Genomic DNA, 185324 nt, shown 5'->3' on the forward strand with positions numbered 1-185324 from the left:
ACTGAAAACAAACTTCTGATACTGCTTTGCATCAATGTCCTGTTGTTGCTTGTCGGTACCTTTATGGAAACGCTGGCAGCCATTGTTATTCTCACGCCAATTCTGTTACCCATTACGTCAGCACTCGGCATGGATCCCGTTCATTTTGGGATCGTGATGATCGTGAACTTGGCCATTGGCTTTGTTACGCCTCCTCTGGGTGCCAACCTGTTTATGGCAAGTCAGGTAGGCAAAGTACCGATAGAGTCGCTCTCTAAAGCCATCATGGGTTGGATTGGTGCAATGATAGTGGCCTTGATGTTGATTACCTTCATCCCTGCCATCTCGCTATCATTACCTGCGCTTTTATCCTGATCGTTGCACTCATAGAGCGCTTATGACTGTTATAGCCACTAGATAAACACCTTTCTAGTGGCTTATTCGTTATCTACTTCCGATTTAATAAAAAAGCCTTTAAGCATTCGTATGCAAAGGGAAAATCTGAAAGATATTAGGATAATTGACACCAAAATAGCTGAATATTAGCGATAAAGTCTATTTGGGTGCCTTGATCTGCATGATTATCAGTTTTGGCTTAATCATTTGTTTCCATTCAAACAGATCAAAATAAATTAAGCGATTAAAAAACAATAAGATACTAGAAAATTCATACAAAAAACTTTGACCTCCTTTCTTATTAACACGTCTCGATAAGAGATAGCTTCCATCTCGCCTGTACTTTTTTAGTTTATTTTCCGCTCAATTGTTAAAAATCTGATCATCAGCACGCTATTTAAACAACCGAAAAACAATCCGTTGACAAAATGGCAACATGATATATTTTGAATACGTAATCAAAACATAATTATTCAATTACGGAGGTGATTTATGGCCATGGTTGGCTTCGATGAAAAGTGGCGTGATTTTCCCGACTACATTCTTGGTATCACAAAAGAGATTTGGGAAGACCGAGGTTTAAACACCTTAGAACACTACTACTCTCCCGACATTGTTGTGCGTACTCCACTCTCTATCGTTCAAGGAAACGAAGGGGTGATCAGTGCAACAATGGCGACACTGGCCGAGTTTCCCGATCGCACGCTATATGGCGAAGACGTCATTTGGTCAGGCACCCCGGAACAAGGCATGCTTTCTTCTCATCGAATCATCTCTACTGCAACACACAGTGGCAACGGCTTCTACGGGCAAGCCTCGAACCGCAAAATTCGTTTCCGTATTATCGCAGATTGCCACGCTATCAATAACCAAATCAATGACGAATGGTTGGTTCGCGATCAAGCCGATATCGCGAAACAACTGGGTATGACGTCAGAAGAGTTTGCACGCCAACAAATCGAATTTGAAGGTGGCGTGGAATCAAGCCCATTTCCGTTCACACCTGAAGTCGACATTCCTGGACCTTATTTGGGCGTAGGCAACAACAACGAATATGGTCAGCGATACGAAGCAATTCTCAGAAGCCTTATGAATGCCGAGTTCTCTATAGTACCGAAAGAGTACGACCGCGCTTGCATCGGCGAATACAGTGGCGGTCAAACTGCCCTATCACACTCGAAAGTCGATCATTTTTGGATGGCACTTCGTGCGTCTTTCCCAAATGCTCAATTTACCGTTCACCATCGTATTGGCCGAGATGACGACATGATGTCACCACGCGCGGCAATTCGATGGTCTTTGCACGGTAAGCATGAGGGATACGGGATGTTTGGTAAGCCTTCAGGAAAAGAGGTTTACATCATGGGGATCAGCCACGCTGAGTTTGGCCCTTGGGGTCTTCGTCGCGAATTCACTTTGTTTGACGAGACCGCAATCTGGAAGCAAATCCTGCTACAACAAGGCTAACGGCTGACTAAACACTATTTATTAAAATCACAGACAGTAAGGAAGCAACATGTCACTCAACATCATCGAACAGTTCTACCAGAACTACTTCAAAGCCGCAGACATCGAGCAAAAACAGGCCGCTCTGCAAACTTTGAACCCTGACGTAAAATGGTGCGTGGCGCACCCTGTGAACGATCTTAATGGCCCAGATGCAACCCACGAATCTTTCCTCTCACCACTTGTGAATGCTTTGCCTGACGCCGAGCGCCGACCAATAATTGTGATGCACGGCGAATACGAAGGCCGCACTTGGTACAACTCTACCGGCTACTTTATCGGTACATTTGAACAACCACTGTTTGGCATCCCAGCAACAGGGAAAACACTCTACTTGCGTTACACCGAAATGGTGTGTGTGGAGAACGACCAAATCACCGAATCTTACATGATCCCAGACTTCATCGACGCGATGAATCAAGCAGGCTGCAACCCTCTTCGTAAAAGCTTAGGTCACGATGGCTTGGTTCCTTCTCCTGCGACTTCTGACGGTATTCAACAATCTGTTGTGTCTTTGGGAGAAAGTGAAAAGAGCGCCCAGCTGGTTGAAGATATGCTGTCTTGCTTGGGTCGTTTTGATGGTCAAGATCTTTTCTCGATGGATTTAGAAAACTACTGGCACAATGACTTCATGTGGTACGGCCCTGCAGGTATTGGTACTACGCGCGGTATCAAAGGTTTCCGTAACCACCACCAAGCACCATTCGTGTTCGCCTTCCCTGATCGAAGTGTCGATATTGAGGTCAATTTTTTGGCCAAAAATGACTACGTATCCACAGGTGGTTGGCCACATATGCATGGTACTCACACTGGTCACAGTGGCTGGCTCGGTCTCGCCCCGACAGGAAAACACATCGAACTTCGCGTTATGGACATTTGGCGACGCGAAGGCGATTTACTGAAGGAAAACTGGGTGGCGATCGACATCGTTCATATCCTGCTGCAGCTTGGCTATGACGTGTTTGCACAAATGAAAGAACAGTTAGAAGGACCTAATTATGCATGAGTTTGGCGCACTTAACTGGAGCATCCTTGGGGGATACATCGCCCTAACGCTAGTATTGGGTGCGGTGATTGGTAAGCGAGTAACTTCAGCTAGCCAATTCGCTTTGGGTGATAAGAGCATCCCTTGGTGGGCGATCGGTATTTCTGTCGTTTGTACTTACGTGAGTGCCATGTCGTTCCTTGGCGGGCCAGCTTGGTCTTACAAAGAAGGCCTGTCGGTTATCGCGATTCACCTCAATTATCCGCTGGTGATCTTCTTCATCGTGGCTGTGTTTATGCCGTTTTTCTACAACAGCGGTTTAACCTCCATCTACGAGTATCAAGAACGACGCTTCGGTAAGGCTTCACGACTGACTTTGTCGTTTATCTTCCTTATCAAACAAGCATTGAGCTCGGCAGCCGTACTCTACGCGACAGCAATGATTTTAGAGTTCATTACTGGTATCGACGTGATGTACTGCATCATGATCGTCACTGCAATTGCCCTTATCTACACCGTAATGGGCGGTATCGCGGCTGTCATTTGGACCGATGTGATTCAAGCAGTAATCTTATTTATTGGCGCATTCATCATCATTGAAGCCGTTTGGAATGGCATGCCTTCTCCAATGACGGAGGTCATGGCAGAGCTCAAAGCGAAAGGAATGACCGATGCCCTACAGACAAGTTTTGACCTAAGCCAAGTAACGACGGTATGGGCTGGCGTTATCGCAATGACGATGTTCCACACCACCGTGTATGGCGGTAACCAGATGATGGTACAACGTTGTATGGCCGCGAAAAACATGGGCGATGCGAAAAAGGCAATGTTGATGATGGGCTACGTGGCCTTCTTTATTTACTTTGTCTTTATCTTGCTTGGCGTCCTATTCAGCGCTTATTACGACGGTAAAGAGTTTGAAAATGGCAACACCATCATTCTTCATTACGCGAGTGAATATGGAATGCCAGGCTTGATGGGCATCATTGCCGCTGCGATTCTGGCGGCAAGTATGTCGAGTCTCGATTCCGCCTTTAACTCAATGGCGACCGTTTCTGTGGCTGACTTTTACAAACGCTTCTACAAGCAAAACGAGTCGGAAGAGCATTACTTAAAGGTATCGCGTTTCTTCACGGTGGCGTGGGCGATTTTGGTCATCATTCCAGCGATCATGTTTGCCACCAGCACCGGCTCGGTACTGGAAGTGCTGAGTAAGGCAGGCTCTTACTTTGTCGGTGCGAGCTTCTGTATGTTTGTCCTTGGGTTCTACTCAAAACACATTACTGAAAAAGGCTTGTTGATTGGCGTTGCTGCTAGCTTCTTGGTGATTTGGTATGTAGCCGTTGCGACCGATATTGCGTGGCCTTGGTATTGCGTGATTGGCGTCCTTGTGAATGCCGTTGTTGCTTACATTGCTAGCCTTCTCCTGACGGGTAAACAAGATGAAATGCATCTTTACACAGTGAAAGGCCAGCAAGCGGAATATGCTCGTCTAAATAAACCAATCAAGGAAGATGGTTGGTATGTCGTTCCCGGCAAAATCGATGCTCCATGTTATGGCTTACTAGTGATGTTTGTGTTCTCTCTCGTGATGCTTTGGGGGATCAACGCGTTTACCGACAACGCTCCTATGCTGATTAACTTTATGCGTGGCTGCTCTATTCTTGTCGCAACCGCTTGCATCGGATACATGGGGTATTCACTCCTCTCCCCGAAACGTAAAGTTGCAGTCAAACAAGCAAATTAATGTTCTTTACGTAGATACTGTACGTCCAACAAACGGACAGTATCTACGCTCTAGCTCTAGTGCTAGCTCAAAGCAAATCGAATGGGTTAACCCACATTTTGCTTTTTAATACTCCAAAGCCATTATTCTACTTAGGATACCCGTTAGAACATTTATGAATACGTACCTATTTATGCTAGTCTTATGACCTCAATTACTGGCAACTAAGTTTTATTCATGAAATCAATTAAACACGTAGTCACATCAAAAGATGTGGCAAAGATGGCAGGCGTCTCTCAATCTACTGTATCGCGCGTGTTTGTTCCGGGTAGCTCAGTATCCGAAAAGACCAAGCAAAAAGTCTTTGAAGCGGCTAAAGCCCTTAACTACCGCCCTAACGCCTTTGCACGTAGCCTGACCACAAACGAATCGAAATTGATAGGTTTGGTGTTTCCTGATGCGGATTACCCTATCCATATGAAAACACTGCAATTAATTTCCAGTGAGTTACAGAAAAAAGGTTATTCTGCCGTATTGATTCCATGGCAAGTGGATGAAGAAGAGGGCCACTCAATCCCAAATATCTTCCAGTATCGCGTCGATGGTGTCATTGCTGCTTCCGCAACCTTCAATAAGTCCCTTTATGAAGAATGTGAAGAGTTTAATATCCCAATTGTTCAATACGCACGAGTTGTTGAAGGTACTAGGAGTAGCTACGTTATCAGTGACAACTACGAAGCAGGCCAACAAGCTGCGCAACTTCTGCACAAAAGTGGCGTGAAGAACGCGGTTTATTTGACGGGAGAAGTGCCAACCTTTACGAATGACGAACGTCAAAGCGGCTTCTGCTCTGAATTTGAAGACCTAACCGGCAAGACGCCACGCATCATTGAAGCCAGCTATGACTACGCGAGCTCACTTGATAAAGTCCGTGCCATACTGGCAGACAAAAATCGGCCTGAAGCGGTGTTCTGTGCAACCGATAACCTTGCGATGGCGGTCATGGATATCGCCCGTATAGAATGCGGGTTGAGGATTCCTCAGGACTTACAAGTCATTGGTTTTGATAATATTCCTCAGACAGAATGGTTAAGCTATCAATTAACCACGTTCCGCCAGGATTTCCGTCGCCTCGCTCGCGAGTGCGTGAAGATCATTGTTGATCAAATTAATACGAAAAACGGCAGCCTAGTAAAAATGATGGTGCCAGTGAAGTTAATCGAGCGCCAGACAACAAAAGCTTAAATAGCTATAGCCAGCCATTCGGTTGGCTTTTTTATTTGCCTCTGACTCCCAAACGGCTCATTTAGTGTTGTAAGCATTAATGAACCCATGTATATTTATGAGCTATTACACTATATGAACCAAACAAAAAGAGGCTCATAATCCTTATGACCACGTATCTTTACACTCGTTATTCGCCAAAAAATCGAGCTTACCAAGAGCACCTTAATACTCTAAAAGCTTTTGCGCCCGAAGCTCAGCATTTTGAGGATAAGGTTCGTGGTTGCATGCCTCCAACCGAGAGAGAGGCATTCTTACGACTGCTCGATTCCGTCAGAGCTGGGGATACGATTGTGCTCTGGTGGCTGACCGCATTTGGTCGCGACTTTAGTCAAGCATTGAACACGATAAAAATGCTACTCGATAAAGGGGTAACATTGAAAACTGTATGTGAATCAATAACTTTTGAGCCAGGTTCTGTTCAGACTCAAACACTACTCACAGTGTTATCTGGATATGGGAAAGTGCAGACTGAACATCGCCTGTTTGCCGCAGAGCAAGGGCGACAGGCCATTAAAGAGCAGCCAGAATTATGGAAACAGAAGTTTCGCGGCCGCCCCGCAAACAAAACCAAACACCAACAGATCGCAACGTTACTGCTAGAAGGCTACACATTGCAAAACGTAGCAGAGCAATGCGAAGTCAGTCTATCGACTGTGAAGCGGGTCAAAGCAAAGCTAAATGAAGTGGATGACGAAGGCGGCTTAAGCTCACGACGCCAAAAAGGTTGTTTGAATGGAGACCAGTCATGAGTCGCCCAATCAACTTTCATACTATACTACTCGCCTGTCTTATTATTAGCGTTGGCCAGTTGAGCATGGGGCTAGTTATGCCCTCTTTGCCATGGATAGCAAAAGACTTTTCCATCTCCCTCGACCAAGCTCAACTGCTTGTGAGTATTTATTTGCTCGGCTTCGGCCCCTCTCAATTTATCTACGGGCCAGTGTCAGATGCTTTAGGACGAAAAAGAGTATTACTTACCGGTTTACTCATCGCGATGTCTGGTCTGCTGATAATTATTTTCTTCAGTGACACATTTACAGGGATGGTGATGGGGCGCTTTTTACAAGGGTTAGGTACAGGATGCTGCGCGGTACTCGCGAGGGCGTCGACTCGAGATAGATTTAGCGGGGATGAACTCCCAGTGGCAATGTCTTACATCGCCATGGCGGCTTCAATCACGCCACTTATTGCACCTGTGATTGGCGGCTTTATCAACTTCCACTTCGGTTGGAGTATGGTGTTTATTTCTCTGTTGGGCTATGTCTCGCTGGCTTGGGTAATCATCGCCTTTAAGTTCACAGAAACCATCACAAAACGTTCTGTCATTCCGTCACCCCGAAAAATGTTACTCCAATACAAGAGCTTACTTACGTCTCGTTACTTTATGAGTTTCGCCAGTATCAGTTGGTTAAACTTCAGCTTAATGATTACGACAGTCTCTGTGATGCCATTTATCATGCAAGATCAAATTGGCATGACCTCCGCTCAATACGCGATGTGGGCGCTCATTCCCGCTTTGGGTATGTTATGTGGTACCACGATTTGTAACCGAGTAAGGCCAATTATTGGCAATAAAAAAATGCTGCTCTGCACCCCATTTCTTCACCTCGCTGCCGCAATATGGTTATTTTTCTGTCCTGTTGAGCCTCTATTTCTGATGCTAGGACAGCTATTAATGATCTTGGGTAATGGTATTGCCCTACCTTGTGCACAAGCGATGGTAATGCAACCTTATAAAAAGCAAGCAGGTGCCGCAGCGGCAATGTCTGGTGGTGGACAAATGGTCGTCTCCTCATTGGTCAGCTTAACTCTGGTGCAGCTTGGATTGAGTCAAGCATGGCATCTAGCGATCGTTATCGTAATATTTGCATCGCTTACCTTCACCAACATTCAACGTGGCTTCAGTGCAGAGCAACCTTCAGAACGATAACAAAAAACATACTATTGTCCTTATAGTTACGACAAATCGTATAAACTTAAATTTAGGAAAAGTTGGCGGATACTAACATGATGTTGCATTTAAGAATGGGCGCCTTAACACTCGCCACATTGATATCCGCTGGCACTGATGCGAGCGCCAACGAGAACTGGCAGTTCGAGAGTGACAAGAATGGAATCACAATTTACTCCCGAGAACATAGTGACGGTTTAGTTGAGATCCGTGCCCGGATGTTCACACCCACCAGCTATGGTGCATTTTTAACGCTACTGGAAGACAGTGACAATATCCCGAACTGGATTGACAATGCCAGTCATAGCCGGGTTTTAAATCAGATATCGGCCACCGAGAACATCGTTTACACCCAGTTTAAAGCACCATGGCCTGCCAAAAATCGGGATATGGTCACCTACTCAAAGTACTGGGTCGATGAGCTGGGATTCACGATAGAAATCAAAAGCGCACCTGACTCATATCTTGCTGAACAAAATGGTTATGTTCGAATTCGCTCGGTTGATGCGACTTGGGAGTTACAAAAACTCACAAACGATACAACACTCGTGGAATACAAGGCGTTTGCTGACCCCGGAGGTCTATTGCCAAACTGGCTGATCAACAAACTCTCAAAAGAAAGTGCATGGGCGACATTTAGTAATTTAAGAAAAGAGTTACCTGAATATCAGCAATACTCTCATCCTCAAATAGATGAGTAAGCGTCGCTCTTCCCACTCGCTTTTTAATACGGTACATAATAACAAAAGGCGGCTTCAAGCCGCCTTTTTCTACGCAATGTGTTACTGCTGTGCAACCGTTACAGGTTTAGTTGCACCGCGGTAATCAAACGCAAAACCAATACCTTGGTCTGTCACGTCCATCGTCATACCACCAACAAGCTCGCCTTGTAAGCTTTTGACAACATCATCCGGAACCGGCTCCCCTGTGATTGACGACGCACTCTCTAACACTTCCAAAATACGCTCTGAATCAAAATCAAAGCTGAACAAGCCATTTGGAGAAAGTGATTGCGCCATCACTTCTTTGCTTGCTTCCGCAGCACTATCACCACTGTAAAGGGTGAAATGGTTTTCGTTTAGACGAGCAAACACGTCCACCTTCATGCCAGTATGCATTTCTAATAGGTCACTGACATTAACAGGTTGGTTATCCGGTTGAATTTGCAATTGAGCAAGTTCAGGAACGAACATTTGCGCAGTTTGAATAAGCATCATTGGATCATTGGCAGAAAGAGACAACATACCATCTAGCTGGCTAAATACTTCACCATGCTGAGCATTAGTATCTACTTTGATATCAAACATTTGCAGGCTTAACCCTTTAAGGCCATTAACCATGCCTGACCCCATGCTTACAGCGGCTGCTGGATTCTGGCCGCCCATCTCTTGCTGCATTTGTGTCAATAAAGAGCATTGATATTGAGGCTGGGTCAAGTCAGCCCAAATCTGACCAATCGATGGCGCTAGAGTATTAATGTCTAAACCAAGCGCCATACTAAAGAAACTCTTATCACTTTTAGACTCAGCCAATACACCACGAATCGACTTGAGCGCATCTAGAATCACTTTATTGTTGGACTCAACAACAAAAGAACCTTTAATGAACGCCTGATCGCCTTTCATCTTGTATTCTGCAAACGCGACGGACTGAGGCCAGTTTTCTGCAACTTGAGTAAGCTCAGTATGGCAGGCTGGTGAACGCATTTCCTCAATCGTTGGTTCAGGATCTATTGCATCCAACGTGCTGATTTGACGAGCAAACATATTGCCATCTTTCGTCGTCAAACCTTTAATCACTTCGCGATGATCAAAGTAACCAAAAGAGTTGTTGTTTTCACCGTATTTGGCTTGCAACGCCTCAAGGCGTCCACTGTCAGCAATATTTTGACTTGGTGCTTCAAGCCCTAATGCCATTTTAATCGGGTTTTGAACGCCCAGTTGCGGAACATCAACCGTTAACGTAAGCACGTTATCAACCACGGCTACAACCAAGCCAATACCGTCCTGCGGGTCAATTGAATCAGTCATCTCGTAACGACGATACTCGACGTCACCAAGCTTAACCAACTCATGCTTAGCGCCGCTCATCTGCTCTTCATGATCCAGTGTTTTCCATAACGCGGCAGGGTCTTCAATATCCACTTTGTACACCGGTACCATACCAATTGTGTACAACACAGGATTAATGTTTTCCCCGGTGCCCAAATAAGCTTTTAATGTTTCTGGCGACGCAGCACTCTCTAGGTATCCATCGAATAAGTTAACTGCAAACTGCTGTTGTGGAGACAGTGGTTCATCGGCAAAAAGTTCTGCAATCGAGCCTTGATTCGCCGTACCGAATGCGTTCATGTATTTATAATGGTTAAAAGGTTCTGTCTGATACGTCACCATAAGTGAATCTGCAGGAACTTGCGTTAACAGTGAGCCTGCATCACTCGCGGTAGTATTGTTTTGGTACAGGTAGCCAGCGCCCCCTGCTGCTGCGACCACTGCTGTAGCCAATAGTAGTTTTTTCACGACCAACTCCGTTGTCATAGTTATGTGTTCCTAAACGAAATGTAACGCTTAGGTTTAAAGCCAATGAATAGTGCTTTATATCAACCGCTATCATAAACAAGTTATCGATGTAATGAATGTCGGTTTGATAAATTATCCAACATTTATAAGGCAAACCGTGAAGTAAGTTGAATTGCGTGCGGATGCTATTGGCAATATTCACAATCCAATTTCTCGGATAACCGCCTTAAAAATCATAATATTCAGTTAAATGAAGCGATTTGGAGTAATTACGACCAAAATCAGCAGAATATTAAATCTTTATTGAGTCTTTTATCTAATATCTGAAAACGCCTCACGACCTGACACTTCTTTCCAATTTGCCTCTGGCGGTCCCTACTCGTTTTCCTTACATTCCTACTAACTCAGTGACGAGACGTATACCAAATACGAGCAATAGAAGACGATGAAAGACCAGTTGACGATCTCTATATCAACTATCAATGGCTCAAGACATTGGTACTTCAGTAAAAGGATGCAACGCAACATAAAAACGTTTTTCGTTTTTTTTGTTGTTGCTCTGGCCGCGACCGTAATCTTAATTCATCACTTGTACACTCGCGTTGATAATGCAGCGTTAAAACAAGCTGAATTGACAGAGCATTCACGCACCATGGGTGAAGAGCTCAGCACACTGAAAACACTTAAATCAGAGCTAGAAAATGACCTTTCAGAACGGGAAGAACGGGTACAACTTGTTTCGGAACGTTTGGGTGAATTAGAGAAAGTGCTTGGGGTTGGAGAACATACCTCGACAAATAACTTGGATGCTAGGCTCGATGCGGCGGCGATAACCTCAAACGTTCGCATGGTGTTATTAAACCAAATACCAAGTGGCTCTCCAGTCGGCAAGGTACGGCTATCTTCCGGATTCGGTAAGCGTATCCATCCGGTGACAAAAGTTGCCAAGATGCATCGTGGGCTCGATTTTGCCGTAAATATCGGCACCAAAATTTATGCCCCTGCCGATGGGGTAGTGGAAGTCACCCGCCGCAGTAATAAAGGCTCTGGTAACTTCCTCAGGCTGCAACATTCTTTCGGTTTTTCGAGTTCTTATTCGCACTTGAAAGCGTTCAAAGTAAAAAGTGGTCAGTTCGTCAAAAAAGGGCAACTGATTGCAATTTCCGGCAACAGTGGGCTCTCTTCTGGCCCTCACCTGCATTACGAGGTGCGATTTGTTGGGCGAGCACTGAATCCGAAACCATTTGTCGATTGGAGCCTTAATGATTTCGAAGACATTTTTACTAAGGAGCGAAGAATACGATGGGAATCTTTAATCAAAACAGTGGAACAACGAGTAGCTCAGCAGCTTCAACTCTCATCGCCAAAGGCTGTTCTCTTAGCGGAGAACTCAAAGTAGAAAACGATGTCCAGATTGATGGCATCGTCGATGGTCAAATTAACGTGGAAGGCACTCTCGTTGTCGCAGAAAGCGGGCGAGTAAACGGTGAAATTTACGCTAAACAGCTGATCATTAACGGCATGATGGACGGAAACTGTCACGCAGAACACATTCAAGTGCTTGCCAAGGGACGCGTAAGCGGTAGGATCTGGAGCAATAACCTCAGCATTGAACCTGGTGGCAAATTCTTTGGTGAAGCAGCCGAATTACCTGAAAAGGAAGTGGTAACGCTCAAGGGTAAGGCTCAAGACAGTGCGATCACAAAAGAAAACAACACCAACAATGAAAAGCGACTTTCGCGTAAATCAGCATAAAAGCTTTGATTAAAGTGCTTAAAAAAGACGGCTTTCACGCCGTCTTTTTTATTACTATTGCCACGATTTTCGTCAGAAACTACGTGATTATTCGGCCGGATTTAAAACCATCACCGAGCGTTTTGCTTGTGGACCAAAAGCTGATTTTGCATGCGCTTTCACTTCATCTAACGTCACACTTTTAGCCACTTTCTCAACGTCAAGTAACACATCGACGCCGTAATCATGCACCAAATAACGAGTATATGCCCATGATCTCTGTGCTGGGTTGTCATCCAATCCTTGCATCGCGACTGCCAGTTGTTTCGCGGCCGTATCCACTTCTTTTTGGGTAATATTTGACGCTAAATCATCAAACACTTTGCCCAGTTTACTCTCTAAAAGTGCCACGTCTTCGGGCTCAACTTGAGACTCCAAGAGCCAATCAGAGGTGGGTTCGCGATCTTGTGTCATGGTGTAAATGCTCGGGCTGTAATCAAGGCTAGACTCTTCTCGCACAATATCCAAAACACGTGCATTACTAATACGTTGCAAAATATCTTCGATAACCGTGTCTCTTGCCGTACGTTGGTAATCGCTCGTATTAGTCAAACGCATTACATACAACGATGAAGGTTCATGCCCATCCGCAACCACAGTTCGCTCCGGCACTTCCGGGTTAAACGCAACGTGATAATCAATCGAACGACTCGGTTTCATTTCGATAGAGGCCACATACTTACGCAAAAGTGGTGTAATTTCTTCCGGCTCTACGTTTGCAACAATAACCATCTTAAAGCCATCATTGGTTTTGAAAAGTTGCTCATGCACCGCTAGTATCTGCTCGGAAGTCACTTGTTCAACATCATCACTGGACACTATACGATGACGACTCCCCGGCAAATAAGAATTGCCGTTTGCTTTTTGAATCAGTTTTCCCATCGGTGATTCAAAAAAAGCGCCGCTCTGCTGTTTAAACTCTTGCTTCGCTGCCGCCATCTGGCGCTCGTCGACTTTAATCTCCGTCGCTAGGTTGTATAGTCCATTCAAAGCATCAGTTAGGTGCGTATTTGGCGCCGTAATTTGAGCTCCGTGACTGGTCGCATCAAGCATCGCGCCAAGCGCAATGTTGTTTTTGCGTAAGTAGCTATCTAGCTCTGAACCAGAAAATGTCCCTAACCCACTGCGTATTGCCGTTGTTGCTGCGATTTCATAAGCGGCATACAACGTCGGATCAACAGCGGCTTTACCACCTTGGCTCGCATAGTAAATATACGCTCGACCACCCGCTTTAGTATCTTTTTGGAACCACACTTCGATACCGTTTGATAGCGTATAGACTTGAAAACCACCCGCTTCCTGACGCATGCTCGTGATGCTGCCTTCCTGGGTAGGCTTTAAGAATCCATCCACTTTGTCATACATCTCTAACGGTTTTTCGCCAGTTTGAAGATAGGCACTGTTTAGAGCGGCAAATACACCATTGAACTGTTCTGACGTTTCGCTTTTCCCCAAACCAATAAAAAAGCTTGGCTGCTGAGATAACAAAGCCGTCAATTGTGTGTTAATGCTCTCTAAATTCTCGTTGTTGATGAATTCTGCCAAACTCTGGGCATAATTCTCTTTTGATTGGCTGACACTGTCTTGTCCAATTTGAAAAACACGTGCTTCTGCGTAACTGTTTGGCTTACGCTGACTCCAATCTGAATCAATATTTGCAAGTTCACCTTGCCAATTTGACATAACGCTATCTAACTCGGATTGAGTCGCACCATAATCTCTTAACGACGCCAAGGTACGAATGAAAGTCTGGTGCATTTGTTCGCGGCGATCTGGTGCAAACGAAATCCCTGCCGACATCATACGCTGATAGTTAGAGTAATAGGGCTCTGCATAAGCGTATTGAAAAGGTTCAGCGGCATCACTGAGTACACGGATCAAACGCTGTTGAATGAGTTGTGTTGCGACTTCATCACGCCACACTTCATGTTGTTGCTCAATCGTCGCGCTGCCACTTAGACCACGCTCAATCACTAAATGAAGACTTGGTGATTCCATCGTGTTACTTGGCAAGATTCTGTTTTCGTTGTTCACTCGAATATCACGGCGCTTCTCTATTACCGTATCCGAGGTACTTTCCCAGTTCGAGAACTTGCTTTTGATAATCTTGGACAGTGAATCTACGTCGATATTACCAGTCACAATCAACTCGGCATTTTGTGGCTGGTACCACTTGTCGTAAAACGCCTTTAACTTACTCGAGGAAGCGTTTTGAATCGCTTCGCGAGTACCAATTGGGTCATGTTCACCATACATAGTGCCTTCAATCGAGGCTTGGTAAGCATGCATAGAAAAGGACTTATCATCTGGATTAGCACGTCGCCATTCCCCAAGAATCACCCCTTTTTCTTTCTCTACTTGCTCAGGAGCAAACTCAAGTCCGTTACCGATATCTCTCATCCACTTCAGGGCATCTTCTAGCTTCGTATTATTCGCAAGGTCAAGTTGGTAAGACGTTTGCTGATAACTGGTAAAAGCGTTGATATCAGCGCCAAAGCTACCACCAGATTGCTCAAAAAGTTTGACAACGTCGTTACCGGTAAAATGCTCACTACCATTAAACGCCATATGCTCAACAAAGTGAGCGTAACCCTTTTGAGAAGATGTTTCTTGGAATGAGCCGATATTCATCACCAAACGGACCGAGACTTCTTGGTCTTCTGTTGGATAGAGATGGTATTTCATACCGTTCGATAACTGGTCCACGTGCCAGTTGGCGTCAGGTTGAATCGGCGTCGACTGTTGTATCAGAGCACACCCTGACACTAATAACGCGGGGACTAACAATATACTGCGCATAACGATTGCCCATAACAATGATTAAGCTAATCAATATATATCCGGTGCTATAACCTTCACATTTTTAATGGATTATCAGACACGCAAATGTGATAAAGATCACCATTTATTGAAATCAATTCTCATTTACAAAAATCGACAAATCCTTACTTTACAAATACATAAATAATATCGTTCCAAATCCTTTTGCTTATTTGGTGTAAAACTCAAATTCGCGACATGGAGTCAGTATTTATTTTGAGCAATAAAATATAATTATTGAACAGATTCGAATCTGACTTTCTGCTGCATATTCAACAGCGCAGAGAGCACTGATGAGAATAAAAACACAACAACTATTATTCAAAGATCTATTATTCGCTTTATGTTCAAAAATCTATCATTAAAAAACAAACTGGCAATCTCTGCCAGTGCCGCCATCATTCTAGGGGGAGTGCTGGTAGAGGGGCTGTCTTTTCGAGATTCATTAAATAGGCTCGATGTCGAAGTCGCACAGCGACTAGAAAGCACTAGCGCATCTTACAATCAATACGTAAAGGACTGGCTACTCTCTAAAGAGCGCGCACTAACTTCACTCTCTTCTGATTCAGAGAAACGTTCTCTGGTTACGCATTTGAAACAAGTCCGAGACTCTGGCGCGTTCGATAACGTTTTCCTCGCTTACCCGGACGGGTCACAAGACAACGCTAATGGGGTGGTTTTGCCACCAGGTAATAACGATCCTCGTAAGTGGGGCTGGTACACCAATGCAATCGCCAACCCATCGAAAGTCTTTATGGATAACCCGACCGTCGCAGCTGCCACGGGGGCTAACGTCGTGTCGCTCGGTAAAGCCCTGCAATTGCATGGTCAAACCGTCGTTCTGGGTGCTGACGTAGAGATCGGTGATATCCTGAACAGTCTCAACCAAGTGATCCTACCGGGTGAAGGTTATATGTTTATTGCCAATGAACAGGGCAATATTTTCACTCATAACAACGGTAAACTGCTGAATCAACCGGTTAGCAAGCTGGGCCTCAACAACAACGACATTACGTCTGCCGCACGTTCAGGTACAGAGCGTCGCGTCTCTATTAACGGCACCGAATATGTGATTTACGCGCGCCACATAGAGGGTACCAAGCTCACAACAGTGACGGTGTTAGATCAAAACTCGTTGGTTGCCCCACTTTACGATGCTGTTTGGGATCAGATCATCGCAACCACCATCGTCGTCGTTATCTGCGTAGCTTTGTTTAATCTGCTATGTAACATCTTGTTCCGTCCGCTCTACAACGTTTCGAATGCGCTTGCACAAATCGCAAACGGTAGCGGCGACCTAACTCAACGTATCAAAGTAGAAAACCGTGACGAAGTTGGTGAGCTGGCTGAAAACTTCAACCAGTTCGTTGAAAGTTTGCAGCAACTTATTGGTCACATTCGTCACCAAGCGGAAGAACTGAGCCAACAATCGGAGCTGAGCACGACTCGCGCGAATCAGTCGGTTTCTGATCTGAACCATCAGCAACAAGAAATCACTATGGTGGCGACCGCTGTGACCGAAATGGCATCGGCAACGCAAGAGATTGCCGCACATGCAGAGCAGACGGCTAAAGCCGCTCAAGACTCTTCAGCAAGCACACAAAATGGTCATGAGTTGGTGATCAACTCCAAATCGTCCATCAATAATTTGTCTTCTGAAGTCAACCAAGCGAGCGTTGTCATCGGTGAGCTCAACCAGCACGCGCAAGACATCTCAACCGTGCTATCAACGATTCGAGACATCGCAGAGCAAACCAACTTACTGGCTCTGAATGCGGCGATTGAAGCGGCGCGTGCAGGAGAGCAAGGTCGCGGTTTTGCCGTTGTTGCAGACGAGGTTCGCGTGCTATCACAACGCACACACACCTCAACCGAAGAGATTCGCTCGACGATCGAGACCTTGCAGCAAACCACACAACGCGCAGTGACCATCATGGATACAAGCTCTCAGCTCGCGCAAGGTTCGGTGGAAGATGCAGATCGCGCAGCACTGGCTCTGGATGAAATCAACGCGGCCGTTGCGCTGATCAGCGATATGGCAACGCAAATCGCGACCGCCGCCGAAGAGCAAACGCACGTAACCAATGAAATCACGCAAAATGTCACGTCCATTAAAGATGTGACCGATCACTTGGTAGTTGGTGCCGAAGAATCGATGAATCAATCTGCTGAGCTGAAATCGCAAGCTGAGGATCTCAACTCGAAAGTGGCGACGTTTAAACTGGCTTAAACGCCACATTAAGGACGCTCTTAAAAACAACAAACCCCGCTAGCAACTTTGTTACTAGCGGGGTTTGTTTTTATGGATCGACGTTTTTATTGCAGATAGCTTTCCAAAGACGTAAACCTACACCGCCACACACATCGGCGTGCCTGAGATTGGGTCATTAAATACTCTCGCTTGTAAATCAAACACCGATGACAACATGCCTTCTGTCATTACCTCTTGCGGTGTTCCCTGCGTGACTAACTGACCTTTTTCCAACACCACCAAATGATCGCAGTAACGGCACGCTTGGTTTAGATCGTGCAGCACTACGACCACTGTTTTGCCTTTGTCGTTCATCTGCCTCATGAGTTTCATCAGCTCAACTTGGTGAGAGAGATCCAAGTAAGTGGTTGGCTCATCAAGCATCACTACGTCGGTATCTTGCGCCATTACCATCGCAATCCACGCTCTTTGCCTTTGACCGCCAGACAACGATTCAACTGGCTTGTCAGCAAACTCAATCACGCCAGTATCTTGCATTGCTTGCTCGACCAAGGCTTTGTCTTGTTGACTTAACCTGCCCCAATGAGAGAGATAAGGCGAGCGGCCATATTCGACCAGTTTTCTGACGGTAATACCTTCAGGACTGACAAGAATCTGCGGCAGCAAAGACAACGAACGCGCCAAGCGTTTATCACCGTAGCTGCTTAGTGGTTTGTCGTTATACAACACTTGGCCAGAAGCAGGTTTATTGATGCGTACCAAGGTTTTTAATAGTGTCGATTTACCGCAACCATTTGGACCAACTAGTGCGGTAATTTTACCTTGAGGAATCGACAAAGAGAGATCTGGAATGATGGTCTGTTTGCCGTACGCGACGGATAAGTTCTGCGTTCGTAACATGCTTACCAACCTCTGTAACGATACAAAAGAAAAATGAAATATGGTGCGCCAATAACAGATGTTAGCACTCCCGCTGGTAGCTCAATTGGCGGCTGTAAGCCTCTCGCTAAACCATCGGCGCAAATCACCAACAAAGCGCCAAGGGTTGCAGCGGCTGGAATCAACAACTTGTGGTTGTGGCCAAACAGCAAACGCGCAAGATGCGGCGCAAGCAGGCCAACAAAGCTGATCGTGCCTGCCACAGACACACTGATGCTCGCCAATAGCACGGCAGCAATCAGCGCAAGAATTTGGATCTGTCTTGGTTTCGTGCCAAGTGTAGTGGCGCTTTCTTCTCCCAGTCCCATAACATCTAGCCGCCAAGCCAGCCAAAACGCCAATGGCAGTAGCAGCAATAAAGCACTCCAAATAAACGGCACTTGTTGCCAGTTTCGTCCCCACAAACTGCCGGTTAGCCATACCATCGCCGTGTTGATTTCAATAGGGTGCACAATCAGAAGAAAATCGATACCGCTGGCTAAAAATGCGCTGACAGCAACACCAATCAGCGCCAAACGTGCTGGTGTTGGTTTCGACCAGTAAGCCAGCACAGCAATAAAGCCAGCAGCAAGCAAGCCTCCCGCCATGGCGACCATCGGCAACATTGCCACTGGCGCATTCGGATACAGCACCAAACAAGCGGTAGCCGCCAGTCCTGCTCCGGCGCTTATCCCCATTAAATCTGGTGAGGCAAGTGGATTACGGATGACGCCTTGAACTAAAACGCCTGACAGCCCCAACCCAGCGCCCACGCCAATGGCGAGCAACATTCTCGGTAATCGATATTGGTGAATCACAAAGTCCGAGTCAGAGAAAGAAAACAGTAATGCAAAAACCTGTTGAGCCGACATGTTCGCCGCGCCAACAAACAGCGTGAGAGAAGACGTAATCAGCAACAATCCAACTAATGCAAACAGTTTGGTTTGATTCATCATGATGATTTCCTCATTGCAATCGCGATAAAGCAAGGTGTGCCCAACAGCGCGGTAATCACGCCCACTGGCGTTTCAGCCGGAAAAGCAATCGCGCGTGATAAAGCATCTGACCACGTCACTAATGTCGCGCCACACAAGGCGGAAACCGGAATGAGAATGTGATAGTTGTGACCAACAATCGGGCGCACCAAGTGCGGCACTAACAACCCGACAAAGCCAATTGGTCCAGCAATCGCTACGCTAGTTCCTGCCAACAGCACAACCGATAAACCACTGATAAATCGCGTAAGACGAATGTTACCACCTAGCCCAACAGCAACTTCGTCCCCCAACGCGAGTAAATTTAAGTTTCGCGCTAAGCCCATGGCGAGCACCAAACCTAAAGTCGCAAAAGGCCACAGTTGCTGCCACTGCTCAGAATCTACCGCAGAGAGTGAACCCGTTAACCAATGCAACACGCTGTAAGCCATGTCATCCGCCAAAATTACCGACGCACGAGTTAACCCTATCAGCAGTGCACTGATGGCAATGCCCGCTAGCACTAAACGCAATGGGTGAGAACGCGCGGAGAAAAAACCGCCCAACAACATGACCGCACCACCACTTAGTAGCGCGCCGAGTACTGCGTTGATGATTGGGTTCAATTGACTAAAGAATGGTACGCCGATAGACGCCAAGGCCATAAAACAAGCCGCACCAGCATTAATGCCGAGAATGGATGGCGACGCCAAAGGGTTACGAGTTAATCCTTGCATCAGCACTCCGGATACCGCAAGCGAAGCGCCAATTAATAACCCAGCATAGGCACGAGGCGCACGCAGCGTCGCGAGGATTTGATGCAGCATATTGCCCTCAGCAAACGCAAACCAATAGCTTGTCAGATCATTAACGCTCAAAGAAAAGTTGGACCAGCCAATCATTGAGGCTGCATAGCCTGAGAGCGTACACAACGCCATAGCACAGACAAACAAGCTCGCTTTCCAATGCGATTTGCTAACCGAAGACGCGCTTTCCGAGCTTATCGCCGAACTCATGAGCGCTCCAATAACGCTTCAAGATTGCGGGCAATTTCTTCCGCAGCCAACATGCCGCGATTTAACGACCACAGCTCAGGAGAGACCTCAACAAGTTGCTGTTTTTTCGCAGCGGTTAGCAGCTTAAATAATGGGTTTTTGCGCCACTCATCCACAATATTTGGTTGAGAGTAAAGTCCAACTAACAACCAATCAGGGTTGGTTTTTAGTAAAAGTTCGAAACTGGTTGGGATATACGCTTTTTGCTCAGATGGAGCCAGCGGGCTTTGGATGCCCAGCATACTCAAAACGCCCCCAGCGTAAGAAACCGGGCTATGCAACCACATCCCTTTGTCAGAAACCACACCAAACTGAATGGTTTCCTGTGTTGCAAAATGCTGTTTGAACTCCGCCATTGTCTGTTTGTGCTGCTCAATTCGTTGTGTCATTTTCGCTTGTTTGCCAATTGCCACGCCGATTTTGTGTGCGGATTCGAGATTTTCTTGATATGTCTCACCACGGCTTTTTAACAGCAAAGTTGGCGCAATTCGCTGCAAATCTTGATAAATTGCGCGATGACGTTCTGCATCAGCAATGATCAAATCCGGCTTGAGCACCGCAATCGCCTCTAAACTCGGTTGCGAGCGCATGCCGACCGATTGCCAAGGACCAACCTTGGCACGAACAGCAGGAATGACTCGTGTGGCATCGTTGTCATCGGCGACGCCTACAGGTGAGACATCGACTGCCGCTAATGCATCGACAAACGAAAATTCTAAAACCACAATACGTTGAGGTATCGCTTCTAGCTCAAAAGTGCCTTGCTCATCTTGCACGCTGCGCGCCTGAGAAAATGCGCTAAATGACATCAAAGCTGAGCTCAACAGCATCAGCAAAACTGTTGAAAAGTGTTTGATCGTAAATTGTTTTTTATTTTTCATCTTGCTTTTTTCCAGTGCTAAGAGTTTTCCATTACCTAAGATCGGCAAAGTCGCCAAGGTAAATTGGCGACTTTTCTTTTCAAACTCGGTGAACGAAACGCTTAAAACTGATAGTTCAGATCCAGTGTGTAAGAGCGTCCCGGAGCTGGGTACCGACCAACTGGGCTTGTATCAATCCCGCGGAAGTAATACTCCTCGTCAAACAAGTTGTTCACCGCAACATTCATGCGTAACTTGCCTTTGTCGTCTTTGTATAAATCCGTCCCCAAGTTGAAGTTCCACACCATGTAAGATGGTACTTTACCCGTTGCGCCAGTTGCATCTTCGGCACTGGTGTTGGCGTTATCGGTATACGAATCACTAAAGTAGAAGCCCGATAGCGTGGTGTCCATGCCGTAAAATGCGTAGGTTGCATCCCAACCAAGCTGATGCTTAGAGGTGTAAGGCAGTTGATTACCTTTATTCGCGCCTTCTTCTTCAAGCGTAGCGTCTAGATAGTTGTAGCTTGCGCCTAAACTCAGTGCAGGTAGTGCTTCAGGCACGTAACGAGCAGAAAGCTCTATGCCTTGGTGAAGTGTTTTTCCGATGTTATCGAAGGTCTGCGTTGAGCTTTGCCATTGCAATTGATCTTCAAAGTCGATGCGATAAAGTGCAGCGTTAAAGCTGGTCGCATCTTGGGTGTAACGCGCGCCGACTTCGTAGTTCCAAGCCAGTTCGCTACCTTCTTCACCCAAACCTCGGATGTAGGCAATTTGTGGCGCACGAAGTGATTTTTGCGCGTTCGCATACGTCACCCACTGGTCAGTTAAGTTGTATGCCACCGTCAAACCTGGCAACCATTCCGTCACGGTGTTGTCTGCCGTTTGTTTTTTACCACGATCGGTAAACGTCATTCGAACCGACTCAACACGCAACCCAGGCGTTACCTTCAATGTATCATTGAACAAACCAATTTCGTTGCTAACGTATCCAGCAAACGCGTCCGTATCTAGATGCCAATCACGCGGAACGCTGGTTGCACCACCGGCGATTGGAGTCTGAGTGAGTTTGTAGTAAATGTCTTCATTAACATAACGGGTACCCACGATCCAGTTTTGAGTAACGGATTTACCTTCGCCAAAGTACATCGCCATTTTTGGCTCTATACCATACACGGTAAATTCACGTGGAGAGGTACGAACGTCCGTCGCTGGCAGAGCCGGATCCGCCCAATGGCCACCCGCGCTGTTAAAGCCCCACTTGAAAAGACGCTCTGACTTATGGCCAAACGTTAGCACTTCTAGCTCGGCACTGTCGGCAAATGGCAAATCGTGGATGTACTTAACACTCCAGCGCGTCGACTTACCTTCATAATCATCGTAAGGACGTTTCGATTGGTGACGATCTTGCTCGTAATCTTGTGGCGAAAGTGCGCCCGGCATTTGCGTTTCAGCATCGTAACGTTGCAGGAATGCTTGAATCTCTTGAGTGTCACTCAGTAGCCACTGTGCTTTGGCTTGGAAGTTCTTCACGTCCGTATCGGAATGTTCACGGAAGCTTTCACCTTTTAGGAAGTTACCTTCCAACTGTAGTGCAAATGTGTCGCTTAACCAGCCGCCCGTGCGTAGGTAAAAATCATTCAGCGGCGCATCACCGCCATCAAACACGGTAAGGCGGTTACTGATTTCAGTTTGCCACGTGTGTGGAATCGGTTTGGTCACTAAGTTGATCACACCACCGACGTTGTTTGGGCCGTACTGTACTGCGGCACCACCGCGTACAATGTCAATACGATCAAGCATCGACAGTGTTGCTGGGAAGATAGACTGACCAGTGTGACCATATGGCGCAAGTGTTAGCGGTACACCATCCATCAAGAACTGAGCATGACCACTACGGCTTGCTTTCAAACCACGTACGGAAATGTTAGGCAATACGCCCGTTCCGCTTTCATCCTGAACTTTAATACCCGGCACGCGCTGTAGCGCGTTATCAATCGAGCCTGCGGCGGTTTTCTCGATTTGATCGCGGGTAATGACGGTACGAGCACCTGGGTACTCTTTGACGTCTTCAATTTCAGATTTACCAATCACGCTACCAGTGACAACGACGGTTTCCATCGTGGTAGTTTGTTCTTTTTTAGCAGGAGCAGCAACCGCGCTCATGGATGTGGCAGAAGCGATTGCAATCGCAAGCACACTGTAAGTGGTAGACAAACCAGCACGTACACGCACTTTACCATCCAAATTCTGGTAAGACATTAAGATCTCCTTTGCGAGAAATTGAGCCTCGGGCAGAATACATCCCGTATGCTCTAGGGGCTAAACATCCTCAATATGAGGCAAAAATCGGCTAACAGGCGCTAACTACGCACAAAAAGCCTAGAACTGATATCCGTAGCTGAGCATGAACTCGGCTGGTGCGCCGTAGCCAATCTGGTTTAAGCCAGACGTGCCGTTTGTTGCGCCAAGAATGTATTTCTCATCCAAAATGTTGTAAGCGTTCGCTTGGATTTTGTGACGACCAGTGGTGTACGCCGCCATCAAATCCACCGTTGTGTAATCGCCAAGTGCGACGGCTTCGTCGTTACCTGCGTAACGGTCGCCCACGTACTTCACACCACCGCCTAAACGCCAGTTGTCATCCAATTGGTAAGTGCTCCAAAGAGAGAACAAGTGGTCTGATACATCGTTAGGCTTTTTGCCTGTGGCTTTGTCTTCCGCATCTAAGTAGCTGTAACCAACAGAGATGTCCCACTGTTTGGTGATTTGGCCGCGAGCCTCTAATTCAATGCCTTGGTGACGCACTTCAATTTTATCGATCACATCGCCGTCCACGTTAGTTTGTGGTTGCTCTTGATCAATCTGGAACAGTGCCGCATTCAACATTAATGCGTTATCCAAAAGGTACGCTTTCGCACCCACCTCTTTTAAGTCGGTGTGGAAGAATTCCGCCAATTTTGGATTGATGTAGATACCAGCGTACGGTAACTGCCAAGAGCGCGCTAAACTGGCGTATACGGATGTGTCGGAATTGATGCGGTATACCAAACCAGCACGGTAGCTGACTTTGTCATCATCCAACTTTTCCTTATCTGAGCCCGCTTTTTGTTGTTCGAGCTCCATCGAGTCGTAACGCACGTTACCGATCAAAGAAAGGTCGCCCCACGTATAGACGTCTTGCACATACAAACCTGTCGTGGTGGTGGTATTGTCACGAAATGGCTTAAAGCCCGGATCAGGCGTTGGACCAACGACTGGGTCGTATATATTTTGCGGAGGAAGCGTTTTGTCACTTGCCAACGTTAGGTCGATATCGATCTGGTTGAAATCTGCACCCACCATCAATTGATTGTCCCTGGTTTCCCAAACCAACTCAGATTGTAAAGTGGTCGTAGTACGTGGATCGTAACCAAAGTTGTTGACGGTTTGAGACACTTCATTACCCGTCACTTTGCCCTGACGCGTGCCTTTTTGCTCAAGTTCGATATGGTTGAACGCCGCTCGGTTGTTCCATACCCATTGATCATTCAGACGCCATTCGTAATCCACCGCAATACGGAGACTGTCTGACTCCTGATAGTCGTTTGTACCGCCAAAGTAAGTGCTTACTGGCAAATCAACTGGCTTGCCATTTTTTGATGGCACACCACGATACGGCACTAGTTCTTGATGGGCGTATTCCACGTCAATATCAATGGTGTGACCTTCCGCTGGTAACACACGAATGGTCGGTGCAATGAAGAAATCGTTTGAATCAACATGATCAACGTACGAGTCGGCTTGACGGTATTCCAAGTTAATACGCCCGTTGACCTTATCTGTAAACGCCATTGAGCTGTCGACCTGACCAACATATTGGTTGTTGCTGCCTACACTACCGTTTACGTGAGTAAAATTCTCACCGTTAGCGCGTTTCGTCACCAAGTTGATGATGCCCCCAGCCGAACCACGGCCATACAAAGCACCCGCAGGGCCTTTCACAATTTCAACGCGTTCAACGTTCGCTAAGCTGCGGTAAGACTGCAACGTACCGTCATCTCGCAAGCCATCACGGTACATATCGTTGAGTGAATCAAAACCACGGATCATGAACTGATCGCGGCTGCCTTCGCCCAAGGTGTTATTGACCCCGGCTACCCCATCTAGCGCATCCACTAAACGCACCGCGCCTCGGTCTTGCATTTCTGTTTTCGTTACTACGGATACCGCTTGTGGCACATCAAGCCATTCCACATCGGTTTTGGTGCCTGATTGAGGCATGTGTTCAGCATAACCTTCGTACTGATGACCGAAGACTTGAATCGTTTCAGTTGCTGATGGGGTTGAGTTCGTCTCTTCTGAAGCCACTGCGCTTGGTGCTACTAATGAAGAACCAATCGCGACCGCCAAGGGGGTCAGGGTCAATAATTTATTCATTCCATAATTCCGTTTAGTTGTTATAAAGCCAACGGATGGAAATAAGAACAAATATTATTTCTATTTGCAATATTAATTTTATGCTCTATATTTATTTACCCTAAAAACACAACTAACAACAAAAAAAACCAAATATCATAACAATAAATACTAAAACTTCTGCCCTCCGTCTCGAGAGAGGCACATTGGAAGACGACCGTGAGCGACTTTATCAACGTTAGAAGAAAATGTTAGAAAATTAGGAAAGCTCATGAAATCTACGATGATTATCGTAAGTCATGTCGTTAACGATGCAGTCACTCACGGCTTTGTGCCTGCAGCTAAAGCGATGGACCTTCACGTCGTTCTTATCACCGACCATAAGCTCAGCCATTTAGAGTTGGCGAGTCATGATAGTCACTTTAATCCGGATACCATTCTAGAATGTGATGTCTTCAACCCATTAGAACTCATCGAAACCATCACGGAGCATGAATTAAAGCCAGACGCTATTTTCAGCAATAGTGATCACTTACAAACTTCCACCGCCATCTGCGCGCAATTTTTTGGCCTCCCATCCAAAGATTGGTCTGTCACGTTAAAGGCCAAAAACAAACACTTAACTCGACAAGTGTTAAATGAAAAATCCTTACCCAACACACAAAGCTGTTTGCTGCATCGCCATTCGAATGTGGCATTAGGCATGGCCTTCCCTGTCGTAGCAAAACCCAAAGAAGGCGTGGCGAGTTTAGATGTACAGCGCTGTGACTCCCAAAGCGAGCTCGATGCTTACTCCGAGGCGTTTTGGCAAAAGCACCCAAACGCCGCCATTCTGGTGGAGCAGTTTCTTCAAGGACCGTTGGTTACGCTCGAAACTTTAGGAGACGGTAACCAACTTATCGCCGTGGGCGGTTTTGATGTGTCGCTCTCTGAGCCGCCTTACTTTATCGAAACCGCCGCAGACTGGAACGGACCAAACGGCATTGCTCACCGAGAAGCTTGCTTGGCTCAACTTAAAGAGTTCGGCGTTGGTTTTGGAGTTTGCCACAGCGAATTTATCATTACAGAAAATGGCCCGGTTCTGGTGGAAATTAACTACCGCAGTATTGGAGATGGCCGCGAATTCTTGCTCAACAATCTCGCTCACTTCGGTTGGTTTAGCACAATTTTGGGTCTGCATTTGGGCCGAAGATTGGCCGGCGATTACCAAATTCATGGGTCAGCGCACGTGCACTATGTGGTTGCGGAGCACAGTGGTGTGATTGACGGAGGTTCGACGTCGTTCATCCAACACGATGACGATATCATCACCCAGCAACAGGTACTAAAAACCGCTGGAGAACACTTCCAACAGAGTTATTCCAATAAGGATTATCTCGCCCGAATTTCGATTGTCTCACCATCAGGGCGAAACCTCGACCAATCGCTGCAGAACGCGCTTAGCAATTTCGATCTCGCTCCGACTCGTGAGGTGGCAGCATGAATGACAACGCTTTGTATCTAACGCAACGATTGATCGACACTTGCTTACGCGAAGACATGTTTGGCATTTTGTCGAAGGCCAAGTTCAGTAGAGACGCGCCAAAAGGGGTAATTGTTCCTCAAGGCGAGCAAGTCTGGCTGATATTTGCCAACTCTGATTTCACGTTGTATTTACCCGTTGCGCCAACGTATTACATGCAGCACTGGCGCTACGGTCACGCCAATGACGAAACACCACAAGGTTGGTGGGTGGAGAAAAATGGCCAAGTCGAGCATCAACAACATTACAAAGAGTGGATTACACTACTAACGACACTGGCGCATGAGAGCTCTCACGAATTGTTGGCGGGATACCTTCAAGAACTGGAATGTGCAGAGAAACACAAAGCGCTGTGTGACCAAGCGTTTCATCATCACGCAGACCAAATTTCTCAACCAATATCCGAGCTTGGTTCTTGGCATCAAAAACTGCTGCTAGCCGACCAGATCGCTTCTTACCTTGACCATCCGTACTATCCAACTGCGCGGGCGAAGTTTGGTCTGAGCGATGAAGACCTTGCTAAGTACGCGCCCGAGTTTGCACCAAGCTTTGCTCTGCATTGGATTGCGATTGAAAAATCACTGGTGACATTAACCAGCGAACAACCTGATTGCTGGCCAACCATGGAGCAAGTTGGGCTTCCTGCTGATTTTGCACTGAGCCACGTACTGTTCCCTGCGCATCCGCTCACCCTGCGATCTTTAGAAGCCTTACCCGAAGGTATGATAGAAGCGCCTTTAACGTATCTAGACGTGACGCCGACGCTTTCCGTTCGTACGGTGGTCGTGAACGACGCACCGCACATTCACATCAAGGTTCCGCTGATCATGCGATCGCTAGGCACGAAAAATATTCGCTTAATCAAGCCTTCAACACTGTATGACGGCCACTGGTTTGAACGCCTACTCAGCCACCTTGAACAAACGGACGCCGATTTAAACAGTCGCTTGTTCCATTGCAACGAAAAACACGGTGGACACGTCGGCGAGGATAAAACCTTTGCGTACATCGTACGTGAGTATCCACTTATTCATTGCGAAGACAAAGCGCTAGTTCCGGTTGCCGCACTGGCAAGCCCAATGCCTGACGACCGCTTGTTTTTAGAACATTTGGCGGAGCAGTACTATCAACAAGATACGCTGGCTTGGTTCCAAGATTACGCCGACCTATTATGCCAAGTGCACCTCACCTTGTGGCTTCGTTATGGCATCGCATTGGAGTCCAACCAGCAAAACGCCATCATTGCATTTGATCAACAGGGCAAAATGACGCTCGCGATGAAAGACAACGACGCGGCGCGAATTTGGCCAGAGCGCTTCCACTTTGCAACAGAGCATGCTGCCCAAAAACACGGCGCAAAACTACTTCCAGTGGATTGCGATGAACTGCTCGATCAACGCATCAAAGTCGACAATGAATTGGCGCTCGGTCAGATGTTTACCACCATCACATTACAACTGGATATCGCAGCGATTGTAGAAGCTATGGCAGCGAAGGGCATTGCCTCTTCAGCATCGCTTTACGCCATCGTGTCCAAAAGCATTGCTGAGCAACTCAACCGATTGGAAGGCGAAGGGTTAGAAACAAAACTGGCACGCGAGTTACTGCAAGAGGCGCCTGATTTGTACGCCAAGTACTTGTTGAGCTCTGGCAGTTTGCTCTCGAAAGAAGCCTCCGGCGCGAGCGACATCAATAAGTTCTATGGTTTGTCGGCTCCGAACTTCTTGCTGCTTTCTAGCGAAGAAGCGCAACGCGCCTACTTAGAAGCCATCAAAAAAAGCGTACGTTAAACGATTATGACCAAACTCATCTACAGTGTGTTGTTGTGCCACTTTATCGCTGCGTTTGCCGCGTTAGGTATGCCGCTATTTCTACCCGTCGTGTTGCCAACGTTAGGCGCAAGCATTGATGCAGACTGGGCAGGGGTATTGTTTATCCTACCCACGTTTTGTACTGCGTTGGCGGCGCGATTTTGGGGCAACTTTGCCGATCGCTACGGTCGCCGCCGCTCACTCTTGCGTGCACAACTTGGCCTTGCAGCAGGGTTTGCGCTGTGCGGCTTGGCAGACAACCTCGCCATGTTTGTGTTTGGTCTTATTGTTCAAGGAACCTTTGGCGGCACCATGGCCGCCTCGAACAGCTACTTATCTAGTCAAATTAAAGAAGCCAAAACACTCGGCAAGTCACTTAATAAAACCCAACTATCTGCTCGCTTGGCGCTGATCGTTGCGCCAATTGGGCTCGGCTGGAGCTTGTCAGAGACCAACCCGCTCAACGCGTACCTTTGGTTATGCGTTTTGCCTTTAATTGCGATGGGCATCACGCTAACACTGCCAGCGGATAAACCCGCCGAACAAAACCTCGAAAAGCCAGACTCAGAATCTCAGCAAGAACAACCTGTTGCAAAGAAAAACGCAATGCATGCCATTCGCTGGATCTTCTTTGCTCAGTTCGGGTTTGCGTTTTCTATGGTGGTGACCTTTCCTTATTTCTCGCCGTTTGTGCAGCAATATGGCATCACTCACCACGCATGGATCAGTTTTTTGTACGCACTGCCGCATGGCGTCTATCTGTTGCTGGCAGGCAAAATCCACGTGTGGTCAGATGGGCTGAATCGCCATCAACCGCTGCGCACGTTGTGGCTCGGGTTTGCATTGCTTGCCTTGAGCTCTGCCTTGCATTTGATTGCGTCCGAAACCACACTCATTGCTGCGAGAATTATCTTCGGCATCGCGATGGTGTGTTGTTATCACGGATTGCATCAGCATCTTGCGAGCAATCTGGATCGCAAACTCAGTGGCAAAGTATTTTCTCGCTTTGATGCCATGTCCAAATGGGGTGGCGTGGCAGCGGGATTTTGCGCTTCTTTCATTTCTAGCTTGGGGCTACTTGAGGTTCCTTTCCTACTTTCTGCGATAGTCAGCGTAATCACCTTGATCGCGCTGGTTCTCCATTCAAAATTTGGAAATCAACATGTTACAAACTCAATCCTCTCAGACTAGCGAGTTGCGCGCGCATGATGTGCAGCTCAATCGGGAGAAGGCCCAACTCAACACGATTATGGGTGTTCTTAATTGTTACTTACGTGAATTTGCGCTACCGAATCAACAAGTGGAATGGCACTACCAATCGACATCGCTACCCCAAACGTTAAAACGCAACTATTCCGCCAAGCAGCGGGTAGCCGTTTATCTTTCTCAACAAAATGGCGTGCTGGTTTTGCCGATTCACTACGCGAGCAAACTGGGCAAAATCAAATTGGCAGAACTGCCATGGGCGAAAATGCCGGGATCTGGTTGGGCGAAATTGGATGCCACGCAAACTCTTACGCTTTTGCTTAACTATCTCAAGCAGGTATTGGCGATCCCATTTAACCATGAGCTGATCGAACAACTGGAAAATAGCGTGCTGGTTACCGAGCAGTTTCTCAACGTCGCGCCCAAATCGCATCACAACGAGTTTATCGCTTCGGAACAGTCTCTGATTTGGGGGCATACTTTCCATCCGACCCCAAAAAGTCGTTCGGGCGTCACCATGGATGATCTCTTGGCGTTTTCTCCAGAAGTCGGCGCGCAAGTCCCGCTGTACTGGTTTGAAGTGGATACGTCCTTACTTGATGTGCTGAGTTCCGACGGAGAAGCTAACCCTGCTCAGCACATGCTACAACAGCTCGCGCCACAACACGCCACCAGCAATGGGAAGACCCTCTACCCTTGTCATCCTTGGGAAAGCTACACCATTTTGAGCAACCCAAGCGTGAAGCGTGCCATTGAACAAGGCAAGATCACGCCACTGGGTTTAGGTGGTGAAAAGATGCAGCCGACCTCTTCAGTTCGTACCCTCTACCACCCAGATATGGATTGGTTTGCGAAATTCTCCATCAACGTACGATTAACCAATTGCGTGCGCAAAAACGCGTGGTACGAACTCGACAGCGCCGTGCAGCTCACGTCGATTCTCAAACCAATTCGAGAAAACGAACAGCTGCACAACCCCGTATTTAAAGTGATGACAGAGCCTTACGCCACCACATTGAATCTAGAAAGTGTCGCTGAGCGTAATTGGGATGACAACACCAAAGCGCGCGAATCGTTTGGGATTTTGTATCGCGAAAATTTCTCGCTGAGCGAAGTCGATATCTTAAAACCAACCCTCGCTGGCGCTCTGTTTGCTTACGACAAAAACGGCAACAGTTGCATTGCTCAACGCCTTAAAAACAAAGCGCGTACTACGCAAAATCGCTATTCCGACATCGCGACACTGTGGCTTGAGCGCTATTTGCATTGCCTAATTCCGGGCGTGTTTAATTACTACTTCAAACACGGGGTGGCGTTTGAGCCGCATTTGCAAAACACCTTGATTGGCTTTGAGCAAGAGATGCCGTGTTGTGTTTGGATTCGTGATTTGGAAGGCACTAAATTACTGCCAGAGTTCTGGCCAGCAGAAACATTAACTGATTTGTCTGAACGCGCGCGACAATCGGTTTACTACAGTCGCGAACAAGGCTGGAATCGCATCGGATACTGCACCTTTATCAACAACATCAGCGAAGCGATTTTCTTCATCGCAGAAGGTGATGAGCCACTAGAGCAAACGCTATGGAATGCGGTGCAAAGTGCCATTGTGCGTTGGCAATCAGTGAATGGAAAACAGCCGGAACTAGAAGCGTTGCTGAATGGCGGTCACTTCCCGAGCAAAAATAATTTCACCACGCGTTTGATGCAAAAAGCCGATAAGGAGTCGGGCTATACCCAAGTCGCCACGCCTTGGCAGCAACACGAAAAAGGAGCGCAACATGTCTAATTCCCTCTCTCTACCGACACGCGTTAGCCAACAAGTTCACACACTCGCACAGCAGCAAAGTCAACCCTTGTGCGCATACGTGTATGACCTAAGCGCCTTAGAAGAACACATCAAACAACTGCGTCACGTTTTGCCGAGAAATGTCGAGCTATTTTACGCAGCCAAAGCCAATCCATCGGGCCCGATTCTTAAAACGCTCGCGCCGTATGTCGATGGTTTTGAAGCGGCATCTGGCGGGGAGTTGACACACCTCCACCAGCAACAACTCGATAAGCCATTGATCTTCGGTGGCCCCGGAAAAATGCTAAGTGAATTGCAACAAGCGATTGAGCTTGATGTTGATGCAATTCATGTCGAAAGCCTCACCGAGCTACAACGCATTGGAGCACTAACCGAGCGCCTCAACCGCCCTGCTTCGATCTTTTTGCGTATGAACATCGATATTGGCGACATCACGCTCAGCAAGTTGGCGATGGGTGGCAAGCCGACTCCATTTGGCTTGGACGAGTCCGAGCTGAGTAATGCTTTGATGTTGCTGCGCGATTTCCCGCAAGTGTCACTCAAAGGCTTCCATTTTCACTTGATGTCGCATCAGCTCGATGTTGAACGTCACTTAGCGTTAATGCAGCGCTATTTCCAAGTCGTGAAAACGTGGCAGCAGGAGTTCGAACTCAGTGAGCTGATGATCAACTTGGGCGGCGGCATGGGGATTAACTACCAAAACCCTGAGCAACACTTTCCGTGGATGGAGTTTTGCGACAAGTTGGAATTCCTCATCGCCAAAGAGCAAGTGCAAGACTGGACACTGCGTTTTGAATGCGGACGTTTCATCACGGCGGCATGCGGTTATTACGTGATGGAAGTACTGGATATTAAGCAAAATCTTGGCGAAAACTTTGTCATCGCGCGCGGAGGAACTCACCACTTCCGCACGCCAGCGGCGCAGAGCCATGATCATCCATTCGTCATCCTGAAAAGCGAGCAACACCATGAGATTTCTCATCCAATTCAGCATGCACAAGCGACCTTTGTCGGCCAGCTTTGTACGCCCAAAGATGTGCTGGCACGCAATCAACACGTCGCCCACGTCGATATTGGTGATTACGTTGTGTTTACCTTAGCGGGCGCCTATGCGTGGAACATCTCCCATCAAAACTTCTTGATGCATGAACCGCCGATCTTCCACTATTTTTAAACGGCATACTTCGCTTTACTCAGCCCCAATCATTGGGGCTTTTTTATTCCACTCGGCACAAATTAATTGCCATTAACCGCTTTGCGAAATAGCAATAATGCGTTTTATCAGCTCGTCGGGTTCCATCTTGGGATTGCGGTAAAAACGGAAGATTTCCGAGTTTATCGCTTGCTGAGCAACCGGATTGACCGCCATTGAATCAATCATACTCGGCACAGCGAGGTTGTGTTTAACGCCGTAGTGAAAGTCTTGATATGACTGGACCTGACACGGATTAAAATCGCTGATGTCGATATCGGTACGCACCGGAATCGAGCCTTTTACCTTATTGAACTTAGCTTGAAACTCGACGTCTGCCAGCGCGCTTGCGGTTTGCTGAGCCGCCTCGGCAGAAAACGACTTGCTCGACATAAACACCAAGCTGTCCATGTTGTAGAGGAATACACCATCGCTGTCCGGCGTTGGGTAACAGCCGACCTCTTGCGGAACCGAGACTTGATTGACGAGCAGCTCACCTAATATCCAATCACCGCCGATTTGAAACAGTGCTTGACCGTCGGCTAGCGCTTGGGTCGCCGTATCCCACTTACTGTCGGGCAATTGGTTGTCGATCAACAAACTGAGGCGACGAAATTGCGTCAGTGCTTGGCGCAGGGTGTCGCTGTCGATGCTATCTCGCTCAAGTTTAACCATCGCATTGGTGTAGAACTCAACGCCGCCAGTGGAGATCACTAAGTTCTCGAAAAGTTGGGCGACTTGCCACGGCTGCTCACCGACCGCGATCGGTACAATGCCATTTTGCTTAGCAAGCTCCATGGCAGCGAACATCTCTTGCCAGTTTTTCGGCGCGGACAGATTCAGTTGTTTAAGCAGTTTGTGGTTGACCCACAACCAGTTCAAACGGTGCAGCGTAAGTGGCAGGGCGATATAGCCGTTTTGTGTTTTATTGATTTCAATAGACAGCGGGTAGAGCACCTCGTCCCAGCGCTGCTCATCCGCTACCGTGTTGACGTTGTGCAAAATACCGATGGCATCCCACGCCTTAATACTTGGCCCTTCTATTTGCGCGAAGCTCGGTGGATTGCCCGCCAGCGCGCGAGCTTGCAGTACCGTCATTGCGCTGTCGCCACCACCGCCTAGCACCGGGCTTTGCAGCAGCTCAATATCGTGCCGTTTTAGCTGAGCTTTGAGTGTTTGCAGCGCTTGCTGTTCGCCGTCAGAAGTCCACCAATGTAAAAACTCTACCCCTTGTGGCGACTCAGCGTGAGCGACGCAAGGGGCGAGCAACAGTGGGAACAAGAATGCCAGTTTGTTCATAGTCAGTCTCTCGGGAAAGTCAGCGTGGCGCAGAGGCCGCCAAACTGAGAATGGCTCAGCAACAAGTTGCCGCCATGAGCCTTTGCAATACTCTGTGAAATGGTTAACCCCAGCCCACTGCCTTCTTTATCGTTGCTAGCGCGGAAGTATGGCTGGCAGAGCTTTTCAAGTAATAAATCGTCAACGCCGCCACCGTGATCTTCAATTTCAATCTGGATCGACTCTGGGCTTTCACTCAGCGTAATGTCCGCTTGATGGCCGTATTTGAGCGCGTTATCGACCAGATTCTGAATGCAGCGCTTAATCGCTAACGGTTTACCAGCAAAGTGGGTGCGGATTTCACCGTGGATGCGAATTGTGTCCGGCGCATCGGCGATATTGGAGGAAATGTGCTGAATCAGTTGGGTGAAATTGATCGGCTCGATTTCCTCGTGGATATCGGTCTCTTTAATGCATTGCAATGCGCCTTTGACCATCAAATCTAGGTCGTTACTCAGGCGGATAAAGCGTTCTCGGTCGGCGTCGTCATCCAGCATTTCCGCTCGCAGTTTTAGGCAGGCAATCGGCGTTTTCAGATCGTGGGAGATGGCGCTGAACAGCATCTCGCGGTCTTTAATGTGGCTGTCGATGCGTCGATTCATTTTGTTAAACGCACGTACCGCCGCTTTCAGTTCGTTACTGCCGCGCTCAGAAACTTCGGGCACGTCTAATCGGCTCGACATCAGGGTTGCGGCTTTTGCCAGCTCTCGAATTGGTTGAATTTCTTTGCGAACGATAAACCAGGTACACAGCAACAGCATTAGCGCGGACAGCAATAGCGTCAGCCATTGGCGCAGCTCAAAATAGTTAGTCTCTAGGTTGATGTAAGGCGCGGGTAGCACCGCCGCGAGATAAAACCATTCGTTCTGCGCGACTTCGACCTGCATCACCAGAATGGGTGGATTGAGGTCACCAAACGAAAGCGAATAATGCGCCCACAATAGTGGCAGTTCATCGATAGGTAGCTCGTTGTTGAACACTTTGAGTTTGTCGCGCTGGGTGAACTCCACCTCGATATTAGGAATGCCGCTCAGCTCGCTTTCTAATACTTCACGAACTTGGTTGATGACCAGCGTTTTGCGCTCGCTCTCTGGCAGCGGGTCGACGTCAATCTGGTGATTGTTGAGTGAGACGAAAAAGCGCGTACCACCCATGTTGCGTAGTTGATTGAGCACCAAGTGGCGATATTCCGAAGGGAGGGTTTGAAAGAAGGCGATGGTAGAAGAAGCGCTCAGTGCTAAGCTTTTGACTGTGGTGGTCAGGCCCTCTTTATCGCGTTCGCTGGCGTGTTGATACCAGATAATTCCGGATAATACCTGCGCCAGAATGATCACCAGCAACAAGAACACACTGGTGCGAACGACCAGTGATCCCGTCCAGCGTTTAATTCTCATAATGCACGTCCGTGGTCAGCATGTAGCCTTTATTGCGCACTGTTAGGATCAGCGAACGGTCTTTATCTTCAAGGTGATGACGCAAGCGGCTGATCTGCACGTCAATGCCGCGTTCAAACGGGTCGGCATCGCGTCCCCAGATCTCGCGCGCAATGTCATCGCGAGACAATATTGATTGCGCGTGGTTGACGAACAAACCGAGCAGCGACAAATCCGCGCCACTAAGTTGCTTAACCTCGCGGCTAGCAACGTGGGTCAGTTGCCGGGTTACGGTATCTAATAACCAATCGTCAAAACGCACTTTACGCGTCAGTTTGCTATTGGCGGTCGTTTGGCTGCGTCTCAGAATCGTTTTGATGCGCGCGAGCAGTTCACGCGGACTGAATGATTTGGTGATGTAGTCGTCAGCGCCCATTTCTAGTCCTGCGACTCGGTCGGCTTCTTCAGTGACTGCGGTCAGCATGATGATCGGGATATCGGAGTTTTTGCGCAGTTTCTGGCACAGGGTAAAGCCGTCTTCACCGGGCATCATAATATCGAGGATGATTAAATCAGGATGGTGATCGTTGAGCAGTTGCCACATCGCGCCGCCGTTTTCCGCGCAAAGCACTTCAAACCCAGCGCGACCAAGGTAATCCGACAACGCTTCGCGAAGGTCGAGGTTGTCATCGACGACCAGTATCTGCTTGTTTTCCATCCTACTTTCCCTGTGTCCGTCCCTGAGTTTGGCGCTGGCCAATATGATGCATTCTTAAACGCACATTCACAATCGAGCCGATTACAATTTTCACTTCTCGGTGTAAGAGATTTGTAAGCGACCACTTACAAACTGATTGCCTTTTGTAACCTTAGGCGCCGCCTTGCTCGCTATGATCATCCTGACCTTACGTGAAACAACATGACCTGAAGGAATCAGGTCCTACAACACTGGCATTCGTCAGGAGGAAACCATGTTTGCAAGTATATTTGGACAACTACAAAAAATAGGGCGGTCGTTGATGCTGCCTGTGGCGGTGTTACCAGTGGCTGGCTTGATGCTGGGTATTGGTAACGCGGGTTTTGCGTTTATTCCAGACGCGGTCAACAAAGTGATGCTCGCCGCCGGTGAAGGCGTGTTCGGCAACATGCAGTTGATGTTTGCGGTCGGTGTGGCGCTCGGGTTATCAAAAGGCAATGACGGTGCGGCTGCGCTCGCAGGCTTAGTTGGCCTAATTATTATGAACGCATCGCTCGGTATCGTGACTGGCCTGCGCGGCCTAGAAACTGACGCCACGATCATGGGCGTTGAGACGCTGCAAACCGGGGTGTTTGGCGGCATCTTTATCGGTGCGGTGGCGGCAATCATGTACAACCGCTTCTACAACATCAAACTGCCGGAATATTTGGGCTTCTTCGCGGGTAAGCGATTTGTGCCCATTGTCACCGGTCTATCGGCGATCGTCGTTGGTGCGATTCTCGCGTTTGCATGGCCACCTGTCGGACAACTTCTTGATGCATTCTCTCATTGGGCAGCGTACCAAAACCCTGTACTCGCGTGGGCGGTTTACGGCGCGGGCGAACGTTCACTACTCCCGGTTGGTTTGCACCACATCTGGAATGCGCCGTTCTTCTTTGAAGTCGGCAGCTATGTAGACCCAGAAACCGGCAAAGAGTTTACCGGTGAGCTCACTCGCTTCTTCGCGGGCGATAAAACCGCAGGTTATCTGTCTGGTGGCTTTATGTACTCCATGTGGGCGCTACCAGCAGCGGCATTGGCGATTTACCACTGCGCGTCTCCTGAGCGTAAGAAAATCGTCGGTGGTTTGATGATGTCTGCGGCGTTGACCTCTTGGTTAACTGGTATCACAGAGCCAATCGAATTTACCTTCCTATTCGTCGCGCCAGTGCTGTACGTGATCCATATTTTCCTAACTGGTATTGCGTTTGCGATCACCGCATTTTTGGAAATCAAACACAGTACTGACTTTGCGCACGGCGCGATCCAGTTCTTCCTTTACTACCCAATGTCGAGCAACGCGTGGATGTTCATCATCATCGGTCCAATCTGGGCGACGCTGTACTATGGCTTGTTCCGCTTCCTAATTGTGAAGTTGGATCTAAAAACGCCGGGTCGTGAAACCGACATTGCAGAAGTGAAGATTGCCGGACAGCCTGATGAAATTGCGGTGGATGTAGTCGCTGCATTGGGCGGCAAAGCCAATATTAAGTCAGTCGATGCGTGTATCACTCGTCTGCGTGTCTCGGTGAAAGACATCGCTAACGTTGATGTTGCTAAGCTAAAAGAACTTGGCGCGCGAGATGTGTTAGTGATTGGCGACAGTTTACAAGCGATTTTCGGTACGCAGTCTGACTCAATTAAGTCAGAAGTGCACAGCGTACTCGCCACCTCCTGATCTTACCTCCCCCAATCTAGGTAAGATTTGCCAACCTCCTTGTGAGGTTGGCTTTTTGTTTTCGGAGTAAAAAAAGCGAAGCCAATAACCAGCCCTACTTCGCCGCCGCGTTGGTTAAATTGCTCAGCACGCCGCTGATTTTGTTCAATACCTCGTCACAGCCTTCAATATGATGGCGCTGCTTTAAATACATCGGATCGTTGTAAGCTAACCACGTTTTACCTTCAGCATCTTCATACACCAACACTTTTTGGGGTAAATCGAGCGCCACCTCCTGCGCACAGATCATCAGTGGTGTGCCCACTTTAGGGTTCCCAAACACGATAACTTCAGTTGGTCGCAACGTCATATCGACTTTCACGGCGTTCTCTTGATGGTTAATGCGCGCAAAGACGTTCAACCCTTTTTCTTGCGCGATAGCGACAAATTTATCCGCCGTATCTTTTGCTGAATGCGTGCTCGCAACGGTTACCACACCCTCCCCAGCCAACGTACTCAATGACGCCAACGCCACTACCAACCCCATCATTACTTTTTTCATTTGTCGTCCCTTCCTCTCTCTGAGTAGAAAACTAAATATAGAAAAACCAAGTGTAGGAAAACTATAGAAGTCAGATTCCGCTATCGCGAATTGCACTCTACCCACTCAAGAGTCGACCGTGTAACACGGATTAATTGATTCAGATTAATAAAGCGTTAACTAGCTGAGCATCAAAAGCGTGAAATACGTAACATTTGCAGCCTATTTTAGTAAGAAAGAGAAAAGTAGTGACACGCGATCAATTTGAGTTATTGGCACCCGGTGGCGATTTAGATTCCATCAAAGCCGCCATTGCCGCTGGCGCCGATGCAATTTACTGTGGGCTCGACCGCTTTAATGCTCGTAACCGAGCGACTAACCTCACCTTAGATAACTTAAATGGCGTGTTAACGTTAGCCCACCAGCACAGCTGTAAGATTTTCCTAACGTTGAATGTGCTGATTTTAGAAAGTGAAATTCCGGCGATTGTTCGCTTACTCAGCCAACTGAACACCACCAAAATCGATGGCGTGATCGTGCAAGATCTCGGTCTGGCCTACATTCTCAAACATCACTTTCCCGATTTGGATGTGCACGCTTCAACGCAACTGAACACGCATAACGAAGGCCAGATCCTCTTTCTCAACCAGCTCACCGCAAGCCGAGTAAATCTATCTCGCGAACTTAACATCGATGAAATAAAACATCTGGCGCAATTTGGTCGCGAGCACAACGTAATGATGGAAGTGTTTGTCCACGGCTCATACTGCATCGGATTCTCCGGAATTTGCTATATCAGTTCCGCTCGCAATGGTGCATCAGGTAACCGTGGACGCTGCAGCCAACCTTGTCGCGAACAGTACGAAACGACCAAAACGGGCAACAACTACCCACTCAATATGAAAGACAATTCCGCCTTTGGGGACTTGGAAGCGCTTGCCGATGCTGGCGTGTATTCATTAAAAGTGGAAGGACGAATCAAGAAATCGCACTACGTCTATACCGTGGTCGACAATTGGCGCCAGCAAATCGATCGCTTGTGCGAGGGTTTGGAACTCTCTGAAGACACAACCGAGTTGTACACGGTGTTCAACCGTGATTTCTCCAACGCATTTTTGCAAGGTGATTTCGGCAAGGCGATGTACATCGACAACCCGCGCGACCACGCTGTAAAGCATTTTTCGAAGGTTTATCAATGCCAGTCTGCTGATGATGTGCAAGCGGTGAAAAAGAAACTCTACGACGACAAAACCGCGATCATTGAGAAAGTGGCAGAGCAAACCAAGTCGTTCGATGTCGCTTCGACACAAGTATCCGGCAGCAGCTTGAAAGGGTCGATTGATGTGCCAACTCTGCCAGCATTACCTCAACCAGAACCTCGCCAAGGTGCGCCAAAATTATCGGTTCTGATCTCGTCAGCACAAGAAGCCATGCTGTGCGAATACCGCGACATTGATGTTTACTATCAACTGCCAATGGGATTGTCTGGTGAACTGAGCGCGATGATTGAATTGTTCCAAGCCAATCCAATGCTCAAACCTTGGTTCCCAGCCATTTTGATTGGCGAAGACTACCACGCCGTGCGCGTATTTTTGGAAACCATCCAACCTGAGTTGTTGATCACCAACAACTCAGGCGTCGGCATGATCGCAAAAGAGCTCGGCTTAGACTGGGTGGCAGGCCCACAAATGAACACGGTGAACTCATACGCGTTTAAATGCCTTCAAGACGAGGTCGCGGCAAGTGGCGCGTTTGTTTCTAACGAGCTGAATATGAAGCAGATGCGCCATATCAAGCGCCCGCAAAACATGCGCTGCTTCTACAGCATTTATCATCCAAATACCCTACTCACGAGCCGCCAATGTTTGTTCCAACAAACCGAAGGATGCCGCAAGATTAAGGTCAACAAAGGTTGTTTGAAACGCTGTGATAAACGTACGTCTATCATCAACTTAAAAGACAATCCGTATGTGGTGCAAAAACAAAAAGGCAGTCACAATTCAATCTACAGCGAGTACAACGTCTTAAACCTGCAAGTGCTGCACGATCTGCCGCAATTGTGTACTGATGTGTTGATCGATCTGCGTGATATCCAGACCGAAACGAAAGTCTCAGCAATCAAACCTGAGTTGATTGACGCGTTCTTAGCTCTACTTGCAGAGTACAGCGAACAAGCCATCCAAACGCTGCATCCCATGATTCAACCGACAGCCAACGCGCAGTATTTAAAGGGGTTATAGGCGGTACTTGAAAGTTAAACAACGCATCGACTCTCAACATATCTTGAACACACACAGTGCACTGACTACAATAGCGCACTTTTTACGGAATTTAGGTCACAAACATGACAGATACAGCTAAACCAGCTCTACCAGATCGCCTAGCGGGTAACCCACGTAGCCCATTCTTCATCAAAGAATGCTTCGAGCACCAAATCGGTATTCGTATCAACGGCCAAGAGCGTACTGACGTAGAAGAATACTGCATCAGCGAAGGTTGGGTAAAAATTGCTTCTCCTAAAGCAAAAGACCGTTTCGGTAACCCAATGCTAATCAAGCTTAAAGGCGAAGTTGAAGCGTACTACGTGTAAGCTGACCACGCTGAATATCTTTGAAAGCTCGAGTCTGACTCGGGCTTTTTTAATGTCTGTCATATCCCTTCCTCATTTAATCTCTTCCCTCTTCTTTTCAGTACAAAGCAGGGTCTGTTTATCTTTCGAGATTAAGTTTTGTTCGAGATAAAATCGTTTTAGGCGAGGCAAGGAGTGTGTAGCCTAGCATTCTAAGTAAATACTCCTTAACAAAGCATAGAACGATTTTAGCCGAACCCTTTGGGCAGCGTTTGTTGTTCATTTCTCCTGCGTTATCAGCTTTTTCATGTAGGCTAACTACACATCAAAGCTTCTGCCTTGCACAAACACCCAACAATTCGCTGCAAAAATCAGCTCGAAAGGTCAACAGACCCTAAACTCGATGTAAATCGCTGTTTTTATCTAATTGTTGTCTAAAGTTTCTAGAGAACTAACTGCAATAGTGATTGCCAAAAGAAACGACACCTTTTGAATACAGGGAGAGGAAATGGAAAGCCCACTTGTCACACTCAAACACGCCAGCAAAAGCTTTGTTGATGGCAAAGAAACACATCGCGTGTTAGAAGGCGTCGACTTTACGTTGAACACAGGAGCGAGTGTTGCGCTAACGGGCGCAAGTGGTAGCGGCAAAAGTACTTTACTCAATGTCATCGCTGGCTTTGAGCCACTTTCCGAAGGTGAGTTGTGGTTAGATGGCGATAACACAGCGGCTTGGAAAGACCCACAATGGAGCCAATTTCGACACCAAAAACTCGGTGTTATCTTTCAGCAATTCAATCTATTAACGCCGCTCAACGTGCAGCAAAACATCGCCTTCCCTCTGCATTTGAATCAGCAGAAATGGAACGACTGGTGCGATTATTTGGTCGAGACTCTGGGCATCAGCCAACTGCTCGATAGACATGTTTTTACCCTTTCCGGTGGTCAACAACAACGAGTCGCTATTGCGCGCGCCTTAGCACACAAACCTAAACTGCTACTTGCTGATGAACCCACAGGTAACCTTGACCAAAAAGCAGGGTTAGAAGTGATGAAACTGCTGAGTGAAATCACCACCCAAGGCAATACCGCCGTGCTCTTGGTGACCCACAGCCATGAATGCGCTGAATTTATGAAAGCACGGCTGCGATTGGATAACAGTCAGCTACAGAACAGCCATCAAGTAAACAAACATGAGCTTCACCATGAAGCAAACTAAGCCATCAAACAACAGATTCACTCATACTCGACTCGCCCTGAATCTGTTTGCAGCGCACTATCGGCAGGCGCCACTGCAAGCCGCCGCAATTCTGATCGGTATCGTGTTGGCTGTGACCTTGTTTGTTGCGGTGCAAGCCATCAACCTCAATGCCAAGCGCAGTTATGCGGAGTCTACCGAGCAGCTTAGCGCACAAGCTCAGAACGTAATTATTCCACCAGCAGGGCAAAACTACCTTCCCGAATCGCTCTACTTCACCCTTAGACAAAACGGACTCAGTACAGCGCTACCTGTAATCGAAGGGCGAGTGAGAGACGAACAAGGTCGACGCTGGTCAGTACAAGGTAGCGAGTTGATTGCCGCTATCTCTTCACGTTCTCGCTATTCATCAGATAGTGAACAGAACGTGTCTTTGTTCGATAGTGCTTTACCTTTGCCTGAGCTTTTAGCCGGCAAGCCAATCGTGATGATGAGCCAATCTCAACATCAAAACTTAGGAGAGGTAGAAACCCTAACTCTGGACGACATTCCAACCCAAGTGGTGGTGCTACCTGACGAATGGCAGTTAGGTAGCCGAATGTTGATGGACATTGGCTTTGCCCAGCAACTGCTCAATAAACAAGGACAGCTCAGTTACATTGCGGTTTTCCATTCGGGTGATAAAGGGAATAAAGACACGCAAGCAAATTGGCAGAACCTTATTGGTGAGCAAGGACAATGGATTGCCAATAATCAAAGTACCGACCTTGGTTCGCTGACCGACAGCTTTCACCTCAACCTCACGGCAATGAGCTTACTCGCGTTTTTAGTCGGGCTGTTCATCGCTTACAACGGCGTAAAGTACAGCTTGCTTAAACGCAATCGGCTGTTAGTGCAAATTCAACAAGCGGGTGTTGCGCCGAGCATTGTGTTCTCTGCGCTGTTAGTTGAACTCACTATTCTCGTTACCATCGGCGCTTCCCTCGGTTTTGTATTGGGCATGCAGCTTAGCCACTGGTTACATCCGACCGTGGCACTGACTCTAGAACAACTTTATGGCGCGACACTGCTGCCCGGCACTTGGCAGTGGCAATGGTGGGCGCAAGCCCTTCTACTCACGTTAACCGCAACCCTATTGGCATGTTGGCAGCACTTTAAACAGCGAGTGAGCATCATCGCTTTACCATGGCGTGGCTCGGCGTGCTTGTGGTGTCGATTCCTTTGTATCTACCTAAAACACTCAGCGTCTTAGCCAATTGGTGTGAAAAACGCACCACTTCCGGTTTGATGCAGTATCTGTTTGCTGAGCTGCGCGAGCTGATTTCTCCGCTTTCTCTCGCCATGATGGCGCTGCTACTCGCCGTTACTGCCAATATGGGGATGAACACGCTAGTGGGTAGCTTCGAGTCCACCCTAAAACAGTGGTTAGAACAAAGGCTGCACGCCGATATTTACGTCAGTCCTGCGCAAGGAGAAATCGCTGATATAGAGCACGCGTTAGAGCAGTTTGACAATGTTGAGACCGTCTACAAGCAATACTATGTCGACGATAACCTGCAAGGCTTACCGATTTTGCTTGGTACCAAAGACAAAGACACCTTAGAGCAAACCATGGTGTTCAAATCGCATTTGGAGAACTTCTGGCAGCGTTTTTACCAAGGTGAGTCAGTCGCGATCAGTGAACCAACCGCGGTCAAACTGGGTTTATCACTGGGTAGCGAGCTCACGCTTGATGCCGTTCCAAATAAGAACCTGCTTGTGGGTGCGATATTCCATGATTACGGCTCACCCAATGGTGAAGTGTTATTGGCTCCCAAATTATGGCAAGAGAGCGGCTTTACCGACCTGCCAACAAGCCTTGGCATTAAAGTCTCAGGTGACCCACAAATCGTATACGAGCAACTGCGCGAGCAATTGAATCTGCACCCAAGTCAGCTCTACGATCAGGCGCAAATCAAATCCATCGCGTTGGATATTTTCTCGCAGACCTTCGCCATTACGCGCGCACTCAACGGCGTAACTTTGATGGTCGCGGTAATTGGTCTGTTCAGTGCTTGTTTTATGTTGCTCGACGCGCGCAAAGCCGCCATTGCAAGGCTGTATGCACTTGGCGTTAGTCGTCGTAAATTAATGACCATGGTGGTCGGACAGATCGTCGCTTTGGTCAGTTTTACTCTGGTTATCGCCCTGCCCCTCGGAGCCATGGTGGGTTACGTGCTGACAGACATCGTCACCTTACGCGCTTTTGGTTGGAGCTTAAATTATCTGTGGAATTGGAGTGACGCCCTCAGCATTGCGGCGATCACCATCTTAGTGGCAGTGATCGCAACCTTGATTCCGCTGTGGCGATTGGTCAGTAAGCCTGTCGTATCCAGTTTGCAAAGCGAGGTGTTGTGATGGTTCGATTGGCAAGCAAACTTACTCTACTCATAAGCAGCTTATTCCTGTTCGGTTGTGAAGATCCCCAACAACAAAATATGGGCACGTTGCTGGGCAGTGGATATACGCAAAGCGAGAGCAACCTATTCACCCCCGTAGAAAAAGGGAATGAACTCACCTTCCCGGCAGACCATCAAGCGCACCCGAATTTTCGTCATGAATGGTGGTACTTAACCGCTAACTTAATTGATGAAGATGGCAACCCACTTGGCGTCCAGTGGACACAATTTCGCTTTGCTGCTGCGCCGCCAACTGGCGAAGATGGCGTAAAGAAAACCGAATGGCAAACTCAGCAAATCTACATGGCGCATAGCGCAGTGACGACCGCAGACAAACACTACGCCGATGAAAAATGGTCGCGCGATCAAGCCTCTCTCGCCGGCGTTGATTCTTCACCATTTCGGGTTTACCTCGATGATTGGCAGTGGACTTCTTCAACCACCGATCTCTTCCCTGCCACATTGAAGGCGAACTCCAAACAGTTTGGCTATTCGCTGACGCTTACCAGCAGCGCACCTTATCAAAAGCAAGGCGAGCAAGGTTACAGCACCAAAAGCGCCGATGGTCAGGTGGCTTCGTATTACTACAGCCAACCGTTTATTGATGTGTCCGGTGAGGTCACGATCGACGGCGAAACCCATCAAGTGTCGGGCAAAGGTTGGATAGACCGAGAGTGGAGCTCGCAATTCTTACTCGACTCACAACAAGGCTGGGACTGGTTTGCCCTAAGGTTGAGTGACGACACCAACTTGGTGGTGTTCCAATTGCGTGATTCTAAAACCGGATCATCCAGTTACTCCAGTGCAAGGCTGATGCAGCAAGATGGTTCTGGCATCGCTATCCCACAGAAAGACATTCAGTTAGAGGCAACCAATCAAACAGAAATCCAAGGGCGAAAGTATCCAACCCAGTGGCAGGTGTCGATTCCTAAGCAGCAAATCGAGCTTACCGTTTCTGCACTCAACCCGAACGCGAAAATGCCGCTTTCTGTGCTTTATTGGGAAGGCCCAGTACGTATTGAGGGCTCTCATTCTGGGACAGGTTATATGGAGCTAACAGGGTATTGAAATATTGCGCGGGAGCCCCAATTATTCTGCTAGAACAAATACTGGCAACCAAGTCATACACTGATTGAAAGGAAATATGATGAACCCAATTATCGCCTTGCTGAAAGAGAACAACATCAGCGATGAACAGATCAACGAAATCTTCCAGACTCTGACGCAAAACCCGCTCGCAGCAATGGCAACCATCAGCCAACTAGGTCTGCCACAAGAGAAGCTACAAATGCTGATGGCGCAAGTGATGCAAAACCCTGCGCTAATCAAAGAAGCCGTAGACGAGTTGGGATTGGATTTCTCAAAGGTTGAAGAAGCAAAAGAGAAGCTTCAAAGCCAAAACCAAGGCAACTAAGTCTTAATCATTTAGCGCTGAATATAGAAAAGGCCGTTAACCCGAGCATGTGGGTTAACGGCCTTTTTTGTTCCTACTTTGTTGTTGACTACTTTTCTGTCAGCTAATTATTAGCGATTTAAAGACGCGAATTGTTCTGCTGTCATGCCGTAGTAAAGCTTGTCGTCGAAGCCATGCTCTCGTTTGTAGTAGTCTTTCTGACGGCCTTCTTGAGTAAAACCATTTTTCTCTAACGTCTTGTAAGAACCAGCATTAGAAGCGTAGCAATCGGCACTGACTTTATGGGCGTTTAGCTCAGTAAAGCCAATGTCGGTCATCATTTGGCAAGCGCGAGTCGCAACGCCTTTACCCCATGCACAAGTTGGTAATTGATAACCTACTTCGTAGTTGCCAGTTAAGAACATCACTGCGGTCACTGCACACATTCCCATGTACTGGCCTTGTTGGTCACGAATCACGAACGTTGGGCTATCTGGCCAAACACTGTCTTTAATCGCTTGTGCCGTATTTTCAATAATAGGGCCAAAGAAACCCTCATATAGGCTGTTGTCAGCAGGTGCGAAGAACAGATACTGATTGACCTTATCATCGTTCAACATCTCGATAATATCTTGTAGATCAGAGCCTTGAATCAGTTGGATAGTCAACGATTCGTTAAATGGGATGGCTTCGCCTTGTTTTAGTTTTTGATATGACATGTGTTACCTCGTTATCTGCTGAAAATAGTAGCTCAGCGGATAAGAGAAAAATTGGATTTTTGCGACAACTTTCGGGCTGATTAGCAATGAATTACGACTCAAAGTCGCCATAGATATCGATGGTTAAGTCGCGCTTTTTCAAGTATTTGCTCGGCGTTTTTCTTAGCTGCTGTTTGAGGGTACGAATTAAATGCGATTGGTCACTGAAACCAAATTGCTGGGAGAAGCTCGCCCAATCAATCGCCTCTTGTTGCTTGTAGAGGGTCAAAATCATCTGCTCCAGACGTGCCATTTGTTGATACTGCTTAACGCTCAACCCCACCACTTGTTTGAAACTGCGCTCAAGCGTTCTTCGAGAGCAGGCGCACTGTTTGGCTATCTCATCAATATCCATCGCTAACTCAGGTGAGCGTAGCGCTTGAGCATCCATCACGGACACCGCTTTTTGTGACGCCAAAAACGGTTTGGTGCAACAAGGTTCGATATCTAACGAATCTAGATGTTGTTTGATGTAGTTCAGCAAACATTGCGGTGAATCTTGCAACTCTAGCAGCCATAACCCCTGTTGAAAGCGCTCATCAAACGCCGCGTTGAGCCAATCAAACCATTCGCATTGGTTAATTGCTGCAACTTGGGATGCATCACTAAACCGTGATTCAATGGCATACAAACCCTCTGGACGAAAGGTGATACCAATACGCTTGATGGGAGCCGTATCTTCCAACAGCAGCAAATGTTCGTTAGCCGTTAATAAGTGGCAGCCTTTGCCAGCAAGCTTTGTGTCTCCCGTATCGTAACTGTAGTCTTGCTCTGATGGCGTAAAGAGTAAGTGAGCACGCGGGTTTGGAATAAGGTGCGGCTTGGGGTCAATGACTTCACCCTCTGGCACTTCCAAGTACCAAATTTGATGAATAAGCCATTCGTACTCTGGCAGAGACTGTTTCCAAGCGATCATGATTGTCCTAGCGGTTAGTAAAGATAATAAGCGCAACGTTTTTGCTTAAACACCAGCTCGTTGAGTGTGACTGATTGACGCGCATCTCGCCACGCATTTCTCACCCTGCTCCCTTGCAAGCTTGTTGGATTGCGGTAGGCTTTGAGCAGAGAATACAAGCTGAAAAGAACAAGGAAATCCCCCGATGCGCGTCGACTACCACCAACGACTGGTTCCTGTGATTCGTTATTTAGAACAACACTTTAATGAACCGCTCAACCTACCAGAAGTGGCCGCGCTGGCGAACCTTTCCCCTTATCACTTTCATCGCACCTTCAAAGCCGTGCAAGGCGAAACACTGGCCGACTTCATTCGACGTTTACGTCTAGAAGCCGCCGCCGATGACTTGTTCAAATCCAAGCAACCGGTATTGAACATTGCCCTAGAGTACGGATTTTCTAGCTCACAGAGCTTAGCCAAAGCCTTCAAACAACATTATGGCGTCACACCTACAGCCTTTCGTGACTGCGAAAACTATCAGCAATTTTCTGAATTAGCACGAAACAGCAAGATTGGACACACGTTGCGCAAGAATGGAAACGAAGTAACACCAAGCGATTCATATACTGGCTCTGAACTCACCAAATGGAGCACGACAATGGAAACGCAAAACTTTGAAAAAGCAAAACTGGCTTACATTCGTGTAAACGGCCCTTACGGCCAAGGCTATGAAGAGCCATCAGGTCGCCTGTATCAATGGGCAGGAATGAAAGGTTTGGCAGGCAATACCTGCATCTTCATCTACCATGACAACCCAGAAATCACGCCAGACGAGAAGTGCCGTACTGATATCTGCTTGATGGTGCCAGAAGATACCGAAGTTCCGAAAGGCATTGAACTGCAAGACTTCCCCGGCGGTCAATATGCCGTGATGCGCCAGCACATTACTGACCCGAGCCAATACTCAAAAGCGTGGGATGATGTCATGAGCAAAGTGATTGAATCCGGTATTGAGAACGACGATCGTCCTTGCTTTGAACTTTACCACAGCTTTGACCCACAAACGCACCATGCAGACGTTAGCTTCTGCACTGCCATCAAATAAACCAAAAGCCTGCATCGTTGCAGGCTTTTTCATTTCTTACTCTGGTTGCTTAAATCCGTTCTTCCAAACGCTGTTTATCTTTTAATCCAATTACTTAGAACACGAACGAATACCTCAGTATTTTCGTGATCCTACTTCGCGTTTTGACCACGCGCGTTCATTTGCTCGGCTGAGTTGGGATTCATTTCACAGATTATTCATGAAGCGAACCTAGACTGAAAAAATTCCATCGACCCCGTTCGACCTACAACGCTAGGCACAATAAAAACTAGGTACTACAGCACCTCTAGGACGTTCCATGAAGAAGAACTTACTTGCCATTGCTCTTGGTAGCGTAATTGCGCTGACTGCTGCCCCATACTCTATCGCGGCTAACGATGCTGCTATCCAATCTTCCGCCGACTACTCACAGATCGTCACCAAACGTCAGGTTGTCGACCAACTGCTGAATGACGCGGTACAAGCATTCAAATCCCCTGCGCGTATCTCGCATGCGGGTTTTACCGCCAAAATGCCGAGCAACATGGAGATTGTTACCGACCGCTTACTAGAAGCCTACAAACTTGAGCCGTACCGCACTGACCTACTGATTTCTGCGGCAAACGCACAGATCTACAACAAGAATGCAGACCGCGCGATTGAACTATTTGAACAAGCTCTTTCTGTCGCACCAGACGATGTGGATTTGCACGCTTACTTAGCGGTATGGCAACGCTTTGAGGGCAACCAAGCAGAATCAGCGAAACACATGGCGACGCTCATGAAGCTCAATGCAGGTAAAGCGGCAGATATCCAACGCATCTTCGACACCGTAGACCGCGTACTTGCAACGCCACTAAAAGAGAAAGCCGATAAAGGCAAACTGGATGACAAAGGCGCTATAGTCACGTTGGGATACGCGCTGAACCCAGATGGTTCAATGCATCAAATCTTGGTTGAGCGTCTGGAAACCACGCTAGCAATGGCGAAAGCAAACCCAGACGCGTTGATCGTGTTGACGGGTGGTGTACCGAAGAACCACAAAACCGAAGGCAAATTAATGGCAGATTGGCTGATTGAAAAAGGCATCAGCAAAGATCGCATCATTGAAGAAAACTACGCCACCAGCACGGTAGGTAACGCCCTATTCAGCAGCTACGCATTGGCACGTCATAACATCAAGCACGCGACCATCATCAGCTCAGCGAGCCATGTGCGCCGTGGTCAAACCTTGTTTGAAATCGCAAGCTGGCAAACTGGCCCACAAGGCATCACTTTTGACACCGTAAGCTACCCAGACAAGCCACTGAAAGACTTAGCCAAAGCCAGCGATAGCGAGCTGCTTGGTATCTACCGCGATGCACTGCGTACTTACGGCATGTGGAGCTACCGCTCTTACCCGCTAGAGTCGCGTTAATACACTAGAGCCAGAAAGCAAAAGAGACCGCGTTAATGCGGTCTCTCATAGAATCATTTGAACATGATGCAGTGGTCAATCAATGCGTTTTGTAGGTTTTGTTTGTCACTCAGAATCACGAGAGCATAGATAGTATTTTTGTCACCAATTCGGTAAAGCAGTTTGAATCCATCAAAGCTAAACTGCCGGATGTCGTAAACACCGATTGTTGTCAGTTCATAACAAGGGAGATAGATAGACGGGTTATTCAAAACGTTGTGTTCAAACCTCTGCTGCACCGCAATTAATCTATCAATCACATCGTTGCGAGCGCTCCAGTTCGAAAAATAGTTAATACTCTGAACAGCCGTATTTTCAAAGGTTTGTGTATAGAGAACTTTTGCTTCCATGCTCGTATCAAACTCAATCTTTGAGTGCTGCTAACGTGCTCTTCATATCTTCTGATGACTTTACACGTTCATTCGAAACATCATTTTGAGCAAAGCTAACAAACTTCATTAAAGCAATGGCTTCATCGCGCTTCTGACGTTCTTCATAAGACTCAACGACATAAACAGGCTTACCATTTTGCGTAATCGTCATTGGTTCATCCAGTTCAAGCTTCGCAGCATTCTTTTTTAGATAACTTACCGTTTCAGTGCTCATCACATGACTCCTATCGGCAACCTCGTTGGTGTAACAACAAGCGAAACCAGCCGAGCTATACTGCAGGTTTGACCGAAATATTTGAATCAATAGAAAGTGCTAATCACATTCTATTTTTCGTGTAGATTTTGACCTAATCTTGCCAACTATACCTGTGCATTTCGAACAAACTAAATTAAGTTTAAATTTAGACTCCTACTTCAAATATAGAAAAAGCCTGCGTACTTGCAGGCTTTCTTGTCTTTGTGCAGTGGTTGAAACCGCTTAAATTGCTTCGCCGTTTACCGTTACTGCCACATCAATGTTGCCACGAACTGCGTTTGAATATGGGCAAACTTGGTGTGCAATGCGCGTTAGATCTAGCGCTTGTTCTTGTGGCATGTCTAGCTCTACCGCTAGGCTCACTGTTAGTGCAAAGCCACCGTTATCGTTCGGACCGATGCCCACTTCCGCTGTTACAGGTGCACTTTTCAGGTTTACTTTACCTTCACGTGCTACGTGCAAAATCGCGTTAGAGAAACATGCCGAATAGCCCGCTGCGAACAGCTGTTCTGGGTTAGTTGCTGCACCTGTGCCGCCCATTTCCTTCGGGTATGACAGCTCTAGATCGAGAAGACCGTCATCTGTTTTTACTTGACCATTACGACCAGCCAAAGCAGTAGCTTGAGTTTTGTATAGAGTAGTCATGCGAGTGTCCTTCTTAATTTAAGTTGCGCACAATTTAATTGCCTGCAATCTTATATCGAAGTAAAGATCGTTTGCAACTATATTGTGCACAATTTATTTTATAACTCTCTTTCTCTGTGAGCAGGTAGGCAACGCCAATGAGCCAGTGTTACACCGACAACACCATGACCGACGACGATAAACTCTTACTCGAAAACCAAGTTTGCTTCCCGCTCTACAGCGCAGCAAATGCAGTGATCCGAGCGTACCGCCCGTTGCTGGACGAGCTTGATCTGACTTATTCGCAGTACTTAGTGATGATGGTGCTGTGGGAAAAAGACGGTGCCAGCGTGAAAGAGTTGGGGTCACAACTGCATTTGGACTCAGGCACACTCACACCGCTACTTAAACGCTTAGAAGCAAAAGGCTATGTAGAGCGTGGTCGCAGTGAAACCGATGAGCGTGTTCGCGTACTCAACCTAACAGAACAAGGTCGTGATCTTAAGGAACAAGCCAAGTCAGTGCCAAACGCCATGATGTGTAAAATCACCTTAGAGCTAGATGAAATGATCATGCTGAAGAAGTTGTGTGGCAAAGTGCTCGACAATCTGAGCTAACAAGATAGAAGCATCCACTTCCCTATTTCCCATTAGAAAGAGCCTGCCGAGATGCAGGCTCTTTCGATCTTAGCTAGAAGATCTACTCAAAGTAATCATCGGTATTCTCTATTGCTAATCTGCGTTCATCTTCAATAAAACCTATCAAAGCAAACTCACTTACATCGGATTTCCCTATCAAGTGAAATAGGAAATGGCTATCAATAGGATAGTTACAAGCGATTTTCCTTAAACACACTCCGATGAGAATATACTTTCCGAAAGCAACAACAGCTCAGCTTAAAACATTCAAAGGAAAGTAAATTATGATTAATACTCAAATCAAACCATTTGCAGCTACAGCGTACAAAAACGGCGAATTCGTTGAAGTAACAGAACAAGACGTTCTAGGTAAATGGGCAGTATTCTTCTTCTACCCAGCAGACTTTACGTTTGTATGTCCAACAGAACTGGGCGACCTAGCAGACCACTACGAAGAGCTACAAAAACGTGGCGTAGAAGTTTATTCAGTATCAACTGACACACACTTCACTCACAAAGCATGGCACGACAGCTCAGACACAATCGGTAAGATTCAGTACTACATGCTTGGCGACCAAACAGGCAACATCACAAACAACTTCGGTGTGATGCGTGAAGGTCAAGGTCTTGCAGACCGTGCAACGTTCCTAATCGACCCAGAAGGTACTATCCAAGCAATGGAAATCACTGCTGAAGGTATCGGTCGTGACGCAGAAGACCTACTACGCAAAGTGAAAGCAGCTCAATACGTAGCAGCGCACCCAGGCGAAGTTTGCCCAGCTAAATGGAAAGAAGGTGAAGAGACACTAGCTCCATCACTAGACCTAGTTGGCAAAATCTAAGCCACTGAAATTTAAGTTCTAATCAGTTCCCGATTTCCTTTTTCTGATTAGAACTGAATTAGAGAGCACTTCAGGTTAGATACCTTGACGACCTTCTGCCTGATTTGCTCTCTCCCCCTCAGGTTTTATCTACAGTAACCACTTTTTAGTTTTAATTAAGGTAGTAACAACTATGTTAGACCAAGCGATCCAACAACAACTCAAACAATATCTGGCTAATGTAAAAGAAGAAGTTCGTTTAGTGGTTAGTCTAGATGAAAGCAAAGCATCGAATGACATTTTGTCTCTAGCGAACCAAATCGCAGAGATGAGCGACCTAATCACTGTTGAACGTGACGACAACGCAAGCGCACGTAAACCAGTGATGGCGGTAACTAACCCAGCTAAAGGCACAGCACTACGCTTTGCAGGCTTGCCAATGGGTCACGAATTTACCTCTCTAGTATTGGCACTGCTTCACTCTGGCGGTCACCCAATCAAACTAGAACCAGAAGTGATTGAGCAAATCGCAGCACTAGACAAAGATCTAGACGTAGAAATCTTCATTTCACTGTCGTGTCAAAACTGTCCGGACGTGGTTCAAGCGTTCAACATGATGGCGGCGATCAACCCGAAAGTAAAAGCAACCATGATCGACGGTGGCTTGTTCCAAGATGAAGTGAAACAACGCGACATCATGGCTGTACCAAGTGTATTCGTGAACGGTGAGCTATTCGGTCAAGGCCGTATGTCTCTGACTGAAATCCTAAACAAAGTGGATGACGGCGCGAGCGAGAAAGCGGCGAAAGCATTGAGCGAAAAAGACCCATACGACGTACTTGTTGTTGGCGGTGGCCCTGGTGGTAGCGCAGCTGCTCTATACGCCGCTCGTAAAGGTATTCGTACTGGCGTTGTTGCTAAGCGTTTTGGTGGTCAGGTTATGGACACCATGGCAATCGAGAACTTCATTTCGGTGAAACGCACTGAAGGTCCAAAACTAGCAACTGACCTAGCAGAACACCTAAAAGAATACGACGTAGACGTCGTGACTGAGCAACAAGCTGAGAAGCTAATGGGCGCAGCACATACAGAAGATGGTTTGATTCACATCGAACTTGAAAGCGGCGCAACGCTGAAGAGTAAGAGTGTCATCCTAAGCCCTGGTGCACGCTGGCGTGAAATGAACGTTCCGGGTGAGCAAGAGTACCGTAACAAAGGTGTCGCGTACTGCCCACACTGTGACGGTCCACTGTTCAAAGGCAAGAAAACTGCCGTTATCGGTGGTGGTAACTCAGGCATCGAAGCAGCTATCGACCTTGCTGGTATCGTAGAACACGTAACAGTTCTTGAATTCGCAGACGTACTTCGCGCAGACCAAGTGCTTATCGACAAAGCGAACTCACTACCAAACGTAGACATCATCACGATGGCGCAAACAACAGAAGTAGTAGGCGACGGTACTCGCGTAACAAGCTTGAAGTACAAAGACCGCAACACAGATGAGATCAAAGAGATTGAACTGTCAGGTATCTTTGTTCAAATCGGTCTAGTACCAAACACAGAATGGCTAAAAGATTCAGAAGTAGCGCTATCTGAGCGCGGCGAAATCGAAGTCGGTAGCCGTGGCGATACTAGCCTAGAAGGTGTGTTCGCAGCCGGTGACGCAACAACCGTTCCTTACAAACAGATCATCATTGCGATGGGTGAAGGTGCAAAAGCAAGCTTAGGCGCATTTGACTACCTAATCCGTAAGCAAGGTTAATCTCCAAATTTCTTGGACACAAAGCGCACGGTGCTGTGTTTTCTTCCCCGGAAAACCAATCGGGGCACCGTGACAGCGATGAGTAACAAGAAATAAAATCAAAAAACTAGAAGCCCAAAGACTTTGCCAGCAGGTACTAACTGCTGGCTTTTTTGTTTTTTTTTTGGGGGGGGGGGGAAACAAATTATTACTAGAAATAACAGAGTAAAATAAAGCTGCCGAAATACACTTAGGGTGAAACATTGCGGGCTTTAACTCGTTTCTACTGCTTCAAATATCAGACCTTTTAGCTGACAACGATGGTAAATTTCATACAAACCACCTAATTCATCATTGCAGTAAACACCGCTTCCGTTATTTTCAATCCTGAACAAGCCTCCGGATTTGATTGATTTACTACTCAACACTAATTTTTTAAACCGCTTTACACGACTTGGCTTACCATTAGCTCTTACATTTAACACAGTGCGATCCTTATCAATGGCATCGCAAGTTTTGAGTATGTTTATAGCATACCAACGCTCGCCAGCGACGCGTAATGGCAAAAACTCACAACTGGAATCAAGAGCTTCGTTTATTTGATTATATGCGGACTCAGAACAAGCAAACTCGCCTGCACGCCAGATTGCAAAATCAGGTTTTGTTGTAAGCATGTGGTTATCACTCACCCACTCCAAATCAATAATCATCCAAGCATCAGCGACACGCTCACCACATAACTCCCGCAAATCGCCATCCGAGTATTGTATAGAAATCTCTAGTTGAGTTTCTTGTAAAAAAGGGAAATTCTCAACATCATGATTTAGTTTAAAAACTTTCATCTTTTGCTTACTTAAATCAAACGGTTAACTGGGAAGTCCCCATCATGTAACATTTCTCCGACTTCACGCAAGGTATCAATGATACCAGTACGACCAAGTCCTTCTGCGATCGTATCTCGAAGGAGAGAGTCCACGTTGAGATAATAAACCATAGTATGTGTTTGGCTATGAGCTACTTTTGTTGGAATGCCATCATGAGGTATATGACACCTGAAACGAGGTAGCCAAACACCGTTCGCCTCATGGTCAATATCTATTCCCCATGCAGCTAAACGCAATCTCGAACGAGAGCAGGCCGCGCTTTTATCATCAAACCAAGGAACTATATGGTGAGCACAAGTATTGCTAGGCTTTGGTCCTCGATTTGCCGAAAGCATGTTTTTGGCTAAGTTTTGACTATGTCTCTTGTGATGTTCCCACCGTATATGTCTACTCAGCAGCAAATCATCCTTACTTATATTTCCTTTTCTAAACTTTACAGCGTCAATTACTCGTCCTGCATAGTGAATCGCAAAGGCTTGAGCCTGCTGTTTAGCCAAACTAGGGTTACCTGTCGAATTAAGCAAATCAATCTCTAACTCTTTAATCGACACACATTTTTCTTTCACACCACTCACAAACAAACCCTTTGCAATAAAATAAGTGTAAAAAATAAACTATGAATCTAGTTGTTAAAATGCTTATTAGTAAGTCTACAAAAGCAGTCTAATATTCTTGAAAATGACAGTATTATATATTTCCATCTATAAACTAACTATTTTCAAACTGTCCGTTATACGCAACCTGTTGACTCCTACTCTAAAGCCATCCACATCCCGAACTCTAAGTTAAATACGGGGTCACCCTAAAAAATTTTAAAAAAGCCCTTTACCTCAACTTAACTTGAGGTTTTAGCATATTCATCGTTGGCTAGAAAATGACAAAAAGGAGCACATCATGATCCAACTAGAACATATTAACTTAGTCGTGAAAGATATCCCTGAAATGCTGAAGTTTTACCAAACTGCATTTCCACATTGGTACGTGCGTGATGAAGGTAAAGGCGAATGGAGTGGCAAACCAAGAAACTGGCTACATTTTGGCGACGAGTATCAATACATAGCCATGAGTGACCACGGCGAAGGAGAAAACCGCGAGTTGAGCGGGCACCAAGTTGGGCTAGCGCATTTTGCTTATGTGACCAACAACGTCGATGCAATCATCAAAAGACTAACCGATGCAGGTTATCCGATTGCCCAACCTGGTGCTGATGAACCATATCGCAAAAATGTGTATTTTGTTGACCCTGCAGGTTTTGAGATTGAATTTGTTGAATACCTGGCGGATGACCCAAAACTTCGTAACCTGACAAGCTAAAAGAGATGTAAATAATAAAACGCCAGCAGATAGTGACTGCTGGCGTTTTATTTTTTATCTATCGGGCTTCTTTATCGCATTAGCGCTGTTTGGCAAAAACCTGAGTCCAGTAATACCCGTAACGTGCAGAGTGATTTTCGACAAGCGACGCGCCCATCTGATCAAAATCCGCACTCATGATATTAAGGCAGTGACCTTCACTCGATAACCAAGCATTCACGACGGCGTTAATGGTGCTTTGCCCTACGGCGACATTCTCACCAATGGCGCTCCAAGCATAACCCGTTGCGTTAACTCGATCTGACATTTTGCTGCCATCAGAGCCTGTGTGGCTCATGAAATCGCTGTTCGCCATATCGCTTGAATGTCGATAAGCGGCGCTTTCCAAATCGTAGCTCCAAGTCAGGGCCCCTACAGGTGGCATGGTGGTTGCGCCACACTGTTGTGTAGTAGAGCGGGCGCTGTTGACCGCTGCAAGCATCTGCTCGGCAAATGTGCCTTGTGACGATGTGGAACCTGTGTTTTGTGAGCCGCTTTCTGCTAGGGCTGACGACTCCCCATCGCCGCCACATGCGCTGAGAAGTAGGGCCAAAGCAGGCACTAAGATCTTAGTTGGCATTGTCTTTCCTTTATGAGTGACGAAGAGCAAACTGCGCTTTTCGATAATAACGACCAATAAACTAACAAAAACCAATAAAAGCACCATATAGCTTAGGGGGTTTTAACCAAAGACTCACATGAAGTTTTCAATCGCCTTGGTTCGGTCGATAAATCGGCAACGTTTCAGCCCAAGTATGGAATGGCGTTTCATCCATATCCTGTATTGCTTGAGTGATAAAATCGATGAACACCCTCACTCGGGCAGGCACATATTCCCGGTTGGCATAGAGAAGATACACGCCATTTCCTGCTTGGCGCATGCTCGGAAATATCGGCACTAAACGCCCCGCTTTAAGCCAGTCTCTCGCGATAAAATGAGGGATCTGAGTTAATCCTAAGCCTTCTGCGCAAAGCTCTGCCATGGATTCACCGTCATTTACAATATAGTTTCTTTCGGGGTCATATTCACTCGCACCGTCTGGTTCTGGCATCCGAATCGGCAACAGTTTCCCCGTTTGTTTAAAACGAAAACGAACCCAAGAATGGTCATTGAATACATCCGGGCCACTCGGAACACCATGGCGCGCTAAGTAATCCTGACTGGCACAAATGATAAAATCGATAGGGCTCAGCTGACGCACAATCAATTGACTATCGTGAACGACACCAGAGCGAATCGACACATCAATACCTTGCTCAATAATATCAACGTAGGCGTCATCGTAATGAATATCGATAGTGATGTTAGGGTAGCGGCGACAAAACTCTTTTAATAAAGGACGAATATAGAGGCGACCGTACGAGACTGGCACATTAATCTTAAGCTGCCCTGAAAGCGCATCATTGTGACTTTTTAATGAATCCTCACATGCCGCCAGCTCCTCCAGTACAAACCTAGCAGTATTTGCGTACCTACGACCAGCTTCTGTCAGGCGGCTCTGTCGCGTAGAACGTTGAAAAAGCTGTATACCCAAATCGCTTTCAAGACGATGTATGGCTTTACTCACGGTCGAAGGGTCAGTGCCATACACTTTGGCAGCCGCAGCAAAACTACCGCCATCTAAAGTGGCAATAAAAAATCGTAGGGACCGTATCTTATCCATATAACCAATGAACTCTATTCATGAATTTTATTCACTTTAGTAAAGACCAAGTGGCTCTTCAATCACTAATTAGCCTAAATATAATGAACCTCAATAACTTGATGCTCTGTTAGCGAGGAAAAAACCATGGGTAAAAACGGATTGAAGAATGCACTACAACTATTGATAGCAACACTAGTCCTATTCTTTGGGGTGCTTCAAACAGCACATGCCGCAGATAAACGAATTGGTATTCTGGTTTACGATGGCGTACTGACCTCTGATGTTACTGCGCCTTTAGAGGTCTTTGGCGTCGCAAGTCGTCTCACTTGGTTTAGTGATTATGACGTGCTCACCATTTCCGTCTCAGATCAGAAAACCATCACCACTGAAGAAGGATTAAAAATTGGTGTGGATGCTTGGATTGGTGATCTGCCGGAACTCGACGTATTGGTTTTAACATCCAGCTATGACATGGATGCACTAATCGAAAATAAAGATCTCATTCACTTTATTAAAACGACATCAAAGGCGGCAGATTGGATGGCAAGTAATTGCTCTGGCGCGTATTTGTTAGCCGAAGCTGGCCTTTTAAACGGCAAAAAAGCAACAACTTGGGCCGGAGGTGAAAACGGCTTTCAAAGAGATTACCCAGCAGTCAAAGTACAAGTCGACCAGAATTTTGTCATTGATGATGGCGTTATCACTTCGAACGGTAGTCTAGTTAGCTATCAAGCTGCTCTTAAGCTACTTCACCTTATGACTTCAGAGTCTAAAGCTCAGGAAGTCGCAGATGCCATCCAGTACTCACGCTTTTCCAACCAACCATTTTAAGCGTGTAAGAAAAAAATCAGAGTCACCCTTCGATATTTGGAAGGTTAACTCTTCGAATTTGTCTTCCTAATCGAACAACCCTTTTTATCACTGTAAAAGCGATAAAAAGGGTTGTCGTTCATCTGGCAGACACAACGTGCTCTCCAAACTTTTTATCTTAATGCTATGGAAAAACATAAACGTTACGAAGCACTGACGAAAGAGCGATACCAAGAGATCTACCGTCTCGCGTATTGGTTATGCAAAGATCACCACCTTGCTCAAGATTTAGCGCAAGAAACCTTTCTGAAAGCGTGGCGATTCTTTGATAAATTAAATGACCCCAACGCCGCGAAGTCTTGGCTCATTACTATTTTGCGTCGTGAGAATGCTCGGCGCTTTGATAGAAAACAGTACGATTTTGTCGACATTGATGAGTGCGCAATACAGACAAAAACCTACCCTGGCAGTGACTACGACATGGCCCAAGATTGGCTTCAAAAACAAATGATGATTCTCGAACCCAAATACCGAGAGCCGTTGCTCTTGAGCTTAGTGGCTGGGTTGAATCATGATGAAATTGCCCAAGCCTTGAGGCTCAACCACAACACAGTGGCGACTCGATTATTCAGAGCGCGTAATCAGATCATCGCACAGAAGGAGAGTCATTAAGACACAAAAAGTAGTCAATCATGTAAACTAACTGGCTATGCTCCGGTCTATTTCATAAGTCGTTACACAACTCGACGCTTTAACGCTTTACATCAAGCGCGACTAGATGAACACTTCTTGTCAAAGTACAATAACAGCCGACATAGAGTAGAGTCAGTAAAACATTATGAGTAACACGACGGCGAAAAAGCCGAATCCCTTATTTGAAATCCTTTTCAACGTATTTATCCCTTCCTTCATTTTGATGAAGTTTAGTGGCGATGAGCATCTAGGGACAGCAATGGCGCTGGTTGTCGCTTTGCTATTTCCTATCATTTATGGCGGTATGGACCTTGTCCGTAACAAGAAATTTAACTTTATTTCTGCTCTGGGCTTTATCAGTGTTCTACTAACTGGTGGCATCGGCTTGTTAGAGCTTGATACACGCTGGTTAGCACTAAAAGAAGCCCTGATTCCTGGCCTGATCGGTTTAGCGGTTTTGGGTTCAACGTTTACCCGCTACCCGCTGATGCAGAAGTTAGTACTGAATGACACTGTGTTGAACCTCGCGTTGATTAACCAACGTTTAAAAGAAAATGGTAAAACCGATGCGTTCGAACGTTGCCTTATGTCTTCTAACTACCTGTTTGCAAGTACTTTTGCGTTCTCATCTGCAATGAACTACTTCCTTGCGACTTGGATTGTGACTAGCCCTTCTGGTACTGCTGCCTTTAACGAAGAGTTAGGAAAAATGACGCTGTACAGTTACCCAATGATTGCCATCCCAAGTATGTTGATGATGTTCGGTATTTTTTATTACATTTGGCGTCAAGTACGTGCGATGACATCTCTCGAAACAGAGCAAATCTTCCATCTAAAATAGCCCAATCATTACAAGTAAACCCATAAAAAAGGGAGGATTTTATCCTCCCTTTTCTCAACAGGCTCACTGTAATTCACAGCGTCAAAATGATTTTTCCTGACACTGCTGACGAGCGTCGCTCAACCATTTCAATCGCTGTTTGAAAGTCCTCTAACGGCAGATCATATGCAACGTTTAACTTTATGTCGCTGCTAATAAAATGTTCTAACATTTCAGCGAACACCGTCTTTCTCCCGCCTTTACCTACCGATTCTTCCCAATACCGCAAAAAGAATGTACTAAAGTCGATGTTGTTGGCCTTCATCGATTCAAAAAACTCAGGCGTATAAGGCGTTAACGACAATGTTCCGTAGTTGATGTATTGGCCGTTTTCTTTCAAGGTACGAATGAGATCCGTGCCAGCCTCACCACCTATCGCGTCCAGAGCGACCGTTGGTTGTGGCAGTTGGCGCGTTTGCAGCTGCGCTAGTAAGTCTTTCTTCGCGTCCAACACTGGAATGGTATCGTACGGATACTCGTCTCGCTTTGAGGTCACAGCAATCAGTGCAAAACCCAGTGAATGGGCGAGCTGGGCAAATATCTTACCGATCGCTGACCCTGCTGCATTGATGATCACCACATCGTCTTTGTTCAACTTAGCTACTTTAGTGGTGATCACCCACGCGGTTAGCGCGTTGATGTACAACTGGCAGGCATAGCCGTTATCCAAACTTTCAGGTAACGGAAAAAGATTCTCGGGCGAAGCATCGATGTAGTATTGCCAAGTCCCACTCATCGCCACCAACACTTTTTGCCCAACTTGAAAGCCAGTTTGACCAACAGCACTGACTTCCACCACACGCCCAACCGCTTCAAACCCCGGCACGCGAGGTGGTACGTGAACGCGGCGGTATTGCCCAACACCATGAATGGAAAGCAAGTCACTTGGGTTAATATTGGTGGCTTCCAGTCGCACCCGAACCTTGCCCTGAGCAAGCGGTTTGAGGGGCTCTTTTTCCAACGACAGCGACGTTTTGGGTTGACCAAAACAGAATTGATTCACTCGAGTATTTATCGTTGGTGCCATTGTTATTCATACCATGTAATTGAAATTCAAGAAGGAAGTTTCGTAACTTCTACTCAAAAGCATTAAGTGAAGTCGAAACTCTGTACTTCTACCTGCGCGATGCGCCGTTCACTCTAAACTGTTGTGGCGTCATATCAAAATAGGCTTTAAATGCTTTGATGTAGGATGAGTCGTTTTGATAACCCACTAGGTCTGCAATGGCTTGGATTGACAACGATTCATCTAACAAAGAAAGCGAGTAAATTAGCCGAATTTGTTGCCGCCAAAGTAGAAATGAAGTGTTGAATTCCTTGGCGAACAGCCGTGATAAAGTACGCTCAGACGCCCCAATTTTCTCCCCCCACTCTTTTAGCGAACAGCTCAACGCTGGCTCGTCAGTCAGTCGCTCGAAAATCAGTTTTAGTCGTCTGTCTTGTGGCAGCAATAACTGAAATGTCTGCACGTTGCGTTTCAAAATTTGATCATGCAGCACCGCCAGCAAATGCAGCACTTCTTCGTGGCTTGTCTCACCTTCACACTGTCTGCGGATCTCTTGTAAAAGCTCATTTAAAAACGACGTTAAAGCAATGGTTCTCACTTGTGGCTCGTACGTTGCGCCAAACTCAGGGTTGAGGTAAATACCAACAAATATCGTGTTGCTTAGAGCAATCGACTCGTGTTGAACACCCGCAGGAACAAATAACGCAGAGGTGTGCGGAACCAAATGCTGATAATGCTCCGTTTGTGTTTGCAATAACCCTTTGATAGGAAAGATGATTTGATGCCAAGTGTGTTGATGCAGCGCATCAATGTAACCTTTTGGCATGTCGATGGTTTTCACCAAAACAGGAGAATGGGGATTCGCGTCCATCATCTTATTGGAGGTGACGACGCCTGACTTCGAATCAATTTGGCGAGTTAGCATTGTTAGTTGTCTTTTCATCCCTACACCGACACAAGTTTACTAGGCTATCATGCTCCGCATCGCGAATGAAGGTAAACACTTTATCTCTCATTCAAATAATAAGGAGGTTACATGAAGAAAATCGGCGTCGTAAAAGCAGTGCTAGCAGGGAAAACCGTCCCTTATGCTCATGGTGCGCAAAGCGCAATCAACAAACAAGTGCTGCCTGAGCGCCAGCATGCAACAGAGCTCGGTTTTATCAGTGATGAGCAAGGTGATCCGCGCTTTCATGGTGGCATTCAAAAAGCGCTTCATATTTACCCAAGCGAACACTACCCAATCTGGCAACAAGAATTAGGCGAAAGACCAATTTTCCAATCCGCCGGCGGCTTTGGCGAAAACATCAGCTCCGAAAGCGTCACCGAATCCACGATTTGCTTGAAAGATAAAATTCGCATCGGCTCAACACTACTGGAAGTGTCGCAAGGTCGCATGCCTTGTTGGAAACTTAACGTACGCTTTGACCAACACGACATGGCGAGAAGACTGCAAGATACGCTTCGAACAGGCTGGTATTTCCGAGTGCTGGAAGAAGGCGATATCGGTGCAGGTGACGAGATTATTCTGTGCGAAAGACCTTATCCAGAATGGCCATTGGCTCGTATCATGGGTGCGGTTTTCACTGGCTGTTTAGATAGAAAAGAACTCACTAAGCTGTCTGAGCTGCCGTTAGTCGAGTCTTGGGGCAAGCTGGTCGAGCGCCGCCTAGAAACCGGCGAAGTTGAAGATTGGGAAATGCGCTTGGTTGGCCCAACTGTGAGTTAACACCCCAAAGTAAAATTTTAAGCCACGCTCTGAACCAACTATGCCGCCAGAGCGTGTTTTTTTGGTTTACTTCGCACTCGGGGCTGGGCGTTTCGACTTACCTTGGAACTGCTTAATGCTCTTCTTAGCATGAGTTCGGCGGTTGGCTTTTTTATCGCGTGGCGCGCGTTTGCTCTCGCCAGTTGATGGCTTATCCGTTACTGGAAAACCAACCAGATCTTGCACTAGCAATGCACGTTGAGTCAGGTGACGAATCGCGTTTAGTGCGTCCATTTCACCATGACAAACCAATGACACCGCCACACCTTGTTCGCCTGCGCGAGCGGTACGTCCTACTCGGTGAACATAAGTTTCTGCATGCATTGGCAGTTCAAAGTTGATCACTACAGGTAATTGCTCAATGTGAATGCCGCGCGCTAGTAGATCAGTGGCAATCAACACCTGAATTTGCCCAGATTTAAACTGCGCCAGTGCTTCTTCTCGCTCTGCTTGGCTCTTGTCACCATGCAGTGCATTGGTTGAGATGCCCGCTTTGTTTAGCTTTTTCGCTAAGCCATCAGCATTCTCTTTCGCACCAATAAAGACTAACGCCTGAGTCCACGCGTTTTTTTGAATCAGTTCAATCAATGCCTTGGTTTTACTGCCTTTATTGACCATGTACAACGTTTCAACGATGTCTTGATTCGTGCTGTTTTCTTGATGCGCTGCAACTTGCTTTGGTGCCTGCATAAGCAGCTTCGCTTTACCCTTCAAATCATCTGAAAACGTCGCCGAGAACATTGCGGTTTGACGCTGGTTTGAAATCAGCCCCGCAATATTTTGCACGTCAGGCCAAAAGCCCATATCCAACAGACGATCGGCCTCATCCAACACTAGGTAATGGATATTGCTTAAGTCTAAACCGTTGTTTGCCAGATCAACCAAACGACCTGTCGTCGCGACAAGGATATGAGGATTTGTCGCTAGCGCCTGCTGTTGTTGCTCTTTATCAACGCCGCCACACAAACACACTGCGTTGAGTTCAAGAACTTGACCAACTTGGTTAATTGCTTCACTCACTTGCATTGCCAGCTCACGAGTTGGCACAAGAATCAGCGCTTTTTGCTCTGGATTGACACCCAGCTTTTCCAACAAAGGCAAACCATAAGCAAGGGTTTTGCCGCTGCCTGTATTTGCCAAAGCCAATAGATCTTGACCAGCCAACAGCTCAGGAATGGCCAACGCTTGAATATCGGTCGGTTTCTTGAAGTCTTTTGGCAGTGCGTGAATCAGCTCAGAACTCAATGAGAGAGTAGAAAATGGCATTAGCGAAACCTTGTACTTTTGGTTGAAGAGGCAATAAAAACAATGAAGATGCGGTAAAACGCAGGCGCGGACTTTACCACAATCTGTTAGGTGAACCATCCTATTTTAGGCGCTTAAACCAAGCGGCGCCGATGCAAATCTTCAGAAAACAAAAAAGCGCAAAAAAGCCGTTAGTCTGTACTGCCACAGAGCTAACGGCTAAAAACCCTTGAAGAGAACGCTTCGTCAGCCTTTCACTGCGGCTGAAAAGAAATGTGCAGTTTATTAAAGCACAGCTTTACGATTCGGTAAGAACACTTCACCCAACATGCAACGAACCGAACCACCACCAATAGATTCTATGGTAGAAACGTCGAATGGCAGCAATTTACCGTGCGTTGCCAATTGCTTTCTTTGTGCTGGTGAGAATGCATCATACGCCGATTGCGACATCGCAATCACCTTGTCGCCGTTGATCGTTTCCAGTTGCAGAATGTTACCGCAGAACTGGTTCATCTGATCAAGCGAAATTGAGATGACTTGCTTGTCTTTGGCGAGTGACTTCATTACAAAACGACGCTCAAATTCTGGGATCACTTCGTCACAAATCACGCAAAACTGTTCGCCAACCGCCATCATCACATTGGTGTGATAAATCGGCGCACCAGACGGCAAACGAGTTTGGAAAGAAATCACTCGTTCATAGCCAATACGATCGGCGTAATCTTCTAAAACCAGACGATCACAACGTTGTGAAAGTGCGGCGTAGACCGTTTTATTTAAGTGGTCAAAGACCATCACACCCGTGCTTTCTAAATACGCTTGCTCATCAAGATATTCAGTTAGGCTGCTACGTCGATGAACTTCTCGCCCAGCTTGCGCTAGTGCCGCCACAAGCGCATCAGGACGCACTTCTTTTTGACGGTTTTCACAGGCCATTGGAAAGGTGTACAACGTGCCATCTGGCGTAGTGCTAAACCAGTTGTTTGGAAATACCGCATCTGGCGTCGCAACATCTGAAGCTGGATAATCAAACTCAACAACTTGAACGCCCTCTTGACGCAGCGTTGCTACCATACTCGCGAACTCGGCCATCACTCTACGCGAGACTTCTTCTTGGCTGAGTGACACTTTATGTTGGAACTCATTATCTTGTGCGGTTTCTTCATTAAAACGAAACTCTTTCGGTGGCACCATCACTACGCAGTTTGCGGTTTGGCGCTGAGCACTTTGCGTGCTTTCTTCTTTCCCATTAGCAAATTGGGTCACTGATTCGTGTAATAGCATCCAATACATTCCTTATCACTAGAATGAGGAGATTGTAAATTTATTGTTAACTTCAGTTTTACTGTTTTCACAATTAATTTAATTATCTAGAAGTAATTTTCACTGAACTTAGCTTATTTCTCCCGAAATTTTATTGTCACTATGAAGGTTTAAGGTTTTATGGCATCGCGATGAACATGCGAAGAATTCATCATAAGAATCAGAACCATAGACAACCACACCCATAACCAACTAGTTACATTTAAAACATAATCGGTTAGACTATTTTTTCGCCCCTCTCGTCAATCCGTCTGCTTTCTCGAGAGCAGCCAAAAACTCTTATACACGCGGCTTCGTCCAAAGCTGCGTGAATCGATGGATTTAGCCACCCCAAATGGCACTGTTTTAACTTTAGGATGAGTTATGTTTAAACGATTTGAAGGCTTTACAGAGCCGTTCCCCAAATCCACACCAGATCAGCCTCCTTCAGGGATGCTCGCTTTTTTACGTTATTACACCCGCGGCTACGAAAAGCCTTTGATCATCATGTCTTTGATGGCCACGATTGTTGCTGTCGTTGAAGTTATGTTGTTTGGCGCGATGGGACAATTGGTTGATTGGTTGTCCACCAGCAATCCAGAAACGTTCTTACAAGACAATAAAGCAGATTTAATTTTCTACGGAACCTTATTGTTGGTTGTCATGCCCATTTTGGTGATCGTGTATTCGTTGCTCGTTCACCAAACATTATTGGGCAACTATCCAATGTCTATCCGCTGGCTTGCACACCGGTATTTGCTCAATCAAAGCTTAAACTTCTATCAAGATGATTTTGCAGGCCGAGTTGCAACTAAAGTCATGCAAACGTCACTAGCTGTGCGCGAAACCGTCATGAAAGCTATGGATGTGTTTGTTTATGTTACGGTTTACTTCACCAGTATGATCATCATGTTAGCGACAGCAGACTGGCGTTTGATGATCCCAATGATCGTCTGGCTGCTCGCTTACATCGCTATCCAAATCTATTTCGTTCCTAAGCTCAAAGATGTCGCTTCAGCGCAAGCCGATGCACGTTCGACAATGACAGGACGCATCGTCGACAGCTATACCAATATTCAAACCGTCAAACTGTTTTCTCATAGCCAGCGCGAAACCCAATATGCCGAGCAAGGCATGAAGGGATTTTTGAATACGGTCTATCGTCAAATGCGCCTAGTGACCGGCTTTGACGTTGCTGTAGAGATCTCAAACTATATTTTAGTCTTTTCCGTTGCTGCTTTATCGATTTACCTGTGGTTGGATAGTGCCATCAGCGTTGGCGCGATTGCGATTGCTGTTAGCCTTGCATTACGCGTAAATGGTATGTCGATGTGGATCATGTGGGAAGTTGGCGCCCTCTTTGAAAATATGGGAACCGTAGTCGATGGAATGAAAACGCTCTCTAAGCCAATTGATATTAAAGATAAACCAGGCGCAAAAGACTTAGTTGTCACTGAAGGTGGCATTCACTTTGATAACGTCAGCTTCCATTACGGTGAGAACAAAGGCGTGATTAGCCACCTCGATCTCAACATCAAACCAGGAGAGAAAGTAGGCTTGGTTGGGCGCTCCGGCGCCGGAAAATCGACTTTGGTGAACTTGTTACTTCGTTTCCACGATGTCGAAGACGGCAGCATTAAGATCGATGGACAGAACATCTCAGAAGTCACACAAGACTCTTTGCGTTCAAAGATCGGTATGGTGACCCAAGATACTTCTCTGCTACACCGCTCGATTCGAGACAATATTTTGTATGGCAACCCAGATGCGACAGAAGAAGATTTGCTGAAAGCCACTAAGCAAGCGCATGCCCATGAGTTTATTGAAACTCTGACCGACCCATTTGGTAATGTCGGATACGATGCGCAAGTTGGTGAACGTGGTGTGAAACTGTCTGGCGGCCAGCGTCAGCGTATCGCGATTTCTCGTGTGCTACTCAAAGATGCACCATTGCTGGTACTGGATGAAGCGACATCGGCTCTGGATTCAGAAGTCGAAGCAGCCATTCAGGAAAGCTTGAATGAGTTAATGCAAGGAAAAACCGTTATTGCGATTGCGCACCGATTGTCGACCATCGCACAAATGGATCGCCTCATCGTGCTAGATAAAGGCAGTATTGTTGAACAAGGTTCTCACCAAGAGCTCATCGCGAACAACGGTATTTATGCCCAGCTTTGGGCCCATCAAACTGGCGGATTTATCGCTGAAGAGTTAGAAAATCAACACGTTTCTTAATTAGCGAGAAACCCAATAAAAACGGCGCATGAAGCGCCGTTTTTCATTTTTATTGATAACCCTATACTCATATAGCCATTATAGTTTCTCATATATGAAACATTCTCCATGATAAAGCTCACATTTTTTCTGCTAATATACCGCCTCGTTGCGTATCCATTGCAATGAACACAATACAGAGTTTTGAGCTGTCTTCATTTGTCATTTCACTTTTTGAGAAGCAGCTATACTCAATAGGTGGCTTAGTTATTAGATTAACAATAAGGTAATTAGCTTATGTGTAAATGTGGTTCAATGCAGATCGTACAACTCAAACCAAGTTGGGCTGACAAGCTATTCGGCTACTCAGAAAGATGGAAATGCCAACTTTGTTGTAAGATCTACCGCATCTAAAATTAAAAATAGAATCTTAGTTTTTCTAAGAAAAAGCAGTGGCCCGACAGTAATTGTCGGGTTTTGTTTTTCTGTACATCCATTTTTATCCCTTCGCAACACGGTCACTCATCACGGCAAAACCTAGCATCTCAATGTGACTTAGGTATAGAATCAGGCCCACTTATTTATTCCGATATTCACATATAACTGGTCACTATGAACAAAAGTTTGCTAACGAATGTCCTCGCTATCGCTTTGATGGCTGGAGGTCATCAATTACAAAACGACTACCTTTGGTATGCGGGGCTGTTTGCGTTCTCAGGCGCCATCACTAACTGGCTTGCCATCCACATGCTGTTTGAAAAAGTGCCTGGATTATACGGTTCTGGCGTGATCCCCGCGCGATTTGAAGAGTTTAAACTGGCTATCAAAAACTTGATGATGGAGCAGTTCTTTACCGAAGCGAACATCGATCGATTCTTGAACAAAGAAATGGCGGGCGGTGTAAACATCGATCTTCAACCTGTGATTGAGAAAGTGGATTTAAACCCAGCGTTTGACTCTTTGGTAGAAGTGATCGAAGGCTCTCAATTTGGCGGCATGCTAGCGATGTTTGGCGGCGCGGAGGCATTACAACCTATGCGGCAGCCTTTCGTCGAAAAGATGCAAGAATCCATTATTGAGTTGAGCAAGAGCGATAACATCAAAGAAGCACTGAAAGAGCAGTTCGAATCTCCTGCTATGATGGATGAGATAAAGCAGAACATTGAAGGCATCATTGATCAGCGCTTGAGCGAATTAACACCCGCACTGGTCAAAGAAATGGTGCAAAAAATGATTAAAGAACACCTTGGCTGGCTAGTCGTTTGGGGCGGTGTTTTTGGTGGTTTAATTGGCGTTATCAGCACCTTTATCGGGGCATAATCGCTCACCGATTTATTAAAAAGGAGCTTCGGCTCCTTTTTTTATCTTGAAAAAATAATACGCCAAGTCACGCTCAATAAGGAGGCTCAACACATGCCTCGCCTAACCAAGGAGCTCGGGATTAACACCAAATCCCGTTTTATGTTCTTCTATGACCACTTCACTACGAGTTTGAATCACGCCCGGAAGCGTGCCTAACTTGCTCGACATAAACTCCTGATACGCTTTCATGCTCTTAACACGAACTTTTATCATGGTATCGAAATCTCCAGAGAGCGAGTAGCACTCTTCAATTTCAGGCATCAATTCCACCGCTTTCGCAAACTTTTCAAAAATAGAAAAACTGGTTTGGTCTAAACGAATATGGATGAATACTTGCACATCCAGCCCCAACTTTTCCGCATTCAACTCCGCATGATAACCATTGATATACCCTTCTTTTTCTAGCCGCTTTACACGATCAGAACATGGAGAAGTCGTTAAGTTAATCAGCTTTGCTAGTTCTACAACTGGAATTCTGCCTCTCGAATGAAGCACTCTCAAAATATGTAAATCAATCCGGTCCAATTGATAACTCATTAACCCACTTCCTTGTAACCACTTAGAAAGCATCACATTAATCGTTGCTCAAACAATTGCAAACCATCAAATGTACAGCATGTGAAATTCAGCAGAGAATAACCAGAAAACAACGAAGGAGGGAAAGAGCTATGATTATTGCCGCTCACTTAGTAACCGTGATATGAAGAGAAAAAGCAACCTAGCGGCTCCCGTGGAGTCGCAAATTTGAAAGCGCATGACACGCCTGTATAGATATGTCGTTCGGGCAACGCCGCCCTATTTAGCCATTAATCATGGCTATCACTCAGAGTTAGAGTGCGGCCGATGTATGCCGTGTAGGATGTGGAACAACCTCTCCAATTGCACGATGATTACAACAACGGCAGTAGTATTGAGGCTCCATCTCGTAATAATGTTCACCTGATACAAATTTCGCCATCAGCTGTGTAAAACTCACCATTTTGCCTGTTAACGAGTCAACAGACTGAGGCTCGCAACGCTTCATAATCACTTTATGTTGCGTTGATTTTCTACAAGCTGCGCAATATATATCCGGCATTTCTCTTCTCCCTACTTTTTCGTCCTACTGACAATTGACATATTTTGTTCAAAATAATTCCACAATTAAAAAGCTCCTTTAATTTTTTGTGCCCTATCTTCAAAAAATTGAACGAAAGTATCAAAAAACTGAGACATTGGTCAGACCTCAACTTTTGTACCATCAATATGAGCAAACGTGCTTATGTGTGTAATAATACGACACATTACACATAAGCAATTGTTCGGGCTTATTATTTAGTAAGGCGCATGACAACTTTACAGCTGGCTAGATCAAGCTTTCGAGACGCCTTGTTATCTTGATTTACCCCGCAAACCAGTTGCTAGCAGCTATAGCCGTCTCATCAAGGAAGAAATGCATGACGATACAACCGATTCTCACTACCGAAAGACTCGTCCTCCGGCCATTCAATATCGATGACTGCCAACAAGTGGCTTTACTCGCTGGAGATAAGCGAATTGCTGACATGACAGCAAACATCCCTCATCCTTATGAGCGACCGATGGCGCAAGCATGGATAGATAGGCACGATCCGATGTATCAGCAGCATCAAGGCGTGGCGTACGCTATTACCTTGCGAAACACTGAGGAGTTACTTGGTGCGGTGAGTTTACCGCGTATAGAAGAGGGATATGTCGGATGATCATCCATGAAACTTCACAAAATCTGCCCAAGAACAACCCTTTCTTGCTAGGAACTGTATTGTTGTCGCTGTTCTATTTTTCCTACCTAGCAGACAAGATCGTCGAGTTTGGACTCGTAGCACTCACAATAATAGGATTGAAACTGCTCTCAACGTACTTCACGCGCCGCGCGTTCAATCCTAAAACGCTAGATATCGATGCAAGCACCAACACCTTGAAGTACCGCCAGGGCTCAACGGTTTACTTCCGTCTACCTCTTGATGACATTGTCAAAGTCCAAATACAGAAAGAGTTCTTCTCTAGCAAAAGTTTGATGCTCTACACAGTCAACGACGCTTACCAAGTGCCGAATTCAGACAATTTCGATTCTCTACAGTTAAAGGATTTAATGAAACAACTTGAAGAGAGAATTGATGATCAATCTCGCTAAAACGAAAAGAGAAGACATTCTAGAATGTTGCCAATTTGGTCTCTAAATAGAAAGACAAAAAAGCCAGCAATAACGCTGGCTTTTCTCTGTATTAGTCTTGTGCGACTTTCACGCGAATTTTGCTTTTTTCTACGTTCGTCAAATTCAGTGCTTCAAGAGCAGAAATGGCTTCTGCTTCGTCCGGCATGATGACAAAACCGAAGCCTTTCGACAAACCCGTGTCTTGATCAAGCACTAGCGAACACAGTTCTACTTTGCCGTACGCTGAGAATAATTTGCGGATATCTTGCTCGGTCATGTGACGAGCCAAGTTTCTTACTAAAAGTTTCATAATGAACCTAGTTGGTTTGATAACGGTTCGATTCTCTCAGTTTCTCTCTGGCAAACCAAGTGAATAATATGACGGCGTTGACTAGATCATTCTAAGTACATCTGTTTAAATGATTTTCCGTTCATTTTTCACCCATAGGAGAGTCGGCATGGAAACGAAACGTCTCAAACTCATCCCTGCTTGTTTAGAACGAGCCGAAGAGGCGCATCAAGCTGTCGTTCGTAGCCAAAAAACTCTCGAAGTCTATCTGCCGTGGGTGCCTCATGTGCTGACATTAGAAGCGATGATAGAAGGGACAGAGAAAGCCATCGCAAACTTTGAAAACTTCGAAGAAGAGCTGCGTTACTACATGATTGAAAAGGAAAGCGATCGCTTACTGGGTGCGGTCGGCCTGATGATTCGAGATCCCGACGTACCATCCTTTGAGATAGGTTATTGGTTAGATAATGCTGCCGTTGGCAATGGTTATGTTGCCGAGGCTGTGCTCGAAGTTGAGCGCTATGCGTTTGATGACTTGGGCGCCAAGAGAGTCGCAATTCATGCTGATAGCACCAACCAAAAGAGCCGGGCTGTAGCCGAGCGCTGTGGTTATGAGTTCGAAGGAGAGCTCAGAAACGAACGTCTGACTACATCGGGAGAGTTGAGTAACACCGTTATTTACTCCAAAATTCGTCGCGACTAACACTCCAATCTAACCGAGCAATGCTAAGCTCTGATCTCAAGCTACCACCATTAACGTTAATTAAGTTTCAGATAAAACAAAGCCCGCTAAAATAGCGGGCTTTGTGTTCATATACGGGAAGTTACTAGTCTAGTTCAACCAGTTTTTTCTCGAACGACTGGTGTTGGTCTAACACGTCTTGCGCAGCACCACCCGTTGCTTTACTTACCACAATGATGGCAAGCGTAGAGAAGATGATGCCCGGTACGATTTCGTACACATCAAACCAACCGCCAGTTAGCTGCTTCCAAACTACGATAGTGATACCACCAACAAGAATACCTGCTAACGCGCCGTTACGGTTCATACCGCTCCAGTAAAGGCTAAGTACAACCGCAGGACCAAATGCCGCACCAAAACCAGCCCAAGCGTAAGATACAAGACCGAGTACTGAGCTATCAGGCGTCATCGCTAGGAATAGCGCAACAAGCGAAATAACGATAACACCGATACGACCAATCATTACGATTTCTTCAGAAGATGCTTCTGGCTTGAATACTTGCTTGTAGAAATCTTCTGCAAGCGCTGAAGATGAAACAAGGAGCTGTGAGTCAGCGGTACTCATTACCGCCGCTAGGATTGCTGCTAACAACATACCCGCAACGACAGGGTGGAATACTGCGTTAACCAATAGCATGAAGATCTTCTCACCGTCCTCTAGTTGAGTACCCGGATGACCCGTAACCCAAACCAGACCAACAAGACCAACAAGCATTGCACCAACCATAGATAGTGCCGTCCAAATCACTGCGATACGACGTGCAGTCGTTAGATCTTTGTTTGAACGAGACGCTTTAAAACGCGCTAGGATGTGTGGCTGACCAAAGTAACCAAGGCCCCACGCCGCTAGAGAGATAATGGCAATCGCAGATAATGGTTCGCCTTTCGCGTCATTCCATAGCGTTGCAAGTTCTGGGTTGATGTCATGTAGATCAGAACTTAGCTGACCTAAACCACCGTCCATTACCGCTATAGGAACAATCATTAGCGCAGCCGCCATTAGAAGACCTTGCACTAAGTCAGTCCAAGATACCGCTAGGAAACCACCGAATAGTGTGTAAGAAACGACACACACCGTACCGATGATAACAGCGTAGGTATAATCTAGACCGAATACCGTCTCAAACAGTTTGCCCCCTGCGACCAAACCTGAGCTGGTGTAGAAAAGGAAAAATAGAAGAATGAAAAACGCAGAGATTGTCTGAATCAGTTTCGACTTATCGTTGAAGCGACGTGACAGGAACTCTGGCAACGTTAGCGCGTCAGTTTGGATACTGTAGGTACGGAGGCGTTTTGCACTGATGAGCCAGTTTGCCCATGTACCAAGAAGTAGACCGCCGGCTAACCAGAAGGCCTCGATACCCGCAGCGTACGCATAGCCAGGCAAGCCTAGCAGCAACCAACCACTCATGTCTGAAGCACCTGCAGATAATGCAGCAGGCCACGGACCTAGGCTACGGCCACCTAGGAAGTAGTCAGATGAATTGGAAGTCCTCTTATACGCGTAAACGCCAATAGCAACCATAATCAGTAAATACGCCACAAAAGTGGACGTGATAGCAAAGCTATTTTCTATCATTAGATAGTCCTCGTTATAATTATTTCCTTCCTTGCCTGCCCTGATATTTTACCGTCTCAGCAATACATCAGAGTATAAAAAACCAATCTGGACCGGCTCTCAGTCCAGTTACTCCAGATTGGCATTACAAGTCAGGTTAGTGAGTTTCGTTCCCCAACTCGAGTAGAGTTGCGTTACCACCCACCGCGGTAATATTTATCGTTCGAGTGCGCTCAGTAATGAAGCGCAACGAGAGATGAGGATCATGAGCCAATTTCGGTGACTCTAAATCCGTTTCAGAAACTAAGCCGACGATTGCACCGTCACGCTTAGCTAGTTGAAGATTGAGCGCATGCTCAACCTGTGAACGCCCAACATAACCCACACTACGTACATCGCTCTCAAGCAACGGGGCAGACGCATCGTACGCAACAACCTGGACTAAGTTAGATGGGAAGTTTGCCAACGCTACAGCTTGCTTAACCAATTGGTTTAGCTCTGCATTGTCACTGCAAACGACCACACTGTTGCCTGCAATTAAGGCACAGGTGATCATCGCAAAAGCACTGTATAACGCATTATCAGCAGGCTCGATGTTGTTTTCACAAATCACCAAAGCCACACCGCGTCCTGCGGCATACAGTTCGTTAGTTTCCCCTGTAGGGCCAACTAACTGGTGAGTTTCTGCAAGAAGAGCTGATGCTTGTTGCAAGTGGTAAGAAACCACTTTGGCAACGGTAGACTGCTGCCCTTCTAGTGCAGATTTAAATGCCAGAACATGCTCGCATTTGTAATCAAAATCAGTCAGATTCCACTGCTCCCACGCAGAGAATGCATCTTTAAAATAGGTGATCTGATGAACCATAATGCGACTCCTTATGCGTTTTCTGCTTGAGCAAGAAGATGTTGAGTAAAGCGGAATAGGTAGTGTGGACCACCAGCTTTCGGGCCAGTACCCGACAAGCCTTGACCACCAAACGGCTGTACACCAACCACAGCGCCAACTTGGTCTCGGTTGATGTAGCAGTTACCTACTCGTGCATGTTTCTCAATCCAACGGTACGTGGTTTCGTTACGGCTATGGATACCCATCGTCAAGCCAAAACCCGTTCTGTTGATCTGCGCAACCACGTTCGGTAATTCAGACGCTTTAAAGCGAACAATGTGCAAGATTGGACCAAATTGTTCTTCTTTCAGCACATCGATGCCCGAGATTTCAAACGCACTTGGTGAGACAAAGTCACCATGCTGGCACGATTCATCCAGCTGTAGCTGAGCGACTTTAGTCTGTGTTTTGCTCATTTGCTCAAGGTGAGCAAGGAGTTTTTGTTTTGCATTGCTGTCGATAACCGGACCAACATCCGTTTTGTGTAGGTAAGGTAAACCAACATACAGCTCATTCATCGCACCTTGAATCAGGTTGATCATACGGTCTGCTACATCTTCTTGTACAAATAGAACACGAAGGGCAGAACAACGCTGACCAGCAGATGCAAACGCCGAACGAATCACATCACGCACCACCTGCTCTGGCAATGCAGTACTGTCCACGATCATTGCGTTTTGACCACCTGTTTCCGCAATAAACGGAACCGGTTTCGCGCTGCGCTCCGCGAGCGTGACGTTAATGCGTTGCGCCGTTGCCGTTGAGCCAGTGAATGCCACACCAGCAATAGCATCATGAGAAGTCAGTGCATGACCGATCTCAGCGCCGCGACCAGTAAGTAACTGAATCACACCAGCAGGGAAACCCGCATCAAGCATTAATTCAATAGCGCGAGCGGCAATTAAGCTTGTTTGCTCAGCAGGTTTTGCAACCACAGTGTTACCTGCAATCAGTGCTGCCGTTACCTGACCAAGGAAGATAGCCAACGGGAAGTTCCAAGGGCTGATACACACAAACACACCAAGACCTTCACGGCTAGAAATGCGTTTCACACCGTCAAAGCCTTCTAGCTCAAATGGCTGTAGGTTTTGCGCTTGTTTCGCGTAATAACGACAGAAATCCACTGCTTCACGAACTTCATCAATACTATCGTGAATCGTCTTGCCCGCTTCTTTGTGACAAATCGCCACCAGCTCAGCCAGATTTTCTTCCATTAAGTCAGCAAGCTTTTCTAAACAAGCCGCTTTTTGCTCAACAGGAACACCTTTCCAATCAGAGAAAGCAGTTTGCGCCGCATCAATTGCAGAGGAAACATGATCAAGTGTTGCAAATGCCACTTTGCCGACTTCAATTCGGCGATCGTACGGTGCGGTGATGATCTCAGCCGCATTTTCCTTGATCATGCTTTCGGCAAAGCGTTCACCATTGATCATCGGGCCTGCAACCCACTGGTTGTCCATGAAGCTTTCGACCTGCGCTTCAAATGGCTTCGCCTCACTGTCGATATCAATGTTGACGCCATATGAGTTCTTACGCTCAGGGAAAATATCGGCAGGCAATGGAATTTTGTCGTTGTGTAGCGTGTCAAAACCCGTCAACACATCCACAGGGTGATGGGTCAACTCATAAATCGGACAACGCGCATCAACTAGACGGTGTACAAACGAGCTGTTCGCACCATTTTCAAGCAGACGACGAACCAAGTACGGAAGAAGATCAGCATGGCTACCGACAGGAGCATAAATACGTACTGGCTGACCGTACATTTTCATAACATGGTTATACAGTGAATCACCCATACCATGTAGGCGCTGGAACTCGTATTCTTTGTGCTCCGCCATGACAGCAATTGCCGTAACTGTGTGAGCATTGTGGCTTGCAAATTGTGGGTAGATATTACCGCGAACACCTTCGCTAAGTAGGAAACGAGCACAAGCTAGGTATGCAACGTCCGTCGCTTCTTTGCGAGTGTATACTGGGTAATTTGCATAACCCGCTTGTTGAGACCACTTGATTTCGCTGTCCCAGTACGCGCCTTTAACCAAACGCAGAGGAATAACGTCACCTTGCTCTTTTGCGAGTGCATTTAGCCACACCAAGACTGGTAGCGCACGTTTTGAGTAGGCTTGAATAACCAAACCAAACTTGCCCCAACCTTTCACAAGATCGCTACGGTACACTTTCTCAAATAGCTTCAGAGAGAGCTCAAGGCGATCCGCCTCTTCTGCATCGATTGTGATTGCAACGTCGACTTCAATAGCACGTTTTAGTAGTTGCATTAGTGAGTCATACAACTCTGTCATTACACGTTCTTCATTTGCGACTTCGTAGCGCGGGTGTAATGCAGAAAGCTTGATGGAAATCGAAGGCGCAGGGCTGGTGTCATTGCCGTAAGTTTCTCGACCTACCGCTTCGATCGCCATTAGGTAATCTTTGAAGTACTTGTTCGCGTCCGCTGTAGTTAACGCCGCCTCACCTAACATATCAAATGAGTAGGTGAAACCTTTGTCGCGCATTGGACGACCGTTCTTCTGCGCTTCTTCGATCGTACGACCACGAACAAACTGGTGACCCATGATCTTCATTGCCTGATACATGGCTTTACGAATCACAGGCTCAGAGAATTTATTTACCAGACGGTTTACAGCCTGACCTGGGCTCTGGGTGCCTTGCTCACCAAGACCAACCACTTTACCTGTTAGCATGAGGCCCCATGTTGATGCGTTAACAAACACAGAGTCAGAGTTCTTCAGGTGAGATTTCCAGTCTGCGACACTCAACTTATCTTTAATCAAAGAATCTGCTGTCGCGGCATCTGGGATGCGCATTAATGCTTCTGCAAGACACATCAGAAAGATACCTTCTTGAGTATCTAAGCTGTATTCCAGCAATAAAGCATCAATCATCTGGATTGACTTCTTATCGGCACGAATGGCTTCGATAAGGTGGGTCGTTTGGGTAGTGATCGCCGATTTTTCATCCTCTGTCGGCGTCGCTAGTGGCAATAGTTGCTCTAGCCATTGAGACTCGTCCACCATATATAATGGCGAGATCAGTGACCACAACTTATCAAGCGGCTGCCCGATAAATTCCGGTGTCAACACGTTCGTAGCTGTAAACATGTGTGTTCCTCAATCTCACTCCTCGAAAACCGCTTCGAGGATTATCAATGGCTGGCAGTGTATTTTGAGGCCGATAAGAATACTTGTCAAAAACTACGACATTTTTGCCAAAAACTCGCTTTTATAACAAAACATCCACATAGTCACATTCAAATAGGTAATATTTTGTGTTGTAAATTTTAATTTTTTCATTGCATTCACAACAAAATATCAAGAATATCAATAAGATTTTTGTGAAGAGCTCGTTCTAAGAGAAAATGTAGGATCAAGTGGCATATCAGCTACTGTAAAGAACAGAGAATTTAAAAAAACGAGAGATAGATCACGTGAATAAAACATAAAAAACCATGCATAGTGCATGGCTTTATTCTAATTTGATGATTATTTGACCTAAAAAACGCGTTGTTATCCAACTTGTTTTTTATAACGGGAAGGTGATATTCCCTGTAAGCGAGTAAAAGTATGAGTAAAAGTACTCTGGCTTGAGAAGCCAGTAAACTCGGCAATTTGCCCTAAAGAAAGGTGACCTTGCTCGATTAATTCACGAGCCATGTCGATTCGCTTTCCGAGAACATATTGATGAGGTGTAATCCCCATCTGCTCTTTAAACAAGCAATGGAACTGACTTTCCCCAAGAAACACTCGCCCGGCCAATTGAGCCACACTAATCTTATGATTCAGGTGCTGCTCAATGTAACGATCAATCGCCTCCAAATCAAAGCGCGACTCTTTTCGACTGGTCTCAAATGCCGAGATATGGCGCTGCATTAACGCAATCACAGTGTCGTTACACGCACGACTTAACAGCAGGTCATCCGGATGGTTTCGCATTTCCTGAACCAACATCTGTATCAGCTTCTGAATTTGACTATCTAACTGGAAGTAGACATGGTCTCTCTCCAGGTTATTGATTTTTTGAAGCATTTCAGGATCATCATTTGTCGGTTTGGGCATATTCAGCACCAAAATATCCGATTGATTGATGACGCCACCGAAAGCATGATCAGAGCATGCGGTGACCACACAACCTTGACCAGGGCCGACAAGATTACCTCGCCCGCGCACTTCAAATTCGGCTTGCCCTTTTAAACCAATCACGATCTGCGTATAAGAATGATCGTGGCAATCCATATAAGACGGAAGTGTGATCAGCTCCGCCGGCTTTGGTAGCATAATCTCTTGATATGAAAGGATTTTTTGGTTATCGGAGTCACTCATTTTAAACAGTCGTCTTTACACCGTCAGCTTACGTCTTCGCATCATATACCTTCTTTGTTGGGTTGCAACTTTTACCCAACTCAATCGACAAGATCAAATCAGCATGATCAAGTTCATTTACATGATCATAGTTCCGGAACGATGATCATGCGAGGTTAATTTACGGTCAGTGAGCAACCAATTTTATTAACAAAAACGGATAGATAGGCAACACCTTACGTATGCATAATCAATCAATGTAAAGATCCTTATTACCGAACAATCCGTTATTTTGTAAAACATCGTGCTCCATATTAGATAGGTCGTCCCTGAAACGGATCGAAACCCACGCTTAAACTCAACATAGAGGGATTTCCCCCCTTACTAATATGCTTCTGATTCAATACATTAGTTATCGAGCTTTAAGATGCATACGATCTAAAGCTCTCGGTATCTCATTGATACCTCTAACTTACTTAGCAGACCCTCGCTAGGTAATTTAGAACCTCTTCTACACGTCGACAAGATTATATCTTGTGTTGCCAGCCCGTCTTCAGGCTGGCTTTTTTTTCGCTTCTCAACAATGAAAACAATGGCATAAGCTGATATCATAGCTTTTGTCTCACTGTCCCTCTCATATGCTTAGGTGCTGCTCTTTCACTCACAAGTGATATGAACGTCAACCACATTACAACTGAGTTGTAGGAAGCATGATCAAGGACGATACGAGTTGTAAGCCGAACATTAGGCGGACATCCGTGAGCGCACATATCTGTAATGAAACAGACCATTTTCCCAATTAAACTCTTCGTTCCATTCCGTCGTTGTCTATGACTACCTGACGAAAACATCGAACACCATGAATTTAATTGGATTGAGCGCCAATCAACGAACGTGTTCTAGCAACGTAACTGCCTACTTGGCAACATCAATACGAGCCATATAACACGGACGTCTCTGTATTGGTATAAGCAGTATGTAGTGAGTCCTTTTGTGAATATTTCAGTCGATACCATAGAACAATCCCTCCTTAAACAGCTACCAGGTTGTTGGGGATGCAAAGATAAAGATTCGGTATTCCTATACGTAAACCAGGAATACGCAGAACTGTTAGGGCACACATCGCCCGAGGAGTGCTTGGGTAAAACTGATTTTGATATGGCCAGCCCAACCACTGAATGCGCGCAAGAATTTCAACGCCAAGATAAACACGTTCTCGAAACTGGCGAGTCACTCAAAATTCTGGATATCCACCCTTATCCAGATGGCCGCTGGCGAGCACATATATTTACTAAAACACCGTGGCGAGATGACAAAGGCGACATCGTAGGCACCATTTTCTACGGAAGGGAACTCACCGACACCGCCGTGATTGAAGTCGGGTATTGGGTTTGTCGTGCAATCAGTACCAACCCAAATCAACAATCCATCTTTCGTTTTTCTGACTTACAACCAAAACCAGAGAAGCTCACATGCCGCGAGCAAGAAACGCTTTTCCTCTTGCTCTATGGCAAAAAGCCTCAATTTATCTCTCAGGTCATGGGCATATCAACAAAAACCGTTGAAGGTCACGTCGCACGCTTACGTAATAAGTTTGCAGCGAACAGCAAGAACGAGCTAATAGATAAAGCAATGGAAGCAGGCTACGGCTCTGTTGTACCCAAAACGCTGCTTAAGCATCAATTATCGGTTGTGTTGAATGGAGAGCGATAATTCGCATCGCTTCTACCTACAAAAACACCGCCCCAATTCGGCGGTGTTTGTTTATTCATGAGGGACCATAAGCCTATGGCGCTAGACGATCAATGTCCCAACTTCCATCATGCTGGGAGAAAAGAAAACGATCGTGAAGGCGATGTTCGCCACCTTGCCAAAATTCGATGCTCTTTGGTTTTACGCGAAAGCCACCCCAAAAGGTTGGTACTGGTATTTCACCCTTAGCAAACTTCTGTTTTAGCTCTAAAAACTTACCTTCCAACACACCTCTGGCAGAAATACGGCTACTTTGTTTGCTCGCGATTGCGGCCAACTGGCTCTCTTTAGGACGAGAAGTAAAGTATTTCATATTCTCTACGGCGGTAAGCTTTTCAGCCACACCAGTAATATGAACTTGGCGCTCTAACGGATGCCAAGGGAAGTGCAAACTAATATTGCTGTTATGCTCTAGCTGCTGGGCCTTGCGACTGCCTAGGTTGGTGTAAAACACAAAACCACCTTTGTCGACGTTTTTCAATAGAACAATGCGTTGAAACGGCATGCCATTTTCATCAACCGTTGCAACTGTCATCGCAGTCGGGTCCGTTAAACCCGCTTCAACTGCTTGCTCTAGCCACAGATTAAATTGATCAATAGGATCAGCTTTCAAATCTTTACGACGCAGCCCACCTTTGGTGTACTCACGACGAATATCAGCAAGTTCCATCTTTACTCCTTCACTCGTTTTTGTCGATTGTGCTCCCGATACTGAGGAAATACAAGGACATCATTGTGCTTGTTATCGTTGCCGCTCACAGCATCACAGTGCGTCATTTGATACCATGACACAAAAAACCAGTGAGCCGATCGTGAACTTACTCAACCCCAAAGCCCTACGTCATTTTTTACTGCTACTGTGTGCCGTTGGCATTTCAGGGCTTGCGCTTACTCATCATTACGCAACTCAATACCAACATGATCAATGGCAACAAAAGCTAGAGAGACAAGCCGCGCAAGTATCACAAGAAGTGGACTACGAACTGGCAAAGTTTGAACAGATACCAAACCTATTAAGTCACGACCCAAGACTACTCAAAGCAGTCGAGCGCGGAACGCCCTCTCAAGAGCTCAACCTACTGTTATCAGATTGGTTGAAGCAAAGTTTGGCCGATACGATTTACGTTCATGACCGTACCGGGTTAGTCATAGCCTCAAGTAACTTTCAGCAAGAAGATACGTTTGTTGGCTCTAGCTTTAGCTATCGCCCCTATTTTAAAAATGCGCGACGCGGTGAGCCCGCTCAATATGTTGGATTAGGCGTGCGCTCGAATAAACGTGGGTACTTCTTCTCATCTCCGCTGTGGGTAAATGAGGAAGTCGTTGGCGTGATAACAGTAAAAGTGAATTTGGAGCAATTAGAACAGCGCCTTTCGCAAACCACGACTGACGTACTCATTACAGATAAACACAATGTCGTGTTTATGAGCAATTTACCAGACTGGCGCTATCGTGCACTTTTCCCACTGTCATCGAGCGCAATAAATGAACTTACTGAAACGCGTCAATATGGCGATACCTTACCCGAATATTTTGGTGAGTTAACGGCACACAGTGGTGTCACGGAGTTTGATGACAATCAATTGCTTCTATCACCGAATTACCTCGCATACGCAACACATTTATTGGATAAAGGGTTTCGCGTCGTTGCCTTAATTAACCACAACAGCGTTCTTGCCGCCGTTTTACAGGCCGATATCGTCTTCCTGATCTTATATGCGCTCATTGCTCTAATTGCGTTAGCGTGGTTCCAAACCCTAGTTAACAAAGCACGCCTTGCCCATCTCAATGTGAGCCTAGAAGAAAAAGTAGTGCAACGGACACTAGTTCTGAGTGAAGCCAACCAAAAACTACAACAGACCATCCGCCAATATGAGCAAAGCCAACAAGAGCTTAAACAAACACAACAAGAACTGACGCAAGCCGCGAAATTGGCACTGTTGGGCGAGCTATCAGCCAGTATTAATCATGAGATAAATCAGCCACTCTCCGCACTAAGAACCTATACCGAAAACTCGCAGCGTTTGTTGGCAATGGAAAAATACCCAATGGTCGCTGACAATTTGGGCAAAATGCTGACACTCAATGACACCATTTCGGAAGTCATTGCCCGCTTAAAAGTCTTTACTCGGAAAGCCACGCACGATTCACACAATGAAATCTCAGTACTGCACGACGCGGTACATACTGCCACCAGCATTTTGAGCAACAAGCTTATTAAGCAAGGAGTAACACTAAAAGTTCCGGCCATCGACTATGATGTGAAGCTGGCCATTCACAGCGTTGAATTAGAACAAGTGCTGATCAATCTCTTCCACAACGCGGCACAAGCGATGGAAAACCACTGTATCGATCCGCAAATATCCATTGCTGTTCAGTGTCATGATGACAGTTGCGACATTCTTGTTTCCGATAACGGGCCAGGGATGTCAGACGAAGCCCTAGCAAAAGTGTTCGACCCATTTTTTACGACTAAGCCGGAGGGTCTTGGATTAGGTTTAACAATCTCCAAGCGGATTATAGAGAGCTATCACGGCTCCCTCTGTGCCTATAAACATCAGAACACAGAACAACAAGCAGGAGGGATGACCTTTATCGTGACGCTACCAATAGTCAATCAGAATAAACGTACCCCAGAAGTGGAAAACGACCATGAATAACCCAGTTTTCTTTGTTGATGACGAACCACACATTCGTGATGCCGTGTCTCAAGCCCTGCTGATTGAAGGGATAGACGTCACCTGCTTACCAAACGCAGTAGAAGCCTTACGCGTAATCGACTCAAATACACCTGCGATTATCATTACCGATATCCATATGCCCGTGATGGATGGCTTGGAGTTTATGCGAACTTTGCGAAGCAAAAACGATCACTTTCAATTCATCGTACTTACTGGACATGGAGATGTGAAAACCGCGGTAGATGCGATGAAAAGCGGCGCGTACGACTTTCTAGAAAAACCGTTTTCAACGGAACAGCTCATGAAATCGCTCAACAATGCCAGCGATAAACTGAACTTGTTGCAAGAAAACATCTGGCTTAAGAAAGAGCTCGACATGCAAACTCATGTTGGTCCGAAAATGATTGGTCACAGTAAGGCCATGGTGAGCATTCGTCGCGCCTTGATCAGTGCGCCTACAAGCCAGCCGCTCATTTTTGTAGGTCAAGATGGTACGGGTCGGCGACTCGCTGCACAATTTGCCCACGACATACATGCAACACCAGATAGTGAGCTAATCGCCGCTTCTGGTGAAGACCTCTATGAGCTTTCATTAGAAGCGCTCGACAAAGCCATACACCGCTTAAGTGAAGGAAAACGCCACTGCAGTTTGTACTTACATAGCGCAGAGCATGTATCATTTGAGCAATGGGAATACTTGTTCAAGCACCCAAAACTTGAACGTGTTTTTGGCGCGACCACCCAAGCCGAGCCACCTCTAAAATCCCTGGCGACTCTAATTCACTTACCGACGCTCGATGAAAGAAAGGAAGATATAGGGCCTTTATACAAGCATTTTGTGCGCCACACAGCGAGTCGATATCAGTTACAGCCGCCACATATCAGCCTAGAAGAGGTCAAACACCTCACCAGTCTCGAATGGCCAGAAAACGTTAAGCAGCTACGCCAATTTGCTGAACTTCGTGCCCTCAAGCCAGATACTTTTAGAATGGAAGATTGGAACAGTGAGAAAAGTCTTGAAATTCAGAGTATGACTCAGCGCACAGAATACTTTGAATATTGCTTGTTATTCGATGCATTGCAAAGACATCGCGGCAGACTCAAAGAGGTTCAACTAGAATTACAGGTATCACGCAAAACCTTGTACGACAAACTAAAAAAACATCAGTTGGATAAAGCCAAGTTCAAGGCGTAATAGCTATACTCCGGCGCTAATTATGCTTTTGTTTGATTTAGAAAGTGTAAGAAAGCTCATTTGAAGAGAGAATAACCCTCTTCTCATATTTTATTAGCCGAGCATGCTGACATGATCGGTTAATAATAATAAGATCAAAAAGATAATCCGTAATTATATAAGCAGGGACTGTGATGAGCCGAGATAACTACAACAAACTCAACGATGAAGAGTTGGATTTTGTTGATGACAAAACTGCAGCATTGCTCCTCAATACCCCCAACAGCGCGCGTTTTATGCTCTGGGTTATGGTGCTATTTTTCATTGCAGCAATAGGTTGGGCATCTTGGGCTGAAATCGACAAAGTCACGGTTGGTCAAGGCAAAGTGATTCCCTCCTCACAGATACAAGTAGTCCAAAACTTAGAAGGTGGCTTAGTCAAAGAAATCTTGGTCAAAGAAGGTCAGTTGGTTGAAAAAGGCCAACAGTTACTGCTTATTGATGACACCCGCTTTCGCTCAGATTTTCGTGAACGTGAGCAACAAGTTGCCAACCTTACCGCATCTGTGCTGCAACTATCCGCTTCTATTAACAGTGTTGCCGTTAATCGTGATTTTGAAACGGAAAACTGGCGTCAAAGTGTACTACTTGATTACGGTAAACTGACCTTCCCACCAACCTTGGAAGAGACTCGACCTCAACTCACACAGCGTCAAAAAGCAGAATATCGCGAAGATCTAGATAATTTGCGCAACCAACTTTCTGTTATTGACCAACAAGTGCAGCAAAAGCAGCAGGACTTGGTAGAGATCCAAGCGCGAGTAAGGAACTTGCGTCAAAGCTACCAATACGCGAAAAAAGAACTCGATATCACCAAACCTTTGGCAGACGAGGGCGTTGTTCCTCGTATTGAACTGCTCAAATTACAGCGCCAAGTCAACGATACCCGTCGTGAAATGACGTCCAGTGAGCTCAAGATTCCCGTATTGCAATCAGCGATTCGAGAATCCATGCTCAACCGTATTGATGTTGCACTCAAATTCCGCTCTGAACAGCAAGAGAAACTCAACAGCGCCCAAGACCAGTTATCTGCTTTGGTTGAATCAGCGGTGGGCTTGGAAGATAGAGTAAACCGAACGGTTGTGAATTCGCCAGTAACAGGCAAAATCAAAACACTGAACATCAATACTGTCGGTGGTGTTATCCAACCTGGTATGGATATCGTCGAGATCGTACCAACAGAAGACACACTATTGGTAGAGGCGAAAATTGCGCCAAAAGACATCGCATTTTTACGCCCAGATCTTCATGCTATCGTGAAATTTACAGCTTACGACTTCACAAAGTACGGCGGTTTAGAGGGTGAGTTGGAACATATCAGCGCGGATACCACTCAAGATGAAGAAGGCAACAGCTTCTACATTGTTCGTGTACGCACCGAAAAAACAAACTTTGGTCAAGATGCAGATTTACCAATCATTCCAGGAATGACAGCATCGGTCGATATCATCACAGGGAAGCGAACCGTTTTGGAGTATCTACTTAAGCCTATCTTAAGTGCCAAAACTAACGCCTTGAAGGAGTAAACCACATTAAGACACTCGCGATAGGGAGTATTGAGCGATAAGTGATTAAATAAAAAGCACTTATTTCTCACTGACGAACTCTCTAGAAGAGTATACTTGTGATATGAGTCGAATATGCGAGCCAATTTGCAGCGTAAAGTTACATTATTAATCAGCTTAAGTTGTTTGTCGTTCCAACTTGGTGCGCTGAACAGCAAAGAACAACGATGGGTCAATACGGTCACAGCGGTGTACGGCGAACGTGCGGGATTGCGCGTAAATACATGGCGAAAGAACCTCGACTTATTTAAACAATTAGAGACTCATGAACAGCTCGCTGGCGTTAACGACTTTTTTAATCAGCTGTATTTCGTTGACGACATAAAACTGTGGGGAAAGACAGATTATTGGGCTACGCCACTCGAATTTTTAGGGAGTAACGCAGGAGACTGTGAAGATTTCACTATTGCTAAGTACTTCTCTTTACTCGAGCTAGGAATACCAGATTCAAAGATGCGGCTAATATACGTAAAAGCCATCGAACTGAATCAGTTTCACATGGTATTAGCTTACTACCCTACCCCAAGTTCTGAGCCGCTCATTCTCGATAATATCAATCCTGACATTGTCCGAGCCTCTAAGCGTAGCGACTTGCTACCGATATACAGTTTTAATGGTACAAACCTGTGGTTGATGAAGTCATCTGCTAGCACTGGAGAGCTGGCAGGGAAAGCATCACGGTTGAGCCTTTGGAATGACTTACGCTCGCGCGAACGTAAGTTGCAGTTAAATAAACCTAAAATTAACTATGACGAGTGAGAAACATGACCCTATATAAGAAGCTTGTGGTGGGGATGGTTACGGTCTTTATACTCTTGTTGGCATCAGTATTCGTAATCCAATTCAACACGACTCGAGACAGCTTGGAGCAACAGCAACGTTCAGAGGTCAACAACACTATTAACACCGTAGGTTTGGCACTGGCTCCTTACCTAAAGGACAAAGATAAAGTCGCGGTTGAGTCCGTGATTAATGCTCTGTTTGACGGCAGCACCTACTCCGTTGTTCGTCTTACAGCATTAGATTCTGACTACCAGATCGTGCGTACTTACCCAGTTAAACCAAGTACGGTGCCACAATGGTTTATCGACATGAATCTATTTAAAGCGATTCACGATAAGCGTGTTGTGACCAGTGGTTGGATGCAGCTCGCCGAAGTAGAAATCATTAGCCACCCAGGCGCAGCTTACGAGCAGCTCTGGCAAGGTTTTATTGGCTTGCTGTCTGTATTCAGTGTTATTTTTCTAGCTGGTTTAGTGGCAATTTCATACATCCTACGTCGCTCGCTAAAACCATTAACGGCCATCGTAAATAAAATGCATGAAATCGCGAATAACCAATTTGGTGAACCGCTTGCTCGTCCAAGAACCAAAGATCTTATCGCGGTGGTAGATGGCATTAACATGATGTCTGCTCAAATCGAGCTATCATTCAAAGAGCAAGCCAAAGAGGCGCAACGTCTGCGTGCTCAGGCTTACCTCGATCCTATATCTAAATTGGGTAACCGCTCATTCTACATCAACCAAATCGACCAATGGCTTGCAGAGCAAACGCAAGGGGGTATCGCGCTACTCCATGCTGAATACATTGGGGACATTTACGAGACCAAAGATTACCAACGCGCAGATGCCCACGTTAAAGAACTGTCTCAACGTTTGAAAAACACCATTGATGTACCGGGTGCCACTATTGCTCGCTTGTCTAGTGATGAGTTCGGCTTGCTTTTCCCTCATATGGATGAGAGCGAGTTACGCATTTTATCGGACAGCATCGTCAATTGTGTGAACGGCCTAAATACTGACCCAACAGGCTTAGCAAAACCTAAAGCGTCACTAGGGGTTGCACACAGCAAAGATCAGAAAACGCGCTCTGAAATCCTCTCGATGGTGGACAACGCACTATCGAAAGCCAAAGCGCAACCAGACAAGCCATACGGCTTCATTGGCAGTGATACACCTTCTAGTTTGATGGGTAAACAGCAATGGAAAGCGTTGGTTGAAGAAGCCATTCATAGTGATTGGGTTAAATTCCGTTTCCAAGCTGCGAAAAACACATGGGGTAAAGTATTCCACAACGAAGTATTTTCAAGCATCGAAAAAGATGGTGAAACGTATCGTGCGAATCAATACCTATTCGCACTAGAACAGTTAGACGCCACCAACATCTTTGACCAGTATGTCATTGAATCAATGATTAAGATGCTAGAAAGTGGTGAACTTAATGACCCAGTCGCGATTAACATCGCGCAAAGCAGCTTGTCTCAACCATCGTTTATTCGCTGGACAACTAGCATGCTGGAAAAACACGCCAAAGTGGCCTCTAAGCTACACTTTGAAATTCCAGAGGAATGCTTTATCGATCAGCCTCACCACACAGCACTGTTATGTAATGCCATTCGCCAATCAGGTGCTGAGTTCGGCGTAGATAACTACGGACGTAACTTCCAATCTTTGGAATACATCCAAGAGTTCCGCCCGAACTATGTGAAGCTCGATTACCTATTCACACACAACTTGCACGACGAAAAACAGAAATTCACGCTAACGTCGATCTCTCGTACTGCCCACAACCTTGGTATTACGACTATCGCATCGCGTATCGAAACTCAAATCCAGTTGGACTTCCTCACTGAACATTTTGTTGAGGTATTCCAAGGATTCATCGTCGACAAGGAATAAAAAGGTTTATCAACGATGAAAGACCCTTTACTGAATTCGCTCATCTACGTTAGCCGTTACTATGGGTTAGCTAACTCGCCAGAAGCGCTAGTCAACGGACTACCGCTATCTGACGGTAAACTGACCCCATTTTTGCTACCAAGAGCAGCGGAAAGGGCCGGATTGGTTGCCAAGGAAAACCGCGCAGAGCTGGAGAGCATCTCCAGCCTAATTCTGCCGGCAATCTTAGTTCTTAAAGGCGGTGACTCTTGCGTTCTCAACAGCATCAATATGGAGAAACGCGAGGCCGAAGTCACCACCCTAGAAAGTGGAATGGTGCCGATCTCTATTCCATTAGAAGACCTACTTGAGCAATACACTGGTCGGTACTTTTTAGTTAAAAAGCAATTCCGTTTCGATGAGCGTTCTCCCGAAGTGCTCAAAACCAACGAAGGCCACTGGTTCTGGTCAACCTTGTGGCAGTCAAAACGCATCTACCGTGATGTTTTAATCGCATCACTTCTCATCAACCTCTTTGCGGTTGCCGCTCCGCTATTCACTCGCTTGGTGTACGACAAAGTGGTTCCGAATCTTGCGTTTGAAACCCTATGGGTACTAGCAAGCGGCATCTTTGTCGTGTTCCTGTTCGACTTCATTCTCAAGTCGCTGAGAAATTACTTCATTGATGTGGCGGGCAAGAAGTCTGACATTCTGATTTCATCCAAACTGTTCAGCAAAGTGATGGGGATTAGAATGGAATCGAAGCCGCCTTCGGTCGGTGCCTTCGCTCGCCATTTACAAGAATTCGAATCTATTCGAGAGTTTTTTACTTCAGCGACCGTCAGTGCTCTCATTGATTTGCCTTTTGCCATTTTGTTCTTAGTGATTATATGGCTAATGGCTGGCGATCTTGTGTATGTACCGATGGTGGGCGTGGTCATTTTGATTATTCACTCGCTACTGATACAAGGGCCGCTGCGCCGCTCCATTGAGGAGGGTTCACGCCTAGCATCGCAAAAATATGCCAATTTGATAGAGAGCTTGGCTGGGTTAGAAACCGTAAAAATGCTCAGTGCGCAAAGCCAATTCCAATACCGCTGGGAAGAGGCAGTTGCGCACATGGCGAACTGGAATATAAAAAGCCGCCGAATTACGGATAGCATTCAAAACGCAGCAGGTTTTGTGCAGCAAAGTAGTAACGTAGGGATGATCATCCTAGGCGTTTACTTGATTGCAGAGGGCGACTTAACCATGGGTGGTTTGATTGCCGCAACCATGCTTAGCGGCCGCGCGATTGGTCCTTTGGTTCAGTTATCCTTACTCTCTACGCGCTACAACCAAGCGAAGTCTTCTATGACAATTATCAATCAAGTCATGGAAATGCCGGATGAACAAGAAGAAGGTAAACGTTACATTCACCGTCCAATAGTACAAGGCAAAATTGAACTTGAACGCGTGACCTTCCACTACCCAGATTCACCGGTGGCGTCGATTCGAGATTTGAGCTTGACCATTAACCCAGGCGAAAAAGTAGCGATCATAGGCCGTATCGGTTCGGGTAAAACCACGTTAGAGCGTCTCATCATGGGCTTGTATCAGCCGACGGAAGGTCATGTTCGCATTGATGATACCGACATCGCACAACTGCATCATGTCGACATTCGCCGTAATATTGGTTGTGTGCCGCAAGATTCGAATCTGTTCTTTGGTTCTATCCGCGACAACATTACGCTAGGTCGCCCATTAACCGATGACCGTGACGTACTAGACGCAGCGAATCGTGCCGGTGTTACTGCGTTTACGCAATCTGACCCAGCGGGCTTAGAACGCCAAGTTGGTGAAGGCGGTGCAATGCTTTCGGGTGGTCAACGTCAAGCAGTCACGATCGCTCGTGCATTTTTGGGTCGTCCTCCTGTTCTACTCATGGATGAACCAACCAGTGCGATGGATAATCGCTCAGAGATGCACATTAAACATCAATTAGCACAGTTGAAACCTAGTGAAACGCTGATTCTGATTACGCATAAAACGTCTATGCTCGACATCGTTGATCGCGTAATTGTGATGGAGAAAGGCAGCATCATCGCAGATGGCCCTAAAGCGCAAGTGCTGAACGATTTGAAACAAGGCAAAGTGCGTGCGGTTAGCTAGCCTGAATTCACATTGATAAAAAACAAGGGCCCCGTTTAACTTGTGTTTAACGGGGCTTATTTTATTGGGAGCCCGAGATAATTAAGTTCTTCAAGCGCGACCCAAACGAGTACAAGGCCAACAATCACGAATAAAATCATAATCGCCTTTTCATCTTCTTCCATTTTTCAACGCCCTAAAAGCTATTTCAATTAATACACCTTAGGTTATCAGGACAAAAGTCATATTCAGCTCGTTTATAAGGAACTAGCGTCATAGAATGTCGGATATGGGATACAGCTCAAAGATTGCTCTTTTCAAAATCACGTCAGCTTTGGTTGAATATAAGTAATAAAGCCAAAGAGTTTGTAATACTCACTAAGTCTTTGATTAACTTATATAGCACTCTGTGGAACCTCAACACAGAGACAAATGGTGTAAAGAAAAATTGTGATTACTTACAGCAAAAAATCAGCTATAAAAGCCGCTTTCTAGATATCGTCGAGATGAAGAAATGAATGATTGGATCCAATTAGAGCAAGTGAGCCAGTATTTCACTACGGGCTCCCTCGGTTACAAACTATTGATGGGCATTTTTGTCCTGATCGCGTATCGCATCCTGAAGAGGATTGTAAATAGAGCCATCCTAAATTTGGCAACAGCGAAAGGTGTAAAAAAGGCTCGTTTGAGTTTTATTCAGCGCTGTTTCAATGTCGCGCTGCTATTTTTGACCGCCTCTATTTTTGCCATTATCACAGGTATTGGCTATGGCGATGTGTCTTTGTTCCTATCGTCCATTTTTGCCGTATTAGGTGTGGCGTTTATTGCGCAGTGGTCAATTCTGAGCAACATCACTGCCAGCTTTTTGATCTTTTTTGTCTTCCCGTACCGAGTGGGTGACCGAATTAAAGTCGTAGACAAAGATGAAGACATCTGCGGTGAGATTCAAGAAATCAGTATGTTTCACGTGTTAATTAAGCACGACAACGGAAACTTGATCACTTACCCAAACAACCAGATTTTGCAAAAAGCGGTACTAAAGCTGGCGAAAAACAAGCCAGAGCCAAGTAAAGCCAAATCTCGAATTTATACTCGCAGAAAGAAATAACCCACTAAAAAGCCGATGTATCTACATCGGCTTTTTAATATCACTTGGTAGTCACAAATAACCCAAAGTTAATGGAGAACAACAGTGAAGAGACAAAACGCATAAACTGAAAGGTCACCGCTGTATTCTTTCATGATAAACACATGACACACCGCCGAAACCAAAAGCGCCACTTTAACCAAAGTAAGCTTCTTCTTTACGAACCTTAAATAAATACAAAAAATAGAGATGGTGCAAGCAAAGAAAAAATCGTCACTAGTTCCATCTTCCTTAAAATACAAGGACATGGTTTTAGTTAGGCTTATATTTTTAGCTTCATTATGAGCCACCCACTAATATTTAGCGAGATAAGGGCATAAAAGAGGTAAAAAACAAGACTGAACGAAACAAAAAGTAGTGCATGCACTTTTTCTTCTAAGCTCTCTGGATGAACATTCATATCCACATCAAACACCCCCGCTATAAAGTGTGCAAATACCGTGGAAGAGGCTGTAGAAAGGCCTCCTACCATAATGATAATAATCCCTCGCCTTAAGAAACGATGAAATGTACTTTTCCCGCCTTGGATCAGGTCTGAGTTTACATATTTTAATCTATTTTTCCGCCTATTAATCATCACTAGCATCAGTACCTTTATCATTGTTTCCAAGAGAGTTTTCTACATCTTTAAGATCTTCCTTTAACGCTTTTATAAACGACATTCATCGTCATTGCATTCACTGTAGTTATGCCGTCGACTTACCCTATAAGAAAGCTCTTTAGATACCAATTCGTACTTTATCTATCTCAAATCTCTTCTTGACCTCAACTTAGCTTGAGGTTTTAGCCTTAGTCGCACGATTAAAAATCAACAATGAAAAAAGGAACCATTGTGTCCAAAATTGCGATTATTTATTTCTCTAAAACCGACGTTACTGGTCAGCTTGCTCGCGCGATTGCCACAGGCGTTGAACAACAAGGCATTAAGCAGCAAGATGAATGTGAAATCCTCTCTCACCGAATTGAAGGCAGTGAGATTATTGAGGGACGTTTTGTGAACCCTAAACTAATGGATGAACTTGCTGAGTGTGATGCGATTATCTTTGGCTCACCGACCTATATGGGCGGTGTAGCAGCGCAGTTTAAAGCATTTGCCGATGCAAGCAGTGAATCTTGGTATTACCAAAAATGGGCGGGCAAAATCGCGGCTGGCTTTACCAGTGGTGGAGCAATGAATGGCGACCAATCTTGCACATTACAATATCTACAAACGCTCGCTAACCAACACGGCATGATGTGGATCGGGTTGGATAAGATCAGCAATTCTGGGGAGCAAAACCTGAATCGTTATGGTGTACAAGGTGGTATTGTTGCACAAGGTGGTGAAGGTGGTCAGTTGCATGCCTCTGATGTTGCAACGGCGGAGTATCTTGGCAAACGAATCGCAATGCTAGTGGACAAGCTCTCCGCTCGCTAACAATAAAAAGAAGCCCCGTAAGACACATCTTCGGGGCTTCGTATTTATCGCTTGTTTTGAGCGCTACTTCTTGATGTAGAGATCTTTCGAGTAAATGCGCCCTTCTACGTTGTTTTTTGCAAAGCCACCCACGGTTGGACGAACCAAACGCGCTTGCATGTAATAATAGATTGGCGCAATGGGCATATCTGCCGCCAGCAACCGTTCAGCTTGGTCGTAAAATCCTTGGCGCGCTTTCTCATCGGTTGCAGCCAATGCACTGTTCATCGCATTGTCGTACGCTGCATTGCTGTAACGTGCAAAGTTACCCGAAGAACCTGAGCGAAGTAAGCTCAGGAAAGTAGACGCTTCATTGTAATCACCGCACCAGGAAGCACGCATCACATCGAAATTGCCTTGTTTACGCGCCACTAAGTACGACTTCCACTCTTGGTTTTCTAACTCCACGTTTGCACCGAGATTTTTTTGTAGCATCGACGCTATCGCAACCGCGATCGATTTGTTTGCCTCACTGGTGTTGTACAGCAATTTAAAATCGAGCGGCTTGTCTTTGCTGTAACCCGCTTCTTTTAACAACTGACGCGCTTTCTCGTCACGTTGTTGCTGACTCCACTTACTATACTCAGGGGGCGTCGCATCAAAACCGGCAGTGTACTGATGCGCAAAGGTATACGCAGGAAGGTTGCCCACTTGCGTGACACCATTCGTAATCACATCACGCATGATGGAGTACGACACCGCTTGACGCACTCGCGCATCATCAAATGGCGGACGAGTGGTATTGAACGCGTAGTAATACGTGCACAGTAATGGCACCACCGTGTAAGCCTGCTTGTAATCTTGTTTAAGCTTCTGCGCCATATGAGTCGGCACATCGGACGTGATATCCAACTCTCCTGCCGCATAACGATTGATCGACGCGTTTTGGTTTTCAAACGGAATGTAAGTCACTCTGTTTAGATGCGTATCTGCGCTGTCCCAGTAACTTGGACTCTTAACCAGTTCAATGCGCTCATTCACGACCCACTTATCCAATGTGAATGCACCGTTGCTAACAAATTGGTCTGGATCGCTCCACGGCTTGTCGCGGTTTTCCACTGTCGCTTGATGCACTGGCATCATGGACGTGTGCCCAGTCATAGCAACAAAGTACGGCACTTGACTGTCCAACTCAAAACGTAGGGTGTATTTATCCACTGCCTTGATACCGAGATCGTCCAAAGGCTTTTTGCCCTCTGCTACATCGGCGATGTTTTTGATCTTGGTGAGTTTGAGATACCAAACATTTGGAGAAGCGGTCTTCGGGTCCACCGCTCGGCGCAGTGAATAGACAAAATCATCCGCTGTCACAGGCTCGCCATTCGACCATTTCGCGTCTTTGCGCAAGTGAAAAGTAAAGGTTTGGTTGTCGTTGGTTTCCCATGATTCTGCCACACCGGGAATAATGTTTCCGTCACGATCTTGAATCACAAGCCCTTCAAATAAGTCACGAATCACATGCATTTCTGGCAGACCTTCGGCTTTCGCTGGGTCAAGCGTCGCCGCCTCTGCGTCATTCGCACGTACTAAATGCTGTTCTGCGGCAAGTTGAATGTCTTTAGGTAAGGTCTCCGCAGCAACTGATGTAGCAAGAAAAGGGGTGAATAAAGAGGAAATCAGCAACGCCGTTGAATGTTTTTTAAAATCCATATCGTTTTTCGTTCTCCTAACGCGTCTTGTGAAGCAAGTGCCACAATTAACATTTCAACCGTTGACGAGTTTAAACGGTTCAGTTTAGCTAGGTGTAATTAGCTTAGATATTGATACTACTTCATCAATCAGGAGATTACGGTGAGTCTAATTCCAAGAACGGAAAGAGCGGCATTTTTAATTCGGCCAACATCATACGGTCAATCCGTGCTTGGTGCGCCATTACTGTATTTTCCGGCTCAAGTCGAAAGTGCTTCGCGAGGTTTGATTTTGGCAGGCACTCACGGGGACGAGACGGCCTCGATTGCAGGTTTGTCCTGCGCGCTAAGAAGCTTGCCTGCTGAAAACTTACGACATGATGTGATTCTGTCAATGAATCCTGACGGCAACCAACTAGGCACACGCGCAAATGCAAACCAAGTGGATCTCAATCGCGCGTTTCCAACCCAAAATTGGACTGAGCATGGCACAGTGTATCGATGGAGCTCTCACACACCCGTTCGAGACGTACAGGTGAAAACTGGCACTAAAAACCAACTAGAGCCTGAAGTTAGCGCATTAATTAACTTGATTGAACTGCGCAAGCCAAAGTTTGTGGTGTCGTTTCATGAACCGCTTGCTTTTGTGGATGATCCCAAACATTCCGACCTTGCCAAATGGCTCGGCGAACAGTTCCAACTGCCAATCGTTGACGATATCGACTACGAAACACCCGGCTCATTCGGCACTTGGTGTAGTGAACGTGATTTACCTTGCATCACGTTGGAGTTACCAGCGATTTCTGCCGATCTCACCATTGAAAAACATCTCTCTGCTTTTATTGCTTTGCTGAGGCACGATCCGGATCTCTAGTCCGCTGTTAAACAAGCGATCATGTGAGGATCTGTTTGATGTCGGTACTGATATCGCTGATCAACTGACGGGCACTGTCGTCTCTTTGCTGAACCAAGATGATAAACAGCAAATCGGTGATCACGTTTTGCGCGGTACGCGAAGCAATGGATGAGCTGCGATGTTCCGTTTCATTGGCAATCGTATCAAACGTAATATCGGCAATACCGCGCAAGCGACTTCTTCCAGGCGCAGATAACGCAATCACCTTCGCGCCCTGCTCTTTTGCCGCTTCTGCCGCGACGAGAATTTCTTTGCGCTCACCCGAAAACGAGATAGCGATCTGAACATCTTCTGGAGAGAGCGTGCGGGCAACAGCAATCTGCACGTGGCTGTCTTGTTCAGAAAGCGCCGTAATACCAAGTTTAAGCAGTTTAAAGCTTAAATCCTTCGCGGTCAGTGCAGAGCCCCCAATCCCGACCACTTGCACTCGACGCGCTTCACTCAACCATTTCACCGCTTGGTGACACGCTTCGTAAGACAGCGTATTGGTAGTTTGAAACATAGCGTCGGTTTTCGCTTTCACCAGTTTCTGTGAAATTACCGCAATGGGGTCGTCAGCCAAAATATCACTGTGCAGCGGTGTCGACTGCATCGCATGCTTACGGCCAATCTCTTCATTCAGAGCTAACTTAAACTCGCTGTAACCTTTAAAGCCGATACGCTGAGTAAATTTCACAATGCTCGATTGACTCACTTTTACTTGCGCCGCAAGTTCTTGGCTGGTGAGCAGCGCCGCCTTTTCTGCGTTTTCAACAATCCAATCGCCGACCAAACGACCACTTTGCGAAAGCTGAGTACGCCTCGCGACTATCTTATTGATAACTGACACAACAAAAACCTCAAAAAATTTAAATAAATTATTCCAAAACAGAAATAATAGGCGTTTGATTTAACCCCCTGATTATTCTAACCAAGACAGTTAATCCCGGATGTAATAGACGTATATTTTCTCTCATTATTCCAAATTTCTCCTGCATAAAGAATAACCTCAAGTGTGATTTTTATCACCAAACCTGAATATTTTATTCCATAAAATCGCCCTCAGATTGAACATTACAAAGAGTGCAAAACATGAAAATTGATTTAAGCAGATTGGTGACAGAAAGCGGTAACCCAGCCAGTGCCGAGATCGATACGCTTTCGACAATCGAGATGCTGCAAGTCATTAATGAAGAGGATCAAAAAGTCCCGCTCGCGGTAAAAGCGGTGCTACCACAAATTGCAGAGACAGTTGACGCAATTACCCAAGCTTTTGCAAATGGTGGCCGTTTAATTTACATGGGAGCTGGTACGTCAGGTCGCTTAGGCATTCTTGATGCAAGCGAGTGTCCTCCTACCTACGGCACGCATCCAGATATGGTGATTGGCTTAATTGCTGGTGGACATCAAGCGATTTTAAAAGCGGTAGAAAACGCAGAAGACAACGCGAAAATGGGTCAAGACGACTTAAAAGCACTTCACCTCACCAAGCATGACGTGGTTGTAGGCATTGCAGCGAGTGGCCGTACACCTTATGTAATAGGTGGTTTGGACTACGCTAAATCCATCGGAGCCACGACCGCATCTATCGCCTGTAATCCAGAATGTGCCATGGCAGAAGCGGCCGACATCGCGATTCTGCCGATAGTTGGCGCAGAGGTTGTCACTGGATCTTCTCGCATGAAAGCTGGCACCGCACAAAAACTGGTGCTAAACATGCTCACGACAGGCGCAATGATTCGTAGCGGTAAGGTATTTGGCAACTTAATGGTGGATGTAGAAGCCACTAACGCCAAGCTCATCCAACGCCAAACCAACATTGTTGTGGAAGCAACCGACGCATCAAAAGAAGAAGCAGAGCGAGCATTAAATGCCTGCGGTCGCCACTGCAAAACCGCCATCTTAATGATTTTGGCCGATTTGGATGCCGAACAAGCCAAATCACGCCTCGCCGCGCACAACGGCTTTATTCGCGCAGCACTAAATAATAACTAAATAATCCGAGTTCTGAAGGATAGACCCTATGGCAAAAATAACTTCAAACACAGTATCGCAGTTGCTGTCCGCAGTAGGTGGCAGTAGCAACGTAAGCAAATGTGGTAACTGTATGACGCGTTTGCGTTTATCGCTCGCCAACAATGGCTTGGCTGATCAATCAGTTATCAAGCAAATTCCCGGCGTAATGGGTGTGGTGGAAAGCGATGAGCAGTTTCAGATCATTCTCGGTCCCGGAAAAGCTCAACAAGCAGCTGAGATGATGAATCAATTGATCGACAGCTTAACCTCTGGTGATAGTGAAGAACCAGATAAGCCGCAACAAGATCTTTCTGCCGTCGCGGCCGAGCAGAAAAAACAGATGAAGAGCAAACAAACCAGTGCGGTTCAGCGTTTTTTAAGCAAGTTTGCCACCATCTTTACGCCGTTGATCCCTGGTTTTATTGCCGCTGGTTTGTTGCTAGGTTTTGCGACGTTATTGGAACAAATGTTTGTTCTCGACCAGACACCAAGCCAGTTTATGTTGGATCTGATCGCCTACATGAAAGTCTTTGGTAAGGGTCTGTTTGCTTTCCTAAGTATTCTGATTGGTTACAACGCGCAGCAAGCATTTGGCGGCTCTGGTGTTAATGGTGCCATTCTCGCCTCTTTGTTTGTGCTGGGTTACAACCCAGAGGCGACATCCGGCATTTACTCTGGCATGAACGAGTTTTTCGGCTTTGCGATTGATCCGCGCGGCAACATTATCGGCGTACTTTTAGCAGCGATCATCGGTGCACAAGTCGAGCGTAAGGTTCGTCAATACATGCCAGATGATCTGGACATGATCTTAACGTCCGTTATCACTCTATTGATCATGGGTGCGGTAACCTTCTTGATCATCATGCCGATCGGCGGCGAGCTGTTTAAAGGGATGTCTTGGTTGTTCCTCAACTTGAACGATAACCCATTAGGCGCTGCAATCTTGGCAGGTTTGTTCTTAATTTCTGTGGTATTTGGCATCCACCAGGGTTTTGTTCCAGTGTACTTCGCATTGATGGAAGCACAGGGCTTTAACTCGCTATTCCCTATCCTGGCGATGGCAGGTGGCGGTCAGGTTGGCGCGTCAATGGCGCTGTATTTCAAAGCCAAAAAAGACGCTCTACTGCGCACTCAAGTTAAAGGCGCTATTATTCCGGGTCTTCTAGGCATTGGCGAACCATTGATTTACGGCGTGACATTACCACGCGTAAAACCATTCGTTACCGCTTGTATTGGTGGTGCTGCGGGCGGCTTCTTTATCGGTTTAGTTTCTTACCTTGGCTTACCAGTTGGTCTTAATACGGTGTTTGGCCCATCCGGTATCGTGGCGATTCCTCTCATGACATCTGAAAATGGCATCTTCCCGGGCATGATGGTGTTTGTTGCTGGCCTGCTTATCTCTTACATCGTCGGCTTCCTCGCGACTTACTTCTTTGGCTGCAAAGACGTCGATTTAAGCTAAATCATTCTTCCCCTATAGGAATGGACTAGCTCGCGCCCTTGGCAAACAAGGGCGCACCCTCTCTCTACTTCACGACAGTTTTTCTTATTCCGTTACTCGGAAGGGGCTTTGTCGTACCTAAAACAATAGAAATGAAAGGTCGTTAATCATGAAAAAGCACATTTTGACTCTACTTCTCCCAACATTGATGGCATCAAACGCAATGGCAGCGCAGCTGTATCAAGCGGAAGATGGGTCAGTTTTAAATATTTACTCTCGTCTTGGTTTCAATGTCACCAGTAAAAATGATGAGCATGGCGATGCAAATGGCGAGTTTGATGGCCGTATTGGTTTAAACGGTTCACAAACCATCAACGAGTACGCGTCGATCATCGGCCAAGCGCAATACCAAGTGGGTGCCGCTGAATACGCAAACCAAGTAAACGACAAACCGTCTCTGACCGCACGTTATGTATGGGCGGGTATTGATGCGAAAGATTATGGTCGCATTACTGGTGGTCGCGTGGCATCTGGATTGATTATGTTTACCGACATTGGTGATGTGTTCGCCTCTTCCGATGTTTCTATGGCGCGCCAAGCGAATAAAGTCGACAACACCGCGACGCAAGTTTTCCGTCAAGATGGCACGCTGCAATATCAAAACAGCCTAGGTAATTTCGACTTTTCTGTCGCGTACATTTTAGGAAACAACACTTCTGAGCTTGACTACGGTTACAACGCTGCACTGCGTTATACGCTAGACATGGGGAATTTGGGTACCTTGGCGCCAGTGGTGGCGATGCAGAAAAATAAAGGTGATGCACGTGAAAGCAACGACACCGATTACACATTCTGGGGCGCAGGTACGCGTTACTACCTAGGTGATTTGATGTTGGGTGCGTTGTACTCGGAAGATGAACTAGAGGGCCATTACTCACAAACCAGTACCGACAAAGTGATGGAACTAACGGCGGTTTACAGTGTAAATGACAAATGGGTACTGCGTGCTGGTTATCGTTCTTTAGAAAACAGTGATGGTGACGAGCTAGAGCTGAAAGATACAACGCTAGAAGTGCAATACAAACTGACGCCTCGTTCTTCTATCTACACAAACTACGTTGATCGTAACGGCTCGCGTGGCTACAGCAATGGACAAGAAGTCTCATTTGGCGGTGCGCACGCAGACGAAAGCTACTACCACTTAGGTCTACGTTACGAGCTGTAAGCACGATACTTAATGTAAGTTAGCTGAATCCATGAGCTTCTTCTGTGTCCGGTCAGTAGTTATTGCCTTTAATGCTGATTTGAAGAAGCTCACCCTCGCCATATGTTTTCTTCGTTACCTATTTTAACCAATACGCCTGCATCAGGGAAGCTGGTGACAGTAGCTAACAATTTTCCATCAACAAAGTGCAATGCCGCATAATCGTGAATGCCATAACAAGTGATGCTAGGTTGAGAACGAGCAAAGGCTTGGAAAACCTCGAACTTCTCACCTACATGAGAAAAATGCGCCGCAGCCAAACCGTCAATAAATCCAAGACAACGCATAACTTGGTATGCTTCGGGATCACTGTCTGTCACCGCAAACTCAAACCAACAAATTGCACCTGCGCTCATGCCACAAATGATGATGCCTTGTTCATAACACTGCTTGAGTATTCTATCGATTCCCCATTCGCGCCAAATGGCCAACATCGAACGCGTATTACCGCCACCTACGTAAATGATGTCTTGTTCAAATAGCGTTTCTTTCCAACCAGCTTCAAACTTAAACAGCGGAAAATGGGTCACGTTTTCACTAAGCTTCGCATCGTAAAAACGTTCAATCACTTCATCGGCATCTCCCGTGGCTGTAGGTAGAAAACAAATGTTTGGATTCTCCTTACCAGACAAAGACAAAATGTATTGATCGAGCGGGCTCGGATTCTCTCCCATCATCCAGCCCCCACCGCCAATCGCAATACAGTGTTTTCGCATTCCTTTGCTTCCTCTATTGTCACTAAGTTTGCTGTTGCTACTCGCCGACAGAATATATGTTCCTAAAGTGTTCGATGAACGCTCGCGTTCTTCTTGGTAAGTGCTCACGTTTTGGGTAAAGCAGATAAAGCGGCAAAATCGCATCCGTTTGCCATTCTGGTAGTAAGATCACGAGTTGTTCTTTTTGTACAGGTTCGAGTTTAGCCAGTGCAAATTCATCTAGCATGGCTACACCACAGCCCGCCAAAGTAGCATCCAACATGGACTGGACAAGATTAAAACTCAGCATACTTTCTAACTCAATGCTGCACTGCTGTTGAGTTTGCTTATGCCTAAACGTCCACTTATCTAACACCAAGTCGCGACTTTTATAAAGGATGTGCTCTAAGTCACCAAGATCCTCTGGCGTACTTACATTTGGTTTATCAGCTAAATACGAGCGATGAGCGATCGGTTTACAGTGTAAAGTGCGTAGCTGATGGCCGACGTATCCCTCAGGAGGAGTATCGGTAAAGTAGAATGCGATATCAAACCCAGCCTCAATCAAGTCGAGAGGTGTCTCTGTGAAGATCACTTCAACACTCACTTGTGGATGTTGCAATCGAAACTCGATCAATGTTTGGCTGAGTAACGCAGCTCCGAAAGAAGCGGACGCCGCTATTCTCAATTTTCCCGATACGATCTCGTTTGCCATGACTTGCTCATTGATCTGCTCAGCGCCTTCGAGCAGTTGCTTTACCTGCTGATAAAACCGCAAACCATCGTAGGTCAAATTAAACTGGCGCGTAGTTCGCTGAATAAGCTGCACCGACAATATGTCTTCAAGCTGTTTAAGTTGCCGACTTACATGCGCATTCGAACAATTCAGTCGCTTTGCTGCACCAGCAATACTTCGTTCCTCACACAAAGCGACGTAAAGTGGTACGTAGCTGAGCCATTTTATTTCCATACAGTAATTCTGAATCTCTAAAATCACACTACTGGAAATAATAGAAAGCCTCTAAACTCAGTACAACCTAAATTTGAAAGGATGAGTTATGAGTGTTTTCGACACGTGGTTAAAAGGTCAAGTCATTAAAGATCACATCACTAATCCCAATATCATCGTTGGCGATTACAGCTATTACTCGGGCTTCTATCATCAAAAAAGCTTCGAAGAGCAAGCGGTACGCTACTTGTTGGGTGACCCCGTCACACTTCAAGAATGGCAAAGTAGAGAACCCGATAGCATCGACAAATTAATCATTGGCAAGTTTTGTTCCATCGCTTCTGGAGCTACCTTCATGATGGCAGGAAACCAAGGTCATCGCATTGACTGGATTTCGACCTTCCCCTTCTCTCCTGAAGACTTCGGAGAAGGCGTACAAGACGGTTTCGAGCGTGCCGGAGACACGGTGGTGGGGAACGATGTTTGGATTGGCAGCGAGGCGATGATCATGCCCGGAGTAAACATCGGTGACGGAGCCGTCATCGGAGCACGCACCGTAGTGACGAAAGACGTGCAACCTTATTCGGTAGTGGTTGGAAACAACCAAGTCGTCCGTCAACGATTCAGCGATAAAGAGATTGAAACTCTACTCAATATCCAATGGTGGAACTGGCCAATAGAACACATTAAACAAGCAATGAAAGTAATGTGTAGCAGCCAAGTCGGTGCGCTTGCGGACTACTATCAAGAGCACATTGTCGATTTGTAGATAAAAAAAGCCCACACATCTTGTTGCGACGTGTGGGCTCAGTGAGTAAGAAAGCTTAAACCGCAGCGACGTCCTCTTCTTCCAAGTTCGCCGAGACTTTAATTTCGTATTGATTGAAACGGAACGAACAACCGCCATGAGTGCGCTTTGTCGTTACTTGTTCGTCGCCAAACTGCACCGTCACGCGTGTGAAGACACGCTCTTTGGCTTCGACAATATTTTCTTCTAACGCGACTTCAAAGTCATGTTCCGTTTGTTCTAGCTTTTGCTTTATCGCTTCAAGCTGCTCGTTGTTTTGTGTTTTCATCACGTCAATCTGAGCTTGTTCTTCGTCGGTACGTTCGGCTTTAGGACGTTTCTTAAATTCGAGCTCTTTACGAATCACATCCATCGTGCCTTCTTGAGCGCGTTTGTATTGATCTTTGAGCTCAACTAATCGCTCCTTAAATGCAGAATAGCGCGCGAACGCTTCTACCTTAGTGGCGGTGTCGCCTTCTACGCCCAATTGTAAGCACACCACTTTGTCACCGACTTTTGCATCTCCGCCGCTGAGCGTGCCGTTCCTACCGTTCGCATCTAGCACCGTCAGATTGCGCCCACAAACAATATCGTTATTCATGCTGTGCACCGCCAACTCAATATCTTCGCCGGCTTGCAAATCACAATATTGGGCGTAGCTGGCACGAATCGAACCTTTGGCTTTGACGTGACAACTCTTTGGCTGGCCATCACTCACGGTGTGGCCAATGATCCCTTTACCAACTTGGATGTCGTCTTGCGCTTGTACGTCAGCCGATTCAATGAAGCCGCCTACAGTAATAGAGCCCGTCGCTTTAACAATCATGCCAGATTCAATGTTGCCACCGATAATCACATTCCCTTTGAATTTCACGTGGCCTGTATTCACGCCAACGCTATTGAGGCAGAGTGCATTATCAACTTCGATGGTTTTGTCTTTAATCAGAGGCGTACCGGATACCGATGCAATCAATAGGTTTGGGTCTTGCTTGCTTATCTCGGTGCCCTTGCCTGGCTTCATTGGGCTGTCTTTTCCAGCTTGTGGAGGAATCACTCGCCCTTGAACAGTAAAACCTGGCGTACCTTTGGTCGCAGGCGTGCGGCGCATCACCTCATCGCCTACGTCAACCGCGATAGTTTCACCGAGGTTACGTAAATCAATTTTGTCGCTAGCAGATTGGCCGTCTTTGGGTTTGAGGATACGTTTGGTGATGTCTTTAACGAGAGGAGTAAAAAGAGCGTCTTTGCCTTTGATAGGTTGCTTACCAACCGCTACAGGTTGAGAAAAAGTTTCGCCTGGTTTGAGCTGAGTGCTGACAACCAACACTTTCTTCAAAGCCAGTTTGTTGATGCCTTTCGAAACTCGCGCTTGAGCAAGGGCTTGAACAATCTCGGGGCCACGTAAACCTCGGCCTCCGTACGCGCCGACAACGTTCATACTGGCGAGCATGTCATTATTCGATAATTCAACCTCAACTTGCGCGTTGCGTTTTTCCGCAATGACGATGCCTTCGTAGGCCTCGGCTTTACGTTCTTTGGCGCAGTTAATGAATCTCACTACTTCCCCCTCAACAACAAACATCTTTTCAGCGTTCATTGCGACGAGCTGCTCGTTTAATTCATTTTGATTTAGCTCACCACCGAGGTCCACTTCTCCCGGAAGACGGGCTATCACCTTGGTCTTATCTTCAGATAACTCAAGACACAGCTTCCACATACCCTTACCACTTTGCTTCCCATCAACACTTTCAGTCTACCCAAATCCGTTTTCTGAACAAACCTCGCATTTCTTATTATAGGGCTCACGTCACTAAAGAAAGTAATCCATCAATAACGGTTAAACAGGATATTAAGAGAAAACTCGATTTAGCCTAAAGCTCAATCAAAATACACGCTGAAACAAAAAGGAGCTGGATTTACAGTGTAAAATCAGCTCCCAGTAATTTCATTTACAGTGTAAATTTCCCTTTATTGTTTACAGTGTAAATCGCTCCAAATGTGTCTTACTTCGTCCCTTAACTGCTGCTCAACTTGCCTTCTTCCAGGTAAACCAAATTGCTGAGCACATTCAGTCCAACTACGGTTAAGAAAAAGCTTACTGATCATCAAGTCGGAAGCGGAGTTCAAACCTAAGTTAAGTAACCACTGCTGAAGCCACACAGACACAGACTCATAACTGTTACCACCATCAGCATAACATTCAATTAGTAATAACTTAGCGGGATGAAGTGGACTCATTCCCAAAGGTTGCGGCAATAGAGCTCGAAAAATAGGGGCTTCTAATTTTGGATAGACGTCAGCCACATTGTTAGACAACATTTCTTCAAATAGCGCCTGAGATTCATCGACCCAAGCCGTCTGTTTGGAATCACGAGCTTTGACCATCAAGACTGAATAACAACCGCTAGCAGCATCGCGCATTGATCCTAAGCGAATTGTACGGAAGTTCGATTGTCGCCAAAAATGGACCAATTCTTCAGTCGCACCGAAACTCGTGGATAAGTAAGCAATGTGCTTAGCCGCCATTTGATCAAGTTGCTGCAGCATTTTTTGACCGATTCCTCTTCCTTGCAATTCCGGATGAACCGCAATTCTCATGACTCGCAGCGTCGATAGATTCGCGACATTCGGGAATCCTAGGTGGTTTGCAATCGTAACTGGGGCTAAGTGTCCTTTTGGACGACGCTTACCAAGCTGAATTTCTTCAACCAATTCGGCGTCAAGCCCACCCTCTTCGACCGCTAATATTACCCCCACAACCACATTATCTTGCTTAGCAAAATAGAGCTGACTGTTGTCGTCTTGCAAAAGGTGAATCAAATCATTCGGCGAGGTCTGATAATGAGCATTAACCAAAAGAGCAAAGCCCTCGCGCAGCAAACTAGGCTGCGATATCAAATCGTCCTTATCGGCTTTAGAAAGGGAAATTGAGTCGACCTGGTTAAGTTGATGGTGCGTTAACTCCGCATCCAACAAAAATGCGTCATAGAGCCATGATTCGAGCGCATCATTCATGCTCCAGCGGATGGGCTGTGTCATGTGCCATGTTTTCATCCCCGAACGCTGTTTCTGAAGCCAATCAACAAATTTAATCGTAAAGCCCCGGCCACAACCTTCATAACCGTGAATAGTCGTAGAAAAAACGAGTCGATGATAATGTTCGGTAATGCTTTTGAGCATAGGAACTGGAATTGCAGCCGCTTCATCGACAAGTAACAAATCACATTCAGGTCGACTCAATAATAGTTCATCTGGAGCAATAAATTGAATGGCTCCCTGCCCTGATTCTAATCTGTCCTTCTTAATACGCTGTGCGCTAGGGAGTAAACGTAAAGCATGTTGGTAAACAGGCTCAACGGCTTTTATAGATGGTGCCGTAATTAAGATTCTAAGCGGCTTCTGCTGTAATAAGTTCGCACACGCAATTCCGAGGGCACTTGTTTTTCCACGTCCACGATCAGCGGTCAAAATTAATGGTCGCTTTCGATGTCCTGTCACCACCTTTTCAATTAGAGAAATGGCATGTTCTTGTTCCGTGTAGTGGCTTTCTTTTTCTGCTTGCTTGATGTCTGGAGCCGTTGGCAATGGTTTGTCTTGCTCAATAACAACGAGCTTCTCCCATTGTTTGTGCATCCATTGCTGAGCAAAATTCGTTGGTTGTCGCGGCTCAGTAATGACAATAAGAAAACCGCCGCCAACCAATGAGCCAAGCGCGGCGGTAAAACTATTTGCGTCAAAGCCATTTCGAGCATCAAACAATAGAACGTCACACTCTCTGCCTAGCAACATGTGCCCTTGTTTAGACGAAACACTGGATACGTTTTTCAAACCAAAATCACCAACAGAAAACCAACGTTGATGGCGCTGCGTTTTATGGAACTCTGACATCAACGCATTTTGCCAAGAAGCCTCGCCTTGAATGACTACACCAATCCTTTGGAAAGATTGGTGAGCTTGATGTTGAAGTGATGAAAGGAAATCAGATTGTGTCTGCATTTTGTCTATCCAACGTTGAACTGACACAATGGTATCACATCTTTAATTTGACGCTTCTCAGATATAAAAAAACCGCCCGGAGGCGGTTGATTCAATCATCTTTTGTTATTGCAGCTTGTTTTGCACAAAGGCAAGAATCTCTTCCATCAAGCTGTCGTCAACTTTCTTCAAGTTCAACGCCAGACTGCTACCTTTTCGGCTGTAGCTTGCTCGACCTTTAACTAAGTCGACTTTTTCCGTCTTCTTACCAGGTTTTGCTGGTGCAAGTTCAGTAATCCAATTTTCGATGCTTTCCGTGACTTCTTTTGTCAGACGAGCAACGCCTTGAGCTGTGCTTCGCTGCCATAAAAACCCTTCGCTAGAGCGGCATTTATCTAACAGCTCTTGCTGCTGCTCTGGCGTCAGCGTTGAAAACTGTTTGTGCAGTTTCACGATAGTTGGACGACCGAGATCGCCAACATTCGGATACGCTTGAAGCAGTTCTAACGGTAATGCTGCGGCTTTTAAAGCGCCGCTTACCAACGCTTCACTGCACTGGAACATTTTTGCCAATGCTTTCTGATCCTCAGCTTCACCACTATCAAGCTTAGCCTGCATCTCTTTACCTTTTTCGTATAAAGAGAGCGGTTTGTGAGCATTTGCCACATCAGACAAAAACTTAGCATGGTCAGTATTGATGTTGTCAGCAACATAAACCAAAAAATCTTGTTCAGCGAGGATACAAGACATGCGACGACGGCTACCATCTAAAACTTCGATCTTGCCATCTTCAGTTCTACGACCCACAGCTGGATATTGTTGGCCACGCTCTTTGAGTGTGACTAAAACATCAGATAAAGCATGTTCGTTTAAGAACGATTGCTCACGAGCGTTATCAACAAATACTGTTGTTTCTGTCGCAACTTTATTTGCAGGAATACGCACAAGTTCAAACTGAACAATATTTTCACCTGCAACTGCTAGTTCAATCGTTTGAGCTTTCTCTTTTGCCGCTGTTTGCGCCTCTTGCGGAGTCACAACACGACGCTTATTCGTTTTGCCAAATAATTTCGCGTTTAATTCAGACGTTTTCAAAGCCATTTACTTATTACCCCTGATTCAATGACGGCCAATTAGAGTGCAGCACACGCTCTAATTCCAGTGCGCTTTTATGAACAGCGTCTTGCGCGGTAGCTAGTGTCTTCTTACCGCCTTCAAAATCGCTTACTGTCAGATCAAATACTGTGCTGTAGGTATCGGCACAGGTTTCAAACGCACGGCTACGAGGAATAGTAGCCATCATAACTTGGTCACCTAGAAGATAGTTCATTTCAGTTAAAACAGAAACTTGCTTCTTATTGTCGTCCTCAAACATGGTTGGCATCAAGCGAACAAACTCAAGACCATTCCAGTCCTCCGGGAACATTTCATATACCGTAGGCAAATGCTGGAAGAAGTTTACTGTTGAAGCCCAGTCCAGACGCTTAGCCGCACAAGGAATTAGCAAGGCATTTGATGCATACATCGCATTCCATACTAATGGGTCAACGTGTGGACCGGTATCAATCATAACGATATCGAAGTCATCAGCAATTTTATCAATCAGTTGCTCTTTCAGCAGACGGACGATATCGAGTGATGGGTCTTCAGATAGCGTTTGCCATGCTTCCGCATTAAACATCGCGTCTTCTGGAAACGCTGAAATCGACTTTAAGTTCGGATATTGCGTTGGCAGCAATACGTTTTTACGTAAAAATTCACTGTCAATTTCCACACCATCAGGCACGTTACCCAACATAATGTCTACCGCAGAATAGATATTATCATGCTCTGCCATGCTGATTTGCGGGTTGAGGAATAAACGTAGCGAGCCTTGTGGGTCTAAGTCGATTAAACAAATACGGTATCGTTTATCCAAATTTAGCGCTAAACATGCCGCTAAATGAACCGCGGTCATTGATTTACCTGTACCGCCCTTTTGGTTCTGCACATTAATAATCCAAGGTTTGTTACCTGAATTCTTTTTACGCTCATGAAATTTAGGCACTTCAGCCGCATCCATGAGCATGTGTGCTTCTTCTAACGTAATTGAATAATGATTCGCGTTGTTTTTAGTAAATTGATGCCCAGCGGCTTCCATTTTACCAATCGCGTCGTCGAGCTTACGGCGAGTTAGACCAGAACGGGTTTCCATCATCGCTTTCGACATTGGTGGGAAGTAGTTATCGCTTCGCTCTTCTAAAACAATTTCAATACGGTCAGCTTGAACCTGCTGAGTCAGCTCCGCTAACTCAAGAAGGTTTTCAATCGTTTTTTCTCTTTTCATGCCAAATTCCGTTGGAAGGATTTATAACTGCAATTGTACAGCAGTAAAGACCAAAAACAACAAAAAGGTGCACGAACATTTTGAATTACCATCACATAAAAAAACACCCAAATCGACGCTTTTATGATTTATGGTCAAAAAGATAACTATTTTTAATCAAATAATCTTCTCATAAGTGGACACCTAAACTTAAAAATAAAAAGTGTTACAGCGTCACTCATTTACAATGTAAATCAATTTTCTACCGGAACGATTATAATCTTAAGCTAAATTACGGATTATGTTAGACCAACCTAATTTAAACGAAAAATAGTAAGTAATATCGGAACAATAAAGACCTGAACACCTTGATCATGTCTCCGAACAAAATAGGGCAGTTCCAGCGAAACATCTATGGAAGTATGATCAAGGTATACTTATGATCATGCTTCCGTGTTAATAAACAAATCCGAAAGCATGATCATGGCAAAATTGAGCAGAGTACGGTGTAAACACGCAAATAAAATAAGATCCATTAATCGGAAATATGATCAAGCCTTAGAATCTCTCGGAAGCATGAGTTTTCTTCTCTGATTTACGGTTGAGTGCAGACAGAATGGGGGATTGAGCAGAAATTGACGGTATAGAAGCCGGAACAATGAAATTGCTCAAGTTGCTATGATAAATCACGCTCTCATGATCATGCTTCCTGTAAATAAGCAGAGACTAGGATTTACTTCTAAATATGAGCGACTTGAATGTATTTTAATCAGATGAGTGATATCTCATCAATATGGACGCCAGAACGATAGATATATTGGCTCTTGATCATCGATCCGAGTATAAATAACATCACCAATGCACAATATAATCATCGTGAAGATCATTATTAAATACTGCATCTGTGGATAACCTGTAAAAACATCATGATCATCGTTTCAAGACTCTTTTGATCATCTTTTCATAACCTTAATGATCATGCTTACGAAGAAATATGATCATGCTTTCAGGTTATTGTTGATCATACTTTCAGACTTCTTATGATCATAGTTCCGAAATACATGGAAATAATAGTCTTATAGAACAAAAGCTTAGCGAAAAATTTCAAGCCAGATCATTAGATCATATAATCAATTAAGATCAGATTAATCAAAAAGATCAGTTATTTAAAAAACAATCTTTTTTCTTTATTTATGATCTGTTTTTCTTTATTCTTCGGAACCATAGCACAACTACGGCTAGTGTGATCTGGATCTAAAATGACGGCTGATGAAAAAATTCTGATTAAAGCACCGAGAAGCCACAAAGATGGCCATCTTTTTGAGGTACATGAATCCTCTGCGGATTGGGTAGAGCAGTACCAACATTTCAAAGGGGTGACCAAAAGCATCTTAGAGTTGCTTAATCTGATCTCATTACGAGGCTTCAGCAGCAAGGATGGTTTGGTTTCAACCACAGAGATTGTGGAAGCAACAGATGGGCAACTCACACGTGCAGCTCTGCAACAACGTTTGCGCGCGGCAGTAAATATTGGTTTATTTACTCAAACACCAGTGCGTTTTGAAGAGGGACTTGCTGGTAAAACGATGCTACATAAATTTGTGAATCCCAATCAGCTTATATCTGTGTTGGGAGCAACAAGTCTTGTTACAGACAAAGTTCGCCAGAACGAAAAACAAAAACGTTCGAAAGCATTGGCTCAGACTCAAGTAAACAAACGTTTGTTGAATGAGCACGGGTTAAACACACCTCCCACGATGAAAGATGAAGCCGATCAATTTGTTGTATCTCCAACAAATTGGGCTGGGATCATTGACCAAGCACTTGCGCCACCAAGAACTCGAAAAAGTTATCAGAAATCCATGGTGTCGATCTCTGGTACAAAGGCCGTTATCGAGACGCGATCATCCAAAAATATCATGACTGTGGATGATCTCATGACCCTGTTCGCTCTCTTCACGTTAACGGTTCAGTATCATGATCATCACAAAGATCAGTATCAGCTTGATGCGGCTCACGTACCAAACAAAACGCCGTTATACATCACTGATATTTTGTCGCTCAGAGGCAAAAAAGACAGTGGCCCAGCTCGTGATTCCATTCGCGATAGCATTGATCGCATTGAATTCACTGATTTTCAGCTCCATGAACTTACTGGACGTTGGCTAAGTGAAAACATGCCAGAGGGCTTCAAAAGTGATCGTTTTCGTTTTCTTGCTCGAACCATCACGGCCTCTGAAGAGGCACCTGTGGAGGGAAGCGATGGTGAAATTCGTATCAAGCCAAACTTATATATTTTAGTTTGGGAACCTTCGTTTTATGAAGAGCTGTTAACACGCGATTATTTCTTCTTGTTTCCGCCAGAGATCTTGAAACAACATACGTTGGTGTTTCAACTGTACTCTTTCTTCCGTAGTCGCATGGTTCGTCGTCACACGGATTGCATGCTACTGAGTGAGTTAAACCAGAAACTTGCACGTAACATTGAATGGCGACGTTTCTCCATGGATTTGATCCGAGAACTAAAGCGTTTGTCTGATGGAAAAGGGAATGATGATCTATTCGTCGTTAATTTGTGGGGTTATCACCTGACGATCGAAACCATGATCGAAAATGACAAAGTGATGGACTACCAGATCGATATCAAATGTGATGTCGAAGAGGTCTTACGTTATTCGCGAGCGCGAACGACCAACGCAGGAAAGCGTAACATGGCGCCTACGCTGCCAAATCCACTTCGTAATGAGATGGTAACCCGACAACAGCTTGAGGAGCTCTCAGGCATCATAGACGGCGAATTTGAGCCCATTCAACGCAAAGCACCGTCTCCAAGAGGAAATTTAGGGCGACGCGTGAAGCAAAGAAAACATTTGGTAGAGATCAATGCTGATGAGATCACCATTACTCTATCTAAATATACCTCACCAGAGGCTCTAGAACGCAGTATAACGGCTTTGTCTGCGATGACAGGGCACTCGTATGCCTCAATCAAAGAAGAGTGCTCAGATTACATAGAGAAGCTCGATTGGCTAAGGGTAGGGGATGAGCCGATTCCTTATGAGACATTAAGTAAAACCGTCGAGCTGTTTAACACCCAGAACGATGTTAAGCATCTTACCATCGAGCGCCTGATTGCGGGGTTAGCGGTGCGTCGGAAAGTTTGTCGTCAAATCTTCGATGGTCACATGGATGAAATGGTATTTCGTGCCTTGGATGAAATGGCGATTTAAAAGTGTCGCTTGATGTGTATCAAGCTATAGGTGTGATGTATCGGTTTGAAATGTAACAATGTCTGTCGATGATAAAAAACAGACTTAACTCTTACAAACCACTGACATTAGAAGCTAAGCCTAATACTACTATTTATCCCGAATAGACAACCTTTTGTCCTTTCTGATGATTAATAGATTGGCTCATATTGTTACATTCATTCTGAATAGACTTCGCGAGTTTCTCCTCAGGAAACTCGCTTTTTTTTGCCTAAAATTCCGCTAATTAAGCCTTGATCATTTTTCCGGACTAATGAGGTAAACCTTGATCATGCTTCTTGGGTTCATTCCAATGTAATGAACGCATCAACGCAACATGTGATTCGATTAAGCTATGGGCTTGTTCCTGCCACTTGTTTTGATCACACTGCTGATTACAAAACTCTAACGCCACAACGGTGAGATGCTGAAGTCGTCTCAAACACCAATCTTTGATCAGAATATCAGTCGAGACTTGGCATGCTGCTTGTTCAAGCTTTGCACTCGTATAAAGCAAGGTTTGATATGCTTTCTGAGGGTCTTGGTACCTTGCATGTTGAAACACGCGTAAACATCCATCCAACCAGCAAGCAATCGCTTTACTTTGAAGATCACTCAATTCGGGTCCAAACACGTCATCAGGCACCTGATATAAGATCGTTTCCAATTTTTCTACTTGATCATGTTTCCGCTGTTCGTATCACATGGCGATTTGATCTTGCCAAGTACTCAAATCCATTACGCTGCCTCAGTCCATTGTTTTACATAGTGATTTGGCCCTATTTGATCAAATTCGTCGACAATTATGCTGCTACGTTGACGAATTTCATCGGCATCTATCGAATAGTTTGGCTCATTTTTCACTAAGTTACCAAAAGGTAAGTCAGGATCAGGAACGGCAGAAATCAACAGCTTAGTATAAGGATGCTGCGGATTCTTAAGTATTGAATGAGTGTCGCCCCATTCAACGATTTGCCCTTTGTACATTACTGCGGTTTCTTCCGCGATGTAGTGCGCAGTCGCCAGATCATGAGTGATGTATAAAAAACCAATTCCCAGTTCTTGCTTCATTCGTTGCATTAAATTCAACACTCCCAAGCGAATAGAAACATCCAGCATAGACGTAGGCTCATCCGCAAGAATGATTTGCGAACCTACCGCTAAAGCCTTTGCTAAGTTTACTCGCTGACGTTGCCCACCACTGAGTTCGTGAGGGAACTTATTCAATGTCTCTTCAGGTAGTTCCACCAGCTTTAGAAGCTCTTCCAAGCGGGCTGGGATGTCGCGCTCGTTTTTGACTTGTTTATGAATTTTTAAAGGACGTGTTAGGTGATGGCGAATGGTATGAGTTGGATTGAGAGAGCCAAACGGATCTTGAAACACCATTTGTACTTTACTGCGATATTCTTGTAGAGCCGATCGTGACGTGATCTCATTTATGTCAGTGCCATTGAAAAGGATCTCGCCTTGCGTTGCTGGATAGACTTTGGTTATTAAGCGAGCGCAAGTACTCTTACCGCAGCCTGATTCTCCAACCAAAGCCAAGGTTTTTCCTGCGTACAGATCAAAAGTCACTCCTTGAAGCGCACGAAAGGTTTCCTCTTTCGCTAAACCACCGCCCACTTTGAATTCTTTAATCACATTTTTCATTTGGATGATAGGCTGGCTCATGGTTACGCTCCTTGTAACTCTGGTTGTTTGTGGACGTCATGGATGTTTGGGAAAGAAGCCCATAGCTTTTGCGTGTAAGGGTGTTGAGGATGATTGCGTATATCGTATGCTCGATTGACTTCGACGATTTCTCCGTGACGCATGATTGCAATTCGATCACATAGTTGGCTCATGAGTGCCAGGTCATGAGTGATAAAGAGGACTGAAAAACCGAACTCATCTCTAAGCTGATAAATTTGCTGTAAAATTTCTCGCTGTACCACTACATCTAATGCTGTTGTGGGTTCATCCATAATGATCAGTTTTGGATTTAGAGACAAAGCAATGGCTATCACCAACCGCTGACGCATTCCTCCTGAAAATTGATGAGGATATTCTGCTAAGCGTTCTCGAGGAATATTGACCAAGTCCAACAACTTTTCTGCTCTATCTTTTGCTTGAGCGTTAGTGAGGCCTTGATGGTGTCGTAACACATCTGCAAATTGCTCTTGTATCGTTAAGACAGGGTTGAGTGAGTTCATCGCGCTCTGGAACACCATGGCGATTTCACTCCACCTTAGAGCGGTCAGTTCAGAGTCTGAGATACTAAGGATATCTTTGCCATCAAACCATATTTTACCGCCAGAAATGAACGCTGGCGGCTTATGAAGACGATTTATTGAGAATGCAATTGTGCTTTTACCACATCCAGATTCACCGGCAAGACCAAATACTTCGCCTTTGCCGATATCAAAGCTGACGGACTTTACCGCATTAAAATCACCATTATCAGTGATGTAATCGACGCACAAATCTCGGATCTGGATGACCGGGTCATTGTGGTATGCATGACTTAAGTTAATACCATCCATATAAACACCTTACCAATCTAAAAGATAATTATTATCATTATCAGGTGTGGCGGTTTTTAGAAAGTATCAAACTATGAATCAGTGAAGTGACTCGAAAGTTAGGTGAAACAGGAAGTGGTGTAATGCGTCGTTGATAAAACTAAAGAAGAGCAGAATTGAGAGCTAGATCAGCACACTTTTCGTAGGGGGAATTACTCAAATTTAATCGTAAATTTGTCCCTTGGCAAAACTTAAATGATGAATCTATTAAGGAGTTAACGAAAGGGCGGGAGGGGTCACATTTCCCTACAGTTTTTCTTACCACCTTGTTCCGGTTTTGCTATAGATTACGCATCGAAAACATGGTGTGTTCGGAGGAAATATGTCCATTAATTCTATCGACCATGACGAGATGACCAACATCGCTCACAAATGGGAATTACCTGATGAGGAAACCGTTGTGAAGCCAGAGAAAACAGTGAAATCAGCAGAAGCCAGAAGACGCATTGAAGCGTTACGTGAGATCCGTGAAAGTGGGTTGACCATTGAAGAAGCAAGGGAGCTTGGCTTGATACACTGATCGCCTCAGGTTGGTTTAGCAACCCATAGGGTAGTCGACGGACTGCCCTTTTTATTTTGTCACTCTATTACTCTCTTATTCAAAACCTCCATTTATCTGTCTTGCGCCTCAAAAGCACGAGTTTCACACTCACGTCCCGTCCCGAAGAAGTTTGACAATCTGACCTTGTGTTACTAGATATATCAGTAGCGATATGCTTTTTGTTGATTATCGCAACCACAAAGCAAGGAGCGCAAGTATGGTTGATCAAATCCTTTTTTATGAGCCCGATGAGCCCCACGGTTTTCTCTCAAATTTTTGCCATGCCCCAGTCAATATCTCCTCCCAAACTTGGCCCACCAGCGAACATTATTACCAAGCCCAAAAGTTTCTCGATGCTCAGTTGCAAAGTAAAATTCAGCACGCAAGCACCCCTGATGAAGCGTTTGCTTTAAGCCGTAAATACGAACACTTTGTCAGAAGCGATTGGGACGATATAAAGTTGGCTGTTATGGCTTTCATCGTTAGGGAAAAGTTTCTACAAAATCCACCATTAGCGCAGCAATTAATGAGAACGGGTAACGCTTGCCTAACAGAGCATTCTCATAAAGATGCCTTTTGGGGAGACGGGGGAGATGGTAAAGGAGAAAATCATCTAGGAGAGATTCTGATGAATGTGCGGGCAGAGCTGAGACATGTTGAGCCTTACAATCTCGTGAAGTTTATCGATAAAGCCAAATTGCCCACCCAGTGGGGCACATTTATGATGTACGGCTTTATTGAAGCCGCGACAAATAAAGAGCATCTTGCTCTGGTCTATGGTGAGCCAACAAAAAGTGCAGCTCCACTTATTCGGTTGCATTCGGAGTGTCTTACCGGAGATGCTCTATTTAGCACGCGTTGTGACTGTGGTTTTCAGCTTAATAGAGCGCTACAAAACATCGTCAAAGAGGGATGTGGCGTGCTGCTTTATTTACGTCAAGAAGGGCGTGGAATCGGCTTGATTAATAAAATTCGTGCCTATCACTTACAAGATGATGGCGCAGATACCGTGGAAGCAAATGAGCGTTTAGGTTTTGCCGCTGATATGCGTGATTACGCGTTCTGTAAAGGAATGCTAGAGCATTTGGGGATTGACGCTGTGCGTCTAATGACGAATAACCCACGCAAGCTCGCCGCCTTAAAAGCGGTTGATATTAACGTCATTGAACGAGTGCCATTACAAGAAGGGAATAACCCAAGTAATCAACATTACCTGCAAACCAAGGCGAGTAAATTGGGGCACATGTTTGATCCTAAGTTTGTTAACCACACTAAGTAAGTGCTACAGATTTTACAGAAACAAAAACGCCAACGTATCATCGTTGGCGTTTTTGTTAATGAGTTGATTCATTGATACTTTTGAATGATTTCATCAATTTCCCCTGAGGTTTTTAATTCAACGAGTCGTGTATTAATGTAATTTTGAGTTTCTGGTTGCATTTGAGGTGAAAAAGCTAGGTAGATTGAGTAGTCTGGAATAACCGAGCTGAAAGGCTGTATCTGAAAATTCTCTAACGGCAAATTGAGTCGCTTTAAGTTGTAAAGGACTCGGGATTCCATCTCGACAAAAGCTGTATCTCCAGGGGTTCGGCTTATCACTCGGTATGCGGCGTTGTAGTCTTTCACGCGCATTTCATTGACACTGCCATTTTCAAAGAACGGTGTTAAATTTGGATAATCAAACCCCAGCAGTAATACAATAGAACGACCATGCATCGTATCCATATTTTTGAATTCTAAAGGCTTCTCGCTACTCGACACCAGTACATGTTTTACAGTGTAAATGGGCTCCTCAGATAAATTTTCCGATTGCACCTTGCCCCAGTTCGGGCTGCCATAAGTTAACCAGTTTGGCTCAGCGCCTTCTTCCAATATGGAAATCATACGTTTAAATGGATAAGTATGATAATTCACTTGGTAATCCGACTCCGCGAAGATAGCGCTGACGATATCGGTCACAATTCCGGAGTGCATTTGTCCCTGTTGTTCAATTTGAAATGGTCGAGCTTGTTCAGCAATGACGTAATAGTTCACTTGATTTGCGGTCACATGAGAACTTACAACAATTAAGCTAAAAGCCAATCTAAGTAGAAGTCTTTTCATCGTATCCTCGATTATTATTTGTGCGTAGCTATATTTAGAGTAGCGCAAGTTTATCGGAGCGGTTTCATATGGATGAAAAAGAGCGATCTCAACGTCGTTTTAGTATCGGCAACCAACTTATGTTGGCGGTATTAACGTTGAGTTTAATCTTTACGGTCATCATTTCTACAGTGAGCTTATATCGAGTTTTTCACGAAGATTTAGCCCATTTAGATGTTGAATTAAAGCAGGTTGAGTCTAGCTATTTATCGAGTTTTTCTGCGAGTTTGTGGGTAGAGGATAGGGAGCTGTTGCTGACACAAGCTCAAGGTGCAATGCGTATGCCCTCGGTGGACTACTTACGTATTGCTAGTGAAGACGAAGTTATCATTGAATTAGGTTCGGCGCTTTCTGAGGATGTTGTCGAGAGAAGCTGGCCGATGCAGTATCGGGTCGGCGATAAAACGTATGATCTCGCGATATTAACGGTTCAATCGGATCTTAGCGCGATATATGAAGATCTTTGGCAGCAGTTCTTTTTTCTACTTACGACAGAAGCGATCAAAATTCTTGTCCTCATCATTGGTGTTCTTTGGGTGGCGTTTCGCTTGTTGGTCAATCCGTTACAATTGCTGTCTGGTGCGGTGAGCGATTTTCGTGGCGGTACAGTGCCGAGTAAAGTGACTCTCCCTAAACGATGGTGCTTTGATGAAGTGAGTGTTTTGGCAGAGAAATACAACCGAAGTGTTGAGAAAGTGAAAGAGCACCAGACTGAGTTAGAGGCTGAACGCGATAGGGCAGAAGTCGCTAATCGTAAGAAAAGTGAGTTTCTTGCCACTATGAGTCATGAGATCCGCACACCGATGAATGGCATTATTGGTGTGTCGTCGTTGCTCAATGACACCGACCTCGATCCCCAGCAAAAAGAGTTTGTAGAGATCATTGACAGTTCTTCTCACTCACTAATGACGATCATCGACGACATTTTGGACTTCTCTAAAGTTGAAGCTGGCAAAGTAGAGCTGGAATACACGAGCTATGAGCTTCGCGAGCTACTTGACGATGTCATCAGTTTACATAGTGTCAAAGCCAAGCAGAAAAACTTACAGCTGCTCAGCGATATTGATCCCCACTTGCCAATGGAAGTGCAAGGTGATGCCACACGATTGAAACAAGTTCTGAACAATTTGTTGAGCAACGCGATTAAATTTACCGAGCGCGGCCATGTGAAGCTTCTTGTAGCGTTATCTCGACTTGATGGAGAGACCGCTCATATCCGGTTTCGAGTTGTGGATTCTGGTATTGGTATTGCGAAAGAGCACCAACAAGCAATCTTCGAACGCTTCCAACAAGCTGATGGTAGTACCACCAGAAAGTATGGTGGGACAGGGCTTGGTTTGGCGATAGCTGCACAGTTGGTTAACTTGATGGGAGGGGAAATACAACTAACAAGTGAGCTTGGGCTGGGAAGCTGTTTTGAATTTTCGATTCCTGTTGCTGTAATAAATGCGCAATCGACCTATACCGACCAACTTAATGTATTAGATTTCCGGAAAGCGGAAGACAACGAAGTCAGCCCTCAAGATAACGATAAACCTTGGGTATTGGTTGTTGAAGATACCATCGTCAATCAGAAGGTAGTTCGCATCATGTTAGAAAAACTGGGTGTGCGAGTGAGTGTCGCCAACCATGGCGAAGAAGCATTGCAGCTGTGTGATCAGCAGCCTTTCGATTTGATTTTTATGGACTGCCAAATGCCTGTGATGGATGGGTTTATTGCTACGGAGCGAATTCGAAAAATGGGAGAGTGGGGGAAACACGTTCCAATTATTGCGCTAAGTGCCAATGTCATTAAAGAGGATCAGCAACATTGCTTCGATGTTGGGATGAACGAGTTCGTGGCTAAACCCGTTACCAAGACTCGATTACAACAAATATTCGAACAGCATTTACCAAAAGCACTGAAAATCAGCGCTGTGCCTAAATAGTTAACTTGAAATCGATCAAGTTAAGTGCGTTTCTATTCTGTAATTGTAACTCTGTGTGATATAGTGCCCGGCTAGTATTTAAAGTACCTTGAGGCTGTGAATGTCGTTTAATCTATCCCTATTGCCGCCTGACGAAAAAAACAAAATCGAACTGGATAAGCAGGCGTCGTTTTTGGTTTGGAAGCTCAGAGAGGCCAAATCTGGTCCTGAAGCAATAGAAGAACAGTTGTCCAAGATTAACGATGCTGATGAAAAGGCGTTTTTTCAGCAATCGGTCGAAAAGTACAAACGAGTAATGGGTGTCGCTTAACGCGAACCGTGGCAATGGTTCAATCCAATGCGACGAATGAGGTAACCTCCCTATTCCTTTGCTAAGCGAAATTGAAAAGGTTTCGCTTTTTGCTAAAATCCTTCGCATTAAATTTGAATTTAGAGAGACATCCCGATGGGAAGAAGTTTTGAAGTGCGCAAAGCCTCTATGGCGAAAACTGCAGGCGCGAAAATTAAAGTTTATTCCAAATACGGTAAAGAAATTTACATGTGCGCGAAAAACGGTGGTGGTGATCCAGACATGAACTTGTCTTTGAAACACCTGATCGCAAAAGCGAAAAAAGACCAAGTTCCTGCGCACGTTATCGATAAAGCGATCGACAAAGCGAACGGTGGCGGTGGTGAAGACTACACTCCAGCGCGTTACGAAGGCTTCGGCCCTGGCGGTACTAGCGTTATCGTTGACTGTCTAACAGACAACGGCAACCGTACTTTCCAAGATGTACGCCAATGCTTTGTGAAAGTCGGTGCGAAAATTGGTGTTGAGGGCTCGGTTTCTCACATGTTCGATCACCAAGCGGTATTCCAGTTCAAAGGCGACGATGATGAAATCATCCTAGAAACGCTAATGATGGAAGACGTAGACGTTACTGACGTTGAGCTAGAAGACGGTGTTATCACTGTATTCGCACCTCACACAGAATTCTTCAAAACAAAAACTGCGCTTAACGGTGCATTTCCAGATCTAACGATCGATGTTGAAGAAATCACATTCGTTCCTCAAACTCATACGCCTGTATCGGGTGAAGATGCTGAGAAGTTCCAGAAATTCCTAGATCTTCTAGATGACTGTGATGATGTTCAGCAGGTTTACCACAACGCAGAGCTGTAATTAATTCGCTCATATCGTTGTAAAAAGGCTTCCTTAGGGAAGCCTTTTTTGCTTGCTTTCTCAAGCAGAGCTATGCGTTACGATATTTGGAATAACACAGCGACATGATTACACCAAAACAGATACCTTGAGTTAGCATCGCCGTGCCGCCATAGCTAAAGAAGGGAAGTGGGCTACCCATTACTGGCAACAAGCCGCTAACCATGCCCGTATTGATAAAAGCATACAGAAAAAAGCTCATCGCTAATGCGCCACTTACCAGCCGACTAAAAAAGTGGTCAGACTGACATGCAAGCAACATAACGCGTGCAGTGATAAACAAGTACAATGCGAGTAAGACTAAACTGCCAACAAAGCCCCATTCTTCTGCATAGGTCGAAAAAATAAAGTCCGTATGACTTTCTGGAATAAACCCAAGTGTTCCCTGCGTTGCATTCATCCAACCTTTGCCTTTCATACCGCCTGAGCCAATCGCAATCAAAGATTGGATGATTTGGTAGCCCGAACCCAGTGGATCGGACTCTGGGTGCAAGAACTGTGTTACACGGCTCTTTTGATAGGTTTCCATAACGAAGAACCATAAAATAGGTGCTAACGTTAAAATGCTCGCAATAAACCCGCAGATTATTTTCCAGCTCATGCCAGCCAAAAACAAAACGAACAATGCATAAATGATGGTAAAAACTGCACCGTCTAAATCCGGTTGTAGCGCGATTAACCCGGCAGGAATCATTGTAATAAGTAAGCAAAACGCAATTTTCCGACTGTTTGGTCGACCTCCTTCAATATGCAGCATCCAGGCGATCATGATTGGAATGGAAAGTTTGATTAGTTCAGACGGTTGAAAGCGGAAGAAGCCGATATCGAGCCAACGTTGAGAGCCATTGGTGCTATCACCAAATAAAGCGACAGCAAGTAGTAGCGCAACCGCAATAATGTAGAGATATGGAGCTGAGCGCTGATAGCTGGACGCTGGAATCGAGGACATGACCAAGATACAAACTAATGTCAGTCCGCAGCGCGCCAAATGTTTGAAGAGCATCGCCTCATTAAAGCTACTGGCACTCCAGAGAGTGAGCGAACTTAACAGCATGATCGGAATGATCGCCATGAGTAGTGGCAAATCAACTCTTGGGAAATAACGCTTATTCATTTTCAACGACCTAATAACGCACCTATTTTGAGTGCGAAAACAACTAAAACTCGAAGAGTTCAAACTATTCCGATGCTAAGAATCTCGATTTCGAAACAACAGACACCATGCAAAGGTGTGTAAGAAAGGAGAGTGCGACACTGTCTGTTATGGGTAGCTGTGGGATGGATAAATACACTAGCCTCAGATTTTAAGCCAGTGTTTTTATTGTGACTGCCGTAAAAATGTAGCGTTACGAATGAACGGAATTGTATTTTCTGTTTAAGTGAATGTCATTCATCCTCTCTCAATACCATTCACTCCGCATAACTGCCATTGGTCGCATGCAAAAGCAGCGTGCGACCTTCTCCCTTAATCTGAAACCATCAAATCACGTTCAACTAAGGACAGTACATGATGGTTTCTCAATCTCGCTCAATCAAAGCTCTTAAACTGGCAAGTACTTTTATCGCCGCATTTGCACTCAGCAGCAATCTGGCGCTGGCTAATCCAAGCGAGCGCACACTCAGTCAATTCAACCAAGCAGCGCAGGGTGACTCTGGCTTAGTTGATACCGTTTACGGCGAATTATCTAAACAACTCGAAGAGCAAGGCGCTACGCCGGTGACTTTGGTGTATTTAGGCAGTGCTGAAACGTTGCAAGGTCGTGAGGCGTTTATGCCTTGGAACAAGATGAAGTTCACCGAGCGCGGTCTTGCGACAATCCAAAAAGGTTTGGATTTAATGGCGAATCAGCCAGTACCACTGCAAGAGCAACAACGCTTACAAGGCTTGCCGGAATACCAATTAGCCACCGCCATGGCAGCCACCACCTTTACTTCTCTACCTGACATGTTCAATCACTTTGAGCGTGGCTACGAACTGTACCTTTCTCTGCTCGATGAACCGAGTTTTAGCCAGCAACCTTTCGCCGCAACGTCTTGGATTTATCGCTACGCCATTGAAGCTGCATTGCGCGCTGAAGATGTTCAACAAGCCAAAACATGGTTAGCGCAAATGGAGCAATTGGGTGACAGCAATCTAGAAACGCAAACCGCGAAAGCGCTGTTAGCGAAATATTAGGGAGGCGTCATGATCGTTTTTAATCAACTTAGCCGCGATTACGCCCTTGGCAGCCAAACGGTGTATGCATTGCGAGATGTGTCTGGTGAAGTGTTTGCGGGCGAAATGGTGGCATTATGCGGACCGTCTGGTTCAGGCAAAAGCACCCTACTTAACGTGCTTGGCATGCTGGATACTCAATACCAAGGTCAGGTGACATTTGCAGGCAGCCCATATCCAACCGGACAAATGCAGGCTGCGAAAATGCGCCGTGAAAAGCTTGGCTTTGTGTTCCAAAAATTCAACCTTGTTCCCGTGATGACGGCACTAGAGAACGTGGCGTATCCGCTACATCTCAATGGCTTTTCAAAAGTAGAACAAACCGAGCTCGCCACACAAATGTTAGAGCACGTTGGCTTAGGCGAGTTTATTCATCACATGCCAGACAACCTATCAGGCGGCCAGCAGCAGCGTGTGGCAATTGCTCGTGCGTTAGTACACAAACCGGCGTTGGTGATTGCCGATGAGCCAACCGCAAGTCTTGATAGTCAAACTGCTAACAAGGTCATCGACATTATGAAAGGGCTCGGACACGAGCTAGGTACCACTTTTATCGTCGCCACACACGACCCTCGTATGGCATCTCGCTGCGATCGAACCATTGAGTTAGTGGATGGCAAAATTACCCAAACGCACGCGAGTGTGGAGGAGGTTTCATGGGCAAGCTAATTCCCGTTTCGGTTCGCCTTGCTTGGTTGAACCTGCAACGTAATCGCCGCCGCAGTTTGTTGTCGATGCTGATCATCGCCATTGCCGTGTTTGCCTTAACCAGTGCGGGTGGTTTTGGTCTGTACACCTACGACAGTTTGAAAGAGTCAACAGCACGTGACACGGGGCATCTGACGTTAACCACGCCGGGTTACTTCGCCAAAGAAGAAGAGATGCCGCTGAGTAACGGTTTAACTCACGCCGACGACATCACCAAGCAATTGATTGGGTTGAATGAAGTGCGAGGCGTGCAGCCACGAGTTGAGTTCAGCGGTTTGATTTCCAACGGCAACAAGTCATCGATCTTTATCGGCATTGGTGTTAACGAGCGCGAATTCGATATGAAAGGACCGTTTTTAGACGTGCGTGAAGGGCAGACGCTGTCCAACATTCATGCATCGCGTTATGACCCAGCAGAGCCAGAAGTGATGCTCGGCGTTGATTTGGCGAACAATCTAAGTGTGCACGTTGGCGATTGGATTACCTTGCTGGCGACCACTACCGACGGCGCATTGAACGCGTATGACTTCAAAGTTCGTGGTATCTATTCAACCGGCGTGCCTGAGCTTGATAAACGCCAACTGTACGTGCATATCAACAGCGCGCAATCGCTGCTCGGTTCAGACAAAGTCAGTGCGTTATCTGTCTTTCTGTTCGATACCAGTTTAACTAACCAAGTCGAGCAACAAGTGGCTTCGGTTCTGAGTAAGCAAAAACAGAACTTTGGTGATCAAGATATTGAAATTACGCCTTGGCAAGAACGTGCGTTCTTTTATCTCAAAGTGAAAGATTTGTACGACCGTATCTTCGGCATCATGGGAGCAGTAATGGCGCTGGTGGTCTTTGTCGCCCTGTTCAACACCATGACCATGTCGGTAACGGAACGCACCCGTGAAATTGGCACCCTGTCAGCACTTGGTAGCTACCCTCGCGAAATCATTGCTGGGTTCTTGCGCGAAGCAGGGTTACTTGCCGTGATTGGCAGCTTAATCGGCGCTTTGTTTGCTGCGTTAGTCACCGTCTTACTGATGGTCGTGGATGTGCAAATGCCGCCACCGCCAGGACGCACAGAAGGTTATCCATTGACGATTTACTTCTCTTGGGAGCTGGTCGCTGTCGCAGGATTCGCAGTATTGATGATTTGTGTGGTTACGGCGTTTTTCTCGGCGCGCAAAGGGGTGAACAAGCCAATTACGGAGGCACTGATTTATGTTTAATTTCAAATCACTATTACCAATTGCACTGCTGACGGTAAGCGGCATGGCAAGCATGAATGCCAGTGCGAATGAAACAGCGCTAGATGCACAGCAAGTCGCGCAATTGATTGAAAAAGCGGATAGCTACCGCTTGCAAGATGATTCCTCCAAAGTGGTGTCTCTGGTGCGCTTATATCAAGACCAAGAGTTAGATAAAACCCGCCTTTACCACGTGTACACACGCCCAAATCGAGAATCGCTGGTGGTATTCAAATCGGCGGTTGAAGCAGGGCAAAAGATGTTGATGATGGGCGACAACTACTGGCTACAAATGCCGAAGAGTCGCCGTCCGATTCGCATTACGCCAATGCAGAAGCTGCTTGGTGAAGCGTCTATCGGCGACATCTCAACTCTGACGTGGAGCCAAGATTATCAAGGTGAATGGAAAGCGACAGAAACCGTTTCGGTAAACGGGGAAAGTGTCGCGGCTTATCACCTTGCTTTAACCGCGAAAACCAAAGGGGCGAGCTATCAGAAGATCGACTTGTGGTTGTCTGAGCAAGATGCGTTTCCAATTAAAGCTGATCTTTACCTGCGCTCTGGCAAACTCGCCAAGCAAGCGCAATACGGACGTGCAACTGACAACGGTGAAGACTACGTCAGTGAGATGACCTTGCTTGATAGCATTCAGCCGAGCAAAAAGACCGTTATCGAGTACCAAGAAATCGTGCCTTGGCAGCTAGATAACAAGTTCTACAACCCAAGTTATTTGCCGAAAGCCAACACGACTCAGCTTTAGTCTGAGCTTCGTAAATAGAACCATGAAAACGAGCAAGGAAGTCACATGAAATCGCACCAGCCTAACCTTAACAAAAGCACCAGTTTGTTGATTGCTGCGTCGTTGTGTGTGGGCGCAGCAGCCCCAGTTTTTGCCAATGATGAGCTGAGTTTTGAGTGGGATTGGGCTGTCAGTTACGAAACCGCTAAGCAGCGTGACAGTGCGTTTATGCAGGCGCAGGGCAGTTCTCGTGATTCACTTAATGCACTGTTGGATGTGCAGGTGAATTATCAGAACTTTAGTGGCTTGTTTGCTCTGTACAGCCAAGGGTTGTACCTCAACCAACAAGGAGAGAGTGATTGGTGGAGTGAAGCTGATAACCAACTGTTGATTCGAGAGTTGGCTTGGCTAGGGGAGTGGCAAGTCGGTGACACTACACTTGATGTGAGTTTGGGTAAGTTGCGCGTGGATTGGGGAGTGGGTTATGGCTACCGACCTTTGGACCTGTTTAAGCCTTATCGACAAAACCCGGTTGGCTTAGTCGCAGAAGAGGGGGCGGGCGTGTTTTCACTTTCACACTACGATATGGCCGGCGAGTGGACAGTCATTGCGACGGATTCAAGCTGGGGGCAACAAGACCAGAGTGCACTTGATCAAGCCGCAGAGCAGCAAGGTGTTGGTATTCGTCGTTATGCGCTGGTGGGTGATACCGAGTATCAACTTATTGGTTATTACGATGATGTGCGCCGAGGTTTACTCGGAGCCAGTGCCATTGCGGTGTGGGATGAATCCATCGCCATGCACGGTTCCATGCTGTGGCAAAAGCAAAGTGTTGGCTATCAGTTTCAGCAGGGTGATCTTTACCAACCCGTTTCGGTTGAGGAGCAGGGCAGCGCATTCCAAGCCTTAATTGGATTGAACTGGGCAAACCAAGCTGGACACAACGTGATTGCTGAATATTGGTACGACAGCCGTGCATGGTCGAAAAGCGAATGGCAACAAGCAATAGAACGTGGCGAACTACTCTCTCAAACCCTTAATCCCCAAACGTCTCTACTTGCAACAAGCTACGCTCAAGGGTTTCAGCATGCCAATATCGTTCAGCATAACGTAATGCTGCACTGGAGTTGGGATGTAGAAGCATGGGCTGCATGGAACGGCAAAGCGGATATGGGCTGGCTAAGTGATGTAACTCCTACGTTGGATGTGATGTTGTCGCCGCAAGATGGCGGTGTGATTGTCACGCAGTGGCTTAACTACCAATGGATTGATACTGGCGACCAAAGTGTAGAAGTGGAAGTTGCCGCACGCTTTTTAACCGGAGACGACCAATCTGCTTACGCACAAATCAATGATAAGCATATGATTGTATTTAACATCAAAGGGAAATTCTAAATGTGTTCAGCAAAATCAGTGGTGAAAAGTGGATGGCCGCGTAGCTTATTAGTGACCACGGCATTTTGTCTCTTTATCGCAGCAATGACGCTCTCGGTTTGGGGCGGTCCATTTTACATTCATGTAGCGGTTAGCTTTGGATTTGGCTATTCAGCTATTTTTTTCTCATGGCTTGTCGACCGCCTGTTTCCTACCATTCCTCGTTTGGCGGAAGTGGCTATCTCGCTGACGGCATGCCTACTGTTTGGTGTGGTGAACGCTCAGCTTTGGCTTGGGGAATACTTCGGTATCTCAAGTATGCTGTCGGTTGGTCTAATGGGATTGTTATTCAGTGCCATGTGCTTTTTCTATTTCTATTCACGCGAGCAACATGCGATCGCTCAGCGAGAGTTGGAAGCCATCAAACGCGAGAAAGCAGAGCAAGATCGTGCGCTGTTGCTGAGTCAGCTTAAGCAGATGCAAAGCCAGATTGAACCACATTTTCTATTCAATACCTTGGCGAATATCAGCGCGCTCATGTCGCAAGATGTTGATAAAGCCAAGCTGATGTTAGAACAGTTAACCGCGCTGCTGCGAGCAACGCTCAAAAGCTCACGTGAAGAGCACACCACCATAGACAATGAAACGGCGTTACTTGAGGCTTACTTAGGCATCCAACAAACTCGTTTGGGTGACCGACTCAGTTACAAGGTTGAAGTGGAAGAGGGGTTAGGCAGAACCGAATTACCGCCGATGATGCTCCAACCTTTAATCGAAAACGCCATCATCCATGGTATTGAGCCGAAGCGAGAAGGTGGCGAAGTCAGCTTGCTCATAAAGCGCGAACAACAGAACTTGAAGATTGAAGTCAGAGACACAGGTGTTGGCTTGAATCACGTTAGTGGGCACATGGGCTCTGGCGTGGGTTTAAGTAATCTCAAGCAGCGAGTTGAAGCTTTGTTCGCAGGACAAGGAGAGGTTTCTATCAGTGAGTCTGCTCAGGGTGGCGTTTGTGTTCGCCTGAGTTGGCCAATGGAATCGTAATCAAGGAAGAAAGGAATGAATACAGGGTTTACAGCCATTATTGCTGATGATGAACCGCTATTGAGGCGTCATCTAGATAAAAGCCTAGCTGAAGTGTGGCCAGAGCTAGAGGTGATAGCCAAAGTCGCGGATGGTGAACAAGCGTTGCAAGTCATTGAGCAAAACCAACCTGACATTGCGTTTCTTGATATTCGTATGCCAGTTCTGGATGGCATGACACTAGCGCAAAAACTCAATCAACTCGCCAATCCACCTTTGATTGTGTTTGTCACCGCGTACGATGATTACGCCATCAAAGCCTTTGAACAAAATGCCGCCGATTATTTGCTCAAGCCTATCTCGGATGAGCGCCTCCTGACAACGTGTGAAAGAGTGAAAGCACGCCTTGCTAAGCGAGAACAAGAAAGCAGTAATGTGCAGATGAGCAGTCTGTTAGAACAGTTGCAGCAATTATCCGCGCCACAAACGCCGCAATATCTTCAGTGGATTAAAGCGACGCAAGGGGAAGACATTCATCTGATCGCCACGTCTGATGTGTTGTATTTCAAAGCGGAAGAAAAATACGTTTCTGTGTATGCCCAACAAGGACAAGGCAAAGTGCAGGAGTATTTGATTCGTACATCTTTGAAAGAGTTGATAGGGCAGCTTAACCCAGAACAGTTCTGGCAAGTACACCGTTCAAGCGTGGTGCAAGTGTGCAAAATTAACAAAGTAAACAAAGACTTTGCTGGCAGAATGTTTGCTCACGTTGGAGAGAACAAGCTCCCGGTGAGCCGTGCATCTCAAAGTTTGTTCAAAGGGATGTAATCGCTAGAACTGCTCACTTTTTACACTGTAAACTCGCTGCTCATTTTTTTCAGCAATAAAAACAAAAAGCGCCTAGGTCATAAGACGTTAGGCGCTTTTATTGTTTTATAGCGACGATTTCTCTGCAGAGGCGAATGGGTTTATTCGCTGATCGTCACTTTCTCGATAATGATTGGATCGCATGGCACATCATCGTGACCAAGCTTAGAGGTCGTTTTCACTTTCGCGATGCGGTTTACGACATCCATACCCGCGGTCACTTTACCAAACACGGCGTAGCCCCAGCCTAGGTTGGTAGTTGCGGTGTGGTCTAGGAAATCATTGTCTTCCAAGTTAATGAAGAACTGTGCTGTTGCAGAGTGCGGAGCATCGGTACGCGCCATTGCGATAGTGCCAACAAGGTTCTTTAGACCACGGTTTGCTTCGTTCGCGATAGGGGCGCGTGTTGGCTTTTCTGCCATGTCTTCGGTATGACCGCCACCTTGAATCATAAAGCCATCGATAACGCGGTGGAAAATGGTGCCGTTGTAGAAGCCATCTTCACAGTATTTTTTGAAGTTCTTTGAACTAACTGGTGCTCGTTCTAGGTTCAGTTCAATCTCGATGTCACCGAAATTGGTGGTCATAATAATCATCTGGTTTTGCCCTTGTGGGTGCTTAGTTGGCGGCATTATAGCTAAGTCGCATTATGATAGCAGAAATAAAAACAGCGACGTTTTGGCGTCGCTGTTTGCATGTTGAGTGTTTGAGGAAAGCTCTAGACCGTAAAGCGACCGACCAAGTCGTACAGTTCGTTGGCTTTGTGGTTAAGGTTGCCACTGCCTGCACGGTTTTGATTCGCAAGGCTTGCCGACTGACCGCTTTGTTGAGAGATCACTTCAATGCGTTGTGAAATCTCTTGCCCAACTTGGCTTTGCTCTTCGGTTGCCGTTGCGATCAGGGTGTTCATGTCCATGATGTTAGCAATTGCGGCTTGGATTTCTTGCAGTGCGGCAGAGGCAGCTCGTGCTTCCTCAACCGTTGCTTCACCACGCGCTTGGCTTGAGCCCATGGCTTTCACTGCCGCATCCGAGCCAGACTTCAATTGCTCAATCATTTGGTGAATTTCGCCTGTGCTGTCTTGAGTGCGACTCGCCAGTTTACGAACCTCATCGGCAACGACTGCGAAGCCGCGACCTTGTTCGCCTGCACGGGCTGCTTCAATGGCTGCGTTCAGTGCCAATAGGTTAGTTTGCTCGGCTATATCCTGAATCACTTCCAGAGAAGAAGAAATGTTTTTTACGTCGCTCTCTAAACGAGAAATCACCGTGCTGGCTTCCGACACCTCTAGCGCGAGTGCTTCGACAGAGTTCGCTGCTGAATCAACAATGTGTTTTGCTTGTTGTGAGTTTTCATCGGCGTCTCTGGCTGATTGCGCTGCTTGGTTAGCGTTGTTTGAAATCTCGTGCGCCGTTGCTGTCATCTCGGTCATTGCCGCTGCGACTTGTTCGGTTTCTTCACGTTGACCAGAAGCTAATTCATCCACTTGCGATGCACGCTGTGACATCTCGTTGGTCTCTGAAACCACTTCTTGTCCTACGTGGCTAACGCTCTTAATGATGCCTTGCAGGCTTTCAACGAAGATATTGAAGTTACGGCTAAGTTGGGTGAACTCCGGCACGCTCGATTCTTCCATGCGCGCGGTTAAATCTGCATCGCCTTGCGCGAAAGAGTGAATTGAAGCATCAAACTGCTCAATAGGCTTCATGATGCTGCGGTTAACAAACACGGCAAAGACTGCAACTATCGCTGTAATCGAGGCACAAAACAGGGCAATTGCCGTCAGTGTGGTGTTGAGATCTTCGTGTGCGGCTTTTTCCATGTCTGCCACAATGGCGTCGATATCGTCCGTGTAGAAACCCGTTCCCAACATCAAGTCCCATTCAGGAATAAAGACTGAGTAGCTCAGTTTCGGTAGTGCTTCACTCTGACCGAGTTTCGGGAAGTAATAAGTCGTGAACTCACCAGTTTTGGCATTTTTTAGCAAATCCTGAATCAGGTAATTGCCTTTCTTGTCCTGCAAGTTATAGAAGTTTTCCCCGATGCCTTTGGTGTTTTTACCCACCACGACGCGAACGCCTTTTGAATCATAACCAAAGATGTAGCCGGATTGACCAAACTCTAGTTGTTTCAAGATAGGCAGAGCCTCTTCCAGTGGGGCATTTTGTGCGAGTAGCGGCTCGACAGCGGAACGCGCCATTTGTACGTAACTTTTGAGTTCGGCTTTTTTCATCTCCATCATTCGACTTCGAGTTTGCTCAATCTCGTGCTCGTTGTAGGCCGTGGTTTGTACGTAGGTGAACCACATCATGCCTATTGCCATAGTTAGAATTGGAATTATTGAAAGGATATATAGTCGTTTTCTGATCGTCAGATTCATAGAGACGTCCTTCTCTCGGCGCAGCGTTACAAGTGACAAGCTGAATAAGCTTGCCTGATAAAAGTGTTAATACTTATTGTTGTAATGCTTAGAGATTAACCGAGTTACTCAATCAGAAGTACTGGAAATTTGTAAATCTAGACGAAGGTCGTAGCATTTTTAAGCGGGATCACAATTAACGTGAACACGACCCACTATTGCAACGAGAAGTCCCCGTTAACCAATATGAGACGCGATACCTATTCTTTGCGAATTTGAGGTAAAGCCAGTCAGCAACAGGTTTAACGAGGCGCCAACGCAGTGGAGCGTAGAGCCAACCGCGACCAACTAATTGCCACGCACGATGAGTCACGTCCAACCCAAGCAGAAGTTCCCCCTTTTCGTTGAGGGCGTGCAAAATGGTGTTGGCTTGTTCAGGATCTATCTGAGGATAATCTGAGAATGCATCACTATAGATATCGACGGTTTTGATGTGCTGCTTGGCATCGCGTTGTTTTAGCGCCTTCATCTCTTTGGCACAAAGCGGGCAGGTTCCGTCATAAAATATGATGAGTTTTGTCATTGCGGTTTTCTTGTTTGAGATTTTCTAATCGCTTTTACGTGGCGAATTTTCTTTTGGTTCATTGTTTTGCAAGTAATGCAGCCAATTGTCGCGAATGTTGCCGTAATTGAATTGGCAGAACTCTTTGCGATCACGCAGGTAGTCTTTTTCTACTTCATCGAGTAAGGCTTTGTATTGCTCAGGATCACTACCGTACACCAGACATAACGTTGAAAAGTAACGCTGCAAATCAAAGCTGTGTTCGTCAATGTACTCGCCAAAATCGTAGTAGTCCGGTCTGTCGTCGGATTCGAATGCGAACATGTCGGCGGCGCTAATGGCCATATCTGCGCCATCTTCTAGGAAGTCAATCATTAAAATAGTGGCAAAATTATCGACCGCATCTTCTTCTTTTCCGAGAACAGGGATGCTTTGATCTTCGATGTAAGCATGTCCAGCTTCATGAAGTAAAGTGTGCAATAACGTATCTAGCGCCCCTGTTTTTGGGGATTTTCCGAAGCGTTCTTCATACTGATTATTGGAGAAGTAATTGAGCGACTCCAAATAAAAAGTGTAAGGAACGTATATTGTGTGTGTATCAGGATCATACATTGGACCATCTTCTCCGCCGTAAACCAGCGTGAGAGCTTTATCAAATGGAAAGTAGGCCTGAGACAGCTCAACAAAGATGGTGTTTACATCGCTGCTTTGAATCGATTGTTGGGCGATTTTTTCATGAGTTGTCTCTATGGGAGAATATTGAATACGAATGTTTTCAGCTGCTGTAGCTGATGAGACGACGCTGAGTAATAGCGCAGGGCAAAGAGAATGAATGTTCATGTGGGACTCTTGTTATTGAATAACTTGTATAAAAAATTATACATGTTTTTGTCTGATGCATAGTTGGGGTTGTACTCATCAGCCAAAGTCGGGGCATCGGTCTCGAAAAGCAATCATGATAACATCGCATATTTCGGCTGCTTGGTTCTCTAGGGCGTTTATCAAGACCTCTTGGATAAGAACGGCGGTGAAGTTATTGGCTATGCATCGTTTTCTAAGAAGCTTACTGAGTAACTGTGCTTCGATCTTTATCTGTGAAAATGATAATAGGCAGTTAATCATTGCAAGGTTTAACCATGGGGTTGGTGAATGTCACTGAATTGAAGAAAATTATCAGCGATATGTTATAATCCTGCTCCGTTGTGACGAAAACGTTTGTTGCAGCCTAAGAGTTTCCTTGGATTCGGCTCGTTTATACACCATGAGCCAGAGTTGAAAAGCTACGACAGGAACAGGCAAACCCAATTGTTTTGAACGCGCTCTCGGCGTTTAGCGGTTACAACGGGAAGGAACTTTGTTTGATAGTAATTGACACATTCTGTTTAAGTAAGGGAGCCCGAAGTGGTTCAGAAAGTGTCACCCAGAATTTACTCACAACACAACACCCCAAGCGATAACGCACAGGTATTGCGAGGGGCCATTTGAAGGAGCTGTATCAGCTCCTTTCACATTTAAGGGCTTGCTAACAGCGTAAAAACTGACACATCGCTTAAGGAGCGCCCCTTAAACTAGCCTAAGGCGCATCTACACCAACTTTTTGAGTATTTTCGAAACAATAAAGCGAGAAAATTTGCTATTGAACGAAGGTTAAACTAACACTCATTCATTACGGAGAATGAAGAGAACAATAATAAGAGGCGATATGAATCATTTAATATCTGTAGGTGCACTGGAGTCCTTCTTGGTCGCAATCAGTGTGCTTTTCCTGGGGCATTTTATTAATGCTAAGCTACCGATTTTAAAGAAATTCAACATACCTGAGCCGATTGTAGGTGGTCTTATTGTAGCCTGCATGATTACTGCTCTTCATTTCAACGGCATCGACTTAGAATTCGACTTGCCATTACAAAATACGTTTATGTTAATGTTTTTTGCGACAGTTGGTTTGGCCGCAAATTACACTCAGTTGATGAAAGGAGGTGCGAAGGTTTTTATCTTCTTAGCTGTCGCATCGTTTTACATCATCATACAAAACGGCGTTGGCGTTTCACTTGCGGCGGCGCTCGGTTTAGATCCTTTGATGGGGTTAATTGCTGGCTCGATTACTCTGTCAGGTGGTCATGGTACAGGTGCTGCGTGGTCACAAACCTTTCAAGACGTGTATGGATTGGATAACGTCTTAGAAATTGCAATGGCATCAGCGACTTTTGGTTTGATCATCGGCGGTATCATTGGTAGCCCTGTAGCGCAGCGTCTGGTGGAAAAGAACAACATAGAGTCTGAGTATGGTCGTGGTGGTCGAGATGCCAAAACTCACGAGAAATTCCCGGAGTTGGTGACTTACAATGAATACGAAGAAGATAAAGTAACGGCGAAAAAAGTGGTGGAGAAACTCTTCTTCCTACTGATCTGTGTTACTGGGGCCAAGTATGTCGAGCAATGGGTAAGCACGTATGAAATCTCATGGCTGATGATTCCAGACTTCGTATATGCGCTATTCATTGGTGTGATCATTACGAATTTCTTGGAAGTGACCAAGATTCGTAAGTTAGATGCCGAAACGGTCGATATGTTAGGTACGGTATCGCTATCTCTGTTCTTAGCGATGGCTCTGATGAGCTTGAAGTTATGGAATATCTTCGATCTAGCGATTCCATTCTTGGTTATTTTAGCTGTGCAGTCTGTCGTCTTAGCAATCTTTACGTACTATGTTACGTTCAAAGTGATGGGAAGCAACTACGATGCTGCTGTTATTGCAGGGGGGCACTGCGGTTTTGGCTTGGGGGCAACCCCAACAGCCGTAATGAACATGGGTTCGATCGTTAACCGATTTGGCCCGTCGCCACAAGCATTTATGGTGGTGCCAATTGTGGGCGCTTTCTTTATCGACATCGTCAACTTAATTATCTTGCAAGGCTACATTTCATTCCTTGGTTAAAGTTAAGTGGATGAGCTCCTAGAGGCGAAATAAAACGGTCACAACACTGGTTGTGACCGTTTTTTTATGACTTGGTTTGGTCGTTTATTGAACGAAGCATTATTGGATAGTTCGGCTGAACTTGAGGCTAGCTGTCCAACCAAGAATACCAATGAAGGCGTAAATGCCAACGTTTAACCAACCCGCTTGAGGAATGGCATTGAATGGGTTTGGTGTAATAATGGCGTGCAGCGGAAGGTAAAGCACTTCGGAGAAAAACTGATCTAGCCCGTAGAAACCAAAAAGTGCGATAGGCATCCAACGCAGCGCATAAATGGCGATAAACAAAATGACCAGTGGTGAGTTCACTTTTTGTGAAATAGCCATCGCAGTTAATGCCAGCGGTAACAGCAGAATACCGGCGAACAACATTCTGATTAAAAACTCTCCCCAATGCAGCAGCACGTAACCTAACGAGGCTTGGCGGTACAATAAAGCCAATTGGTGATCAGTAGAGATGTTCAGCAACCACAACATTGAATTTGCAGCGAGTACGAGCACCGAGCAGACAAGCGGAATCACCAATAAGCCAAATCCTAGCTTCACTAAATGGGCTTTTATGTCACTGACAGGCATACTGCGCCAAAACATAATGCTGCCTTCCGCCCGTTCTTTGCGTAGCGTTCTTGGGAAGTACTGAACGGCTAACAAGATAGACAGCAGCCCTGCTCCTCCGGTAATCAACATATTGACATCATCACCAAGCTCTTTGTGAATGTCACTGATATCGCCACCAAAGCTCATTTGGAAAAACATATTGTGTTGTAGAGTGTCGTTACTCATTAAACTCACAAAGAGAATAACTCCACACGCCAACACAAACAGTGGAATACGTAAAACAAGAGGGTTTTCTAACCACTCTTTTTGCAACATCGCGACAACTGAACGCATTACGCTGCCTCCTTCTGCAATGCTAAAAATAAATCCGCTAATTTCACCCCATGGATGGAGCCCATTGTTTCTGCTTGTTGGGCATACTGGGCTTTGAGTAACCATTTCGTTGAACCGAGGCCTTTTTGTGACGAGAGTGGGTTCATCGCTTCAATTTGTGTGCGGTGCTCGTCGTTGGCTTCAAGAATGAAATAGTCTTCACTGATACTGTCCATCGAGGTTTGCAGAACGGGGCGACCATGCTTAAGAATCAGAACATCTGTCAGCAAGTGCTCAATCTCTGATACTTCATGACTGGCGATGATCAACACGCGCTCGCCGTCGTGAAACCATTCCAATAAGTGACGATAAAACGTCTCGCGATACACGAGATCTAACCCGAGTGTCGGTTCATCCAATATGAGGATTTGGGTGTTGGTCGCGATCACAATCGCGAGGTGTAATTGCACCTTCATCCCTTTGGATAAAGATTTGATACGCGCACGAGGTTTGATGTCCGTTTGACGAAGTAGCGTATCTGCTTGGGCGCGATTGAACCCTGGGTGCACGCCCTCGGTATAGTTAAGCAGTTGAGCAACGGTCATCCAATCTGGCAGAACGTTGACATCCGAGATGTAGGATAAGCTCTGCATTATCTTGTCGCGTTGCATAATGGGTTCAAATCCGTTGATACGAATAGTGCCCTGATATTCATGTGCACCGAGTAGGGCATTAATAAGCGTTGATTTACCTGCGCCATTATGGCCGAGTAAGCCAAGTACTTGTCCTGCATGTAGGTCGAAACTCACTTCATGCAGTGCTTCTCCTTGTTGCTGATATTGCTTGGAGACGTTGTTTACACTGACTAATGCGCTCATTGGTCACCTTTCAAGTGTGGTTTTAGTTGTTGAATGAATTCGTCGAGTGACATATCCAGACGCTGTATTGTGTCGGCTATCTGCGGAATTTGTTGCTGAAGAAAACGTGCCTTCTCGTCTGCGAGTAATTTGAGCTTTGCTCCTGAAGCGACAAACATACCTTGACCGCGTTTTTTCTCCACTAGCCCGTCATCAACAAGCAATTGATAGCCTTTCATAACGGTGAGGTGGTTAATTTTCATATCTGCAGAGATGCTACGGACGGAGGGCAGAGCATCGCCTTCTTGCCAGACACCTTGCAGTATTTGCTGCGTGATCTGGTCTGCCAACTGTCGAAATATCGGTTGGCGATCATGCCAATTAGTCATGAGTGAATCTCTTGGTTGAGATGGTGTTATATATATGTATAACACCTAGTGCGTTAGAGAGAAAGTAATAATTTAAAACCTAGTGTATCCGCCTGTCTCATTCGCTCTAAATATCCACCTATGTGGTCGTTGTTTTGAGGTTTTGTTTTATATGGAAATTAATTGCTTCTCATAAGTTGAGAAGTGTTGTTTTTCTCTTCCCATCAATACACTTATCGCCTGTTCTAAATAAATATTCTCACTGAATGATAATTAGCATAATTTTAGGTCTGCCTATTTCTTACTTGATGAGAATCAATGGTCAAAGAGGCCTAGAAAACAAAAGTTTCGAGAGGCAATCTGACTGGCTTAGGCACCTATCTCACGTTGAGCGCGTGCTCAATGAATGAGAAAGAGTAGAGTAAAGAGGTCTCATGAATCAGGTAATATCTATCGGCCCACAGGAGTCGTTCCTTGTCGCAATTTGCGTGTTGTTTTTAGGGCAGTTCATCAATACCAAGTTACCAACCTTAAAAAAATTTAATATTCCAGAGCCAATTGTTGGTGGTCTAGTGGTCGCTTGCGTAATCACGACGATGCACTTAAACGGTGTGGATGTATCCTTTGATTTACCACTGCAAAACGTTTTTATGCTGATGTTTTTTGCAACCGTTGGCTTAGCGGCAAATTACACCCAACTGATTAAAGGCGGTGCGAAGGTTTTCATCTTCCTAGTTGTGGCATCGGTCTACATTCTTATCCAAAATGCGGTCGGCGTGTCCTTAGCAACAGCGTTGGGGTTAGATCCACTCATGGGGTTGATCGCCGGATCCATTACGCTTTCTGGCGGACATGGAACTGGAGCTGCGTGGTCGCAAACTTTTCAAGAAATGTATGGTTTGCATAATGTTCTAGAGGTGGCAATGGCTTCTGCTACATTTGGCTTGGTGATGGGCGGGATTATTGGCAGCCCTGTTGCACAAAAGCTACTAAACAAACACAACTTGGAATCGGAATACGGACGCACCAATCAAAGTCATCAGAGTTTCCCTGAACTGGTGACGTACAACGAACATGAGGAAGATCGCGTCACAGCGAAAAGAGTCGTTGAAAGCTTGTCCATCATTCTACTTTGCGTGACAGGCGCGAAGTATCTGGAGAGTTGGGTAAGCAGTTTTGACATCAAGTGGTTAATGATTCCCGATTTTGTGTATGCGCTGTTTATTGGTGTTGTTATCACTAACATCATGGAAGTGACGAAGGCGCGCAAGGTTGATTTAGAAACCGTTGATATTCTTGGCACGGTTGCACTATCTCTATTTCTTGCCATGGCCTTGATGAGTTTGAAATTGTGGAATATTTTCGATCTTGCGATCCCATTCCTTATTATTCTTGCTATTCAGTCGGCAGTGTTGGCGATGTTCACTTACTACGTAACATTCCGCATGATGGGAGGCAACTACGATGCGGCGGTGATCGCTAGCGGACACTGCGGTTTTGGGTTAGGTGCTACACCGACTGCGGTCATGAATATGGGCTCCATCGTGAGTCGATATGGTCCATCACCACAAGCATTTATGGTGGTTCCAATTGTCGGTGCATTCTTCATCGACATTGTGAATTTAGTGATTTTGCAAGGATGCATCGCTTTTATTCGATAACATTCGCTTTTTTACCGAAATAACAAAGCCAGCACCTATACGCTGGCTTTGCTATTTGTAACACGAAATCTTGTTTGCCTGACTTCAAGCCGTGAAATCAATGCGTTACTATGACGACATAGTGTTCAATTTTGCAGCAGCATGAGGTACCCACATGTCTGAAAAAATATCGACGTCGGCATTAGCGAAAATGCGCAAGGTAGAAGCTAAGCTGCTGTTTGCCGATCTCAAACGTGCAGGCTACATCGTTCGCCAAGATGAAAAGTGGATTTTGACCGAAGAAGGGGCAAAGTTTGGCGGTGAGTATGTGGATCACCCTAAATTTGGCCAGTTCATCGTCTGGCCGACCAACTTACATATTGAGCTGACTCCCAGCTCAGGGAAAACATTGAGCGCGACACAACTGGGTGAAAAGCTGAAATTGAATGCGAAGCGCATGAACCAGCTTTTGAGTGAACTGGGTTGGTTGACCAAATCCGAAGAGGGATGGAGTGTCACAGAAGCTGGTGTGCGCGCTGGTGGGCAGCAAAGAACCGATAAAGAAACACAAAATACCTTTGTCGTATGGCACGATGTGGTGCTGCGTAACAAGCGTCTTAAGCAGTCTGTCATTGAGTTTTTGGGGCAAGACGCGGAGTCACATTCTACGGATAAATCGTACTCAAGCTTTCGCCAAAAATTTGAAGCCAAGCACCGAACATTAGATGGGCATTACGTGCGCTCTAAGGGGGAGTTGCTCATCGACAACTGGCTGTACTTGGCTGGTGTTGTGCACGCTTATGAGCGTCAGTTGCCGATTGACCAAGATGTCACTAGCGATTTTTACTTGCCAGGTGGCAAAGTCTATTTGCAATTTTGGGGAAGTGACGATGGGGAGATGGCTCAGGCCGACCGTGAGACCATTCGTACTGTTTATGAGCAGCATCATTTCAATCTTATCGAAGTCGAACCGAGTGAACTAGACAAGTTGGATGAAGTGCTTCCTAAGCGTCTTCGTCAGTTTGGTATTAAAGCTTATTGACGACTTAAGCCCGCTGTTCAGATAAGAAAAAACCCGTGTTCAACACGGGTTTTGTATTTTTAGTGTGTTTCTAGGCTGCCATCCTATGGGTTAAAAGCCTTTGATGTTTTCTGCTTCTAGCTCAGAGAAGTACTTCACTGTCTTCACTTTCAGTTCTTGTTGAGCTGGTTCGTCGCATACGATCACCGCTTTAGGGTGAAGTTGAAGAGCAGAAACTGTCCATAGGTGGTTTACACAACCTTCCACGGCTGCTTCAAGTGCCTGAGCTTTGTTATGGCCAGTGACCAAGATCATTACTTCTTCTGAGTCTAGAAGCGTACCAACACCGATAGTCAGCGCGTATTTAGGCACTTGATTGATATCGCCGTCAAAGAAGCGAGAGTTCGCAATGCGAGTGTCTTCAGTGAGGGTCTTGATGCGAGTACGAGAAGAAAGAGATGACGCTGGCTCGTTGAACGCGATGTGACCGTCGTTACCCACGCCGCCCATGAACAGGTTGATCTTGCCGTAAGACTTAATTTTGTCTTCGTAACGCTTACATTCTGCGTCGTGATCGTCTGTGTTACCGTTCAGTAGGTTGATGTTTTCTTCTTGAATATCAATGTGATTAAAGAAGTTGTTGTACATGAACGAGCGGTAAGATTCTGGGTGATCCGCAGGGATGCCAATGTACTCATCCATGTTAAAAGTCACGACGTTTTTGAAGCTGACTTCGCCGGCTTGGTAAAGCTCGATTAGGGCTTTGTAGGTTGCTAGAGGAGTGCCACCAGTTGGTAGACCCAGAACGAATGGACGCTCAGCAGTAGGTTTAAAGTCGTTGATACGCTTAGCGATATGCGCAGCTGCCCACTTACCTACTTGTGCTGCTCGAGTTAACGGGATAAGTCTCATTTTGTGCCCCTAGTTATTGGAATTGACGATGTACTGAAACATTAATTCGCATTATAAAATAAGTAATGGCGAACTGCTATTGTTTTAGGTCAAAATTTTGCTTTTTCTTTAACCAATGTTGGTTTTGTCGACGATTTTTATATCTAAATGCTTTTATAAGACGATTTTTTACAAAGAAATTGCATTATGAAACTGACGAATCAATAGATAAAATTTATGATCTAAATTAAGTTCTGCCTTCGCACTTAACCTTGTTTTTTAACAACCTACAGAGTGCGAAATCGCACACGAACTTCAAATATTATGGGTTAGATATGGCATGGCGCTCATTCTTTAACCATAATTGAAATGTGTAAACCAGTGAGGAATTCGGTATGAAAAATGAGTTAGATCCGAGCAAAGTACTACAGGCTTACGAATGTGTGATGAACAACGGTACGCCAACCGAATTTGGTAAAATGTATGAAGGTGTAGAAGCGTTTTCTGACTACGATGGGTACAACGTTTTCTTAAGAGGGAATGGTGTTGAGCTAAAAATTGGCTTCCACAACACCTATCACTTGGAATATGACCAAGAGCATTTGAAAGAGAGCTTTCTGAAAAAGATTGCGACGCTCGCCAAGTAAACGGTCATCACCCAAATATTAAAAAAGCCCTTGGGAGAATGCCCCCTTGGGCTTTAGGAGAAGAAATGAGCTTGTCTTGCTCGCTCAGTAAAGTCAAACGAGCTTTCGCCTACTGCTAGAAAAAGGCGAGAACTAGGTTATTGGTTATTAATCGTCTTCAACCAAACTCTCTTCAATGTATTCTTCTGTGGCGTCAGGCTTGTTACGACCATTTAGCGTATGGAAGCGCTTGCGACCACGAGCAAGTTGGGTGTACTTTAGCCACGTACGCTCAAGTTTTGTTTTTGCTTTGCCCGGGTTTTCTAACACCTTGATGAAGTGTTTCTCTTCGCTGTTTTCAGGTGTTAATTCGCCTGACTCTAAGCCAAGCATTGTATCCCCATAAATTGTTAGGATTTCCTCTTCTGAAAGAGTAAAATCGCCAGACTTTGCAAAGCCGCGTGGGAATTTTACGTTATCGTAAAAACGTTTTTTGCCATGACGGAATTCAGTGTCAGACATGTCAACAGCCTCTGTAACCGTTATTGATGAATGTAGTGAACTTACGGCGAAAATTAGGCTTAAATCTAACAAAAGAAAAACAAAACTTTTTTGTCGTCATGATTTTAATTAGTTGTTAATCTGGTTTTATATTAACCAGGAGATGGTTTATGGATGTAAAAGTCTTTCGAACATTTTTAGAGCTGGCAAGAGTTCGTCACTTCGGACGTGCTGCTGAGAACCTTTATATTACCCAAGCCGCTGTGAGCGCACGTATCAAACAATTGGAAAGTTACTTCGATACGCAATTGTTTATTCGTGATCGAAATAACATAAAGTTGACCTCTGCAGGTGAGCGCTTAATCAGCTATGCCGAGGTAATGGTCACTACATTGCAACAAGCGAAGCTAGAATTATCGCTTGAAGATGGCAAAGCGCTGCAACTAACGTTAGGTGGCACGCCAAACATTTGGGACGCTTATTTACAGAATTGTTTAAGTGTCGTCACAGATTCGTTTGGTGGTTATGGCTTCATGGCAGAAGTGATGGGACGTGAGATGCTCAGTCGTAGCTTGCTAGAGCGCACGTTAGATATGGCATTTGCGTTCGATCAGATCAAAGCTGATGAGCTTAACTGTAAAAAAGTGGCAGATGTTGTTCTCGTTCTGGTATCAACTGAGAAAGATTCTTTAGACACCGTTTTCGAAAACAAATATGTGTACGTTGACTGGGGGACGCGTTTCTCCTCAGAGCATTCTGAACGTCACCCTAAGATTCCGGCTCCATATTTACGCACTTCAACAGCGCGTATCGCATTGGACTTTATTTTAGAGAAGGGTGGAGCCGCGTACTTACCAATCTCTCTCGTGGAGCCATTTATCGCTAATGGGCAGCTTCACAAGGTGTCTGGAGTAGAAGATTGGTGTCGCCCTATCTATTTGAGCTATCGTAAAGCTAGCTCGTCTGTAGACGCGATTAAGCAAGTGGAAGAAATTGTCAAAGAGATCGATCCACTGACCGCTTACAGTTTTCAGCAAATTGGTTCTGGCACTTCCGACGAATAGCGTTGAATGAAAAGTCAGAAAAACGAAAAAGCCGCCTTGAGAAATCAAGGCGGCTTTGTTTTTATCTCGATGAATCGATAGTTATGGTAAGTCAAACAACAGGGCTGTTGTGCTTTCGTTTGATGTATTGCGCAAAACAACCTTACTCTGGTGTTCAACCTTCGCGCCGTCGCCAGCCGTCAAAGTGGTATTGTCGACACTAAGGCTCCCAGTCACTTGATGGATGAATAGATTTCGGCCCGACTCAATCTCAAAGTTTAGTTCGCTACTTGGCTCAAGAATTAACTGATGCAAAGTCGCATCTTGCTTAATAAGTAGCGTGCCGTTTTCTCCAGTTGGAGTTGCGATAGTCGTTAACCCAGGATTGCGACCAAAATCTTTTTGCTGATAACCTGGTTTGGTTCCAAATGTGTTCGGTTGAATCCAAATCTGTAGAAACCGCAGCGTATCTTGGTTCGATGCATTGTACTCACTGTGGTAAATCCCTTTCCCTGCCGACATGAGTTGGAATTCACCTGCAGGTAGTGTTTTGACGTTACCTTCACTGTCTTTGTGTGCGATAACACCTTCCAACACATAGCTGATGATCTCCATATCACGGTGGCCATGTGTATCAAAACCCGCGCCAGGCTTGACTACATCGTCATTAATGACTCTCAGCTCAGAAAAGCCCATATGTTGAGGATCGTAGTAGCTACCAAAAGAAAACGTATGTTTGCTATCAAGCCAGCCAAAGTTTGCTCGACCTCGGTCTGCTGCATGTCTTACCGTAATCATAAGGCCTCCTTAAGAGAGCTTTTTGTTTAAGAAGTTATCTAACGCTGCTTTACCTGCGCCAGAGAACGCCAGAGAAACGCTTGCTGCCAGTAATGCTAAGCCAAACTCGTAACCGTTGTTTGCCATGAACAGGCCATTTTCAAAGTGGACAGAGAATATCGCTACCACCATCGTGAACGCCAAAGCAACCGCTGCTGGTCGAGTTAGCAGACCAAGTAAAATGAACAAGCCGCCAAAGAACTCTGCGCTGCCCGCAAGTAACGCCATGAGCACGCCAGGACCTAAACCGATAGATGCCATCCACTGACCTGTGCCTTCTAGCCCGTAGCCACCAAACCAGCCAAATAGTTTTTGTGCGCCGTGCGCCATAAAGATAATGCCGATTGGAACGCGAAGTGATAGTGCGCTGTAACCTGCGTTTGATGTGGTAATTTTCTGTAATAGTGCTTTCATGATTCTGTCCTCTGACTCTTTTCAATGAGTGGGAAGCGTGTGCTCCCGTGCTGTTGAGAACAGTTTAGGTAGAGGCGAATATAAAAATAACGGGAGGGTTTTGATAAACTCGTTCTAAAAAATTGAATATTTGGTTTTTATTTATTTAAATCAATGTCTTGATTTTTATATTCGAGTGTTTATTTGCCGATTATTGTCTGTTTTAAATCAAGGTCTGTCATTATTTTCGATAAACATTTTTGCTGTTAAACAAAAAAAGAGCACATGTACTGTGCTCTATTGCTTTCGCTTTTAACAAGGGAGAAAGGTGCGTTAAAGAAAACCGTCAGAGGTTCATTAAGCTCTCTAATGACTCCTCTACATTGTTGTAGTGATAAGTTCGAATATTACGTCCATCCGTCGCATTAATCTGAATTTCTGAGATCTCGTTATCTGAGTCTCGTTCGATAATTCCAATAGAATGATCTACGGATTTACTGGTAATAACCTTTTGGTTTCTTAATACAATTACGCAAGTATGTAAGTCCATGCCAATTCCCTTTAGCCGACGTTGTTGTGATGTTCTGGATCTAACTTTAGTGTACAAAAACGCTAATGCCAATAAATCTCAATATTGAGTTCCGAAAATGGCTAATTGTGGGCGCTTAAGCAAGCTACAATAACACTATATTGAACGATGCCTATGAACAATAAATGACAAAAGGCATGAGCAAGGAAAGCACTATGTTTATTCACCCCCATACCTCACTGACCTTCGAGCAGTGTCACAAGGCGCGAGTCGCGCGAGACAGTCGTTTTGATGGGCGATTTTATGTGGCGGTAAAAACAACGGGAATCTTTTGTCGTCCGATTTGCCCGGCAAATTTGCCTAAAGAAGAAAATGTTGAGTATTTCGCTGATAAGACGCAAGCCCTTCAAGCAGGGTACCGTCCGTGTTTACGTTGTCGACCTGACAGCGCGCCTGGATCTTGGGCATGGAAAGGTGTCGAGACGACCTTTCAACGAGCGATTTCGTTAATTGATAGAGGGGAGTTGCATCACCATTCGGTGTCTGAGTTGGCTGAGCGTGTTGGGATTTCTGACCGTTACTTACGTATGTTGTTTGAGCAGTATCTAGGTATGTCACCCAAGCAGTATGCGCAATATCAGCAACTAATGTTCGCCAAACAGTTGCTTCACTCCAGCTCTATGTCGGTCACCGACGTGGGGTTTGCGTCAGGTTTTAACAGTACGCGCCGCTTTAACGATGCTTTTCAAAAGTTTCTCAAACTAACGCCTTCTCAAGTACGCCGTAAAGAGTTTGATGGTGCGGGTTGCAATCGAATTGCCTTACCTTATCGAGGTGAGTTGAATTGGTCGCACATGTTGGACTTCTATCGTTTGCGAGCGGTTGAGGGGGTTGAGCTGGTGAGTGATGAGAGTTATCAGCGCAACGTTTTTTTGGATGACAGCAAAGCCTGGTTTAAAGCGACAAAAGGTGAAGGATACTTAGAACTGGCGTTTGAAATTGAAGACGTAACGAAGCTGCAAAATTTGGTGTCTGACATTCGTCGTATGTTCGATCTTGACGCTGATATTTGTACTGTTGAGCAGCATTTGGAGTATGTCGCGCCTGGGCTCGTGTCGAGTAAAGGTATTCGTATTCCTGGTGTATGGAATGCATGGGAAGCAGGGGCTAGAGCGATTTTAGGCCAGCAAGTGTCGGTTAAAGCTGCGATTGGTCAACTTAACTTATTGGTGGCCACACTTAGTGGTGAGTCAGAAAAACGTTTTTTCCCGACTCCCAGTGATATTGCGAACGCCGACGTGAGCTTTTTGCGCATGCCGCAAAGCCGTAAAGAGACGCTAGTGCGCTTCGCCCAGTTTATGCAGGACAACTCAGAAGCTGACCCCCAGCAGTGGCTAGCTTTGAAAGGCATTGGACCTTGGACCGTCAGTTATGCTCAACTGCGAGGGCAATCTCAACCCGATTGCTTTCTAGATAAAGACTTAGTGGTGAAAAAGGCGATGCAGCGTTACCCATCACTGAATACGCACACTGCGGCCCCTTGGGGAAGCTACGCGACGTTTCACTTATGGAATCAATCATGAAAACATTTTATACCGAAATGCCGAGTCCACTAGGAACGGTGACTATCCAATCGAACGCTGAGGGCTTACTTGGCATTTGGTTTGAAACATGCACCACTAAGCCGAGTGAGCTGGGGGGGCGAGACGAGCAGCATCCGGTCTTGCGCCAAGCTGTCACCCAACTGGATGAATACTTTGCTGGTCTGCGCAACGAATTCGATTTGCCCCTTGCAGCGACAGGCACTGATTTTCAAAATCAAGTTTGGCAGGCACTAACGACCATTCCATATGGGGAAACGTGGAGCTATCAAGATCTCGCGAATGCGATAGGTAACCCTAAAGCTGTGCGTGCTGTTGGGTTAGCAAACGGGAAGAATCCGATTTCTATCGTGGTGCCTTGTCATCGCGTTATTGGCAAAAGCGGAAAACTGACTGGGTATGCAGGTGGAGTGGAGCGCAAGCAACGTTTGCTCGCGTTGGAGCAAGGTACACTGCTTTAAGTGAGGCGATTCTCGTATTGGGATTAAGCGTGCTACACAGGGGTAACGATAGTGTAGAGTTTCATAATCGTTATACGAATAGAAGAAGGACAATAAGGACATGCCTTTCAAAACGGATTTTGATGCCTTCATGAGTGAGTGTTGGCAGCATCACGAGGAAAATCCCGAACAAGTTTATGCTAAGCTAGAAACGGCTCTGAGCGAGGTGGAAGACGTTACCCAAATCGAGCGAATATTCGCATTGATGCTGCATACCGCTATTGGGCATCTCCAGTGCCCAGAACAGTTTCTTACTTGTTTAGAGCACTTTGATGAACGCAAGGTTGCCGAGAGTTTGGCATTTCAACGCAGTATTGCCGTTGTGCGCTATTTCGTAGATGGCACTGACAATATGGAATTATTGGAAGAGCAAGAACAACGCCGAGTTTACGCTTTGATTTCGAATGAACTTTCTGCACTTGTTCAGCTTGAACTGGCGAGTCAATGGTTGGTGAAGGCAGCGTTAGGAATGACGCCGAACGATGCAGAAGGGCCATTAGCGCGCGCTATCGCGATCACTGCAAACAACTTAGCATGTCAGTACGAAGCGCTGGCTGAGCGCACGTGCATGGAAAAATCGAAGATGTTAGAAGCAGCGACACTCGCGCTAGACTATTGGAAAGTGGCAGGGGGTTGGATGCAAGAAGAGCGCGCAGAGTATCGCTTAGCGATGAGCTTGCTTAAAGCGGATAAACCGCAAGAAGCCAAAGTGCATGCTGAGCGCTGTGAGGCTATTTGTCAGCAAAATGGTAGCGACGCGTTTGAGCTGTTCCACGCACATGACTTGTTGATGCAAGTACACTTCCATCTTAGCCAGAAATATAAAGCTAAATTGGATGAAGAGATGCAGCAGCACTGCAAAACGAGCTCGTTGACGTGATCTTAGCGTTGAATGAAAAAGCCCCGAGCGACTGGCTGGGGGCTTTAGGGTTGTTGACTATGCAGCGATGATTATGCTGCTTGCGCTTTTGCTTGGTATCGTCCTGGTTTATGGTTCATCGCCAAAATCAAGTTCGTTGCGATGGCACCTAGAACAGATAGAGCGATAAGGTGCACATCTACAATGAACAGTGACATCACCACGATGGCACAATCTAACGCCATTTGAACTTTACCCGCTCGAACTCCAAAACGTTCCTGAAGGTACAACGCTAGAATGTTAAAGCCACCCAAACTCATTTTGTGACGGAAAATTACCAACATACCGATTCCAATCAGCCCACCACCCAAAAGTGCCGCATAGAAAGGTTCGATTCGTGAAATCTCAATCACATGATGCAGATGATCGACCGCAAAAGAGACAATCGAAACTGCAATAAAGGTATTGATAGTGAAGCGCCAACCCATGCGCATCACAGATAAAATATAAAAAGGGAGGTTAAGAGCGAAAAATATCTGACCAAAACTGAAGTCACTCACTTTGGTTAGGAAGATCGCCAAGCCAGCCGTACCGCCAGTGAGCAATCCTACTTTGCTAAAAAATATCACCCCAAGTGACACTAACGCACTGCCGAGCGTCAGAGCCAAGAGGTTCTCTCTTAGGCTATGATCTTTGTCCATAAATTAATTTCCTTGGTTTAAAAACCGCGCCGGAGATAACACGTCTCACGGACGCGATAGACAGTCGCCAAAATAGCAACTAACAAATCGGCCAATAAAATGTCGCGAAAAGTGATGGATGTCGAGTTTTTGGACGAGATTATGATGATATTAACCTGTTTAACATAATGTACACAGATAGAAAAACAACAAGGAAAAGTTATGATTAAGAAAGTTGGCAACACCCAAATCAACACATTACATCGACTGAGTTGTCACTGTGGAAAAGTTGAGTTGGAACTGGCGTTACCCAATGGTATTGAGAAACCGAGACGGTGTGACTGTTCTATGTGTCGACGTCGTGGCGCGATTGTCGCGTCTGTACCTTTGAACGGTATTCGTATTGTGCAAGGCGAAGACGTCTTGAAGCAGTATCAATTTAATACACACACTGCGAAGCACTTTTTCTGTGGCGAGTGCGGTATTTATACGCACCATCAGCGTCGTTCTGACCCGAGTGAGTATGGCTATAATGTCGGCTGCTTAGAGGGCGTCAACCCATATGAGTTGGGAGCGATTGAAGTGATGGATGGCGTTAACCATCCATCCGACCGTTAGGTTACATTGCAAGTTAAGTGACTAATTCTAGGTGTTTTTAAGTAAATAAACCGCTATTCATCCACAAGTGTACCGCAATACTGGCGGCATAACCCAAGGCGATGACGGGAGCCCACTTTAGGTGGCCAAAGAAGGTGTATTGTCCACGCGCGGCTCCCATTAAAGCGACGCCTGCCGCGGAGCCAATGGAAAGCAAACTGCCCCCGACACCTGCGGTTAATGTGACGAGTAGCCAGTTGCCCATCGACATGCTTGGTTCCATGGTCAGTACAGCAAACATAACCGGAATGTTATCGACGATTGCAGATAGGACACCAACCATTACGTTTGCCCAGACTGGGTTCCATTGCGTGTACATGACGTTTGAAACCAGTTCGAGGTAGCCAAGTAAACTTAAACCGCCAACACACATCACAACACCGTAGAAGAACAACAAGGTGTCCCATTCGGCTCGAGACACACGATGAAACACATCAAACGGAACCACTGAGCCTAAGCGCTTCAATGCCTGATCATCGCCATTGGCAATTGCCATAGCTGCTTTTTTTGCGAGTGAGTGTTTAAGAGTTTGACGCAAAAAATATCCGAAAAACTGTAAGTACGCCAAGCCCATCATCATGCCCATAACGGGTGGGAAGTGCAGCATAGCATGGAAAGAGACTGCGGTGGCAATCGTCAAAATGAACAACGCGACAATACGCCTTGCCCCGCGTTTTAGCTCAACGTGTTGGTGAATCGTATTCGGTTTTGTGTTTGGAACAAAAAGTGACATCAAAAATGCGGGAACCAAGTAGTTCACCAATGACGGTACAAACAACGGAATGAACTCAGCAAAGCTGACATGACCGGCCTGCCACACCATCAGGGTTGTAATATCTCCAAATGGGCTGAATGCACCGCCAGCGTTGGCTGCGATAACAATGTTGATACAAGCAAGATTGACGAACTTAGGATTATCACCAGAGACTTTCATCACTACAGCGCACATCAAAAGGGCTGTAGTTAAGTTATCGGCAATCGGTGAAATGACAAAAGCGAGAAACCCCGTCAGCCAGAACAACTTTTTGAATCCAAAACCTTTACCAACCATCCACGCCTGTAAGGCATCGAAGAGTTTGCGTTCTTCCATTGCGTTGATGTAAGTCATCGCCACGAGCAAAAACAGCAGCAACTCGGCATATTCCAACAAGTTGTGTTCTAGTGCGGATTTGGCGATTTCAGGCTGGTTGTGCTGAGCAAAGGTGTAGCCAATCAGAATCCAAATTAACCCTGCAGCGAGCAGCACTGGCTTGGATTTTCTCATTTTCAGATACTCTTCCAACATAACCAGTATGTAAGCGATCGAAAAGATAATCAGAGCCGCGTAACCGACACCAGAATTAACAAGATTCAGTTCATTGGTTGATGCAGCAAAGGTGGCGCTAGAGAACAACAAACAGCAGAAAGCCACAATTGGATAGATTGGCATAGACATTTCTCCTTTGTCTGGTTGGAGAAATATTAGCCACAAATGAATGAGTTAGTTGTGAGAGAGCTCGAATTAACAGTAGGAGTTAGGAAATGATAGTGTGCGCCACTATTTTCTGAGTGACGCAATGCTTGCTGCGCCGAATAAAACCGCAGCGGCATATAAACCGTAAGTTAACCAGTGACTAATCTCTAAAAAAGGAACGAGTCCTTGACCTGCCCACATACAGCCTCCGTTTAATGAGCAATGTTGTAATAGTCGAGCCAATTTAAAGGAAATGAACAATGTTTTTTGTGAGTGAAAGCAAATTCTGAAGGATTAGAAAGTCAAAAATTGGTCAGTGAGAGAGAAATCTCATTTTTAACTGGCTAGCTCTAACCCTTTTGAGTTAAAGCTAGCTATATCTAGAGCTGAATGCATTTAGCGTAGGAGCCATTTTTTCAACGGTGAAGCGTCAATTGCTTTCACAAGCAGTATGGTTGCAACAATCGTTGCAGGATAAATAAACACATCTTTCGCGAGGTGTTGCAGCCCGATAAATCCAGCGACATTCATCATGACAATTATGATAAGCAGATGGCTAACATATATTCCTAACACGCTAGGAGATAGTTTGAAGACCCAAGGCATGTCGCCAAAATGAGGGTGAGCCAAAAGCCACATAAAGACACCTACAGCCCAGATAACGGTACCGAATAGGAAGTCGTGCGAGTTGAAAGCGATGTCATGTTGCATCAGCCAGTAAGCTTCACCAAAATGCAGTGCTATGCCAAGAATAATGCATCGAACCGTATTGTTTCGCGACCACCGCCACTGCGCTTCTCGTGCGAAATAACCCAGAACAACTAGCAACGTGCTGAAAAAAGGCCCGTTACGAGTAAAGAAAGGCGCTGGCAGGTCGGTAATGGTCGCGTAACTGCCAGCAAAGACCCCGTATATGTATAGCAATACTGCAGTTGGCAGTATCAGTTGCACCATATTGATATGCACGAGAAAGGCAATTAACGCTACGGCAATGACCAGAGCCGGAATAAACCACAGATGAACGAGTCCGCCTTCGATGAGTGAATTGATCGGGGTTGACATTAAGTACCCCCAATAACCTTGCCTTTCGGCGAGATACCCAGCCTCAGCGACCGTCTGCCATTGGAATGGCATCAGTAAACTGATCATGCTCCAAATGAGCCAAACCTTCATTAACGGTTTGGCGTAGTTCTTAAGAGTATCGATAGGTGAATGACTCAACTTCGGCTGGATTAGATAACCCGAGATGAGAAAGAATAGCGGAACAGCAAAACGAGCCAGTTGGTTGAGCATATAGCCAACCCATGATATCCCATCCCACTGCCAGTACGTCAGTGCCATCTGGCAATGCAAACCCACAATCGCAAGCATTGCAATGATACGTGCAAACTCTAAGCTGGCTATTTTTTGTTTCTTTGCCATTACATTGTTTACCTAAATAAAAAACTTAGGTGAAAATAGCAGGTTGTTACTGAAGTAATACGTGAAAAAGTCAACAGACTTGCGCTTACATTGAAGCTGTTTTGAAAATTAAGACTTACTTCAAACTTCTTAATTATTAACCTATTAACGCAATCAATACCTGATTCGTGAGTCGAAAATAGCACTGAATAATGGTTAGACCAGTTAACTCGAGATTGCAAAAAAGAACGATCGTGCTAAAAATAAGACTATGCAAAAAGGAAAAGTGACAAAAGAGTTTATTCTGCAGCGGGCTTTTGAGATCGCCAGCGAAGACGGATTAGAAAGTCTTACGATTGGAGAGTTAGCCAAGCAATGCGGTATGTCGAAAAGTGGTCTGTTTGCCCACTTTAATTCGAAGTTGAATTTACAGCTATCGGTGCTTGATCACGCCAATAAAGTGTTCGCTGATCGGGTTATTGAGCCTGCTCGAGAACTCGGGGATGGCAATATCGAGCGTAAAATTCGAGGGTTGCTCGACTCTTGGATGACTTGGAATCACGCATTCCAAGGAAGTTGTATGTTTCTTGACGCTTGGAATGATACGGCAGATAAAGATTGCCCGCTTCAGGCCGGACTGCGTAAATCCATAGACACTTGGCTGAGTTATTTGGAGATCCAAATAGCGAAAGGCAAAGAGAAGCAAGAATTTGCAGCAGACTTAGATACACGCCAAGCAACGTTTGATTTGTACGGTCTCTATTTGAGTGCGCATGTTTTTTACTCAATTAAAGGTGAGCAAGAAAGCTTGCGTCTGTTTTGGCAAGGGATCGACAACTTATTTTCTCGCTGGAAAGGCTAATATCGGTTATTCGCTTCCCAGATTCGTAGACATAAAATCACAAAGAGCGGCTGAGTTCGCTCTTTCTTATCAGTATAAAAAGCACGACCGTTCTATTTTGTGCAAAGCTGATAGTTAAGGACATGATTATGAGTGAAAAAATTTACTTTAATACATCGCAACGTTTCAGTATTAAGCGCAGTTTGGTGAACATTAGTACTCGGTTACACCATACACTGGCCCCGTCACATGCAAAGAAGACCGCGCGCAAGCTTCTTCTGACACCGGCTCGTACGCAACCTAAAAATATTGAGCCTCAAGGGCTTATCAAAGGTGAAATTAAAGGGCATGCAGGCATCATCAAAACCTATACTTTGGGCTCTGGACCTATTTGGGTGCTAACTCATGGTTGGTCTGGAACGGCAAGTCAGTTTTATCCACTGATGGAACATATTGCGTCGAAAGGGTTTACTGCTTTGGCGTACGATCATCCGGCACATGGTGAGAGTGAGGGGCAGTATGGGCACATTCCGGGGTTTGTCAGAGGATTAGAAGATGTGTTGGATACGGTCGAGGATATTGTTGGCCTAGTTGGGCACAGCATGGGCACCGCTTCTGCTCTTGAGTGTAGGCACAGTAAATTAGAAAACAAGCCTTTGCTGCTTATTGCTCCGGTATTAAATTACGTAGAGAACTTATTCGGTAGCATTGCGCGTTCCGGTTACTCGATGAAGCTTTTTAATGCTGTGGTTTCAGAAGTTGAAGACCAATTTAGTTATCCGTTACAGTCCATTGATCCGATGAAGCGTTTGTCTGAGCGTCCGTCTCACGCCATTATTATTCATGATGAGCAAGATAAGTTCACCAAATACAGTGTCTCGGCAAAAGCGGCTGAAGAGATTAAAAACGTTGAGTTAGTGACAACACAAGGTCAGGGGCATGGTCGAGTGATGAAGTGTGAGCAAGTCTTCAGTAGTTTTGACCGTTTGCTCGATAGTGCTTGGTAACCCTTACTTTTACTGATTGATTCGCTCCGTTTTGCGCTAATTCGATTTGAAAGTAACACCTCAGACTTTTTCGTCTCTGGTGTTGCTCTTCTCGTTAAGAGGTTAAATCCAAAAAGGACAGCCGAAGCTGTCCTTTGTTTATTTAGCAGAACGTCTGCAAGGCTGAAATTAGTTACAGTTAGCTACGCCAACTTCTTTCCAAACGCCCCATTCGCCAGATTGGCTAGGATCGTCACCCTGAGTCCACCATTTCGCTTCCCACGTTTTACCTGCGTGAGTCACTTGGTTACCACCTGTGTACACTGCGCTCGCATCCCATGCGTTGTCACAAGTACCAGGGTTCGGATCGGTTGTGTGCTGTGCAACAACCACTGTCGCGCTTGCCGATGAAGACGCTTTACCGTCGCTCACACTTACAGTGAAGCTTAAGCTTGTGTCTTGCGGGTATTCCGCAGCAGTGAACGTGACTTTAGAGCCTTCAACCGTTGCATTCAGACCTTGAGGTAGAGTCCAGTTGAATGTCAGGGTGTCGTTGTCTGCATCGCTAGACGCAGATGCATCTACAACCACAACGTCACCAGCGTTTGCTGTTGCTGGAGCAACAACTTGCGCTACTGGTGCGTTGTTCACTGGGTCAACAACACCTGCTGGTTTCACTGTTACTACAACGAGGTCAGATGCCGTTGCACCTTCGTTATCAGACACCGTCAGCTTGAAAGTTAATTGCTCTTCAACAGTAACTTCTGCTGCATCAAAGCTTGCTTTCGCTGAGTTTGCACCTGTTAGTACCACTGCTGTGCCAGATACTTGTTCCCAAGCGTAGCTTGCGATGGTGCCGTCAGAGTCGTTTGACAGGCTGCCATCTAGAACCACATTTGCAGGACCTGTTACCGATTGATCTGCGCCAGCGGCTGCGGTTGGCTTACGGTTTGGTTGAGGAACCACACCACCAGCCATACCTTCGTGCATCGCGTTTAGAATGTCACCGTTATCCGCGTCAATTTCCCAAGAGAATAGACCAGCAAGACCCAGAGATTTCGCGTAGCTACCTTTTGCTAGCACTGAACGGTGGTCATCAAATGTGATCAACTCGCCCGTAGTACGGTTCCATACCCATGGTGCTTCTGCTTGTGCATCGTAGCCGTACTCGAAGCCGTTAATGCCAGTGTTGTTTGCACCTAACATGAATGACTTAATGCCTTTGTAGTCAATTACGCCATCTTCCCAAACACCTTGTGCTGTGCTGCCCTTCAGTTTACCTGTAGCAGTACCTGTCATTGGGTCGTTTGGATCGGTTAGCGTATCTGGAGTTACGCCTTCCCAGCCACGACCGTACATTGCTGTACCAAGTACTAGCTTGTTCGCAGGAACGCCTTGAGCAAGAAGAAGTTGGATGCCGTTATCTGCTGTGTAAGCAGGACCTTTGTACGGTTCGCCGTTCTCATCAACGCCACTACCGTCACACTGACCAGGACGCATGAATGAACCACAGTAAAGCGCAGTCTGGTGACCAGGAACGTTGTTCCAACCGCCGTAGAAGTCGTAAGTCATTGCGAAGATGTAATCCATGTACTGAACTGCATCTGCGTAGTCTACGTCTTCAATCTTGTCGTAACCGACACCGATAGCGGACGTTAGCTCGTAAGTACGGCCTGTCTCAGCTTCTAATTCATCAAGCATTACGCGCAGTTCACGCATCAGTGCGATGTATGCTGGGCCATCGTTTACAGGGTCGCCCTTATCGGCTGCTGCACCGCCGCCGCCAGGGAATTCCCAGTCGATGTCAACACCGTCGTAGAATTTCCAAGTTTTCAGGAACTTCTTAACTGATGCGACGAATGTGTCACGGTTTTTCTTGTCCACGAAATCGAAGAATGGGTCAGACAGTGTCCAACCACCGATCGATGGGATGATTTTTAGATCAGGGTTACGTTGTTTCAATGCCATTAGCATTGCGTAGTTACCCTTGATAGGCGTGCTGTATTCATGACCAGCTTGTGGGAAGCTCTTCTGATAAGCAGCCCAAGGGTCATGGATAACGACTTCATAATCAGGCACACCTGTACAAGCAGTTTGTAGCGCGTTGAAACTGTTGCCGCCAACAGACTTCACAGACTCATTTGGGCCACAAATTGGGATAAAACCGTAAAGGATGTGAGTCAAGTTGTCGACCGGCATATTATCGACGGTGTAGTCACGGCCATAGATGCCCCATTCAACAAAATACGTACCCATCACGACGCTTGGATCGGTATTGTAGGTTTTGTTGTTTGGATCAACATTCATCGTTAGTGGCTTCAGGTGAGAACCATCGGTATCTGCAATTGTGATTTCAGCTGGTGCGCTTTTCGCACAACCTGTCGCATCACATGCTTCGATTTCCATTTGGTATAAGCCACCTTGGCCGTATTCAAACGAAGCTGTCGTTTGGCTACCAGTGATAGGGCCGCTTGCTACTTTTACACCATCAAAATAGACGTTGTAAGTGTCACCAGGTGTGCCACTCCACTGGTTAAATTTAACAGTGATCTTCGCTTGATCATGGTATTTCACCATGTCGTAGTAGCCTGACGTGGTTTCCATCGCGAGTTCAATTTTAGAAAATTGAAGGTTGTTGGAACCGTACATATCGATACTTGGTGCGGTTGGAGCCGCAACTGCAGCACCTGATAGCGCTAAAGCAACTCCAGCTGCACATAGGTTAAATCGAATCATAACTTCTCTCTCAATCCTTGGATTCATGTTCTACCTAGAACATAGGCTGCTCTTGCACCAGATAAGATGATTGGATTTACTCCACGTGCAAAAGCATCACACTCAGCATTTCAGAGAGTTTTTTTTCGTCAAAAAAAATTAAGACGGTTTTCGAGGCACTTGAGAGAACTTAACTAAAACTCGCACTCTGTTACACAGAAAGTGTCAGACTGAGTCAATAATTTATAAAATCTCAGCAGAAACTAAAATTATTGTTTACTCAGTAACGAGTTGGCTAAATGCGATGAAGGCCTTATTTTGTTGTTTATTAAGGTTTTGTTTCATTGATATAGAAAGAGAATTGAAAGGAAAAATAGCCGTGAAGACGTACTAGTCACGGCTGAAGTGTTCACTCAACGCGGCACGACGTTTAGAGGCTGCGCCGGTTTCTGAGCCCTGAACGGTATGCTCAAATCCTTTACGAATGAATCGCTGATCTGGAATAAGAGGCTCAATACGGCGTATTTGAGGTGAAAGATGAGAGCCCGAGATCTGATACGCGGTCTTTCCTAATCCGGTATTCAACGTGATGACCTTGCCATCGAATTCAAATTCCGTCGTAATAAGTCGATGGTTTCGGTATACCCCATCTTCAGTGAAAACGAGACGTTCTGTTTGGTAGGGTGGCGCGCCAATCTCAATCCATTCGCCGTACACCTTTTCCGGATCAATGTGGTCTTGATAGGAGAGGTGGATTTGATAGCCAAAAAACGTCAACAGACCCATCCCGAAGCAGACAAATGTACTCTTGAGGATTTTGGATTGGTGGCGAGCCAAAAATGAAAGTTTTGGTTCTTGTCGTGCTTTTCGCCTTCGGCGAGTCGAGTCCGTCATAGATCTAATTTTCTCCACTTTTTTAACATGGTGGAAACCTTCCTTTTTAAAAACAAACAATCCCGCCATTGAGACGACGAAACTATGATCTAATGTCCACTTTTACATTCAGATACACATCTTATTGATGGTTTTATTGTTTGCTCACATTCATTACTTCGCAGGTTTTCTTGCTCGGTTTAGGTCGCCTGATTAATCCTCGCGAAAAGAGGTTCTCGCTCAGTAGCAAAGGATGTGCGTTACTACGTTGAGTTTAATGGCTTTCAAAGCTTGAGTAACGGAAAGAAACAAGGTAAAAAAGAGCGGACTTTTGATAAGGAAACCAATAATGAATATTAAGGAAAATAGCTATTTTGCTGGTAGTGTAAAATCACTAGGCTTTAACCAGAAAGATCAGGATGTTAGCGTTGGTGTGATGCTTCCTGGTGAGTACACGTTTGGTACTCAAGCACCAGAGCGTATGACGGTTGTAAAAGGTGCGCTTGTGGTCAAGCGTGTTGGCGAGAGCGATTGGACGACTTATCAAAGTGGTGAGTTTTTTGAAGTGGAAGGTAATTCTTCATTTGAGCTTCAAGTGAAAGAAGCGACTGCGTATTTATGTGAGTACTTCTAGCGTTCATTTGTTGCTCGTCATAAAACCACCTTCGGGTGGTTTTTTCGTCTATGTGCTTCACTTATAACGCATCTTTTTGGTTATTTGGGTATATACTTAATAAAAATGTACCCATCGACCAGGGAGGAAGTGATGGCAGTACAACGCAAGCATTCTGATCTCCCTCCTCGTTACGAGGATAAAGATCTCACCAATGAGCAAAGACAGCGCTTTACCGAAGTTGCCAACGCCGCTCATAAGAGACGTGAATTTTATCGACGTGCTCTAGGAAAGAGCTTAATGGGCAAAATGAAGGGCCGTGCGTTTAAAGATCACCCCACTCGTCAGCAAGACAAGCCGAACAGAACGTTGCAAGTAGTGTGGTTAATCGTATTCCTCGTTGTGGGGCTTTGGGTGATGCATGTGTTCGCTTAGTCATTAGCAAGCTTCTGGTACCGCTGGTGCATCAGATGTTGACTGTTCTTCCGTATTGCAGTGCTCATAAAAGGCGTACTGGTTTTTACCAGTATGTTTAGCTGCGTACATTGCTTTATCTGCACATCGAGTCAATTCAGACAAATCCTTTGCATCTTGCTTATAGATAGCAGCACCTACACTCATCGTTAACTCGTTAATCATATCGTAGCTTCGGTAACCTGTCGGAAACAGATTTACGATCCGTTTTAGGATGCTGTCGAGGTCATCTTTACTTTTTACATCGTAAAGCATGATTACAAACTCGTCGCCCGCAAATCGAGCGATGGAGTAGTCGTGTTTATCTGTTTTTCTGTCTTTGTTGCGAATGTTATTTTTTAATCGAGTGGCGAAGGCTTGAAGTACTTGGTCACCAATATCGTGCCCGTAGGTGTCGTTGATGTGCTTGAAGTTATCGATATCGAGAAAGACCAATGCGGTGATGCTGTCATCAGATGAGTGCTTGATTTCATCGAGCTTTGCGCGCGCCCAAGTCTCAAAGCTCCAGCGATTGGCAAGCCCAGTGAGCTGGTCAAAATATGCTAACTCCTCAATCCCCTCACGATACAGTGTTTGAATGTAATTGAGGACTTTCGTGTAGTAATACGAGAACGTGTGACACACAAACGCGGTCGCTATCAGGGTCAGCATCAATCTCCGCTCTATGATTTCTGTGGCTGCTGGCAGTCGATCTAAAAAAGCGACCCCAAAAAAGATCAGTAAAATGTAGGTGCCACTGAACAACAGACCGACCTTAAACTCATTAATTAATACCAGAGTGGCGACAATAGGATATAGCCATAACATTTTGCCTGACGGAGCATCGTTATACAGAAGTAACAATAACCCTTCGAACATTAAGACAGCACTTAGCCATAAGTCGGCGTATTGATGGTGCCGCTGGACTTTTATTACATAACTGATTGCTAAGCATGCCAAGGCACACAAAGCATGGAAAAAGCTTAAACCCCAGTTATTCTCAAGTGATTGAGCAATGGAACCATAAGTTAAACAGGCAGCGGCGATACTGGAGCATAAAAAGACAATTTTCTTTTTTCTTGTTGAGCGGATGTCCGCCATTTCTTCTAAGCGCGCCCCAGCCAATGTCGACATTACGTATCCTTGCTTAATTAACGTGTACGCTTATTCTAGGCGGTATTTTCGCGATAAATAGAACAACAAAGTTTCCAAATGTGATATCAGTCATTTTTAGTGCAAAGCCATCAGTGTGATTTGGTGCGAGTGTTCAAAGAGGAATGGTGGCGCATGCAGGTTTTCATGACGGTTCTTCATGGCTCTATATGGTTGGACTGATAACTCAAAGTAATGTATCTAGTTGGAGATATTTCTATTGATTATCCTGATTCTGTTCGGTGCTCGTTGATTGAGAGTATTGTTCACCAATCTCTGCTCTACGTATCGTCAAGGCATATGTCGTTTCGAAAATGCATTAGAAATATTTTTCCGAAACAGGGCGAAATATTGTTGTCGTTATGACCAATATGCGACTAGAATCCGCGCTAAATCACAACCTCATATCGAGCTTCGTTCGAGTCACTATTTTTAAACTGCTTCACAAATATTGTGAGGCAGTTTTTAGTTGTAGGAAAGGTTACAAGCATGCCTAAAAGCCAAAACATCAACCAACGAATGTCCATCGTGGCATTAGCTTGGCCAATTCTTGTCGAAATTTTGCTACGGACGGCTTTAGGAACCAGTGACGTGTTCATGCTGAGTGGCTACTCAGACAAAGCCGTATCCGCTGTTGGTGTGATCACGCAGATTACCTTCTTTTTAATCATCGTTTCGACCTTTGTCAGTAGCGGTACGGGGATTTTGATTGCCCAATACAATGGCGCTGGACGCGAGCAAGAGTCAGTGAGCGTTGGTGTTGCGAGTATTGCGTTGTCTGTGCTCGTCGGTGTGCTATTGAGTGTGATTGCCGTGCTTGGTGCGATATATCTACTCCCGTATTACGGCTTGGAAGCGCAAGTCGAGCAGTACGCTCATGAATATCTGCTGATAAGCGGTGCGATGACGTTTAACGTTACGATTGGCGTTGTTTTTACAACTATTCTGCGTAGTCATGGTTATTCACGTTCCCCAATGGTGGTGAATTTGATCTCGGGTGTGTTCAACATCATTGGTAACTATATTGCGCTTTACCAGCCATTTGGTTTACCTGTGTATGGCGTGCAAGGCGTGGCAATAGCAACCGTCGTCAGCCAAGTCATCGGTACGTTAATGTTATGGTTTATTCTCGCGCGCAGCAGCATTGAGCTACCAATGTCGACCATGAAACAAGTGCCCGTAGAGATTTACAAAAAGATCTTAAAAATCGGCGGCATGAACGCGGGTGAGGTGCTGTCTTACAACGTGGCGCAAATCTGCATTGTGTATTTTGTGGTGCAAATGGGGACGGCATCGTTAGCGGCTTTCACTTATGCGCAAAACATTGCCCGTTTCTCGTTTGCTTTCGCGCTGGCAATTGGTCAGGCAGCGCAAATTCAGACTGGTTACTACATCGGTAAAGGTTGGGTGAGCAGCATTTTAAAACGCGTACAAATCTACTTCTTAGTAGGATTTGTGGCATCAACGGCGGCAACCACACTGATTTACCTGTTTAGAGAAGAGATTCTGCGCGTATTTACCGATCAACCAGAGATACTCGCATTGGCAGGTTCGTTAGTCATGGGCTCAATTTTGCTCGAGGCCGGACGTGTGTTTAACCTGATTTTTATCGCGGGGCTCAAAGGCGCGGGTGACATCAAGTTCCCAGTGCAAATGGGGATTTTGAGTATGTGGGGACTAGGTGTGCTTTTCTCTTACATCTTTGGCATTCACATGGGGTATGGCGTTTTAGGGGCTTGGATGGCAATCGCACTCGATGAATGGGTGCGTGGTATCATCATGGCAAGGCGTTGGCGCTCTCAGGTGTGGACCAAGTTTAAGGTGAGCTAACGGTTTTCGGTATCGCGCATCACGCTTATTCTGTTGTTAGAAACCAAAAAAGGCACTGATAGTCAGTGCCTTTTTGTTATTTAAACTCGGGAAGACGTTAGAATTCGCACTCAGCTTTGAACACCATGCGCTCTTTGCTGTATGGATGATCCAGCTCTAGCATCTCAGCATGCAGGTGTAAGCGGTTGGCTTTTTCGCCGTATAAACCATCACCAACCATCGGCATGTTTAACCCCATGTGATGAGCACTGTGTACACGTAGTTGGTGAGTTCGCCCGGTTTTCGGATACATGTATACCTTGCTGCGCCCATCTTTGACTTCAATCAGTTGCCAGTAGGTTTCTGCATGTTTCCCGTGTTCAAAACACACCAGTTGACGTGGGCGGTCGTCGGGGTCACCACGCATTGGCAGTGAAATTTCCCCTTCAGGCTCGTTTAATACGCCTTCGAGCAGTGCCATATAACGTTTTTGTACGCCGCGAGCCATAAACTGTTTTTGCAGACTTTTGTTCGCGCGCTTAGTTAAGGCAAACACCAAAATGCCAGAGGTCGCCATGTCGAGGCGATGAATCACAAACGGCCCTTCCACATCAGGGAATATCGCTTGTAGGCGCGTATAAGCAGAGTCCTTGATAGTTTTACCTGGCACTGAAAGTAAGCCTGAGGGCTTGTTGACGACGACCATAGCATCGTCTTGGTAGATTATCTCTAGTTCTTTGTCTTCTGCCCAATTCTCCGCCAATGGGTTAGGTTCGACATCCAGCCCTTGCATCATATGGCCTAAAATCGGCTGACATTTGCTGTTGCACGATGGGTAGAATTTTTTGTGTTGGCGAACCTCAGACTTTGGCGACACACCCCACCAAAATTCTGCCAGCGCCAGCGGTTTGAATCCGTATTTAAACGCGTATTGGAGCAGTTTTGGCGCAGCACATTCCCCTGCACCTGCTGGTGGTACTGGGTTTGTGGTGTCCGCAAAAATGTCCACCAAGTCGCGTGCTTCGCCATGGCTGTTTAGGAAGCGGTATTGTTTATGCAGTTTGTGCTGTAAAGCGTTGGAGAGTGTCTTGCGCTGCTCTTTCAGATGAGCAAGTTGCTGCTCTAACTCGGCCAATCGCGCTTCTTTGATTGCAAGCTTTTCATCCCACGCTTGCTTTAAGTATTTGAGAACGTTTTTCTCGGCGACACTTTGCTTACCCAACTCATCCAACAAGATTTTGAGATCATCGGCATTGAGCGTTTGCTCGCCCTGTTGACGCTGTCGTTTGCGAGCGGCGCGGCCGTCAATCATCACTTGGCGCTGTGTTTGCTCTTCTTGTTGATAAGCGGCTCGGTCGGCTTGTATTTGCGCTTTAAGATCTGCCAATTCCGGATTCGCGGCACAGGTTTTGTACTCCGCATTGGCGGCGTTGATGGCATCCGTTTCTGCGCGGAAGAAGCCTTCATCGGTCAGCATGTCGTACACAGGAGGGACAAATCCTGGAATCAAGTTTTGGTCAGCAATTTTGCCAGAAAACGCACTTAAAAAGCCGAGCTCGCCTTGAGGGCTTTCTACCAGCAATACGCCAAACATTTTGCCTCGCCCCGTTTCTTCATTAACCAAACCAAAATCGTGTTCGAAGTCGGTTTGCGCTAATAAATGCTGTTGCAATTGCTTTGCGGCTATAACGCAAAGAGTATGCGGCGTGTAGTAGAACGGAAACGTAAACTGCGTTGGTAATTCATAATCAGAAGTATCAGCAGTAAAACGAGTAAAACAATGTTCAGGCGAGTGCATGGTGGGTATCCGCGCGAGTAAAAATTCGAGCGAGGATTGTACCTGTTTGAGTCAGGATTGCCATGTCGGTGTTGGCACTCGCTCTTGGATTAAGAACAAGAGCGAGTGGGGAAGAGCTTATTGCAGTTTTTGTAATGCAAGCTTCCACTGTGCCGGTTTGTCGTAGTAGGTCGAGTGCGGCAAGGTCAAGTACTCGCCATTTACTTCTGCAATCATGGTTGGATAACCACCAACGTGTAACTGGCGCATCAACTGTCGGCTAGAGTGAATTCTCTCGTTTAGCTCGGCTTCGCTTAACGTCATGTTTTGCTCCCACGCATCACTTGCTAAACCTAGCGATTCTGCAATGGCTTTGAGTGTCGATGCTTCATTCACTTTTAACCCGAGTTGATAATGCGCAGATTGGATGGCCTTTAGCATGTGCCATGGATTCAGCCCCATTTTCTCCGCACTCAAGATCGCTTGTGTGGGTAGATAAGAATCAAGAACAAACGCATCTTCGCTTTTCACGCGTTGCAGATATGCTTCACCAAACGTTGCTCCGGTTTCGGTTGAGATACGAGCGTCACTGTTGATGATGTGCTGACGAAATTCAGATTCAATCGCGCGCTTCTCAATCATACCGCCGGGATGAAGCTCTACCTTAAATTGAGAGGTGTCCATCAAGGCTTCGATGAGTGGTGATGCCCCGTAGCACCAACCACACATGGGATCGAAGAAGTAATGCACGGTTACCATGACATTTCACCAGTATGCACTTTCGCACCGATTTCTAGCGCGATTGGCAATTGAGCTTCTGGGTATTTCGCAGACATGGTGTCAATGAGTTGAACGCTGTTATTGCTGTGTTTTTTCGCTTGCTGAAAATCCTGCAAGTATTGTTGCGAGTAGAGAATAGTGTCTGCGTTCAGCTTTGTGCCTGCTTTCATGTGACCAGGAATGACCACTTGAGGTTTAAGCGCAAGCATCTCGCTAAGTTGCTGCTCCCAAGCATTGATGGCGGTTTGGTCTGCGGCATCTGCCATCCACAAATGTACGTTTGAGTACACGGCTACGTTACCTAGAATCGCTTTGTTATCTGGAATCCATAGGTAAGGGCGGTGTGCTGATGTGCCATGGTTACCACGGATTTCAATCTTATGACCTTCTAGCTCTAATGATGCTTTATCGTACGCGACAGGGATCACTGGTTTTACCGGTGCGTTTGCGCCAAGCTTTGGTCCCCAGTACGCCAGCTTTCCAGCCAATTTCTCTTTAATAATTTTTTGAACCGCAGGCGTTGTGATGATCTGCGCATCAGGGAACTGTTGGTGTAAGGCCTCTGCGCCAAAGTAGTAATCTGGGTCCGCTTGGCTGATAAAAATGGTTTTAAGCGTTTTGCCTGAGTCCAACACTTTGGCGGCAATGCGCATCGCGTCAGCTTTGGTGAAGCCAGTGTCGATGACCATGGCATCAGTCTTACCGTATACCAAGGTTGAGTTAACGTGGAAGCTGTTACCGTCGGCGTTGTAAACCTCAAGAGTAAGGGGAGAGGCTAGGACAGGGCTTGCCATTAAAATGGATGCAGCAATCAAAGTGAATTTTTTCATAATAAGCTCCTAAAGAATTTGGGGCCAAGCGACCATGGCTTGGGAACGGGAGCTATATTAGGAAATTGATACGCTCGGAAAAATACACAATAATGTGCATCACTATTTCTTATTTCGAGCAAATGTATGGACAGAGTAACGGCAGCAAAAGTATTTGTGGATGTGGTGTATTCTGGCAGTTTTACCGCGACCGCAGAACGGTTAGACATGTCTCGGCCAATGGTGACTCGTTATGTAGAGTCGATGGAGAACTGGCTACAAACTCGTTTGTTGCACCGCACTACGCGCAAGGTGTCACTCACCACCGCAGGGGAGCGCAGCTTGCCTCAGATTGAGCGCTGGTTAAAACAGGCCGATACGTTGACGTCGAACATTGCCGCTGATGGTGAGCTGTCCGGAAAAATCCGTCTTGCGTCTAGTACTTCATTTGGATTCTCACAGTTGATCCCCGTAGTAAACAGTTTTATGCAAAAGCACCCCAAAGTGTATATCGACATAGATCTGCAAGATTCAGTGAGTGATCTAACCGAACAACGTATCGATCTGGCGATCCGAATTGCGTCAGATCCCGATCCTTCTTTGATTGGTAAGCCGATTGCGGTGTGCGAATCGGTGTTGGTAGCATCACCGCAATATTTACAAACTCACCACGCGATCGCGCATCCCCGAGATTTATCTTCACACGACTGTTTGGGTTACAAAAACTTTGAGCGTCACGTATGGCATTTGTCTCAGGGCGACCAGTTCGAATCGGTGGGAATTGAGTGTCGCCTAACCAGCAATGAGGCCACGGCGTTATTGCATGGCGCTTTGCAAGGCATGGGTATTTCGATGCTGCCAACCTATTTGAGCAATATCTATCTCAAATCGGGTCAGCTTGAGTCGGTGTTGCCGGATTGGAAGCCAAATGATCTCAACATTTACGCGCTGTATTCATCACGTAAACACTTGTCTCCTGCGGTGAGAGCTTTCATCGATCACAGTGAAGATTACTTTAAGCAGCACCCTTGGTGAATGCGAAAAGCGTCGTCATCCCGACTTGAGATTCATACAAGATCCTGTACCTTACATGGATATATTTTCGCAGCATCATTTAGAGTTTTCGTTAATGTCACAAGTTTGCATCAAATTTATTGCTACCGATATGGATGGCACATTGCTTGACCAGTACGGTCGTTTGGATCCAGAGTTTTTCGATCTGTTTTTGCAACTGGAAGAGCAAGGCATTTTGTTCTCCGCTGCGTCTGGTCGTCAGTATTACAGCCTGCGAGACACGTTCGCGCCAATCAAAGACAGACTGTTGTATGTGGCTGAAAACGGCACCTTGGTGATGTACCAAGACAAAGAGCTCTACAGTTGTACCATTCCTAAAGCGGAAGTGTTGGAGATTGTGAAAGCGGCTCGTGAGATTGACGGGGCGAACATCGTATTGTGTGGCAAGCGCTCGGCGTACATCGAAACGCATGATCAGCAATCGCTGGAAGAATTTCAAAAGTACTACCACCGCTGTGAATATGTGCCGGATTTGCTTGAGGTCGAAGACGAGTTTATTAAGGTAGCAATTTGTCACTTTGACGGTTCGGAAGAGCTCCTGTTTCCGACCATGAACGCGAAGTTTGGCGCAACGCATAAAGTCGTGGTGAGTGCAAAAATCTGGCTGGATGTGATGAATGCCGAGGCCTCTAAAGGTGCGGCCATTCAGCATCTTCAAGAGACGATGAATTTTACTCCGGCAGAAACCATGACGTTTGGTGATTACCTCAATGACCTCGAAATGCTGCAAGTCAGTGAGCATTCGTACGCGGTTGCCAACGCGCACGAAGAGATTAAGAAAATTGCTCGTTATTCTGCGCCAAGCAACCAAGAGGCTGGGGTACTCAAAGTGATTAAAGAGAAAGTGTTAGCGAAGTAACGCTCATTCTTTCGATGTTATTTTCTTCTTCACGTAAAAAGCCCCGCAGTGTATGCGGGGCTTTGTTTTTTTTGGGGGGAGTAAGGTTCCCGTTTTAGCGTACGTACTTGGCGGTTGCACTGACTAAAAAATGTTGCAATTTCCCGTCTGATTTTGGCACCCACAAGTCGTTATGATAATGGTAAATACGGCCATTGACGGTCACAGACAAGGTATTATCACCCGTTTGCTCCATGCGAATAAACTGATCCGAAGTGACCAAAAACGGCTCTTGCTCTTCAATGCTCTGGCCCGTTGCCAATACGAAGTAGCCGAATCGGTTGCCAGCATCCGGATCGGTTGAGTAGATTCGATGTCCAACGAGGCTGTAGTCGTCGTTGAGTGCCTGCTCAAGCGTTTTTTGCCCGATGGTTTCGTGCGATGGAATAAATACCCAAGCCAGCACACCTGCCGCAATGACTGCCAGTAGAAGCAGTACTTGCATGAACTTTCTCATCATATATACCGTTTAACGTTGAAATTTCATTTTGTACATGCGCTTATCCGCTATGCTGATAAGAAAGTCAACATTGTCACTGTCTTTAGGGTATTGCGCTAAGCCCATGCTTGTTGAAAGTGTTGAGACTTTATCGGAGTTTAATATTTGTGCATCAAAGACGGTATTTATCTGCTCACGTACGTTCTCTTCATTGAGATGTTCACCTTCAAGGATAACCGCGAACTCATCTCCTCCCATGCGATAAACAGTAAAATCATTGAGTGCCATAGAATTAAGCCGCCTAGCGATTTCCCGCAGTACAGTGTCGCCAACTTGGTGTCCGTGTGTGTCGTTGACTTCTTTAAAACCATTTAAATCTAGAATCCAGAGAGAAAAGGGCCTTTTTTCTTGAGTAAATTTGTTTAGGGTTATGAATAGTGCATTGCGGTTCCCTAGGTTCGTCAAAGGGTCGCTGAGCGCCAATTTTCTATGAAAATGGGATTCACGATAAAAGAAATAAGTTAGAGAGATAATCGACAAAACGAACGTCGCAAACAACATATATTGTGCTTGCATTAAGCGCTGGGTTTGACCTTTTTGTGCTTCATAAGCTTTACTGCTTAGACGGAAGTTTTGATTAACGAAGTCTATTAAGCCTAAATATAGTGTTTGAGTTGAACGATAAAATGCAGCAGCAGCTTGGCTATCACCTGTTCTAGCTTCTACTAGTTGTTTTTCTAGCTCTTTGAACTCTTCAAAAAGGTTAATGAAGTAAAGGTGCATGTTGTTCCGAGAAAAGAACTTATTGGCTTTCGTGCTACTGGTCAATAAGTCAAAGCGACTCCACGCTAACTCGTATTGAAGCTCTGCACCATCAATATTCAATACGTTTTCATCTAACCGTCTGGCCTCGCCGACAAGTTCTGATAGTTCTTTGGAGAGTTGGAATAAAAACCAAGTCGCTTGTTTTTGTTCGTTATTAAAATTCTGTGAGAGTGAACGTGTTTGCTGTAAAAGCACGACATTCGCGAGAAGCAAAGAAACGGCAAACACCACCAGCAGCATTTTGCTGGTGGTAGAATATTGCAATATTCTTTGTTTCTTAGAATAGGGTTCTGATAACTTCATTCTTATTATTTTTCTTTTATTTCATTTACTTGCCATACCATTTGCGCATGATATTTATTGTAGTTTAGCTCTGGATAGAGATTGAGTGGATATATCACCCAGAAAGGGCCTTTATTCCTGACTTTTATGTAATTCTGATCTTGTTGATAAGCCAGTATTGGTTGATATCGAAGAATATCTTGTCGGGACAATGTCGAGTGATAGTCGTTTAAGCTGCTGATATCAACCTGCTCTGGTACCTTTCCGTAGACGTGTGTAAGAAGCGTGCTGAGTTTAACGCCTAAAAACTCTGACGAGGCAGGAAGCCAAGGCAATGTCATCGTGTAGCTAGTGGTAGGTAAAGCTTGGATCTCTTCCAGTTCCAGTATGACACTAGGCTGCTGGCTACTACTAAATACGATCGTATTTGCAGACAAGAATGGCGCAACAAAAAACAGACCTAGCGCGACTATCTTTTTCATCATATGCCCTTTTGAGTTTTATTCTTTTTTCTTAGCTAGGACAAAGGTGCTAGCGGTAATTTATTTATAATTATAGAGCCAACCGGATGAGATTTTATAATACGTTATGTTTCAAAAATAACTGTCGGTTTACGTCACGTCAAGGTTATTAAGTTGCTTCTTAATTAAAAGCTCAGAGTATTGGGATGATGGTAGAGTTTCGTAATGATTTCGCGGTATTTAATTGGTTTTTAGTGCAACTTTGTGTCATTTTTAATAAAGATACTGTGTCGGAAATGAGAATTTAATAAGGCGAGAAATGGGATGTCGAATTTGTTCTTAAGTTACATTATTTTACATATTTAAATCATCGATATTCAGATATGTATTTGTTAGTACGTAAAGAAAATAAAGTCACCTAGTTTTGGTGACTTTATTTTTTATTTCATGAGCTTACTTAAGTTAACTATGCAAACAAATATTTTGCATGGAAGTTGAGGTGCTCTTCAATAAAGCTTGAGATGAAGTAATAGCTATGGTCATAGCCTGGTTGCATTCTCAAGGTTAGGTTTGAATCGTGTATTTTTGCCGCAGCAATCAGCGCTTCCGGTCTAAGCTGCTCATTTAAGAAGCCATCAGCATCACCTTGATCAACCAAAATTGGTAATGGTGATTGTTGTTGTTTTAGAAGTTCACTTGCATCGTATTGCTTCCAGCTTTCAAGCTCCTTGCCTAAGTAAGCAGTAAAGGCTTTTTGTCCCCAAGGGCATTGCATTGGGTTACTGATTGGACTGAACGCTGAAATAGAACGGTACTGTTCTGAATTTTTCAGACCAATGGTGAGCGCTCCGTGGCCGCCCATGCTGTGACCCGAAATCGACTTCACGTCAGAGACAGGGAAGTTACTTTCGATGATCGCAGGTAACTCCTCGGTCACATAGTCGTACATGCAGTAATGCAGTGACCAAGGTGCTTGCGTCGCATTAAGGTAAAAGCCAGCTCCTTTTCCTAGGTCATAGCTTTCGTCGTCAGCGATACCTTCGCCTCTCGGACTTGTGTCTGGTGCAATGATCGCAATGCCAAGCTCGGCCGCCATACGAAATGCGCCCGCTTTCTGCATAAAGTTCTCATCGGTACACGTTAAACCAGAGAGCCAGTATAGCGCGGGTACGGGATTTGATTTCGTTGCGTTAGGTGGCAAGAATATCGCGAAGCGCATGGTGCAGTTTAGGGCATTGGATTCGTGTGTATATTGCTTGTGCCAACCGCCAAACACTTTGGCTTGGCTTACATTTTCAATGGTCATGAATAAACTCTCTAATTAGCAGAAGGAATTCAGGCTCCCCAAAAGGAGAGCCTGAGGCAGCATTATTGATCCATATGGATAACTGTTCGGATGCTCTTACCTTCATGCATCAGATCAAACGCTTTGTTGACGTCTGCTAATCCCATTGTGTGGGTAATGAACTCCTGTAAGCCGAATTCACCAGCCATGTAACGGTTTACGATTTCTGGAAGCTCAGAGCGACCTTTAACGCCACCGAAAGCGCTGCCACGCCATACACGACCAGTTACCAGTTGGAATGGACGAGTTGAGATCTCTTGACCTGCACCAGCAACACCAATGATGACTGACTCACCCCAACCTTTGTGACAGCACTCAAGTGCTTGGCGCATCACGTTTACGTTACCGATACATTCGAATGAGTAGTCAACACCACCGTCTGTCATTTCAACAATCACTTCTTGAATTGGCTTGTCGAATTTTTGTGGGTTTATGCAATCAGTTGCACCAAGTTGTTTCGCTAGGTCGAATTTGCTTTCGTTGATGTCTACACCGATGATGCGGCTGGCACCAGCCATGCGAGCACCGATGATTGCAGAAAGACCGATACCGCCGAGACCAAAGATTGCCACTGTGTCGCCTTTTTCAACTTTAGCTGTGTTTAATACCGCACCCATACCAGTGGTTACGCCACAACCGAGAAGACAAACTTCTTCAAGTGGTGCTTCTTTGTTTACTTTCGCTAGTGAGATTTCTGGAAGAACCGTGTACTCAGAGAAAGTAGAACAACCCATGTAGTGGAAGATAGTTTCGCCGTTGATAGAGAATCGGCTTGTGCCATCTGGCATTAGGCCTTTACCTTGAGTTTCACGAACGGCCTGACATAGGTTCGTTTTGCCAGATTTACAGAACTTACACTCACCACATTCAGCAGTGTAAAGTGGGATAACGTGGTCGCCAACTTCAACGCTTGTTACGCCTTCGCCAACCATTTCAACGATACCGCCACCTTCGTGACCAAGGATTGAAGGGAAGATACCTTCTGGATCGTCACCTGATAGTGTGAATGCGTCAGTGTGACAAACACCAGTTGCTACGATGCGTACTAGCACTTCGCCGGCTTTTGGAAGTTGTACATCCACTTCTTCCATTTTAAGCGGCTCACCTGCAGCCCAAGCGACCATTGCTTTTGATTTTATGTGAGTTTGACCAGGTTTGATTTCAAGCGACATTGGATGTTTCCTTTATATTTTCAGTATATGGAGTGACGTAATAAGCGTAGTTAAGGTTTGCTTACCGCGCTTCGTCGTTTTGTTGGTGCTCATTTTAGGTGTTTCAGTAAAAATGATAATCCGTCCATTTTGAAAATGATTTTTACATATGCGTAATAATGATAAGGTGAGCGTGTAAAAAGAGTGCGATGCCTCCTTAAAGCGGAAGGGAAATGGAAAAGGTGATTGACCTGAAGTTAGATAGAGGGGCTAAAGTAGAAAACTGTCAAACCATCAGCTAAGTAAGAGTGATTATGAATAAGACGGATCTGAGTGCCTATTTAACCAAGCTAGGCTTGCCTAGTGAATTGCCCGCCGATTTGGAGTCATTGCACAGAATTCACGTGGCGCAGCATCGTTGCCTGCCGTTTGAGAATTTTGACATCGCATTGCAGCGAGGCGTCTCTGTTGAGATTGAAGATATTATTCAAAAAACCGTGTACCACTCTCGCGGTGGTTACTGCTTTGAATTAAATGGTTTAATGCTTGATGTGCTCAACACTCTTGGGTTTGAAGCGCGAAGTTTGCTAGGGCGTGTACATGTGTCTGGTACACCAACAGGTCGTAGTCATCAAATCACGTTAGTGACGTTAGAGGAACAAACATGGATTGTCGATGTGGGTTTTGGCTCCAATACCCCTCGAGCGCCATTGCCATTTATCCTTGACCAAGTGATTCAGACGGATTTACAAACCTTCCGTTTTGTCAAAGATGCTCAGTTTGGTTATTTCCTCCAAGTGCTTTCAACCGATGGAACGGACACGTGGAACAATCTATACAGCTTTGACCTAGAGTTTGTGTTTGCTGGTGACATTGCATGTAGCAACTTCTTTACCTCGACTTCGCCTAATTCGCGTTTTACTAGCGCAAGAGTCGCTGCTAGAGCGACAGAAAGTGGGTTGGTGACGCTGCTTAACTACACACTCAGATGCACCAATCATGAAGAGCTAACAGAAATAGAGCTAGAGCCAGGTCAAACCTACCTGGATGCGTTGAAAGAATATTTTGGCATTGAGATTGATGCGCAATACGACGATCTTCGTCCGTTACCTGACGCGTAAAGTTTTCCAGTTTTCAAAGCGTAGCGCGACGAGAACAATGTAATCACTATTTGTCTAGAAGAGGTCGACAGGAATACAGCATGGCGAATTGGGAAGGAGTCAGCGAGTTTGTTGCCGTAGCGGAAACTAACAGCTTTACAGCTGCCGCGGCTAAACTGAAAACGTCAGTGGCACAAATCAGTCGCCGCGTATCGGCACTTGAAGAGCGTCTTGCGGTCAAGTTACTGCATCGCACGACGCGAAAAGTTTCTCTGTCTGAAGCTGGACAGCTTTATTATCAGCAGTGCAAACATTTGGTCGAAGGGCTAGAACTGGCCGAGCTTGCTGTAACACAAATGCAGACCGAACCGCGAGGTTTGCTGCGTGTGACAGCGCCTGTGACCTATGGGGAAATGAACCTCGCGCCGCTCTTGCATCAGTTTTTGGAGAAGTACCCGCGTGTGGACCTCGATTTAGTTCTGACCAATCAAAAACTGGATTTGATAGAGCAAGGGGTAGACGTGGCGATTCGTCTTGGCCGCCTGCAAGATTCCAGCATGATCGCAAAGCGTCTTTCGTCGCGTCAAAATTACGTGTGTGCTAGCCCTATGTATTTGGAGCGATTTGGCGAGCCTCACACATTATCCGAACTGGCTCGACATCAGTGCCTAGTTGGTTCGGTCGATTATTGGCATTTTAAGGAAAATAAACGCGATAAGTCTTTGCGCGTATCGGGGAGAATTAAATGCAATAGTGGTTTTGCGCTAATGGGCGCCGCCAAACGTGGTTTGGGTTTAGTGCAGTTGCCGGACTATTACGTTCAAGAAGCTCTAGATAACGGTGAGCTAGTCGAGGTGCTGACCGATTACCGAGACGACCGTGAAGGCATTTGGGCACTGTATCCACAAAGCCGAAATTTATCGCCCAAAGTGAGGTTGTTGATCGACTTTTTAGCGCAGGAACTAGCGGATTAGAGTTTTCATGAACTTTAATACAACTGAAGTTGCTAAAACGCCCGGTGATGCCGGGCGTTTTTATTAGGATGAGAGCTGGAATCGAAAAGACATGAATCACTATTGGTTGGATTCCGCGTCTTCACGTTTAATCACTTTGTGCCCATCTTCAGACACGCCTTGCTTCCAATAGCTGCTGATGTAGATATTCTCGCGATCGACTTCTTTTTCGTTGCGGAAATATTGGCGCAGCGCACGCATTGAATCGAACTCACACGCACACCATACCGAAGCGTTACCATCTAACCACTCGAGTTCGCGAACGCTATCAGCCAAGGTTTGCTGTTCGGTTAGCCAAATCAACTCCATATCGGCTGGCGTGTTTAGGGGTTGAATGTCGGCTGGAGACATCACGCTGATCACAGCGTAGCCTTTGGCCTCTTCTGGCAGCGTACGAATTTTCGCAGAAAGTGCTGGAAGTGCTGTCATATCGGCAGCCATGAAGAACCAATCCGCCTCAGTATTTAAGTTGGAGATGCTACCTGGCCCAACAATGCTGATCGTGTCGCCTTTTTGCGCGGCCATTGCCCAACGCGCTGCAAATCCGCATTGCAGATCTTGCGTTACGTGTCGGACGAAATCCACTTCGATTGAACTGGTTTCTGGATGAAAGCGTCGAATAGTGTAGGTGCGCATGATTGGTCGGTCGTCTTCTGACAGGATGCTCAGATCCGCGCCGCCCATATCGTTAAACAGTAATTTGATGTAACTGCCTTCGCAGTCACGAGGAAAGTGGCTCAGCGCCTCACCTTGCAAGGTAATGCGCTGCATGTTTGGAGTGATGGTTTCTGTGTCTGTGACAACAAGCGTTTTAGGTTGAGGCTTCTTTTTCATTGTTACTTTACTCGATAATTATTCTCTTTCTCATTTAAAGATTATCAAGTTCCCTAACAAGAGGGTAGCGTCTTTAAACAAATTTACACTGTGAATTAACGCCAAAGCCTCAAGAAAAATATTACCTCTATCCTTTCTCTAACCACGTAAAGTGAGTCGTTTTTTAACCATAAATGGACTTATATCATTGGAATCGTAGACAAAAGCAACAGCGCAGCCATACTGTAGTTGAACCCCTTAACGCGTTTATCGGTGGTCAACCAACGCTGCAATTGCATACCTGCCGCCGTCCAAAATGTCACCGATGGCAAGTTAGCTAAACAGAAGATACCGGCGATAAAAGTCAGTTCGAGCCAAGAACCGCCACTGGTGTATACCGTAATGGCCGTCAACGCCATCGACCAACCTTTTGGGTTCACCCATTGGAATGCAACAGCCCCTAAAAAAGACATCGGGCGAAAATCGTGTTTTGCTTCTGTTTTGTCGCTGGTGGCGATTTTGTACGTCAAGTACAGCAAATAACTCAAGCTCAATACTTTTAAAATCGAGTGGGTTAGCGGGTAGGCATGGAACAGGCTCATCAAGCCAATACCCACCAAAATTAGCATGGCACCAAAGCCGAAGGTAATGCCCAACATGTGTGGGATAGTGCGTTTAAAGCCGACATTTGCCCCTGAGGTCATCAACATAATGTTATTGGGACCCGGCGTAAAAGTGGAGACAAAAGCGAACAACGCCAAAGCGCCCAGTTGATGATATTCCATAGATTGTTCCTTGAATCAGTTCTCGATAAGTTGAGAACAACTATAAGTAGAACTGAGGTCAATATTGTGCTTTTATTTGATGATTAGAAACTAAATAAGCAATGAAACATCATCATGGATAGATTTGACGAAAGAATATTGCAAGTGCTTAAACGCGACGGAAGAATCTCCAATGTAGAGCTGTCGGAACGCGTTGGTTTATCTCCATCTGCCACCTTACGCCGAGTGCAAGATTTAGAGCGTAAAGGCGTGATCAAAGGCTACCGAGCAGTACTGGATAATCAGCAACTTGGCGTGGGTTTTGTCGCTTATGTGTCGATTGGTTTGGCCTCGCACTCTAAGCAGGCACAGCTGGGTTTCGAAGAGCATGTGCGTTTTGTAAACGAGGTGGTGGAATGTCACAACATTACGGGATCTAACGAATATCTCATACGCGTAGAGACGCAAGATCTCGCCGCTTATAAAGCGTTCCATGCTGATGTGTTGGGTGAGTGCGAACACGTCAAGTCGATCACAACGATGGTGGTGATGGACACACCAAAAGACGAGCGATAGCCAAACGAGAGTGACAGTTTTTGTGGCACATGAATTTGAAGTGACTCGAAAGAGTCAGTCGAGTATGAGAATGGTTCACAACAAATGCTGGAAAGCAGATGGCACTCTTACAATTTCCATATTTATTCTCACCTTCTAAATAATCCCATCCTGCTAGTTTTGCTTAAACCGCTTGTGTTTCAGAGCGGCGAGTCAGCAAAATTAAGGATGAACGATGAAATCACATGTAACACTTCCTCTTTTGAGCTTAAGCGCTGTTGCCGCATTGAGCTCATTTAACGTCAACGCCCACGGCTGGGTAGAATTTCCAAGTGCTCGTCAGAATACGTGTTATTTAGACGGTGGTTTTTGGACCAACGAGATCCCTAACCAAGCGTGTAAAGCGGCTTTTGAAGAATCTGGCGCGTATCCGTTTGTGCAGCGTAGCGAAATTGCAGCAAACGTACCAAATTACCGAGATATGGAGCATGTGAAAGCCGTGGTTCGCGACGGTGAGCTATGTTCTGCTGGCGATACAGCTAAGAAAGGCTTGAACATTCCTTCTCCAAACTGGCAGCGCACCAATGTTACGCCAGATGCAAATAACCAGATTGAATTGGTGTTTTACGGCAAAGCGCCGCACAACCCATCGTACTGGGAATTCTATCTCACCAAGCCAACTTATGATGATTCAAAACCTCTTACTTGGAGTGATTTAGAGCTGATCGACACCGCAGGTGATGTGTATGTTGATGCGGAAAAACGCTACCGTATTCAGGTGACTTTCCCTGCTGATCGTTCGGGCGATGCGGTACTTTACACTCGTTGGCAGCGTATTGATGTCGCTGGGGAAGGTTTCTACAACTGTAGTGACATTACGTTAAACGGAACAGGCACGACGCCACCGACTGACCCTGTTGATCCAACCGAACCGGGCAATAATCTGACATCTCTAGGCTACTTTGTTCAGCAAGGTTTCGGACCAGTAGAAGCGGGTGACACCATCCGTTTCCGTACGTTTAATGCGACAGGCAATGAAATTGTCGATATTTCACTGCCAATCAGCGCAAACAATACGACGACTTGGGCGGCAGAAATTGCGGATCAATTTAACGCGCAGCAAACGGGCGATTGGTACGTGGGCATTTGGCATCAAGAGATGAACCACTACATGTTCGATAGTAACAACGTGAATGCGAACCAAGTATTAGCGCCAAGCGCAGACTTCAGTTATGCGTTGTCACTGATCAAAGCGGATGTACCGCCACCAGTTGAACCAACCAACTTGTGGGACAAGACGGCTGTTTACGACCAAGGTGATGTGGTGACGCACAACGGTAAAGAATGGACCGCTCAGTGGTGGACGTCTGGTGAGGAACCAGGCACAACGGGTCAATGGGGGGTATGGCGTTAAGCCAGTTATTCGGACCCTGATTAATAAAACCCTTCTCATGTGAGAAGGGTTTGTTTTTTTAGCCTAAAACGATCACTTTGGTCGAGTGGTTGTCTTGAAAATCAGAGCACATATCGTTATTCGCTTGCTCTCCACTCGCTCCAGTTGAGCATCGCGTAGTCTGCCAGTTTTAGCATCGGAATGTCTTCGTGCGTATCACCGTAGGCATAAATAGACGCAAACTCGTCGAGCGAAAACGTGGCCCTAACGCGCGAGACTTTTCTTTCTAAACTGCAATCACCTTGCTGGTAAAAGCCACTCAGTTTTGGCTGTTCTGAGATCAGTTCACTGCACAGCAAGTGGTAACCGTTCACTTCACACCAAGGCTTGAGATATGCATTGAGTGATGCCGACACCACCACAATGGTATCGCCTCTGTGTTGATGCCACGCCAACCTTTCCATCGCTTCTGGCCGTAAGTACAGCGGGATCACTTCATGGGCAAACTGAGTGCCAATCGCTTCAATTTTCTGCGTTTCTTTCCCTGAAAATGCAATAAAACTGCTGAGAGGACGCATAACACGAGCGGGTAACACTCCGAGTTTGTACAGCGCATAAAATGGCATGATAGCGACCTTTCCTACTCGTTTGCGCAGGCCATAAGCAGAATAGTGGAGGAAAAGGCTAAACATATCCTCTCGGGTGATGGTGCCATCAAAATCAAACAGTGCCAGTGACGGCTTAGTAGTATCGAGCAAATTCAGCGCCTATTTTTTGGTTTAAGATCGTTTTGTGTTTATTGATAAAACACCGCCAACCAGATGGTTTCTTGCGTTGGGTCAGTCCAGCTCACTTTGTGTTTGGTATGAGCTGGAATCGTAACGTGATCGCCTGCCTCAAGTCGTTGCACGACACCTGATTCAAAAGTCAGCTCTCCTGCTCCTTTAAGAACCAAGACCCATTCATGTTCTTCTTGATCGTACCAGCCACTTTCGGGCGAGGTTTGCCCCGTTGAGACAATGCGTTCTATACGCAGGTTTTTGTGGGTCAGCAGGTCTTCGAACACTTCCTCGTCGAGGTTATTCGGTAAGTCTTTAAACAGGTTCATGGCCTTTCCTTAAAGAATGATCAGTCCAAAAGGCGCAAGCAATTGCTCTTGTTGCCAATCACAAATTTTAACACCAAACAGAGAAACGCGGCGCACATCCAGCCCGTCTAGTTCGACATGAGTCAGATCACATTGCTCAACGTTAAAGGTTCCCCATTGTTCTGGCGAGAATTCGCAGCGAGATAAATCCGAGCCTTTGAGAGTTGCCCCTGCGAGGTTCGCACCGTTCCAACGGTTTTCAAAGAGGTCACATTTTTCTAGTAACACTCGCTCGAAGTTACAGTAGGTGAGGTTGCAGCCAGTAATAAAAGCAGAACAGAAAAACATGGTGTTACTGACGCGATTAGCAAAGTTCGCACCTTGGAAGTTTGCCCCTTTGAGATCGCACTTACGTAGCTCCAAGCCCATACAATTTGCGCCGTTAAACAGGCTCATCGCCAACATACAGTTCGTAAAGCTGGCGTCTTTTAAGTTCGCGAAGCGAAAACTACACCCTTCTAGCGCTTTGGATTCGATAAAGCGACAGTCGATGAACTTAGCATCGCGCAGATCGGCATGGTCGAAACTGCACATATAAAAGTGGCAGTTTTTAAAGGTGGCATTCTGAAAATCGTGATGAGAAAAGTTTTCTCGTTCAAAAATGAGATCGGTTTTTAACATGTCTTCTCCTTATCTGCGAGCAGACTAGCACTCCAAGTGACTGATTTTCCAGAAAAATAACTTCTTGTATTTCAGTGTTTTACAAACCCCTCAAATCGCGATTTTAAGGGGTCAAACGAGCTTTTTAAGTGGGTTATTTTTTGAAAATAGAAGACGTAGAGGAAGAAAAAAGTTTTTACTGGCTACGAGCCTTAACGAGAGGATTCGCATTTATGGGTATGCATGGCAACTCACACGCACAGTTTGCATTACAGAATTGTATCCTATTTGCATAATTTGTTGATCAATATGGCGTTTCTCCATACAAAAAACCTATATTTTTCACAAATTGATTTCCATCAAAATAGTAGGGTTTCTATGTGCTAGATTGCGCACAGCTCAAAAAGATATAGATACCCGTGTGCTTCAAGGCGCTGAGTTTACTTGAAATCTCAGATCAGTTAGCAGGCACCCCTTTGGGTACGACATAACGAAGCCCTACGAAAGGAAATAAAAATGAAAAAAACAATCTGCAGTCTAGCAGTGGTTGCTGCACTCGTGTCACCAAGTGTTTTCGCTCATAAACAAGGTGACTTCGTTCTTCGTGTTGGTGCGGCGTCTGTCGTTCCAAATGACAGCAGTGATAAGATTCTTGGTTCTCAAGAAGAGTTAGAAGTTGACTCAAATACGCAGCTTGGTTTGACGTTTGGCTACATGTTCACAGACAACATCAGTTTAGAGCTTCTAGCAGCAACACCATTCAGCCACGACATTTCGACAGATTTGGTTGGTAGTGATATCGCGAAAACCAAACATTTACCACCAACGCTAATGGTGCAGTACTATTTTGGCGAGTCTCAAAGTAAGTTCCGTCCATACGTTGGTGCAGGTCTGAACTACACCATATTCTTTGATGAAGATTTCAATAGTACGGGTAAAGGCGCTGACCTGTCAGATTTGAAATTAGATGATTCATTCGGTCTAGCAGCGAATATTGGTGTGGACTACATGATCAACGATCAATGGTTCCTCAACGCCGCTGCGTGGTACACAAACATTGAGACAGAAGCAACTTATAAAGCAGGTGGAGTGAAGCAAAAAACCGACGTCAAAATTAACCCTTGGGTATTTATGATCAGCGGCGGTTACAAGTTCTAAGAAAAACCAGTAGTTACACGCACATTACTATTATTGGCATGACTTTGGGGGCGGTTACGGGGACTGCCCCTCTTTTTTATCCTCGTTTTGATTGCACATCATTTACTCCACTTAGCAACATGCAAAATTGGATCTTTACCTTGCAGATCATTTTATTGTCGGAAGATCGAAAAGTCCTACACTGATCACATAATTGAACAAGTGGACAATATAAATGAGCGACGACATCGCAAAGCATTCTTCCTCCAGATCGAAGCTGGTAAAAACTCTTTTCTTTACTCTCTGTGTTATCGCATTTGGTGCGATGTATTGGTCTTGGCAGTATTCAGACAGTCACCCAAGCACGGAAGATGCCTACGTTAGGGCAAAAATTCTGTCGGTAGCGCCTCAGGTAAAAGGCCAAGTGGTTTCTGTGGATGTTAAAGATTTCCAATCCGTTAACAAAGGTGACCTACTGCTGAAGATAGATTCACGCCCATATTTGTTGGCAGTGAAGCAAGCAAAAGCGGCATACCAATTGGCGGTCCAGCAACATGACGTTGCCGATAAGCACGTAACTGAAGCCGTTGCGGGCTTAGATGCGGCGCGCTCTAACCTGACAGAAGCGCAAGTGGAGTACAAACGTACGGATTCCTTGGTGAAACGCAAACTGGCGTCGGACCAAGATTTAGATACGGCAAAAAACAAACTAGCCAATGCCCAAGCGAGCCTGGAGCAAGCGCGCGCGACGGTAGAAAAAGCCATTGCGAACCGTGGTGAAGAAGGCGCAGAGGCTGCGGTTGTTCAACAAGCGGCAGCACAGTTAGCGCAAGCAGAGCTGAACTTGAGCTACACCGACATTACGTCACCAGTGGATGGCATTGCCGGTGAGATCAATACGCACGTAGGCTCGGTTGTTAGCGTGGGTCAAACGCTGTTCCCTGTGATTTTAAAAGACAGCTATTGGGTACGCGCGAACTTTAAAGAAACCGATCTTACTCACATCAAACCTGGTATGAATGCGGATGTGGTGATTGATATGTACCCAGACGTGGTGTGGAAAGCAACGGTAGAGCAGCTGTCGCCTGCGAGTGGTACATCGTTCTCCTTGATGCCACCAGAAAACGCAACGGGTAACTGGGTTAAAATCAAACAGCGTTTCCCTGTACGTTTGGCATTAGAAGTACCGGCCGATGCGCCGCAACTTCGCGTGGGTGCGAGCTCAGAAGTCACCATTGATTTGCAAAGTAGCGTGCAATGAGCCATCAAATTACGGCAGACAAGCGGGGGATTGCCACCGTCGCCGTGATGCTTTCTGCCATCATGGTGTTAATCGATATGACCGTTGCGAACGTGTCGCTATCGCACATGATGGGCGCTTTGGGCGCAACGGCAGACCAAATTACGTGGGTGCTGACGGGTTACAGCATGGCGGAAGCGATCTTCATTCCGATGACCAGTTTCTGGGTGTCGCGCTTTGGTGAACGCAAAGTCATGCTGGTTGCCGTGGTCGGTTTTGTGATTGCCAGTGCGCTTTGTGGGCAAGCACAGTCTCTTGAAGAGATGGTGCTATTTCGCATTATCCAAGGTGCTTTCGGCGCGTCGGTGATTCCATTGGCGCAGTCGACGTTAGTGCAGATTTATCCGTATGAGCAAAAAGGCAAAGCGATGGCGATTTTCTCCATCGGCATTTTGCTTGGTCCTATTTTGGGCCCAGTTGTGGGTGGTGTGATCACCGACAACATTAACTGGCGCTGGATTTTTTACATCAACTTGCCATTCGGTTTGATCTGTACCTCTTTGATTTATCGCTATATCCATATCGACAACAAATCCAAACCTAACTTTGACTGGTGGATCATCGGTTACATGGCGTTAGGTGTGGGCGCGTTGCAGTTTGTGTTGGATAAAGGGAATGAAGACGACTGGCTCGACTCACGTATGATTCAGACGGCGATATTGCTCGCAGTCATGGGATTGGTGATGTGGATATATCGCAGTTGGAAAACCAAAAGTCCAATAGCGCCATTGTGGCTACTGAAAGACCGAAACCTTATGGTCTCGTCATTGATGATTGCCGTGGTGTCGATGGCGATGTTTGGTCTGACGACTCAACAACCAATGCTGTTGGAAAGCTTGCTGGATTATCCGGTCTCAACCACTGGTTTATTAATGGCACCGCGTGGGTTGGCGTCAGCGGCGATGTTGATTTTGGTGATTAAGCTCAATCCGCAATTCGATCCCAGAATCAAAATAGTCTTTGGCTTGAGCTGCATCGGGATTGGTAGCTATTTGATGACGCAGTACTCACTGCAGATCGATACATTTTGGATTGTGATGCCGAGTATGATTCAGGGGATGGGGCTTGGTTTAACTTTCTCGACGCTATCCACCTTGGCGTATTTAACGATTCCGAAAGAGCAATCTGTTGCGGCGGCGAGTATTTACAATCTGTTCCGTACCATTGGTAGTTCGTTTGGTATCTCTATCGCAACCACGTTCCAATATCGTGATAGTCAGCAGCAATGGCATGCGCTGGGAGAGGGTATTAATCCTTATAATCCTAACTTGCATGACTGGGCGGCCAATCAGGGGCTTTCTATTACCGACCCGGTTGCGTTAGACCAATACCAACAGATGTTGCAGCAGCAATCGCAAATGGTCGCGTTTGTGCACACCTTCCAGCTTGTGGGAGTGATGTTCGTGATCATGATGCCGATGCTGGTTTTCATTCGGTCGCGTGAATAACATGAAGTTCCGGTGAATAGTGTAAGAGAACGCCTCTCAAGTTGTGTCAGCTTGAGAGGCGTTTTTTATTGGACAGTGCCAGTGAAAGAAGGACGTTTACTCAAATGTCACTTCGTCAAAATGCGGATTGGTTTTGAGCGCGCGCATTGCGACTAATTGTTCAGTCGGGAAGGCGGTGTGCTCACCATCCATATCTAAAAACAAGCACTCTTGTCGCTGCATGTCGTAGCCTGTGTCGAACGCGTTGCCCTGATGAGTTTCACCATTTTTTAGTGTGATCTCGATAGGGAGCTTAAACATACAGGCGATTTCAATAAAATCGTATTGGCTGCAAGTCACCATAGCTTTCTCCTTTCAAACCGACGCAGTATTCAGAAGGTTTGAGAACCGCTTCCTTAATATAGAAAACGTTTGATTGAAACTGAATCTTCATCTTACACCTCATTTTGGTCACGAAATAGACATACACGCACGTTTTAATAAACCTACTGTTGAGCGTTCGCAAGCGAGACAAAACTACGATATGTCTGAGACGATACTTAAGCGCACATACCTAACGAGTGAACAAAAGACACAAAAGCCAAGTTCACTGATTCCGCCTCAAACCTACCATGCGCAGTTGGCGCACCGTGTTCACCACTCGCCTCAATTTGAAAACGGCCGCGTTAAAAACGAGATGCCAAATGTCCCTAGCCCGCAATCATTCTGGCAGGTGTGTTGGAGCTATCTTGGTGGTAGAACGCCATTGAGTCCTAACGAACATCTGCCACATTTCCCAATTCAACCTACGCAGTTTGCGCAGCGAAGTGAATCGATGCGCGTTACTTGGCTGGGCCATTCCACCATGCTGGTGGAGGTCGATGGCATTCGAATTCTGACCGATCCGTTATTTGATTACGCTTCTCCGTTCATCGCAAAAGCGTGGTTTGAACGCAATATTCCCAATACCCATGCCAGAGATCGTTTGCCGATTCCTGAAATTATTGTGATTTCGCACGATCATTACGACCATTTAGAAGCATCGACCATACGTTTTTACGCCGATAAACCCGTGACGTTTTATGTACCCTTAGGGGTTGGCAAGCATCTGATAAAGTGGGGCGTTTACGCAGACAACATCGTGGAATTCGATTGGTGGGATAGCGTGCACTATGCTGGAATCGAACTGATTTGTACGCCTGCTAACCATAATTCGGGTCGTACTTATTTCGATAAAAACGCGACCCTGTGGGCTTCTTGGGTCATCAAAGGCAAAGAAGAGACGCTCTATTTTAGTGGCGATTCAGCTTACGATTCGCACTTTTCCGAGATCGCACAGCGATGTGGACCAATCGACATTGCCTGTTTGGAAGTGGCTGCCGATGTGAAAGGCCAAGGTTATCCGGTCGAAAACTGGGGGCACATGCAGGCTCATCATACCGTGCAAGCGTTTCGCGATTTAAATGCGAAAAAACTGTTGCCAGTACATTGGGCTACATACGAGCTATTTACTCACCGCTGGGACGAACCGATTTTAGATTTGCTTGCCCATTGTCAAAAAGAACATATAACGCTGCTGACGCCAATGCCGGGGGAAAGTTTTTACGTTCATCAAGAACATATAAATAAACAATGGTGGCGAGAAAAAGAAATATGTGATCCAGCTGGAATTTTGACTTAATAATATGATCTTACTTCAATAATTATTTTAGAAATTAACCTTGTTATTTTCAGAATATAACAAGGATTTTACTGGTCATTGAAATTAAAAATGGCTTTGTTGCGTAATTCGATGGAACTAAATCAGGAAGTTACGATCTGATCGGTTACATCAGTTAATCATCGTAGCC

165 protein-coding genes and 3 pseudogenes (1 of these 168 only partly in view) are annotated in these 185324 nt (G+C 45.8%); 89 read left to right on the top strand and 79 right to left on the bottom strand.

Translation table 11 applies throughout. The features are described 5' to 3' along the window. From R7040_RS07110 to R7040_RS07145, 8 genes are all read left to right on the top strand, one after another. A protein-coding gene (locus R7040_RS07110) for a TRAP transporter large permease (RefSeq protein WP_054578612.1) crosses the window boundary here: on the top strand, positions 1–354 show its 3' portion. 927 nt of this gene lie to the left of the window's left edge; 354 of the gene's 1281 nt are visible here — the last part of the coding sequence; its start codon lies off the left edge, out of view; it ends in the stop codon at positions 352–354. Positions 355–867: 513 nt separating this feature from the next. Next, a complete protein-coding gene (locus tag R7040_RS07115; RefSeq protein WP_318081156.1) occupies positions 868–1842 on the top strand; it encodes an ester cyclase in 975 nt (324 codons plus the stop codon). Between the two features lie 49 nt (positions 1843–1891). After that, a complete protein-coding gene (locus tag R7040_RS07120) occupies positions 1892–2887 on the top strand; it encodes an ester cyclase (protein WP_206970576.1) in 996 nt (331 codons plus the stop codon). Beyond that, entirely contained in the window at positions 2880–4613 is a 1734-nt protein-coding gene (locus tag R7040_RS07125) for a sodium:solute symporter family transporter (RefSeq protein WP_213967514.1), read from the top strand. Before R7040_RS07120 ends, R7040_RS07125 begins: the two co-directional genes overlap by 8 nt. 216 nt (positions 4614–4829) lie before the next feature. Beyond that, positions 4830–5837, top strand: coding sequence for a LacI family DNA-binding transcriptional regulator (locus R7040_RS07130; RefSeq protein ID WP_017820101.1), 1008 nt, complete (start codon positions 4830–4832; stop codon positions 5835–5837). 146 nt (positions 5838–5983) lie between these two features. Next, on the top strand, positions 5984–6628 hold the full coding sequence (locus tag R7040_RS07135) for a recombinase family protein (RefSeq protein WP_047102429.1): 645 nt from the start codon (positions 5984–5986) through the stop codon (positions 6626–6628). Continuing rightward, positions 6625–7809 carry a multidrug effflux MFS transporter gene (locus R7040_RS07140; RefSeq protein WP_017820099.1) on the top strand — a complete coding sequence of 395 codons (1185 nt, stop codon included), beginning with the start codon at positions 6625–6627 and terminating at the stop codon, positions 7807–7809. Before R7040_RS07135 ends, R7040_RS07140 begins: the two co-directional genes overlap by 4 nt. A 77-nt stretch (positions 7810–7886) precedes the next feature. Beyond that, complete coding sequence (locus tag R7040_RS07145; protein ID WP_017820098.1) at positions 7887–8531, top strand: START domain-containing protein; 645 nt, start codon at positions 7887–7889, stop codon at positions 8529–8531. A gap of 81 nt (positions 8532–8612) precedes the next feature. Here R7040_RS07145 and R7040_RS07150 read toward each other — a convergent pair whose 3' ends face one another. Continuing rightward, positions 8613–10367, bottom strand: a complete 1755-nt coding sequence (locus R7040_RS07150) for a hypothetical protein (RefSeq protein WP_206225778.1) — start codon at positions 10365–10367, stop codon at positions 8613–8615. Positions 10368–10794: 427 nt separating this feature from the next. On the opposite strand from R7040_RS07150, the gene R7040_RS07155 reads away from it, so the two are divergent. Further along, a complete protein-coding gene (locus R7040_RS07155) occupies positions 10795–11748 on the top strand; it encodes a M23 family metallopeptidase (protein ID WP_053307982.1) in 954 nt (317 codons plus the stop codon). Beyond that, the gene (locus tag R7040_RS07160; protein WP_080276973.1) at positions 11652–12104 is read left to right on the top strand and encodes a bactofilin family protein; all 453 of its coding nucleotides are present in this window, start codon (positions 11652–11654) and stop codon (positions 12102–12104) included. Before R7040_RS07155 ends, R7040_RS07160 begins: the two co-directional genes overlap by 97 nt. 87 nt (positions 12105–12191) lie before the next feature. Here R7040_RS07160 and R7040_RS07165 read toward each other — a convergent pair whose 3' ends face one another. After that, the gene (locus tag R7040_RS07165; protein ID WP_206225779.1) at positions 12192–14942 is read right to left on the bottom strand and encodes a M16 family metallopeptidase; all 2751 of its coding nucleotides are present in this window, start codon (positions 14940–14942) and stop codon (positions 12192–12194) included. 364 nt (positions 14943–15306) lie between these two features. On the opposite strand from R7040_RS07165, the gene R7040_RS07170 reads away from it, so the two are divergent. Continuing rightward, positions 15307–17193, top strand: a complete 1887-nt coding sequence (locus tag R7040_RS07170) for a methyl-accepting chemotaxis protein (protein ID WP_182038132.1) — start codon at positions 15307–15309, stop codon at positions 17191–17193. A gap of 117 nt (positions 17194–17310) precedes the next feature. Here R7040_RS07170 and fecE read toward each other — a convergent pair whose 3' ends face one another. The 6 genes from fecE to R7040_RS07200 all read right to left on the bottom strand — a co-directional run bounded on the left by fecE (position 17311) and on the right by R7040_RS07200 (position 25400). Beyond that, positions 17311–18075: a Fe(3+) dicitrate ABC transporter ATP-binding protein FecE gene (gene fecE / locus R7040_RS07175; RefSeq protein ID WP_064354988.1), complete on the bottom strand. Its 765-nt coding sequence runs from the start codon at positions 18073–18075 to the stop codon at positions 17311–17313. 2 nt (positions 18076–18077) lie between these two features. Then, the gene (locus R7040_RS07180; RefSeq protein WP_005374716.1) at positions 18078–19049 is read right to left on the bottom strand and encodes a FecCD family ABC transporter permease; all 972 of its coding nucleotides are present in this window, start codon (positions 19047–19049) and stop codon (positions 18078–18080) included. Then, positions 19046–20005 (bottom strand): FecCD family ABC transporter permease, encoded by a 960-nt coding sequence (locus R7040_RS07185; RefSeq protein WP_372061600.1) that lies wholly within the window; start codon positions 20003–20005, stop codon positions 19046–19048. The genes R7040_RS07180 and R7040_RS07185 overlap by 4 nt, the downstream gene beginning before the upstream one ends. A gap of 74 nt (positions 20006–20079) precedes the next feature. Then, positions 20080–21003: a Fe(3+) dicitrate ABC transporter substrate-binding protein FecB gene (locus tag R7040_RS07190; protein ID WP_025768676.1), complete on the bottom strand. Its 924-nt coding sequence runs from the start codon at positions 21001–21003 to the stop codon at positions 20080–20082. Positions 21004–21104: 101 nt separating this feature from the next. Next, positions 21105–23243 (bottom strand): TonB-dependent siderophore vibrioferrin receptor PvuA, encoded by a 2139-nt coding sequence (gene pvuA, locus R7040_RS07195; RefSeq protein ID WP_064354990.1) that lies wholly within the window; start codon positions 23241–23243, stop codon positions 21105–21107. Between the two features lie 120 nt (positions 23244–23363). Next, positions 23364–25400, bottom strand: coding sequence for a TonB-dependent receptor (locus tag R7040_RS07200; protein ID WP_005383467.1), 2037 nt, complete (start codon positions 25398–25400; stop codon positions 23364–23366). A gap of 250 nt (positions 25401–25650) precedes the next feature. Here R7040_RS07200 and R7040_RS07205 point away from each other — a divergent pair, with 250 nt between their 5' ends. From R7040_RS07205 to R7040_RS07225, 5 genes are read left to right on the top strand one after another with little or no spacing between them, the layout of a single operon-like run. After that, positions 25651–26862 carry a hypothetical protein gene (locus R7040_RS07205; protein WP_318095532.1) on the top strand — a complete coding sequence of 404 codons (1212 nt, stop codon included), beginning with the start codon at positions 25651–25653 and terminating at the stop codon, positions 26860–26862. Next, positions 26859–28691: an IucA/IucC family protein gene (locus R7040_RS07210; RefSeq protein ID WP_318081159.1), complete on the top strand. Its 1833-nt coding sequence runs from the start codon at positions 26859–26861 to the stop codon at positions 28689–28691. Before R7040_RS07205 ends, R7040_RS07210 begins: the two co-directional genes overlap by 4 nt. 6 nt (positions 28692–28697) lie before the next feature. Continuing rightward, positions 28698–29903 carry an MFS transporter gene (locus tag R7040_RS07215; RefSeq protein ID WP_318081160.1) on the top strand — a complete coding sequence of 402 codons (1206 nt, stop codon included), beginning with the start codon at positions 28698–28700 and terminating at the stop codon, positions 29901–29903. After that, entirely contained in the window at positions 29875–31704 is a 1830-nt protein-coding gene (locus R7040_RS07220; RefSeq protein WP_064354994.1) for an IucA/IucC family protein, read from the top strand. The genes R7040_RS07215 and R7040_RS07220 overlap by 29 nt, the downstream gene beginning before the upstream one ends. After that, positions 31697–32899, top strand: coding sequence for a type III PLP-dependent enzyme (locus R7040_RS07225; protein WP_064354995.1), 1203 nt, complete (start codon positions 31697–31699; stop codon positions 32897–32899). The genes R7040_RS07220 and R7040_RS07225 overlap by 8 nt, the downstream gene beginning before the upstream one ends. Before the next feature lie 72 nt (positions 32900–32971). Here the strand turns inward: R7040_RS07225 and R7040_RS07230 are convergent, their stop codons facing one another. The 3 genes from R7040_RS07230 to R7040_RS07240 are packed head-to-tail and all read right to left on the bottom strand — an operon-like array spanning position 32972 to position 36346. Beyond that, positions 32972–34216: an ABC transporter substrate-binding protein gene (locus tag R7040_RS07230; protein WP_064354996.1), complete on the bottom strand. Its 1245-nt coding sequence runs from the start codon at positions 34214–34216 to the stop codon at positions 32972–32974. A gap of 2 nt (positions 34217–34218) precedes the next feature. Further along, positions 34219–35649 carry an ATP-binding protein gene (locus R7040_RS07235; RefSeq protein WP_064354997.1) on the bottom strand — a complete coding sequence of 477 codons (1431 nt, stop codon included), beginning with the start codon at positions 35647–35649 and terminating at the stop codon, positions 34219–34221. Next, complete coding sequence (locus R7040_RS07240) at positions 35639–36346, bottom strand: response regulator (RefSeq protein WP_029804119.1); 708 nt, start codon at positions 36344–36346, stop codon at positions 35639–35641. Before R7040_RS07240 ends, R7040_RS07235 begins: the two co-directional genes overlap by 11 nt. Before the next feature lie 253 nt (positions 36347–36599). On the opposite strand from R7040_RS07240, the gene ptsG reads away from it, so the two are divergent. After that, positions 36600–38042: a glucose-specific PTS transporter subunit IIBC gene (gene ptsG, locus R7040_RS07245; protein ID WP_081248216.1), complete on the top strand. Its 1443-nt coding sequence runs from the start codon at positions 36600–36602 to the stop codon at positions 38040–38042. Between the two features lie 94 nt (positions 38043–38136). Here the strand turns inward: ptsG and R7040_RS07250 are convergent, their stop codons facing one another. After that, positions 38137–38583: a DUF302 domain-containing protein gene (locus R7040_RS07250; protein ID WP_213895989.1), complete on the bottom strand. Its 447-nt coding sequence runs from the start codon at positions 38581–38583 to the stop codon at positions 38137–38139. Between the two features lie 227 nt (positions 38584–38810). Here R7040_RS07250 and R7040_RS07255 point away from each other — a divergent pair, with 227 nt between their 5' ends. The 6 genes and pseudogenes from R7040_RS07255 to R7040_RS07280 all read left to right on the top strand — a co-directional run bounded on the left by R7040_RS07255 (position 38811) and on the right by R7040_RS07280 (position 46181). Beyond that, entirely contained in the window at positions 38811–40802 is a 1992-nt protein-coding gene (locus tag R7040_RS07255; RefSeq protein WP_318095533.1) for a U32 family peptidase, read from the top strand. 104 nt (positions 40803–40906) lie between these two features. Then, positions 40907–41152: a DUF3297 family protein gene (locus tag R7040_RS07260; protein ID WP_005374689.1), complete on the top strand. Its 246-nt coding sequence runs from the start codon at positions 40907–40909 to the stop codon at positions 41150–41152. Positions 41153–41639: 487 nt separating this feature from the next. After that, positions 41640–42350, top strand: coding sequence for an ABC transporter ATP-binding protein (locus R7040_RS07265; RefSeq protein ID WP_182016050.1), 711 nt, complete (start codon positions 41640–41642; stop codon positions 42348–42350). Then, positions 42337–44726, top strand: a pseudogene (locus R7040_RS07270) (FtsX-like permease family protein). The gene R7040_RS07265 and the pseudogene R7040_RS07270 overlap by 14 nt, the downstream one beginning before the upstream one ends. Continuing rightward, positions 44726–45835, top strand: coding sequence for a lipocalin-like domain-containing protein (locus R7040_RS07275; RefSeq protein ID WP_213967521.1), 1110 nt, complete (start codon positions 44726–44728; stop codon positions 45833–45835). The pseudogene R7040_RS07270 and the gene R7040_RS07275 overlap by 1 nt, the downstream one beginning before the upstream one ends. Positions 45836–45914: 79 nt before the next feature. Continuing rightward, positions 45915–46181: a DUF2999 family protein gene (locus R7040_RS07280; RefSeq protein ID WP_038135740.1), complete on the top strand. Its 267-nt coding sequence runs from the start codon at positions 45915–45917 to the stop codon at positions 46179–46181. Between the two features lie 110 nt (positions 46182–46291). On the opposite strand, the gene R7040_RS07285 is transcribed toward R7040_RS07280, so the two are convergent. Both R7040_RS07285 and R7040_RS07290 read right to left on the bottom strand, forming a co-directional pair. Further along, on the bottom strand, positions 46292–46879 hold the full coding sequence (locus tag R7040_RS07285) for a GNAT family N-acetyltransferase (protein WP_053350154.1): 588 nt from the start codon (positions 46877–46879) through the stop codon (positions 46292–46294). A 91-nt stretch (positions 46880–46970) separates the two neighbouring features. After that, entirely contained in the window at positions 46971–47834 is an 864-nt protein-coding gene (locus R7040_RS07290; protein WP_064376333.1) for a helix-turn-helix domain-containing protein, read from the bottom strand. Between the two features lie 184 nt (positions 47835–48018). Between R7040_RS07290 and R7040_RS07295 the strand changes: the two genes are divergently transcribed. After that, entirely contained in the window at positions 48019–48918 is a 900-nt protein-coding gene (locus R7040_RS07295; protein ID WP_020195560.1) for an AraC family transcriptional regulator, read from the top strand. 298 nt (positions 48919–49216) lie between these two features. Then, positions 49217–50314, top strand: a complete 1098-nt coding sequence (locus R7040_RS07300; protein ID WP_017634518.1) for a YdcF family protein — start codon at positions 49217–49219, stop codon at positions 50312–50314. A 53-nt stretch (positions 50315–50367) separates the two neighbouring features. Here R7040_RS07300 and R7040_RS07305 read toward each other — a convergent pair whose 3' ends face one another. The 3 genes from R7040_RS07305 to R7040_RS07315 all read right to left on the bottom strand — a co-directional run bounded on the left by R7040_RS07305 (position 50368) and on the right by R7040_RS07315 (position 51646). Next, on the bottom strand, positions 50368–50703 hold the full coding sequence (locus R7040_RS07305; protein WP_064355008.1) for a hypothetical protein: 336 nt from the start codon (positions 50701–50703) through the stop codon (positions 50368–50370). A gap of 13 nt (positions 50704–50716) precedes the next feature. Beyond that, positions 50717–50959 carry a type II toxin-antitoxin system Phd/YefM family antitoxin gene (locus R7040_RS07310; protein WP_064355009.1) on the bottom strand — a complete coding sequence of 81 codons (243 nt, stop codon included), beginning with the start codon at positions 50957–50959 and terminating at the stop codon, positions 50717–50719. A 264-nt stretch (positions 50960–51223) separates the two neighbouring features. Continuing rightward, entirely contained in the window at positions 51224–51646 is a 423-nt protein-coding gene (locus tag R7040_RS07315) for an organic hydroperoxide resistance protein (RefSeq protein WP_045484294.1), read from the bottom strand. Between the two features lie 137 nt (positions 51647–51783). Here R7040_RS07315 and R7040_RS07320 point away from each other — a divergent pair, with 137 nt between their 5' ends. The 3 genes from R7040_RS07320 (at position 51784) to ahpF (ending at position 54846) form a co-directional block, all read left to right on the top strand. Beyond that, the gene (locus R7040_RS07320) at positions 51784–52242 is read left to right on the top strand and encodes a MarR family winged helix-turn-helix transcriptional regulator (RefSeq protein ID WP_005383518.1); all 459 of its coding nucleotides are present in this window, start codon (positions 51784–51786) and stop codon (positions 52240–52242) included. Positions 52243–52547: 305 nt separating this feature from the next. Beyond that, the gene (ahpC, locus tag R7040_RS07325) at positions 52548–53105 is read left to right on the top strand and encodes an alkyl hydroperoxide reductase subunit C (RefSeq protein ID WP_005374632.1); all 558 of its coding nucleotides are present in this window, start codon (positions 52548–52550) and stop codon (positions 53103–53105) included. 172 nt (positions 53106–53277) lie between these two features. Beyond that, complete coding sequence (ahpF, locus tag R7040_RS07330) at positions 53278–54846, top strand: alkyl hydroperoxide reductase subunit F (RefSeq protein WP_318081161.1); 1569 nt, start codon at positions 53278–53280, stop codon at positions 54844–54846. Positions 54847–55097: 251 nt separating this feature from the next. On the opposite strand, the gene R7040_RS07335 is transcribed toward ahpF, so the two are convergent. Both R7040_RS07335 and R7040_RS07340 read right to left on the bottom strand, forming a co-directional pair. After that, positions 55098–55667, bottom strand: a complete 570-nt coding sequence (locus R7040_RS07335) for an imm11 family protein (RefSeq protein ID WP_064355010.1) — start codon at positions 55665–55667, stop codon at positions 55098–55100. A gap of 11 nt (positions 55668–55678) precedes the next feature. Further along, positions 55679–56284, bottom strand: a complete 606-nt coding sequence (locus tag R7040_RS07340) for an AHH domain-containing protein (protein ID WP_198039125.1) — start codon at positions 56282–56284, stop codon at positions 55679–55681. Positions 56285–56603: 319 nt separating this feature from the next. On the opposite strand from R7040_RS07340, the gene R7040_RS07345 reads away from it, so the two are divergent. Then, positions 56604–57023 (top strand): VOC family protein, encoded by a 420-nt coding sequence (locus tag R7040_RS07345; RefSeq protein WP_005374615.1) that lies wholly within the window; start codon positions 56604–56606, stop codon positions 57021–57023. 79 nt (positions 57024–57102) lie between these two features. Here R7040_RS07345 and R7040_RS07350 read toward each other — a convergent pair whose 3' ends face one another. Both R7040_RS07350 and R7040_RS07355 read right to left on the bottom strand, forming a co-directional pair. Next, positions 57103–57642 carry a CAP domain-containing protein gene (locus R7040_RS07350; RefSeq protein ID WP_213895992.1) on the bottom strand — a complete coding sequence of 180 codons (540 nt, stop codon included), beginning with the start codon at positions 57640–57642 and terminating at the stop codon, positions 57103–57105. A 127-nt stretch (positions 57643–57769) separates the two neighbouring features. Further along, positions 57770–58726, bottom strand: coding sequence for a LysR family transcriptional regulator (locus tag R7040_RS07355; RefSeq protein WP_017820076.1), 957 nt, complete (start codon positions 58724–58726; stop codon positions 57770–57772). Between the two features lie 126 nt (positions 58727–58852). Between R7040_RS07355 and R7040_RS07360 the strand changes: the two genes are divergently transcribed. From R7040_RS07360 to R7040_RS07370, 3 genes are all read left to right on the top strand, one after another. After that, positions 58853–59539, top strand: a complete 687-nt coding sequence (locus R7040_RS07360; RefSeq protein ID WP_005374612.1) for a DJ-1/PfpI family protein — start codon at positions 58853–58855, stop codon at positions 59537–59539. A 120-nt stretch (positions 59540–59659) separates the two neighbouring features. Continuing rightward, entirely contained in the window at positions 59660–60190 is a 531-nt protein-coding gene (locus R7040_RS07365; RefSeq protein ID WP_256913744.1) for a sigma-70 family RNA polymerase sigma factor, read from the top strand. Positions 60191–60356: 166 nt separating this feature from the next. After that, positions 60357–61052 carry a VC0807 family protein gene (locus tag R7040_RS07370; protein WP_005383527.1) on the top strand — a complete coding sequence of 232 codons (696 nt, stop codon included), beginning with the start codon at positions 60357–60359 and terminating at the stop codon, positions 61050–61052. A 73-nt stretch (positions 61053–61125) separates the two neighbouring features. On the opposite strand, the gene R7040_RS07375 is transcribed toward R7040_RS07370, so the two are convergent. Both R7040_RS07375 and R7040_RS07380 read right to left on the bottom strand, forming a co-directional pair. Then, the gene (locus R7040_RS07375; protein ID WP_318081162.1) at positions 61126–62118 is read right to left on the bottom strand and encodes a zinc-dependent alcohol dehydrogenase family protein; all 993 of its coding nucleotides are present in this window, start codon (positions 62116–62118) and stop codon (positions 61126–61128) included. A gap of 88 nt (positions 62119–62206) precedes the next feature. After that, positions 62207–63022 carry an AraC family transcriptional regulator gene (locus R7040_RS07380; protein WP_054575376.1) on the bottom strand — a complete coding sequence of 272 codons (816 nt, stop codon included), beginning with the start codon at positions 63020–63022 and terminating at the stop codon, positions 62207–62209. A 111-nt stretch (positions 63023–63133) separates the two neighbouring features. On the opposite strand from R7040_RS07380, the gene R7040_RS07385 reads away from it, so the two are divergent. Next, entirely contained in the window at positions 63134–63826 is a 693-nt protein-coding gene (locus R7040_RS07385) for an MOSC domain-containing protein (protein WP_054575375.1), read from the top strand. 66 nt (positions 63827–63892) lie between these two features. Here the strand turns inward: R7040_RS07385 and R7040_RS07390 are convergent, their stop codons facing one another. Both R7040_RS07390 and R7040_RS07395 read right to left on the bottom strand, forming a co-directional pair. Further along, a complete protein-coding gene (locus R7040_RS07390) occupies positions 63893–65131 on the bottom strand; it encodes a DEAD/DEAH box helicase (protein ID WP_054575374.1) in 1239 nt (412 codons plus the stop codon). A 264-nt stretch (positions 65132–65395) separates the two neighbouring features. After that, entirely contained in the window at positions 65396–66397 is a 1002-nt protein-coding gene (locus R7040_RS07395; RefSeq protein ID WP_213967523.1) for an arginine deiminase-related protein, read from the bottom strand. Positions 66398–66799: 402 nt separating this feature from the next. Between R7040_RS07395 and R7040_RS07400 the strand changes: the two genes are divergently transcribed. Next, positions 66800–68650, top strand: coding sequence for an ABC transporter ATP-binding protein (locus R7040_RS07400; RefSeq protein WP_005392176.1), 1851 nt, complete (start codon positions 66800–66802; stop codon positions 68648–68650). Positions 68651–69241: 591 nt separating this feature from the next. Beyond that, on the top strand, positions 69242–69949 hold the full coding sequence (locus R7040_RS07405; RefSeq protein WP_005392172.1) for a DUF445 domain-containing protein: 708 nt from the start codon (positions 69242–69244) through the stop codon (positions 69947–69949). Between the two features lie 102 nt (positions 69950–70051). On the opposite strand, the gene R7040_RS07410 is transcribed toward R7040_RS07405, so the two are convergent. Both R7040_RS07410 and R7040_RS07415 read right to left on the bottom strand, forming a co-directional pair. Further along, entirely contained in the window at positions 70052–70528 is a 477-nt protein-coding gene (locus R7040_RS07410) for an Lrp/AsnC family transcriptional regulator (RefSeq protein WP_005374595.1), read from the bottom strand. Positions 70529–70820: 292 nt separating this feature from the next. Further along, entirely contained in the window at positions 70821–71069 is a 249-nt protein-coding gene (locus R7040_RS07415; RefSeq protein WP_005374593.1) for a hypothetical protein, read from the bottom strand. Between the two features lie 358 nt (positions 71070–71427). Here R7040_RS07415 and R7040_RS07420 point away from each other — a divergent pair. After that, positions 71428–71703 (top strand): annotated as a pseudogene (locus R7040_RS07420) (GNAT family N-acetyltransferase); the annotation flags it as partial. Positions 71704–71708: 5 nt separating this feature from the next. After that, positions 71709–72143, top strand: coding sequence for a hypothetical protein (locus R7040_RS07425; RefSeq protein WP_017820067.1), 435 nt, complete (start codon positions 71709–71711; stop codon positions 72141–72143). A 91-nt stretch (positions 72144–72234) separates the two neighbouring features. Here the strand turns inward: R7040_RS07425 and R7040_RS07430 are convergent, their stop codons facing one another. After that, positions 72235–72474, bottom strand: coding sequence for an RNA recognition motif domain-containing protein (locus tag R7040_RS07430; RefSeq protein WP_005374587.1), 240 nt, complete (start codon positions 72472–72474; stop codon positions 72235–72237). Between the two features lie 148 nt (positions 72475–72622). Between R7040_RS07430 and R7040_RS07435 the strand changes: the two genes are divergently transcribed. Then, positions 72623–73156, top strand: coding sequence for a GNAT family N-acetyltransferase (locus R7040_RS07435; protein ID WP_213866655.1), 534 nt, complete (start codon positions 72623–72625; stop codon positions 73154–73156). Between the two features lie 124 nt (positions 73157–73280). Here the strand turns inward: R7040_RS07435 and putP are convergent, their stop codons facing one another. From putP to R7040_RS07455, 4 genes are all read right to left on the bottom strand, one after another. Next, entirely contained in the window at positions 73281–74774 is a 1494-nt protein-coding gene (gene putP, locus R7040_RS07440) for a sodium/proline symporter PutP (RefSeq protein ID WP_005374582.1), read from the bottom strand. Between the two features lie 136 nt (positions 74775–74910). Beyond that, entirely contained in the window at positions 74911–75618 is a 708-nt protein-coding gene (locus R7040_RS07445) for a 1-pyrroline-5-carboxylate dehydrogenase (protein WP_005383557.1), read from the bottom strand. Between the two features lie 11 nt (positions 75619–75629). Beyond that, positions 75630–78761 (bottom strand): bifunctional proline dehydrogenase/L-glutamate gamma-semialdehyde dehydrogenase PutA, encoded by a 3132-nt coding sequence (gene putA / locus R7040_RS07450; RefSeq protein WP_318081163.1) that lies wholly within the window; start codon positions 78759–78761, stop codon positions 75630–75632. Positions 78762–79166: 405 nt separating this feature from the next. Then, positions 79167–79979 carry an AraC family transcriptional regulator gene (locus R7040_RS07455; RefSeq protein WP_046875650.1) on the bottom strand — a complete coding sequence of 271 codons (813 nt, stop codon included), beginning with the start codon at positions 79977–79979 and terminating at the stop codon, positions 79167–79169. A 972-nt stretch (positions 79980–80951) separates the two neighbouring features. On the opposite strand from R7040_RS07455, the gene R7040_RS07460 reads away from it, so the two are divergent. Then, positions 80952–81671 (top strand): PAS domain-containing protein, encoded by a 720-nt coding sequence (locus R7040_RS07460; RefSeq protein ID WP_017820063.1) that lies wholly within the window; start codon positions 80952–80954, stop codon positions 81669–81671. A gap of 73 nt (positions 81672–81744) precedes the next feature. Here R7040_RS07460 and pdxH read toward each other — a convergent pair whose 3' ends face one another. Then, positions 81745–82380 carry a pyridoxamine 5'-phosphate oxidase gene (gene pdxH, locus R7040_RS07465; protein ID WP_064355022.1) on the bottom strand — a complete coding sequence of 212 codons (636 nt, stop codon included), beginning with the start codon at positions 82378–82380 and terminating at the stop codon, positions 81745–81747. A gap of 115 nt (positions 82381–82495) precedes the next feature. Between pdxH and R7040_RS07470 the strand changes: the two genes are divergently transcribed. From R7040_RS07470 to R7040_RS07500, 7 genes are all read left to right on the top strand, one after another. Then, complete coding sequence (locus R7040_RS07470) at positions 82496–84370, top strand: sensor histidine kinase (RefSeq protein WP_017634535.1); 1875 nt, start codon at positions 82496–82498, stop codon at positions 84368–84370. Beyond that, positions 84363–85586, top strand: a complete 1224-nt coding sequence (locus R7040_RS07475) for a sigma-54-dependent transcriptional regulator (RefSeq protein WP_005383565.1) — start codon at positions 84363–84365, stop codon at positions 85584–85586. The genes R7040_RS07470 and R7040_RS07475 overlap by 8 nt, the downstream gene beginning before the upstream one ends. Positions 85587–85759: 173 nt before the next feature. Then, complete coding sequence (locus R7040_RS07480) at positions 85760–87151, top strand: HlyD family type I secretion periplasmic adaptor subunit (RefSeq protein ID WP_005374562.1); 1392 nt, start codon at positions 85760–85762, stop codon at positions 87149–87151. A gap of 114 nt (positions 87152–87265) precedes the next feature. Continuing rightward, a complete protein-coding gene (locus R7040_RS07485; RefSeq protein WP_053303958.1) occupies positions 87266–87949 on the top strand; it encodes a transglutaminase-like cysteine peptidase in 684 nt (227 codons plus the stop codon). A gap of 5 nt (positions 87950–87954) precedes the next feature. Continuing rightward, positions 87955–89868 (top strand): EAL domain-containing protein, encoded by a 1914-nt coding sequence (locus R7040_RS07490; protein ID WP_005383568.1) that lies wholly within the window; start codon positions 87955–87957, stop codon positions 89866–89868. 15 nt (positions 89869–89883) lie between these two features. Next, the gene (locus R7040_RS07495) at positions 89884–91998 is read left to right on the top strand and encodes a type I secretion system permease/ATPase (protein ID WP_005374556.1); all 2115 of its coding nucleotides are present in this window, start codon (positions 89884–89886) and stop codon (positions 91996–91998) included. Positions 91999–92491: 493 nt separating this feature from the next. Then, positions 92492–93085: a mechanosensitive ion channel family protein gene (locus R7040_RS07500; RefSeq protein ID WP_033906604.1), complete on the top strand. Its 594-nt coding sequence runs from the start codon at positions 92492–92494 to the stop codon at positions 93083–93085. Between the two features lie 301 nt (positions 93086–93386). Here the strand turns inward: R7040_RS07500 and R7040_RS07505 are convergent, their stop codons facing one another. Further along, positions 93387–93725, bottom strand: coding sequence for a hypothetical protein (locus R7040_RS07505; protein WP_033907254.1), 339 nt, complete (start codon positions 93723–93725; stop codon positions 93387–93389). A gap of 231 nt (positions 93726–93956) precedes the next feature. Between R7040_RS07505 and R7040_RS07510 the strand changes: the two genes are divergently transcribed. Beyond that, complete coding sequence (locus tag R7040_RS07510) at positions 93957–94541, top strand: flavodoxin family protein (RefSeq protein WP_033907253.1); 585 nt, start codon at positions 93957–93959, stop codon at positions 94539–94541. Positions 94542–94604: 63 nt separating this feature from the next. Here the strand turns inward: R7040_RS07510 and R7040_RS07515 are convergent, their stop codons facing one another. Further along, complete coding sequence (locus R7040_RS07515; RefSeq protein ID WP_005383575.1) at positions 94605–96230, bottom strand: ABC transporter substrate-binding protein; 1626 nt, start codon at positions 96228–96230, stop codon at positions 94605–94607. Positions 96231–96371: 141 nt separating this feature from the next. On the opposite strand from R7040_RS07515, the gene mpaA reads away from it, so the two are divergent. Then, entirely contained in the window at positions 96372–97082 is a 711-nt protein-coding gene (gene mpaA, locus R7040_RS07520) for a murein tripeptide amidase MpaA (protein ID WP_033907251.1), read from the top strand. 19 nt (positions 97083–97101) lie between these two features. On the opposite strand, the gene R7040_RS07525 is transcribed toward mpaA, so the two are convergent. After that, positions 97102–97953, bottom strand: coding sequence for a MurR/RpiR family transcriptional regulator (locus tag R7040_RS07525; RefSeq protein WP_033907250.1), 852 nt, complete (start codon positions 97951–97953; stop codon positions 97102–97104). A gap of 242 nt (positions 97954–98195) precedes the next feature. Between R7040_RS07525 and murQ the strand changes: the two genes are divergently transcribed. The 3 genes from murQ to R7040_RS07540 all read left to right on the top strand — a co-directional run bounded on the left by murQ (position 98196) and on the right by R7040_RS07540 (position 101785). Next, on the top strand, positions 98196–99098 hold the full coding sequence (murQ, locus tag R7040_RS07530; protein ID WP_318081165.1) for an N-acetylmuramic acid 6-phosphate etherase: 903 nt from the start codon (positions 98196–98198) through the stop codon (positions 99096–99098). A 28-nt stretch (positions 99099–99126) separates the two neighbouring features. After that, positions 99127–100581: a PTS N-acetylmuramic acid transporter subunit IIBC gene (gene murP / locus R7040_RS07535; RefSeq protein ID WP_005383588.1), complete on the top strand. Its 1455-nt coding sequence runs from the start codon at positions 99127–99129 to the stop codon at positions 100579–100581. A 148-nt stretch (positions 100582–100729) separates the two neighbouring features. Continuing rightward, positions 100730–101785: a porin gene (locus tag R7040_RS07540; protein WP_005383589.1), complete on the top strand. Its 1056-nt coding sequence runs from the start codon at positions 100730–100732 to the stop codon at positions 101783–101785. 89 nt (positions 101786–101874) lie between these two features. Here the strand turns inward: R7040_RS07540 and R7040_RS07545 are convergent, their stop codons facing one another. Then, positions 101875–102540 carry a peptidase E gene (locus tag R7040_RS07545; protein WP_005383590.1) on the bottom strand — a complete coding sequence of 222 codons (666 nt, stop codon included), beginning with the start codon at positions 102538–102540 and terminating at the stop codon, positions 101875–101877. 37 nt (positions 102541–102577) lie between these two features. Beyond that, positions 102578–103489 carry a LysR family transcriptional regulator gene (locus R7040_RS07550; protein ID WP_005383591.1) on the bottom strand — a complete coding sequence of 304 codons (912 nt, stop codon included), beginning with the start codon at positions 103487–103489 and terminating at the stop codon, positions 102578–102580. A gap of 88 nt (positions 103490–103577) precedes the next feature. Here R7040_RS07550 and catC point away from each other — a divergent pair, with 88 nt between their 5' ends. Then, positions 103578–104237, top strand: a complete 660-nt coding sequence (catC, locus tag R7040_RS07555; protein WP_005383592.1) for a type C chloramphenicol O-acetyltransferase — start codon at positions 103578–103580, stop codon at positions 104235–104237. A 55-nt stretch (positions 104238–104292) separates the two neighbouring features. Here catC and R7040_RS07560 read toward each other — a convergent pair whose 3' ends face one another. The 4 genes from R7040_RS07560 to R7040_RS07575 all read right to left on the bottom strand — a co-directional run bounded on the left by R7040_RS07560 (position 104293) and on the right by R7040_RS07575 (position 110556). Continuing rightward, positions 104293–105972, bottom strand: a complete 1680-nt coding sequence (locus tag R7040_RS07560; RefSeq protein WP_064369548.1) for a DUF342 domain-containing protein — start codon at positions 105970–105972, stop codon at positions 104293–104295. Between the two features lie 251 nt (positions 105973–106223). Then, the gene (locus R7040_RS07565) at positions 106224–108251 is read right to left on the bottom strand and encodes a tRNA(Met) cytidine acetyltransferase TmcA (RefSeq protein WP_318081166.1); all 2028 of its coding nucleotides are present in this window, start codon (positions 108249–108251) and stop codon (positions 106224–106226) included. Between the two features lie 105 nt (positions 108252–108356). Continuing rightward, the gene (locus R7040_RS07570) at positions 108357–109331 is read right to left on the bottom strand and encodes a ParB/RepB/Spo0J family partition protein (RefSeq protein WP_042522297.1); all 975 of its coding nucleotides are present in this window, start codon (positions 109329–109331) and stop codon (positions 108357–108359) included. 7 nt (positions 109332–109338) lie between these two features. Beyond that, entirely contained in the window at positions 109339–110556 is a 1218-nt protein-coding gene (locus R7040_RS07575; RefSeq protein WP_042522299.1) for an AAA family ATPase, read from the bottom strand. A gap of 1238 nt (positions 110557–111794) precedes the next feature. On the opposite strand from R7040_RS07575, the gene R7040_RS07580 reads away from it, so the two are divergent. Then, entirely contained in the window at positions 111795–113765 is a 1971-nt protein-coding gene (locus R7040_RS07580; protein ID WP_017635223.1) for a replication initiator protein RctB domain-containing protein, read from the top strand. Positions 113766–114054: 289 nt separating this feature from the next. On the opposite strand, the pseudogene R7040_RS07585 reads toward R7040_RS07580, so the two are convergent. The 3 genes and pseudogenes from R7040_RS07585 to R7040_RS07595 all read right to left on the bottom strand — a co-directional run bounded on the left by R7040_RS07585 (position 114055) and on the right by R7040_RS07595 (position 116305). Beyond that, a pseudogene (locus tag R7040_RS07585) lies at positions 114055–114522 on the bottom strand (transcriptional regulator). Further along, entirely contained in the window at positions 114522–115454 is a 933-nt protein-coding gene (locus R7040_RS07590; protein ID WP_213886373.1) for an ATP-binding cassette domain-containing protein, read from the bottom strand. Before R7040_RS07590 ends, R7040_RS07585 begins: the two are co-directional and overlap by 1 nt. Positions 115455–115456: 2 nt before the next feature. Further along, positions 115457–116305 (bottom strand): ABC transporter ATP-binding protein, encoded by an 849-nt coding sequence (locus R7040_RS07595; protein ID WP_005374497.1) that lies wholly within the window; start codon positions 116303–116305, stop codon positions 115457–115459. A 361-nt stretch (positions 116306–116666) separates the two neighbouring features. On the opposite strand from R7040_RS07595, the gene R7040_RS07600 reads away from it, so the two are divergent. Then, on the top strand, positions 116667–116864 hold the full coding sequence (locus R7040_RS07600; RefSeq protein ID WP_005374493.1) for a PA3496 family putative envelope integrity protein: 198 nt from the start codon (positions 116667–116669) through the stop codon (positions 116862–116864). A gap of 238 nt (positions 116865–117102) precedes the next feature. Next, positions 117103–118164 (top strand): GTP cyclohydrolase II, encoded by a 1062-nt coding sequence (ribA, locus tag R7040_RS07605; protein ID WP_017635221.1) that lies wholly within the window; start codon positions 117103–117105, stop codon positions 118162–118164. Positions 118165–118232: 68 nt separating this feature from the next. Here ribA and R7040_RS07610 read toward each other — a convergent pair whose 3' ends face one another. After that, positions 118233–118988 (bottom strand): substrate-binding periplasmic protein, encoded by a 756-nt coding sequence (locus tag R7040_RS07610; RefSeq protein ID WP_005383196.1) that lies wholly within the window; start codon positions 118986–118988, stop codon positions 118233–118235. Positions 118989–119056: 68 nt separating this feature from the next. On the opposite strand from R7040_RS07610, the gene R7040_RS07615 reads away from it, so the two are divergent. The 3 genes from R7040_RS07615 to R7040_RS07625 all read left to right on the top strand — a co-directional run bounded on the left by R7040_RS07615 (position 119057) and on the right by R7040_RS07625 (position 122117). After that, positions 119057–120955, top strand: a complete 1899-nt coding sequence (locus R7040_RS07615; protein ID WP_064354436.1) for a hybrid sensor histidine kinase/response regulator — start codon at positions 119057–119059, stop codon at positions 120953–120955. 100 nt (positions 120956–121055) lie between these two features. Further along, positions 121056–121265 carry a DUF3283 family protein gene (locus R7040_RS07620; RefSeq protein ID WP_005374484.1) on the top strand — a complete coding sequence of 70 codons (210 nt, stop codon included), beginning with the start codon at positions 121056–121058 and terminating at the stop codon, positions 121263–121265. 135 nt (positions 121266–121400) lie between these two features. Beyond that, positions 121401–122117: a YebC/PmpR family DNA-binding transcriptional regulator gene (locus R7040_RS07625; protein ID WP_005374482.1), complete on the top strand. Its 717-nt coding sequence runs from the start codon at positions 121401–121403 to the stop codon at positions 122115–122117. A 70-nt stretch (positions 122118–122187) separates the two neighbouring features. Here the strand turns inward: R7040_RS07625 and rodA are convergent, their stop codons facing one another. Further along, positions 122188–123270 carry a rod shape-determining protein RodA gene (rodA, locus tag R7040_RS07630; RefSeq protein ID WP_017633806.1) on the bottom strand — a complete coding sequence of 361 codons (1083 nt, stop codon included), beginning with the start codon at positions 123268–123270 and terminating at the stop codon, positions 122188–122190. Positions 123271–123663: 393 nt separating this feature from the next. Between rodA and R7040_RS07635 the strand changes: the two genes are divergently transcribed. From R7040_RS07635 to R7040_RS07665, 7 genes are read left to right on the top strand one after another with little or no spacing between them, the layout of a single operon-like run. Then, positions 123664–124332 carry a hypothetical protein gene (locus R7040_RS07635; protein WP_017189795.1) on the top strand — a complete coding sequence of 223 codons (669 nt, stop codon included), beginning with the start codon at positions 123664–123666 and terminating at the stop codon, positions 124330–124332. 9 nt (positions 124333–124341) lie between these two features. Beyond that, the gene (locus tag R7040_RS07640) at positions 124342–125040 is read left to right on the top strand and encodes an ABC transporter ATP-binding protein (RefSeq protein WP_213896388.1); all 699 of its coding nucleotides are present in this window, start codon (positions 124342–124344) and stop codon (positions 125038–125040) included. After that, entirely contained in the window at positions 125028–126296 is a 1269-nt protein-coding gene (locus R7040_RS07645; RefSeq protein ID WP_262600519.1) for an ABC transporter permease, read from the top strand. Before R7040_RS07640 ends, R7040_RS07645 begins: the two co-directional genes overlap by 13 nt. Further along, positions 126289–127074, top strand: a complete 786-nt coding sequence (locus R7040_RS07650) for an outer membrane lipoprotein-sorting protein (RefSeq protein ID WP_085342431.1) — start codon at positions 126289–126291, stop codon at positions 127072–127074. Before R7040_RS07645 ends, R7040_RS07650 begins: the two co-directional genes overlap by 8 nt. 45 nt (positions 127075–127119) lie before the next feature. Beyond that, positions 127120–128448, top strand: a complete 1329-nt coding sequence (locus tag R7040_RS07655; protein ID WP_213896386.1) for a hypothetical protein — start codon at positions 127120–127122, stop codon at positions 128446–128448. Then, positions 128449–129471, top strand: coding sequence for a sensor histidine kinase (locus tag R7040_RS07660; protein ID WP_250654524.1), 1023 nt, complete (start codon positions 128449–128451; stop codon positions 129469–129471). A 15-nt stretch (positions 129472–129486) separates the two neighbouring features. After that, on the top strand, positions 129487–130278 hold the full coding sequence (locus R7040_RS07665; protein ID WP_250654523.1) for a LytR/AlgR family response regulator transcription factor: 792 nt from the start codon (positions 129487–129489) through the stop codon (positions 130276–130278). A 140-nt stretch (positions 130279–130418) separates the two neighbouring features. On the opposite strand, the gene R7040_RS07670 is transcribed toward R7040_RS07665, so the two are convergent. The 4 genes from R7040_RS07670 to R7040_RS07685 form a co-directional block, all read right to left on the bottom strand. Continuing rightward, positions 130419–130913: a peptidylprolyl isomerase gene (locus tag R7040_RS07670; protein WP_020195057.1), complete on the bottom strand. Its 495-nt coding sequence runs from the start codon at positions 130911–130913 to the stop codon at positions 130419–130421. Between the two features lie 122 nt (positions 130914–131035). Next, on the bottom strand, positions 131036–132697 hold the full coding sequence (locus tag R7040_RS07675) for a methyl-accepting chemotaxis protein (protein ID WP_318081168.1): 1662 nt from the start codon (positions 132695–132697) through the stop codon (positions 131036–131038). 175 nt (positions 132698–132872) lie between these two features. Then, positions 132873–133259 (bottom strand): thiol-disulfide oxidoreductase DCC family protein, encoded by a 387-nt coding sequence (locus tag R7040_RS07680; RefSeq protein ID WP_025768727.1) that lies wholly within the window; start codon positions 133257–133259, stop codon positions 132873–132875. Between the two features lie 24 nt (positions 133260–133283). Further along, a complete protein-coding gene (locus tag R7040_RS07685; protein ID WP_025768728.1) occupies positions 133284–134078 on the bottom strand; it encodes a DUF4344 domain-containing metallopeptidase in 795 nt (264 codons plus the stop codon). Positions 134079–134940: 862 nt separating this feature from the next. On the opposite strand from R7040_RS07685, the gene gltS (R7040_RS07690) reads away from it, so the two are divergent. Next, positions 134941–136176 carry a sodium/glutamate symporter gene (gene gltS, locus R7040_RS07690; RefSeq protein ID WP_025768730.1) on the top strand — a complete coding sequence of 412 codons (1236 nt, stop codon included), beginning with the start codon at positions 134941–134943 and terminating at the stop codon, positions 136174–136176. 99 nt (positions 136177–136275) lie between these two features. Here the strand turns inward: gltS (R7040_RS07690) and R7040_RS07695 are convergent, their stop codons facing one another. Genes R7040_RS07695 through R7040_RS07705 form a run of 3 tightly spaced genes read right to left on the bottom strand, consistent with a single transcriptional unit; the run spans position 136276 to position 138331 of the window. Further along, a complete protein-coding gene (locus tag R7040_RS07695; RefSeq protein ID WP_318095544.1) occupies positions 136276–137106 on the bottom strand; it encodes a hypothetical protein in 831 nt (276 codons plus the stop codon). Beyond that, positions 137106–137963, bottom strand: a complete 858-nt coding sequence (locus R7040_RS07700; RefSeq protein WP_005383221.1) for an ABC transporter ATP-binding protein — start codon at positions 137961–137963, stop codon at positions 137106–137108. The genes R7040_RS07695 and R7040_RS07700 overlap by 1 nt, the downstream gene beginning before the upstream one ends. Next, positions 137960–138331, bottom strand: a complete 372-nt coding sequence (locus tag R7040_RS07705) for a GntR family transcriptional regulator (RefSeq protein WP_005374444.1) — start codon at positions 138329–138331, stop codon at positions 137960–137962. The genes R7040_RS07700 and R7040_RS07705 overlap by 4 nt, the downstream gene beginning before the upstream one ends. Before the next feature lie 413 nt (positions 138332–138744). On the opposite strand from R7040_RS07705, the gene gltS (R7040_RS07710) reads away from it, so the two are divergent. Together gltS (R7040_RS07710) and R7040_RS07715 are read left to right on the top strand one after the other, a co-directional pair. After that, complete coding sequence (gltS, locus tag R7040_RS07710; RefSeq protein ID WP_005374443.1) at positions 138745–139971, top strand: sodium/glutamate symporter; 1227 nt, start codon at positions 138745–138747, stop codon at positions 139969–139971. Positions 139972–140125: 154 nt separating this feature from the next. Then, on the top strand, positions 140126–140992 hold the full coding sequence (locus tag R7040_RS07715) for a hypothetical protein (protein WP_005374442.1): 867 nt from the start codon (positions 140126–140128) through the stop codon (positions 140990–140992). 90 nt (positions 140993–141082) lie between these two features. Here R7040_RS07715 and nagB read toward each other — a convergent pair whose 3' ends face one another. Beyond that, entirely contained in the window at positions 141083–141883 is an 801-nt protein-coding gene (nagB, locus tag R7040_RS07720; protein WP_005374441.1) for a glucosamine-6-phosphate deaminase, read from the bottom strand. Positions 141884–142257: 374 nt separating this feature from the next. On the opposite strand from nagB, the gene R7040_RS07725 reads away from it, so the two are divergent. After that, positions 142258–142509 carry a DUF3081 domain-containing protein gene (locus tag R7040_RS07725; protein ID WP_005374440.1) on the top strand — a complete coding sequence of 84 codons (252 nt, stop codon included), beginning with the start codon at positions 142258–142260 and terminating at the stop codon, positions 142507–142509. Positions 142510–142656: 147 nt separating this feature from the next. On the opposite strand, the gene R7040_RS07730 is transcribed toward R7040_RS07725, so the two are convergent. Beyond that, positions 142657–143010 carry a DUF413 domain-containing protein gene (locus R7040_RS07730; RefSeq protein ID WP_005374439.1) on the bottom strand — a complete coding sequence of 118 codons (354 nt, stop codon included), beginning with the start codon at positions 143008–143010 and terminating at the stop codon, positions 142657–142659. Positions 143011–143159: 149 nt separating this feature from the next. On the opposite strand from R7040_RS07730, the gene R7040_RS07735 reads away from it, so the two are divergent. Continuing rightward, positions 143160–144053 (top strand): LysR family transcriptional regulator, encoded by an 894-nt coding sequence (locus R7040_RS07735; RefSeq protein WP_005374436.1) that lies wholly within the window; start codon positions 143160–143162, stop codon positions 144051–144053. Between the two features lie 81 nt (positions 144054–144134). On the opposite strand, the gene R7040_RS07740 is transcribed toward R7040_RS07735, so the two are convergent. The 3 genes from R7040_RS07740 to R7040_RS07750 form a co-directional block, all read right to left on the bottom strand. Continuing rightward, positions 144135–144830 (bottom strand): pirin family protein, encoded by a 696-nt coding sequence (locus R7040_RS07740; RefSeq protein WP_017821043.1) that lies wholly within the window; start codon positions 144828–144830, stop codon positions 144135–144137. 9 nt (positions 144831–144839) lie between these two features. Next, on the bottom strand, positions 144840–145283 hold the full coding sequence (locus R7040_RS07745; RefSeq protein WP_005374434.1) for a DoxX family protein: 444 nt from the start codon (positions 145281–145283) through the stop codon (positions 144840–144842). 325 nt (positions 145284–145608) lie between these two features. Next, positions 145609–145812, bottom strand: coding sequence for a hypothetical protein (locus R7040_RS07750; RefSeq protein WP_017633816.1), 204 nt, complete (start codon positions 145810–145812; stop codon positions 145609–145611). A gap of 194 nt (positions 145813–146006) precedes the next feature. On the opposite strand from R7040_RS07750, the gene R7040_RS07755 reads away from it, so the two are divergent. The 3 genes from R7040_RS07755 to R7040_RS07765 all read left to right on the top strand — a co-directional run bounded on the left by R7040_RS07755 (position 146007) and on the right by R7040_RS07765 (position 148772). Beyond that, on the top strand, positions 146007–147374 hold the full coding sequence (locus R7040_RS07755; RefSeq protein ID WP_031780807.1) for an AlkA N-terminal domain-containing protein: 1368 nt from the start codon (positions 146007–146009) through the stop codon (positions 147372–147374). Beyond that, entirely contained in the window at positions 147371–147853 is a 483-nt protein-coding gene (locus R7040_RS07760) for a methylated-DNA--[protein]-cysteine S-methyltransferase (protein WP_064354446.1), read from the top strand. The genes R7040_RS07755 and R7040_RS07760 overlap by 4 nt, the downstream gene beginning before the upstream one ends. 100 nt (positions 147854–147953) lie before the next feature. Continuing rightward, positions 147954–148772, top strand: coding sequence for a hypothetical protein (locus tag R7040_RS07765; RefSeq protein WP_017633819.1), 819 nt, complete (start codon positions 147954–147956; stop codon positions 148770–148772). A gap of 71 nt (positions 148773–148843) precedes the next feature. Here the strand turns inward: R7040_RS07765 and R7040_RS07770 are convergent, their stop codons facing one another. Beyond that, positions 148844–149452, bottom strand: coding sequence for a YitT family protein (locus tag R7040_RS07770; RefSeq protein ID WP_005374427.1), 609 nt, complete (start codon positions 149450–149452; stop codon positions 148844–148846). Positions 149453–149653: 201 nt separating this feature from the next. Between R7040_RS07770 and R7040_RS07775 the strand changes: the two genes are divergently transcribed. Continuing rightward, a complete protein-coding gene (locus R7040_RS07775; protein ID WP_017821038.1) occupies positions 149654–150049 on the top strand; it encodes a GFA family protein in 396 nt (131 codons plus the stop codon). A 37-nt stretch (positions 150050–150086) separates the two neighbouring features. Here the strand turns inward: R7040_RS07775 and nhaD are convergent, their stop codons facing one another. Both nhaD and R7040_RS07785 read right to left on the bottom strand, forming a co-directional pair. Further along, positions 150087–151517 carry a sodium:proton antiporter NhaD gene (gene nhaD / locus R7040_RS07780; RefSeq protein WP_005383238.1) on the bottom strand — a complete coding sequence of 477 codons (1431 nt, stop codon included), beginning with the start codon at positions 151515–151517 and terminating at the stop codon, positions 150087–150089. Positions 151518–151937: 420 nt separating this feature from the next. Next, a complete protein-coding gene (locus tag R7040_RS07785; RefSeq protein WP_213967956.1) occupies positions 151938–152963 on the bottom strand; it encodes an acyltransferase in 1026 nt (341 codons plus the stop codon). Positions 152964–153213: 250 nt separating this feature from the next. Here R7040_RS07785 and R7040_RS07790 point away from each other — a divergent pair, with 250 nt between their 5' ends. Continuing rightward, entirely contained in the window at positions 153214–153804 is a 591-nt protein-coding gene (locus tag R7040_RS07790; protein WP_005374416.1) for a TetR/AcrR family transcriptional regulator, read from the top strand. Positions 153805–153932: 128 nt separating this feature from the next. Beyond that, positions 153933–154790: an alpha/beta hydrolase gene (locus R7040_RS07795; RefSeq protein ID WP_064354448.1), complete on the top strand. Its 858-nt coding sequence runs from the start codon at positions 153933–153935 to the stop codon at positions 154788–154790. Positions 154791–154958: 168 nt separating this feature from the next. On the opposite strand, the gene R7040_RS07800 is transcribed toward R7040_RS07795, so the two are convergent. Beyond that, positions 154959–157505, bottom strand: coding sequence for a glycosyl hydrolase family 18 protein (locus R7040_RS07800; protein WP_064354449.1), 2547 nt, complete (start codon positions 157503–157505; stop codon positions 154959–154961). Positions 157506–157874: 369 nt separating this feature from the next. Beyond that, positions 157875–158378 (bottom strand): DUF2850 domain-containing protein, encoded by a 504-nt coding sequence (locus tag R7040_RS07805; RefSeq protein ID WP_005374408.1) that lies wholly within the window; start codon positions 158376–158378, stop codon positions 157875–157877. Positions 158379–158706: 328 nt separating this feature from the next. Between R7040_RS07805 and R7040_RS07810 the strand changes: the two genes are divergently transcribed. Next, on the top strand, positions 158707–158991 hold the full coding sequence (locus R7040_RS07810; protein ID WP_005383244.1) for a pyrimidine/purine nucleoside phosphorylase: 285 nt from the start codon (positions 158707–158709) through the stop codon (positions 158989–158991). 132 nt (positions 158992–159123) lie between these two features. Next, positions 159124–159405, top strand: coding sequence for a hypothetical protein (locus R7040_RS07815; RefSeq protein ID WP_005374405.1), 282 nt, complete (start codon positions 159124–159126; stop codon positions 159403–159405). 3 nt (positions 159406–159408) lie between these two features. Here the strand turns inward: R7040_RS07815 and R7040_RS07820 are convergent, their stop codons facing one another. Beyond that, positions 159409–160557, bottom strand: coding sequence for a GGDEF domain-containing protein (locus R7040_RS07820; RefSeq protein WP_053308037.1), 1149 nt, complete (start codon positions 160555–160557; stop codon positions 159409–159411). Between the two features lie 507 nt (positions 160558–161064). On the opposite strand from R7040_RS07820, the gene R7040_RS07825 reads away from it, so the two are divergent. After that, positions 161065–162405: an MATE family efflux transporter gene (locus tag R7040_RS07825; protein ID WP_064354450.1), complete on the top strand. Its 1341-nt coding sequence runs from the start codon at positions 161065–161067 to the stop codon at positions 162403–162405. Between the two features lie 97 nt (positions 162406–162502). Here R7040_RS07825 and R7040_RS07830 read toward each other — a convergent pair whose 3' ends face one another. From R7040_RS07830 to R7040_RS07840, 3 genes are all read right to left on the bottom strand, one after another. After that, positions 162503–164182 carry an RluA family pseudouridine synthase gene (locus R7040_RS07830; RefSeq protein WP_318081169.1) on the bottom strand — a complete coding sequence of 560 codons (1680 nt, stop codon included), beginning with the start codon at positions 164180–164182 and terminating at the stop codon, positions 162503–162505. Positions 164183–164299: 117 nt separating this feature from the next. Next, entirely contained in the window at positions 164300–164920 is a 621-nt protein-coding gene (locus R7040_RS07835; protein WP_318081170.1) for a DsbA family protein, read from the bottom strand. Beyond that, complete coding sequence (locus R7040_RS07840; RefSeq protein WP_318081171.1) at positions 164914–165771, bottom strand: MBL fold metallo-hydrolase; 858 nt, start codon at positions 165769–165771, stop codon at positions 164914–164916. Before R7040_RS07840 ends, R7040_RS07835 begins: the two co-directional genes overlap by 7 nt. 126 nt (positions 165772–165897) lie before the next feature. Between R7040_RS07840 and R7040_RS07845 the strand changes: the two genes are divergently transcribed. After that, a complete protein-coding gene (locus tag R7040_RS07845; protein WP_054575261.1) occupies positions 165898–166785 on the top strand; it encodes a LysR family transcriptional regulator in 888 nt (295 codons plus the stop codon). 94 nt (positions 166786–166879) lie between these two features. Then, the gene (locus R7040_RS07850) at positions 166880–167683 is read left to right on the top strand and encodes a Cof-type HAD-IIB family hydrolase (protein WP_054575260.1); all 804 of its coding nucleotides are present in this window, start codon (positions 166880–166882) and stop codon (positions 167681–167683) included. Positions 167684–167777: 94 nt separating this feature from the next. Here R7040_RS07850 and R7040_RS07855 read toward each other — a convergent pair whose 3' ends face one another. The 5 genes from R7040_RS07855 to R7040_RS07875 form a co-directional block, all read right to left on the bottom strand. After that, positions 167778–168182, bottom strand: a complete 405-nt coding sequence (locus tag R7040_RS07855; RefSeq protein WP_044129611.1) for a hypothetical protein — start codon at positions 168180–168182, stop codon at positions 167778–167780. Positions 168183–168191: 9 nt separating this feature from the next. Further along, positions 168192–169289, bottom strand: coding sequence for a GGDEF domain-containing protein (locus R7040_RS07860; protein ID WP_005383270.1), 1098 nt, complete (start codon positions 169287–169289; stop codon positions 168192–168194). Positions 169290–169294: 5 nt separating this feature from the next. Next, positions 169295–169750, bottom strand: a complete 456-nt coding sequence (locus R7040_RS07865; protein WP_005374384.1) for a hypothetical protein — start codon at positions 169748–169750, stop codon at positions 169295–169297. Between the two features lie 445 nt (positions 169751–170195). Further along, positions 170196–171035: an S-formylglutathione hydrolase gene (gene fghA, locus R7040_RS07870; RefSeq protein ID WP_005374382.1), complete on the bottom strand. Its 840-nt coding sequence runs from the start codon at positions 171033–171035 to the stop codon at positions 170196–170198. Between the two features lie 62 nt (positions 171036–171097). Beyond that, a complete protein-coding gene (locus R7040_RS07875; RefSeq protein ID WP_017821027.1) occupies positions 171098–172246 on the bottom strand; it encodes an S-(hydroxymethyl)glutathione dehydrogenase/class III alcohol dehydrogenase in 1149 nt (382 codons plus the stop codon). Between the two features lie 293 nt (positions 172247–172539). On the opposite strand from R7040_RS07875, the gene R7040_RS07880 reads away from it, so the two are divergent. After that, positions 172540–173346, top strand: coding sequence for an arylamine N-acetyltransferase (locus R7040_RS07880; RefSeq protein WP_318081173.1), 807 nt, complete (start codon positions 172540–172542; stop codon positions 173344–173346). An 80-nt stretch (positions 173347–173426) separates the two neighbouring features. Next, a complete protein-coding gene (locus R7040_RS07885; RefSeq protein WP_017633836.1) occupies positions 173427–174299 on the top strand; it encodes a LysR family transcriptional regulator in 873 nt (290 codons plus the stop codon). Between the two features lie 99 nt (positions 174300–174398). Here the strand turns inward: R7040_RS07885 and R7040_RS07890 are convergent, their stop codons facing one another. Together R7040_RS07890 and R7040_RS07895 are read right to left on the bottom strand one after the other, a co-directional pair. Next, positions 174399–175172 carry a siderophore-interacting protein gene (locus R7040_RS07890; RefSeq protein ID WP_033907208.1) on the bottom strand — a complete coding sequence of 258 codons (774 nt, stop codon included), beginning with the start codon at positions 175170–175172 and terminating at the stop codon, positions 174399–174401. 179 nt (positions 175173–175351) lie between these two features. Beyond that, positions 175352–175936, bottom strand: coding sequence for a LysE family translocator (locus tag R7040_RS07895; protein WP_005482872.1), 585 nt, complete (start codon positions 175934–175936; stop codon positions 175352–175354). Between the two features lie 114 nt (positions 175937–176050). Between R7040_RS07895 and R7040_RS07900 the strand changes: the two genes are divergently transcribed. Both R7040_RS07900 and R7040_RS07905 read left to right on the top strand, forming a co-directional pair. After that, positions 176051–176491: an Lrp/AsnC family transcriptional regulator gene (locus tag R7040_RS07900; RefSeq protein WP_005374369.1), complete on the top strand. Its 441-nt coding sequence runs from the start codon at positions 176051–176053 to the stop codon at positions 176489–176491. Positions 176492–176705: 214 nt separating this feature from the next. Further along, positions 176706–177884, top strand: coding sequence for a lytic polysaccharide monooxygenase (locus R7040_RS07905; protein ID WP_053308042.1), 1179 nt, complete (start codon positions 176706–176708; stop codon positions 177882–177884). 116 nt (positions 177885–178000) lie between these two features. Here the strand turns inward: R7040_RS07905 and R7040_RS07910 are convergent, their stop codons facing one another. The 3 genes from R7040_RS07910 to R7040_RS07920 are packed head-to-tail and all read right to left on the bottom strand — an operon-like array spanning position 178001 to position 179631. Then, positions 178001–178621: an HAD-IB family hydrolase gene (locus R7040_RS07910; RefSeq protein ID WP_053308043.1), complete on the bottom strand. Its 621-nt coding sequence runs from the start codon at positions 178619–178621 to the stop codon at positions 178001–178003. A 38-nt stretch (positions 178622–178659) separates the two neighbouring features. Then, on the bottom strand, positions 178660–178971 hold the full coding sequence (locus tag R7040_RS07915; RefSeq protein ID WP_005383281.1) for a cupin domain-containing protein: 312 nt from the start codon (positions 178969–178971) through the stop codon (positions 178660–178662). 9 nt (positions 178972–178980) lie between these two features. Further along, positions 178981–179631 (bottom strand): Qnr family pentapeptide repeat protein, encoded by a 651-nt coding sequence (locus R7040_RS07920; RefSeq protein WP_005460782.1) that lies wholly within the window; start codon positions 179629–179631, stop codon positions 178981–178983. Between the two features lie 495 nt (positions 179632–180126). Here R7040_RS07920 and ompW point away from each other — a divergent pair, with 495 nt between their 5' ends. From ompW to R7040_RS07935, 3 genes are all read left to right on the top strand, one after another. Continuing rightward, on the top strand, positions 180127–180768 hold the full coding sequence (ompW, locus tag R7040_RS07925) for an outer membrane protein OmpW (protein ID WP_318081175.1): 642 nt from the start codon (positions 180127–180129) through the stop codon (positions 180766–180768). 214 nt (positions 180769–180982) lie between these two features. Beyond that, positions 180983–182008: an HlyD family secretion protein gene (locus tag R7040_RS07930; protein WP_318095546.1), complete on the top strand. Its 1026-nt coding sequence runs from the start codon at positions 180983–180985 to the stop codon at positions 182006–182008. Next, the gene (locus R7040_RS07935; RefSeq protein ID WP_033907201.1) at positions 182005–183495 is read left to right on the top strand and encodes an MDR family MFS transporter; all 1491 of its coding nucleotides are present in this window, start codon (positions 182005–182007) and stop codon (positions 183493–183495) included. The genes R7040_RS07930 and R7040_RS07935 overlap by 4 nt, the downstream gene beginning before the upstream one ends. Positions 183496–183591: 96 nt before the next feature. On the opposite strand, the gene R7040_RS07940 is transcribed toward R7040_RS07935, so the two are convergent. After that, positions 183592–183837: a Rho-binding antiterminator gene (locus R7040_RS07940; protein WP_005374351.1), complete on the bottom strand. Its 246-nt coding sequence runs from the start codon at positions 183835–183837 to the stop codon at positions 183592–183594. Positions 183838–184018: 181 nt separating this feature from the next. On the opposite strand from R7040_RS07940, the gene R7040_RS07945 reads away from it, so the two are divergent. After that, positions 184019–185155 (top strand): MBL fold metallo-hydrolase, encoded by a 1137-nt coding sequence (locus tag R7040_RS07945; RefSeq protein ID WP_318081184.1) that lies wholly within the window; start codon positions 184019–184021, stop codon positions 185153–185155. Positions 185156–185324: the final 169 nt, after the last annotated feature.

Source organism: Vibrio sp. 1069 (assembly GCF_033340555.1).

What these genes read in the sequence shown, in the direction of transcription:
- R7040_RS07760 (WP_064354446.1), top strand. Translation starts at nt 147,371, where the DNA reads ATGAAAACATTTTATACCGAAATGCCGAGTCCACTAGGAACGGTGACT.
- R7040_RS07160 (WP_080276973.1), top strand. Translation starts at nt 11,652, where the DNA reads ATGGGAATCTTTAATCAAAACAGTGGAACAACGAGTAGCTCAGCAGCT.
- R7040_RS07875 (WP_017821027.1), bottom strand. Translation starts at nt 172,246, where the DNA reads ATGTCGCTTGAAATCAAACCTGGTCAAACTCACATAAAATCAAAAGCA.
- R7040_RS07285 (WP_053350154.1), bottom strand. Translation starts at nt 46,879, where the DNA reads ATGTCATATCAAAAACTAAAACAAGGCGAAGCCATCCCATTTAACGAA.
- R7040_RS07575 (WP_042522299.1), bottom strand. Translation starts at nt 110,556, where the DNA reads ATGAAAAGAGAAAAAACGATTGAAAACCTTCTTGAGTTAGCGGAGCTG.
- R7040_RS07185 (WP_372061600.1), bottom strand. Translation starts at nt 20,005, where the DNA reads ATGGCGTTGTGTACGCTCTCAGGCTATGCAGCCTCAATGATTGGCTGG.
- R7040_RS07120 (WP_206970576.1), top strand. Translation starts at nt 1,892, where the DNA reads ATGTCACTCAACATCATCGAACAGTTCTACCAGAACTACTTCAAAGCC.
- R7040_RS07700 (WP_005383221.1), bottom strand. Translation starts at nt 137,963, where the DNA reads ATGAGCGCATTAGTCAGTGTAAACAACGTCTCCAAGCAATATCAGCAA.
- R7040_RS07675 (WP_318081168.1), bottom strand. Translation starts at nt 132,697, where the DNA reads ATGAATCTGACGATCAGAAAACGACTATATATCCTTTCAATAATTCCA.
- pdxH (WP_064355022.1), bottom strand. Translation starts at nt 82,380, where the DNA reads ATGGAACTTGCTGATATTCGTCGTGAGTACACCAAAGGTGGGCTGCGT.
- R7040_RS07940 (WP_005374351.1), bottom strand. Translation starts at nt 183,837, where the DNA reads ATGGTGACTTGCAGCCAATACGATTTTATTGAAATCGCCTGTATGTTT.
- R7040_RS07595 (WP_005374497.1), bottom strand. Translation starts at nt 116,305, where the DNA reads ATGGATGGTATTAACTTAAGTCATGCATACCACAATGACCCGGTCATC.
- R7040_RS07695 (WP_318095544.1), bottom strand. Translation starts at nt 137,106, where the DNA reads ATGCGTTCAGTTGTCGCGATGTTGCAAAAAGAGTGGTTAGAAAACCCT.
- R7040_RS07945 (WP_318081184.1), top strand. Translation starts at nt 184,019, where the DNA reads ATGTCTGAGACGATACTTAAGCGCACATACCTAACGAGTGAACAAAAG.
- R7040_RS07590 (WP_213886373.1), bottom strand. Translation starts at nt 115,454, where the DNA reads ATGAGCCAGCCTATCATCCAAATGAAAAATGTGATTAAAGAATTCAAA.
- R7040_RS07670 (WP_020195057.1), bottom strand. Translation starts at nt 130,913, where the DNA reads ATGATTATTATGACCACCAATTTCGGTGACATCGAGATTGAACTGAAC.
- R7040_RS07850 (WP_054575260.1), top strand. Translation starts at nt 166,880, where the DNA reads ATGTCACAAGTTTGCATCAAATTTATTGCTACCGATATGGATGGCACA.
- R7040_RS07745 (WP_005374434.1), bottom strand. Translation starts at nt 145,283, where the DNA reads ATGAAAGCACTATTACAGAAAATTACCACATCAAACGCAGGTTACAGC.
- R7040_RS07855 (WP_044129611.1), bottom strand. Translation starts at nt 168,182, where the DNA reads ATGATGAGAAAGTTCATGCAAGTACTGCTTCTACTGGCAGTCATTGCG.
- R7040_RS07795 (WP_064354448.1), top strand. Translation starts at nt 153,933, where the DNA reads ATGAGTGAAAAAATTTACTTTAATACATCGCAACGTTTCAGTATTAAG.
- ompW (WP_318081175.1), top strand. Translation starts at nt 180,127, where the DNA reads ATGAAAAAAACAATCTGCAGTCTAGCAGTGGTTGCTGCACTCGTGTCA.
- R7040_RS07815 (WP_005374405.1), top strand. Translation starts at nt 159,124, where the DNA reads ATGGCAGTACAACGCAAGCATTCTGATCTCCCTCCTCGTTACGAGGAT.
- fghA (WP_005374382.1), bottom strand. Translation starts at nt 171,035, where the DNA reads ATGACCATTGAAAATGTAAGCCAAGCCAAAGTGTTTGGCGGTTGGCAC.
- R7040_RS07225 (WP_064354995.1), top strand. Translation starts at nt 31,697, where the DNA reads ATGTCTAATTCCCTCTCTCTACCGACACGCGTTAGCCAACAAGTTCAC.
- R7040_RS07275 (WP_213967521.1), top strand. Translation starts at nt 44,726, where the DNA reads ATGGTTCGATTGGCAAGCAAACTTACTCTACTCATAAGCAGCTTATTC.
- R7040_RS07560 (WP_064369548.1), bottom strand. Translation starts at nt 105,972, where the DNA reads ATGTGGAAGCTGTGTCTTGAGTTATCTGAAGATAAGACCAAGGTGATA.
- R7040_RS07250 (WP_213895989.1), bottom strand. Translation starts at nt 38,583, where the DNA reads ATGAAAAAAGTAATGATGGGGTTGGTAGTGGCGTTGGCGTCATTGAGT.
- R7040_RS07370 (WP_005383527.1), top strand. Translation starts at nt 60,357, where the DNA reads ATGAGTAACACGACGGCGAAAAAGCCGAATCCCTTATTTGAAATCCTT.
- R7040_RS07705 (WP_005374444.1), bottom strand. Translation starts at nt 138,331, where the DNA reads ATGACTAATTGGCATGATCGCCAACCGATATTTCGACAGTTGGCAGAC.
- R7040_RS07790 (WP_005374416.1), top strand. Translation starts at nt 153,214, where the DNA reads ATGCAAAAAGGAAAAGTGACAAAAGAGTTTATTCTGCAGCGGGCTTTT.
- gltS (WP_025768730.1), top strand. Translation starts at nt 134,941, where the DNA reads ATGAATCATTTAATATCTGTAGGTGCACTGGAGTCCTTCTTGGTCGCA.
- R7040_RS07265 (WP_182016050.1), top strand. Translation starts at nt 41,640, where the DNA reads ATGGAAAGCCCACTTGTCACACTCAAACACGCCAGCAAAAGCTTTGTT.
- R7040_RS07765 (WP_017633819.1), top strand. Translation starts at nt 147,954, where the DNA reads ATGCCTTTCAAAACGGATTTTGATGCCTTCATGAGTGAGTGTTGGCAG.
- R7040_RS07310 (WP_064355009.1), bottom strand. Translation starts at nt 50,959, where the DNA reads ATGAGCACTGAAACGGTAAGTTATCTAAAAAAGAATGCTGCGAAGCTT.
- R7040_RS07405 (WP_005392172.1), top strand. Translation starts at nt 69,242, where the DNA reads ATGAACAAAAGTTTGCTAACGAATGTCCTCGCTATCGCTTTGATGGCT.
- R7040_RS07280 (WP_038135740.1), top strand. Translation starts at nt 45,915, where the DNA reads ATGAACCCAATTATCGCCTTGCTGAAAGAGAACAACATCAGCGATGAA.
- pvuA (WP_064354990.1), bottom strand. Translation starts at nt 23,243, where the DNA reads ATGTCTTACCAGAATTTGGATGGTAAAGTGCGTGTACGTGCTGGTTTG.
- R7040_RS07315 (WP_045484294.1), bottom strand. Translation starts at nt 51,646, where the DNA reads ATGACTACTCTATACAAAACTCAAGCTACTGCTTTGGCTGGTCGTAAT.
- murQ (WP_318081165.1), top strand. Translation starts at nt 98,196, where the DNA reads ATGAAAATTGATTTAAGCAGATTGGTGACAGAAAGCGGTAACCCAGCC.
- catC (WP_005383592.1), top strand. Translation starts at nt 103,578, where the DNA reads ATGAGTGTTTTCGACACGTGGTTAAAAGGTCAAGTCATTAAAGATCAC.
- R7040_RS07455 (WP_046875650.1), bottom strand. Translation starts at nt 79,979, where the DNA reads ATGAGTGACTCCGATAACCAAAAAATCCTTTCATATCAAGAGATTATG.
- R7040_RS07655 (WP_213896386.1), top strand. Translation starts at nt 127,120, where the DNA reads ATGAAATCGCACCAGCCTAACCTTAACAAAAGCACCAGTTTGTTGATT.
- R7040_RS07740 (WP_017821043.1), bottom strand. Translation starts at nt 144,830, where the DNA reads ATGATTACGGTAAGACATGCAGCAGACCGAGGTCGAGCAAACTTTGGC.
- ptsG (WP_081248216.1), top strand. Translation starts at nt 36,600, where the DNA reads ATGTTTGCAAGTATATTTGGACAACTACAAAAAATAGGGCGGTCGTTG.
- R7040_RS07155 (WP_053307982.1), top strand. Translation starts at nt 10,795, where the DNA reads ATGAAAGACCAGTTGACGATCTCTATATCAACTATCAATGGCTCAAGA.
- R7040_RS07825 (WP_064354450.1), top strand. Translation starts at nt 161,065, where the DNA reads ATGCCTAAAAGCCAAAACATCAACCAACGAATGTCCATCGTGGCATTA.
- fecE (WP_064354988.1), bottom strand. Translation starts at nt 18,075, where the DNA reads ATGTTACGAACGCAGAACTTATCCGTCGCGTACGGCAAACAGACCATC.
- R7040_RS07550 (WP_005383591.1), bottom strand. Translation starts at nt 103,489, where the DNA reads ATGGAAATAAAATGGCTCAGCTACGTACCACTTTACGTCGCTTTGTGT.
- R7040_RS07480 (WP_005374562.1), top strand. Translation starts at nt 85,760, where the DNA reads ATGAGCCGAGATAACTACAACAAACTCAACGATGAAGAGTTGGATTTT.
- R7040_RS07505 (WP_033907254.1), bottom strand. Translation starts at nt 93,725, where the DNA reads ATGATAAAGGTACTGATGCTAGTGATGATTAATAGGCGGAAAAATAGA.
- R7040_RS07200 (WP_005383467.1), bottom strand. Translation starts at nt 25,400, where the DNA reads ATGAATAAATTATTGACCCTGACCCCCTTGGCGGTCGCGATTGGTTCT.
- R7040_RS07665 (WP_250654523.1), top strand. Translation starts at nt 129,487, where the DNA reads ATGAATACAGGGTTTACAGCCATTATTGCTGATGATGAACCGCTATTG.
- R7040_RS07355 (WP_017820076.1), bottom strand. Translation starts at nt 58,726, where the DNA reads ATGGATAAGATACGGTCCCTACGATTTTTTATTGCCACTTTAGATGGC.
- R7040_RS07295 (WP_020195560.1), top strand. Translation starts at nt 48,019, where the DNA reads ATGCGCGTCGACTACCACCAACGACTGGTTCCTGTGATTCGTTATTTA.
- R7040_RS07625 (WP_005374482.1), top strand. Translation starts at nt 121,401, where the DNA reads ATGGGAAGAAGTTTTGAAGTGCGCAAAGCCTCTATGGCGAAAACTGCA.
- R7040_RS07435 (WP_213866655.1), top strand. Translation starts at nt 72,623, where the DNA reads ATGGAAACGAAACGTCTCAAACTCATCCCTGCTTGTTTAGAACGAGCC.
- R7040_RS07845 (WP_054575261.1), top strand. Translation starts at nt 165,898, where the DNA reads ATGGACAGAGTAACGGCAGCAAAAGTATTTGTGGATGTGGTGTATTCT.
- R7040_RS07230 (WP_064354996.1), bottom strand. Translation starts at nt 34,216, where the DNA reads ATGAACAAACTGGCATTCTTGTTCCCACTGTTGCTCGCCCCTTGCGTC.
- R7040_RS07645 (WP_262600519.1), top strand. Translation starts at nt 125,028, where the DNA reads ATGGGCAAGCTAATTCCCGTTTCGGTTCGCCTTGCTTGGTTGAACCTG.
- R7040_RS07890 (WP_033907208.1), bottom strand. Translation starts at nt 175,172, where the DNA reads ATGAAAAAGAAGCCTCAACCTAAAACGCTTGTTGTCACAGACACAGAA.
- R7040_RS07305 (WP_064355008.1), bottom strand. Translation starts at nt 50,703, where the DNA reads ATGGAAGCAAAAGTTCTCTATACACAAACCTTTGAAAATACGGCTGTT.
- R7040_RS07445 (WP_005383557.1), bottom strand. Translation starts at nt 75,618, where the DNA reads ATGGTTCATCAGATCACCTATTTTAAAGATGCATTCTCTGCGTGGGAG.
- R7040_RS07540 (WP_005383589.1), top strand. Translation starts at nt 100,730, where the DNA reads ATGAAAAAGCACATTTTGACTCTACTTCTCCCAACATTGATGGCATCA.
- R7040_RS07350 (WP_213895992.1), bottom strand. Translation starts at nt 57,642, where the DNA reads ATGCCAACTAAGATCTTAGTGCCTGCTTTGGCCCTACTTCTCAGCGCA.
- R7040_RS07770 (WP_005374427.1), bottom strand. Translation starts at nt 149,452, where the DNA reads ATGGACAAAGATCATAGCCTAAGAGAGAACCTCTTGGCTCTGACGCTC.
- R7040_RS07810 (WP_005383244.1), top strand. Translation starts at nt 158,707, where the DNA reads ATGAATATTAAGGAAAATAGCTATTTTGCTGGTAGTGTAAAATCACTA.
- R7040_RS07135 (WP_047102429.1), top strand. Translation starts at nt 5,984, where the DNA reads ATGACCACGTATCTTTACACTCGTTATTCGCCAAAAAATCGAGCTTAC.
- R7040_RS07415 (WP_005374593.1), bottom strand. Translation starts at nt 71,069, where the DNA reads ATGCCGGATATATATTGCGCAGCTTGTAGAAAATCAACGCAACATAAA.
- R7040_RS07485 (WP_053303958.1), top strand. Translation starts at nt 87,266, where the DNA reads ATGCGAGCCAATTTGCAGCGTAAAGTTACATTATTAATCAGCTTAAGT.
- nagB (WP_005374441.1), bottom strand. Translation starts at nt 141,883, where the DNA reads ATGAGACTTATCCCGTTAACTCGAGCAGCACAAGTAGGTAAGTGGGCA.
- R7040_RS07300 (WP_017634518.1), top strand. Translation starts at nt 49,217, where the DNA reads ATGAAGAAGAACTTACTTGCCATTGCTCTTGGTAGCGTAATTGCGCTG.
- R7040_RS07785 (WP_213967956.1), bottom strand. Translation starts at nt 152,963, where the DNA reads ATGGCAAAGAAACAAAAAATAGCCAGCTTAGAGTTTGCACGTATCATT.
- R7040_RS07115 (WP_318081156.1), top strand. Translation starts at nt 868, where the DNA reads ATGGCCATGGTTGGCTTCGATGAAAAGTGGCGTGATTTTCCCGACTAC.
- R7040_RS07620 (WP_005374484.1), top strand. Translation starts at nt 121,056, where the DNA reads ATGTCGTTTAATCTATCCCTATTGCCGCCTGACGAAAAAAACAAAATC.
- R7040_RS07345 (WP_005374615.1), top strand. Translation starts at nt 56,604, where the DNA reads ATGATCCAACTAGAACATATTAACTTAGTCGTGAAAGATATCCCTGAA.
- R7040_RS07545 (WP_005383590.1), bottom strand. Translation starts at nt 102,540, where the DNA reads ATGCGAAAACACTGTATTGCGATTGGCGGTGGGGGCTGGATGATGGGA.
- R7040_RS07610 (WP_005383196.1), bottom strand. Translation starts at nt 118,988, where the DNA reads ATGAAAAGACTTCTACTTAGATTGGCTTTTAGCTTAATTGTTGTAAGT.
- R7040_RS07400 (WP_005392176.1), top strand. Translation starts at nt 66,800, where the DNA reads ATGTTTAAACGATTTGAAGGCTTTACAGAGCCGTTCCCCAAATCCACA.
- R7040_RS07240 (WP_029804119.1), bottom strand. Translation starts at nt 36,346, where the DNA reads ATGGAAAACAAGCAGATACTGGTCGTCGATGACAACCTCGACCTTCGC.
- R7040_RS07865 (WP_005374384.1), bottom strand. Translation starts at nt 169,750, where the DNA reads ATGAAAAAGATAGTCGCGCTAGGTCTGTTTTTTGTTGCGCCATTCTTG.
- R7040_RS07580 (WP_017635223.1), top strand. Translation starts at nt 111,795, where the DNA reads ATGACGGCTGATGAAAAAATTCTGATTAAAGCACCGAGAAGCCACAAA.
- R7040_RS07125 (WP_213967514.1), top strand. Translation starts at nt 2,880, where the DNA reads ATGCATGAGTTTGGCGCACTTAACTGGAGCATCCTTGGGGGATACATC.
- R7040_RS07755 (WP_031780807.1), top strand. Translation starts at nt 146,007, where the DNA reads ATGTTTATTCACCCCCATACCTCACTGACCTTCGAGCAGTGTCACAAG.
- R7040_RS07470 (WP_017634535.1), top strand. Translation starts at nt 82,496, where the DNA reads ATGACACAAAAAACCAGTGAGCCGATCGTGAACTTACTCAACCCCAAA.
- R7040_RS07730 (WP_005374439.1), bottom strand. Translation starts at nt 143,010, where the DNA reads ATGTCTGACACTGAATTCCGTCATGGCAAAAAACGTTTTTACGATAAC.
- R7040_RS07650 (WP_085342431.1), top strand. Translation starts at nt 126,289, where the DNA reads ATGTTTAATTTCAAATCACTATTACCAATTGCACTGCTGACGGTAAGC.
- R7040_RS07915 (WP_005383281.1), bottom strand. Translation starts at nt 178,971, where the DNA reads ATGAACCTGTTTAAAGACTTACCGAATAACCTCGACGAGGAAGTGTTC.
- R7040_RS07385 (WP_054575375.1), top strand. Translation starts at nt 63,134, where the DNA reads ATGAAGAAAATCGGCGTCGTAAAAGCAGTGCTAGCAGGGAAAACCGTC.
- R7040_RS07205 (WP_318095532.1), top strand. Translation starts at nt 25,651, where the DNA reads ATGAAATCTACGATGATTATCGTAAGTCATGTCGTTAACGATGCAGTC.
- R7040_RS07640 (WP_213896388.1), top strand. Translation starts at nt 124,342, where the DNA reads ATGATCGTTTTTAATCAACTTAGCCGCGATTACGCCCTTGGCAGCCAA.
- R7040_RS07165 (WP_206225779.1), bottom strand. Translation starts at nt 14,942, where the DNA reads ATGCGCAGTATATTGTTAGTCCCCGCGTTATTAGTGTCAGGGTGTGCT.
- R7040_RS07570 (WP_042522297.1), bottom strand. Translation starts at nt 109,331, where the DNA reads ATGGCTTTGAAAACGTCTGAATTAAACGCGAAATTATTTGGCAAAACG.
- R7040_RS07410 (WP_005374595.1), bottom strand. Translation starts at nt 70,528, where the DNA reads ATGAGTTATCAATTGGACCGGATTGATTTACATATTTTGAGAGTGCTT.
- R7040_RS07840 (WP_318081171.1), bottom strand. Translation starts at nt 165,771, where the DNA reads ATGAAAAAATTCACTTTGATTGCTGCATCCATTTTAATGGCAAGCCCT.
- R7040_RS07335 (WP_064355010.1), bottom strand. Translation starts at nt 55,667, where the DNA reads ATGAAAGTTTTTAAACTAAATCATGATGTTGAGAATTTCCCTTTTTTA.
- R7040_RS07820 (WP_053308037.1), bottom strand. Translation starts at nt 160,557, where the DNA reads ATGTCGACATTGGCTGGGGCGCGCTTAGAAGAAATGGCGGACATCCGC.
- R7040_RS07775 (WP_017821038.1), top strand. Translation starts at nt 149,654, where the DNA reads ATGATTAAGAAAGTTGGCAACACCCAAATCAACACATTACATCGACTG.
- R7040_RS07190 (WP_025768676.1), bottom strand. Translation starts at nt 21,003, where the DNA reads ATGAAAAATAAAAAACAATTTACGATCAAACACTTTTCAACAGTTTTG.
- R7040_RS07930 (WP_318095546.1), top strand. Translation starts at nt 180,983, where the DNA reads ATGAGCGACGACATCGCAAAGCATTCTTCCTCCAGATCGAAGCTGGTA.
- R7040_RS07680 (WP_025768727.1), bottom strand. Translation starts at nt 133,259, where the DNA reads ATGACAAAACTCATCATATTTTATGACGGAACCTGCCCGCTTTGTGCC.
- R7040_RS07145 (WP_017820098.1), top strand. Translation starts at nt 7,887, where the DNA reads ATGATGTTGCATTTAAGAATGGGCGCCTTAACACTCGCCACATTGATA.
- R7040_RS07490 (WP_005383568.1), top strand. Translation starts at nt 87,955, where the DNA reads ATGACCCTATATAAGAAGCTTGTGGTGGGGATGGTTACGGTCTTTATA.
- R7040_RS07565 (WP_318081166.1), bottom strand. Translation starts at nt 108,251, where the DNA reads ATGCAGACACAATCTGATTTCCTTTCATCACTTCAACATCAAGCTCAC.
- R7040_RS07885 (WP_017633836.1), top strand. Translation starts at nt 173,427, where the DNA reads ATGGCGAATTGGGAAGGAGTCAGCGAGTTTGTTGCCGTAGCGGAAACT.
- R7040_RS07360 (WP_005374612.1), top strand. Translation starts at nt 58,853, where the DNA reads ATGGGTAAAAACGGATTGAAGAATGCACTACAACTATTGATAGCAACA.
- R7040_RS07900 (WP_005374369.1), top strand. Translation starts at nt 176,051, where the DNA reads ATGGATAGATTTGACGAAAGAATATTGCAAGTGCTTAAACGCGACGGA.
- R7040_RS07800 (WP_064354449.1), bottom strand. Translation starts at nt 157,505, where the DNA reads ATGATTCGATTTAACCTATGTGCAGCTGGAGTTGCTTTAGCGCTATCA.
- R7040_RS07660 (WP_250654524.1), top strand. Translation starts at nt 128,449, where the DNA reads ATGTGTTCAGCAAAATCAGTGGTGAAAAGTGGATGGCCGCGTAGCTTA.
- R7040_RS07390 (WP_054575374.1), bottom strand. Translation starts at nt 65,131, where the DNA reads ATGCCATTTTCTACTCTCTCATTGAGTTCTGAGCTGATTCACGCACTG.
- R7040_RS07475 (WP_005383565.1), top strand. Translation starts at nt 84,363, where the DNA reads ATGAATAACCCAGTTTTCTTTGTTGATGACGAACCACACATTCGTGAT.
- ahpF (WP_318081161.1), top strand. Translation starts at nt 53,278, where the DNA reads ATGTTAGACCAAGCGATCCAACAACAACTCAAACAATATCTGGCTAAT.
- R7040_RS07860 (WP_005383270.1), bottom strand. Translation starts at nt 169,289, where the DNA reads ATGAAGTTATCAGAACCCTATTCTAAGAAACAAAGAATATTGCAATAT.
- R7040_RS07615 (WP_064354436.1), top strand. Translation starts at nt 119,057, where the DNA reads ATGGATGAAAAAGAGCGATCTCAACGTCGTTTTAGTATCGGCAACCAA.
- R7040_RS07395 (WP_213967523.1), bottom strand. Translation starts at nt 66,397, where the DNA reads ATGCTATTACACGAATCAGTGACCCAATTTGCTAATGGGAAAGAAGAA.
- R7040_RS07830 (WP_318081169.1), bottom strand. Translation starts at nt 164,182, where the DNA reads ATGCACTCGCCTGAACATTGTTTTACTCGTTTTACTGCTGATACTTCT.
- R7040_RS07235 (WP_064354997.1), bottom strand. Translation starts at nt 35,649, where the DNA reads ATGAGAATTAAACGCTGGACGGGATCACTGGTCGTTCGCACCAGTGTG.
- R7040_RS07430 (WP_005374587.1), bottom strand. Translation starts at nt 72,474, where the DNA reads ATGAAACTTTTAGTAAGAAACTTGGCTCGTCACATGACCGAGCAAGAT.
- R7040_RS07685 (WP_025768728.1), bottom strand. Translation starts at nt 134,078, where the DNA reads ATGAACATTCATTCTCTTTGCCCTGCGCTATTACTCAGCGTCGTCTCA.
- gltS (WP_005374443.1), top strand. Translation starts at nt 138,745, where the DNA reads ATGAATCAGGTAATATCTATCGGCCCACAGGAGTCGTTCCTTGTCGCA.
- R7040_RS07935 (WP_033907201.1), top strand. Translation starts at nt 182,005, where the DNA reads ATGAGCCATCAAATTACGGCAGACAAGCGGGGGATTGCCACCGTCGCC.
- R7040_RS07500 (WP_033906604.1), top strand. Translation starts at nt 92,492, where the DNA reads ATGAATGATTGGATCCAATTAGAGCAAGTGAGCCAGTATTTCACTACG.
- R7040_RS07180 (WP_005374716.1), bottom strand. Translation starts at nt 19,049, where the DNA reads ATGATGAATCAAACCAAACTGTTTGCATTAGTTGGATTGTTGCTGATT.
- R7040_RS07220 (WP_064354994.1), top strand. Translation starts at nt 29,875, where the DNA reads ATGTTACAAACTCAATCCTCTCAGACTAGCGAGTTGCGCGCGCATGAT.
- ribA (WP_017635221.1), top strand. Translation starts at nt 117,103, where the DNA reads ATGGTTGATCAAATCCTTTTTTATGAGCCCGATGAGCCCCACGGTTTT.
- R7040_RS07290 (WP_064376333.1), bottom strand. Translation starts at nt 47,834, where the DNA reads ATGATCGCTTGGAAACAGTCTCTGCCAGAGTACGAATGGCTTATTCAT.
- R7040_RS07140 (WP_017820099.1), top strand. Translation starts at nt 6,625, where the DNA reads ATGAGTCGCCCAATCAACTTTCATACTATACTACTCGCCTGTCTTATT.
- R7040_RS07215 (WP_318081160.1), top strand. Translation starts at nt 28,698, where the DNA reads ATGACCAAACTCATCTACAGTGTGTTGTTGTGCCACTTTATCGCTGCG.
- R7040_RS07725 (WP_005374440.1), top strand. Translation starts at nt 142,258, where the DNA reads ATGAAAAATGAGTTAGATCCGAGCAAAGTACTACAGGCTTACGAATGT.
- R7040_RS07495 (WP_005374556.1), top strand. Translation starts at nt 89,884, where the DNA reads ATGAAAGACCCTTTACTGAATTCGCTCATCTACGTTAGCCGTTACTAT.
- R7040_RS07170 (WP_182038132.1), top strand. Translation starts at nt 15,307, where the DNA reads ATGTTCAAAAATCTATCATTAAAAAACAAACTGGCAATCTCTGCCAGT.
- ahpC (WP_005374632.1), top strand. Translation starts at nt 52,548, where the DNA reads ATGATTAATACTCAAATCAAACCATTTGCAGCTACAGCGTACAAAAAC.
- murP (WP_005383588.1), top strand. Translation starts at nt 99,127, where the DNA reads ATGGCAAAAATAACTTCAAACACAGTATCGCAGTTGCTGTCCGCAGTA.
- nhaD (WP_005383238.1), bottom strand. Translation starts at nt 151,517, where the DNA reads ATGCCAATCTATCCAATTGTGGCTTTCTGCTGTTTGTTGTTCTCTAGC.
- R7040_RS07905 (WP_053308042.1), top strand. Translation starts at nt 176,706, where the DNA reads ATGAAATCACATGTAACACTTCCTCTTTTGAGCTTAAGCGCTGTTGCC.
- R7040_RS07715 (WP_005374442.1), top strand. Translation starts at nt 140,126, where the DNA reads ATGTCTGAAAAAATATCGACGTCGGCATTAGCGAAAATGCGCAAGGTA.
- R7040_RS07635 (WP_017189795.1), top strand. Translation starts at nt 123,664, where the DNA reads ATGATGGTTTCTCAATCTCGCTCAATCAAAGCTCTTAAACTGGCAAGT.
- R7040_RS07835 (WP_318081170.1), bottom strand. Translation starts at nt 164,920, where the DNA reads ATGGTAACCGTGCATTACTTCTTCGATCCCATGTGTGGTTGGTGCTAC.
- putA (WP_318081163.1), bottom strand. Translation starts at nt 78,761, where the DNA reads ATGTTTACAGCTACGAACGTGTTGACACCGGAATTTATCGGGCAGCCG.
- R7040_RS07260 (WP_005374689.1), top strand. Translation starts at nt 40,907, where the DNA reads ATGACAGATACAGCTAAACCAGCTCTACCAGATCGCCTAGCGGGTAAC.
- putP (WP_005374582.1), bottom strand. Translation starts at nt 74,774, where the DNA reads ATGATAGAAAATAGCTTTGCTATCACGTCCACTTTTGTGGCGTATTTA.
- R7040_RS07150 (WP_206225778.1), bottom strand. Translation starts at nt 10,367, where the DNA reads ATGACAACGGAGTTGGTCGTGAAAAAACTACTATTGGCTACAGCAGTG.
- rodA (WP_017633806.1), bottom strand. Translation starts at nt 123,270, where the DNA reads ATGAATAAGCGTTATTTCCCAAGAGTTGATTTGCCACTACTCATGGCG.
- R7040_RS07805 (WP_005374408.1), bottom strand. Translation starts at nt 158,378, where the DNA reads ATGACGGACTCGACTCGCCGAAGGCGAAAAGCACGACAAGAACCAAAA.
- R7040_RS07380 (WP_054575376.1), bottom strand. Translation starts at nt 63,022, where the DNA reads ATGCTAACTCGCCAAATTGATTCGAAGTCAGGCGTCGTCACCTCCAAT.
- R7040_RS07750 (WP_017633816.1), bottom strand. Translation starts at nt 145,812, where the DNA reads ATGGACTTACATACTTGCGTAATTGTATTAAGAAACCAAAAGGTTATT.
- R7040_RS07735 (WP_005374436.1), top strand. Translation starts at nt 143,160, where the DNA reads ATGGATGTAAAAGTCTTTCGAACATTTTTAGAGCTGGCAAGAGTTCGT.
- R7040_RS07130 (WP_017820101.1), top strand. Translation starts at nt 4,830, where the DNA reads ATGAAATCAATTAAACACGTAGTCACATCAAAAGATGTGGCAAAGATG.
- R7040_RS07895 (WP_005482872.1), bottom strand. Translation starts at nt 175,936, where the DNA reads ATGGAATATCATCAACTGGGCGCTTTGGCGTTGTTCGCTTTTGTCTCC.
- R7040_RS07425 (WP_017820067.1), top strand. Translation starts at nt 71,709, where the DNA reads ATGATCATCCATGAAACTTCACAAAATCTGCCCAAGAACAACCCTTTC.
- R7040_RS07320 (WP_005383518.1), top strand. Translation starts at nt 51,784, where the DNA reads ATGAGCCAGTGTTACACCGACAACACCATGACCGACGACGATAAACTC.
- R7040_RS07515 (WP_005383575.1), bottom strand. Translation starts at nt 96,230, where the DNA reads ATGGATTTTAAAAAACATTCAACGGCGTTGCTGATTTCCTCTTTATTC.
- R7040_RS07210 (WP_318081159.1), top strand. Translation starts at nt 26,859, where the DNA reads ATGAATGACAACGCTTTGTATCTAACGCAACGATTGATCGACACTTGC.
- R7040_RS07920 (WP_005460782.1), bottom strand. Translation starts at nt 179,631, where the DNA reads ATGTTAAAAACCGATCTCATTTTTGAACGAGAAAACTTTTCTCATCAC.
- R7040_RS07600 (WP_005374493.1), top strand. Translation starts at nt 116,667, where the DNA reads ATGTCCATTAATTCTATCGACCATGACGAGATGACCAACATCGCTCAC.
- R7040_RS07375 (WP_318081162.1), bottom strand. Translation starts at nt 62,118, where the DNA reads ATGGCACCAACGATAAATACTCGAGTGAATCAATTCTGTTTTGGTCAA.
- R7040_RS07880 (WP_318081173.1), top strand. Translation starts at nt 172,540, where the DNA reads ATGAATAAGACGGATCTGAGTGCCTATTTAACCAAGCTAGGCTTGCCT.